At 37.8% G+C, this 230686-nt stretch carries 206 protein-coding genes, 1 other RNA gene and 3 pseudogenes (1 of these 210 cut by a window edge); 147 read left to right on the top strand and 63 right to left on the bottom strand.

Translation table 11 applies throughout. The features are described from left to right. The 5 genes in view from lysS to CVS97_RS05380 are tightly spaced (at most 13 nt apart) and all read left to right on the top strand, a layout consistent with a single transcriptional unit that may run on beyond the window. Positions 1 to 533, top strand: the 3' portion of a protein-coding gene (gene lysS, locus CVS97_RS05400; protein WP_234401426.1) for a lysine--tRNA ligase. It extends 976 nt beyond the left edge of the window; the window shows 533 of its 1509 coding nt (coding positions 977-1509); the start codon falls outside the window, past its left edge; it ends in the stop codon at positions 531 to 533. Next, complete coding sequence (locus CVS97_RS05395; protein ID WP_087579191.1) at positions 530 to 1774, top strand: serine hydroxymethyltransferase; 1245 nt, start codon at positions 530 to 532, stop codon at positions 1772 to 1774. Before lysS ends, CVS97_RS05395 begins: the two co-directional genes overlap by 4 nt. Next, positions 1774 to 2316: a DUF1882 domain-containing protein gene (locus CVS97_RS05390; protein ID WP_084041248.1), complete on the top strand. Its 543-nt coding sequence runs from the start codon at positions 1774 to 1776 to the stop codon at positions 2314 to 2316. The genes CVS97_RS05395 and CVS97_RS05390 overlap by 1 nt, the downstream gene beginning before the upstream one ends. A gap of 13 nt (positions 2317 to 2329) precedes the next feature. Next, complete coding sequence (locus CVS97_RS05385) at positions 2330 to 3175, top strand: SPOR domain-containing protein (RefSeq protein WP_107785357.1); 846 nt, start codon at positions 2330 to 2332, stop codon at positions 3173 to 3175. Continuing rightward, positions 3172 to 3960 carry a shikimate dehydrogenase gene (locus tag CVS97_RS05380; protein WP_107785356.1) on the top strand — a complete coding sequence of 263 codons (789 nt, stop codon included), beginning with the start codon at positions 3172 to 3174 and terminating at the stop codon, positions 3958 to 3960. The genes CVS97_RS05385 and CVS97_RS05380 overlap by 4 nt, the downstream gene beginning before the upstream one ends. A 155-nt stretch (positions 3961 to 4115) precedes the next feature. On the opposite strand, the gene CVS97_RS05375 is transcribed toward CVS97_RS05380, so the two are convergent. Continuing rightward, positions 4116 to 5171, bottom strand: coding sequence for a TRAP transporter substrate-binding protein (locus tag CVS97_RS05375; RefSeq protein ID WP_021091622.1), 1056 nt, complete (start codon positions 5169 to 5171; stop codon positions 4116 to 4118). Positions 5172 to 5261: 90 nt separating this feature from the next. Between CVS97_RS05375 and pyk the strand changes: the two genes are divergently transcribed. Next, positions 5262 to 6713, top strand: coding sequence for a pyruvate kinase (gene pyk, locus CVS97_RS05370; RefSeq protein ID WP_107785355.1), 1452 nt, complete (start codon positions 5262 to 5264; stop codon positions 6711 to 6713). 638 nt (positions 6714 to 7351) lie between these two features. Here pyk and dnaJ read toward each other — a convergent pair. Continuing rightward, entirely contained in the window at positions 7352 to 8494 is a 1143-nt protein-coding gene (gene dnaJ, locus CVS97_RS05365) for a molecular chaperone DnaJ (RefSeq protein WP_107785354.1), read from the bottom strand. 121 nt (positions 8495 to 8615) lie between these two features. Between dnaJ and CVS97_RS05360 the strand changes: the two genes are divergently transcribed. From CVS97_RS05360 to CVS97_RS05315, 10 genes are all read left to right on the top strand, one after another. Beyond that, positions 8616 to 9287: a response regulator transcription factor gene (locus CVS97_RS05360; RefSeq protein ID WP_021091583.1), complete on the top strand. Its 672-nt coding sequence runs from the start codon at positions 8616 to 8618 to the stop codon at positions 9285 to 9287. Beyond that, the gene (locus CVS97_RS05355) at positions 9284 to 10540 is read left to right on the top strand and encodes an ArsS family sensor histidine kinase (RefSeq protein ID WP_107785353.1); all 1257 of its coding nucleotides are present in this window, start codon (positions 9284 to 9286) and stop codon (positions 10538 to 10540) included. Before CVS97_RS05360 ends, CVS97_RS05355 begins: the two co-directional genes overlap by 4 nt. After that, positions 10537 to 11109 (top strand): recombination mediator RecR, encoded by a 573-nt coding sequence (gene recR / locus CVS97_RS05350; RefSeq protein ID WP_103628964.1) that lies wholly within the window; start codon positions 10537 to 10539, stop codon positions 11107 to 11109. The genes CVS97_RS05355 and recR overlap by 4 nt, the downstream gene beginning before the upstream one ends. Positions 11110 to 11194: 85 nt before the next feature. After that, positions 11195 to 12799, top strand: a complete 1605-nt coding sequence (gene trpD / locus CVS97_RS05345; protein ID WP_107785352.1) for an anthranilate phosphoribosyltransferase — start codon at positions 11195 to 11197, stop codon at positions 12797 to 12799. Next, positions 12799 to 13410 carry a phosphoribosylanthranilate isomerase gene (locus CVS97_RS05340; RefSeq protein ID WP_107785351.1) on the top strand — a complete coding sequence of 204 codons (612 nt, stop codon included), beginning with the start codon at positions 12799 to 12801 and terminating at the stop codon, positions 13408 to 13410. The genes trpD and CVS97_RS05340 overlap by 1 nt, the downstream gene beginning before the upstream one ends. After that, the gene (gene trpB / locus CVS97_RS05335) at positions 13403 to 14584 is read left to right on the top strand and encodes a tryptophan synthase subunit beta (protein WP_107785350.1); all 1182 of its coding nucleotides are present in this window, start codon (positions 13403 to 13405) and stop codon (positions 14582 to 14584) included. The genes CVS97_RS05340 and trpB overlap by 8 nt, the downstream gene beginning before the upstream one ends. Then, a complete protein-coding gene (gene trpA / locus CVS97_RS05330) occupies positions 14577 to 15326 on the top strand; it encodes a tryptophan synthase subunit alpha (RefSeq protein WP_107785349.1) in 750 nt (249 codons plus the stop codon). The genes trpB and trpA overlap by 8 nt, the downstream gene beginning before the upstream one ends. A gap of 78 nt (positions 15327 to 15404) precedes the next feature. Beyond that, positions 15405 to 15824 carry a chemotaxis protein CheX gene (locus tag CVS97_RS05325; RefSeq protein WP_084041241.1) on the top strand — a complete coding sequence of 140 codons (420 nt, stop codon included), beginning with the start codon at positions 15405 to 15407 and terminating at the stop codon, positions 15822 to 15824. Further along, on the top strand, positions 15821 to 16138 hold the full coding sequence (gene fliN / locus CVS97_RS05320) for a flagellar motor switch protein FliN (RefSeq protein ID WP_021091807.1): 318 nt from the start codon (positions 15821 to 15823) through the stop codon (positions 16136 to 16138). Before CVS97_RS05325 ends, fliN begins: the two co-directional genes overlap by 4 nt. Further along, complete coding sequence (locus CVS97_RS05315; protein WP_107785348.1) at positions 16135 to 17013, top strand: excinuclease ABC subunit A; 879 nt, start codon at positions 16135 to 16137, stop codon at positions 17011 to 17013. Before fliN ends, CVS97_RS05315 begins: the two co-directional genes overlap by 4 nt. A gap of 60 nt (positions 17014 to 17073) precedes the next feature. On the opposite strand, the gene CVS97_RS05310 is transcribed toward CVS97_RS05315, so the two are convergent. From CVS97_RS05310 to CVS97_RS05245, 14 genes are all read right to left on the bottom strand, one after another. Continuing rightward, entirely contained in the window at positions 17074 to 18522 is a 1449-nt protein-coding gene (locus CVS97_RS05310; protein WP_107785347.1) for a Ppx/GppA phosphatase family protein, read from the bottom strand. A 2-nt stretch (positions 18523 to 18524) separates the two neighbouring features. After that, positions 18525 to 19742: a sensor histidine kinase gene (locus CVS97_RS05305; protein ID WP_199905981.1), complete on the bottom strand. Its 1218-nt coding sequence runs from the start codon at positions 19740 to 19742 to the stop codon at positions 18525 to 18527. Positions 19743 to 19780: 38 nt separating this feature from the next. Continuing rightward, complete coding sequence (gene hsrA, locus CVS97_RS05300; protein WP_021091657.1) at positions 19781 to 20452, bottom strand: homeostatic response regulator transcription factor HsrA; 672 nt, start codon at positions 20450 to 20452, stop codon at positions 19781 to 19783. Positions 20453 to 20528: 76 nt separating this feature from the next. Then, positions 20529 to 20855: a dihydroneopterin aldolase gene (locus tag CVS97_RS05295; RefSeq protein WP_107785346.1), complete on the bottom strand. Its 327-nt coding sequence runs from the start codon at positions 20853 to 20855 to the stop codon at positions 20529 to 20531. Then, complete coding sequence (plsY, locus tag CVS97_RS05290) at positions 20852 to 21463, bottom strand: glycerol-3-phosphate 1-O-acyltransferase PlsY (RefSeq protein WP_107785345.1); 612 nt, start codon at positions 21461 to 21463, stop codon at positions 20852 to 20854. Before plsY ends, CVS97_RS05295 begins: the two co-directional genes overlap by 4 nt. Before the next feature lie 58 nt (positions 21464 to 21521). Continuing rightward, a complete protein-coding gene (locus CVS97_RS05285) occupies positions 21522 to 23810 on the bottom strand; it encodes an ATP-binding protein (protein WP_107785344.1) in 2289 nt (762 codons plus the stop codon). Positions 23811 to 23818: 8 nt separating this feature from the next. Beyond that, complete coding sequence (locus tag CVS97_RS05280) at positions 23819 to 24901, bottom strand: PilZ domain-containing protein (RefSeq protein ID WP_107785343.1); 1083 nt, start codon at positions 24899 to 24901, stop codon at positions 23819 to 23821. A 123-nt stretch (positions 24902 to 25024) separates the two neighbouring features. Then, a complete protein-coding gene (locus CVS97_RS05275) occupies positions 25025 to 25624 on the bottom strand; it encodes a peroxiredoxin (RefSeq protein WP_021091673.1) in 600 nt (199 codons plus the stop codon). A gap of 236 nt (positions 25625 to 25860) precedes the next feature. Then, positions 25861 to 26868 carry a beta-ketoacyl-ACP synthase III gene (locus tag CVS97_RS05270; protein WP_107785342.1) on the bottom strand — a complete coding sequence of 336 codons (1008 nt, stop codon included), beginning with the start codon at positions 26866 to 26868 and terminating at the stop codon, positions 25861 to 25863. 3 nt (positions 26869 to 26871) lie between these two features. Then, a complete protein-coding gene (gene plsX, locus CVS97_RS05265; RefSeq protein WP_072594492.1) occupies positions 26872 to 27861 on the bottom strand; it encodes a phosphate acyltransferase PlsX in 990 nt (329 codons plus the stop codon). Positions 27862 to 27864: 3 nt separating this feature from the next. Next, positions 27865 to 28011, bottom strand: a complete 147-nt coding sequence (rpmF, locus tag CVS97_RS05260) for a 50S ribosomal protein L32 (RefSeq protein WP_002942540.1) — start codon at positions 28009 to 28011, stop codon at positions 27865 to 27867. A 12-nt stretch (positions 28012 to 28023) separates the two neighbouring features. Beyond that, positions 28024 to 28383: a YceD family protein gene (locus tag CVS97_RS05255; RefSeq protein ID WP_107785445.1), complete on the bottom strand. Its 360-nt coding sequence runs from the start codon at positions 28381 to 28383 to the stop codon at positions 28024 to 28026. A 16-nt stretch (positions 28384 to 28399) separates the two neighbouring features. Then, the gene (ndk, locus tag CVS97_RS05250) at positions 28400 to 28813 is read right to left on the bottom strand and encodes a nucleoside-diphosphate kinase (protein WP_084041293.1); all 414 of its coding nucleotides are present in this window, start codon (positions 28811 to 28813) and stop codon (positions 28400 to 28402) included. Positions 28814 to 28921: 108 nt separating this feature from the next. Continuing rightward, positions 28922 to 29206 (bottom strand): NADH-quinone oxidoreductase subunit I, encoded by a 285-nt coding sequence (locus CVS97_RS05245; RefSeq protein WP_021091598.1) that lies wholly within the window; start codon positions 29204 to 29206, stop codon positions 28922 to 28924. 174 nt (positions 29207 to 29380) lie between these two features. Between CVS97_RS05245 and uvrA the strand changes: the two genes are divergently transcribed. After that, on the top strand, positions 29381 to 32209 hold the full coding sequence (uvrA, locus tag CVS97_RS05240) for an excinuclease ABC subunit UvrA (RefSeq protein WP_107785341.1): 2829 nt from the start codon (positions 29381 to 29383) through the stop codon (positions 32207 to 32209). A 57-nt stretch (positions 32210 to 32266) separates the two neighbouring features. On the opposite strand, the gene CVS97_RS05235 is transcribed toward uvrA, so the two are convergent. Further along, positions 32267 to 33439 (bottom strand): O-antigen ligase family protein, encoded by a 1173-nt coding sequence (locus CVS97_RS05235; protein ID WP_107785340.1) that lies wholly within the window; start codon positions 33437 to 33439, stop codon positions 32267 to 32269. A gap of 86 nt (positions 33440 to 33525) precedes the next feature. Between CVS97_RS05235 and CVS97_RS05230 the strand changes: the two genes are divergently transcribed. From CVS97_RS05230 to CVS97_RS05220, 3 genes are read left to right on the top strand one after another with little or no spacing between them, the layout of a single operon-like run. Further along, the gene (locus CVS97_RS05230) at positions 33526 to 34554 is read left to right on the top strand and encodes a glycosyltransferase family 2 protein (RefSeq protein ID WP_159070904.1); all 1029 of its coding nucleotides are present in this window, start codon (positions 33526 to 33528) and stop codon (positions 34552 to 34554) included. 3 nt (positions 34555 to 34557) lie between these two features. Further along, positions 34558 to 35607, top strand: coding sequence for a glycosyltransferase family 4 protein (locus tag CVS97_RS05225; RefSeq protein WP_107785338.1), 1050 nt, complete (start codon positions 34558 to 34560; stop codon positions 35605 to 35607). Then, on the top strand, positions 35604 to 36374 hold the full coding sequence (locus CVS97_RS05220; protein ID WP_107785337.1) for a polysaccharide deacetylase family protein: 771 nt from the start codon (positions 35604 to 35606) through the stop codon (positions 36372 to 36374). Before CVS97_RS05225 ends, CVS97_RS05220 begins: the two co-directional genes overlap by 4 nt. Positions 36375 to 36482: 108 nt before the next feature. On the opposite strand, the gene CVS97_RS05215 is transcribed toward CVS97_RS05220, so the two are convergent. The 7 genes from CVS97_RS05215 to waaC are packed head-to-tail and all read right to left on the bottom strand — an operon-like array spanning position 36483 to position 42411. Next, a complete protein-coding gene (locus CVS97_RS05215; RefSeq protein WP_107785336.1) occupies positions 36483 to 36923 on the bottom strand; it encodes a hypothetical protein in 441 nt (146 codons plus the stop codon). Then, positions 36923 to 37720, bottom strand: a complete 798-nt coding sequence (locus tag CVS97_RS05210) for a polysaccharide deacetylase family protein (protein WP_107785335.1) — start codon at positions 37718 to 37720, stop codon at positions 36923 to 36925. Before CVS97_RS05210 ends, CVS97_RS05215 begins: the two co-directional genes overlap by 1 nt. Next, positions 37717 to 38790: a glycosyltransferase family 4 protein gene (locus CVS97_RS05205; protein ID WP_107785334.1), complete on the bottom strand. Its 1074-nt coding sequence runs from the start codon at positions 38788 to 38790 to the stop codon at positions 37717 to 37719. Before CVS97_RS05205 ends, CVS97_RS05210 begins: the two co-directional genes overlap by 4 nt. 4 nt (positions 38791 to 38794) lie before the next feature. Continuing rightward, on the bottom strand, positions 38795 to 39856 hold the full coding sequence (rfaQ, locus tag CVS97_RS05200) for a putative lipopolysaccharide heptosyltransferase III (protein ID WP_107785333.1): 1062 nt from the start codon (positions 39854 to 39856) through the stop codon (positions 38795 to 38797). Next, positions 39853 to 40557, bottom strand: coding sequence for a glycosyltransferase family 2 protein (locus tag CVS97_RS05195; RefSeq protein ID WP_107785332.1), 705 nt, complete (start codon positions 40555 to 40557; stop codon positions 39853 to 39855). The genes rfaQ and CVS97_RS05195 overlap by 4 nt, the downstream gene beginning before the upstream one ends. After that, a complete protein-coding gene (locus CVS97_RS05190) occupies positions 40551 to 41444 on the bottom strand; it encodes a lipid A biosynthesis lauroyl acyltransferase (RefSeq protein ID WP_107785331.1) in 894 nt (297 codons plus the stop codon). Before CVS97_RS05190 ends, CVS97_RS05195 begins: the two co-directional genes overlap by 7 nt. Beyond that, positions 41437 to 42411: a lipopolysaccharide heptosyltransferase I gene (gene waaC / locus CVS97_RS05185; RefSeq protein ID WP_107785330.1), complete on the bottom strand. Its 975-nt coding sequence runs from the start codon at positions 42409 to 42411 to the stop codon at positions 41437 to 41439. The genes CVS97_RS05190 and waaC overlap by 8 nt, the downstream gene beginning before the upstream one ends. A gap of 63 nt (positions 42412 to 42474) precedes the next feature. Here waaC and CVS97_RS05180 point away from each other — a divergent pair, with 63 nt between their 5' ends. Continuing rightward, positions 42475 to 43506: a 3'-5' exonuclease gene (locus tag CVS97_RS05180; protein ID WP_107785329.1), complete on the top strand. Its 1032-nt coding sequence runs from the start codon at positions 42475 to 42477 to the stop codon at positions 43504 to 43506. A 514-nt stretch (positions 43507 to 44020) separates the two neighbouring features. Here CVS97_RS05180 and CVS97_RS05170 read toward each other — a convergent pair. The 5 genes from CVS97_RS05170 to mraY all read right to left on the bottom strand — a co-directional run bounded on the left by CVS97_RS05170 (position 44021) and on the right by mraY (position 51107). Next, positions 44021 to 44647 (bottom strand): hypothetical protein, encoded by a 627-nt coding sequence (locus CVS97_RS05170; RefSeq protein ID WP_159070905.1) that lies wholly within the window; start codon positions 44645 to 44647, stop codon positions 44021 to 44023. A 165-nt stretch (positions 44648 to 44812) separates the two neighbouring features. Next, positions 44813 to 45286 carry a hypothetical protein gene (locus tag CVS97_RS05160; protein WP_107785326.1) on the bottom strand — a complete coding sequence of 158 codons (474 nt, stop codon included), beginning with the start codon at positions 45284 to 45286 and terminating at the stop codon, positions 44813 to 44815. Beyond that, the gene (locus CVS97_RS09400; protein WP_234401425.1) at positions 45283 to 48672 is read right to left on the bottom strand and encodes a M23 family metallopeptidase; all 3390 of its coding nucleotides are present in this window, start codon (positions 48670 to 48672) and stop codon (positions 45283 to 45285) included. The genes CVS97_RS05160 and CVS97_RS09400 overlap by 4 nt, the downstream gene beginning before the upstream one ends. 144 nt (positions 48673 to 48816) lie before the next feature. Then, entirely contained in the window at positions 48817 to 50034 is a 1218-nt protein-coding gene (murD, locus tag CVS97_RS05150) for a UDP-N-acetylmuramoyl-L-alanine--D-glutamate ligase (protein ID WP_107785325.1), read from the bottom strand. A gap of 8 nt (positions 50035 to 50042) precedes the next feature. Beyond that, the gene (mraY, locus tag CVS97_RS05145) at positions 50043 to 51107 is read right to left on the bottom strand and encodes a phospho-N-acetylmuramoyl-pentapeptide-transferase (protein ID WP_107785324.1); all 1065 of its coding nucleotides are present in this window, start codon (positions 51105 to 51107) and stop codon (positions 50043 to 50045) included. Positions 51108 to 51186: 79 nt separating this feature from the next. Between mraY and gpmI the strand changes: the two genes are divergently transcribed. From gpmI to argS, 6 genes are read left to right on the top strand one after another with little or no spacing between them, the layout of a single operon-like run. After that, entirely contained in the window at positions 51187 to 52650 is a 1464-nt protein-coding gene (gene gpmI / locus CVS97_RS05140) for a 2,3-bisphosphoglycerate-independent phosphoglycerate mutase (protein ID WP_107785323.1), read from the top strand. Positions 52651 to 52654: 4 nt separating this feature from the next. Then, positions 52655 to 53416 (top strand): flagellar biosynthetic protein FliR, encoded by a 762-nt coding sequence (gene fliR, locus CVS97_RS05135; protein ID WP_107785322.1) that lies wholly within the window; start codon positions 52655 to 52657, stop codon positions 53414 to 53416. A 57-nt stretch (positions 53417 to 53473) separates the two neighbouring features. After that, the gene (locus tag CVS97_RS05130; protein WP_107785321.1) at positions 53474 to 54916 is read left to right on the top strand and encodes a Highly acidic protein; all 1443 of its coding nucleotides are present in this window, start codon (positions 53474 to 53476) and stop codon (positions 54914 to 54916) included. After that, entirely contained in the window at positions 54917 to 55528 is a 612-nt protein-coding gene (gene gmk / locus CVS97_RS05125) for a guanylate kinase (protein WP_107785320.1), read from the top strand. Positions 55529 to 55578: 50 nt separating this feature from the next. Further along, on the top strand, positions 55579 to 55800 hold the full coding sequence (gene tatA / locus CVS97_RS05120) for a twin-arginine translocase TatA/TatE family subunit (protein ID WP_021091616.1): 222 nt from the start codon (positions 55579 to 55581) through the stop codon (positions 55798 to 55800). Between the two features lie 9 nt (positions 55801 to 55809). Then, entirely contained in the window at positions 55810 to 57393 is a 1584-nt protein-coding gene (gene argS / locus CVS97_RS05115; protein WP_107785319.1) for an arginine--tRNA ligase, read from the top strand. A gap of 91 nt (positions 57394 to 57484) precedes the next feature. Here the strand turns inward: argS and CVS97_RS05110 are convergent, their stop codons facing one another. Further along, a complete protein-coding gene (locus tag CVS97_RS05110; protein WP_107785318.1) occupies positions 57485 to 58420 on the bottom strand; it encodes a sugar transferase in 936 nt (311 codons plus the stop codon). 103 nt (positions 58421 to 58523) lie between these two features. Here CVS97_RS05110 and CVS97_RS05105 point away from each other — a divergent pair, with 103 nt between their 5' ends. Continuing rightward, a complete protein-coding gene (locus CVS97_RS05105; RefSeq protein WP_107785317.1) occupies positions 58524 to 59507 on the top strand; it encodes a YeiH family protein in 984 nt (327 codons plus the stop codon). On the opposite strand, the gene nadD is transcribed toward CVS97_RS05105, so the two are convergent. Then, positions 59491 to 60372, bottom strand: a complete 882-nt coding sequence (gene nadD, locus CVS97_RS05100) for a nicotinate (nicotinamide) nucleotide adenylyltransferase (protein ID WP_107785316.1) — start codon at positions 60370 to 60372, stop codon at positions 59491 to 59493. The genes CVS97_RS05105 and nadD overlap by 17 nt on opposite strands. Before the next feature lie 79 nt (positions 60373 to 60451). On the opposite strand from nadD, the gene gap reads away from it, so the two are divergent. The 36 genes and pseudogenes from gap (at position 60452) to CVS97_RS04920 (ending at position 99788) form a co-directional block, all read left to right on the top strand. Further along, positions 60452 to 61450, top strand: a complete 999-nt coding sequence (gap, locus tag CVS97_RS05095; protein ID WP_107785315.1) for a type I glyceraldehyde-3-phosphate dehydrogenase — start codon at positions 60452 to 60454, stop codon at positions 61448 to 61450. Between the two features lie 15 nt (positions 61451 to 61465). After that, positions 61466 to 62668 (top strand): phosphoglycerate kinase, encoded by a 1203-nt coding sequence (locus CVS97_RS05090; RefSeq protein WP_107785314.1) that lies wholly within the window; start codon positions 61466 to 61468, stop codon positions 62666 to 62668. Then, the gene (locus CVS97_RS05085; protein WP_107785313.1) at positions 62665 to 63342 is read left to right on the top strand and encodes a triose-phosphate isomerase; all 678 of its coding nucleotides are present in this window, start codon (positions 62665 to 62667) and stop codon (positions 63340 to 63342) included. The genes CVS97_RS05090 and CVS97_RS05085 overlap by 4 nt, the downstream gene beginning before the upstream one ends. Positions 63343 to 63635: 293 nt before the next feature. Then, on the top strand, positions 63636 to 64454 hold the full coding sequence (gene fabI / locus CVS97_RS05080) for an enoyl-ACP reductase FabI (protein ID WP_107785312.1): 819 nt from the start codon (positions 63636 to 63638) through the stop codon (positions 64452 to 64454). Positions 64455 to 64540: 86 nt separating this feature from the next. Further along, positions 64541 to 64959 (top strand): annotated as a pseudogene (locus tag CVS97_RS05075) (DUF2625 family protein). 635 nt (positions 64960 to 65594) lie between these two features. Continuing rightward, positions 65595 to 67595 (top strand): TonB-dependent receptor domain-containing protein, encoded by a 2001-nt coding sequence (locus CVS97_RS05070; RefSeq protein ID WP_107785311.1) that lies wholly within the window; start codon positions 65595 to 65597, stop codon positions 67593 to 67595. A 128-nt stretch (positions 67596 to 67723) separates the two neighbouring features. Continuing rightward, complete coding sequence (locus tag CVS97_RS05065; protein ID WP_107785310.1) at positions 67724 to 69070, top strand: FAD-dependent oxidoreductase; 1347 nt, start codon at positions 67724 to 67726, stop codon at positions 69068 to 69070. A gap of 38 nt (positions 69071 to 69108) precedes the next feature. Continuing rightward, positions 69109 to 69786 (top strand): DUF4272 domain-containing protein, encoded by a 678-nt coding sequence (locus CVS97_RS05060; RefSeq protein ID WP_234401449.1) that lies wholly within the window; start codon positions 69109 to 69111, stop codon positions 69784 to 69786. A gap of 45 nt (positions 69787 to 69831) precedes the next feature. Beyond that, on the top strand, positions 69832 to 70902 hold the full coding sequence (locus tag CVS97_RS05055) for an NAD-dependent epimerase (protein ID WP_107785308.1): 1071 nt from the start codon (positions 69832 to 69834) through the stop codon (positions 70900 to 70902). Beyond that, complete coding sequence (locus CVS97_RS05050; RefSeq protein ID WP_107785307.1) at positions 70899 to 71477, top strand: DNA-3-methyladenine glycosylase I; 579 nt, start codon at positions 70899 to 70901, stop codon at positions 71475 to 71477. Before CVS97_RS05055 ends, CVS97_RS05050 begins: the two co-directional genes overlap by 4 nt. Further along, positions 71477 to 72325: a DNA ligase gene (locus CVS97_RS05045; RefSeq protein ID WP_107785442.1), complete on the top strand. Its 849-nt coding sequence runs from the start codon at positions 71477 to 71479 to the stop codon at positions 72323 to 72325. The genes CVS97_RS05050 and CVS97_RS05045 overlap by 1 nt, the downstream gene beginning before the upstream one ends. Before the next feature lie 80 nt (positions 72326 to 72405). Beyond that, a complete protein-coding gene (gene galE, locus CVS97_RS05040; protein ID WP_107785306.1) occupies positions 72406 to 73389 on the top strand; it encodes a UDP-glucose 4-epimerase GalE in 984 nt (327 codons plus the stop codon). Positions 73390 to 73397: 8 nt separating this feature from the next. After that, entirely contained in the window at positions 73398 to 74720 is a 1323-nt protein-coding gene (locus CVS97_RS05035; RefSeq protein WP_107785305.1) for a UDP-glucose dehydrogenase family protein, read from the top strand. Further along, the gene (locus CVS97_RS05030) at positions 74717 to 75157 is read left to right on the top strand and encodes an ecotin family protein (RefSeq protein WP_107785304.1); all 441 of its coding nucleotides are present in this window, start codon (positions 74717 to 74719) and stop codon (positions 75155 to 75157) included. The genes CVS97_RS05035 and CVS97_RS05030 overlap by 4 nt, the downstream gene beginning before the upstream one ends. Beyond that, on the top strand, positions 75154 to 76386 hold the full coding sequence (locus tag CVS97_RS05025; protein WP_087577543.1) for a nucleotide sugar dehydrogenase: 1233 nt from the start codon (positions 75154 to 75156) through the stop codon (positions 76384 to 76386). Before CVS97_RS05030 ends, CVS97_RS05025 begins: the two co-directional genes overlap by 4 nt. Before the next feature lie 8 nt (positions 76387 to 76394). After that, positions 76395 to 78521: an STT3 domain-containing protein gene (locus tag CVS97_RS05020; protein ID WP_107785303.1), complete on the top strand. Its 2127-nt coding sequence runs from the start codon at positions 76395 to 76397 to the stop codon at positions 78519 to 78521. Next, the gene (locus tag CVS97_RS05015; protein ID WP_107785302.1) at positions 78521 to 80038 is read left to right on the top strand and encodes an MATE family efflux transporter; all 1518 of its coding nucleotides are present in this window, start codon (positions 78521 to 78523) and stop codon (positions 80036 to 80038) included. Before CVS97_RS05020 ends, CVS97_RS05015 begins: the two co-directional genes overlap by 1 nt. Then, a complete protein-coding gene (locus tag CVS97_RS05010; protein WP_107785301.1) occupies positions 80039 to 80800 on the top strand; it encodes a glycosyltransferase family 25 protein in 762 nt (253 codons plus the stop codon). Further along, positions 80801 to 81733, top strand: coding sequence for a glycosyltransferase family 2 protein (locus CVS97_RS05005; RefSeq protein WP_107785300.1), 933 nt, complete (start codon positions 80801 to 80803; stop codon positions 81731 to 81733). After that, on the top strand, positions 81730 to 82788 hold the full coding sequence (locus tag CVS97_RS05000) for a glycosyltransferase (RefSeq protein WP_107785299.1): 1059 nt from the start codon (positions 81730 to 81732) through the stop codon (positions 82786 to 82788). The genes CVS97_RS05005 and CVS97_RS05000 overlap by 4 nt, the downstream gene beginning before the upstream one ends. Further along, the gene (locus CVS97_RS04995; protein WP_107785298.1) at positions 82785 to 83828 is read left to right on the top strand and encodes a glycosyltransferase; all 1044 of its coding nucleotides are present in this window, start codon (positions 82785 to 82787) and stop codon (positions 83826 to 83828) included. The genes CVS97_RS05000 and CVS97_RS04995 overlap by 4 nt, the downstream gene beginning before the upstream one ends. Further along, positions 83825 to 84949 (top strand): glycosyltransferase, encoded by a 1125-nt coding sequence (locus CVS97_RS04990; protein ID WP_107785297.1) that lies wholly within the window; start codon positions 83825 to 83827, stop codon positions 84947 to 84949. The genes CVS97_RS04995 and CVS97_RS04990 overlap by 4 nt, the downstream gene beginning before the upstream one ends. Next, positions 84942 to 87041 (top strand): STT3 domain-containing protein, encoded by a 2100-nt coding sequence (locus tag CVS97_RS04985; RefSeq protein ID WP_107785296.1) that lies wholly within the window; start codon positions 84942 to 84944, stop codon positions 87039 to 87041. The genes CVS97_RS04990 and CVS97_RS04985 overlap by 8 nt, the downstream gene beginning before the upstream one ends. A gap of 2 nt (positions 87042 to 87043) precedes the next feature. After that, positions 87044 to 88159: a N,N'-diacetylbacillosaminyl-diphospho-undecaprenol alpha-1,3-N-acetylgalactosaminyltransferase gene (pglA, locus tag CVS97_RS04980; protein WP_107785295.1), complete on the top strand. Its 1116-nt coding sequence runs from the start codon at positions 87044 to 87046 to the stop codon at positions 88157 to 88159. Beyond that, on the top strand, positions 88152 to 88757 hold the full coding sequence (pglC, locus tag CVS97_RS04975) for an undecaprenyl phosphate N,N'-diacetylbacillosamine 1-phosphate transferase (protein ID WP_107785294.1): 606 nt from the start codon (positions 88152 to 88154) through the stop codon (positions 88755 to 88757). Before pglA ends, pglC begins: the two co-directional genes overlap by 8 nt. Next, positions 88744 to 89334 (top strand): UDP-N-acetylbacillosamine N-acetyltransferase, encoded by a 591-nt coding sequence (pglD, locus tag CVS97_RS04970; RefSeq protein WP_107785293.1) that lies wholly within the window; start codon positions 88744 to 88746, stop codon positions 89332 to 89334. The genes pglC and pglD overlap by 14 nt, the downstream gene beginning before the upstream one ends. A 49-nt stretch (positions 89335 to 89383) precedes the next feature. Next, positions 89384 to 90475, top strand: a complete 1092-nt coding sequence (gene pglE / locus CVS97_RS04965) for a UDP-N-acetylbacillosamine transaminase (RefSeq protein ID WP_107785292.1) — start codon at positions 89384 to 89386, stop codon at positions 90473 to 90475. Beyond that, complete coding sequence (gene pglF / locus CVS97_RS04960) at positions 90476 to 92257, top strand: UDP-N-acetylglucosamine 4,6-dehydratase (configuration-retaining) (protein WP_107785291.1); 1782 nt, start codon at positions 90476 to 90478, stop codon at positions 92255 to 92257. It begins immediately after the preceding gene. Positions 92258 to 92273: 16 nt separating this feature from the next. Then, a complete protein-coding gene (gene hisH, locus CVS97_RS04955) occupies positions 92274 to 92885 on the top strand; it encodes an imidazole glycerol phosphate synthase subunit HisH (RefSeq protein ID WP_107785290.1) in 612 nt (203 codons plus the stop codon). Continuing rightward, complete coding sequence (hisA, locus tag CVS97_RS04950; RefSeq protein WP_107770757.1) at positions 92885 to 93595, top strand: 1-(5-phosphoribosyl)-5-[(5-phosphoribosylamino)methylideneamino]imidazole-4-carboxamide isomerase; 711 nt, start codon at positions 92885 to 92887, stop codon at positions 93593 to 93595. Before hisH ends, hisA begins: the two co-directional genes overlap by 1 nt. 63 nt (positions 93596 to 93658) lie before the next feature. Then, positions 93659 to 94024: a chemotaxis response regulator CheY gene (locus CVS97_RS04945; protein ID WP_002939933.1), complete on the top strand. Its 366-nt coding sequence runs from the start codon at positions 93659 to 93661 to the stop codon at positions 94022 to 94024. Beyond that, entirely contained in the window at positions 94024 to 94857 is an 834-nt protein-coding gene (locus CVS97_RS04940) for a 50S ribosomal protein L11 methyltransferase (RefSeq protein WP_107785289.1), read from the top strand. The genes CVS97_RS04945 and CVS97_RS04940 overlap by 1 nt, the downstream gene beginning before the upstream one ends. Continuing rightward, a complete protein-coding gene (gene ftsH, locus CVS97_RS04935) occupies positions 94850 to 96775 on the top strand; it encodes an ATP-dependent zinc metalloprotease FtsH (protein ID WP_107785288.1) in 1926 nt (641 codons plus the stop codon). The genes CVS97_RS04940 and ftsH overlap by 8 nt, the downstream gene beginning before the upstream one ends. A gap of 2 nt (positions 96776 to 96777) precedes the next feature. Next, positions 96778 to 97404: a phosphatidylserine decarboxylase gene (locus CVS97_RS04930; protein WP_107785287.1), complete on the top strand. Its 627-nt coding sequence runs from the start codon at positions 96778 to 96780 to the stop codon at positions 97402 to 97404. Next, positions 97397 to 98128: a CDP-diacylglycerol--serine O-phosphatidyltransferase gene (pssA, locus tag CVS97_RS04925; protein WP_107785286.1), complete on the top strand. Its 732-nt coding sequence runs from the start codon at positions 97397 to 97399 to the stop codon at positions 98126 to 98128. The genes CVS97_RS04930 and pssA overlap by 8 nt, the downstream gene beginning before the upstream one ends. Positions 98129 to 98273: 145 nt before the next feature. Beyond that, the gene (locus CVS97_RS04920) at positions 98274 to 99788 is read left to right on the top strand and encodes a 2-isopropylmalate synthase (protein ID WP_107785285.1); all 1515 of its coding nucleotides are present in this window, start codon (positions 98274 to 98276) and stop codon (positions 99786 to 99788) included. 341 nt (positions 99789 to 100129) lie between these two features. On the opposite strand, the gene CVS97_RS04915 is transcribed toward CVS97_RS04920, so the two are convergent. Together CVS97_RS04915 and surE are read right to left on the bottom strand one after the other, a co-directional pair. Beyond that, positions 100130 to 100780 carry a ThiF family adenylyltransferase gene (locus CVS97_RS04915; protein ID WP_107785284.1) on the bottom strand — a complete coding sequence of 217 codons (651 nt, stop codon included), beginning with the start codon at positions 100778 to 100780 and terminating at the stop codon, positions 100130 to 100132. After that, positions 100770 to 101546, bottom strand: a complete 777-nt coding sequence (gene surE / locus CVS97_RS04910; protein WP_107785283.1) for a 5'/3'-nucleotidase SurE — start codon at positions 101544 to 101546, stop codon at positions 100770 to 100772. Before surE ends, CVS97_RS04915 begins: the two co-directional genes overlap by 11 nt. A 102-nt stretch (positions 101547 to 101648) precedes the next feature. On the opposite strand from surE, the gene lpxB reads away from it, so the two are divergent. From lpxB to CVS97_RS04790, 24 genes are all read left to right on the top strand, one after another. Next, positions 101649 to 102683, top strand: coding sequence for a lipid-A-disaccharide synthase (lpxB, locus tag CVS97_RS04905; protein WP_107785282.1), 1035 nt, complete (start codon positions 101649 to 101651; stop codon positions 102681 to 102683). A gap of 4 nt (positions 102684 to 102687) precedes the next feature. Next, entirely contained in the window at positions 102688 to 103173 is a 486-nt protein-coding gene (greA, locus tag CVS97_RS04900; protein ID WP_072594430.1) for a transcription elongation factor GreA, read from the top strand. Between the two features lie 63 nt (positions 103174 to 103236). Further along, positions 103237 to 104028: a UDP-2,3-diacylglucosamine diphosphatase gene (locus CVS97_RS04895; protein ID WP_107785281.1), complete on the top strand. Its 792-nt coding sequence runs from the start codon at positions 103237 to 103239 to the stop codon at positions 104026 to 104028. Further along, a complete protein-coding gene (locus CVS97_RS04890) occupies positions 104028 to 104981 on the top strand; it encodes a chemotaxis protein (protein WP_021091802.1) in 954 nt (317 codons plus the stop codon). Before CVS97_RS04895 ends, CVS97_RS04890 begins: the two co-directional genes overlap by 1 nt. Before the next feature lie 8 nt (positions 104982 to 104989). Continuing rightward, entirely contained in the window at positions 104990 to 107344 is a 2355-nt protein-coding gene (locus CVS97_RS04885) for a chemotaxis protein CheW (RefSeq protein WP_107785280.1), read from the top strand. Between the two features lie 9 nt (positions 107345 to 107353). After that, the gene (locus CVS97_RS04880; RefSeq protein WP_072594427.1) at positions 107354 to 107851 is read left to right on the top strand and encodes a chemotaxis protein CheW; all 498 of its coding nucleotides are present in this window, start codon (positions 107354 to 107356) and stop codon (positions 107849 to 107851) included. 8 nt (positions 107852 to 107859) lie between these two features. Then, entirely contained in the window at positions 107860 to 108486 is a 627-nt protein-coding gene (gene serB / locus CVS97_RS04875; RefSeq protein WP_103576701.1) for a phosphoserine phosphatase SerB, read from the top strand. Between the two features lie 6 nt (positions 108487 to 108492). Continuing rightward, positions 108493 to 109485 carry a transaldolase gene (locus tag CVS97_RS04870; RefSeq protein ID WP_107776345.1) on the top strand — a complete coding sequence of 331 codons (993 nt, stop codon included), beginning with the start codon at positions 108493 to 108495 and terminating at the stop codon, positions 109483 to 109485. Positions 109486 to 109603: 118 nt separating this feature from the next. Then, positions 109604 to 110140, top strand: coding sequence for a 50S ribosomal protein L25/general stress protein Ctc (locus tag CVS97_RS04865; protein WP_021091684.1), 537 nt, complete (start codon positions 109604 to 109606; stop codon positions 110138 to 110140). An 11-nt stretch (positions 110141 to 110151) separates the two neighbouring features. Beyond that, complete coding sequence (gene pth / locus CVS97_RS04860) at positions 110152 to 110700, top strand: aminoacyl-tRNA hydrolase (protein WP_107785279.1); 549 nt, start codon at positions 110152 to 110154, stop codon at positions 110698 to 110700. Next, complete coding sequence (locus CVS97_RS04855) at positions 110697 to 111761, top strand: LptF/LptG family permease (protein WP_107785278.1); 1065 nt, start codon at positions 110697 to 110699, stop codon at positions 111759 to 111761. The genes pth and CVS97_RS04855 overlap by 4 nt, the downstream gene beginning before the upstream one ends. 55 nt (positions 111762 to 111816) lie before the next feature. Further along, entirely contained in the window at positions 111817 to 113040 is a 1224-nt protein-coding gene (lysA, locus tag CVS97_RS04850) for a diaminopimelate decarboxylase (protein WP_107785277.1), read from the top strand. Then, positions 113024 to 114103, top strand: coding sequence for a prephenate dehydratase (gene pheA / locus CVS97_RS04845; protein ID WP_107785276.1), 1080 nt, complete (start codon positions 113024 to 113026; stop codon positions 114101 to 114103). Before lysA ends, pheA begins: the two co-directional genes overlap by 17 nt. Next, on the top strand, positions 114103 to 115200 hold the full coding sequence (hisC, locus tag CVS97_RS04840) for a histidinol-phosphate transaminase (RefSeq protein WP_107785275.1): 1098 nt from the start codon (positions 114103 to 114105) through the stop codon (positions 115198 to 115200). Before pheA ends, hisC begins: the two co-directional genes overlap by 1 nt. 4 nt (positions 115201 to 115204) lie before the next feature. Then, positions 115205 to 116902, top strand: coding sequence for a flagellar basal-body MS-ring/collar protein FliF (fliF, locus tag CVS97_RS04835; RefSeq protein WP_107785274.1), 1698 nt, complete (start codon positions 115205 to 115207; stop codon positions 116900 to 116902). After that, positions 116902 to 117933: a flagellar motor switch protein FliG gene (fliG, locus tag CVS97_RS04830; RefSeq protein ID WP_021091747.1), complete on the top strand. Its 1032-nt coding sequence runs from the start codon at positions 116902 to 116904 to the stop codon at positions 117931 to 117933. The genes fliF and fliG overlap by 1 nt, the downstream gene beginning before the upstream one ends. Then, positions 117930 to 118793 carry a flagellar assembly protein FliH gene (fliH, locus tag CVS97_RS04825; protein WP_107785273.1) on the top strand — a complete coding sequence of 288 codons (864 nt, stop codon included), beginning with the start codon at positions 117930 to 117932 and terminating at the stop codon, positions 118791 to 118793. The genes fliG and fliH overlap by 4 nt, the downstream gene beginning before the upstream one ends. Further along, positions 118786 to 120612, top strand: coding sequence for a 1-deoxy-D-xylulose-5-phosphate synthase (gene dxs / locus CVS97_RS04820; RefSeq protein WP_107785272.1), 1827 nt, complete (start codon positions 118786 to 118788; stop codon positions 120610 to 120612). Before fliH ends, dxs begins: the two co-directional genes overlap by 8 nt. A gap of 72 nt (positions 120613 to 120684) precedes the next feature. Continuing rightward, positions 120685 to 121095 carry a Fur family transcriptional regulator gene (locus CVS97_RS04815; RefSeq protein ID WP_054197019.1) on the top strand — a complete coding sequence of 137 codons (411 nt, stop codon included), beginning with the start codon at positions 120685 to 120687 and terminating at the stop codon, positions 121093 to 121095. Between the two features lie 140 nt (positions 121096 to 121235). After that, the gene (locus CVS97_RS04810; protein ID WP_234401397.1) at positions 121236 to 122642 is read left to right on the top strand and encodes a CHAD domain-containing protein; all 1407 of its coding nucleotides are present in this window, start codon (positions 121236 to 121238) and stop codon (positions 122640 to 122642) included. 12 nt (positions 122643 to 122654) lie between these two features. Continuing rightward, positions 122655 to 123377 carry a bifunctional demethylmenaquinone methyltransferase/2-methoxy-6-polyprenyl-1,4-benzoquinol methylase UbiE gene (gene ubiE / locus CVS97_RS04805; RefSeq protein ID WP_107785271.1) on the top strand — a complete coding sequence of 241 codons (723 nt, stop codon included), beginning with the start codon at positions 122655 to 122657 and terminating at the stop codon, positions 123375 to 123377. Further along, complete coding sequence (gene xseA / locus CVS97_RS04800; RefSeq protein ID WP_107785270.1) at positions 123370 to 124536, top strand: exodeoxyribonuclease VII large subunit; 1167 nt, start codon at positions 123370 to 123372, stop codon at positions 124534 to 124536. Before ubiE ends, xseA begins: the two co-directional genes overlap by 8 nt. 2 nt (positions 124537 to 124538) lie before the next feature. Beyond that, positions 124539 to 125618 carry a phosphoserine transaminase gene (gene serC, locus CVS97_RS04795; RefSeq protein WP_107785269.1) on the top strand — a complete coding sequence of 360 codons (1080 nt, stop codon included), beginning with the start codon at positions 124539 to 124541 and terminating at the stop codon, positions 125616 to 125618. Further along, positions 125618 to 127078, top strand: a complete 1461-nt coding sequence (locus CVS97_RS04790) for a class I SAM-dependent methyltransferase (protein WP_107785268.1) — start codon at positions 125618 to 125620, stop codon at positions 127076 to 127078. The genes serC and CVS97_RS04790 overlap by 1 nt, the downstream gene beginning before the upstream one ends. Before the next feature lie 30 nt (positions 127079 to 127108). Here the strand turns inward: CVS97_RS04790 and CVS97_RS04785 are convergent, their stop codons facing one another. Continuing rightward, on the bottom strand, positions 127109 to 127849 hold the full coding sequence (locus CVS97_RS04785; protein WP_107785267.1) for a sulfite exporter TauE/SafE family protein: 741 nt from the start codon (positions 127847 to 127849) through the stop codon (positions 127109 to 127111). Between the two features lie 152 nt (positions 127850 to 128001). On the opposite strand from CVS97_RS04785, the gene CVS97_RS04780 reads away from it, so the two are divergent. Beyond that, the gene (locus CVS97_RS04780; RefSeq protein ID WP_107785266.1) at positions 128002 to 129273 is read left to right on the top strand and encodes an anthranilate synthase component I family protein; all 1272 of its coding nucleotides are present in this window, start codon (positions 128002 to 128004) and stop codon (positions 129271 to 129273) included. Here CVS97_RS04780 and CVS97_RS04775 read toward each other — a convergent pair. The 4 genes from CVS97_RS04775 to CVS97_RS04760 are packed head-to-tail and all read right to left on the bottom strand — an operon-like array spanning position 129270 to position 135208. Beyond that, a complete protein-coding gene (locus tag CVS97_RS04775; protein WP_107785265.1) occupies positions 129270 to 132140 on the bottom strand; it encodes a response regulator in 2871 nt (956 codons plus the stop codon). The two genes, CVS97_RS04780 and CVS97_RS04775, sit on opposite strands and share 4 nt — an antisense overlap. Then, positions 132130 to 132885, bottom strand: coding sequence for a hypothetical protein (locus tag CVS97_RS04770; RefSeq protein ID WP_087577586.1), 756 nt, complete (start codon positions 132883 to 132885; stop codon positions 132130 to 132132). Before CVS97_RS04770 ends, CVS97_RS04775 begins: the two co-directional genes overlap by 11 nt. After that, on the bottom strand, positions 132882 to 134699 hold the full coding sequence (gene uvrC / locus CVS97_RS04765) for an excinuclease ABC subunit UvrC (RefSeq protein WP_107785264.1): 1818 nt from the start codon (positions 134697 to 134699) through the stop codon (positions 132882 to 132884). Before uvrC ends, CVS97_RS04770 begins: the two co-directional genes overlap by 4 nt. Further along, positions 134693 to 135208: a hypothetical protein gene (locus tag CVS97_RS04760; RefSeq protein ID WP_199905965.1), complete on the bottom strand. Its 516-nt coding sequence runs from the start codon at positions 135206 to 135208 to the stop codon at positions 134693 to 134695. The genes uvrC and CVS97_RS04760 overlap by 7 nt, the downstream gene beginning before the upstream one ends. Before the next feature lie 247 nt (positions 135209 to 135455). Here CVS97_RS04760 and nhaD point away from each other — a divergent pair, with 247 nt between their 5' ends. The 15 genes from nhaD (at position 135456) to CVS97_RS04680 (ending at position 156161) form a co-directional block, all read left to right on the top strand. Next, positions 135456 to 136844: a sodium:proton antiporter NhaD gene (gene nhaD, locus CVS97_RS04755; protein ID WP_107785263.1), complete on the top strand. Its 1389-nt coding sequence runs from the start codon at positions 135456 to 135458 to the stop codon at positions 136842 to 136844. Between the two features lie 10 nt (positions 136845 to 136854). Then, positions 136855 to 138387, top strand: a complete 1533-nt coding sequence (gene guaA, locus CVS97_RS04750; RefSeq protein ID WP_107785262.1) for a glutamine-hydrolyzing GMP synthase — start codon at positions 136855 to 136857, stop codon at positions 138385 to 138387. A gap of 24 nt (positions 138388 to 138411) precedes the next feature. Further along, positions 138412 to 139683 carry an AAA family ATPase gene (locus CVS97_RS04745; RefSeq protein ID WP_107785261.1) on the top strand — a complete coding sequence of 424 codons (1272 nt, stop codon included), beginning with the start codon at positions 138412 to 138414 and terminating at the stop codon, positions 139681 to 139683. Between the two features lie 22 nt (positions 139684 to 139705). Beyond that, positions 139706 to 140224 carry a hypothetical protein gene (locus CVS97_RS04740; RefSeq protein WP_159071354.1) on the top strand — a complete coding sequence of 173 codons (519 nt, stop codon included), beginning with the start codon at positions 139706 to 139708 and terminating at the stop codon, positions 140222 to 140224. A 641-nt stretch (positions 140225 to 140865) separates the two neighbouring features. Continuing rightward, the gene (locus CVS97_RS04735; RefSeq protein WP_085658171.1) at positions 140866 to 141510 is read left to right on the top strand and encodes a cupin domain-containing protein; all 645 of its coding nucleotides are present in this window, start codon (positions 140866 to 140868) and stop codon (positions 141508 to 141510) included. Between the two features lie 109 nt (positions 141511 to 141619). Continuing rightward, positions 141620 to 142780 (top strand): multidrug effflux MFS transporter, encoded by a 1161-nt coding sequence (locus tag CVS97_RS04730; protein ID WP_107785259.1) that lies wholly within the window; start codon positions 141620 to 141622, stop codon positions 142778 to 142780. Beyond that, positions 142773 to 143411 (top strand): uroporphyrinogen-III synthase, encoded by a 639-nt coding sequence (locus tag CVS97_RS04725; protein ID WP_107785258.1) that lies wholly within the window; start codon positions 142773 to 142775, stop codon positions 143409 to 143411. Before CVS97_RS04730 ends, CVS97_RS04725 begins: the two co-directional genes overlap by 8 nt. Positions 143412 to 143643: 232 nt before the next feature. Then, complete coding sequence (purD, locus tag CVS97_RS04720) at positions 143644 to 144888, top strand: phosphoribosylamine--glycine ligase (RefSeq protein ID WP_107785257.1); 1245 nt, start codon at positions 143644 to 143646, stop codon at positions 144886 to 144888. Beyond that, positions 144885 to 145334 (top strand): RDD family protein, encoded by a 450-nt coding sequence (locus tag CVS97_RS04715; RefSeq protein WP_072595114.1) that lies wholly within the window; start codon positions 144885 to 144887, stop codon positions 145332 to 145334. Before purD ends, CVS97_RS04715 begins: the two co-directional genes overlap by 4 nt. Continuing rightward, complete coding sequence (locus CVS97_RS04710) at positions 145327 to 147486, top strand: LPS-assembly protein LptD (RefSeq protein WP_107785256.1); 2160 nt, start codon at positions 145327 to 145329, stop codon at positions 147484 to 147486. The genes CVS97_RS04715 and CVS97_RS04710 overlap by 8 nt, the downstream gene beginning before the upstream one ends. Beyond that, positions 147487 to 148185, top strand: coding sequence for a hypothetical protein (locus CVS97_RS04705; protein ID WP_021091548.1), 699 nt, complete (start codon positions 147487 to 147489; stop codon positions 148183 to 148185). It begins immediately after the preceding gene. Further along, positions 148175 to 150373: a polyribonucleotide nucleotidyltransferase gene (locus CVS97_RS04700; protein ID WP_107785255.1), complete on the top strand. Its 2199-nt coding sequence runs from the start codon at positions 148175 to 148177 to the stop codon at positions 150371 to 150373. The genes CVS97_RS04705 and CVS97_RS04700 overlap by 11 nt, the downstream gene beginning before the upstream one ends. A gap of 18 nt (positions 150374 to 150391) precedes the next feature. Continuing rightward, positions 150392 to 151243, top strand: coding sequence for a universal stress protein (locus CVS97_RS04695; protein ID WP_107785254.1), 852 nt, complete (start codon positions 150392 to 150394; stop codon positions 151241 to 151243). A 611-nt stretch (positions 151244 to 151854) separates the two neighbouring features. Beyond that, positions 151855 to 155472 carry a DNA polymerase III subunit alpha gene (dnaE, locus tag CVS97_RS04685; RefSeq protein WP_107785252.1) on the top strand — a complete coding sequence of 1206 codons (3618 nt, stop codon included), beginning with the start codon at positions 151855 to 151857 and terminating at the stop codon, positions 155470 to 155472. Between the two features lie 14 nt (positions 155473 to 155486). Further along, positions 155487 to 156161 (top strand): DUF6882 domain-containing protein, encoded by a 675-nt coding sequence (locus tag CVS97_RS04680; protein ID WP_107785251.1) that lies wholly within the window; start codon positions 155487 to 155489, stop codon positions 156159 to 156161. Here CVS97_RS04680 and CVS97_RS04675 read toward each other — a convergent pair. The 3 genes from CVS97_RS04675 to CVS97_RS04665 are packed head-to-tail and all read right to left on the bottom strand — an operon-like array spanning position 156158 to position 158639. Continuing rightward, positions 156158 to 156820: an isochorismatase family protein gene (locus tag CVS97_RS04675; protein WP_107785250.1), complete on the bottom strand. Its 663-nt coding sequence runs from the start codon at positions 156818 to 156820 to the stop codon at positions 156158 to 156160. The two genes, CVS97_RS04680 and CVS97_RS04675, sit on opposite strands and share 4 nt — an antisense overlap. Further along, positions 156817 to 157806, bottom strand: coding sequence for a sensor histidine kinase (locus tag CVS97_RS04670; RefSeq protein WP_107785249.1), 990 nt, complete (start codon positions 157804 to 157806; stop codon positions 156817 to 156819). Before CVS97_RS04670 ends, CVS97_RS04675 begins: the two co-directional genes overlap by 4 nt. Then, positions 157803 to 158639, bottom strand: coding sequence for a DUF234 domain-containing protein (locus CVS97_RS04665; protein WP_107785248.1), 837 nt, complete (start codon positions 158637 to 158639; stop codon positions 157803 to 157805). The genes CVS97_RS04670 and CVS97_RS04665 overlap by 4 nt, the downstream gene beginning before the upstream one ends. 108 nt (positions 158640 to 158747) lie before the next feature. On the opposite strand from CVS97_RS04665, the gene CVS97_RS04660 reads away from it, so the two are divergent. From CVS97_RS04660 to CVS97_RS04645, 4 genes are all read left to right on the top strand, one after another. Next, positions 158748 to 160079 (top strand): aminotransferase class V-fold PLP-dependent enzyme, encoded by a 1332-nt coding sequence (locus CVS97_RS04660; protein WP_107785247.1) that lies wholly within the window; start codon positions 158748 to 158750, stop codon positions 160077 to 160079. Beyond that, complete coding sequence (locus CVS97_RS04655) at positions 160076 to 160822, top strand: hydroxymethylpyrimidine/phosphomethylpyrimidine kinase (protein ID WP_107785246.1); 747 nt, start codon at positions 160076 to 160078, stop codon at positions 160820 to 160822. The genes CVS97_RS04660 and CVS97_RS04655 overlap by 4 nt, the downstream gene beginning before the upstream one ends. Then, entirely contained in the window at positions 160815 to 161420 is a 606-nt protein-coding gene (gene thiE / locus CVS97_RS04650; RefSeq protein WP_107785245.1) for a thiamine phosphate synthase, read from the top strand. Before CVS97_RS04655 ends, thiE begins: the two co-directional genes overlap by 8 nt. 70 nt (positions 161421 to 161490) lie before the next feature. Further along, positions 161491 to 162768, top strand: coding sequence for an aminotransferase class V-fold PLP-dependent enzyme (locus CVS97_RS04645; protein WP_107785244.1), 1278 nt, complete (start codon positions 161491 to 161493; stop codon positions 162766 to 162768). A gap of 36 nt (positions 162769 to 162804) precedes the next feature. Here CVS97_RS04645 and CVS97_RS04640 read toward each other — a convergent pair whose 3' ends face one another. Then, complete coding sequence (locus CVS97_RS04640) at positions 162805 to 163911, bottom strand: FtsW/RodA/SpoVE family cell cycle protein (RefSeq protein WP_107785243.1); 1107 nt, start codon at positions 163909 to 163911, stop codon at positions 162805 to 162807. 52 nt (positions 163912 to 163963) lie between these two features. Between CVS97_RS04640 and CVS97_RS04635 the strand changes: the two genes are divergently transcribed. From CVS97_RS04635 to mnmC, 14 genes are all read left to right on the top strand, one after another. Beyond that, positions 163964 to 164935 carry an RluA family pseudouridine synthase gene (locus CVS97_RS04635; protein WP_107785242.1) on the top strand — a complete coding sequence of 324 codons (972 nt, stop codon included), beginning with the start codon at positions 163964 to 163966 and terminating at the stop codon, positions 164933 to 164935. Continuing rightward, positions 164868 to 165542 (top strand): fibronectin type III domain-containing protein, encoded by a 675-nt coding sequence (locus CVS97_RS04630; protein ID WP_180381474.1) that lies wholly within the window; start codon positions 164868 to 164870, stop codon positions 165540 to 165542. Before CVS97_RS04635 ends, CVS97_RS04630 begins: the two co-directional genes overlap by 68 nt. Before the next feature lie 106 nt (positions 165543 to 165648). Beyond that, positions 165649 to 166074, top strand: a complete 426-nt coding sequence (locus tag CVS97_RS04625; RefSeq protein ID WP_223154479.1) for a hypothetical protein — start codon at positions 165649 to 165651, stop codon at positions 166072 to 166074. Continuing rightward, positions 166074 to 167261, top strand: coding sequence for a tRNA (guanosine(46)-N7)-methyltransferase TrmB (gene trmB, locus CVS97_RS04620; protein ID WP_107785241.1), 1188 nt, complete (start codon positions 166074 to 166076; stop codon positions 167259 to 167261). Before CVS97_RS04625 ends, trmB begins: the two co-directional genes overlap by 1 nt. Further along, positions 167245 to 167916, top strand: coding sequence for a cell division ATP-binding protein FtsE (locus tag CVS97_RS04615; RefSeq protein WP_021091805.1), 672 nt, complete (start codon positions 167245 to 167247; stop codon positions 167914 to 167916). Before trmB ends, CVS97_RS04615 begins: the two co-directional genes overlap by 17 nt. Continuing rightward, positions 167903 to 168718 (top strand): FtsX-like permease family protein, encoded by an 816-nt coding sequence (locus CVS97_RS04610; RefSeq protein ID WP_107785240.1) that lies wholly within the window; start codon positions 167903 to 167905, stop codon positions 168716 to 168718. Before CVS97_RS04615 ends, CVS97_RS04610 begins: the two co-directional genes overlap by 14 nt. Beyond that, a complete protein-coding gene (locus tag CVS97_RS04605; RefSeq protein WP_107785239.1) occupies positions 168715 to 169935 on the top strand; it encodes a murein hydrolase activator EnvC family protein in 1221 nt (406 codons plus the stop codon). The genes CVS97_RS04610 and CVS97_RS04605 overlap by 4 nt, the downstream gene beginning before the upstream one ends. Positions 169936 to 170008: 73 nt before the next feature. Beyond that, positions 170009 to 170725 carry a UMP kinase gene (gene pyrH, locus CVS97_RS04600; protein ID WP_054196984.1) on the top strand — a complete coding sequence of 239 codons (717 nt, stop codon included), beginning with the start codon at positions 170009 to 170011 and terminating at the stop codon, positions 170723 to 170725. A gap of 18 nt (positions 170726 to 170743) precedes the next feature. After that, the gene (locus CVS97_RS04595; protein WP_021091717.1) at positions 170744 to 170959 is read left to right on the top strand and encodes a DNA-directed RNA polymerase subunit omega; all 216 of its coding nucleotides are present in this window, start codon (positions 170744 to 170746) and stop codon (positions 170957 to 170959) included. Continuing rightward, positions 170946 to 173135 (top strand): RelA/SpoT family protein, encoded by a 2190-nt coding sequence (locus CVS97_RS04590; RefSeq protein WP_084041542.1) that lies wholly within the window; start codon positions 170946 to 170948, stop codon positions 173133 to 173135. Before CVS97_RS04595 ends, CVS97_RS04590 begins: the two co-directional genes overlap by 14 nt. Positions 173136 to 173145: 10 nt before the next feature. Next, positions 173146 to 174351: a tyrosine--tRNA ligase gene (gene tyrS / locus CVS97_RS04585; RefSeq protein WP_107785238.1), complete on the top strand. Its 1206-nt coding sequence runs from the start codon at positions 173146 to 173148 to the stop codon at positions 174349 to 174351. Then, positions 174352 to 175443 (top strand): nitronate monooxygenase, encoded by a 1092-nt coding sequence (locus CVS97_RS04580; RefSeq protein ID WP_021091713.1) that lies wholly within the window; start codon positions 174352 to 174354, stop codon positions 175441 to 175443. Beyond that, positions 175440 to 176879 (top strand): N-acetylmuramoyl-L-alanine amidase family protein, encoded by a 1440-nt coding sequence (locus CVS97_RS04575; RefSeq protein WP_107785237.1) that lies wholly within the window; start codon positions 175440 to 175442, stop codon positions 176877 to 176879. The genes CVS97_RS04580 and CVS97_RS04575 overlap by 4 nt, the downstream gene beginning before the upstream one ends. Then, positions 176876 to 178744 (top strand): bifunctional tRNA (5-methylaminomethyl-2-thiouridine)(34)-methyltransferase MnmD/FAD-dependent 5-carboxymethylaminomethyl-2-thiouridine(34) oxidoreductase MnmC, encoded by a 1869-nt coding sequence (gene mnmC, locus CVS97_RS04570; RefSeq protein ID WP_107785236.1) that lies wholly within the window; start codon positions 176876 to 176878, stop codon positions 178742 to 178744. The genes CVS97_RS04575 and mnmC overlap by 4 nt, the downstream gene beginning before the upstream one ends. Before the next feature lie 58 nt (positions 178745 to 178802). On the opposite strand, the gene putP is transcribed toward mnmC, so the two are convergent. Further along, positions 178803 to 180290 (bottom strand): sodium/proline symporter PutP, encoded by a 1488-nt coding sequence (gene putP / locus CVS97_RS04565; RefSeq protein ID WP_107785235.1) that lies wholly within the window; start codon positions 180288 to 180290, stop codon positions 178803 to 178805. Between the two features lie 150 nt (positions 180291 to 180440). Here putP and CVS97_RS04560 point away from each other — a divergent pair, with 150 nt between their 5' ends. From CVS97_RS04560 to CVS97_RS04530, 7 genes and pseudogenes are all read left to right on the top strand, one after another. Further along, positions 180441 to 181151 carry an amino acid ABC transporter permease gene (locus tag CVS97_RS04560; protein WP_021091602.1) on the top strand — a complete coding sequence of 237 codons (711 nt, stop codon included), beginning with the start codon at positions 180441 to 180443 and terminating at the stop codon, positions 181149 to 181151. Beyond that, the gene (locus CVS97_RS04555; protein ID WP_021091800.1) at positions 181144 to 181872 is read left to right on the top strand and encodes an amino acid ABC transporter ATP-binding protein; all 729 of its coding nucleotides are present in this window, start codon (positions 181144 to 181146) and stop codon (positions 181870 to 181872) included. Before CVS97_RS04560 ends, CVS97_RS04555 begins: the two co-directional genes overlap by 8 nt. Positions 181873 to 181883: 11 nt before the next feature. Then, on the top strand, positions 181884 to 182657 hold the full coding sequence (locus tag CVS97_RS04550) for a transporter substrate-binding domain-containing protein (protein ID WP_107785234.1): 774 nt from the start codon (positions 181884 to 181886) through the stop codon (positions 182655 to 182657). A 379-nt stretch (positions 182658 to 183036) separates the two neighbouring features. After that, positions 183037 to 183822, top strand: a pseudogene (locus tag CVS97_RS09650) (nitrate- and nitrite sensing domain-containing protein); the annotation flags it as partial. Further along, complete coding sequence (locus tag CVS97_RS09645) at positions 183796 to 184989, top strand: methyl-accepting chemotaxis protein (protein ID WP_374188098.1); 1194 nt, start codon at positions 183796 to 183798, stop codon at positions 184987 to 184989. The pseudogene CVS97_RS09650 and the gene CVS97_RS09645, both read left to right, overlap by 27 nt. Positions 184990 to 185183: 194 nt before the next feature. Beyond that, positions 185184 to 185900 (top strand): transporter substrate-binding domain-containing protein, encoded by a 717-nt coding sequence (locus CVS97_RS04535; RefSeq protein ID WP_107785231.1) that lies wholly within the window; start codon positions 185184 to 185186, stop codon positions 185898 to 185900. A gap of 74 nt (positions 185901 to 185974) precedes the next feature. Next, entirely contained in the window at positions 185975 to 188713 is a 2739-nt protein-coding gene (locus tag CVS97_RS04530) for a M16 family metallopeptidase (protein ID WP_107785230.1), read from the top strand. A gap of 168 nt (positions 188714 to 188881) precedes the next feature. Here CVS97_RS04530 and CVS97_RS04525 read toward each other — a convergent pair whose 3' ends face one another. The 3 genes from CVS97_RS04525 to CVS97_RS04515 are packed head-to-tail and all read right to left on the bottom strand — an operon-like array spanning position 188882 to position 190367. After that, on the bottom strand, positions 188882 to 189769 hold the full coding sequence (locus CVS97_RS04525; protein ID WP_107785229.1) for a hypothetical protein: 888 nt from the start codon (positions 189767 to 189769) through the stop codon (positions 188882 to 188884). Between the two features lie 50 nt (positions 189770 to 189819). Further along, the gene (locus CVS97_RS04520) at positions 189820 to 190041 is read right to left on the bottom strand and encodes a hypothetical protein (RefSeq protein ID WP_021091847.1); all 222 of its coding nucleotides are present in this window, start codon (positions 190039 to 190041) and stop codon (positions 189820 to 189822) included. 32 nt (positions 190042 to 190073) lie between these two features. Further along, on the bottom strand, positions 190074 to 190367 hold the full coding sequence (locus CVS97_RS04515; protein WP_107785228.1) for a putative quinol monooxygenase: 294 nt from the start codon (positions 190365 to 190367) through the stop codon (positions 190074 to 190076). 161 nt (positions 190368 to 190528) lie between these two features. Between CVS97_RS04515 and CVS97_RS04510 the strand changes: the two genes are divergently transcribed. Continuing rightward, positions 190529 to 192982, top strand: coding sequence for a molybdopterin-dependent oxidoreductase (locus CVS97_RS04510; RefSeq protein ID WP_107785227.1), 2454 nt, complete (start codon positions 190529 to 190531; stop codon positions 192980 to 192982). Positions 192983 to 193031: 49 nt separating this feature from the next. On the opposite strand, the gene CVS97_RS04505 is transcribed toward CVS97_RS04510, so the two are convergent. The 14 genes and pseudogenes from CVS97_RS04505 to CVS97_RS04440 form a co-directional block, all read right to left on the bottom strand. Then, a complete protein-coding gene (locus CVS97_RS04505) occupies positions 193032 to 194864 on the bottom strand; it encodes a dynamin family protein (protein ID WP_107785226.1) in 1833 nt (610 codons plus the stop codon). Then, on the bottom strand, positions 194857 to 196944 hold the full coding sequence (locus tag CVS97_RS04500) for a dynamin family protein (protein ID WP_107785225.1): 2088 nt from the start codon (positions 196942 to 196944) through the stop codon (positions 194857 to 194859). Before CVS97_RS04500 ends, CVS97_RS04505 begins: the two co-directional genes overlap by 8 nt. 96 nt (positions 196945 to 197040) lie before the next feature. Beyond that, positions 197041 to 198048: a tRNA (adenosine(37)-N6)-threonylcarbamoyltransferase complex transferase subunit TsaD gene (tsaD, locus tag CVS97_RS04495; protein WP_107785224.1), complete on the bottom strand. Its 1008-nt coding sequence runs from the start codon at positions 198046 to 198048 to the stop codon at positions 197041 to 197043. Beyond that, the gene (locus CVS97_RS04490; RefSeq protein ID WP_107785223.1) at positions 198045 to 199337 is read right to left on the bottom strand and encodes a M99 family carboxypeptidase catalytic domain-containing protein; all 1293 of its coding nucleotides are present in this window, start codon (positions 199335 to 199337) and stop codon (positions 198045 to 198047) included. The genes tsaD and CVS97_RS04490 overlap by 4 nt, the downstream gene beginning before the upstream one ends. After that, positions 199337 to 200572 (bottom strand): uracil-xanthine permease family protein, encoded by a 1236-nt coding sequence (locus tag CVS97_RS04485; RefSeq protein WP_107710037.1) that lies wholly within the window; start codon positions 200570 to 200572, stop codon positions 199337 to 199339. The genes CVS97_RS04490 and CVS97_RS04485 overlap by 1 nt, the downstream gene beginning before the upstream one ends. Continuing rightward, complete coding sequence (dxr, locus tag CVS97_RS04480; protein WP_107785222.1) at positions 200559 to 201668, bottom strand: 1-deoxy-D-xylulose-5-phosphate reductoisomerase; 1110 nt, start codon at positions 201666 to 201668, stop codon at positions 200559 to 200561. The genes CVS97_RS04485 and dxr overlap by 14 nt, the downstream gene beginning before the upstream one ends. Further along, positions 201650 to 202381: a phosphatidate cytidylyltransferase gene (locus CVS97_RS04475; protein WP_107785221.1), complete on the bottom strand. Its 732-nt coding sequence runs from the start codon at positions 202379 to 202381 to the stop codon at positions 201650 to 201652. The genes dxr and CVS97_RS04475 overlap by 19 nt, the downstream gene beginning before the upstream one ends. Before the next feature lie 231 nt (positions 202382 to 202612). Next, positions 202613 to 203248: a restriction endonuclease gene (locus CVS97_RS09520; RefSeq protein ID WP_265094252.1), complete on the bottom strand. Its 636-nt coding sequence runs from the start codon at positions 203246 to 203248 to the stop codon at positions 202613 to 202615. Next, positions 203237 to 203452: pseudogene (locus CVS97_RS09515) on the bottom strand (winged helix-turn-helix domain-containing protein); the annotation flags it as partial. The pseudogene CVS97_RS09515 and the gene CVS97_RS09520, both read right to left, overlap by 12 nt. A gap of 418 nt (positions 203453 to 203870) precedes the next feature. Further along, positions 203871 to 204590 carry a fumarate reductase iron-sulfur subunit gene (locus CVS97_RS04460; protein ID WP_021091811.1) on the bottom strand — a complete coding sequence of 240 codons (720 nt, stop codon included), beginning with the start codon at positions 204588 to 204590 and terminating at the stop codon, positions 203871 to 203873. Continuing rightward, the gene (locus CVS97_RS04455) at positions 204583 to 206601 is read right to left on the bottom strand and encodes a fumarate reductase flavoprotein subunit (RefSeq protein ID WP_107785219.1); all 2019 of its coding nucleotides are present in this window, start codon (positions 206599 to 206601) and stop codon (positions 204583 to 204585) included. The genes CVS97_RS04460 and CVS97_RS04455 overlap by 8 nt, the downstream gene beginning before the upstream one ends. A 14-nt stretch (positions 206602 to 206615) precedes the next feature. Next, positions 206616 to 207314 (bottom strand): fumarate reductase cytochrome b subunit, encoded by a 699-nt coding sequence (locus tag CVS97_RS04450; protein WP_072595156.1) that lies wholly within the window; start codon positions 207312 to 207314, stop codon positions 206616 to 206618. A gap of 119 nt (positions 207315 to 207433) precedes the next feature. Then, positions 207434 to 208249 carry a prolipoprotein diacylglyceryl transferase gene (lgt, locus tag CVS97_RS04445; RefSeq protein ID WP_107785218.1) on the bottom strand — a complete coding sequence of 272 codons (816 nt, stop codon included), beginning with the start codon at positions 208247 to 208249 and terminating at the stop codon, positions 207434 to 207436. Positions 208250 to 208289: 40 nt separating this feature from the next. After that, the gene (locus CVS97_RS04440) at positions 208290 to 208931 is read right to left on the bottom strand and encodes an IMPACT family protein (RefSeq protein ID WP_107785217.1); all 642 of its coding nucleotides are present in this window, start codon (positions 208929 to 208931) and stop codon (positions 208290 to 208292) included. Between the two features lie 126 nt (positions 208932 to 209057). On the opposite strand from CVS97_RS04440, the gene galU reads away from it, so the two are divergent. The 16 genes from galU to CVS97_RS04360 all read left to right on the top strand — a co-directional run bounded on the left by galU (position 209058) and on the right by CVS97_RS04360 (position 227548). Beyond that, the gene (gene galU / locus CVS97_RS04435; RefSeq protein WP_009294249.1) at positions 209058 to 209879 is read left to right on the top strand and encodes a UTP--glucose-1-phosphate uridylyltransferase GalU; all 822 of its coding nucleotides are present in this window, start codon (positions 209058 to 209060) and stop codon (positions 209877 to 209879) included. Then, positions 209876 to 211096, top strand: coding sequence for a glucose-6-phosphate isomerase (locus CVS97_RS04430; RefSeq protein ID WP_107785216.1), 1221 nt, complete (start codon positions 209876 to 209878; stop codon positions 211094 to 211096). The genes galU and CVS97_RS04430 overlap by 4 nt, the downstream gene beginning before the upstream one ends. Before the next feature lie 2 nt (positions 211097 to 211098). Continuing rightward, complete coding sequence (locus CVS97_RS04425) at positions 211099 to 211644, top strand: DUF1287 domain-containing protein (RefSeq protein ID WP_107785215.1); 546 nt, start codon at positions 211099 to 211101, stop codon at positions 211642 to 211644. Between the two features lie 69 nt (positions 211645 to 211713). Then, positions 211714 to 213303, top strand: a complete 1590-nt coding sequence (gene abc-f, locus CVS97_RS04420; RefSeq protein ID WP_087586336.1) for a ribosomal protection-like ABC-F family protein — start codon at positions 211714 to 211716, stop codon at positions 213301 to 213303. 661 nt (positions 213304 to 213964) lie between these two features. Beyond that, complete coding sequence (locus tag CVS97_RS04415; protein ID WP_107785214.1) at positions 213965 to 215365, top strand: aspartate ammonia-lyase; 1401 nt, start codon at positions 213965 to 213967, stop codon at positions 215363 to 215365. 91 nt (positions 215366 to 215456) lie between these two features. Continuing rightward, entirely contained in the window at positions 215457 to 216944 is a 1488-nt protein-coding gene (locus tag CVS97_RS04410) for an anaerobic C4-dicarboxylate transporter (RefSeq protein WP_087577643.1), read from the top strand. Positions 216945 to 217237: 293 nt separating this feature from the next. Next, the gene (gene phsA / locus CVS97_RS04405; protein WP_107785213.1) at positions 217238 to 219511 is read left to right on the top strand and encodes a thiosulfate reductase PhsA; all 2274 of its coding nucleotides are present in this window, start codon (positions 217238 to 217240) and stop codon (positions 219509 to 219511) included. Between the two features lie 9 nt (positions 219512 to 219520). After that, positions 219521 to 220084, top strand: coding sequence for a 4Fe-4S dicluster domain-containing protein (locus CVS97_RS04400; protein ID WP_087577645.1), 564 nt, complete (start codon positions 219521 to 219523; stop codon positions 220082 to 220084). Beyond that, positions 220077 to 221012 carry an NrfD/PsrC family molybdoenzyme membrane anchor subunit gene (gene nrfD, locus CVS97_RS04395; RefSeq protein WP_107785212.1) on the top strand — a complete coding sequence of 312 codons (936 nt, stop codon included), beginning with the start codon at positions 220077 to 220079 and terminating at the stop codon, positions 221010 to 221012. Before CVS97_RS04400 ends, nrfD begins: the two co-directional genes overlap by 8 nt. A 90-nt stretch (positions 221013 to 221102) precedes the next feature. Continuing rightward, positions 221103 to 221771: a response regulator transcription factor gene (locus tag CVS97_RS04390; protein WP_054196949.1), complete on the top strand. Its 669-nt coding sequence runs from the start codon at positions 221103 to 221105 to the stop codon at positions 221769 to 221771. Then, complete coding sequence (locus tag CVS97_RS04385) at positions 221755 to 222861, top strand: sensor histidine kinase (RefSeq protein ID WP_107785211.1); 1107 nt, start codon at positions 221755 to 221757, stop codon at positions 222859 to 222861. Before CVS97_RS04390 ends, CVS97_RS04385 begins: the two co-directional genes overlap by 17 nt. A gap of 49 nt (positions 222862 to 222910) precedes the next feature. Continuing rightward, complete coding sequence (ruvB, locus tag CVS97_RS04380; RefSeq protein WP_072595167.1) at positions 222911 to 223921, top strand: Holliday junction branch migration DNA helicase RuvB; 1011 nt, start codon at positions 222911 to 222913, stop codon at positions 223919 to 223921. Positions 223922 to 223944: 23 nt separating this feature from the next. Next, the gene (locus CVS97_RS04375) at positions 223945 to 225024 is read left to right on the top strand and encodes a cytochrome C (RefSeq protein ID WP_107785210.1); all 1080 of its coding nucleotides are present in this window, start codon (positions 223945 to 223947) and stop codon (positions 225022 to 225024) included. Between the two features lie 216 nt (positions 225025 to 225240). Further along, positions 225241 to 226281: an AI-2E family transporter gene (locus tag CVS97_RS04370; RefSeq protein ID WP_103576258.1), complete on the top strand. Its 1041-nt coding sequence runs from the start codon at positions 225241 to 225243 to the stop codon at positions 226279 to 226281. Positions 226282 to 226295: 14 nt separating this feature from the next. Further along, complete coding sequence (locus CVS97_RS04365) at positions 226296 to 226664, top strand: HIT family protein (protein WP_103600176.1); 369 nt, start codon at positions 226296 to 226298, stop codon at positions 226662 to 226664. Further along, positions 226661 to 227548 carry a cache domain-containing protein gene (locus CVS97_RS04360; protein WP_084109392.1) on the top strand — a complete coding sequence of 296 codons (888 nt, stop codon included), beginning with the start codon at positions 226661 to 226663 and terminating at the stop codon, positions 227546 to 227548. The genes CVS97_RS04365 and CVS97_RS04360 overlap by 4 nt, the downstream gene beginning before the upstream one ends. A gap of 43 nt (positions 227549 to 227591) precedes the next feature. On the opposite strand, the gene ssrA is transcribed toward CVS97_RS04360, so the two are convergent. Further along, positions 227592 to 227950, bottom strand: a transfer-messenger RNA (tmRNA) gene (gene ssrA / locus CVS97_RS04355). Positions 227951 to 227975: 25 nt separating this feature from the next. Beyond that, complete coding sequence (locus tag CVS97_RS04350) at positions 227976 to 228380, bottom strand: phosphorelay protein (RefSeq protein ID WP_103618948.1); 405 nt, start codon at positions 228378 to 228380, stop codon at positions 227976 to 227978. 86 nt (positions 228381 to 228466) lie between these two features. On the opposite strand from CVS97_RS04350, the gene panB reads away from it, so the two are divergent. Continuing rightward, a complete protein-coding gene (panB, locus tag CVS97_RS04345; RefSeq protein WP_107785209.1) occupies positions 228467 to 229276 on the top strand; it encodes a 3-methyl-2-oxobutanoate hydroxymethyltransferase in 810 nt (269 codons plus the stop codon). 48 nt (positions 229277 to 229324) lie between these two features. Here the strand turns inward: panB and CVS97_RS04340 are convergent, their stop codons facing one another. Further along, complete coding sequence (locus tag CVS97_RS04340) at positions 229325 to 230344, bottom strand: bifunctional 3,4-dihydroxy-2-butanone 4-phosphate synthase/GTP cyclohydrolase II (RefSeq protein WP_087586386.1); 1020 nt, start codon at positions 230342 to 230344, stop codon at positions 229325 to 229327. Positions 230345 to 230686: the final 342 nt, after the last annotated feature.

Genomic DNA, 230686 nt, shown 5'->3' with positions numbered 1-230686 from the left:
TCGGCGGACTAGATGATAATATCATAAACGATAAAGATAAAATTTTAGCAAAACTAAGAGCTGATGGCCTTGAAGCAAATGAGAAGCTTGATCTTGGTCACTTGCAGGCTGAGTTGTTTGATAACTACGTAGAGAGTAAGCTTATACACCCAACATTTGTTATTGATTATCCGATTTCGATCAGCCCGCTTTCAAGAAGAAGTGATGCAAATCCTGATGTGGCTGAGAGATTTGAGTTATTTATCGCTGGTCGCGAGCTAGCAAATGGCTTTAACGAGCTAAACGATCCAATCGATCAATACAACCGCTTTAAAGCTCAAATCGATGCTAAAAACGCAGGCGATGACGAGGCACACGAGATGGATGAGGACTATGTAAAGGCCCTAGGATACGGCATGCCACCAGTTGCAGGCGAGGGTATAGGCATCGATAGGCTCGTGATGCTTTTAACGGATAAAAAATCAATTCGCGATGTTGTGCTCTTCCCAGCGATGAGGCCACTTAAAAATGAGATAAAGGAGAATGAAAAATGAGTTTGCAAAGCTACGATAAGGACATTTACGATCTAGTAAATTTAGAGTTAAAACGCCAATGTGATCACCTTGAGATGATCGCTAGTGAAAATTTTACATATCCAGAAGTTATGGAAGTAATGGGCTCAATCCTAACAAACAAATACGCTGAAGGCTATCCTGGCAAGAGATATTATGGTGGCTGCGAATTTGTAGATGAAATCGAGCAAATCGCGATCGATAGATGTAAAGAACTTTTTGGATGTGAATTTGCAAACGTTCAACCAAACTCAGGTTCCCAGGCAAACCAAGGCGTTTACGGTGCTTTGCTTAATCCAGGTGATAAAATTTTAGGCATGGATCTAAGCCATGGTGGACACCTAACTCACGGCGCAAAGGTCAGCAGCTCTGGCAAAATGTATGAGAGCTTTTTCTATGGCGTCGAGCTTGACGGTCGCATAAACTACGATAGAGTCATGGATATTGCAAAGATAGTAAAACCAAAAATGATCGTTTGCGGCGCAAGCGCATACACAAGAGAGATCGAGTTTAAAAAATTTCGTGAGATAGCCGATGCTGTTGGGGCGATACTCTTTGCAGATGTTGCTCACATTGCTGGTCTTGTTGTTGCTGGTGAGCATCAAAGTCCTTTCCCATACTGCGATGTCGTAAGCTCAACTACGCATAAAACATTAAGAGGCCCAAGAGGCGGCATAATAATGACAAATAACGAAGAGTATGCTAAGAAGATAAATGCCTCTATTTTTCCAGGCATCCAGGGCGGACCACTTGTTCATGTTATCGCAGCAAAAGCAGTTGGCTTTAAGCATAACCTTAGCCCTGAGTGGAAAATTTATGCTAAACAAGTAAAAGCAAACGCTAAAAAATTAGGCGAAGTACTAATAAAAAGAGGCTTTGATCTAGTGAGTGGTGGTACTGATAACCATCTAATTTTGATGAGCTTTTTAAATCGTGAATTTAGCGGAAAAGACGCAGACATCGCTCTAGGAAATGCTGGCATAACTGTAAATAAAAACACAGTCCCTGGCGAGACAAGAAGCCCATTTATCACAAGTGGTATACGTGTGGGTAGTCCTGCGCTTACGGCTCGTGGTATGAAAGAGGCTGAGTTTGAGCTAATAGCAAACAAAATAGCTGACGTTCTAAGCGACATAAACAACACATCTTTACAAGAGAAGACAAAAGCTGAGCTAGTTGAACTTGCTCATAAATTTATAATCTATGATAAAGCGACATTTTGATGCAAAGTATTGATACGGCACTTATAAAGATTATTACAACTCATTACTATATCAAGCGTGATACGATCGTTAATAAAATAGAATACAGGGGTAAAATTTTCTTTGATAAATTTGAAAAGATAAATGAGCCGCTGACCTATAATATTATGAAAGAGCATGAAGAGGGCAAGGCTGTTATCGCGCACTCTTTAATAAATGCATACGATAAAGTTGAAAATATAGTCTTTGACTATAACGGCAGAACCCCTGATAGATTTTGGCATAAAGCACAGCTTCTTTTAAGAGAAGAGGGATTTATAAATTTTACAGCCTACGAAAGCAAGACGCCAGGGCATCTGCATCTTTATGTACATAAAGGTCACACTACGCTAAATGAGGCTTGCCAACTAGCAAATATGCTCAACGCAAAGCTTTCGCAGAAGTTGCCTAAAGAGTGGAGGATGTTTCCAAATATCGATATGCCAAAAGAATTTAACATACTAACTTTACCTTATAAACTCTATCAAAAAGAGCGTGGGGCAAGTTGGTCAAAATATATGTAATTAAGGATAAAAAGTGGAAAATGATGAGTTAAAAGATATTCTTTTAGAAAGAGATGATGACGCAAGAGGATTGAAGCTAAAAAAACTTCTTATATTTATAGCAGCTCTTATTATACTTTTTTTGATCATTGTAGTGGCTATGAAGCTAGTAAATTCAAGCGATCCTTCACAAGCTCAAAATGAAGCTGATTCAAGACTAGTGCTTCCTCCAGTACCAGCTGAGCAGCCAGTAGATAGACAAGCTCCGATAGCTGATACAAATTCAGACAATAAAAAAGGCGATACACAGCTTTTTGAGCAAGTACCGATTGTGCCTGAAAATAAGCAACAAGATGAATTTGAAGATATGATCAAAAAGCTAAAAGATAAAGAAAACAATAAGCCTGTTTCTAAAACCGAAGAGCCAAAAGAGATAGTTAAGCCTATCGAAAAGCCTGCTGAAATACCAGCAAAAAAAGCTGAGACAAAGGCAGATGCTCCAGTTAAAAAAGTCGAAAAGGTAGCAGCTACTGATAAAAAGAGTGAGGCAAAACCAGCTAAGACTGAAAATAAAGTAGATAAAAAGGTTGAAAAAAAGGCTGAAACCAAAATAGAAAAAACGGATAAAAAAGCTGAAGTAGCTAAAACTGAACCTGCTACAAAAGGCTCTTATGTTCAAGTATTTGTGACTAGTAAATTTAATCCAAATGCTGAATATATGAAGAAGATCGCTGCTAAGGGATATAGCTACAAGACTATAAAAGTTGGTGAACTGACTAAAATTTTAGTTGGTCCATTTGATGAAAAAACGCTTCAAAAAGTAGTAGGCGATATTAGAAAAGATATCAATAAAGACGCTTTTATCTTTAGAGCAAAATGAAAACATTCGCAGTCTTTGGAGATCCAATAGCTCACTCGGTATCTCCGAGGCTGCACAATAAAGCCATTGCAGATCTGGGCTTAAAAGCACTTTACACAAGAGTCTTGCTAAAAGATGGCAGTGAATTAATCAATAAATTTAAATCCTTAAAATTAAACGGTGCAAATGTAACACTTCCACATAAAGAGTGGGCTTTAAATTTAGCCGATGAAGCTTCAGATATAGCTCGCAAAATAGGCTCTGCAAATACACTTGTGCTTAAAAATGACAAAATTTATGCATATAATACAGATGCGCCTGGGTTTTTAAAAGCAATAAAAAATTTTAAAGATGTAAGAAAAGCAATTGTCCTTGGAGCAGGCGGTACTGCAAATGCCATAACTTATGCATTAAGAGAACAAGGCGTTGATGTTTGCATACTAAATAGAAGCAAAGATAGGCTTGAGAAATTTAAAGATGAGTACAAATGCTTTAGCTGGGATAACTACGAAGAGCAAAAATTTGATCTAGTCATTAACTCGACCTCTGCTGGCCTAAAGGATGATTTTTTACCAGCACCTAAAGAAATTTTAAAAAGCATTTTTAAGGATGCTAAATTTGCATTTGATGTGATTTATGGCAAGCAGACACCATTTTTAGAAATGGCCAAGCAAAGCAGCCTTAGTGTAAAAGATGGAGCCGATATGCTTTTATATCAAGCGGTTTTAGCACTAAATTTATTTTTTAACAATACACTCGATGAGTCAAAGATAGAGCGCTCAATGAGAGAAATTTTCTATCTATAATAGCCGCCAGTATTTATTTTTGTAAAAAATTTGCGTAAGTTTGGTTTTAAACTAAGTTAAATTTTATGGCTTGTAGAAAATATTTTGATTAAAATTTTTGTTATAAGTAATTGGTAGAAAATATAAAAAGCAGGGAAGATCCCTGCTAAATTTTACTATTCGTTTGTTTTGATATAAGCGTAGTCTGAAATTTTAGTCCATTCTCTTGCTTTTTTAAGGAAAGCTCTTTGAGACTCAACGATCTCTTTGAATAATGGATCTTTAGCACTCTCTTCATCAAGAAGCTCATTTGTGGCTTTTTTAAGAGCTGCGATTACTTCTGGTGGGAAAGATTTTACTTGGATGTCTGGATACTCGCTTTTCATTTTATCCCAGTACTCGACATTTGAATAAAATACTTTTGTATTCGCATCTCTTGCTACTTCAGCTGCAGCTGCTTCAAAGATCGCTTTTAGGTCATCTGGAAGCTTCTCGTATGATTTTTTATTAAAGAAAAATTGAGTTTCGCCGTTTGGCTCTTGCCAGCCTGTGTAGTAGTATTTTGCCACTTTGTGAAAGCCAAGCGCCATATCATAAGCTGGGCTTACCCATTCGACTGAGTCGATCGTTCCCATCTCAAGAGCCATATAAAGCTCACCAGTTGGGATAGTATTGATGTTAGCGCCAAGTTTAGCGTAAATTTCACCACCAAAGCCCGGAATTCTTATCTTTAAGCCTTTTATGTCATCTAATGATTTGATCTCTTTTTTAAACCAGCCACCCATTTGCATGCCAGTATTTCCAGCTCTAAAAATTTTGATATTGTATGGATCGTAAACTTTTGCCTCAAGCTCCTTACCACCGCCAAATTCATACCAAGCTGTTTGCTCATCAGTATTCATCATAAATGGAGTTGCTGTAAAAAATATAGTTTTAGCATCTTTGCCTTTATAATAATAGCTACTTGTATAGGTAATGTCGTATTGACCGCTTTTAGCAAAATCAAGCATTGCAAAAGGTGATTTATGCTTTGATGGATAATCAATCCTTAGCTCAAGTCTGCCATTACTCATCTTTTCAACTTTATCCTTTAGCTCTTTTGGTACATCACCAAGCACTGGCATGGTGCTCTCCCATGAGCTAGCAAGCTTTAGCTTATAAACTTTATCGTCTCCCATAGCAACGCAAGCAACAGCTGCTAAACCAAGAGACGCTAATAAAAATTTATTCATATCTTCTCCTTTTAAATTTTGCCTATTATACAAAAAATTACATTATTAAAATGTGTTATAATCGCAAAAATCAAATTTATGGGGCATAAAATGATAAAAAAGACAAAAATCGTAGCTACTTTGGGGCCAGCAAGTGATAATGAAGAGACAATGGAAGCGATGGTAAAAGCAGGTGTTAATGTCTTTCGTTTAAATTTTAGCCATGGGACACACGAATACCATAAATCAAACATTGACAAGATAAGAAATATAGAAAAAAAGCTAAATAAAAGAATAGGAATTTTACAAGATATCTGTGGTCCAAAGATCAGAGTTGGCAAGCTTAGTGAGCCATTTTATCTAAAGGCTGGCGACAAACTAAGCATATACGCAGAGGATATTGTTGGTGAAAAAGTAGAAAAAGGAATTTATAAAGTAAGTCTAAATCAGCCTCAAATTTTACCAATGCTAAAGGTTGGCGAGTATGTCTATCTCTATGACGGCTCTATAAGGGCAAAGGTCGTTAGTGAAGGCAAAGAAATAGTAAAAACTATCATTGAAAATGATGGAATTTTAAACTCAAATAAAGGCGTAAATTTCCCAAATACGGCTCTTGGCATCGAGATCATCACGCCAAAAGATAAAGAAGATATGAAATTTGGCGCAAAGCATGGCGTAAATTTTGTCGCTATTAGCTTCGTACAAGATGCAAATGACGTAATAAAGGCAAAAAATATCTTAAAAGAATTTGGTTCAAGAGCTGCTGTTTTATCTAAGATCGAGAAATTTGACGCGGTTGAAAATATAGACGACATCATCGCAAAGAGTGATGGTATCATGGTAGCTCGTGGCGATCTTGGCATAGAAGTGCCATTTTACAAGGTTCCAACTATCCAAAAGCTCATCATCAAAAAAGCAAATGCAGCAAGCAAGCCAGTCATCACAGCAACCCAGATGATGCTAAGCATGGCAGAGCATGAGACTGCCACAAGAGCGGAGATCAGTGACGTGGCAAATGCCGTGCTAGACGGTACTGATGCTGTTATGTTAAGTGAAGAGAGTGCGATTGGTAAAAACCCAGTTGCGGTCGTAGAGGCGATGAGTAAAACGATCATCCAAACTCAAAGCATCTATCCATATAATAAATTTGATGAGTTTGACTTTTTTGACGAGACTGATATGGTGGCAAGTAGTGCCGCATCTCTTGCTGTTCGCATAAAAGCAGATGCTTTAATCTCAATCACTGGCTCAGGAAAATCGGCTATAAAATTAGCTAGAAACCGCACAAACATTGACATCATTGCAGTTGCTCACGATGAACAAACAGCACACATGCTTACTCTCGCTTGGGGTGTTACGCCAGCACTTGTACTAGAAAAAACAAAACTTAGCTCACTTTTAGCAAATGTTATGAAAAAGGCGTATGAAGAGAGATATGTTGACCACGACAAGACCTATCTTGTCACAGCCGGTCACCCTACGGGCGTTGAGGGTAGCACGAACCTTATACGTATCATCAGACGCGATCAGCTTGATTATTATTTGGAGCTTGCAACTGAGTAAATTTATATACTCTCTTGTTAATTTTAAAATTTTGCTTGTAAAAATTGACTGCTAAGATTCGTCTTTGCTTTTTGCTTAGCTCAAATTTTATAGCCGAAATTACTCGCTCATGAAATTTTAAAATTTGCCTGATGCCTACTTAATATAACAAAGCAATTTTGCAAATTTTAAAATCTTACTCACTCGCCTTAGTAGACTACTAAATTTAGGCCACACTTCGTTTAGCACTAAATTTAGAGCTGTGATATGCTCGATAATAAATTTTATAATTTGCTTGAAATTTAATATAACGCATGCAGTGCGTTAGTACTGAGGCATGCTACTTCTAACATCGTCGGGGTTAGGGGATTGTTAAGGGGAAGGGAGCGACTTCGTAATTCAAGCCTCTTCCCCCTTAACAAAAGAAACAAACATTTAAATTTAACTAGATTGATTTGTAAATTTTAAAACTTTCATTCACTCGCAAGAATTGACTGCTAAAATTTGTCTTTGCTTTTTGCTTAGCTCAAATTTTATAGCCGAAATTACTCCTTCATGAAATTTTAAAATTTGTGTGAAATTTACTTGTAAAAATTAGGATATATAAAATTTATTTTGAAAGAATTTGTGACGTCAAATTTAACGTCACAAATTTAAATTTATTTTTTCTTTTTGCCTTTTGGCTCATCGCCTTTAAACCAGCTTTTTATCTTATCAAAGACGCTTTCATCAGTATTTGATTTGCCCGATTCTATACCAAAGCTAGCTTGAAGCTTATTTAAAAGCTCTTTTTGCTCATCGCTTAGTTTTTCAGGCGTTTGAATAGAAATTTGTGCTACGAGCCTACCTTTTTTACGCGAATTTACGCTTTTAATACCTTCATTTTCAAAGATAAATTGCTGCTTATCCTTTGCTCCAATAGGTAGTTTTAGCTCAGTTTCTCCTCGAAGCGTTGGAATTTTTATACTTTCGCCAAGTATAGCTTGCGTGAAAAAGACAGGAATTTCTAGATAAACATCGTCGTTGTGGCGAATGAAATGCTTGTCTTCTTTTACGTTTATGCTTACATAAAGATCGCCTTGAACGCCGTTTGTGCCGATATTGCCTTTACCAGCTACTCTCATTCTCATACCGCTATCAACGCCCTCGGGAATAGTAATCTTTACAGTTTGTTGCTGGATTTTATAAGCTTTCGCGTTACAATCGGGGCATGGTTCGCTTATTACTTCACCGCTTCCGTGGCAATATGGGCACTCTTGGACGATATTCATAAAGCCATTTCCACGTGTTATCCTGCCACTTCCGCCACAGTGCTGGCAAGTTTTACTTTTGCCGTCTTTACTGCCAGTTGCATTGCATGTTGGACAAGGTACTTTTTGATCAAATTTTATCTCTTTTTCGCAACCAAAAATAGCTTCGTTAAACTCCAAATTTATAGGAATTTCAAGATCGGCTGAGTATTTTTCAGAGTATCTTTTTCTCTGTCTAGAATTGCTCGCAAAACCGCCACCAAAAAATGAGTCAAAAATATCTGAAAGGTCAAAATCGGCACTAAATCCGCCACCGCTACCAAATCGACCCTCAAGGCCTTCTTTGCCGTATCTGTCGTAAATAGAGCGTTTTTGCTCGTCGCTTAAAACTTGATAAGCCTCATTTATTTGTTTAAATTTTAGTTCAGCTTCTTTGTCGCCAGAATTTCTATCTGGGTGATATTTTAAAGCAAGTCTTCTAAAGGCTTTTTTGATCTCATCTCCGCTTGCATTTCTTGAAATTTCAAGGATTTCGTAATAGTCAAATTCCACATTTTCCCTTGTTAATTAAGCTTATTTTAAATATGGGATTTTACCTAAAAAAGTTTAAATTTAAAAAAGAATTTACATTTTTGCCGTATAATCTCTACATTTTTAATAAAAAGGATAATTCATGGTTAATGTTTTAATGATAGAAGACGATCCAGAATTTGCACAAATTTTATCTGAATATCTTGATAGTTTTAATATAAAAGTTACGAATTTTGAAGATCCATATTTAGGACTTAGTGCTGGGATAAAAAACTATGATTTGTTAATACTTGATCTTACTTTGCCGGGCATTGATGGGCTTGAGGTTTGTAAAGAAATTCGCCAAAAATATGACATTCCTATCATCATAAGTTCGGCTAGAAGTGATATTAGCGATAAGGTTGTTGGACTTCAGCTTGGTGCTGATGATTATTTGCCAAAGCCATACGATCCAAAAGAGATGTATGCTCGTATCACAAGTCTTATAAGAAGATATAAAAAGACAAATGAAGTACAAGAAGAGGTCGTTGATAGCGCATTTAGGATTGATGATAAGCGTCACGAGATTTACTTTAACAATGAGCCGTTGGCGCTTACTCCAGCTGAGTATGAAATTTTAACTTATCTCATTAAGCAACATAGCTTTTCAGTATCACGCGAACAGCTAGTTTATAACTGTAAAAGCCTAAAAGATAAAGATTCAAAGAGCTTAGATGTTATTATCGGACGCCTTAGATCAAAAATCGGTGATAGCTCAAAAGCCCCAAAACATATATTTTCAGTAAGAGGCATAGGATATAAGCTTATCGGATGAAATATTCCATAACTACGAAGATAACTATTATCTTTGCCATAGCTTTCTCGCTGATGTGCTTGCTCTTTGTAACCTTTGCAAACATTCAGCAAGAAAGTGCTTTAGAAAAGCTAAAGGATAGACAAATAAGTGCGATGAACTATCTTGTCGCACTCTATGAACGTGGAAATCCCCCAAGAGATTTAGAACATTATTTTAAAAATTTTTACTTAGAGTATGTTGGAAATAAAAATTTAGCCACTTCGATAGCTACAAATGGAAATGTTGTTTTTACGCAACACACACCTCTTGGAGTGGTGCAATCAGTTAATTACAAAGGCGATTTGTATTTGCTTATTAAAAACCCATCTTTTCAGCTACTTCTTGAAAGTAACGACGCAAGACACGTAAATGACCCGCTTTGGGTCGCATTTTTGATAGTTTCAGCCCTTCTCATCTCACTTTATGTTTCTGTTCTTAGAAGTCTTTCACCACTTAGAAGGCTTAGTAAAGACATCAGAAAATTTGCCAGTGGAAATATGGAAATGGCGATGACAGCTAGGTTAAATGAAAATGAGCAAGATGAGATCGGACAGGTCGCTGTTGAGTTTGATAATGCCGTTTGCAAGATAAGAGAGCTCATCCGCTCAAGGCAGCTATTTTTGCGTGCGATTATGCATGAGCTAAAGACTCCGATTGGCAAAGGCAGGATCGTCTCTGAAATGGTCGCAAATGAGACTCAAAAGATGAGACTCATCAATGTATTTGAGCGCCTTGAGATGCTGATAAATGAATTTAGTAAGGTCGAGCAGCTCCTTTCTAAAAGCTACGCACTAAACTACCAAGAGTGCCATTTCTCGCTCATTTTAGAGCAAGTGCAGGATATGCTCATGCTTGATAAATTTGAAGAGCGAGTGAGCTGCGATATCAGAGATGACGTGATATTGAGAGTGGATTTTCAGCTTTTTAGTTTGGCGATTAAAAATTTGGTAGATAATGCCCTAAAATACGCAGAGGATAAAAAGGCTATTTTGATCTGCGATAGCGAATTTATAGTGGTTAAAAATTTAGGCAAAAAGCTAAATCACCCGATTGACTACTACAAACAAGCCTTTGTGCGTGGTGACAAGGTGAGTGCGGGAAGTGGTATGGGACTTGGACTTTATATCATCGAGCAAATTTGTCAGATGCAAAAATTTGAGCTTGCCTACGACTACGAGGATGGCTATCATGTATTTAAAATTTTACTTAGATCAAAGGCGAAGCGAGCATGAAAAGAGGCTTAGAAAAATTTAACGAGCTAACTGAGTCTTTTGCAAAGCTCCCTGGTGTTGGTAAGAAATCAGCCGCAAGGTTTGCCTACTTTGTCTGCATGCAAGATAGCTTTGCAGGGCTAAGGCTCGCTCAAAATATCGAAGATGCGGTGAGATTTATCAAGCGCTGTGAGCGTTGTGGTGGGCTAAGCGAAAATGAAATTTGCGACATTTGTAGCGACGAGAGCAGGGATAGCGAGGTTATTTTGCTGGTTGAGAGCCCAAAAGATATCTTGGTTTTTGAGCAAAATGGAATTTACAATGGACTTTATTTTGTACTTGACGAGATCGACGAAGAGGCGATAGAGAGGTTGCGAAATGCTATCAAGCAAAATGGCTCAAAAGAGGTCGTTTTTGCCTTTACACCAGGGCTAAATTCAGACGCACTTATGCTTTATGTCGAGGATAAGCTTGGTATGAATGAAATTTCATTTAGCAAGATCGCTCAAGGCGTGCCAACTGGTGTAAATTTAGAAAACGTTGACATGCTTTCACTTTTAAAAGCCTACGAAAGCCGTACAAAAGCCTAATTAAACTTTCTTTTAGTTATAATTTTGCCTAAATTTATAGAAATTTAGCCAAGGCTCAACCGCTGCTAAATTTAAAGGATATAGGTTGATTTTACTCATAGATAATTACGATAGTTTTGTTTTTAATGTTGAGCAATATGTAAAAGAGCTTACAGATGAAGAGGTTAGATGCGTTAGAAATGACAAGATCACGCTTGACGAGATCAAAAAACTAAACCCAAGCAAGATCATTTTAAGCCCAGGGCCAAAACACCCAAAAGATAGCGGAGTCTGTTTAGAAATTTTGGGGGCAGACCTTGGCGTGCCGGTGCTTGGAATTTGCCTCGGACACCAAGCTATAGGGCTTAGTTTTGGCGCAAAGATAAAAAGACTAGAAGACCCACTACACGGCAAGACCTCGTTTATTGACGTGAAAAACAAAGAGCCACTTTTTGCTGGGCTACCTGAGCGCTTTGAGGTTATGCGCTACCACTCACTTTATGTCGATGAGCTCCCAGCTAGCTTAAGCGCTGATGCGGTGAGTGATGATGGCGTAGTAATGGCGCTTAGCGTAAAAGATAAGCCGATATTTGGCATCCAGTTTCATCCAGAGAGCTACTTCACACAATACGGCAAAAAGATCGTTGAAAATTTTGTAAATTATAAAGCAAAAGATGAGGTAAAAGAGCCAAAAATTCGCTCGCTTAAGCCATATCTTATCAAGCTTCAAGAGAGCATACCGCTTGATGATAGCGACTTTGAGCAAATTTGTGAGATAATAGCTAGTAAAGAGTACGAGATCGTGCAGCTTTCAGCCCTTTTGGTGCTCATTAGCGAAAAGAGCCTCTATCCAAAAAGCCTCGCTGCGCTTGCGAAAAATATCCTAAAATACTCGCAAACCTACCGCGACGATACGCCTATGATCGATCTTTGCGGCACTGGTGGCGATGGTTTTAAGACGATAAATATCTCAACTACTGTGGCATTTATCCTTGCAAGTCTTGGCATAAAGGTTGCAAAACACGGCAATAAGGCAGTTTCAAGCAATTCAGGTAGCTCTGATGTGCTTGAAATTTTAGGCGTAAAAAGTGAAAAATCACTGGCGAAACAGCGTGAAAATTTAGCTAGTAAAAATTTAGCCTTTTTCCACGCGCCATTTTTCCACCCACTAGTGGGCGAGGTGAGAGAGGTGCGCCAAAGACTTGGCATAAGGACCGTCTTTAACGTGCTTGGACCGCTTTTAAATCCAAATTTAAACCTTACAAACCAGCTAGTTGGCGTCTATCATAAGCCTGTTTTAAAACTTTACGCCCAGACGCTTAAGATCCTTGGCAGAAAGCACGCTCTAGTCGTTCGCGGCGATGACGGACTAGATGAGATCACGCTTTGTAGTGAAACAAGTGTTGTGGAGCTAAAAAATGGAGAAATTTTTGAGTATAGCATCACGCCAGAGCAGTTTGGCTTTAAAAGAGCACTTCACAGCGACATCGAGGGCGGCACACCTGAAGAAAACGCCAAAATCTTGATCCGCACGCTAAAAGGCGAGGAGCAGGGGGCGAAATTCGACATCGTTGTCTTTAATGCGATGTTTGCGCTTTATGCAGCTGATGGCGCAAAGAGCCCAGACGAGGCCAAAAAAATGGTGCTAGAGGCGATAAATTCTGGCAAGGCGTATAAATTTTATGAAGAGTTTATAAAGGCACAAGTGTAATGGCACTAGTTAAAATTTGTGGTATCAAAACACTAGATGAAGCAAGTGCGGTTTGCGAGCTTGGAGTCCATTATATAGGGCTAATATTTGCCAAAAGCAAAAGAAGAGTCGAGTTAAATTTAGCTAGGCAGATAGCTAAATTTGCTCACAGTAAGGGCAAAAAAGTAGTTGGCGTTTTTGCTGATCAAAGTGAGTGCGAAATAATGGAAATTTGTCAGTTTGCAGAGCTTGACGTGGCTCAGGTGCATGGAGTGGTGAGCGAAAATTTACATGCAAATTTAAAAGATATGGGGCTTGAGATTTGGCAGGTTTTTAGCGTGAAAGATAGCTTGCCAGAGGTTGATTTTAAGCATTTTGACATGGCGCTTTTTGATTGCAAGGGCGAAAATGCTGGCGGAAATGGTACAAACTTTGAGTGGGAAATTTTAAAAGAGGTTAAATTTAAATTTGGCATGGCTGGGGGCATAGGCGAGCACAACATAAAAGAGGCGCTGAAATTTAAGCCATATCTAGTCGATATCAACTCCAAAGTCGAGGACGAAAACGGCATAAAAGAGGCTCAAAAGATAGAGAGAATTTTAAAGATCATAGGTGAGGTAGAAGATGAATAGTAAAGCATATTTTGGAAAATTTGGCGGGCAGTTCGTGCCTGAGACGGTAATGTTTGCTCTTGATGAGCTAGAAAACGCCTATGCCAGTATCGCAAAGACAAAAGAGTTTAAAGATGAGCTTGATGATCTTTTGAAAAACTATGTTGGCAGGCCTAGTCCGCTCTTTTTTGCAAAGCGCCTGAGCGAGCACTACGGACATGAAATTTACCTCAAACGTGAGGATCTAAACCACACGGGTGCGCACAAGATAAATAACGCTCTAGCTCAAGCGCTGCTTGCTAAAAAAATGGGCAAAAAGAAAATTTTAGCTGAGACTGGAGCTGGTCAGCACGGCGTGGCAACAGCGACTGCATCGGCACTTTTGGGCTTAGAGTGTGATGTATATATGGGCGCAACAGATGTTGCTAGACAGCAGCTAAATGCCTTTCGTATGCAGCTTCTTGGCGCAAAGGTGGTGAGCGTAGAAGACGGCTTAAAAACGCTAAAAGAGGCGACTACGGCGGCCATACAAGCGTGGGTAAATGAGATAGAGAGCGCATTTTACGTCATTGGCTCAGCCGTTGGCCCGCACCCATATCCAAAGATCGTGCGTGACTTCCAAAGCATCATCGGCACAGAGGCCAAAGCTCAGCTTGTAGACTACGGCAAAAAGGCTGACTACGTCATCGCCTGCGTCGGCGGCGGCAGTAATGCTATTGGCATTTTTAGTGCGTTTTTGGACGATGAGAGCGTAAATTTGGTAGGTATAGAAGCTGGCGGCCTTGGCATAGAGACGCCTTATCACGCAGCTACACTTAGCAAAGGCAAAACCGGCATCATCCACGGCATGAAAACGACGGTCTTGCAAGATGAGTACGGCATGATATCGCCAGTGCATAGTATCTCAGCAGGCTTAGACTACCCAGGCATCGGTCCAGAGCACGCCCATCTAAACGACATCAAAAGGGTAAAATACGAAGCCGTGACCGATGATGAGTGCATAAATGCTTTGTATTTTCTAAGCAAGATGGAGGGCATCATCCCAGCCATCGAGAGCGCGCATGCGCTGGCGTATCTGGAGAAGCTTTGCCCAAAACTTGATAAAAAAAGCGTCATCGTCGTAAACGTCTCAGGCAGGGGTGATAAGGATATAAACACAGTTATCGGCTACGAAAAAGGAAAAATTTATGGATAAGATCAAAAGTGCATTTAACGGCAAAAAAGCAAACATCGGCTACATCGTGGCTGGATATCCAAGCCTAGAAAAAACGAAGGAATTTTTGGAAAATTTGAACGAGAGCACGCTTGATCTAGTTGAGATCGGCATCCCTTACTCTGATCCGCTGGCTGATGGTAAGCTCATAGCGCAAGCTAGCTTTGAGACGGTGCAAAATGGCGTAAATACGGATATTGTCTTTGATATGCTTGAGGGTTGCAAGGCAAAAGTGACAAAACCACTCGTTTTTCTGGTCTATTTTAATATCATCTTTGCTTATGGTGTTGATAAATTTCTAAAAAGATCAGTTGAGGCTGGAGTTAGCGGCTTTATCGTGCCGGATCTGCCTTGCGAGGAGTGCGAGGAATTTACTCTAAAGTGCAAGGAACTAAATTTAAGCCTGATACCACTTATCAGCGTCACATCTGGTAGTAGAGCGGATGGAATTTTAAAATTTGGCTCAGGATTTATTTATGCTCTTGGCGCGATCGGCGTTAGTGGTTCAAAAAGGGCTGATGAAGATAGGATAAAAAATTTAGTTCTAGAGCTTAAGAAAAAGAGCGATTTGCCAGTGGCTGTGGGCTTTGGTATCAAAAACAAAGATGATGTTAATGAAGTAAAAAAATATGCTGATGGAGTGATAATAGGTACGCAAATAGTTAAGCTTTGTGCCGATTTTAGCGGTGAAAAGCTAGTAAAAGAGATAGATAAACTCTTTTAAAATGCTTAATAAATTTATAGCTAATTTAGTAAAGCCAAAGTATAATTGAAAATGCATTTCAAGTCTTAAGGAAGAGATATGAGAAAAGTTATAGATGAAGCTACAAGCTATCTTTGCAAGGATACTTTAGGGCTAGATTTAGAGTTTGGCAAGAGTCTGGGCAAAGGATTTTACGGAGCTAGCATACCAGTCTATAAGGGCAAAAGCGAGTATCATTTTTACCTATTTTTTAAAAAAGATACTTTGAAAATTTTCATGAATGCCTTTTTTGGTCACGAAGATGTTGATGGTGGCGATCTGGACGATCTTTGCAAAGAGATAGCAAATCAGATCATTGGCAAAGCTAAAAATTTACTAAATGAAAAAGAGCCAAATGCTTATAAGCTTGGAACGCCTGAATTTTTAGGTGAAGTTGAAAATTTTGGCATAAAGCTAAAAGAGAAATTTGTATATAAAATAAAAAATAGAACATTTCAAATAGGCTACGACATACAATGAACGACGAGAGTGCGATAGAGACGCTAGAGCAGCTAGGGCTTTTTAAGAGCTATGATGAGCTTATGGATATAAGCGTTGATTTTATAGCTGAGCTAGGAACTACCACGGTTAGTATAAATGAGCTTTTGAAATTTGAAGCTGGTTCGGTCATAGACCTTGAAAAGCCAGCAGGTGAGAGTGTGGAGCTATATATAAATAATAGAATTTTTGGAAAAGGTGAAGTAATGGTTTATGAGAAAAATTTAGCCATCAGGATAAATGAAATTTTGGATTCAAAGTCAGTTATTCAGTACTTCAAAAAAGAACTTTTATGAAATTTATACTATTTTTCTTACTTTTTGCAACTCAAATTTTAGCTTCAAACCTATTAACTTACAATATCTATGAACGTGCTGATAGAGTCGATATTATGCTTAGCTTTGATGCACCTTATGAAGGAAATATCTTTCAAAAGCGCGAAAAAGACACAACATCTTTGATATTAAATTCGCTAAATTACGATCAAAGTACTAGTAAAGACATAAACTCAAAGATTATTCAAGAGCTTGAGATAGAGCCAAAGCAAAACTCGCTTGTCTTAAATTTACGCTCAAATGATGCTATTATCGTAAATGCTTCAAAGACGACTGATAGTTTTGGACTCCGCATTCGTGTAACTCTAAAAAATGCAAAACCTCAAATACAAAATATGCCTCAAGCTAGTGCAAAAATAGAGACCCATAGCACACCAAAGATAGATGAAGAGCCTATGTTAAATATAGACTCAAGGTATTTTATAGTTTTAAGTGTGCTTATTGCGCTTCTTGTATTTTTATATGTATTTAAAAGATATATTACGTCAAAGAGTAATGATTTTAGCGGATTTAAAGCACCTAGAAATCAGTCTCAAAATGATACAAAATCAATGAACTGGCTACTTAAAAATCAAAATAGTAACGTCAATATAATATATGAAAAGTATCTCGATCGCACGAATAAACTAATGCTATTAAGCTATGAAAATAGGCGTTATTTAGTGATAGTTGGTAGCTCAAATGTAATGCTTGATAGCTTTGGTGAAGACAAGATACAAAACGAGCAAGATTTTGCTATATTTTTTGAAGAGAACAAGAAAAAACTAAGCTCATTTTTAGAAGAGCGAAAAAATAGTTTAAGTAACTATAAAGATAAGATGAGCGGAGAATTTTAGTAGTTTTAGATAAAATTCTCATCCAATTTAAATTTTATGCGTTAAAGCTAGTTTCAAAATTTATACAAACGAAATAGCAAAAATTTCAGGCTTTGTGATCTTTTTTATCTCTTCTTTTGCCATAGCGAATTCTTTTGCGCCTTCTATTTTTAGCGTATGCCCACTAAATTCGAAGTTTAAATTTAGCCTTTCACAGGTTAGATCAAGTGCCTTTGCAAGTGAGAGCATAAAACTCAGCCATCTTATACACTCGGCTTTTGGAAGTAAATTTTTATACCGTTCAAATTCATAGATATTTTTCTTTCCGTTTGTGCCAATTACTACTGCAATCAATGCTTTTTGTTCATGCGAAAAGCCATAATTTAAGGCATTTAAGACTATATAGGCTGAGTTTTTATGATCGCCATAAAAGCCAATCTCTTGACCGACATTGTGAAGTTTTGCAGCAACTAAAAGCACTTCAAGATAGTTATCGCTTAGACCGTGAAGCTTTTTTAATACCATAAATATATCTTTTGCATACTTTGTGACCGATTTATTGCATGATAATATAAAACGATCTTGCAAACTTTTGATGTTTGGATTAAAATTTTGCGGAAATTTAAGGCTAGGGCGTAAAAAATCTTTTAAGAACACTCCCTCTCTTACACCAACCCCGCTTGTTATAATATTTTTGGCATTTAGAGCTTTGGCGAGGGCCAAAAAGATATGTGCACCCTCTCTAATGGTGTCGTATCTATCTTTTTTTATAGGAAATTTATTTAGCTCAAGCACGCTAACATTTGCAATGCTCTCGATGTAGGCTTGCTCGTCGCTAAGCTTGTAGCAAAAGCCATGCAGTGATGAGAGTGGATATAAATTTTTGCTCATTATAGCAGATGATATCGCTCTAAGAGAGCCACCAATAGCAATTATGTTTTGGCATTTAAATCGCTCATCTATTTGTTTTGTAACTTGCTCTAAAAATTTTGGCAATTTATTTAAGTTTTTTTTATCAAAAAAAAGCTCTTTTAACCTAACTGTGCCAATGTCAAGCGAGAGCGTATCTGTTATTTTGCCTTTGCTTATTCTGGCAAGTTCAGTTGATCCGCCACCGATATCAATAGTGACGCATTCATCGATGTTATGGAGTAAATTTTTGGCTGCGATCGCACCAAAAGTAGCCTCTTCTTTGCCGTCTATGACTTTTAAATTTATGCCAAGTTTTTTTCTTAAAAGAGAGATCAAAACATTTGCGTTTGGAGCGTCCCTAAGCGCTGAAGTTCCAACACATAAGACTTTATTGCATTTGTAGCTTTTTATGATATTTGAAAATTCGCTAAAGGCCTTTAGCGCTTTTTCCATTGAGCTTTCGGATATTTCATTGTTTGAGCCATATCCACCTTCGCCTAGACGCACTTTTGTTTTATATTCAGCTAGTATAAAAAACGCTAAGCGTGACGTTCTCTCAAATATCGCCATTCGCATAGAATTTGAGCCAAGGTCGATTACTGCGGTTCTCTTTGCCATTTTTATCCTTTTATATTTAAAACTAGGCTTGCGACCGCACCGCCTCTATCGTTTCTATTTTTAATATCTACTTCGCCACCAAGAGCCTGCGCCGCACCTTTAGCTAGAAACAACCCAAGCCCAGCGCCACCTTTGTCTCCGTATCTTTTAAACGGAGCAAACAAATCTTTGCTCTCATCTATGCCTATTCCTTCATCTATTACTTCGATGATAAATTTATTTTTTATGAGCTTGGAGCTAATCTTAATGGTGCTATTTTTTGGTGAAAATTTAATGGCATTTTGAACAAAATTTTGCACAATGTGAGTTAGCAAGCTAGTTTGTATTTTTAGATTTAAAATTTCTGGTTTTAGGTCTAGTTTTATATTTTTTTCATCATTTTTTGCAAGTATCTCATAGTTTTTTGCAAGTTTTTTTAAAAATCCTATAACATCGGTATTTACTGGCTCTTCAAACTGAGCTCCCTCTTGGCGACCGATCTCAAGCACAGAACTTATCATTGCGTTCATGCCGTTTATAGCTTCATTATTTGATTTTAGAGCCTCGATATATTTTTCGCTCTCGCGTGGCTTTAAAAGTGTAACTTCATTTTTTGTTTTCATTACAGCCAGCGGTGTTTTTAGCTCATGTGCCACGCCTACAAAAAGCTCTTTTTGGTATAAGACAAATGTTTGGATGCGAGAGATTAGCCTATTTATGCTCTGCCCAAGTGGTAAAAATTCATCTGGTAGACTTTTTATATCGATCTCATGGAGAAATTTTTCATCTAAATTTGTAAGCTTGTGACTTAAAATTTTTATAGGTATTAAAAGCATTCTTGATAAAAATAGCGCATAAAAAAGCACCAAAAGTATCGCTGATACATTTACGATTATAATATCTATAAAAATTTCTTCTACTATATGAGCTTGAAGTGTAGTATCTTTTTCTAGGCTTAAATAACTGGTTTCATCGAGTTTTGTTATTAAAAAAGTTTTACTCTGATCCTTTGATTTTTGCGTTACGATATATGTTTCTTTATCTTGTGGCTCATCTGTTTTTATCGTTGCTAGGGTTTTGTTTGGATTTTCTATCGTAAATGTTTTTGAATTTAAAGGATTGAAATTCTGAGGATTTTTTTTATAAGCTTCTGCTTGATAGTTTAGCTCATTAACTACACTTTGAAAAACGGTAACCCTTATATAATGATAAAGCATTACCGAAATAACTACAATTAGCATCATAGCACCAGATGCTAATTGTAGTATAAATCTATTCCTTAGGCTTTTTTTGGAAAACAAAATCTATATCCGCGTCTTCTAACAGTTTCAATTGTTGAAATATTTAGCGGTTTATCCATTTTTTGGCGGATTTGGTTGATAGCGACTTCAATGACATTTGGAGTTACAAGCTCTGGCTCTTCCCAGATAGCATCAAGCAGTTGCTCTTTAGATACGATCTGATCTGAGTGTCTTGCAAGGTGAGTTAAGACTTCGAAAGGCTTACCCTTAAGCTCAATGTCACGACCCAAATATGTGATTTTTTCCTCATCTGGATTGATGATGAGCTCATCAATTTTTATAATATTTGTGCCGCCAAAGCGTAGTCTAGCTTCAAGTCTAGCTACTAAAATGTCAAAATCAAATGGCTTTTTGATATAGTCATCAGCACCAGCTCTAAGTGCTTTTATTTCACTTTCTTTGTCATCTTTTGCAGAAAGAACTACAACTGAAGTGCGTGGAGATTTATGTTTGATGATGTTTATAAGATCTATGCCATCGCCATCTTGAAGCATCCAATCAGTCAAAACTAGATCGTAATTTCTAATGCCTATATAGTACTCAGCATCTTTAAAATTTTCAGAGCTATCAGTTTGATAGCCAAACTCCTGCAAGCCCTCAGCAATCGTCTTATTTAGCGTCACTTCATCTTCAACTATTAAAATACGCATTTTGTTTCCTTAAACTAAAATTTATGGGCGATTGTATCATAAATTAAGCAATATTTCAAGATAGTTTAATAAATTTTTAAAAAATAGTGTTTATTTTTGCTCCAACAACTGCGTTTGGTAAAATTTCTGTTTTTAAAATTTCCATTTTAAGGCTAGTTAGTGAGCTAAATTTCTCTTTTAATGCTTTGCTAGTTTCTTCAAGAGACTCTTCAACGCTTTGGAACTGTCTTTTATTGTAAAAATTTTTAACAAAGTCAATAATTAAAACATAATCAATAAAACCAGTTGAGCAAATTTCTAGATTTATTTGCACCTCTTGCTTAGCGACTCGCTCAAAATCAAGCATTCCGATGATCGTTTCAAATTTATAATCTTTAATGATCGTCGTTATCTCGCTTTTCATACGACTTTTTTCTCCTTACCGGATATTAAACGAACGATATTTGGTATGTGTTTATAAACCACCAAAAATGCGATGATTAGTATCGGAGCGTGTGTGTAAATTTCATCTAACTCTGTGTGGATTATAAAGCTTGATGCAATCAGAGCTATCAACGCGCAAAGTGAAGCAAGAGAGCTAATTTTTAAAAATTTACCGACCAAAAACCAAACGACAAGAGCGATAATGATCTCAACTGGCAAGAAAAAAGCGATCACTCCAGCTCCAGTTGCGACTCCTTTGCCACCTTGAAAGCCTAAAAATATAGAAAAACAATGTCCAGCTACACTTAAAACCGCCATTGTCCAAAGCACGCTTTGACTAGCTCCTAAATATGAAGCGACAATAAGTGGCAAAACTCCTTTTAAAACATCACAAACTATCGTTAAAATGGCTAGTTTTTTGGCTAATTTTGGATCTTTTTGTTTTAAAACTCTTAAAACATTTGTCGCACCGATGCTCTTGCTACCTTCATTTTTTATATCAACATGCCCAAAAATTTTTGCAAGAATGAGGCCAGATGGAATGCTTCCAAGTAAATAACTAATGGCATAAAGTATTAAATTTTGCATATTTTACCTTTTAAATTTAACAGAAATGATAGTAAAAAAATACTAATTATTTTATAAATCATCTCCACAAAAGTACGACTTTCTCGTCATAGATATCGCTTTTCTTTGGTGAAATTTGTATTTCGTTTATGGTGATATTTTTTATATCGTTTGTTTCTTTTAGCTCGTCGCTTTCTTTTTCAAATCTCTCTTCAAGTTCGCTAATGGCTAAATTTATGTCATTTACACTTTGCTCGCTAAGCTTTACATCACTTCGCTCTTTTAAGACTCTATTCGCGCTTCTTGCACTCGATGCGATTTTACCCGCATTTTGGCGAGATAAAAGCTTGTTACCAAATATCGCTCCAAGTATGCTAGCGCCTATATTTATGGCAGCATCAAGCCCAGTTGTGGTCATCTCTTTTTGCTCTTTATCAAGCTTTGCTAGAGCCTTGTTTAGCTTGTCTTGTAAGCTTTTTCGCTCTTTTTCAAATTTTGCTGTAAGTTTTGCGGTTTGTTCTTCTGAAATTTCATTGCACTTATCTTGAAGCCTGATATAAAACTGCTCCTTTGTTTCATTGTTTTTTGAATAAATTCCCAATGCTTCAAAGGTGTTAAATTTGAAATTTCTATACAGATACTCTTTAAAATCTTTTTGAATATTGTCAAAATTTTTAGCTTTTAAAATAAAATTTGGCACAGCTGCAAAGTTTGCGTCACTTGGTTCATTCAAGCTTGCATCGATATGTAAATTTTGACTAGCTTCGCTCCAGTTTGGCTCATTATCATTTTCATTTAGTTCATAAAGATAGCTTACTTCATAAACGCTATCGATGCCTTTTTTAGTATTATAAATTCTTATCTTTGCGCTTGCAAATAAATTTGGCGTGAGACTTTTTGAGTTAGCATAAAGTTGCGTAATTTCATTTGAGATTATGGGCTTTATGCTAAATTTCATCTCGCTTTTATCGATCCTTGTATCAGATAAATTTTCTTTTTGCTCTTTCATTAAATTTGAAATTTGCTCACGGCTAAGCGGGCCTTTTAGATAGCTTAATGCCCACCGTGTCGAAATAACGCTTAGCCCATCTTCATTTATATTTTTAACTAAAAAATTTCTCTTAGCTAAATTTGATATGAGGCTTTCTAGCGAAGCTTTATCTAGGTTTGAGCCTGCGATGCCGCTTAGTCCGTCTATAACGCGGGCTTTGTCCTGGGCTGTTTGGAGGCGGCCAATGAACCAAGTGCCGATGTTGCTAAGGCCTTTGTAGTCAAGATCGACTGGATTTTGCGTGCTTAAGACGCAGCCTAAACCAAATGCACGGGCTTGTTTTAAAAGCGTGAGCATAGGCGTTTTTGACGGAGGGTTTGCGTTTGGCGGAAAAAAGCCAAAAATTTCATCCATATATAGGATCGCTCTAAGTGAGCTAGTGCCCTCTGTGCCGCGCATCCACGCGATGATCTCGTTTAGTAAAAGGGTAACAAAAAACATCCTCTCAGCGTCATTTAGATGTGAGATCGTAAAGATATTGCACTTTGCTTTGCCGTTTTCGTCAAATAGCATCTTTGAAATTTCTAGTCTAACGCCCTGCGTCCAGCCCTTAAAGCTTGGACTTGCGATGAGAGCGTTTATCTTCATGGCAAGCTTTAGGCGCTCACTGCTTGGATAGAAGGTATCGACGTCAAAAACGCCTATCTTTTTAGAAGGCGGATTTGCGATGAAATTTATAAGCTCTTCGATGCTGATATCTTTTTGCTCTTTAAATTTAGTATCAAATATGGTTGAGATGAGCAGCTGTTCTTTTGAGTTTATGTCCTCAGAATTTATACCAATAAGAGATAATACCGAGGCTGCAAGCGAATTTATATAGTTGCTAAAAATTTCTTCGTCAGTGATATTTGGGCAGGTAAAATCACTAAGTAGCGCCACGCCTATGCCAGCTGAGCTTTTTGGTGTGTAGATGTTAAAGCTAGCGCTCTCTTTTAAAATTTTTACTCGCTCAAGATCTTGAAAGCTAGACTCTATGCCGTTTTTCCATAGCTTGGCTTGAGCAGCGGCAAATTCCTCTACACTTTGACCTTTGTTGGCCGCTTCTGCTTCATCGACGTATGGTAAAAAATCCTCCGGCCTCATCTGCGGAAAGGTTAGAGCTAAATTTGTGATGTCGCCCTTTGGATCGATGATGATAGAAGGGATATTGTCTATGCAGGCTTCTTCTAAAAGAGTGATACCAAGGCCTGTTTTGCCGCTACCTGTCATACCGATGATGGCTGCGTGGGTGGTTAGATCCTTATTTTTATAAAAAAATGGTTCTTTGTCTTTTAGTCCGATATAAAAAAGTTTTAAATTTTCTTGTATTGTTTTCACTAGCTGCCTTATTCGTATAAATTTATACGTGAGCGAAGCTCATCAAGTGTCTCTTTTATGCGCTTTTGCGTAAAATCTTTTATCGTTTCATCATCATCGATAAGCTTCATACAGTATCTTATGTAGCCTTTATATGCTAGCTCTGTAACAAGTCTTAGCTTTAAAGTCACATTTTTTACTTTATCTGGTGTGATTAAGATTTCAAAGGTCGCTTCTAGCTCTTCTCCATCTTGAAAATTTGTAGTTTGCGGGCTTAATACGCTTATGCCCCCTTCAGAAACATCATAAAGGCTACCTTCGATCTTGTCTTGCTTGCCTTTGATAATAGTTTTGGTAAAACGATTTGGCAAGATACGTTGGAATTTTCTTTTATATGCGTACATCGTCGTATTTCGTAAAAAATTTGAAAGAGTGACGCCTTTATTGACTATATTGTAATTAATAATATCAGCACATAATGGCTTTGAAAAAAAGCTATTTGGCAAAATAAAACCTTTGCCGTCTTGCTTCATGGCTAAAATTTGCATCATATCCACGCGAAAAACGACACTATCTTCCTTAACTTCTAAAATTTCAGCCTCATATTTTATATTTAATCCATCATATAAATTTAAAAGCTCTGGCCTTACCTTGGCTTTTTTCATGCGAGTGAAAGTATTGATCGGATCTTCATAAAAAAATGTTCCGGTTTCAATCATGTCTTTTACATTTGTTTCTTGCTGGTCTTTGGCACCACATAAAATTTCTTTGATTCTTGAAACGGCATTTACGAAATAACCTACGAAGGTACTGTTGTCGCAAGAGTGACTAAAATTTAAAGTCAAATTTAAAAGTAGGAAATTTATTAATTCATCTCTTGCATTTGATTTTGGTATTAGATTATTCAAATCATCTTGTAGCTGCGTAGCATTTGGCTTTTGAATAAGTAGTGTATCAAAGATGTTTTCAAGACAAATTTTTACCTGATCGTGCGGCACGATAAATGTTAGTTGCCTACAAAATTTGATACCGTCATCGATAAATTTATCTCTTAATTTAAGTATGCTATCTTCGCAATTTATTACAAGCTCTTGCCTGCCTTTAAAATCCATGTAGTCTCCGGAATGTTGTTGATTAAAGCCAAGGCTATGATATAAAAAGTTATATTAAAAAAGTATTTAAATTTATTTGGGGGAGAAATTTCTAGGTAAAGGATACCTAGAAATTTCTATTGATTATAGTTTGCCTTCGTTGTGTGAAAGGTAGTCGGCAACACCTTCAGTGCTTGGTTTCATACCAGCATCACCTTTGTTCCAGCCAGCTGGACAAACTTCACCGTGCTCATTTGTAAATAGCATAGTATCAACCATTCTTATCATCTCATCGATATTTCTGCCAAGTGGAAGATCGTTGATAACTGCATGGCGAACTGTGCCATCTTTGTCTAGTAAGAATGAGCCACGAAGCGCTACACCAGCATCTTCTAGAAGTACGTCAAATCCGCGAGCGATTGATTTTGTCATATCAGCTACGATAGGGAAGCGAACTTTGCCGATACCGCCTTTGTTTACTGGAGTCTCTTTCCATGCGAAGTGAGAGAATTGGTTGTCGCATGAAACTGCGATAACTTCGATACCACGTGACTTGAACTCGTCATATCTTTTGTCAAATGCGATAATTTCGCTTGGGCAAACAAAAGTAAAATCCATTGGATAGAAAAATACAACCGCGCCTTTCTCGCCAATATTTTTATAAAGATTAAAATCATTTACAATTTGATTGTTTCCTAAAACTGCTGCAGCTGTAAAATCAGGTGCTTTTTTTGTTACTAACATTTGTTCTCCTTAATAATAAATTTTATTGATTGCGAAATTATATCTATTCAAAATTAAATTTAGTTTAAATATATTTTAGAAATTTTTATGTAGTAAATTTATTGTTATTGGTAAAAGTGGAAAATGGATTTTGTTAAAAGTTGTAAAAATTTGAATTTTTAAAAATTTATTGATGAGAGTATTTGAAAGAAATTAGTAAAAGCGTTACTAAAAAGTTAGAAGATTACTTGCTGTAATTATTGTAAGTCGCTAAAATTTTTTCCACCAAATTTTAGTATCGCTGATCCCCATGTAAAGCCGCCACCAAATGCGTCAAGAAGCAAAACTGAACCATTTTTGATGCGACCGTCTTCGTAGGCATCATTTATAGCCATCGGAATTGAAGCAGAGCTTGTATTGCCATATTTAGAAACGGTCAAGACACACTGCTCATCTTTAAAATTTAATCTATTTTTTACTGCATCTATTATTCTTATATTCGCTTGATGAGGTATGAAAAAATCAATATCTTCGCTTTGCATTTTGTTTACATGCAGAATTTCTATTACGCTTTTGCTAAGTGTTTGAACTGCTATTTTAAAAACTTCATTTCCACTCATATGGATGAAATTTAGTCTATTTTTTAGTGTTTCCTCACTGGCTGGAAATACACTTCCGCATCCTGGAGTTATTAAAAGTTCAGCTTGCTTACCATCGCTTGCCGTATGAATATCAATGATCTCATCACCATTACTACTACTAATTACAGCCGCACCTGCCCCATCACCAAATAGTATACAAGTGCTTCTATCTGTATAGTCAACAATAGAGCTTAATTTTTCGGCTCCGATAATTAATACGTTTTTTTTGGCACCGCTAACAATGAGAGAATTTGCAAGCTCTAAAAGATAAATAAAACCGGTACAAGCCGCACTTATATCAAATGCTGTAACTCCATAGTTTAAACCCAAATTTGCAGCTATTTTGCAAGCAGTAGATGGCATACAAAGATGATCTGGAGATATCGTAGCACAGATGATTGCATCGATTTGAGCTTTATCAAGCCCTGAGCGTTTTATGGCTAATTCACCAGCCTTTGTACCAAGATCACTTGTTGTTTCGTTAGTTGCAATATGCCTTTGTTCGATACCTGTTCGCTTTACTATCCATTCATCACTCGTTTCAACCATTTTTTCAAAGTCAAAATTTGTTAGAATTTTTTCTGGAATATAAGAAGCGATAGAAATCAGTGAAGCTTTTGGCATATTTTACCTTGCAAAGTGCGAAAGTTCTTCTTCGATAACTTTATTTATATTTGAATTAGCAAATTTTATTGCTTGAAAAATTGCATTTTTTATAGCTTTTGAATTACTTTTACCATGACTTATGATAACGCAACCATTTACACCAAGAAGTGGTGCACCGCCATATTCGTCATAGCTAACCTGCTTTTTAAGCGTCTTAAAAACTTTTCTCATGAGTACAGAGCCAGCTATAGCAAGAGGTGATTTTTTAATTTGTTTTTTGATAATTTTACCTATAGCATCTGCAACGCCTTCGCTAGTTTTTAAAAGAATATTTCCCATAAAACCATCACAAACCATCACATCAATACTACCATCAAAAATTTGATTACCTTCTGCATTACCAACAAAGCTATCAAGCCTAGAAACTAATTTAAATGCTTCTTTGCTAACTTCATTGCCTTTGCTCTCTTCTTCACCATTTGACAAAAGACCAACTTTTGGCTCTTTTCTACCTAAAATTTCTTTTGCATAGGCCTCACCCATTATGGCAAATTGAAACAAATGCTCACTTCTGCAATCAACATTTGCACCAACATCTAAAACCAAAGTCGCAGATTCTTTTGAATTTGGCATAAGTGTTGCAATTGCTGGACGAGATATATTTTTTAGTCTACCAATTCTTAGAGTAGCTAAACTCATAGTTGCACCACTATGACCAGCAGAAACTACAGCATCAACTTCCTTGTTTTTTAAGAGTTCAATTGCTTTGTAGATCGTACTATCTTTTCTTTTAAGCGCATCAGTTGCGCCATCTGCCATTGAGATAACTTCGCTAGCTTCTAAAAATTCGATATTTTTTAAATAAGACTGTGGAATGAGTGGTTTGATGACATTGCTATCGCCGACTAATACAGCTTTAAATTCTGTCTCTTTTAGTGCATCAATAACACCAGATATTATAGGATCTGCACCAAAATCACCACCCATAGCATCGATAGCAATGCGAATCATATTTTAATATTCACCTGTAGTTTTGTTTATACGGTGAGGCATTTTCCAAGAACCATCTTTGTCTTTTACAGGTACTGGAAGTGTAACTTTATAATGTGTTCTGCGTTTTGCTGCACGAGAATGACTCACTCTTCGCTTTGGTACTGCCATTTTTACTCTCCTTTATAAATTTTTACATTTTTCACAATAGAAATAATCACTCTTAAAAGCTTCTAGCTCGCTCTCAAGGACTTCTTTTAAATCAATATTGCCATCAAAAAATTCCATCGTATCGCTAAGCTCATTTTCGCTATCTTTATAAATACCGTCACTTAAATTTAGCTCTACATCTTGATCAATAGGTAACATAAATACTTCACCGCATCGATCGCAAACATAATTTACATTCCCTTTTATTTTACCTTGACATTTTACCAAAAAAGGGTCTTTTCTTTTTAAAATTCCAATAAAAACTAAATTATCATTTCCTACTAGTTCAAAGCTTATATCTTTGTTTGCTATTTTAGAAAAAGATATAATCAATTTTCTTGACCTAAAGTTAGCAAATTTCTCTTGAAGCAAAGAAGAAATTTATCTCATTCACAGCATTTTCTAGGCTGTCACTTCCGTGAACTGCATTTGCATCAATACTATCGGCAAAATCAGCTCTTATCGTACCAGGAGTTGCTTCTTTTGGGTTAGTTGCACCCATTAGCTCGCGGTTTTTAGCAACTGCATTTTCGCCCTCTAAAACCATAACCACAACTGGCCCGCTTATCATAAATTCGACTAGATCGTTGAAGAAAGGTCTATCTTTATGAACTGCATAAAATGCTTTTGCATCGCATTTGCTAAGTTGAATTTTCTTTGTAGCTGCGATCCTTAGGCCGTTACTTTCAAATCTATCTATAATTTTTCCAACAACATTTTTCTTAACAGCATCAGGCTTAATAATAGAAAGTGTTCTTTGCATAAATTTTTCCTTAAATCTAGGTTATTTAAATTGAAGTTGGCAATTATATCAAATAAAGCTTAAAAATAAAATAGGCTCAAATTGAGCCTAAAATTTATAAATATAAATTTATTGAATAACTGGAATAGAGCCATTGCGTGCATCAGCACCGATCTGATCGCGCGAAGGTTGTCCTGCTACAACAGCGTCCCATACGATACAACCGTCAGTTGGACAGGCAGATGCACAGGCTGGCTCATCGTTGTAGCCTACGCACTCAACGCATTTGTTTGAATAAACATAGTATGTATCTGCTCCAGTTGGGTTGTCGCTATCATCAACGATAGCTGAAACTGGGCATTCATCAATGCATGAACCACAGCTTATGCATATATCAGTTATTTTTACAGACATTTTTTCTCCTTAGGTTAAAATTTGGCGTAGAATATCAAAAAAAGCTGAAAATGATATAAATAAGCCCTTAAATTTAACTACGATCTTGAATTTTAGAAAAACTACTTTATAAATCTTTTATCACTTTTAGACTAAATTTACAGATTAAAATTTTAAAAAGGTTGTATAAATTTAATGAACGATATTATTGAAATAACTGGCGCAAGAGAACATAACTTAAAAAATATAAATCTTAAAATTCCAAAAAATAAATTAGTAGTTTTTACCGGTCTTAGCGGAAGCGGCAAGAGCACGCTAGCCTTTGATACGCTTTATGCCGAGGGACAAAGAAGATACATGGAGAGCCTTAGCAGCTATGCTAGGCAGTTTTTAGACCGTGTGGGCAAGCCTGATGTTGATAAGATCGAGGGTTTAACGCCTGCTATTGCGATCGATCAAAAGACGACTTCTAAAAACCCTCGCTCAACGGTTGGCACGATCACTGAAATTTATGACTATCTAAGGCTCTTATACGCAAGAATCGGCGTGCAGCACTGCCATAAATGCGGCAAACCTATCTCAAAAATGAGTGCGAGCGACATCATAAATGAAATTTCAAAGCTCCCACTTGGCGCAAAAGTGATCATCTATGCGCCGCTAGTTCGTGAGAAAAAGGGCACATGGGCGGATTTGATCGAAAATTTACGCCAAAAAGGCTTTGTAAGGGCACAAATAGATGGTGTAGTGGTGAGGCTTGACGAGGAGATCGAGCTTGCAAAAACGAAAAAACACACGATAAAGGTCATCGTTGATAGGATCGCCATCGATGAGCAAAATCACGAGCGCCTTGCAAGTGATGTGGAAAAGGCACTAAATGAGAGCTTTGGAGAGGTCGAGGTAGAGATCGCAAATGCTGATGAGCTGGGCTTAAAAGAGAGCTTTATACATTACAGCGAGCATATGGCTTGTTTTGATTGTAAAATTTCATTTACGCCGCTTGAGCCGCTAAGCTTTAGCTTCAACTCGCCAAAGGGCGCTTGCGAGCACTGCGACGGACTTGGCATAAGATATAGCCTAGATATGAGCAAGATCATCGATGAGGAAAAGTCGATAGAAAACGGCGCGATCAAGCTACTTTATGGCTATAACATGAGCTATTATTATAAATTTTTGCTTGCTTTTTGTGAGCAAAATGGCATCGATACTAAAAAGCCTTATTATGAGCTTAGCGAAGATGAAAAAAGACTCGTTTTATACGGCAACGTCAAGGATGTTGAGTTCTTTTGGAAGCGAAATAAACTGCTTAGAAAATTTGATGGAGTGGTTAAAATTTCACATGGGCTTTTGAAGGATTACAAAGACTTTGACGAATACATGAGTGAGAAAATTTGTGATGCTTGTAATGGTCACAGGCTAAAGCCTCAAAGTCTAGCGGTCAAGGTCGCTGGCCTTGGACTTGGTGAAATTTTAGATATGAGTATAGAAAACTGCACCGCTTTTTTCTCGAATGAGAAAAATTTCGCCTATCTTAGCGACTATGATAAGGCGATCGCAAAGCCTATCTTAAAAGAGATTAATGAGAGGCTTTTCTTTTTATATGACGTGGGGCTTGGCTACTTGTCGCTTGGGCGTGATGCTAGGACGATCAGTGGCGGTGAGGCACAGCGCATCAGGATAGCGAGCCAGATAGGAAGCGGGCTAAGTGGCGTCATGTATGTGCTTGATGAGCCAAGTATTGGCCTACACGAGCGAGATACGCTAAAGCTCATAAAGACGCTTAGAAATTTACAAGCCAAAGGCAACTCTGTAATCGTCGTCGAGCATGATAAAAAAACGATAGAAGAGGCTGATTTTATCGTAGATATTGGCCCTGGAGCTGGTAAATTTGGTGGTAACGTGGTCTTTGCAGGCAGTTCAAAAGAGCTTTTAAGCTCAAACACCCAGACTGCACAATATATAAACGGTAAGAAAAAGATCGACTATCAAAAAAATAGAAAAGCTGAGAAGTGGCTCGAAATTTCAAATGTAAATATCAACAATATCTCAAATTTAACCGCGAAATTTCCACTTAGAAACCTTGTGGGTATCACTGGCGTCTCAGGATCTGGCAAGAGCTCGCTAATACTTCAGACCTTGCTTCCAGAGGCACAAGAGCAGCTAAATAGAGCCAAAAAAGTGAAAAAAATAGCCGGGGTAAATTTAAGTGGACTTGAGAATTTAGACAAGGTTATATACCTCGATCAAAGCCCGATCGGCCGCACTCCACGATCAAATCCAGCGACATATACCGGCGTGATGGACGAGATAAGAAATTTATTTGCACAGACTAAAGAGGCCAAGCTTAGAGGCTATAAAATAGGGCGCTTTAGCTTCAATGTCAAAGGTGGGCGCTGCGAGAAGTGCCAAGGCGAGGGTGAGATCACGATCGAGATGCACTTTTTGCCTGATATCAACGTGGTTTGTGACGTTTGTAATGGCGCTAGATATAACGCTCAAACCTTGGAAATTTTATACAAAGGCAAAAACATCGCCGAGGTGCTAAATATGAGCATAGATGAGGCGGTTGAGTTTTTCAAGGCTGTGCCAAAGATCGCTTCAAAGCTAACCACACTTCAAGACGTGGGACTTGGCTACATCACACTTGGGCAAAATGCAGTCACACTTAGTGGCGGCGAGGCGCAGCGTGTAAAGCTAGCAAAAGAGCTTAGTAGAAGCGACACTGGAAATACGCTTTACATCCTTGATGAGCCAACGACAGGGCTTCATTTTGCCGATGTCGATAGGCTAGTAAAGGTACTAAATCACCTAGTTGATCTTGGAAATTCAGTCTTTGTGATCGAGCATAATATGGATGTTATCAAAAACTGCGACTATATCGTAGATATGGGACCAGAAGGCGGCGCAAAAGGCGGCAAAGTAATAGCGTGCGGTAGTGTAAAAGAAGTAGCTAAAAACTATAAAAAAACTGGCAGCTACACTGGGGAATTTCTAGCGCAAGAGCTTGAGGAAATGAAGAAAAAGTAGAAATTTAGCTCAACCGTTTCTTTGTGAAATTTGAAACGGTTGAGGCGTGTTGGAGCATTAGCTAATTTTTAAGGTCGATTTTTCATCTATCGCACTTAAAGCTAGAGCCCAAAATAGTAGCATTAGAAGTGCATTTTCATGGTGAAATGTTGTATTTGCAAGTGAGATTATATTATTAGCCATGAGCATTAAAAGGGCAAGAAAAACTATGCTATTTTGTCTAAAATTTTTAATAAATTTTATAAAGAGTGATAGTTGAAATATCAAATATGCAAGTAAGGCAACGATGCCCTTTTCTGTTAAAAATGTTAAAAAGGTATTGTGTGCATGACTAACATGAACTTCAACATTGCCTGGAAAATATTTTGTTATATCAATGATCTTAAACTCACCAGAACCTATCCCAAATAAAGGGTGGTCTAACCACGTATAAAATGCGCTAGCAAAGATCGGATATCTAGTCTCTGATCCAGTAACCCCCTTTGTTAGTTGACTATAGAATCTTTGATCTTGAGTAATATTCGTTGATATATATATATAAGAAATAGCTATTATGCTAAACAAAATTATCAAGCCTAATAAAAATTTTATTTTTATCTGTTTATTTAAAATTTCAAAAAGCAAGTAAGTAAAAATAATGATTGGTAAAAGATACATTGTAGCTCTAGAGCCAGCTATCATTATTCCAAGGACGCAAATTCCGGCAACACTTATGCCTATATACTTTTCAAAAATTTCTTTGCTATTTATCGAAACTAATGCTACACAAAAAACTAGTAGCATAAAAATAGCGCTATGATTTACGTGTCCTATTGATTTAAGCTCAAAAAGTGCTAAAGGGTCATTTGAAGTGAATTTTTCTATACAAGCAGGGATAAATGCAGCAATCAAACCAGTAAATAAGGCAAAAAATAAAAATTTAAAATTTATTTTTTCTACGCCGACACTTCTGGCTACAAAGAAAAATAGCATACACCTTAGCGGATCAAGTGCTCTTGATACAGAAACTCCATTTATCAAGCAGCTTATAAAAGTAGCCAAAACAAAGATAAAAAGCGAGATATTTATGAGATCAAATTTAAATTGCTTTTTTTCTTTGACGCAAATATAAATTCCAGCCAAGACAAAAAGTGTGAGTGAAATTTGCTTTAAGCCTTCAGTTACTGGTAGCGTAAATAAGACAATAACTAAAAAAAGATTGTAGAGCTTAGAGGCAATGTCATTTTTCATGCAGATCCTTTAAATTTTAAGTGGGCATTTTATCATTGCTGAACTAAAAATAATATACAATTAAACAAAAATTAAAAGGAAGTATCGTGCCTAATGTGAAAATAAGCTTTGTAGTGCCTGTTTTTAACAAAAAAGAGCATATTAGGGATTGTTTAAATTCGCTTATATCTCAAGACATGGATGATATTGAGATTATAGTTATTAATGATGGAAGTACTGACAATACGCTAGAAATATTAGAAGAATATAAAGATAAAATAATATTAAAAACAAAGAGCAATGCTGGTGTTAGTGCTGCTAGAAATGACGGTATATTGCTAGCTAGTGGCAAATATACTATCTGCGTAGATGCTGATGACTATGTGGAAAAAGATTATGCTTCATGCGTTTATGATATCGCAGAAAAATTTGATGCCGACATAGTGATAACAGATATGTGTAAGGTCTATGGTCATAAAAAGCTCCTTTTTAAGGATTTTGAGACAAAAGAGGATGGCGCAATCGATAAAAACGAGTATCTAAAAAGGCTTTTAGCCTCAAGGCACAACAAAGTCTTGCATAATGCGGCAAACAAGGCGATTAGGACTAAAATTTTAAAAGAAAATTTATTTCCAGTTGGGATCACGCAAGCTGAAGATTTTCACACTGTAGTGAGAAATATTATCGCTTCAAAAACTCTTGTAAAGCTAAATAAGGCTTTTTATTGCTATAAGATAGGAGATAACAACACTGCAGGCTTTGAAAAATTAAAAGCTGTGATGGATCATAAATTTGTATATGATGGCATAATCTCAATTTTAAAAAACAAAAATTTAGCTCTTGAAATGGTGCCAGATCTAGAGCTTAGAAAGATAAAAAGCGTCTATATGCCAGCTATTTTGGCAAGACCAAATCTAAACAATAGTAGCTATGTAAAGGCACTTGATCTTTTTTATGCAGATATTGATAGCATCATAAACTCATCTGGTTTTTCAAAGCTTAGACTAAAACAAAGAATTTTACTTAAAGTGCTAAAAAATATAAAATCGTACGAAAATGTATCAAAAATTTTAAAAATCTTTAATACAATAAATGGCTTTTTGTCAAATAAAAAAATGAAAGAATTTAAAGAGTAAAAAATGATAAATATACTTGAGCTTGAAAGCTCTCTTGGATTTGGCGGACAGGAACACCGCACTCAGCGCGTGATAAACGGACTAGATAAGAGCAAATTTAAGGTTTTTTATGGGCTAAATCCTGGCTCAAAAAGCTTTGAGAAGCAAATAGAGTGTGAATTTGTTGAGTTTAATCTCAAAAAGTCTTTTAATATCTTTGAAATTTTAAAAATTTGCAAATTTGTAAAGCAAAATAATATAAAAATCATCTCAACTCACTCAGGCAAAGATGGTGCCATTGGAGCGATTGTGGGTAAAATTTGTGGCGTTAGCGTGGTTCGCACTAGGCATTTGCAGCTGCCTATAACATCGCCCTTACCTTACAACCTAAGTACAAAAGTAGTCGGCGTGTGCGACTCAGTATGCAAGGATCTTATAAAAAGAGGCGTGAAAAAGGAAAAAGTCGTCAAAATTTATACAGGCATCGATACGCAAAAATATACACCAAAATTTAAGATAAATATGAAAAAAGAATTTGGCCTAAATGACGACGTAGTTGGAGTTTGCATCGTTGCAGTGTTAAGGGCAGCTAAAAATCATAAGCTATTAATCGATGCATTTAGTGAGCTAAATTTAGAGAATTCAGCCCTTTTTATCGTAGGTAATGGCCCGCAAAATAAAAATTTACAAGAATATATAAAAGATAAAAAAAATATCTTTATGCTTGGCAACAGAACCGACGTGAGCGATTTTTTGGGCTCTCTTGATATTTGTGTGTTGCCTTCAGAGATGGAGGCTATCGGCGGAGCGCTGCTTGAAGCATCTTCGTGCAAGCTAGCTACTATTGGAAGCGATGTGGGCGGACTTGGCGAGGCGGTAAGTAATGGCAAAAGCGGATTTTTATTTGAAAATGGCAACAAAGAGGAGCTAAAGAAGGTGCTCGAAAGGCTCATTTTGGATGAAAATTTAAGAAAACAGATGGGTGAGTTTGGCAGAGAGTACGTAAAAGAAATTTTTAGTATCGAAAAAATGATAGAAAATACTCAAAATTTATATATGGAGCTTGTAAAATGAGCGTACCAGTTTTGATGTATCACCACGTGCTTGAAAAGAGCGGATTTATCGCTAGTAGCGTGGATGAGTTTAAATCGCATATGAAATTTCTAGCTGAAAATGGCTATAAAACACTAAGCATAAATGAATTTATTGCGTATAAAAAAGGTGAGCTTGAAGTGCCTAAAAAGAGTGTTTGCATAACATTTGATGATGGCTGGATGGACAACTACATCTATGCTTATCCTATCGTGAAAGAATTTGGGCTAAGGGCAAATATCTTTATAATTACTGGCTGGATAGAAGCGGCGCAAAAGGCACATGAGATGAGGCCTGCTAACTTTTTAAATGTTGATCACAACGAGTGCAAAAGGCTTGCTCCAAGTAGGCCACAAGATGTGATATTAAATTTAGAGCAGATTGAGAAAATGAGTGATTATTTTTACTTTCACTCACATACGCACGGTCATTTTGATGGATATTTTGGGCAGCTTAGCTTGGACGAGGAATTTGGTCTTTGCCGTGAATTTATGAAGAAAAATTTTGGCTTTGAAGACGACGCACTTTGCTGGCCGCGTGGCAAATACAATGATGAGTATCTAATGGCAGCCAAAAAGCATGGTTATAAGGCATTTTTTACGACAAAACGTGGCATTAATAAAGCTGATGGCAACCTTGAAGAGATAAAGCGCATCGTTACAAAACGTGATGAAAAATGGCTAAAAAAGACCATGTTTATATATCAAAATGATATTTTAGGCTCTATCTACGCGGCGATAAGGTCTTAGTGAACTAAATTAATTGGTAAAAATTTTCTTATTTTTGGCTATATGTTTTTTGTGAGATCTGGAGAATCGCTTCTGATTAGATATTTCGCTTGATTGGTAATTTGAACTCTAGTTTAAATTTATGCTCATTGTTTTTGAGCACTGGCTTGGATCCTTGCTCGAGTTTCTCTTATAAATTTCGGCTCTTCTAGCTTCTTCATCAGCATTTAAAATACAAAGTATATCGCATCTACTTATACGTAAAAGTGGATTTGCGCTTACGTATATTACGACTTTTACAAACGGCATGATAAATTTAAAAAATGGCTTTAACTCATCTTGATGATCGCTTTTGATTTTTATCTTTGGACGAGCTATAAATAAATTTAGGCTCATTACATCATCATCGATTACAGCGATTTGATAAGGTTTAAAGTTTTTAAATCCATTTTTTCTAATTTGTTTTGCAAGTGTACTTTTGCCACTGCCGTGAAGCCCAGTAAGAGCGATTAAGGCCTGTTTTTTATCTTTTAAAATTTCTTTGCAAGCCTCATTTAATGCTTCAAGCATTATTTATAGCCTCTATTTCTAAAATTTGAATATAAATTTCCTAGAACTGGCGTAGAATAGATAAAAAGCTTCTTTTTAACTCTAAAAATGTAATCACTCTCGCTCTTCGCATTGTTTGAGATATCAATACGTCTTATCTTAAATTTATCATCTCCTGCGCAAAATCCACCATCTATCACACTAAAGGCAAAGTCATAATACTCTCTTACAACTTTTAGTGAAAGCTCGTTAAAGTGCCCTTTTGGAAAGCAAAAGCCAAATTCTTGTTTTTCAGGAAATAGCTCTTTTATCTTAGCCAGCGAGCTAGAAAATTCCTCTCTTAATTTTGCTTCATCGTTACTTTTGCAAGAAAAGTGGCTCGCCGTATGGCTATCAAACTCAAAAAGCCCACTCTCTTGCATCTGCCTGATCTCGTCTAAATTTAAAAAATACTCCGCATCTTTTTCGTAGTCTATTTCTTTATGTTTTTTAAATACAAAGTCATAATCTTGCCTTTTAAAATCCTTGATCTTATCTGTTATCAAAAAGCAAACAGCTGGAATTTTTAACTCTTTTAGGATAGGAAATGCAAATTTATAATTATCAAAATACCCGTCATCAAAAGTTAGTAAAATGTTCTTTTTAGAGGCTTTTACTCGGCCACTAGCTATATCTTTAAACTGAGCATAGTTTATAAATTTATAGCCCTCATCTAACGCCATCAAAAGCGTCTTTTTAAATAGCTCTGGCTTAATGGCAAAGTCGTTTTTATTGTTATTACAGTGGTGCATCGTTAGCACGCAAACTGGGTAGTTCATTTTTGCTCCAGTAAATTTTTAATAGCCTCTTTTAGCGCCTTGTGGCTAAAGTTTTCATCCACAAATTTAAAGGCGTTTTGTGAGTAAATTTTAGCTTTTTCAGGCTCATTTATCAGCTCCAAAATGCACTCTCTTAGCGAAATTTCATCTAAATTTTTAGCACAAAGCCCACGCTCTTTGTTTTTAACTAGTACATTCATTGGTGCGTTATCGTAGACTACGACTGGTACTTTTGAGCTCATTGCCTCAAGTAGGACTGTACCAAGCCCCTCAGAGTGCGAAGCAAAGACATAGATATCAAAACTTTTTATAACATTTGCCGCGTCATTTCTAAAGCCAGTGAAGATGATCCTGTCTTTTTCATCAAACATAGAGGCGATCTGCTCTTTTGCACTGTCGCTAATGTTGCCAGAAAATACAATAGTCGCATCCTTTGACTTTAAAATTTCTTTTGCGGCACTTGCAAAGTCAAAGACGCCTTTCTTGCGGTAAAGCGAGGTAAAAGTGCCGATGACTAGCTCGTTTTTGGCGATATGAAACTCATCTCTAAAAGTGCTTTTTGTGCTATCAATCTTTTCAACATCAACCGTGCTTGGCATAAAAACTAGCCTATCTTTGCTAACTCCGATGCTCAGAAGATACTCTTTGACGCTATCTGAGATGTATAAAATTTTATCAAATAGCCTTTTATGCATTAATTTTGAAACAAGCCCTTTTATCGGAAAGAGGTTGTGTCTTTCTTTATAAAATTTAACGCCCTTGCTTCGGTAAAATAGTCCAGCAACGGCCCCAACCCAGCTATCAGTTGATCCATGAGTTATGACCACATCTATATTGTTATTTTTTATTGCTTTGCAAATAGCCGGTATGCTTTTATGAAAATTTTTCTTATTCATCTCTTGTGCTATAACACTAAAGCCTTCTTCTTTTGCAATGCTTTCTATCTGAGAGTTTGGGTTGCAAAAAAGTATGACATTGTGACCCATCTCACGCATAAAACGCATCTCATTTAGTGTCTTGTTTTGCTCGCCACCCCAGTTAAAAAGCGTCTCTGTGTGAAGAATGTTCATCTGCCTATCCTAAAATTTCTTTTATTTTGGCTTTTATGTTTGGCATTTCGTCGCTAAAATCCATCAAGGTCTTTTCTATGCCATGCTTTGCTATGCCCTCTTTATCGCAAGGCACAAAGTCCCAGTCTTTTTGATAGACGATGTGTTTGCCCATACTTTGTATACCATTTTGGGCTGTATAGCCATTTTCCATGAGTGAGTTATCCCAAGGCCCCCATTCAAAAGCATTGCTTGGACCAAAAAAAGCGATCACAGGCACGTCGTTTGCTGCGGCTATGTGCATGATGGCGGTATCAACACCAATAAAAAGGCTTGAATGCTTTGATAGGGCGATCGTTTGTTTCAAATTTAGCTTACCGCCTAAATTTATAGGCTCACTCTTGCAAATTTTTAGTACGCTTGCTAGCTTTTCTAGCTCATTTTCTTTATTATCACTTGTTAGTACGACCTTTACCCCAAGCTCATTTTCGCAGTAGTCGATGAGCTCTGCCATGCTCTCATCATTTGCGCATTTAAACATCCAGCGGCTTGTAAGATGCATATGTACAAAGCATTTTGGTAAATTTAGATGCTCCACGCTCTCGTCTGAAAATACACTCACCTTTTTGCTAATTGGTTCAAATCCCAAAGCCCTTAAAGCGTTTAGATTATGATCGATCGTATGTGAAAAATTTTCGTAGTATTTAGCCTTAACGTTTAGAAGTTTATTTATTGATTGATTTTTGCCAAGAAAGCCTACTATTTTTTTGATCTTTGCATATTTTGAGATGATGATGCCGCGATCTCCCGTGGTTGTTTGCACAGCCATATCGTATTTTTCTTTTTTGATGGCTTTTATAAATTTTATCTCGGTAATTAGTTTTTTAAAAAAGCCAGAATTTGCACTTTGTCTATCGTAAATGTGAATTTTGTTTATGTAAGGATTTCCTTCTATCATCGCTTCTGTGCCTTTGTTTAGGGCAAAGTCGATGGTCGCATCTGGGTAGTAGTGGTGCAAATTTTCAATGAGCGGCGTGGTTAAAAGCACGTCGCCGATATTTCTAAATTTAATTACAAGTATTTTCATTTTATATATTTCCAAAATGTGTACTGGGCGTAAAGTCTAGCGATAACATAGCCCGCAAAGCCCTCTTTAAAGCCACCTTTTAGCACGTAAAGCTTAAAAAATGTCCAAGCCGGGCTTGTAAGCGCCTTTAGCAAATTTCTTTTTGCACCCATGCTTGAGTAGCGATTTTGCTTGGCGATAAACTGCTCGATGCTCTCATATGCATAGTGTAAGAAGTGATTTTTAAGCGCTCCAAGCCTTTGTGAGCCGTCATTTAAAACAACCTTTTCATGCACAGCTCTGCCATCAAATTTGGCAAAATTTTTGTTAAAAAGTCTCACCGTGTAGTCTGGATATAGCCCCATGTTTTTTATCGCTTTGCCAAAGAAAAAATTTAGCCTGGCAACGTTATAAGCCATAAATTTTGGCTCTTTTAGTGTATCTATGATCTCGTTTTTAAGTTCATCCGTGATCACCTCGTCACTATCAAGCACAAAGATCCACTCATTTTTAGCTAGATCCACGCCTCTTTGCTTTTGCGCGCCAAATCCCAGCCAAGCTTGCTCGTGAAATCTCACGTTGCTAAAGCCATCACAAATTTGCCTTGTGCTGTCTTTTGAACCACTATCAACCACGATGACCTCATCAGCAAAATTTGTACTTTCTAGCACTTCTTTTAGGTATTTTTCGCTGTTACAAGTCAAAATGACAACGCTTAGCATTTATACTCATTTTCGTAAAATCTCTTAAATCTTTGGTGAAACCAAAAGTACTCCTCAGGCCTTGATCTAACCATCCCTTCACACGCGCTGCACTGCATTTGCGTTACTTTTTGTACCGCCTCTTCTTTATCAAATTTATTTATATCAATGGCTGGCGAAAAACAAATTTCGCTTATGTTTTCATCTTTTTGATAGATAAATGCATTAATTATTAGGGCGTTTGTTTTTTGAGCTAGTACGCTCGCAGCTGGCGTGTGAAGCACATCTTTGTCAAAAAATTTCACCTTTATGCCATCTTTTGGAGCGGTATTTTGATCTACTAAAATTCCCACTATTCGCCTAGCTTTTAGCGCTTTTAAGATGTCTTTTGCGCCGCCATCTTTGTCAATGAGCTCCACGTCAAACTGCGATCTGTTCGCCTTTAAAATTTCATTCATGATGCCACTATCAAGCTTTCTACCAAGCACCGAAACTGCACCAAAGCGAGCTGCCATCGCTAGACTAAAAAGCTCCCACTGCCCAAAATGCGCAGTTGCAACGATAATAGGGCGGTCAAGCTTAAGTGCTTCAAGCAGATGATATTCGTTTTTAAAGCCTACCTTTTCAAGTACCTTTTGTTTTGTTGTGTTTTGATTTAGGATGAAATTTATACCAAGGTATTTTGCAAAGTTGTAGTAGCATTTTTTGGCGATCTCAAGCTTCTCTTCCTTGGTTTTTGACTCACCAAATGCAAGATTTAAATTTATCATCACGATATGAAATCTCTTTTTTTTAAGTTTCATAAACGCAAACGCTAAAAATTTGGCAAGCAAATCTCTAAGTGAACTAGGCAGTAAAAATATAAAAAATTTTAAAGTATAAAAGCCAGCCAGATAGAGTCTATCCATTTAGCAGCCTTTTTGCGAAATTTGCAACCGTTTCTGGGAAAATTTCTCTTATGCAAAAGTCGTTTTTATCGATACTTCTGGCATCTATTTGCTTACCCATATCTATAACTAAATTTTTATCCGTGATGTAAGCATTTCTGTGGCTTGGACGGTTGCCAAAAAGTGTGATAGAAGGCCTATTTATCGCCCAAGCAAGGTGCGTTAAGCCGCTATCGTTACCAATTACTAAATCACAGCTTGTAATGAAGCTTATCATCTCTTTTATGCTAAGTTTTTCAAGTAGCTTTGCCGAGGTACCTGAGATGATCGCCTCAGCCCTTACTTTCTCGCTCTCACTTCCGTAGCAAAGGCAAATTTCGCATCCATCAAGTAGCCTGATCACATCTTTAAATTTGTCATAAATTTTGCTCTCTTCGCTTGCAAAGGCAGCAATTAAAACGCGTTTTTTACCACTTTCGTTTTTATAAATTTTACTTACTTCAAAGCAAGGTGTTTTTTCTAAAATTTCACTTACTTCAAAGCTAAAATTTAGAGCAAAAGCCACAAGCGCCAAATTTCTAATGATTATATTTTCGTTGTAATCAATTTTAAATTTATGTCTATAAAGCCTGGCTGCGATCTTTTCTTTGACGCTCTCTCTGCTAAAGCCATAAGTTTGCTTGCCTATTATTTTTGCGACTACAGCTGATTTAAAAAGTCCTTGTAGATCGATCACTTTGTCAAATTTACCAAGCGTTTTTAGTATCTTGTAGCTTTGTTTAAAGCTTTGTTTAAGTGGTAAAACGACTAGCTCGTCGATAAGCGGATGATCTTTTAAAAGGCTTGCAAAACGAGCATCAACTAGCCACGTAATATGGGTATTTGGATAGTGCTTTTTGATAAACTGAAGCACAATAGCTGCGTGCACGATATCCCCAAGAGCGGAGAGTTTGACGATGGCTATTTTTAGCTGATTTTTGTTTTGCATTGATCACTTTAGATATAAATTTTTGGTATGATTTTAAAAAAAAATGCTTAAAAAAGGGCTAAAATGGCGAAAAGTTACATCTGTGTCTTTGACTGCGAAACGATACCTGATGCAAATTTGATAAGAAAAATTTATGGCATTGACGGGAGCGATGAAGATGTGAGCATGCAAGCGATGGCGCTGCAAAAAGAGGCCAGTGGGAGTGATTTTTTGCCTGTGATGTTTCATAGAGTGGTCGCGATCTCTGCGGTAATGGCTGATGAGTACGGTAAATTTTTAAAAGTTAGCACGATGGAGGGCAAGGACGAGCGCGAGATCATCGCTAAATTTTTAAAATTTATAAATGATTATAACCCAAGGCTTGTTAGCTTTAATGGAAGGGGTTTTGACCTGCCGATGTTAATGGTGCGTGCGATGCGCTACAATCTAAATGCAGCGGCATATTATGAGAGCGAAAACAAAGAGCTAAATAAAAATAAATGGGAAAACTATAGAGCTAGGTATTCGCCTAAATTTCACCTTGATTTGCTTGATTTTATAAGCGATTTTGGAAGTGTGAGAGGGCTAAAGCTCGATACGCTTTGCGCTAGCTTAAATTTACCTGGTAAATACGACGTGCACGGCGATCAGGTGCTTGAGCTATACTACGCAGGCGAGCTTGATAAGATCAACGAATACTGCGAAAGCGACGTACTTAATACCTACTGGCTCTTTTTAAAATTCGAGCTTTTACAGGCAAATATCTTGCAAGATGACTATATAAATCACCTAAACGTGATGAGTGAATTTCTAGCCAAAAACTGCGCTCACAGAGGATACACTGAGGTCTTTTGCACTGCGATAAGCGACGAGCTAGCTAGACTTAATGGCAAGCTTGATTACGAGATAAAGATACAAAAAGAAGACGATGAAGAATTTGATGATTTTAGCGATCTTGATGGCGTGAAAGATACGCCAGAGCAGCTAACTGAGCGTTTGGCAAGGCAAGGGCTTGATGGACTTTTAAAAAAAGCTAGCGAGGTTGCGTCAGCTGCCAAAAAAGATAAGAGTTTTGCCGAAGAGAAACTACCTGAAATAAATTTGGACGAAGAGTAGAAATTCTACGCTTTTAGGCCGTAAAATATCTTTTGCTACTCTATGGAATTAATATCCTGATCCGCGGAATATCACGGATACTCAAATCCAAATTCATACTCTTTTAAAACTCCATTAGAAAAGATGAATTTCTCGTAGTAGAGTGGCATATCAAATTCTTGTAAGAGTTTGCTTTCATTTTGCTCAGTGATGTAGGTGAAGATAGAGATGGTGTTTTCTTCTTGTAGATCGTTTGGCTTGCCTAGCTTCTTTAAAATTTGCTCTTGTTTGTCGCCAAGTTTGATGCCAGAATTTGTAGTAGAAATTTTTTATTATATTTATTTTTGCAAAATATTTTTAATACTAATTGGATCATCATGACTGTTAAGTTACCTTTATCTCACTATCTTCTATTTATTTGAATTTTCCGGTCGATATTCTAGTGGCTTTGCTAAGTATTAAGAGCTCAAAAACATAAAATTTTTGTCCTATAAATATATTTACTTTTAAATACGTTACTCAAATTACCTAATTACTATTTATTTTTATAAAAGCTTTTTCTCGTGTCATTAAGAATTTTTGGAGTGATTTGATTTATATAAAGTCTATTCTTTTTACCATGATCTACGTAGTAATTTTCTGCTTTATTAATTTTTTCATCGTTTGTAGTTTCATCTATATATCCAAATTTCCAAGTGTACTCATACAAATAAAATTCCGAGGCTAATTTTTTAAAAAGTATATAAAAGTCCACTATATTTCCATCTCTGTCTTGGGTTCCGCCTTTAAACTCAATTATATTACCATTAGCTGTAACGCTCCACATAGACATATCGTCATAACAGAAGCTCCATTTTTTTATCTTGTCTTTGTAAATAATTGCGCACTCTTTTATATCTATTGCCCGCCCCAGGTTGTCCTCATTATAATTACGTAAAATCTTTACAGAATAGCTATCACTGCCTATTTTAAAATAATAGTTAGATGTGCCTTTGTATTTAAAATTTGGTATTTCATCTTTTCCCATACCATTGCAAGCCAGCAATGATAATAATAAAAATGCACTATTTAAAAATTTGAAAAATTTCAGCATTTCTAATCCCTGTGTAATTTTCTTTTCTATCTCTTTTGCTTTGGTCGTCGGTCCCCCTATTAATAACATAAGTTATTTTATCCACTACATTTTCATTATTTGAGTCATTTTTACTCTCATCCGCTATTTTGTGTAGATTATTAGAAAGCCAAAACCATGCAGCACTCATTATCGCGTACTTTCCATATTCGGCTACTAAAGTAGGTTACATCTTCTATTCTTTTATCAAATTTATTAGTCAGGTAAATTCTTGGATGTAAATTTATAAACATCTACGCTACCATCTTCTTCTTCATATAACCATAATTCACAGCTTGATTTAGAATATTTATCAGCATGAAAATGTAGTTGTACCAAAAGACTTTTGTTGTTTAACCACTTAAAATCAAAGTCGTAACAAAAATTTTTATTACACTCTTTGTATTTTTGATTTTTTAGATGTTGTATTTCTTTAATTTTTAAGTCGTAGTCGCCATATAAATTTAAAATAGGCTCTTTGTATATATTTAATATAGTTGTTTGACGATAGGAAACCTTGCTTTCATTCCAAATGTCTTTTGATATTGTTTTGCAACCTTGACTCAAAAACTTTTTTGATATTGTCTTTTGCTTCCAGCTATTATAATAATCATCTATATAATCATCTGTTGCAAATGATAAATTTACAGCTATAAGTAAAGCTAAGATTATTTTAAAGATTATCCTCATAATATTTCTCCAAAAGTATTTTTGTATCCTTCCTTTAGTATTTCCAGTGGGTCTGCTAGATCCTTACGTCTTTTAAATTTATTGTTCGAATCATTAGTGACAGTTAAAGGATCATCTTTGTTGGCTCCATTTGTAAAGTACTCAAAGTGAAGCATGGTTACTATTTTTTTATCAACTATATTTGGGTGATCACCGTTATCAATCATTAGTCCAGAATATCCTATAACCTGACCTTTTCGTACCATATCACCCGCTTTTACTTTTACTCTTGAAGGATCAACCTCGCCATATCTTATTATAAAGCTACCAAATTCTACTGTGTCGTATTGTATCGTTATGTGATCGGTTTTACAGTAAAAATTACCAGTCTTTATTACTTCGCCATCAGCTATAGATACTATCTCTACATCTGACTTAAATGTTTTTATGTCTACATTCTTTTTAAAAGGCATATCTGTATATAGATCTCTTGCGGCGTGTTGTCTTTTGCCATTGTTTCTATTTCTGCCAAATATTGCTTGGCTCTCGCCCTTGTCTCCCAACATAAGCGTCCAGTCATATTCCATACCTCTATTATTTAAAGGCTTGATTTTTAGTGGAAAAACTATCTCATTGCCCATCTCTACTTTTACTAAGACTTCTTTATCCCCATCTTCCCACATACCTTTATTTACTCTAGTTAAACTCTTTGATTCATTAAAAGAGTTAATAAATTTATCCATATTCTCTTTGCTTAATAAATTTATACCAAGCTTATTATCTTTATCTGCATTAGACTGATTATTAGAGCTCTCTTCTTTTGCATAAATTTGATAGCTCTTATTTGTATTCTTATCACTTTTTAGCTCTTTGCTTAGCTTGTCGTCTTCATAGATATTTATCTCATTTGAAGAGATATTTTTACTTATATATAAGTAATTATCATTTTTTATTAAAGCATCGTCTTTATTATCACTAAGATTTAATTTAGCATCAAATGCCTTCTCTTTTATAGCATGCTCAAACTCATATATAACTAGCTTATCATTACTAAATCCAATATATAAAGGTATCTTTATATCTAGTCTTATATGATTTTTGCCATATCTTGTATAAAACTTAAATTTATCCTTATCACCTTCAAGATATGCAAAAAATACTATAGTATGACCACCTTGTTTTAGCTTGTCTAGATCATTTTTTTGTATAACATCTGAAATTTTAAATGTTATCTCTTTACCTTTTTGATCTTTTAAGACTACTACATCTTTTGGATTTGATTTGGATAGTTCATCATACTCTTTACTTTTTATGACCTTATATCCCCAAAGTATCTCTTTATATCTCTTACTACCTTTTTCTTGTTTATATATAGCCTTTAAGCTTATTGGCTCATTTGTCTTAAATGGATACTCACTATCAGAGATTACATTTGTTATATGATCTGTTATATCTCTTAACGAAACCTTATTGCTATAGCAAAAGTTAGAGCTACTCTTATCTTGATATCCTAAAGATATTACAGCTGTATCAGAGTGAGCATGAATATCTTTAGTGCTATAAACTTTACTTAGATCACTTGAATAAAGTATAAATTTAGTATCTCCTTTATTCTCTTTATCTATTGGGATATTAAATGTAGCTGTATATGAGTTCTTGATATCTGAGTCTTCATTTTTTACTAAAGATATACTCTCATATATACTTTTATCAAAGCAGTGATGAAGATATATCTTATCTATATCTTCACTTGCCTTACCATCTTCGTTTTCAATGATGAGATTGTTTATTGTAAGAGTAAGACCTGAACTTGATGCTGATGTAGGTACTGCATTATTGCCATGAGCTAGACGAAGCTTTATATCAAACATAGCTGAGTCTTTATCATCTCTTAGGGTAAAGTTATTCTCTTTAGCGAAATTTAATAAAGAAAAATTTAGGTGTTTGTTGTTAGACGTTTGGTCTTCAAAGTACTTCATACTTATAACGCCATCTTCTAGTTTATACTCTATATCATCGCTATTTTGCTTTATACTAGTAAAGGTAGCACCATTTATCTTATCTTCTTCATTTTTGTTTTCTTGATAGAGTATTACTGTATCTTTGCTATTTGCATTTTTAAATTTTATCTCTTCATTTTTACTATCTTCGTAAGAGTCAAATTTAAAGTCAGTAAGTATTAGCTCGCATAAATTTACCTTGCCATAGTTTGGCCTACTAGAATTTAGCTCTTTTGGGTTTAGCTCACTACAATCAAATGGAGTCTGACTAGCTAGCACGACGGTAAATTCGCTCTTTTTAGGTTGAAAGACTCTAATAGGAGTTGTCATCTTCCTTGGACATAGTAAGAGTATATTTTCTTGTTTGTAAAATTCCTCCTCTCTTTGTCTTAAGAGCTTATTTATTCTTGAAGTGTTTGAAGCATTTGAGCTGATTAAATTTACGCAGTATATGTTTTCAAGGCTAAAGGTCTTTGTACTTTGAGTGCTTAATAAAGAATTTATCTTTGTAACAAATGGCTGAAATAAAGCCTCACATTTTGATGCATCTGATGCATTTAAATTTGATCCATTTTCTTGAAGTTTCATAAATTCTAAATGAGTGACGTTTTGGATGATCTCTTTATTGTTTTGATTTTTTGATTTATATTTTGCTTTGGATATATTTAAATGGCTAAAAACATCTATACACTCGGCAAAATTAACATTTTGTTCATCACTTTCATAAAGTCCAAACTGATTTGAAATTTTTTCTCGTAAAAGAGATGTTTTATTATTTGCTTCATCACCAAAGCTTTCATATGCTAGCCAAAACCAGGCTTTAAAACGATTTTTGCTTTTGATGTAGCTTGCTAGGGATGGATCAATATTACTTTTTTTGCTGATATAAAGAAGTGCTAAAAGCGCGACATGCTCTCTTGAAATTTGACTGTTTTGTGTATCTGAAGTAAGTGAAACGGCTTGTAAATTTTTAAGTGGAGAGTTGTTTAATTTTTGATTTATCTCTTGGATTAGTGGCATAAGCTTTTGTTCCAAGACGGCATTTAGCTGATCTTCCGAGCTAAATTCAAACTCAGGTAAAGTATCGGCACCTCCAGACTTTGCATAAGCCCCTTTTGCGGCATCATTTATCTTTTTTAAAAGTTCATCTGTATCTATCTTTTCTATGGTAGTCTTACTCATGGTGTTAGCAATAGTTTGCTTGACATCTTTTATGACTTTGTCTTTGTTGTTTTTATAAATTTGGGCACAAATAAGTTCTATATCATCTTTTAGGCTAAAGCCATATCCAATAAGTAGTTTGTTGTTAGATATAAATGGTCTGCTTATGTCATTGTCATATGAAAATTTTATAATATCTATTAAATTTCTTTTAAAATTTACATCATTTCTGGGCGTTAGAGGCATTAAACTTCCTTGGAAATTTTTACTAAATATTAGCACAAACTTAAAAAGTATTCAACAATAAAACTTTATAGTAAAAATTTATGTCAAAAATATAAATTTGAATATTTTTATTTTTGACAAGGCTATTTAAAAGGGCTTGTAAATTTAAAGCGACTTTATAAACTCTTTAAATTTATCGCCTCGCTCGGCATAGCTCTTAAACTGATCAAGGCTCGCAGCTGCCGGGCTAAGAAGTGCTATCTCGCTGGTCTTTAGCTCTTTATCTATCTCATTTACAGCATTTTGCAAAAAGTCGCATTTTAAAGCCGGTATGCCAAATTTAGTCGCTAATTTCATGAGTTTGTCACTATTTGAGCCAATGGCGTAAATTTTTACTCTTAAACTCTTTAAGCCTTCAAAAAGTGGCGTCATATCAACACCCTTATCATCGCCACCAAGTATTAGATGTATGAAATGATCTTTGTAGCGTTTAACGGCCTGTATACTCGCGTCGATATTGGTCGCTTTTGTGTCATTGACCCAGGTTCTGCCATTTTTATCGCTAAATTCTTCAAGCTTATTTGCCTCGATGACGAAGGTATTTAAAAGCTCCGCGTCGCAGCGGTCAAATAAAATTTTCTCCACCGCAAGTGCTAGCAACGCGTCAAGTAAAAATGGCGTTTTAAAATTTATACTATCTACGCTTATACCGCAAAAATTAGCCAAATAGCTCTCATCTTTGTAAGCGATCACTTTTGCCTTGGTTGGCGTATTGGCGTAAATTTCAGGCACGATCGCCACGCTACTTTCGCTCATGCTAGCAAGTGGCTTTAGCTTAGCCTTTTCGTATTCGCTCATATTGCCATGCCAGCTTAGATGGTCTGGAGTGATCGGCAAAAGCACATAGATGCCCGGTGTAGCGTGATTTGTGTAGTGAAGGGTAAATGAGCTAGTCTCAAGTATCCAAATTTTAGCGTTTGGGTCTAAATTTGCTAGTGCGATGCCGACGTTTCCGCCCATGACTGAGCCCTTGCTCTCTAGTAGGTGCTGCGTCATCTTTGTAGTCGTAGTCTTGCCGTTTGTGCCGCTTATCCAGATGTTAAATGGCAGATTTTCTTTATAAATTTCATAAAAATAGTCATACTCGCTAACTAAATTCTTAGCTTTTTTAATAAGCTCGTGATGAGGCGGGATACCTGGGCTTGGTATCTCTAGGCTGCTTTTTGCTGGGTCAAATTCGCTAACTGGCAAAAGAGCATTGCCAAACTCATCTTTTGAGATTTCACTAAATTTATCATCATAGATATTCCAAAGACCGTCTTTTGTGAAATTTTTAGCGATAGCCTTTATCGTGCCACCGTAGCCAAATAGCGATTTTCTCATGGCTTTCCTTATCTGATCTTTAGCGCAGTTAGTGCGATTAGGTTCGCTAAAAGTGCGATGATCCAAAAGCGCACGATGATCTTATTTTCCGCCCAGCCTTTTATCTCAAAATGGTGATGTATAGGCGCCATGAGAAAAATTCTGCGTTTGAAAATTTTAAAGCTTCCCACTTGCAAGATGACGCTTAGGGTCTCAACGACAAAGATAAGACCGATGATGATGAGTAAAATTTCGTTTTTTGTCGCAACACCCATAAAACCGATATATGCTCCAACGCTTAAGCTACCGCTATCGCCCATAAAGACTTCAGCTGGATGGCAGTTAAACCACAAAAAGCCCATCAATGAGCCAATTAGGGCTGAAGAGACAACAACGCTTTCACCAACGCCTATGATCTTTGGCAAGAGTAAATATGAGCTAAAGACAGCGTGTCCGCAGATATAAGCAAAAACGCCAAGTGTTAAAAGTGAAAATATCGATGGCACAGTAGCTAGCCCGTCAAGCCCGTCTGTTAAATTTACTGAATTTGAAGCAGCGACTATGACCAGTGTCCAAAAGAAAATGGCAAAAATTTTTAAATCTAAAATAGGTTGCTTAAAAAAAGGTAGATAAAACTCGGTGCTAAGCTCGTGACTTGCATATAAAAAAACAGAAATTACAAAGGCTATTAAAAACTGAAAAAAAAGCTTTGCTTTTGGGCTTAGGCCGGCGTGGTTTTTTGCTCCTAAAATTTTACTGTAATCGTCCTTGTAGCCAAGCAGTGTAAAGCAAACTAGGCAAAAGAGAGATGTTAAGACAAATACGTTATCAAGCCTTGCGCAAATTATCGTGGAAAGTACGGCTGTAAAGACAAAAACAAGTCCGCCCATGGTCGGCGTTTTGGCCTTTTTTTGGTGAGTTTGTGGGGCAAGCTCGTAGATAGGCTGGGCGGCGTTTTTTGCCTTTGCCCAGGCGATAAATTTAGGCATCAGATAAGCTGTCAAGATAAATGCTATGAAAAACGCGATGCCAGCGCGAACGGTGATATACTGAAAGATGTTAAAATTTAAAATTTCGTAGATATAGTAAAACATAGGGGCCTTTATTTTAAAAAAAAGCAATTTTAGTATAATGGCCTTAAAAATTATCTAAATTTAAGGATAAAATTTAAAAATGGCTCAAAAAACTATACTTATAATAACCGATGGCATTGGGTTTAACAAAAATGGCAAATTTAATGCATTTGAGGCGGCCAAAAAGCCAAACTACGATAAATTTTTTAAAGAAATTCCAAACTCACTTATAAAAACTTCTGGAAACGCTGTGGGACTACCAGAGGGGCAGATGGGAAACAGCGAAGTAGGGCATATGTGCATAGGAAGCGGACGAGTTTTATATCAAAATTTGGTCAAAATTTCACGCAGTTTTGCTGATGGCTCGTTAGCAGAAAATGAAGCACTGAAAGATCTTTTTAAAAAGTGCAAAAGAGTTCACGTTATAGGGCTTTATAGCGACGGCGGCGTGCACTCTCACATGGAGCATTTTGATGGTATGTGCGAGCTTGTTAGCAAAAGTGGCTGCGAAGTTTTTGCTCACGCTATCACCGACGGACGCGACGTTAGCCCAAATAGCGGTCTAAATTTTATAAAAAGCTTAGAGGCCAAATTTAAGGTAGCAACCGTTTGTGGGAGATTTTACGCGATGGATAGAGATAAACGCTGGGAGCGCGTAAAAGAGGCTTATGATAGCTTGGTAAATGGAGCAAATTTAAGCAGCTTATCGCCTAGCGAATATCTACAAAAAAGCTACGATGAGGGAGTGACAGATGAGTTTGTAAAGCCAGCAAGCTTTAATGGCTTTAAAGGCATAGGCGAAGATGACGGCGTGATTGTAATAAATTTTAGAAATGATAGGGCAAGAGAAATTTGCCAGGCTCTGGGCGAGGAGAAATTTAGCGAGTTTGAGCGCCCTTTTGCTATCAAAAATTTAATCACCATGACCGAATACGACGCAAATTTTAAATTTGAAGTGCTATTTAAAAATGAAAAGATAAAAAACACCCTAAGTGAGGTCATAGCAGCGGCTGGGTTAAGGCAGCTTCACACGGCTGAGACTGAAAAATACGCCCACGTAACATTTTTCTTTAATGGCGGCGTCGAGGAGCTAGCCAGCAACGAAACGAGGGTGCTCATCCCTAGTCCAAAGGTAAAGACCTACGACGAAAAGCCAGAGATGAGTGCGGTAGAGGTTTGCAAAGCCGTGCTAAAAGGTATGGATGACGAGCAAGACTTCATCGTGGTAAATTTCGCAAATGGCGATATGGTAGGGCACACTGGAAATTACGAGGCCGCTATAAAAGCAGTTGAGGCAGTAGATACGGCTCTTGGAGAAATTTACGCTAAAGCAAAAGAGAAAAACTATGCGATGATCATCACGAGCGATCACGGAAACTGCGAAGAGATGCGTGATAGTAGTGGTGAGCTACTGACAAACCACACGACTTATGATGTCTTTTGTTTTGTGATGGCTGATGGCGTAAAAAAAGTAAAAAACGGCGGTCTAAATAATATCGCTCCTAGTGTTTTAAAGATCATGGGGCTTGAAATTCCAGCTGAGATGGACGAGGCGTTAATATAAAATAATGGAGCTAGTCGAGTTTTTTGGAGCTGATAAAGTCATAACCTTTATGCTTCTTTTTGCACGTCTTAGTGGGCTTATTGTATTTTTTCCATTTTTTTCTCACAATCAAATCCCGCTTAGCGTAAAAACTTTGCTAGTTTTTGCTCTTTGTGTTGTACTTTTTCCGCTCTCACATGCTCATGAGCATGCTATAAATTTTTTGATTATAGAAATTTTAAGTGAGGCTATGCTCGGACTTTGTGCTGGGCTTTTGCTAAATATCGTTTTTGCCATACTTCAAATGGCTGGCGAGCAGATCTCGATGATTATGGGTTTTTCGATGGCTTCAGTGCTTGATCCGCAAACTGGTACAAATTCGCCAGTGATCGCAAATATTCTAAATTTCATCGCGCTTCTTGCATTTTTGATGCTTGATGGACACCATTTGATATTACAGTTTTATTCCACTTCACTTTCTGCTATACCGCTTGGAGATTTTTATCCAAGAAGTGGTGTGATGAGCTACGCCCTAAAGCTTTTTGGCAATCTTTTTATGTTTGGATTTGTTCTGGCTTTTCCTATCATCGCACTTTCTATACTTTCAGATGCTATTTTTGGCATGCTTATGAAAACTATGCCACAATTTAACCTATTAGTTGTTGGCTATCCTATTAAGGTAAGTATCGGTTTTTCGGTTTTGATAGCTATTTTAGCCGGCATTATAAAAATCATAACTGATATGATGGTGCAGATTTTAAACGATATGCCAGCACTATTTTTTTAAGTAAATAGCAATGAAATTTATCATAGAATACAGCCTCAAGCTCTTCAAGGAGGGATCATGAAAGTTGCACTTGTAAACAAAAACCCAGCAGTTTCTCGTCTTATAACGTTAAGTTTAAATAAGCTAGGCATAGAATATAGCGAATTTGACGATGTTAATAGTGTTGGAGATCAATTTGATTATATTATCATCGATAGTGATATGGATAGCAGCGATGTTAATTTAAATCAAAAGATAATGTATCTAGCACCTAGAGGCGGTGAAAAGCCAGATTTTGCTGATGTTATGCTTGAAAAGCCCTTTTTACCAACAGAATTTATTAGTTTGTTTGAACAAAACAAAGATACTGACAATGATAAAGAACTTGAGCTTGGGCTAGATGAGTCTGCAAATTTTAATGACTTTGACGAAAGCAATAAAAACTTTGATGATTTAGAAAATTTTGAGCTTCCAGAAATTGACATGGGACTTGAAAATTTAGCAAAAGAAGATGATAAGGCAGATAAATTTGATAACGAGGCTTTAGATGATGAGTTTTTAAAAGAGGAGCTAAGTGAACTAGAGGCCGAGGATTTAAAGGATAAAGATATCAGTTTTGATGAAAGAGACACTGAACTCATAGATGATGATATGATAAATGACATAGCTAGCAAATATATGGCTGATTCAGAAGATATAGATAAATCCTTAGAGCAAAACAATGAGCCGCCTGTGATAAAAGAAGAGCATAGTGATAACTTTGATGAGCTTAGTTCGCTTGTAGATGAGATAGATGATATGGGCGAGAGTGACTTGGCGGATGAAGAGGCGAAAAACGAGCTTGATAAAATGGTCGAGCAAAATTCTCAAAATTTAGAAACTGCCGAGCTTAATGAAGATTTTGTAGATGATATAAGCCAAAGTAAAAAAGAGCTCAGCGAGATCGAGTCTTTGGATAAAGAGCTAAACGAAGAATCTAGAGAAGATAGCGAAAATTTTGATGAACTAGAGACTGATTTTGGTAGTGATGAAAATTTTGAGCCTGAAAGCAGCGAGGCAAATTTGATAGATGAAGCTAGCCAAAATTTAGAGGAAGATATAGATGAAGAATCTACCAAAGAAGCAGAGGACATTTCTTTGGGTGAAGATATAGACCTTGAAAAAGAGCCAGCTAAAGAAGATCATGAAGAAATTTCTGAAGAAGTCCTTGCTCAAGAAGATCTAGGCATGGTAGATGAGGTGTTTGAGGAAGAAAATTTTAAAGAAGAGACATTGGGTAGCCCAAATTTTGATGTAGCGTCTATTGAAGAAATAGATGAAAATACGATGCAAGCAGCATTTGGATTAAATATTGCTCCACAAACTAGCTCATGCGATGAAACAAAAATAGATGCTGACTATAAAGAAGAGCTAACCAAAAAGATCACAAAACACGTCCATGAGTCGTTAAATGAAAGCTCGCTAAGAGATGTGCTAAAAGATATGAACATAAAGATAAATATAAGTTTTGAGGAAAAGTAGTTGCAAGGACAAATTTTAGTAGTTTCTGGGCCTAGTGGAAGTGGGAAAAGTACGCTTTTGGGCCGTCTTTTAAAGGAAGAGAAAGATCTTTATTTTTCTATTTCAAGCACGACAAGGGCAAAAAGAGAAGGTGAAGTTGATGGAGTGGATTACTATTTTATAAAAGAAGATGAGTTTAAAAGCGGCATAGAAAAGGGCGAATTTTTAGAATGGGCGCAGGTGCATAAAAACTATTATGGAACGAGTCTAAAGCCTGTTTTAGCAGCACTTGAGGCTGGGAAGATAGTGATATTTGACATTGATGTGCAAGGCTTTCATATCGCACTTGAAAAATTTAAAAGCTACATAACTTCAGTTTTTATCACGACTGCAAATAAAAAAGAGCTTAAAAGGCGCTTGAAAAACCGCGGAACTGATAGCGACGAAACGATAGAAAATCGCCTAATGAACGCAGTTGGTGAGATGGAGCATATCTTAGAATATGATTATTTTTTGGTAAATGATGACATTGAAAAGAGTTATAAAGGATTAAAATCAATTCTTAGAGCGATGAGGTTAAAAAGTACGAAAATAGACTTAAGACGCGTTATTGATGAGTGGATAGATTGCTAGAAATTCAGGAATTTATGATAACATTTTGAAAATTTTATTGAGGAGAAAAAATGGGTTCTTTTAGTATTGGTCACTGGCTAGTTGTTTTAGCGATTATTGTTTTACTTTTTGGAGCAAAGAAGATCCCAGAACTTGCAAAAGGACTAGGCAAAGGCATAAAGACTTTTAAGGCTGAGATGGAAGACACAACCCCTGAAAAAAGTGAGAAAGTCGAGCATAAAGAAGAGAATGCCGATAGTCAAAAAATAGAAGAAACAACTAAAAACGCATAGGTTTTAGAGTTGAAAAATAAAATAAAAGCTGAAATTTCAAAGGTTTTAGAGCGTGAATTTGTGCTTGAAAAGCCAAAGGATAAAAATTTAGCCCACTATGCAACGCCACTTTTTAGCCTAGCAAAGGAGTTAAGAAAGTCGCCAGCCATGATAGCTAGCGAGTTTGCTGATAAATTTAGTGATAGCAAAATGGTTGAAGCTAGTGCAGTAAATGGCTACTTAAATTTCAAGCTAAAAAGTGAGTTTTTAGATGAAATTTCAAAGCAAATTTTGCTAGATAGCGAAAATTTTGCAAAAGAAGATGTGAAAAAAGATAGCTATTTAATAGAATACATCAGCGCAAATCCAACTGGACCGCTTCACATCGGGCATGTTAGAGGTGCAGTCTACGGCGATACTTTGGCTAGGCTTGGCAAAAGACTTGGCTACGCTATCTCAACAGAATACTATATAAACGATGCTGGCAATCAAATCGACCTGCTTGGTACTTCGATATCGCTTGCGGCAAAAGAGCAGCTTTTTAACGAAAACGTCGTCTATCCAGAGAAATACTACCGAGGCGATTATATTTTAGATATTGCTAAGCTTGCAAATGAGAAATTTGGCAAGGAAATTTTTTATGACGAGAGCAGGAATCTCGAGCTTGCCGAGTTTGGCAAGGATATCGTGCTTGAGATCATCAAAAAAGATTTGGCGGACGTTGGGATATTTATAGAGAGCTGGGCTAGCGAGAAAGCTCTTTATGATGGCTTAGAGCCAACTATAAACAAGCTAAAACGCTCAAATCAAATGTATGAAAAAGAGGGCGCTACTTATATCGCTTCGACTACGCTTGGTGATGATAATGATAGAGTTGTGGTGAGAAATGACGGTAGACCGACATATCTAGCTGGCGACATCATCTATCATAACGCCAAATTTGAGAAAAATTTCGATCACTACATAAACATTTGGGGTGCTGACCACCACGGGTATATCGCAAGGCTAAAGGCTGCGATAAATTTCCTTGGATACGATGAAAATAAGCTTGAAGTGATACTTATGCAGATGGTTAGTTTGCTAAAAGATGGCAAGCCATACAAGATGAGCAAGCGCGCTGGTAATGCTGTACTGATGAGCGATATCGTAAGTGAGATCGGTGCTGAGGCGCTTAGATTTATCTTTATAAGCAAGGCAAACACGAGTAGTTTGGAATTTGACGTAGATGAGCTTAAAAAAGAGGACAGCTCAAATCCTATCTTTTATATAAACTACGCTCACGCTAGGGTAAATCAAATTTTTACAAAGGCTGAAAAAAGCGTTAGTGACGTGATAAATGCGGACTTTGAATGCCTAGATGAAAATGCTAAGAATTTACTTTTTGAGGCGCTGATATTGCCAGAAATTTTAGAAGATGCTTTTATCTCAAGGCAGCTTCAAAAGATCCCAGACTATCTGAAGTCCCTAGCTGCTAGTTTTCATAAATTTTATAACGAAAACCGTGTGGTTGGAAATGAAAACGAAGATAGCTTGCTAAAAATTTTTGCAGTTGTCGCTATCTCGATAAAAACAGCATTTAATATAATGGGAATTACAGCTAAAGATAGGATGTAGAATTTGCATTCATTTTGGCTAAAAGCAACAAAATTAAATTCGAAAAAAGGTTTATTTAAAAATATCTCAAACTTATGATATTTTTGAGAAGTTAAATGCCTTTTTTCTCAAATATAATCGCAATGGTTTTTACTATGATCTTTATCTCCAGCCAAAGCGACCAGTGTTTGATGTAGTAAAGATCATACATTAGTTTTTGTTTGGCGTCGTGTGTATTCGAGCCATAAGGGTAGTTTACCTGTGCCCAGCCGGTAATCCCTGGGCGGACGATGTGGCGTTCATTGTAGTAAGGGATCTCTTTTTCAAAGAAATTTATCCAGTGTCTTCGCTCAGGCCTTGGACCTATCAGATGCATTTGTCTTCGAAAGACATTTATACACTGCGGTACCTCGTCTATACGAGTTTTTCGCATAAATTCGCCAAATTCAAACACTCTTTCATCATTTTCACTAGCAAATTTTGCCCCATCTTTCTCGGCATCTTCCATCATCGAGCGAAATTTAATACACTCAAATTCCTTGTTATTTAGACCAACTCTACTTTGTAAAAAGTAAAGGCTTCCGGGTGATTGCTCGTCTATCTTTCTCTTTACATAAAATTTTAAGCCAAAAAGCAAGATAAAAAGTATCAAGCAGCTAGCATAATCGATCATTCGCTTGAGTACATAGCTAAAAGGACCATAAGGCCTTATTTCATCTAAAAAATTAAGATTTTCGCCATTTTCTGGGATATAACATTTGTGTAGGTAAATTTCTAAAAAATTCTCTACGTTTAGAAATTTTATCTTTTTATACTTCGTTTTAAACTGCAAAAGCGTGAGAAATCTAACCAATTTGCTATCGACTGGCTTTGCGGTATTTAGCACTATTAGCCTTTGATCGCCTGATTTTATGAGATTTTCTAGTGCACTTCGTAAGGCTCTTGCGTCGCTATTTTCATGGGATAAAAAATTTACTTGACCAAATTTCTTTCTAAGCTTTTCTAGTTCTAGGCTGGTAAAAGCATATTTTTCGCCAAGGATGATCATAGGCCTATCCCTTTATCTTTATTTTAAATTTGCATTATAAAATTCGCCTAATTATACCCAAACGTGCTAATTGCATTTTTAAAAAATAGATTAAGGTTAAAATATGTCTCATAAATTTCTTGCTGTGCTTGTTTTAGCGCTGATCTGCGCCATTTCTTTTGCGCTCTCAAACACGATTTTAGCTAAATTTCACACAAGCCCGCTCATTATCTCTATCATTTTAGGCGCCATTTTTGCAAATCTTTTTACAAAACAAACTCAAATTTTAAAAAGCAGTGGCGTTGTAGCGATCGCTGGGAAGCAAATTTTAAGGCTAGGCATCATACTTTTTGGCTTTAACATAAGCCTTAGCGAGATCGCAAGTGTCGGCACCATTGGCGTGATATATGCAGCTTTTATGGTATTTGCGACCTTTTGCTTTGCGCTTTTTACCGCTAAAGCTTTGGGACTTAGTAAGGATAGTGCGGTGCTCATTGGCTCAGGGGCAAGTATATGCGGCGTAGCTGCTGTTATGGCTACTCAAAATGAGATAAAAGCAGACGCAAACAAGCTTGCTATCGCTATTTGTACGGTGGTACTTTTTGGCACGATTGGCATGTTTATCTATCCATTTATCGCTAAATTTCTAGCTCTCACGCCGCATCAAACTGGCTTTTTTATCGGTGGCTCACTTCACGAAGTAGCCCATGTAGTCGCAGCCTCGGCAGCATTTGACGGCACAGCAAGCAGCACCGCCGTCATCATAAAAATGCTTCGTGTCATCATGCTAGTACCATTTTTGTTTTTGCTAAATTTCTTAAATTTAAGCCAAAATAGCGGCGGCTCAAAGCTAAAGAGCATACCATGGTTTGCGCTGTTTTTCCTAGTGGCGATCTGCGTTAGATCTTTGCCATTTTTCCCTGAAAATTTGGTGCAAATTTTAAAGCTAGCCGCTAGCATCTGCCTTTGTGTTGCGATGTGTGCTTTGGGGTTTGGGATAGATAGGAGTATATTTAAAGCAACAGGCAAAAAGCCATTTTTGCTAGCATTTTTTATATTTTTATGGCTTATTTGCTCTTCGCTTGTTTTTGTTAAGACTCTTTGCTAGTTTTTAGCTTTTGCAAAAACTCTTCGATGTTGTATTTTGCTCTGTAAGCTGGGCTTAAAAGGTGTATCAAAATGTCGCCAAGGTCCATCACGATCCAATCAGGCGAGCTCTCAGTGCCTATAAATTTCTCTCCAAGAGGTTTAAGCTCCTCTTTTAGATCCTCGTTCAGTGAGTAAGCGTGTCTCTCGCCAAGTGTTGTGGCGATAACTACGGCTTTTACGAAATAATCATCTCCACTCATATCAAATACTTGTATCTCTTCAGCCTTTTTTGCGTCTAAAACCTTAACTATACTTTCGGTGCGCTCTTGCATCGATCTCTCTTGCATTTTTAATCCTTGGTAAAAATTTATAACTTCATCTTTTATCTTACTAGGCAGCTCATCAAGCCCCTTTTGGTGCCTGATCTGTGATGAGCTAATATCCACGTGCACGTCCATTTTTTGTAAATTACGTGGAATTTCTATGTGATTGCGCTTGGCGATCACAAATTGCACTAAGCTTTTTAGCTCCTCGTATCCGTGCCACTTATCAAGCGTGGCTAGGTGGTCCGCGCCTATTATGAGATAAAATTTTTCTATCTTGAATTTCTCATACAAATACTTGACCGTCTCTATGGTAGGCACCGGGCGAGCTAAATTTATCTCATAGTCTGAGATCTCGACATTCTCTAGGCCGCCCCAAATTTCTCTTATCCACTTTAGGCGAAGCTCTGGCGGAGCTGAGAATTCGCTCTTAAAGGGACTTATAAAAGTTGGCATGATGATGAGCTTGTCGATATCAAGGCCACTTAGTGCCATTTTCACAATACTATCGTGTCCTAAATGAACCGGATCAAAGCTCCCGCCAAAAAGTGCTAACTTCATCTATTAAAGTGCCTTGTTTATATTTGTTTTAAAATTCTTTTTTGTAGAATTAGGCGTAATTATATCAAAAGGAGCTAAGATGTCAGTTAAAGTAGCAATAAACGGCTTCGGGCGTATCGGCAGGTGCGCTGCTCGTATTATTTTAGAGCGAGACGACGTTGAGCTTGTCGCTATCAACGACACGGCGACGCGCGACATGACGCGCTATCTGCTCAAATACGATAGCGTGCACGGCGAATTCAAGCAAGATGTTAAGGTGATAAGCGACGATTTTATAGAAGTAAACGGCAAAAAGATAAGAGTTTTTTCAACAAGGGATCTAAACGAGCTAAATTACGCGGATTACGGTGTGGACGTGGTTTTAGAGTGCACTGGTAAATTTTTAACTACCGAAAAATGCGAGCCTTATCTCGCTCGCGGCGTGAAAAAGGTCGTCATGAGCGCTCCAGCAAAAGACGACACGGCGACGTTTGTAGTCGGCGTAAACGACGATAAATACGCGGGCGAAGCGATCGTCTCAAACGCAAGCTGCACCACAAACGGCCTAGCGCCCGTCGCAAAGGTGCTAAACGATAAATTCGGCATCGTAAAAGGGCTCATGACTACGATCCACGCCTATACAAACGGACAGAGCCTAGTAGACGTAAAAGCTAAAGACTTCCGCCGCTCGCGCGCTGCGGCTCTAAATATCGGGCCTACGACCACCGGAGCGGCAAAAGCGATCGCAAAAGTACTTCCCGAGCTAAACGGCAAGATGCACGGACAAAGCGTGCGTGTACCGGTAGCAAACGTCTCTATGGTCGATCTAACGGCGGTTTTAAAAAGACCAGCCAGCAAAGAGGAGATAAATGAGGCGTTTAGAGCGGCTGCTGAGTCAAATTTAAAGGGAATTTTATTCGTCGATGACGATTATAGGGTTAGCAGTGACTTTTGCACGAGCGCATACAGCAGCATCGTGGCGAGCGACACTACGCAGGTGATCGCCGATGATATGGTGAAGGTCTTTGCGTGGTACGACAACGAGTGGGGCTACTCGACAAGGCTTGTGGATCTTGCTAAGATCGTGGCTACAAAGTAAATTAAAGGGTGAAAAATGAGTGAAATTTTATCGATCAACGACCTTGAGCTCAGCGGCGCGAAGGTATTTGTTAGGTGCGATTTTAACGTGCCGATGGACGAGTTTTTAAACATCACCGACGACCGCCGTATCCGCTCGGCGATCCCTACTATCCGCTACTGCCTAGATAACGGTTGCAGCGTGGTTTTGGCTAGCCACCTAGGACGTCCCAAAAATGGCTTTGAGGAGAAATTTTCGCTGCGAGGCGTGGCAAAGAGGCTTTCAAGGCTGCTTGATAGAGACGTGATATTTGCCGAGGACGTCGTCGGCGCGGACGCCAAAGCCAAAGTCGCCGCGCTAAAACCGGGCGAAATTTTACTTCTTGAAAATTTGCGCTTTGAAAAGGGCGAAACCAAAAACGACGAGGCGCTAGCCGCCGAGCTCGCTAAATACGGCGAATTTTACATAAACGACGCATTTGGCGTCTGCCATAGGGCGCACAGTTCGGTCGAGGCGATCACTAAATTTTACGACGAGAAGCACAAAGCGGCGGGATTTTTGCTGCAAAAAGAGATAAATTTCGCCCAAAATCTTATCAAACACCCTGCACGCCCATTCGTCGCGGTCGTGGGCGGCAGTAAGGTTAGCGGCAAGCTACAAGCCCTGCACAACCTGCTTCCGCGCGTGGATAAGCTGATAATTGGCGGCGGCATGGCGTTTACGTTTCTAAAATCGCTCGGCGAAAATATCGGAAACTCGCTGCTAGAAGAGGATCTTATCGACGATGCTCGCGAAATTTTGCGCAAGGGTAGAGAGCTTGGCGTTAAAATTTACCTGCCGGTGGACGTCGTCGCGGCTCAGACCTTTTCGGCCGAAAGCGCCGTGAAATTCGTCCCTGCTCAAGAGATACCTAGCGGCTGGATGGGGCTAGATATCGGACCGGCGTCTATTAGGCTATTTAAAGAGGTCATCGCCGACGCGCAAACCATCTGGTGGAACGGACCGATGGGAGTTTTTGAGATGGATAAATTTAGCAAAGGCAGCATCAAAATGAGCCACGCCATCATCGACACGCACGCGACTACGGTCGTTGGCGGCGGCGATACGGCCGACGTGGTCGAGCGCGCTGGAGACGCCGACGAGATGACATTTATCTCGACTGGAGGCGGCGCGAGCCTGGAGCTTATCGAGGGCAAGGAGCTACCCGGCATAAAACCGCTTAGAAAGGCTGCGGAGTGAGGTTTTTAGCAAATTTAAAGTGCAATCACACGAGAGAAAGTTTTGCTAAATACACCCAAATTTTAGACGCAAATTTAAGCGCAAACGACGATGTAACGGTGTTTCCACCGTTTAGCGCGCTTGATCTTGCGGCTCATAAATTTAAGCTCGGCGCTCAAAATTTCTACCCGTGCGAAAGCGGCGCTCACACCGGCGAGATCGGTAAGGCGATGCTGGATGAGTTTGGCGTAAAAAGCGTGCTGATCGGGCATTCCGAACGGAGGGAGCTTGGCGAGAGCGAGGAGCTCTTGCGCGCTAAATTTGACTTCGCCGTAAAGGCTGGCTGGCAGATCGTCTACTGCATCGGCGAAAATTTGAGCGTGAACGAAGCTGGGCGCACGAAGGAGTTTTTGGCGGAGCAGCTAAAAAATATCGACCTTGGCTACGAGCGCTTGCTGATCGCCTACGAGCCGATCTGGGCGATAGGTACAGGCAGGAGCGCGAGCGCGGAGCAAATCGAGGAGATATTAAATTTCATCCGCGAGCAGACGAGCGCGCCGCTGCTTTACGGAGGCAGCGTGAATGCCGCAAATATCGGCGGGATAGCGGGGATTAAAAACTGCGACGGAGTGTTGGTAGGTACGGCGAGCTGGGACGCTTCGAAGTTTTTGGAGCTTATACGCGTTGTCTCGTGAGCGTCTTTTAATGAGTTTGAAATTTTAAGTCCGCGACAGGCTGCGCGCCTAGTCTTGACTTAAAATTTCTACACAACATTAAAATCCATCTCACGATACTGCCGCTATTAAATTTGGCGTTTCGTCGAATTTTGTAAATTTATAAATTTCAAATTGCGAAGGATTTTGAGATGATTTTTTGGGGCTTTGCAGTTAAAATTTTGCGTAGACTAGACGGATGGTCTGCCAAGCAAAATTTTAACAAAATCGCCAAAAAGCGCTCAAAAGCCAAGCAAAAATAGAAAGGAGAAATAATGATTTTAAAAGGAAAAAAGGGCCTCATTGTCGGCGTCGCTAACGCCAAATCCATCGCTTACGGCATCGCCGAAGCTTGTCACGCGCAGGGCGCGCAGATGGCGTTTACCTACCTAAACGACGCGCTGAAAAAACGCGTAGAGCCGATCGCGGAGGAGTTTGGCAGCAAATTCGTCTATGAGCTAGACGTAAATAACCAAGCCCACCTAGACGGCCTTGCAGATCGCATTAAAGCAGATCTGGGTGAGATAGATTTCGTCGTACATGCGGTAGCCTATGCGCCCAAAGAAGCGCTAGAGGGCGAGTTTGTAAACACGACCAAGGAGGCGTTTGATATCGCGATGGGCACGAGCGTGTATTCGCTGTTAAGCCTTACGCGCGCGGTGCTACCGGTGCTAAAAGAGGGCGGCTCGGTACTTACTCTTACATATCTTGGCGGACCAAAATTCGTGCCTCACTACAACGTAATGGGCGTCGCAAAAGCAGCGCTTGAAAGTTCGGTGCGCTATCTCGCTCACGATCTTGGCGCTAGAAATATCCGCGTAAACGCCATCAGCGCGGGCCCGATCAAAACGCTTGCCGCAAGCGGTATCGGCGATTTTAGGATGATTTTGCGCTACAACGAAGTAAATAGCCCGCTAAAACGCAATGTCACGACGCATGATGTCGGCAACAGCGCTATGTATCTGCTTAGCGACCTAGCTAGCGGCGTGACCGGCGAGGTGCACTACGTCGACTGCGGCTACAACATCATGGGTATGGGCGACGTGGCTACCGACGCCAAGGGCAACACAATCCTAGCTTGGGATGCAAAATAATCTACTAATATAAATTTGGCGGGGCGACTCGCCAAATCTTTCTTTTAAATTTCATCAAATTTGACCAAAGGACGCGCGATGAGGCTTTGGGCGAGCTTATAGATGCAAATGAGCTGAGCTGGGCGCTAATAGAAGAGTGGCTAAAAGAGGCCAAAAATAGCTATGAGATTTTACCGCGTGACGAGGGTAGGGCGCAAAGTGAGTTTTTGGGACTTCAGATAACTACACGCTCGCCGATGGAAGCGTTTGTTTATGGGTGCGGTGGCATAGTGATAGATGGCGGTTGGTTGCGCCTGCTTGGCTCAGGATATGAGCAGGTGAAGTGTGGAATTTATAGCTTTAACCTTGGCAAAAGCTTTAGCGAGGTAGACAGATGTCTAGCAATTTGCTCGTAGCAAACGATATTTTGAGTGGATTTTTCGCGATAAACGGCGGTGCCTTTGGTGGCAAAGCTGGCAACGTCTTTTACTGCGTGCCAGATAGTGGCAAATGGGAGGATACGTAGCTTGGCTACTCGTATTTTACTGGGTGCTTTGCGGCGATATATCTAAATTTTATAAGCTTTATCGCTGGGATGGTTGACGCGAGGATGATGTTTGCACTAACGCCTATACTTTAGTAAGACATCAACGTGAGCCTAAGACTAAAAGATATGAAAAAATAGTATTTGCATGAATGAATTTTCAAATTTTACCTTCAAGGGCGTCTAATAAATTTGTATGTTACTTCCAGTAGATCCAAGAGTTTTGCTCTATCTTATTTAAAATTTATAATTTTTTTCATAATCTACTTAAAGAGTGTTTATAAAAACAATTCTGAGCGCTAAAAAGCAAAATTTATTTTAGATTTCTTAAGCTTTTATTGATAAAAATTATCTACAAAATTTAAGAATTTTTATACTTATAATAATTTTCTATTAAAAATTAACCTTATTTACTATTTTAATAAAGTTATGTAATTTAGTCTTTTATTTCGATATTTAATTAATTCATTAGATAATTAAAATTTAAAAATAGTTTATATTTTTACCAAAAAACTCAAAAATTTATCAAAAATTTATACTTAAAATTATAATATTCAATCTCAAAATTATACCATAAAATTAAAATAGTAATTTTAATAACCAAAATATGAGAAAATATGAGATTTAAAAGCTTATTTAAACTCTCTCTTGCAGCAAGCATAGCAGTTTGTGCAAATGGGGCAGACGAGAGCGTATTAAGCGGAGTTGAGGTAACAAGTAGTAGTGGCGGATATGGCGTTGATGACATCAAAATTTCAACTAGAAACACTGGCCTAGTAAAAGACGTGATGAGAGATATTCCAGGCGTTTATGTAGGTGGCACAAACGGCATGAATCAAAAAATTTATATGAGGGGCGTTAGCGACCGCGGTCTAAATATCACGATAGATGGCGCAAAACAAAACGGAAATACATTTCACCACAACGCCGACTTGCTTATAGATCCAGATCTTATAAAAGCAGTCGATGTCGAGGTTGGCTCAAGATCAGTGGTAAACGGCTCGGGTGCGCTTGGCGGTTCGGTCGCCTTTAAAACGGTGGATGCAAAAGACTTGCTAGAAAGTGGTGAGATCATCGGCGCAAAGATAAAGACAGGATACTCCTCAAACAACGACGAATTTTCGCAAGGCCTTATGCTCTTTACTGCACCAGTTGAAGGGCTTGATTTTATAGCTGCTATTAATCACAAGGGCTACGACTACGGCAAAAGCGGTAACAAAAGAAAGATAGGCGGCGACGGCAACGACCTTAGCTATCTTTTAAAGCTTGGTTACAGCTTCCTTGATGCGCATAGAATTTCTATCTCAAGAGAGCACAATGAGTTCAAGGGTATTTATCCGCTTAAAGCCGAATTTGGTAGTGATCATAGTAGTGATAAACCCCGCAAATACGAGCGCGATACGACAACGCTAAAATACGAGTATAAGCCAAGCGATCTTCTAAATTTAGACGTAACAACTTACAATACAAGATACCAAAGGATCGATGGCTCAAAATGGGGTGTAGAGACAAATGGCATAAATGCAAAGGCTAAAAGTGTAGTCGAGAGTGGCGCTTTGACACAGACGCTTAGATACGGCGCTGAGTTTTACCAAAGTAAAAATTTTAACAAGCCAGATAACCACTATCCTGAAAAGGTAAACAACTACTCAATCTATGCAGAAGATGCGCTAAATTTTAACTCACTAACCGTTACACCAGGCATCAGATACACCCATCACGAGCTAAAAAGTTATGATGGCTTAGTAGGAAATGTAAAGAGCTACACTTATAAATTTAACGAATTTACACCAGCGCTTGCGCTTGACTATGAGGTCATTAAAGGGCTTAACGCATTTGCAAGCTATGCAAGAGTCTTTAGAGGACCTGATGTCATGGAGTCTATGTTGGCAAGTGGAAGGAATAATAGAGGTAGAGCATTAGGCTGGGAGGCAAACAAAGATCTAAAAGCGACAACTGGCAATAGCTATGAGGCGGGCGTTAGATATCAAGGTGATATAAGTGAAGTTAGCTCATATAGCTTATCTGCAAAATACTTCATGACAAAATATAAAAATTTAATAGTCGATAACAATGCAGCAGGTGGCAGAACAAATCCTATTATGATTAGAAAAAACGCTGGTGGGGCTGATATAAGTGGTGTTGAGCTACTTGCAAGGCTAAATTTAGACGCACTAAGCTTAGCTGCTAGCTACACTCACCAAAAGGTAAAATATAAAGATAGGGTCGCTAAGGCAGGCGGTGGCTACTATACCTCAAACGTTATCGGCTACCGCGATCAAGGCGATAAATACACATTTAACGCAGAGTACGCATTTTCTAGCATCGATACGCTAATAGGCTACAACCTAATCTACTTCGCTTCAAAAAATACCATATCAGCTGGCAATAGTGAAAATGCCAAGATACCAAGCTATGCAGTTAGCGACATCTATGCTAGCTATACGCCAAGTAGCGGCAAATTTAAAGGGCTAGAGATAAATGCTGGAATTTACAACCTCTTTAATAAAACTTATGCTTCGCAGTCTCAAAGAATGGCTGATTATACAGGCAATCCAGACTATGTAGACTGGGAGCCGGGTAGAAATTTCAAAGTAAACGTATCTTATAAATTTTAACTTCAAGGCAAGGTGAAAGCCTTGCCAAATTTCTCTTTTATATAAAAATTCTAGCTTTTTTCACTATGCTGTTTGTTTTAAAATTAATATAGTATCATTTTGGCGACTAAACTTTTTTGGGAGAAAAAATGAGGCAGAAGCACTTTGAAGTGGTAATTGTCGGAGCAGGCATTAGTGGGACGGCGCTCTTTTATGAGTTGGCTGCATTTAGCGATATAAAAAAGGTCGCACTTTTAGAAAAATATGACGGCGTAGCTACTCTAAATTCAAACGGCAAAGGCAACTCACAAACCATTCATTGTGGCGATATCGAGACAAACTACACACTAGAAAAGGCAAAAAAAGTCTCTCGTGTGGCAAATATGCCAGTAAGATATGCTCTAAAATATAATCTTGATGGCAAATATATGTTCGCTCATCAAAAAATGGCACTAGCTATCGGAGATGCCGAAGTAGAGCGCATGAAAGAGAGATATGAGAGTTTTAAAGGGCTTTTTCCTTACCTTGAAATTTATGATAAAGATATACTAAAGCAGATCGAGCCAAACGTTGTTTTTGACGCAAATGGCAATGAGAGGCCAGAAAATATCATCGCCATAGGTACGCAAAATGGGCAGTTTACGACGATGGACTTTGGCGGCTTAGCAAATTCACTCGTGCAAAATGCGCTAAATTTAGGCGGAGATGGCTATGAGATCAGTCTAAACTCAGAAGTAACTGATATAAAAAAGGCGGGCGATACATTTCACATAAAGATAAATGATGGCGAAGTGATCACTGCAAACTACGTTGTAGTAGATGCTGGAGGGCACTCGCTATTTTTGGCTCACAAAATGGGTTATGGGCTTCATCTTAGCACACTGCCCGTTGCTGGAAGCTTTTACTTTGCAAAAAAACGCCTGCTAAATGGCAAAGTCTATATGGTGCAAAACGATAAGCTACCATTTGCCGCTCTTCACGGCGACCCAGACATCCTAGCTAATGGCAACACTCGTTTTGGCCCAACAGCCCTAGTCATACCAAAACTAGAGAGATACCATGGCTGTTCAAGCTTTTTTGACTTTTGTAAATGCCTAAAATTTGATAAAAATGTCTTTGAAGTCTTTACAAATCTCTTAAAAGATAGCGACATCAGATCTTATATTTTGAGAAATTTCTTATTTGAAGTGCCATTTATCAATAAAAAAGAATTTGTAAAAGATGCTAGAAAGATCGTGCCAAGCCTAAGTGAAAATGATCTGAGCTATGCTGTAAATTTTGGCGGCGTAAGACCGCAAGTTATCGACCGTAATAAAAAGTGCCTTGAGCTTGGCGAGGGTAAGATAAGCACAGGCGAGGGCATAAGTTTTAATATGACTCCAAGTCCTGGGGCTACTAGTTGCTTTGAAATAGCAAGAACTGATATGATCGAAGCCTGTAAATTTTTAGGTAAAAATTTTAACGAAGAGAAATTTAATGCCGAGTTTTTTGGGTAAAAATGGGAGTGTTTGATATTTTTAAAAAAGGTGCGGATATGCCAAAAACAGCACAACAAAGAAAAGATGAGAGCATAAAAATTTTAAAAAAAGAGGGCGTGGCTGTGCTTGAGAGTCTGCCACTAAGGTATGACAATAGTGAAGTTACGCCAAGAAGCGTTGATGAGATCATTGCTCGTGCGGTTTGCTCATTTACGGCCATTATGTGTGCTTGCACTATCCGAGATAATGGCCACCTAAGTGAAGATGAGATAGCTTGGGCTAAAGACTTTTTGGGCGATTTTTATGGTAATCTAAGTGTAAAAGAAAAAGAGGTCATAGAGGGAAGGGCTGATATAAATTTGGCCGTAAATATGGGCTGGAAATATGAGTCGCTTTGGATCTTGCTTTGGGCGCTTGGCATAGCTGAAGATATCGGTAAGATGGATAAAATTTGCGACTGTGAGTTTGTGATGGATGTCTTTAGAGAGGGCGGGCTAAAAAAGCGCTCAAAACCGCGCAGTTTGGATGAAATTTTAAGCAAACTTGACCTAGTTTATCGCTATCACTGGGCGTGTGTGGATGCTAGGATAAATGGCAAAAAGGTTGCTGGACTTGACGAAGAGGTTGTTATGGAAAGACGTGCAGGGCTTGAGTGGCTATGCTGTAAAGGTTGGGAAAATGACGACTTAAGAGCTGAATTTAACGCTTGGGACTACCCTGATCTAAATACGTAAATTTACATTTTTGCACTAAAATAAGCCAAAAATGAAAGGAAAAATATGAAAATTTTAGTAACTGGAACAGCTGGATTTATAGGATTTCACCTTGCGAATGCCCTTGTAGCACGTGGCGATGAGGTTGTTGGGTATGACGTGATAAATGACTATTACGACGTAAATTTAAAGCTTGCACGCCTAAAAATGGCTGGCTTTGACGTGAGCGAGATAGACTATGGCAAGCTTATCACATCAAAAACGCATCCAAATTTAAAATTTATAAAAGCTGACCTCGCTGATGAAAAGACGATGAAAGAGCTTTTTGCCAAAGAAAAATTTGACGTAGTGGTAAATTTAGCCGCACAAGCTGGCGTTCGCTACTCGCTCATAAACCCAAAAGCCTACATCGACAGCAACATCACTGGCTTTGTGAATATCCTCGAGTGCTGCCGCCACAATGAGATCAAAAATTTAGTCTATGCAAGCTCTAGCTCGGTTTATGGACTAAATGAGAACATGCCATTTTCTACGCACGAGGCGGTAAATCACCCTATAAGCCTCTACGCAGCGACCAAAAAGAGCAACGAGATGATGGCGCACACTTATAGTCATCTATTTAATGTGCCAACGACTGGACTTCGCTTTTTTACGGTGTATGGACCATGGGGACGCCCTGATATGGCGCTATTTTTGTTTGTTGATGCTGCGCTTAAAGATAAAACTATCGACGTCTTTAACTACGGCAAGATGAAGCGCGACTTTACATACGTGGATGACATAGTAAAGGGCATCATTAAGTGCATCGACAACCCTGCTAAGCCAAATCCGGCTTGGGATGCGAAACACCCAGATCCTGCCACTTCAAAAGCGCCGTTTAAGGTCTATAATATCGGCAACAACAGCCCAGTCGAGCTCATGGACTACATCAAGGCGGTTGAGATAAAGATCGGCCGTGAGATCAAGAAAAATTTCCTCCCACTTCAAGCAGGCGACGTGCCAGCAACATTTGCTGATGTGAGCGATTTGGTGGCTGACTTTGACTACAAGCCAAACACAAAAGTAAACGATGGCGTGGCCAAATTTGTCGAGTGGTACTGCGAGTTTTACGGAGTTAAATTTAAGGAAAGCAAATGAGGCGATGCGAATGGGCAAAAGGCGAGCTTGATATAGCTTACCACGATAATGAGTGGGGTAAAGTCGTAAAAGATGATAGAAAATTTTTTGAAATGATAGTTCTGGAAGGCTTTCAGGCGGGACTTTCGTGGCATGGAGTGCTTCAAAAAAGAGAGGCCATGAGAGAGGCGTTTGATGGCTTTGATCCAGAGAAGATCAAGCATTACGGTGAGGCTGAGATAGCGAAATTTATGCAAAATGAGAGATTGATTCGCAACAGATTAAAACTAAAATCACTTTCTGCAAATGCCATTGCATTTTTATCAGTAACCAAAGAATTTGGTAATTTTTATGACTATTTGTGGGGGTATTTGCTAAGAAAATTTGATCCCAAATTTGACGGCAAGCAGATCATAAATCACTATCAAGATATCAAACAAGTGCCAGCCACTACGCCTATGTCAGACTTTGTGGCAAAGGAGCTAAAAAAGCGAGGGTTTAAATTTTTAGGCTCTGTTAGCACCTATGCATTTTTACAAAGCGTGGGCGTTGTAGACGATCATATGGATTATTGCTTTTGCAAGGCAAAAGCTTGATTAGAATAATTTTTGCGGTTTTACTCCTTTTAAATTTTGCATTTTCTCTTGACCTGCTGCGCCTTAGCGAGTATAAAGATCAAAATGTCAGTGGCTGGCTAGCTAGCGAGAAGCTTGATGGCGTGCGTGCCTACTGGGACGGAGAGAATTTACTCTCAAGGCAGGGCAAAAAACTGAATGCACCGCTAAGTTTTACTAAAAATTTCCCAAAATTTGCACTTGATGGCGAGCTTTACGCAAAAGAGCTTAAATTTGAAGAAATTCAAGTGACCGTGATGGATAAGCTGCCTGATGAAAAAGCTTGGCATAGGCTAAAATTTCATATTTTTGATGTGCCTGAGGCAAGTGGTGGCTTGCTTGATAGGCTTGAAGTTTTGGCTAAATTTCTAAAAAATAAGCCAAATGAAAATTTGATCATCATAAAACAGATAAAAATGCGAGATAACGCTCAATTTTTAAAATTTACCGAAAGTATCATCGCAAAAGGCGGAGAGGGAGCAGTCGTGCGTGAGCCAAATGCACCGTACGAGCGAAAAAGAAGTAAAAATGCACTAAAATTTAAAAAATTTAAAGATGCCGAGTGTGAAGTAATCGCTATAAATAAAGGCAGCGGCAAATACGCTAATCTTACTGGCTCGCTCACTTGCAGGGCGCTTGGCGGCAAAGATGACGAAGAAAAAGCTGGTGAGCCAAAATCTGGCACTATCTTTAAAATAGGCTCAGGACTAAGCAATGAAAAGCGCCAAAATCCCCCAGAAATAGGCTCTATAATTACATATAAATTTCAGAATTTAACAGCCAAAGGCAAGCCAAGATTTCCAATATTTTTAGGGGTTAGAGAAGATTAAAATTTATTCAAAAGCCTTGCTTTACTTTTGCTTTACCCTATTTTTGATAAAATTAACCACTTTTTACGAAAGGCTTAAACTTGAAAATTTTAGTAACAGGTGGTGCTGGATACATCGGCAGCCACGTAGTAAAAGCACTTTTAAAGCAAGGCAATGATGAGATAACCATCATCGACAATCTCTGCAAAGGCTCACAAAAAGCACTTGAGGCGCTCCAAAAAATCGGAAATTTTAAATTTATAAACGCAAATCTAGAAGATGATCTAAGTGAAATTTTTGCTGATGGCAGATTTGATGCGATCATCCATTTTGCAGCGTTTATCGAGGTCTTTGAGAGTATGAGCGAGCCACTAAAATACTACCTAAACAACACCGCAAACGTTGCGAGTGTGCTAAGATACGCAAAAACTTACAATGTAAATAAATTTATATTTAGCTCAACAGCCGCAGTTTATGGCGAGCCAGACGTGGCGGAGGTGAGCGAAACAACGCCTACAAACCCGATAAATCCATACGGCAGAAGTAAGCTCATGAGCGAGCAGATCATCAAAGACTACGCCGCTTCAAATGAAAATTTCAAATTTGCGATTTTGCGCTATTTTAACGTGGCAGGTGCAGACGAAGAGGGGCTTATCGGTCAAAACTATCCAAATGCCACGCACCTTATCAAGGTGGCTGTGCAAACTATACTTGGCAAGCGCGAGAGTATGGGCATTTTTGGTGATGACTACGCGACAAAAGATGGCACATGCGTAAGAGACTACATTCACGTTAGCGACCTAGCAGACGCCCACATTAGTGCGCTAGAGTATATCAGCCAAAATGGAAGTGAAACTTTTAACGTGGGATATGGCAGAGGATTTAGCGTAAAAGAGGTCATCGAAACTGCAAAAAAAGTAAGCGGAGTAAATTTTAAAGTGCTAAATGCGCCAAGAAGGGACGGCGACCCAGCTATCCTTATCTCAAACGCAAGCAAACTACGCTCGCTAACAAACTGGAAGCCAAAAAGAGACGATCTAGCGCTCATCATAAAAACTGCCCTTGAGTGGGAAAAGAAAATTTAAGGATAAGCATGAAAGTAGCAGTAATCGGAACTGGATATGTTGGGCTAGTAAGTGGTGCATGCTTTGCCAAAATGGGCAACAGCGTGATCTGCGTCGATGTCGATGAAAAAAAGATCGAGGCGCTAAAAAACGGCGTCGTACCGATATATGAGCCAGGGCTTGCTGATATCGTGAGTGAGTGCTATAAAAATGGCTCGCTTAAATTTAGCACGCAGATAACTGAGGCGCTAGAGCATGCAGATGTGCTATTTATCGCAGTTGGCACGCCTATGGGCGCTGATGGACAGGCGGATTTAAAATATGTCCTCTTGGTTGCCAAGTCTATCGGAGAAAATTTAAGTAAACCACTAATCGTAGTCGATAAATCAACCGTTCCAGTAGGCACTGGAGCTAAGGTGCACGAGGTGATCGAGACTGAGCTTAAAAAGAGAAATGTAGAGGTTAAATTTGAAGTAGTCTCAAACCCAGAGTTTTTAAAAGAGGGCGCGGCGGTTGAGGACTTTTTAAAGCCAGACCGCGTAGTTATCGGAGCTAGCAGTGAGTGGGGCTTTAGCGTGATGAGAGAGCTTTATGAGCCATTTATGAAAAATCACGACAGGCTCATTTGTATGGACGTAAAGTCAGCCGAGATGACAAAATACGCTGCAAATTCGATGCTGGCAACCAAAATAAGCTTTATAAACGAGATAGCAAATATCTGTGAACGCGTGGGCGCTGATGTAAATTTAGTAAGAAAAGGCATCGGTAGCGACTCAAGGATCGGATATAGCTTCATCTATCCCGGCTGCGGATACGGCGGTAGCTGCTTCCCAAAAGACGTCGAGGCGCTTATCTACACCGCTAGACAAAACGGATTTGAGCCAGAGCTTTTAAACGCGGTCGAGTCAAGAAATAAGGCTCAAAAAAGAGTGCTATTTGAGAAAATTTATAACTTTTTTGGCGGTGATCTAAAGGGCAAGACGATCGCGCTTTGGGGGCTTGCGTTTAAACCAAACACGGACGATATGCGCGAGGCTAGCTCGCTAACTTTGATAAAACTTTTAGACGAAGCTGGCGCAAAAGTGGTCGCTTACGATCCAAAAGCTAGCGAAGAAGCTAAAAAATATATGCCAAATTTAGATATAAAATACGCTAAAAACAAATATGACGCTCTTAATGGCGCCGATGCAATGGTGCTTGTAACCGAGTGGAGCGAGTTTAGATCGCCTGATTTTATGGAGATCAAAGAGAGGCTAAAAAATGCTGTCATATTTGACGGGCGAAATCAATACAACGCTAAAATTTTGGCTGAGCATGGATTTAAGTATTTCCAAATCGGAGTAAAGGCATGAGAAAATTTTTACTTTTTATCGCGGCTTTCGCGCTTCCCTTTGCACTTTTAGCAGGCGAAAATGCGCCAAAAACTGAGGAAAATATTTTTGAGCTACCTATCTCAAAGATGCCGCCTGATTATTTTAAATACGAAGCCGCTTTTTTTAAAGAGATAGAAATCGACTGCAACTTCGCCTTTTTGCTCGGCGGAAGGCTTGAAGAAAAAGAGGACGCGCGCGGGATTTATTACGAATTTAGCGGCGGGGATGAGCTAGTGCAAACGATGATGCTCTGCAAGGACGGAAAGAAAAAGAGGCGGGTTTATTATGAGCTCACTCAAATTTTACCAGGCGTTAGCCCTATTAGGATCATAACTCCAAAAGGTGTAAGTGCGGAAATAAGAATGTATGAACGCGTAAAAAAGATAGAAGCAAAAAAGAAAGGAAAAAGTAAATGAAAATAGCAGTAGTAGGACTAGGATATGTTGGACTTCCACTCGCAGCAGCTTTTAGTGAAAAGTACGAAGTAGTGGGCTTTGATGTAAATGCAAAACGTATAGAAGAGCTTAAAAGTGGCTATGATAGAACGCTTGAACTTAGTAACGAACAGATGAAAAAAGCGATCGATAATGGCATGAAATTTAGCCTAAATTTAGATGATATTAGAAGTTGCAACTTCTTCATCGTGACCGTTCCAACTCCGATAGATAAGAACAAGCGCCCTGATCTAACTCCAGTCGTAAAAGCGACTGAGAGTGTGGCAAAAGTGCTTAAAAAAGGCGACATCGTTGTTTATGAAAGCACCGTTTATCCAGGTGTTACAGAAGAAATTTGCGTGCCACTTCTTGAAAAAAGTGGGCTTAAATTTAACAAAGATTTCTTCTGCGGCTACTCTCCAGAGCGTATAAACCCAGGTGACAAAGAGCACACTGTAACTAAGATCAAAAAGATCACAAGCGGCTCAACCCCAGAGATCGCTGACAAGGTTGATGAAATTTATCGCTCGATCATCACAGCTGGCACACACAAAGCATCAAGCATCAAGGTAGCAGAGGCTGCAAAGGTCATCGAAAACACTCAGCGTGATATAAATATCGCCTTTATAAACGAGCTTGCGATGCTTTTTGAAAAGCTTCATATCAACACCATTGACGTGCTTGAAGCTGCAGGAACTAAGTGGAATTTCCTAAATTTCCGCCCAGGTCTAGTTGGTGGACACTGCATCGGCGTAGATCCATACTATCTCACTCACAAAGCTCAAGAGGTAGGTTATCATCCTGAAATGATCCTAGCAGGCCGCCGCATCAATGATGATATGGGTAGATACGCAGCTGATCAGGTTATAAAACTAATGATAAGAAAAGGCGTGCTTATCAACAAAGCTCGCGTGCTTGTTCTTGGTATGACATTTAAAGAAAACTGCCCAGATATAAGAAATTCTCGCGTTATAGACGTGGTTGATGAGCTAAAAGACTTTGGCTGCAAGGTCGATGTGACTGATCCTTGGGCTGATAGTGCTGAGGTAAAACACGAGTACGGCTTTGATCTAGTAAAAGAGTATAACCTAGATGACTACGACTGCATCGTGATTGCCGTAGCTCACAATGAGTTTAAAAAGCTAAATTTAAAAGGCCATTTAGTTTATGATATAAAAAATATCTACCCAGAGGCTGACGCTAGGCTGTAAGGAATTTAGTGCACAAAGTAAGCGTAAATTGTAAAATTTTACTTATATTTCTGGCTGCTTATCTGTTTGGATTTGCGGCTAGAATGCTTTGGGTATTGTGGGCAAAGGATATGCCAGAGTTTTACTTTAATGGCGAATTTATGCTTACGACAAATGACGCCTACTATTACGCAGAAGGTGCTAGAGATATGCTGGTTGGCTTTCATCAGCAAAATGACTTTAGCCCCTTTAATCACCCAATCTCAACTATAGTTTTTTATATTTGCAAAATTTTTCCTTTTAAGATCGAAAGCGTGATGTTTTACATGAGCGTCTTTTTAGCTCCTCTTATCGCACTTCCAGTTGTTTTGATATCAAATGAGTTTAAGGCGCTAAAAGCTGGGGCTGTGGCAGCGTTTATGAGCGTTATCTTGCCAAGCTATCTTTCAAGGACATCGCCTGGATATTTTGATAGCGACATGTTAAATGTCACATTTGCGCTTTTTATCATCTATTTTTTGATCAGGCTTTTAAACACAAATGAACAAAAATTTATTGTTTTGCCTGGAGTCTTTGTGTCGCTTTATCTTTGGTGGTATCAAAGCTCATATGCACTTATTTTAAGTATTTTCTTTATGTTTTTACTATATACGCTAGTTTTTATGCGAGATAGATTGCAAAATTATCAAGCGATATTTTTTATGTTTATAAGCATCGTAAGCTCAAATGCTTTTACTAAAGATCCACTAATAGCAAATAAAATTTTAATTTTTAATTTAGCAGTTATTGCTTTATTTTTCTCTCTTTTTTGCAAATATAAAAATTTACTCTCAGCTAGAAATTTAGCCATTTTTCTTACTTTAATGCTAGCTATTTTTATCTATTTTGGTGGTTTTGATTTCATTACTTCAAAAATGGGTATTTATGTTTTTAAAGGTAATGAAATTCTTAGCGATAAATTTCACTTTATAAATGAATATAATTTCATCAGCGAAGTAAAAAGTGCTAGTCCTTTGTATTTTATCTATTTCATGTCGGGAAATATTCTTATATTACTGGCAGCTATTATTGGATACTTGCTACTTTGCTTTAAATTTCGTCCATTTTTACTTACTTTGCCAATGCTTGGACTTGGACTCCTCTCTTTTTTTAGCGGAGTTAGATTTGTTATGTATGTAACACCACTTGTTGCGCTTGGTTTTGGGTATTTTTTGCATTTTTTTTTAAATTTATTTGATCTTAGAAATTCCATTAAAAATTTATCATTTTTAGTTTTTGCTGTAGTTGCCATTGCTATAAATTTAGATTTTGCTTATTCATATAGGCCAAACACTGTAATTAGCCATGATGAAGCAGTAGCGCTTGATGGGCTCAAAAAGGTCGCAAAGCGCGATGATTATGTATTTTCATGGTGGGATTACGGGTATGCTATAAGGTATTTCGCTGATGTTATGACTTTAAACGATCCTGGTAGACAAGGTGGCGAAAATAATTATTTTGTTAGCCTTGCTTTGAGAAAAGATGAGGCATTTTCGGCTAGACTTGCAAGAGTGGCAGTTACGTATAATGACATCTCACTTGAGCAAAATATAAGGCCAATAGATAAAATTTTAAAAGACTACAACACAAGCGATATAAATACTTTTTTAAGTCAGCTTGAAAGCGAAAATTTCACTCTTCCAGCTGCAAAAAAAGAGGTTTTTTACTATCTTGTACCAAATATGATTGACATCGCGCCAAATATCTTTAGATATAGCTATATTGACGTTACAACTGGTAAAAGGCAAAAAGAGGATTTTTATCATGTTAGTGCATTAAATGGCGTTAGCGAAGCTAGTATCGACCTTGGAGATGGCTATACTTTGCCTACAAATGAACAAAAATTTATCATGCATAACGGCGAAAAAATAGCCGTAAAATCATTTTATAAAGTAAAAGGTGCCGGAAGAGATTTGCGAATAGATGAAAAAATCATAGATGAAAGCGCTAAAATTTATGTGGTTTTTTTGGAAGATTATGCGCGGATATTGTTGCTTGATGAAAATGCTTTTAACTCATCTTTTGTGCAGCTTTTTATATTTGAGCGAGCTGATGAGCGATACTTTGAGCCATTTGTCATCTCAAGTGGCGTAAAAATTTACAGGTTAAAAGTCTAATGCTAATCAATCTAATAAGCTCAATCGTCGTTTTTGTCGTATCAATGGGCATAAATTTCTTTCTTACGCCATTTATCTTAAAAAGCCTTGGCAACGAGGCATTTGGCTTTGTGGGTCTTAGCAACGCCATCGTTAGCTACGCAGCAGTCGTAAGTGTAGCCATAAACTCGGTTAGTGGGCGCTTTGTCGCTCATGCGTGGCACAAAAATGACCTAAGCCTTGCAAACACCTACTACTCATCAGTGCTTGTTGTAAATATCTTCTTTTGCGCCGTTGTTGTGGTGCTTAGCTCCATTTTTATACTAAATTTGCAAAGCTTTTTAAATGTCCCTGAAAATTTACTCTTTGACGTGAGAATGACCCTTGTTTTTTACTTTATAAATTTCTGCGTCGGCCTATTTAACGGCGTTTTGACAGTCTGCACCTTTGTGACAAACAAGCTCTATCTACTCTCCATCAGAAATGCCATCTCAAGCGCGATCCTAGCGGTTCTTATCGTGGCGCTCTTTTTCTTTTTTAAGCCGTTCATTTCATATATCGCCATTTCAGCGCTAGTTGCTAGCCTTTTTGTCTTTTTTAGCACCATTTTTATGTCAGCTCGCATCACGCCAGAGCTAAAATTTAGCCTTAGTAAATTTGACTTTTCTAAGATCAAAGAGCTTTTAAGCTCTGGCATTTGGAATAGCTTTAATGCGCTAAATCGTATACTTTTAACGGGCATGGATCTATTTATTTGCAACATTTTCGTAAATGCAAATGCCACAGGACTTCTTTCTGTCGCCAAGGCCGCTCCTATCATACTTGAGAGTTTTGTAGCGCAGCTTAGCGGTATCTTTGCGCCAAAATTTGTCGAGCTTTACTCTAAAAATTTGATCACGGACCTCATAAAAGAGGCTAAATTTTCAATGAAAGTGATCGCCTTTGTGATGAGCGCTCCGGCTGCATTTTTCGTCGTTTTTGGGCTTGATTTTTACACGCTTTGGCTACCTTTTAAAAGCACAGATGAGGTTAAATTTATCTATAGCGTCTCGATGATTACGCTAGTGCCGATCGTATTTATAAGCTTTGTTTTTTCGCTTTTTAACCTTGATAGCGCGACAAACAAGCTTCGCCGACCAGCCATTGCTAATACTATCCTTGGCGTTAGCACGATCATAGCACAGATCGCCCTGCTTAAATTTAGTGGCTACGGCGTTTATGGCATCGTTGTCGTCGCAGCCATTTTTTATAGCATAAGAATTCTTGGCTTTGACCTTATAAATGCTGCTTTAAATTTAGAGGTGAAACTCACCACTTTTTACGGGGTTTATTTTAAAAATTTAGCCGTTTTTGCGCTCTGCGTGCTTGCGATGTTTGCCTGCAAGGACTTTGTGAGCTTAGATAACTGGCTAAAATTTGCTATCTTTGCTGCGATATACGCTGGCGTAGCTTATGTTTTGGGATATTTTTTGTTTTTTAATGCTTACGAGCGAGGCATAGTTTGGCGTAAAATTTTAAAAAAATTTAAAAGGTCTTAAATGGATGAAATTTATCTGATCTCTTTGGCAAAAGATACCAAAAGGCGCGAGCTTTTGCAGCAGAAATTTGGCTTTTATGATAGCTTTAAACTAATAGACGCAATAGACGGCAGGGAGTTAAACGCGAGGGAGTACTATAAGATCATTTCGCCATCATTTAAAGCTTACGGCAAGGTTTTAAGCCCAGCAGAGGTTGGCTGCTCGCTCTCGCACGTGAAGGCTTATGAAGCGTTTTTGGCGAGTGAATCCAAATTTGCCCTTATATTTGAAGACGACGTGATAGGGGGTGATGAGGACATAAAAGAGGCCTTTTTGGCAGCTAGCAAGATGCCTGAAAACAGCGTGCTGATATGTGGCATGCAAGATGGGCTAGAGGGCAGGTTTAGCGCCTTTGGCAAAAAGGTGGATATCAGCCTAAGCAAGCCGCTTTGGCAGGTCTCAAAGCACTCATTTTCAAGCATTTATAGAGCAGGGGCTTATGTGCTAACTAAAAAAAGTGCTAAAAATTTGCTTGAAATTCATAAGCGTGCGCTTTGTACGACCGATGTTTGGGACTATTTGCTTGGCGTTAATGATATGCAGATGTATTTTTGCGACCTTTTTTCGCACCCAACTGATCTAAGTGGCTCAAACATCGAGAGCGAGCGCCTTGAGAGAGGATACAGCGCAAATTTAAAGGCCTACATAAAAACATTTAAATTTATACTTTTCTCACGTCTTGAAAAGCTTCAAGGCTATGAGAGAATTTTTAAAAGAGGCTAGATGAACGAGCCATTAATCAGCATAGTAACCGCGACTTATAAGCGTCCAGAGCTTTTAAAAAAGGCCATAAAAAGCGCTCTAGCTCAAAGCTATAAAAACCTAGAGATAGTTGTAACAGATGACGGCGATGACGAGAGCGCGAGAGAAATTTGCAAGAGTTTTAACGACGCAAGGATCAAATTTGTAAAAAATAGTGCTCACAAAAAGAGCCCAAATGGCAACAAAAATAACGGCTTTGATAACGCAACAGGCGAGTTTGTCTGCTTGCTTGACGATGACGATGAGCTTTTATCTGAAGCTATCAAAGAGTGCTATGAAATTTTAAAAAGTGGCGAGTATTCGTGCGTTTTTGCAGACGCGATCTGCGAAAAAGATGGCGTGATGACCGAGGTTGTGGCTGGTAGAAGCCCATATAGCAAGAGTGAGGCGATGAGCAAGGTTGATTATCATTGCGGGCGGATAAATGGCGAGTATTTTAAGCTTTTTTCGCGTGAATTTATAGACGGCTTTAGGTTTGATGAGAGCAGTTTTGGTGGCGAAAATGAGCTTTACATCCGCTTTTTTGAAAAAAATGTCTTTTATCTTAAAAAGCCACTTTACATCTACCGCATCGCAAGAAGCGACAGTGCGACGCTAAATGCCAGCAAGCACGCGCTAAACGTGGCAAACGCTTACATTAAAACTGCAAATTTGCACTACGATATCGCTATCAAAAACGAGCCAAAATTTCTAGCTATGCAGTATAAAAACGCCGCTTACTACGCCAAAATAGCAGGCGAATATGGCCTTATGCTAAGGTGTATCTTTAAAAGTCTTAGCATTAAATTTAGCAAAGAAGCGTTTATTTTTTTGCTGCTTAGCCCGCTTCCAAGTGGCATTTTACCAGCACTTTCAAAGCTTAGAGTGAAGATAAAACAAAGGTTTGGCGTATGAGGATATTGTTTGTCACATCAACGCTTAGAAGTGGCGGTGCGGAGCGAGTTTGCGCGGTGATCGCATCAAGATTTAGCATGGATCACGAGGTAAGCCTTGTTAAATTTGACAAAGATGAGCCATTTTACGAGCTAGCAAGCGGTGTAAAGCTCATAAATTTGGGCGTTGGGGCTGATGAGCTTGGCTTGGTTGGAAATTTAAAAAAGAGAGTTTTAAAGGTGCTTGCCTTAAGAGCGCTCATACGAGAGGGCAAATTTGATGCTGTGATATCATTTTTAGACGCCGTAAATACCTTGGTGCTCTTTAGCTCGGCTGGGCTAAAAACGCCTATAGTTATAAGCGAGCACACAAACTATCTTGCGCCAAAAAGAGCTATTTTTAAGGTGCTAAGACGTATAAGCTATCCATTTGCAAACGCACTTAGCGTCCTAAGCGACGAGGATCTAGGCTACTACTCTAAATTTTGCAAAAATGTGATGAAAATTTACAACCCGCTCTTTGAAAAGGTGCGTAGTGAGGGCTTTGCTAAAGAAAATTTAGTCATCTTTGTTGGTAGGCTAAATAAGATAAAAAACTGCGAAATGTTTGTAAGAGTGGCTGCAAACTTAAAGCAAAGCGGCTATAAATTTGCTGTCGCTGGGGATGGCGGAGAGAGAGCAAATTTAGAAAATTTAGCTAAAAGCTTGGGTGCTGATGTAGAGTTTTTAGGCAATGTAAGCGACATCGCTTCGCTTTATAAAAGGGCAAAGGTGCTGCTTTCTTGCTCAAATTTCGAGGGTCTTGGAAACACTTTGATAGAGGCGATAAACTATGACTGCGTGCGGGTTGCGACAAGGACAAGTGGAGCAAAAGAGCTTATAAAGAATGGCTTTGATGGCTTGCTTTGCGAAATAAATGACGCTGATCAGATGAGCGAAAAGCTTGCAAATTTACTACAAGATGAGGCAAAAATGGGCGAATTTGCTAAAAATGCAAGGGCTAGACTTGATGAGTTTAGCGTGGAGCAAATTTATAAAAAATGGCTGGAGCTTTTAAGGCTTGGAGGTGTGAAGTGAAAATTCTTTTTGTAATAGCTGCGCTTAGAAATGGCGGAGCTGAGCGCGTGCTAAACGTGCTTGCAAATGAGCTTTGCAAAGACAATGAGATCACTATCGCTTTGCTTGAAGAGGACCTTGGACTTTATAAATTTAGCAAAAAAATAAAGATCATAAACCTTAACATCACTGGCTCAGGGCTCGCTTTAAAATTTAAAAAAATCCTCGCTCTTAGAGCGCTTTTTAAAGAGCAAAGGGCTGATCTCATAATTAGCTTTATAGACTGGACAAACGTCGCTTGCGTGCTGGCAAATTTGGGGCTAAAGAGCAAACTAATAGCGACCGAACATCACGAACACAGCTACTTAAAAAGCAAAATCGCAAGCGCTATGCGTGACTTTTCGTATAAATTTGTAGATGGCTTAAGCGTGCTAAGCAAAAGCGACTTCAACTACTATAAATTTGCCAAAAATTGCGAGGTCATCCACAACCCGCTTTTTATCGACATACCTGAAATTTATGAGAAGCAAAACGTCATCTTAAGCGTGGCAAGGCTGGAGGTGGTAAAGAGCTATGATCTCTATTTTGAGGCGCTTAGCAAGGTGGATAAGAGCTTGCTTGATGGCTGGGAGATAAAGATCGCAGGCAGTGGTAGGCAGGAGGCTGAACTGAAGCAAATGGCGTCAAATTTAGGACTTAACGTCAAATTTTTAGGCCATATGAGCGATGTTAGTAAACTTTATAGTGAGGCAAAAATTTTTACTCTTTGCTCAAGAAGCGAGGGGCTTTCAAACGTACTAATAGAATCAGGCGCTTTTAACTGCGCTAGGTTAAGTAGCGACACTGTGGGCGCAAGAGAGCTTATAAATGACGGCATAGACGGGCTTATCTTTAAAAATGGCGACGCAAATGATCTAAAAGATAAGCTTGAAATGCTTTTAAAAGATGAAAATTTAAGGCAAAAACTAGCAGAAAATGCCGGCGAAAGTGCAAATTTATTTAGCAAAGAAAACATCATCAAGCAGTGGCGAGAATTTATAAAAAAGGTTGTTAGCAAGTGAAAAAATTAGCCGTTTTTTTATACTCGATGGGGCCTGGCGGGGCTGAGCGAAATGTGGCAAATTTGCTGCCATTTTTGATCAAACATTATGAAGTTCATCTTATCTTAATGAGCAAGGTCATCGCCTATGAGATCCCAAGCGAGGTGCAGATCCACTTTATAGAAAATAGCGATCCTTACGAGAGTGGACTAAAGAAGCTTGCAAGGCTCTTTTTAGCGATGCCAATGCTTGCCTTTAAGTATAAAAATCTTTGTCAAAACTTAGGCATCGACACGCAGTTTGTGTTGATGAACCGCCCTTGCTATATCGCTGGGGTTGCTAGGATATTAGGGCTAAGGGCAAGGCTAGTTATCAGCGAGCGAAGCTGTCCATCGATCCTATATAAAGACGATTTAAGCGGCAGGGTTAATAAATTTTTACTCGCTCATCTTTATAAAAAAGCTGATCTAATCCTAGCAAATGCAGCTGGCAACAAAGATGATCTAGTGCGAAATTTTGGCATGAGCGAGGACAAAACAAAGGTGCTTTATAACGCTCTTGATCTAAAAACTATAAATTTGCTAAAAGATGAGCCACTTGAGAGTGATTTTAGGCCATTTTTCATAAATATCGGCCGCCTTGATAGCGGTAAAAATCAAGCTATGCTAATAAAAATAATAGCTTCGATTAACGACCCTCGCGCCACGCTTGGCATTCTTGGCAAAGGACCTTTAAAGGACGAGCTGCAAAATTTAATAGATAAATTTGGTGTAGGTGAGCGAGTAAAGCTCCTTGGCACTGATAAAAATCCATTTAAACATATAAAAAATGCCTCTTGCTTGCTTTGTGCCTCGCGTTTTGAGGGCTTTTCAAATGTCTTGCTTGAAGCACTAGCATGTGAAAAAACTATCATCTCGACCGAGCATAAAAGCGGTGCAAAGGAGCTTTTGGGCGAGAGCGAGTTTGGCATCTTGGTGCCAGTTGATGATGAAAATGCGATGAAAGAGGCGATGATAAAGGTGCTTAACGAGCCAAAGATAAGGCAAAATTTTGAAAAGGTTGCGTATAATCGGGCTAAATCTTTTGATAGTGAAAATATAGCGAGCGAGCTTATAAATTTTTTGGAAAATCCTAATGAATAGAAATTTATTTTTTAAAAATTACTCTTTATACTTGATGATATTTGTCGCAGTCTTTTTTGGTATGGTTTGTAGGCTCTACTGGGTCTTTTGGGCGAGCGAGTATCCAGTCTTTTTCTGGAACAACGAGCTAATGATCAGCACAAACGATGGCTACGCATTTGCCGAGGGGGCAAGAGACATGCTAGCTGGCTTTCACCAAGAAAACGACCTTAGCTACTACGGCTATCCGCTCTCGACGCTTACTTACTGGATCGTGAAATTTCTGGGCGTCAAGCTTGAGACGACGATGATTTATATGAGCGTATTTTTCTCATCGCTTGTCGCTGTACCAGTTATCTTAATCGCAAATGAGTATAAGCTAAAATTTGCTGGCTTCATCGCCGCACTTCTTGCAGTGGTCGCAAATAGCTACTATAACCGCACTATGGCAGGATACTACGACACTGACATGCTCATCATCCCACTTAGCGTCTTTGTCGTCTGGGGACTTATTAGAGTACTTGAGAAAAAGGACGCAAAGAGCCTAATAATCGCACCTTTAAGCGTGCTTATCTATATGTGGTGGTATGCGAGCGCATTTTCGCTTATTAGCATTTTAACTGGGCTATTTTTACTTTATACGCTTATTTTTGATAGGAAAAATCCACTTTTTTACCTTGAAATTTCGCTGCTTCTACTTGCCATTTCAAACCTTGATCTATCACTTAAATTTGGTGTGATATTTGCCTTTTATGTACTTTGCCTCTTTAAAAAAGAGGTGATAAATTTAAAAATTGCTCTTGGCATTTTGGCAGTTGTTTTTATTGTTTTTGTAATTCGTGGCGGACTAAATCCGATAATCTTTCAGCTTAAATTTTACGTCTTTAGGGGAAGCCCAGAACTAAGTGGCATGAGCTTTCACTTTTTTAATGTCAATCAAACCATCCAAGAGTCAAGCATCGTTGATTTTACGCTATTTTGCGAGAGGATCAGCGCAAATGTCATCACATTTTTGATCTCGCTTGCTGGCGTTGCTCTTTTTTGCTACAAACACCGCTCGTTTGCCGTCTCGCTTGGTATGCTAGCACTTGGCTTTTTAGCCTTTAAAAGTGGCCTTAGATTTACTATTTATGCTGTGCCTATCATGGCACTTGGCTTTGGCTACTTAGTAGAGTTTATACTTTCAAATTTAAAGCTAAAAGGCTTAGTTTTAGGCCTATCAAGAGCCGTCATAACCGTACTTGCATTAACTCCAGCACTTATTCATGTCTATGGCTACAAGGCTGAGCCCGTTTTTGTACACAAAGAGGTTGAAATTTTAAACAAGCTAAAAAGTATCGCAGAGCGCGAGGACTACGTAGTTGCGTGGTGGGACTATGGATATCCGATCAGATATTACAGCGATGTTAAGACGCTCATTGATGGTGGAAAGCACCTTGGACGTGAAAATTTTGCCGTGAGCTTTGCGCTTGGAAGCGACGAGATGAGCTCGGCAAATATGGCAAGACTTGATGTTGAGTACACAGAGAGAAATTTTAAAGAGCGATTTAATGGCAATTTGGCTCAAATTTTAAAAGAGAGAAATGCAAGCATCGATCAGTTTTTTAGCGATATAAAAGAGGCAAATTTTAGCTTACCAGCAAAGACTAGGGATATTTACTACTACTTGCCAGATAGGATGCTTGGTATTTTTCCGACCATTTTGCAATTTAGCAAGATTGATCTAAAAAGTGGTAAAAATTTAAACAACGGCCTTTTTATCGTCACAAGAGCGATCTCGCAAAATGAAAATGGCATTAGACTAAATGGTGGATTTACGCTCACAAGTGATGTCACAAATTTAATCTATGATGGCAATATCTTGCCTCTTAAATCTTTCATAGAGACTGATTATAACGAGGCTGGCAAGCTAAATGTCAAAGAGTATAAAAATAACGAAAGCTCAAATATTTCTGTCATTTTTATGAGAGATTATGGTAGGTTTATCATCCTTGATGAGAGTATTTTAAATAGCGCATACATCCAGCTTTTTGTGCTTGAAAGGTACGATCCAAAAATTTTTGAGCCAGTCATACTTGATGGGGCGGCAAAAATTTATAAATTAAAGAGGTAAAAATGGCAAGGATAGGGTTTTTAAGCCACGCTGACATGAGCATACACTTTTTTAGACGCCCTATTATGCAGGCTTTAAAAGATATGGGGCATGAGGTTTTTGCTATCGCTCCAAAAGGAAATTTTACTGATGAGCTTGCTAAAAGCTTTCACTCTGTTACTTACGAGCTTGACAAAGCCAGTCTAAATCCGCTAACCATCATAAATAACTCAAAAAAACTATCTCAAATTTTGGGCGAGCTAAATTTAGACCTGCTGCAAACTGGCGCTCACAAGTCAAATGTTTTTGGCACGTTTGCTGCCAAAAACGCTGGTATAAAGCATGTGATAAATTTAGTTGAAGGCCTTGGCAGCTTTTATATAGACGATGATATTAAGACAAAGGCTGTGCGTTTTGTTATGGAGAGCCTTTATAAATTTTCCTTTGCAAAGGCTGATGCTTGCATCTTCGTAAATGACGCAGATCCAGACTATCTGATCTCTAAAAATTTGATAGATAAAAGTAAAGTTTGCCGCATAAAAAGTGTCGGCGTGGATACTACTAAATTTGACCCAGCTATCACGCAAGCGGCAGACTTGGGTGAAAAAAAAGTCATTTTAATGATCGCAAGAGCCATGTGGCACAAGGGCGTTCGAGAATTTTACGAGGCAGCAGAAATTTTAAATGGCTACAAAAACTGCGAATTTGTCTTTGTGGGCGAGGGCTTTGCTGGCAATAAATCAACCGCAGATGAGAGCTTTTTAAAAGGTGGCAAAGTACGTTATCTTGGCGCTAGAAACGACATACCACAGCTTTTAAAAGCTTCTTATTTGCTAGCACTTCCTAGCTACAAAGAGGGCTTTCCAAGAACGGTTTTAGAGGCGATGAGCATGGCAAAAGCAGTCGTTGCAAGCGACGTGACAGGCTGCAACGAGGCAGTAAAGGATGGCTACAACGGACTTTTATGCAAGGTAAAAGACGCAAGTGATCTTGCCAGTAAAATAAAAATTTTGCTTGACGATGAGGCGCTTTGCGCTAAGCTTGGGCAAAATGGCAGGGACTGGGCGGTTAGCGAGTTTGACGAGAAGCAAATCGCAAAAAGATATATAGAAATTTATAGGAAATTTATAGATGTATAGAAATTTTTTAAAAAGGTTGATTGATATTTTGGGGGCTTTGTTTTTGCTCATTTTAACGTCACCTATCATCATAGCAACGGCGATTTTTATCTATTTTAAGGTAAGTCGTGATGTCATTTTTACGCAGGCAAGACCAGGTCTTAATGAGAAAATTTTCAAAATTTATAAATTTAAGACGATGAGTGATGAGCGTGACGCAAATGGAGAGCTCTTGCCAGATGAGCAAAGGCTTGGTAGATTTGGCAAACTGATCCGCTCTCTTAGTCTTGATGAACTACCACAGCTCTTTAACGTATTAAAAGGCGATATGAGCTTTATTGGACCAAGGCCGCTTTTGGTTGAGTATCTACCCATCTATAACGAAACGCAAAAGCACCGCCACGACGTGCGCCCTGGTATCACGGGTCTAGCGCAGGTAAATGGCAGAAACGCCATAAGCTGGGAGAAAAAATTTGAGTATGATGTCTATTACGCTAAAAATTTAAGCTTTATACTTGATGTAAAGATCGCATTACAGACCATCGAAAAGGTGCTAAAACGAAGTGGTGTCAGCAAAGAGGGGCAGGCGACGACGGAGAAATTTAATGGCAAAAACTAAGAAAATTTACATCTACGGAGCAAGCGGTCACGGGCTAGTCGTAGCTGACATCGCTAGAAATAATGGCTATGATGAGATAGTTTTTTTAGATGACGCTAGCGAGCGTAAATTTAGCCCAGAGCTTGAAAAAGCTGACATTATAATAGCTATTGGCGAAAACAAAACTAGGCAAAAGATCAGCCAAAAGGTGGAGGCTGCCGGCTTTGAGATAGTAAATTTGATCCATAAAAGTGCGGTTGTGAGCGAAAGTGCTGTGATAGAAAAAGGTGTGGTCGTCATGCCAAATGCCGTGATAAACGCAAAAGCTTGCATAAAAGAGGGCGCTATCATAAACTCTGGTGTGGTGATAGAGCATGAGTGCGCGATAGGCAAATTTGCTCACATCAGCCCAAATGCAGCCCTTGCTGGAAACGTTAGTGTGGGTGAATTTACGCACGTTGGCATTGGCTCAAGCGTCATTCAAGGCATAAGCATCGGCAAGAACTGCATCATAGGCGCTGGAAGCGTGGTCGTTAGAGATATAAAGGACGGCATAAAGGCGTATGGCGTGCCTGCATGTGAGCGCGCTAAGATATAAATTTAAAAATAAGTGCTAAAATCGCCAAAAAATCACGAAAGGTATGAAAATGGATAGGGTTTTTTTATCTCCACCAAATATGAGTGGAAAAGAGCAGGAATATATAAAAAAAGTTTTTGAAAGCAACTACATAGCGCCACTTGGCGAATATGTCAATAAATTTGAAGATAGCATAAAGGCTTATACTGGCGCCAAAGATGCGCTTGCACTAAGCGCTGGAACTGCGGCGCTTCACCTAGCACTTCGCGTCCTTGGCGTAAAAGAGGGTGATTTTGTACTAGCTTCTAGCTTTACTTTCATGGCTTCAGTCTCGCCTATACTTTATGAAAAAGCAACTCCAGTATTCATAGACTGCGATGAGAGTTGGAATTTAAGCCCAGAACTACTTAAAAAAGCAATCTCAAATTTACCTAAAAAGCCAAAGGCATTAGTCGTCACTCATCTTTACGGCCAAGCTTCAAAGATAAAAGAAATTTGTGAAATTTGCCAAAATGAGGGCATCGATTTGGTTGAAGATGCAGCTGAAGCACTTGGCGGATTTTACGGCGGTAAGGCGCTTGGCACATTTGGCGTGATGGGTGCATATAGCTTTAACGGCAACAAGATAATCACCACTTCAGGCGGAGGTATGCTAGTTGGCGACAAGGAATTTGTAGAAAAAGCTAGATTTTATAGCACTCAAGCTAGAGAGCCACTGCTTCACTACGAGCACAAAGACTATGGCTACAACTATCGCTTAAGCAATGTACTAGGTGCTATTGGCGTGGCTCAGATGGAAGTTTTGGAAAAAAGAGTCGAGCAAAAGAGAAGAGTCTTTGAAATTTATGAAAAAGAGCTTGGCGATATTTTAGAATTTATGCCAGAACTGCCAAATTCTCGTGGTAACAGATGGCTCACAACTGGCGTTTTTGCTAAAAAAGATGCACATTTAAAAGTTATCAAAGCACTAGCAGATGAAAATATTGAGAGTCGCCCACTTTGGAAGCCTATGCACTTGCAGCCTGTCTTTAAGGGTGCGTTAAGCTTTATAGATGGATATAGCGAAGATCTATTTTCAAGAGGAATTTGCTTGCCAAGTGGCAGCGATATGAGCGAACAGACACAAGAAAGAGTGATAAAAATAGTCAAGGAAAATGCGTAAATGTTTCATGCAACGAAGTTAAAAAGGCTCGTATTTTTCCTTCTTGGCGATGTTTTTATATTTATCTTTTCGATATATGTGGCTTATCTTTTAAGATTTAACGCCGACATCCCAGATATCTACGTGCAAGGGCTTTTTGTAACGGCTGGATTTTTGATCGTTTTTAAACTATTTTTCATGTGGATGTTTAAAATTTACAAGGTGCCGTGGAGGTTTTTTGGATTAAACGAAGCAAGGAAAATTTTCCTAGCTCACGTTTGCTCAGCGGTTTTATTTACGATCGTTTTTTTTATCATTCAAGATTTTTTAAATCCATATCCAAGAAGCGTTATTTTCATTGATCTTCTTATTTCATGCTTACTTGTTGGGCTTTTAAGAATTTCAAAACGCATGGTGCTTGACTTTTCAAACAAACCTCACAAAGGTGAGCCTTGTATCGTTATAGGCGCAACGTCAAAAGCGCTTCACGTCTTGCGTGGCTTAAAACAAGGGTATCTTGACTACTACGCGGTTGGAGTGGTAGATGGCAGGAGTGATCTTGTTGGTACTTATTGTGATGGTTTTTTAGTGCAAGATAAAAAAGAGATACCAAGCCTTATAAAAGATTATGATGCAAAGACCGCTATCATTGCGCTTGCGCTAGATCAAGATGAGCTTCAAGCCTTAGTTGATGAGCTAAGCGGATATGGCATAAGAGATATGAAGCTCTTCTCTCTTATCGAAAATGAGCCGATCAAGGATATCTCAATCGAAGACTTACTTGCTAGAAAGCCAAAAGACCTAAATCCAGAGGCTATTTCAAATTTCTTAAAAGATAAAAGAGTGCTTGTCACTGGAGCTGGCGGTAGCATAGGAAGTGAAATTTGTAAGCAATGCTTAAAATTTGGTGTAAGTGAGCTTGTAATGGTCGAGCACAGCGAGTTTAACCTTTATAAAATAGGCGAAGATACAAAAGATAAAAGAACTATTAGCAAGCTTGTAAATATCACAAATTTAAAGGATTTTGAAGAAGTTTTTGCTGACTTTAAACCCGAGATCGTTATCCACGCGGCTGCATATAAGCACGTGCCACTTTGCGAGCTAAATCCTCGCTCAGCAGTTGAAAACAACATCCTTGGCACAAAAAATGCAGTCGATATTTCTAAAAAATATGGCGTTAAGAAATTTGTCATGATCTCATCAGACAAGGCTGTGCGCCCAACAAACATAATGGGTACAACTAAGCGTGTTTGCGAGCTTTACGCACTAAATTCAAATGAAGCAGGTGTATGCGAGATAGTTTGCGTTCGCTTTGGTAACGTCCTTGGCTCAAGCGGCTCTGTCATACCTAAATTTAAAGCGCAGATCGCTGCAAATAAGCCACTAAGCGTCACTCACCCAGAGATCACAAGATACTTTATGCTTACATCAGAAGCTTGTCAGCTAGTCCTTCAAGCAGCCTCTATCGCAAAAGGTGGAGAGCTTTTCGTACTTGATATGGGCGAGCCTGTTAAGATCGTCGATCTTGCTAAAAAGATGCTTCTTCTTTCAAATAAAGAGCATTTGGGCATAGAATTTGTGGGTCTTAGACCAGGCGAGAAGCTTTATGAAGAGCTACTTATCAACAAAGACGATGTGCAAACAAAATATGAATCGATCTTTGTAACGCATTCAGAGCCTTACGATTTAGTGCTTTTAAACTCGCAGATAAGTGAGCTTTTACAGCTTGAGGATAATGAGATCGCACCTGCTCTTAAGGTGATCGTGCCAGAGTTTAATCATGCACTAAATTTAAAAGGCTAATTAGAGGCAAAGAACAATGATAGCGATAATTGACTATGGGGCTGGAAACATCAAAAGTGTGATAAATGCTTTTGATTTTCTTGACAAAAAATGTGCCTTAGTAAGTAAGCCTGAAAATTTAAAAGAGTATTCGCACATTGTTTTGCCAGGCGTTGGAGCTTTTGGTGAGGCGATGACAAAGCTAAAAAATAACGGCATGGACGAAGCCGTAAAAGAAGCTGTAAAAAGCGGTAAAGCTTTTATTGGTATTTGCCTTGGTATGCAGCTTTTATTTGAGCGAAGCTTTGAGTTTGGCGAGCATGAGGGGCTTTCTCTTTTGCCTGGAGAGGTCGTAAAATTTAATGAAACTAATTTCGATAAGCCATTAAAAATACCTCACATTGGCTGGAACGCTTTGGAATTTAAGCAAAATAGCCCATTAAATTTAGGACTAAAAAAGCTTGAGTATTTATATTTTGTACACAGCTATCACGTGGTTTGTGATGATAAATTTGCACTGGCAAAGACGACTTATGGATATGAATTTACAAGTGCGGTTTGGCATGAAAATATCTTTGGCTTTCAGCCTCATCCAGAAAAAAGTCATGAAGCTGGACTTAAAATTTTAGAGAATTTTGCGAGGTTATGATGGAAATTTTTCCAGCGATTGATTTAAAAGAGGGACAAGCGGTTAGACTTAGCAAAGGTCTTATGCAAAGTGCAAAAATTTATAGCAACGAGCCAAGTGAACTTGCTAAGAAATTTGAAGATTATGGCGCAAAATGGCTTCATGTGGTTGATTTAGATGGTGCATTTGCTGGAGAGACGATAAATTTTAAAACAATTGAAAAGATTACAAAGGCTACAAATTTAAGCGTCCAAGTGGGTGGTGGCATAAGAGATGAAGAGCGTATAAAGCGCTATTTGGACCTTGGAGTTAGCAGGGTGATCCTTGGCTCAGTTGCCCTTCATGATCCAGAATTTACAGCAAAAATGGCTGAAATTTATAGAGTTGTAGTTGGCATTGACGCAAAAGATGGCTATGTGGCCGTGCAAGGTTGGGGTGAGATCTCAAATATAAAAGCAGTTGATCTTGCAAGAAAATTTGCAGATGTTGGCGTGGAAGCTGTGATTTGCACCGATATTAACAAGGATGGAATGCTTGGCGGAGTCAATGTTGAGTTTAGCTTGCAAATAGCTAGAAATAGCAAGCTTGAGACGATAGCAAGTGGTGGCGTGAGTGATATAAATGATATTTTGATGCTAAAAGCCACAAATGAGATTAGTGGCGTAATAGTTGGAAAAGCCTACTATGAAGGGTTACTTGACCTAAAAGAGGCCTTTAAACTACTTAGATAGCGTTAAAGCTTTTATAAATTTAAATTAGCTAGAATAGGGCAATTTTTACTAAAAGGATATTATGTGAAGATTTTGGTTGTAGATGACAGTTCAACAATGAGAAGAATCATAAAAAATACTTTACAAAGGTTAGGACATCAAGAAATTCTTGAGGCTGAGCACGGTCTTGAGGCCTGGAATATCTTAACTCAAAATGAAGGTATCGAAGTTCTTATCACTGACTGGAATATGCCTGAGATGAATGGTCTTGAACTTGTTAAAAAGGTAAGAGCAGAGCAAAAATATGTTGATATGCCTATCATAATGGTAACAACAGAGGGCGGAAAAGCCGAAGTTATAACAGCTTTAAAAGCAGGTGTTAATAACTACATCGTTAAGCCTTTTACGCCACAAGTTTTAAAAGAGAAGCTTGAAGACGTTCTTGGTTAATGAAAGATAAATTTTACGAATTAAGCATAAAAACATCAAATTTTTATGATGAAATTTTAGAACTAGTTTTCTCTTTTGGAGTTACCTGTGTTGAAGAGCTAGATCACGAGATCATCATCAGGGAAGAGTATGATCTAAGAGATATAGCTTGGGGTATCGAAGAGTATGCAAAAGGGCTCTCTAGTGTTCGTAAAATTTCAAATGATTTAAAAATTTCTCTTAATTTAAAAGAAAATAAAGACTGGCTAGGCGAATATAAAAAGGCAGTTAAGCCTATTTTGGTTGATAAAATTTATGTTAGACCTAGCTGGGAAGAGCCACTTAATGGCGTAACAAATATCATAATCGACCCAGCTCTAGCCTTTGGCTCAGGGCACCATGAAAGTACAAATTCTTGCTTACAACTTTTACAAAAATATGCGAAAAGTGGCGACACTGCTTTAGACGTGGGCTGCGGAAGTGGAATTTTAAGTATTGCCTTGGCAAAGCTTGGCTGTAAGGTAGATGCTTGTGATACAGACGAGCAAGCCACGCAAAGCTCACTTAGCAACGCCGAGTTGAATGAGGTTAAATTTAATAAAATTTGGACAGGCTCTATCGCGAATTTAGAGCAAAAATATGACATTGTCGTAGCAAATATCATTGCTGATGTCATTTTTATGCTCTCAAATGACTTAAAAAAATCGCTTAAAAAAGGCGGCTACTTGGTATTGTCAGGAATTTTAAACAAGTACGAAGATAGGATTAAAGATACGTTTAAGGATTTGGAGCTAATTGAGATAAAACAAAGTAACGATTGGAGTAGCTTTGTTTATAAGGAAATAGATGAATAACCAAAATAATAACCAAAATAATGGCAATAATAACGGTTTTTTTAATAAAAATCCTATTTTCATTTTTGCCATTTTCGCAATAGTTATAGTTTTAGCTTTTAGAAGCTTTAGTGGAGACGGACTTGGTGGCTCTTTTGGGCTAAATAGCAATGCTCAGAGTAAAATGGTAGCTTATTCTGAGTTTAAAGATATGTTAAAAAATAAGCAACTAAATGAGGTTGCTATCTCAGAGACTACCATAAAAGGCATAGGTAGTGACAAAACCATCTACCTCGCAAAACGTATAAATGATCCAACACTCATTGGCATACTTGAGCAAAATGGCATAACTTACAGCGTTTATAGCGAAAATAACTGGTTTGGTGATCTTATATTTTCATGGATCATCCCGGTATTTATATTTTTTGCTATTTGGATGTTTATTGCTAGTCGTATGCAAAAGAACATTGGCGGCGGCATACTTGGCATAGGAAGTGCAAAAAAACTTATAAATTCTGAAAAACCAAAAGTTAAGTTTGACGATGTTGCAGGTGTCGAAGAGGCAAAAGAAGAGGTTCAAGAGATAGTTGATTATCTAAAAAGTCCTGATAAATATCTAAGACTTGGGGCAAAAATTCCAAAAGGAATTTTGCTAGTTGGCCCTCCAGGTACTGGTAAAACACTTCTTGCAAGAGCAGTTGCGGGCGAGGCTAGTGTGCCATTTTTCTCTATATCAGCATCAAGCTTTATAGAGATGTTTGTTGGCGTTGGCGCAAGCAGAGTTAGAGATCTTTTTGAGAATGCTAAAAAAGAGGCTCCAGCGATCGTTTTTATAGATGAAATTGATGCGATCGGTAAAAGTAGAAATTCTGGTCCAATGGGTGGCAACGATGAGAGAGAGCAAACGCTAAATCAGCTTCTTTCTGAGATGGATGGCTTTGACGCGGATAAGTCGCCAGTTATCGTTATAGCGGCTACAAATAGACCTGAAGTTTTGGACGCTGCGCTTTTAAGGCCAGGTAGATTTGATAGGCAAGTGCTTGTTGATAAACCTGATTTTAAAGGACGCTGCGACATCTTAAAAGTTCACATGAAAGATGTAAAGATTGGCAAAGATGTAAATATCGAAGATATCGCAAGGCTTACTACTGGTTTAGCTGGCGCTGATCTTGAAAACATCATAAATGAGGCAGCACTTCTTGCAGGACGTAAGTCAAAGACCTTTGTCGAGCAGGCCGATCTTGTGGAGGCCGTTGAGAGATCGATCGCTGGACTTGAGAAAAAGTCTCGCCGCGTAAATCCAAAAGAAAAAAGAATCGTCACTTATCATGAGTGCGGTCATGCCTTGATAGCTGAGCTAACAAAAGGTGCAAAAAGGGTAACAAAAGTCTCAGTCGTACCACGTGGTCTTGCGGCACTTGGCTATACTCTAAATACGCCTGAAGAGAATAAATTTATGATGCAAAAGCATGAATTGATAGCAGAAGTAGATGTACTTTTGGCTGGTAGAGCAGCTGAAGAGGTGTTTATTAAAGAAATTTCAACCGGAGCTAGCAACGACCTAGAGCGTGCGACTGATATCATAAAAGCTATGGTTAGTATGTATGGTATGAGTGATGTTGCTGGTCTTATGGTGCTTGAAAAACAACGTGCTACGTTTTTAAATGGCGGTCAAAGTATCAAAGACTATAGTGATAAGATGGCTGAAAAGGTTGATGAGTTTGTAAAAACGCTTCTTCATGAAAGATACACTGCTGTGCTTGGTTTGCTTGAAATTTATAAAGGTGCTATTGAAAATATGGTATCAGCACTTTATGAAGAAGAAACAATCGAAGGAAAAAGAGTTAGAGAGATCATTAAAAACTACGAGATCGAAAATAGTCTAGAGAGCAGACTCGTAGAGATAGAAGAAGACGAAAAGAGTAAAAAAGAGGAATAAAAATGAGTGGCTATATCGCGAAAGCAGGATATAAATTTATATTATTTTTTCTAATTTTATTTGTTTTATCTTTGCTGTTTGGGATCTTGCCACTTTTTTTTGCTATTTTACTTTTTTTGGGACTTTATTTTTTTAGAGATCCTGAGAGAGAGCCATTTTCTGATGATAAATTGGCTTTACTATCGCCGATTGATGGTAAGATAAAAGAGATCAGTGCTTCAAATTTTGATAATAATGAAATAGCTAAGATCGTCATAAAAAAATCTTTTTTTGATGTTGGTACATTAAGGGCTGTAAGTGATGTAAAAGTAGCTGAAATACGCAAAAGACATGGCTTATTCTTATGCCAAGCTATGAAAATTTCAGAATTTTTAAATGAAAGAGCTATTATTCGCTTTGAAAAAGAAAATATAAAATTTGTTATGAAAATTATAGCTGGAGCTTTCAGTCGAAGTTTAGAAATTTCAAATGTTACTAGCCTGAAAGCATCTAGAAAATTTGGTTTTTTAGGAAGTGGTGAGGTGATTTTATACCTACCAAGAGATACTAAAATATGTGTAAGCGTCGGAGAAAGCGTAAAGGCTGCTTCACTTTTGGGATATTTTGAAGAGGGAAAAAGAGATGAATAACATACAAAAGATGCAACTAATGTATATCTTGCCAAATTTATTTACAGCAGCTAGCGCTTTTTTGGGTGTTATTAGCATTATTTCATCTATTCAAGGCAACTATTTTAAAGCCATTATTTATATAATCTTATCGCTTATTTTAGATGGACTTGATGGGCGTGTGGCTAGACTTACAAAGACAACTAGTAAATTTGGGGTAGAGTTTGATAGCCTTGCAGATCTTGTTGCTTTTGGTGTAGCGCCAGCGATTTTATTTTATTTGACTATTGGTAAAAATTTTGGCAGATTTGGGGCACTTATAGCTGCTATGTTTGTGGTTTTTGGAGCTATTAGGCTTGCTCGTTTTAATGTCACTACTGGCACATATGAGCCAAATGTTTTTATCGGACTTCCTATACCATCAGCAGCTATTGTGAGCGTACTTTGGGTTGGTATTTATATCGACTATACTTTTTTAGAAGGATTTGAGTGGTGCTTGATGCTACTTGAAGCTATTTTGGCAGCTTTAATGGTTAGCAACATTCGCTATCCGAGCTTTAAAAAAATAAATTTAAAACAAACCCATGTGATAAGAATTTTAGTAGCTCTTGTAGTTGCATTTTCGATGCTTTATCTATATCCATTTGAAAGTGCGACTTTGGTTATGAGCGTCTATATGCTTTATGGCATAGTAAGGGCCACTATAATGTTTAGTAAAAATTCCAAAAAAAAGGAGAGCGAATGAGCGAAAATGGCGTCATAAAATCACGTAAATTTTTACCAAAAATCGAAATCAAAAACTCTCTACTGCTGCTACTTAGGTAGCAAATTTCTCTTTACTTAACTCATTAAATTTAAAATTTAAATATAAAAAATAAAAAAGGACAAAAATGGATAAGAATAAAATTATAATCTTTGATACGACTTTAAGAGATGGTGAGCAAAGCCCTGGCGCATCGATGAATACAGCTGAAAAACTACAGATCGCACTTCAGCTTGAAAGGCTTGGCGTGGATGTTATGGAGGCTGGATTTGCGGCAGCAAGCCCAGGGGATTTTGATGCGGTAAATCAAATAGCAAAGCAAGCCTCAAATATCACGGTTTGCTCTCTTGCACGCGCAGTTGAGCGTGATATCAAGGCAGCTGGCGAGGCATTGGCTCCAGCTAAAAATAAGAGAATTCATACATTTATAGCGACAAGTCCAATTCATATGGAGTACAAGCTAAAAATGAGCCCAGATGAAGTAATAAAACGTGCAGTCGAGTCTATAAAATACGCAAAAACTTTTTGCGATGATGTAGAGTTTAGCTGTGAGGATGCTGGCAGAAGTGAAATGAGCTTTTTAAAAGAAATTTGTGATGCTGCCATAAATGCGGGTGCAAAAACTTTAAATATCCCTGATACGGTTGGTTATTTATATCCTGAAGAGATAACTGCTCGCATTAGTGAAATAGTAAAATTTGTAGGCGATAGAGCAATAATCTCTGTGCATAATCACAATGACTTAGGCATGGCTACAGCAAACTCGTTAGCGGCCATAAAAGCTGGTGCAAGGCAGGTCGAAGGTACGATAAATGGCATAGGTGAGCGCGCCGGAAATGCTGCACTTGAAGAGATCGTGATGGCTATCAAAACCCGCCAAGACGTCTTTGCTCCATTTTATACAGACATTATCTCAAAAGAAATTTATCCAACTTCAAGACTGATTGCTAGTATTATAGGCATTGAGCCTCAACCAAACAAAGCTATCGTTGGTAAAAACGCATTTGCTCATGAGAGTGGCATACATCAAGACGGCGTGCTAAAACACAAAGAGACCTATGAAATAATTAGCGCTGAGAGTATAGGCCTTGAGAAAAATTCTCTTGTTTTAGGTAAGCATAGTGGTCGCCACGCGTTTAAAGATAAGCTTGCTAGCCTTGGATTTGACCTTGATAGCGATGCTCTTAATAAGGCATTTGAAAAATTTAAAGAGCTAGCTGATAAGAAAAAAGAGATATTTGATGATGATATTAGGGCTCTTGTGGCTGAAGAGATTACAAAAATTCCACAAGCTTATGAGATCACGGCTCTTCTTCAAAGTAGCGGTGGAAGCCTTGCGAGTGCTTCAATTAGCATAAAACACAATGATGAGATTATTAGCGACTCAGCTCTAGGAAATGGTACTGCTGATGCGATATTTAAGGTAGTTGATCGCATTAGTGGCATTAGTGGCACGCTAAAAGACTATAAAGTGGCGTCTGTTTCTCAAGGCAAGGATGCACTTGCAAAGGTTGATGTAAAGGTCGAGTTTGAGGGCAAAACGGCTGTAATAGGCCATGGACTTGACATAGATACTATGATGGCAAGTGCAAAAGCCTATGTTGGCGCACTAAATAGCTACCTTCGCATACATAAAAACTAAAATTTTAGCTGGCTGTTAAATTTGCAGCTGGCTATTTTAAATTTAATCCAAAAAATATATAAATTTTTAAAATTAAAAGCCTTTATTTAAAAAATAGAATTTTTACTATCTTGGCAAATTTTAAAATCTTACTCACTCGCCTTAGCAACTTACTAATTTTAGGACTCATAAACATTCGCCACTAAATTTAGAAGCGTGATATGCTCGCTTGTAAATTTTAAAATTTGCTAGATTTTCATCTTGAATTGTTAAATTCGTGTTTTGTAGAGCTGGCTACTAAATTTATATCCACAAAATACCAGCTCTTATTTGAAATTTTGCTTGTAGAATAAATTTTTGACTTACTGCCCAACTATCTTTTTAACAGCTAGTGAGGCTAAATTTAGCCCAAAGCAAGCAGTCACACCCATGAAGCTGCCAAGTGGTTTGCAAAGTGGCTCTTCTGTTGAAAAGACCACGTCAAATTTACCGCTAAAGCCTGATCTTTTGAGCTCATATCTATATTTTCTAGCTAGCGGATCGACCGAGGTTTTCCACACGCTAGCCACCTTTATCCTAGTTGGATCGATCCTTTTTGCACCGCCCATCGAGGCTATAAATTTGCTAGGATCTACCGCATTTGCAAGGGCGATCTTAGCAGTGATATCATCGATCGCATCGATCACCACGTCAAATTTACTAAAGTCAAATCCAGCAATAAACTCAGGCGTAATCAGCGTCTGTATAGGCGTGATGCAAGGATAAATTTTGGCAAATTCCTCCACCTTTACACCGCCTACATTTTCGCTGTAAATTTGGCGGTTTTGATTTGTCACATCAAAGATGTCTTTATCGATCAGCGTGATGCTTCCGACCCCGCTTCTAGCAAGCGCATCCACGCACATCCCACCAACGCCTCCAGCTCCGCAAACTAGCACTTTTGCGCTTTGAAGCTTGCTAAAACCATCCTCACCAAAGAGCCATCTTATCCTTGTAAATCTATCATTTTGCATCAAATTTCCCTTTTAAGCTCTCCAAGCTCTCGTATGAAGTCATGTTTAGTTTTATGGGCGTTATCGTGGCAAAGCCCTCATTTACCTTGCTGATGTCGCTTGGCTCGCCTTTTTCATATTCAAGTGCGGCGTTTCCAAGCCAGTAGTACTCGATGCCTCTTGGGTTGCGATTAAGCGTAGCATGCGTTGCGTAGGTGCGTTTGCCAGCTGGGACGACGGAGTAGCCTTTGAAATTTTTGCTAGTTACAGCCGGGATATTTACATTTAGAAATTCTCTTTGATTTAGCGAAATTTCACCCTCTAGCACCTTTGGCACGATAAATTTCACGATCTCTTTTGCTAGCTCAAAGCCAAGTTCATTTAGTGAATTATTTGCATAAAACTGCGAAAAAGCGATACTTCTAATGCCTTGCAAAACCCCCTCCATCGCCGCTCCGCACGTGCCAGAATAGGTGATATCTTCGCCTAAATTTGCTCCGTGATTTATGCCACTTATCACTAGATCTGGCTTTTTATTATAAAGCGCGTGAAGTGCGAGGTAGACGCAGTCGCTGGGCGTAGCGTCATCGAGTTTAAAAAAGTTATCATCAAGTTTTATAAATCTAAGCGGTCTTGTGAGTGTCAAAGAGTGAGCGCAGGCTGATTTTTCTGAGCTTGGAGCAACGATCGTGACATTTACGCCGTCTAGCTCGCTTAAAGCTTCTTTTAAAGCAAGCAGTCCAGTCGCCTCAAATCCATCATCATTTGTTATCAAAATTTCTTTCAAATTTTATCCTTTAAAGGGTTGGATTTTATCACAGCTTTCTTAAAAATTTAAAGAATTTTTGCGTATAATGCCCCCAAAAAAAGACCTGATGAAAGTGTGTAAATGAAAATTTTAGTCTCCGCTCTTGAGCCATCGGCAAATTTGCATTTAAAAGAAATTTTAAAAAATTTCGAGAGCGAATTTGAGCTAATTGGAATTTTTAGCGAAGAGCTTGGCACGCCATATATGAAAAGTAGCGAGTTTTCAGCGATGGGCTTTGTCGAGGTTTTGCCGCTCATTTTTAAGGCGAAAAAGGCAGTGAAAGTGATGAGCCAGATGGCAAAAGAGGCTGATGCGGTGCTGCTAATAGATAGTCCAGCCTTTAACCTGCCGCTTGCAAAGGCGATAAAAGAAGCTGGCGCAAAAGTAGCCGTGACATACTACATCTTGCCTCAAGTTTGGGCGTGGAAGCCAAAAAGAGTGAGCGTTGTGGAGAGGTATTGTGACAACCTAGCTTCGATCTTGCCATTTGACTCTAAATTTTATAGCCGCTCGACATACGTGGGACATCCTTTGATGGATGAGATAAAGCTTAAAAAAACTAGTCTAAGTAGCAGCGGCAAAGTGGCGTTTTTACCGGGATCAAGAAGGTCAGAGATTTCAAGGCTGATGCCAGTTTATAGAGAGCTTGCTAAAAAGATAGAAGCAAAAAGGCTGCTTGTCGTGCCACCATTTTTACTTGATAAAGTGTATGAAATTTATGGCGATGTGAGCGATTTTGATATCGTCTCAAACACGCCTGAGGCTTTGTATGATAGTGATTTTGCCTTTATTTGCTCAGGTACGGCTACTCTTGAAGCAGCACTCATTGGTACGCCATTTGTGCTAGCTTACAAGGCAAAAGCCATAGATGTTTTTATCGCTAGGAAATTTGTAAAGATCAAGCACGCAGGACTTGCAAATATAATGTTTGACTTCATGGGCAAAGAGCCACTTCATGAGGAATTTATCCAAGAGTTTGCAACGGCTGAAAATTTGCTAAGAGCTTATGAGAGCTGCGATAGGCAAAAATTCTTAAAAGGCTGCGATGAACTAAGGGCTTATTTAGGGCATGGCAGCAGTAAAAATGTAGTAAAAATTTTAAAGAATATGGAGTAAAAAAATGAGTGAACCAATGACAATGCACGGATACGAGAAGATAGAAGCTGAACTAAAAGATCTAAGGCTGGTGCAACGCCCTCAAATCGTAACAGAGATAGATATCGCAAGAAGCCACGGCGATCTAAAAGAAAATGCTGAGTATCACGCAGCAAAAGAAAAGCAAGCCTTTATAGACGCTAGGATCGCTGAGCTAAGCGCGCTTCTAGCAAATGCTGAAGTGATCGATCCAAGTAGTTATGAGCACGATAGAGTTAGGTTTGGCTCGAGTGTGACGATAATGGACGAAGAGACCGAAATAGAGCATACATATACGATAGTTGGCATTAGTGAAAGCGACATCGATAAAGGCTATATCTCGATAAACTCACCTCTTGCAAAGCAGCTTTTGGGTAAGGCTGAGGGCGATGAGGTAGTGCTAAATTTACCAAAAGGTAGAAGCGACGTTGAGATCGTAAAAATTTGCTATAAGCCTATAAAATTTGACTAAGAAGATGATGCAAAGAGCTAGAAACTGCTTTTTGGCTCTGCTATTTTTTAATTAAGGCAAAATTTGAGTGAATATCTATATGCCCCAGTTATAAAAGAAGGCGCGATCTTTATAGCTGATGCGCATGAAAATGTAAACCGAAATGGCTTTTTAAAATTTTTAAGAGCCATTGATAGCGGGGAGATCAAAGAGCCGCCACAAATTTTTTTGTTAGGTGATATGTTTGATTTTCTAACGGGCGAGGGCGAATATACAATAGAATTTTACTCTGAGCACTTAAGCCTTATCAATAAAATTTCACAAAAGGTAGAAATTTTTTACTTCGAGGGCAATCACGATTTTAGACTTTCAAATTTATTTAATAAAACAAGAGAAATTTGGGATGAGCGTGAGATGCTGTGCTATAAAAGCGTTAGGGTTTATGATATTTACGATCAGCCAGCAAATTTTAAAACGATCAATGAAGAGCGCGTCCAGATCGCACATGGTGATATATTCTTACCTTTTGTAGATAAATATGCACTTAGATTTTTGCGCCTTAGATGGTTTTTAAAATTTATGAATGCTTTGGATAAATTTTTAAATTTTAAAATATCAAAAGCGATACTAGCCAAACTTACCAATAAAAATTTAGACTATAAAATTCCTAATTTTAAGGAGTTAATGGGCAAGCATTTGCAAGGATATGAGGCTGGTATTGTGATAGAAGGACACTATCATCAAGGCGAGCAATTTAACATTTACGATAAGTTTTATATAAATTTACCTTGTTTTGCATGTGAGCAAAGTTATTTTGTTGTAGAATACGCCCAGCAAAAATTAAATTTGCTCAAAATGAGTTTGAAAGGACATTGATGTTTGGAGATAACGTACTAAAAACGGACTCAAACGAGATGGAACTTGTTGATTTTCGTATCTTTAAAAAGACCGAAAACAAAGTATATGAAGGAATATACGGAGTCAATGTCGCAAAGGTGCGGGAGATCATTAAGATGCCAAATCTTACAGAGCTTCCTGGCGTTCCCGAGTATATCGAGGGAATTTTTGATTTAAGGGGCGTGGTGATCCCTGTCATAAATTTGGCAAGATGGATGAATATTATCGAGCCAACTGAAGGCGTAGTTATAAAGCCACGTGTTATTATTGCTGAGTTTAGTGGTATTTTGATCGGTTTTATCGTCCATGAGGCAAAAAGGATCAGGCGCATAAGCTGGAAAGATATCGAGCCTGCAAATTTTGCTTCAGGCTCTGGCGCTTTAGATAAAGGCAAAATAACAGGCGTAACAAGAATAGAAAATGATGAAGTTTTGCTTATTCTTGATCTTGAAAGCATAGTAGAAGAGCTTGGAATTTACTCACCAAAGATCGAATTTGATGTAACAGATGATCAAAAATTAAAAGGTGCTGCTTTGGTTTTAGATGATAGCTCGACTGCTAGAAAGCTAGTAAAAGACGCACTTGAGAAAATGGGACTTAGCGTAGTTGAGGCTAAAAACGGCGTTGAGGGCTTGGAGAGAATGGAAGAGCTTTATCAAAGATACGGAGATAACCTATCAAGAGAGCTTAGAGTTATCTTAAGTGATATCGAAATGCCACAGATGGATGGCTACCGCTTTGCTTCAACTCTTAAAAATGATGAAAGATTTAAAGAAGTACCAATAGTATTTAACTCCTCATTGAGTAATGATTTTAGTGAAATCAAGAGCAAAGAAGCTGGTGGTGCGGCGTATCTTACAAAATTTGATGCGAGTATATTTTATCAAGAAGTGCTAAAAGTTATTGAAGCACATTCTAAATCTGCAAAATGAGGTGAAACATGGATGATATGAAAGAAATAATGGAAGACTTTTTAATAGAAGCTTTCGAACTTATTGAGCAGATAGATCACGACCTTGTTGAGCTTGAGTCAAATCCTGAAGATTTGGAATTATTAAATAGAATTTTCCGTGTTGCTCACACAGTAAAAGGTAGCTCAAGCTTTTTAAATTTTGATGTTTTAACAGAGCTGACTCACCATATGGAGGATGTTTTAAATAAAGCTAGAAAAGGCGAGCTAAAGATCACTCCAGACATTATGGACGTAGTTCTTGAGTCAGTTGATATGATGAAAGGTTTGTTAAGCAGCATTAGAGATCATGGAAATGATACAGCTGCTGGCATTGATATTAAAAACATTTGCTCAAGACTTACTCAAATTTCTGAAGGTGAAGCTCCAGCAGCAGCTCCTGAAGCTTCTGCCACGCCAGTAGCTGAGCCAACGCCAGAGCCAGCAAAAGAGCCAGAGCCAGCCGCGCCTGCCGAAGAAGCACCAGAGATAGGTGATGCTGAGCTTTCAAAGCTAAGCGACTCTGAAGTCGAAGCAGAGATAGAAAGACTCTTAAAAGTTAGGAAGGCTGAGGATCAAGCAAGGCGTGCTTCAAAAGGCATAGCTCCAAAATCTCCTAGCGAGATAGCTCCAGCTGCAAGTAGTACTTCAGCTCCAGCTGCAAAAGCAGAGAGTAAAGAAAAGGATGGAGATAGAAAGGTCCCAGCGGCAAGTAGCGGTGCAGTGGCTCAGGAACAAACTATACGTGTTGAAGTAAAAAGACTTGACCACTTGATGAATCTAATCGGCGAGCTTGTTCTTGGTAAAAACCGCTTATTAAAAATTTATGATGACGTGGAAGAGAGATATGAGGGTGAGAAATTCCTTGAAGAGCTAAATCAAGTAGTTTCAAGCCTAAGTCTAGTTACGACTGATATTCAGCTTGCCGTTATGAAGACAAGAATGCTTCCAATAGCAAAAGTCTTTAATAAATTCCCACGTATGATACGCGATCTTAGCCGCGACCTTGGTAAGCAAATCGATCTTGAAATTTCAGGTGAAGAGACTGAGCTTGATAAGTCAATCGTAGAAGAGATCGGCGATCCGCTAGTGCACATCATCAGAAATTCATGCGATCACGGTATCGAGGATCCTGAGACAAGAAAGGCAGCAGGTAAGCCAGAAAAAGGCCTTGTTCAACTAAAAGCTTACAATGAAGGCAATCACATCGTTGTTGAGATAGTTGATGATGGTAAGGGTCTAGATGCGGATATGCTTAAATCTAAATCGATAGAAAAAGGCATCATCACTGAACGCGAAGCTGATGCGATGAGTGAAAAAGAGGCATTTGGTCTTATCTTTAGACCAGGATTTTCAACTGCGGCAAAGGTCACAAACGTATCTGGTCGTGGTGTAGGTATGGACGTTGTTAAGACAAATATTGAAAAGCTAAACGGCATCATTGATATTGAAAGTGAAGTTGGAAAAGGTACGGTTATGAAGCTTAAAATTCCACTCACACTTGCGATTATTCAGTCACTACTAGTTGGAACGCAAGAAGAATTTTATGCTATTCCACTTGCTAGCGTTCTTGAAACTGTTCGCGTGCCGATTGATGATATCTACACGATCGATGGCAAAAATGTACTAAGGCTAAGAGATGAAGTCTTGTCTCTTGTTAGACTTTCTGACGTATTTGGTGTTGAAAAAGCTTTTGATGGTGGAGATCAAACTTATGTCGTAATAATCGGTGTTGCTGAAGCAAAACTAGGTATTATCGTCGATACTTTGGTTGGGCAAGAAGAGATTGTTATTAAATCAATGGGCGATTATTTACAAAATATCCCAGGTATTGCCGGTGCGACTATTAGAGGTGATGGCCGTGTGACATTGATTATTGACGTTGGTGCTATGATGGAGATGGCAAAAGATATCAAGGTAGATATTAGAGCCGAAATAGAAGATAGCACAAAAGCAAAGGAAAAACCAAGCGATTATAAAGTCTTGATAGTCGATGACTCAAAAATGGATAGAACTATCATGCAAAAAGCGCTTGAACCAACCGGGGTAACAATAATAGAAGCCACAAACGGTGTTGAGGCATTAAATATCGTAAAATCTGGAGAACACTCCTTTGATGCGATTTTGATAGATATTGAGATGCCAAGAATGGATGGATATACACTGGCTGGCGAAATTAGAAAATACTCTAAGTATAGAAATTTACCACTTATTGCTGTTACATCAAGGACTTCAAAAACAGATAGATTGCGTGGCGTAGAAGTTGGAATGACTGAGTATATTACAAAACCATATTCAGCCGAGTACTTAGAAAATGTCGTTAGAAAGAATATAAAATTAGCTTAGGGGTAAGGGATGAACAATAAACTAAATCAAGTTTTAAGCAAACAAAAACAGCAAATGAATGGTCCTGAGTTAAAAAATAATGAGGATATAGTTCAGCTAGTAGGATTTGTTGTCGGTGAGGAAGAGTACGCAATACCTATTTTAAATATCCAAGAGATAATCAAACCTATTGAATATACACGTGTTCCTAGTGTACCTGATTACGTTCTTGGTGTGTTTAACCTACGTGGAAATGTTATTCCGCTTATTGATTTGCGTAAGCGTTTTTCACTAAATGTCACAAAACAAAGCCCAAGCACAAGATATATCGTTATGAAAGATGCGGATAATATCGCTGGCTTTGTGATAGACCGCTTGACGGAGGCCATCAGAATAGACCGTAATAGGATCGATCCGCCACCAGAGACTTTGGTAAAAGACAAAGGCATGATTTATGGTATCGGAAAGCGCGACCAAAATATCCTTACGATCTTAAAGGTCGAAAGTCTTTTAAAACGTGATTTTTAGGGTATAGCTTGATAAAACTTTGTGTTTTTGACTTTGACTCTACAATAATGGACGGCGAGACGATAGATATTCTCGCCGCCGCTAATAATGCTAGTGAAGAAGTAGCTAATATAACTAAGCGTTCGATGAACGGTGAGCTTGATTTTTTTGAAAGTCTTACAAAAAGAGTAAAATTTTTAAAAGGATTGCCACTTTTAAAAGTAAATGAAATTTGCAAAAATTTACCCATAATGCCAGGAGCTGGCGAGCTAATAGAAGCTTTAAAGCAAAAAGGTATCAAAGTCGTGGTTTTTAGCGGTGGATTTCACAATGCAACCGATGTAATGCAAAAAAAACTTAATTTTGATGCAAATTTTGCAAATATCTTGCATCATAAAGATGGAATTTTAAGTGGTGAAGTTGGCGGAGAAATGATGTTTAGTAGTTCAAAGGGAGATATGATTGACCGCTTGTGTGGACTATTAAATCTAGGCAAGGACGAGATAATGTGTGTTGGGGACGGGGCCAATGACATATCGATGTTTAGAAAGTGCGACCTTAGCATTGCATTTTGTGCAAAAGATATCTTAAAAAAAGAAGCGACACATTGTGTTGATGTTAAAGACTTGCGTGAAATTTTAAAATTTATAAGGTAGAAACTAATGTATGACAACGAAGCTAAATTCTCTCTTTGGTGTGATTTTATAGAGAGAAATTTTTTACAAAGCGAATTTAACTCTTTATTGGAAAATAATGTTATAAACGGCGCTACAAGTAACCCAGCTATTTTTAAAACAGCATTTGCTTCGCCTGCTTATAAAAAGATAATAGAAGCTAGCAATAAACGCCACCCAAAAGATCTTTATGAAATTTTGGCTACTCAAGATATAAAAATCGCCGCATGTAAAATGTTAAGGAATTATGCAAACGGCGATGATGGCTTTGTAAGCATTGAGGTTGATCCAAATTTAAGCGATGATACAGTCGCAACAATAGAAGAAGGTATCAGGCTTTATAATCTAATATCAATGCCAAATGTTATGATAAAAATTCCAGCTACAAAAGATGGTTATGAGGCGATGAGCGCGCTTATGGCAAGGGGAATTAGTGTAAATGCTACGCTTATATTTTCACCAGATCAGGCTAAAAACTGTCTTGAAGCATTTAAAGAAGGTAGTAAGGCTTATACAAGTCGCTTTATAGATACTACTATGCCAAAAGGTGTGATAAGTGTTTTTGTAAGTAGATTTGATAGAAAGCTTGATGAGGTTATGGCTGCAAAGAGCTTGCCAACGGGACAAATTGGCATAATGAATGCTGCAAATATATATCATCTGATTGAAGATTTTGGACTAGAAAATGTAAGAACACTTTTTGCAAGCACAGGCGTAAAGGGTGGCGGTTTAAGAGGGGATTATTACGTTAGAGAGCTAATGTATAAAAATTCTATAAATACAGCACCAATAGAGACGATAAAAGAATTTATAAAAGAAAAAGCAGAGGCAAAAAATGTGCCTAGTAAAGAAAATATCTCAAGTTTTTTTCAGATTATAAAAAATAATGAGATAGATATAAATGTCGTTTATAAAGATTTATTAAGCGATGGTTTAAAGCAGTTTGTGTCAGCATTTGATGATATTATGAAATCACTTTAAACAAGGAAGCCCAAGCTAATACATAAACAGCAAAAGTGGTCATTCTTAAATAAGCTTTATGTGAAATTTATAAAGCATTGGATAAAATCAGCACCTATTTTTTTATGAAAGGAAAACGATGTTAGAAGGAATCGTTAGAGAGAGTATCGGTAAGAAGTCTGCAAAGGCTTTGAGAAGAGATGGTTATCTAATCGCCAACATTTATGGCAAGGGATTAGAGAATGTTGCAGCTGCTTTTAAAGTAAATGACTTTATTAAAGAAGCACGCAAAAAAGAGAGCCTTGCTTTTGATGTAAAAGTAGGCGGAAAAGTTTATAATGTCGTTATTGTTGATTACCAAAGAGATGTTGTTACAAGTGATCTTAAACACGTAGATCTAAAAGTAGCACTTCCAGGCGTTTTATCAAAATATATGATTCCAGTTAAGCCAGTTGGAACACCTATTGGTCTTAAAAACAAGGGCGTTTTGATCCAATCAAAAAGACGTCTTTGCGTAAAATGCACAGCTGAAAATTTACCAAATTCATTTGACGTTGATGTAAGCAAACTTGACATCGACGATACTATTTTGGTTCGTGATATCACAGCTCCTAAAGGCGTTACTATTGTAGACGCTGACCGTGTTGCGGTACTTGGAGTTATTAAAGCTAAATAAAAAGGGCTTTTGTGACACTAATAGCGGGGCTGGGAAATCCTGGCTCCAAATATGAAAACACTAGACACAATATAGGCTTTATGCTTATAGATCTCCTAAAAGACTCAAATTACAAAGATGTTAGCTCAGCCAAATTCCAAGGCGAAGTTTTTAAATTTAACGACATTATCTTGCTAAAACCTACAACTTTTATGAACCTCTCAGGACAAAGTGTAAAAGCGGTCAAAGATTTTTATAAACCAGATAGAATAATCGTAATACACGATGACCTTGATCTTAGTTTTGGTGCAGTTAAATTTAAAAAAGGCGGCAGTAGTGGCGGGCATAACGGCATAAAATCAATCGATGGATTAATAGGCAACGACTACGAAAGGGTGCGTATTGGCATTGGACACCTTGGTGATGCTAAAAATTTCGTCCTTGGAGAGTTTAGTGATGAAGAAAAAAAGGCTTTAGATGAAATTTTAGCCTACACAAAAAATGCAGTTTGCGAGCTAATAAAGAGTGACATCAATGAAATTTCGCAAAAATTTACGATAAAAAAAGGTCTTATCAAATGAAACTATACGCCAGATACGTTGGCTGGGTCTATATAAAATCTTTTCTTATCGTATTTTTAGCGCTTGAACTATTTTATGTCGGAATCGATCTACTTACAAATTTAAAAGATCTGCCGCCATCTGCTAACCTTCAGCTCCTTTATGTTGGGCTTACATCGCTTAGCGCTATTGGCTATGTTTTGCCACTTTCGCTCATTTTTGCACTAATAATTTTACATGTAAATATGGTTCGCTCAAACGAGCTAATCAGTTTTTATGCACTTGGCATTAGCAAAAATAGCTTAATTTTTCCACCATTTTTTATTGCACTTTTTGTAACTATTTTTTATGTCGGCTTAAATTTTACTCCATTTGCCTATGCACACGACTATCAAAAAAGTATCGCTAAAAATACGGCTTTTTCAAAAAGCACAAATGATTCATTTTTAAAATTTGAAGGCAAATTTATCTACATAAAGGAGCTAAATTCTGTTAATCAAATAGCAAATGATGTTAGAATTTTTGAGATAAATGGCACAAATTTACTCTCAACTACATTTGCAAATCATGCTAATTTTAAAGACAATGAGTGGATTTTAAAAGATGTTAATCAAACTCTTTTGCCGCAAATTTTAGAGCTTGGTGAAGCTGGTTTTAATAAAATACAAAGTGATAGCTTAGATGCATTAAAAGGCTTTAAGCCAAAGAGTATTGAAAGCGCTGCTAGTGTTGAAAACTCAAAATTTAATATCCCAGATGCGATAAATTTTATAAAGACATTTAAGAATGAAGGCATCGGCCTTGATAGCGCAAAAACAGCTTTTTACAACCTTGCTATCGCACCATTTTTTGCACCATTTTTGTTGCTCATTTTTTACTATCATTTGCCTGTAACTGGTAGATTTTTTAATCTTGCACTTTCGACTTTTATTTTTGTTGTGATAACTCTTGTCGTTTGGGGGTTGCTCTTTATTCTTGCAAAATTTGCACAAACTTCCGTAATCTTGCCAGAGATTGGCATAGTTTTGCCAGTTATTTTACTTTTTGCATACGCCATTTATCTCATAAAATCGCATCGTTAAGCCAAATTTTGGTAAGCTTTTTGTAAAATCAAGCTATTTTAATAAAGGCTATTTTATGGATTTTAAAGAGCTTGCAAGTAGATACAAAACCCCACTTTACATTTATGATTTTAACCATATAAAAAATCGCTATGAAGCACTAAAGAATGCATTTTTTGCTAGAAAATCTCTCATTTGTTATGCGGTGAAAGCAAACTCAAATTTAAGTGTTTTGAAATTTCTAGCTGATCTTGGAGCTGGATTTGATTGTGTTAGCATTGGTGAAGTAAAAAGAGCGCTTTTAGCAGGTGCAAAGAGATATCAGATCATTTTTAGCGGTGTTGGCAAGAGCGATGATGAGCTAAAAGAGGCTTTAAAAAATGAGATTTTACTCATAAATGTCGAGAGTTTTGCTGAACTTTTAAGACTTGAAAAGATCGCAAAAGGGCTAAACTTAAAGGCAAGAATTAGCATTAGGGTAAATCCAGGTGTCGATGCAAAAACTCACCCATATATCTCAACGGGACTAAATGAAAATAAATTTGGTGTTGATGCTGAAACAGCTAAAAGAATGTACATCCACGCTAAAGCTTCAAACTCTCTTGAGCCAACTGGCATACATTTTCATATCGGCTCTCAGCTAACATCACTTAGCCCGATAATCGATGCTGCAAATATCGTTAGCGAGCTTTTAAGAGAGCTAAGAGCGCTTGAGATTGATATCAAATTTTTCGATGTTGGCGGCGGACTCGGTATCATTTATAACGATGAAAAAGAGATAAATTTATACGACTATGCTCAAGGAATTTTAGCTGCGCTAAAAGGCCAAGACGTGACTATCGTATGCGAGCCAGGACGCTTTATCGTAGGTAATGCTGGCTACTTTGTTGCAAGCGTTTTATATGAAAAATTTAACGGCAAAAAGAGATTTGTCATCACTGATGGCGCGATGAATGATCTTATTAGACCAAGCCTTTACGGTGCTCATCATGAAATTTTTGTTTGTGGCAAGGATAAAAATTTAGGCCCATGCGATGTGGTTGGTCCAGTTTGTGAAAGTGGCGATTTTTTAGCAAAAGATATAGAGTTGCCAGAGTGCGATAGTGGCGATATTATCGTTGTAAAAGGTGCTGGAGCTTATGGTTTTAGCATGAGCTCAAACTACAACACAAGAAACAGAGCCGCTGAAGTTTGCGTGCTTGATGGCAAAGACAGACTTATAAGAAGACGTGAGAACTTTGAAGATGTCGTGGCACTTGAGAGAGAATTTTTGGAGAGCGCTGATGCAAGAGCTAAATGAGCTTAGAAAAGAGATCGATGCGATCGATGATCTCATCTTAAATAAACTAAATGAAAGGATGATTTTAGTTGAACAAATCGGCAAGCTAAAGCAAACTACTGGAACGCCTATATATCGTCCTGAGCGTGAGCGAGCTATCATAAACCGCTTAACTAGTCTTAGCAAAGACAAAGCTTTAAATAAAGCTGCGATCGAGGCCATTTATCTTGAAATTTTTGCTGTGAGTAGAAATTTAGAAATGCCTCAAAAGATCGTCTATCTAGGGCCTGAAGGCACTTACACGCATCAGGCGGCTCAGAGTAGATTTGGTGCGATGAGTGCATATTTACCACTTGCTACGATCGAGGCGGTTTTTACAAAGCTAGCTCAAAAAGAGGCAAAATACGGCGTTGTGCCTATTGAAAACAACACTGAAGGCGCTGTTGGCGCTACGCTTGATTGTTTGAGTAAATTTAGTGATATAAAAATAGTTGCTGAGCTTTATGTGGATATCCATCACAGCTTTGTTAGCATAAATGAAAATTTAAAAGAGATAAAGCGAATTTATTCACATCCGCAAGGGTATAATCAATGCCGTAAATTTTTAGAAGATCACTTACTGAATGAGGTCGAATTTGTTCCAGCAAAATCAACCGCAGCAGCTGCATACATGGCATCAATGGATAGAAACTCAGCCGCCATTTGCTCAAAGATCGCAGCAAAAATTTATAACGTGCCGATCGTTTATGAGACGATTGAAGACAATATGGCAAATAGAACGAGATTTTTGATTTTAAGCGATTTTAAAAATGCAAGAGTTGAGAACTCAAAAACTTCGGTCCTTGCAAAGACTGATCATAGTCCAGGACGCCTTGCTGATCTGCTTTCTATCTTTAAAAATGAAAACATCAATATCACAAAACTTGAGTCACGTCCTATAAAACAGCGCGAATTTAAGTCAATGTTTTATCTTGATTTTGAAGGGCATATTGACGATGAGAAGGTGCAAAATGCCTTTGAACTAGCAAAAGAGAGCGGTGCTGAGATAAGCTGGTTAGGGAGTTATTTAAACGGAGAAGAGTAATGAAGTTTAATGATTTTTTAGATGATTTAGTTAATTACGAGGCTGGAAAGCCGATTGAGCTTGTAGTTAGAGAGTTTGGCATCGAGGCGAAAGATGTGATAAAGCTAGCTAGCAACGAAAACCCTTTTGGTACGAGCAAACTCGTAGAGGAGGCGCTAAAAGAGGTTGCTAAAAAGGCACATCTCTATCCAGACGATAGCTACTTTGAGCTAAAAGAAGGACTGGCTAAGAAATTTGGCGTAACTAGCAAAAATTTAATTATCGGTTCTGGAAGTGACCAGATCATAGAATACGCACTTCACGCAAAGGCGAATAAGCAAAGTGGCGTTTTGATGGCTGGCGTGACATTTGCGATGTATGAAATTTATGCAAAACAAACCGGGGCTAAAATTTACCGCACAAAGAGTGTGGAGCATAATTTGAGTGAGTTTTTAGAAATTTATAACGCGCATAAAGATGAAATTTCTGTCATATTTCTTTGCTTGCCAAACAATCCTTTGGGTGAGTGTTTGGACGCAGATGAGGTCTTTAAATTTATAAAAAGCGTTGATGAAAATACGCTTGTTGTGCTTGATTGTGCCTACAATGAATTTGCAAAATTTAAAGATAGCAAAAAAGAGATAAAGCCAAGCGGGGTGGTAAAATTTAAAAATGCCATATATCTTGGAACATTTTCAAAGGCTTATGCGCTTGGCGGCATGCGCGTTGGATACGGCGTGGCAAATGAAGAGATCATAGGCGCTCTCTCAAAACTAAGAGCTCCGTTTAACATCACAACCCCAAGCCTAAGAGCTGCGATAGTAGCACTTGGTGATGATGAGTTTGTGCAGCAAACCATGCAAAATAACTTCGAGCAAATGAAGAGATATGAAGAATTTGCAAAGCAAAATGGCATTGAGTTTATCCCAAGCTACACAAATTTCATCACTTTTAAATTTAACGAGCCAAAATCAAGCCAGATATGCGAAAAGATGCTAAAAAAAGGTATAATTTTACGAGATCTAAAAAGCTACGCCTTAAATGCGGTGAGAATCACCATCGGACAGGCATGGCAAAATGATAGAGTTTTTGAAGAGTTAAAGCAAATTTTAAAGTAGGGATATGGATTTTAAGGCATTACTTCATCAAATAAGTCAAATTTATCAAAAGCTTTCACTAAAACAAAAGATTGTCGCAGCTAGCTCGATCGTCTTGGTCGTGGCATTTTTGGTATTTTTAACACTTTATAAAAGCAAAAATGAAAATTTTGCAGGCTACAGCGTCCTTTTTGAAAACATTAGTCCAAACGATTCAGCCTTAATACTTGATCAGCTAAACAAAGATGGAATTAAATATAAATTAGCAAACGAAGGCACTATTCTTGTGCCAACGAGCGATGTCTATAAAGAGCGTATCGCTGTTGCAACGCTTGGAATACCAAAAGAGAGCAAAATCGGCTTTGAAATTTTTGATAAGCAAGAATTTGGCGCGACTGATGCTGAGCAGAGAGTAAAATTTCAAAGAGCGCTTGAGGGCGAGCTAGCTAGAACGATCGAGAGTCTTTCTTCTATCCAAAAAGCGACTGTTCGTATCGCTATCCCTAAAGAGAGCGTTTTTACTGAGCGTCAAGCACTTCCAACAGCTTCTATCGTGGTTGAGCTAAAGCCAGGCGTTAGCCTAAACGCAAAGCAAATTTTTGGTATTAAAAACCTTGTCGCTGCCTCTGTTACAAATTTAAGCACAGAAAATGTAAAAATCGTAAATCAAGATGGCGTCGCACTTGGCGATGAAGACGGTGAGTTTGATAGTGATGCTATAGCTCAGCAGATCCGCTATAAGCGCGAGTTTGAAAATAATTACGAGCAAAAGATCGTAAATGTGCTAGCTCCTATCGTAGGCGGAGCAGATAAGGTCGTAGCAAAGGTAAATATCGACTTTGACTTTGATAAAAAAGATACAAAAAGCGAGGTTTATGACCCAAATAACGTTGTAAGAAGCGAGAGTAACATCGAAGAAAAGCGCCAAGGCTCAGCTCCAAATGAAGTGGGCGGCGTACCAGGTGCGGTTAGCAACATAGGCCCTGTTCAAGGGCTAGATGACAGCACTTTAAAAGAGCAGTACAACAAAAGCTCGCAGCAGACAAACTACGAAATTTCAAAGAAAGTAACAAATGTCAAAGGGCAGTTTGCTAGTATAAACAGAGTAAGTGCAGCTGTCGTTATAGACGGACTTTATCAGAGTAAAAAAGATAAAGACGGCAAGCCAACTGGCGAGCTTGAATTTGCCCCACTTACCAAAGAGCAAAGAGAATCAATCACAAATTTAATCAAACAATCAATCGGCTATAACCAAAATAGAGGCGATGAAGTAAGCTTAGATAACTTTGAGTTTAAAACTGGCAAAGATATAAGCACTAGCGAGAAGATGGATGGCTTTGTGAATAACTATGTAGTGCCATTTATGCCGCTATTAAAATATATTTTTGCAGCATTGTTGCTCTACATCTTCTATAAAAAAGTCATTGTGCCATTTATGCAAAAGATGCTTGAAGAGACAAAAGAAGAAGAGGAGCAAGTTCAAGATGGTCTTGAAGATATTGAGGTAGATGCTGAAGATACGCTTGAGAAATTTAAAGCTGCTCGCAAAAAGGTCGAAGAGCAACTAGGACTTAGTGGCGAGTTTAATGAAGATGAATTAAAATACGATGTTTTACTTGAGAAAATGAGAGCGGTCATCACAGAGAGAAATGAAGAGATAGCAATGCTACTTCAAGATATGGTAAAAAATGACAGCGACTTTAATATGCGTAAGGAAATTTGATGTCAATAAAGCTAAATGACAAGCAAAAAATGATTTATGATGATCTATCGATGCCTGAAAAGATTGCCATTTTGCTGATTCAGCTTGGCGAAGAGGCAACTGCTCTTATATTTTCTCACATGGATGTTGATGTCATCACTGAAATTTCAGGCTATATCGCAACTGCGAAAAATATTGATAAGCAAGTCGCAAGTGCCGTACTAGAAGAATTTTACGCGCTAATGCAGTCAAATCAATATATGAGAAGTGGTGGTTTAGAGTACGCAAAAGAAATTCTTTACCGCACATTTGGTCCAGAGGCAGCTCAGAAAATTTTGGACAAGCTTGCAAAAAGCATGGAAAACTCAAAAAGCTTTGGCTATCTTGATAAGATAAAACCACAACAGCTTGCAGACTTTATCATAAAAGAGCACCCTCAAACCATCGCGCTAATACTAGCTCACATGGACTCAACAAGTGCTGCTGAAACGCTTAGCTTTTTCTCAGATGAGCTAAGAAGTGAGGTTGTCATTAGAATGGCAAATCTTGGTGATATTAGCCCATCGGTAATTAAGCGTGTTTCAACCGTGCTTGAGGGTAAGCTTGAAAGTCTTACATCGTACAAAGTCGAAGTTGGCGGTCCAAGAGCTGTGGCAGAAGTGCTTAATAGACTTGGGCAAAAAGCCAGCAAAAGCACGATTGAGCGTATTGAGCAAAGCGATGATAAGCTTGCAACAACGATTAAAGAGCTTATGTTTACCTTTGAAGATATTATCAACCTTAATGCAACTGCGATTAGAGAGATCCTTAAAAATGTCGATAAAAAAGACCTTATGGTTGCATTTAAGGGCTCAAGCGATGGCATAAAGGATAAATTTTTATCAAATATGTCTCAGCGTGCAGCAGAAGCCTTTAAAGAGGAGATGCAGTATCTTGGTGCGGTGCGTGTAAAAGATGTTGAAGAGGCTCAAAGACGCATAGTAGAGACAGTGCAAACTCTAGCTGATCAAGGTGTATTCCAGGTCGGCGAAGCAGATGAGATGATAGAATGAAAAGCAGCGTAATAACCAGTGAGACTTCTCCAGCTCACTTTATAGAAAATTATAGATTTAAGGTGCTTGGAGTTGGAGAGCGAGCCGCAGATAGTGCTCCTGTATTGATAGAAGAAAATAATCTTAGTGAAGAGCTAAGCGAGCAAAATTTTGGGCAAAAGGGTGAAAATTTTATTCCTCAAGCTAGCCACCAAACGCAGACAAACTCACAAAACCACTTTGCTTCTCAGGCTCAAAGTCCACAGATACAGCAAACAGGCGAGGCGAGTTTTGTCGAAGAACTGCTTAAAAAAACAGATGAGCTAAGCAGCAACATCATCAAACTTCAAATGCAAATAGAAAATCAAGAGAGCGAATTTGCTAAACGCCTTGAGGCTGAAATTTCTCGTGCAAAAGAAGATGGTAAAAATGAGGGTATCTCCCAGGCAAATGCGGCAAATGAAGCAAGAATAAATGAGTTAGAGGCTAGATTTAGCGCTTCAGCTGCAAAACTTGAAGAGCAATATATTAAATTTGATGAGTTTTTAAAGAAGATCGAAGAAGAGCTCGGACAAACTGCTATAAAAATCGCAAAAGAAGTAATCGATAAAGAAATTTCAACCTCTTCAAATCAGATCGCTCATCATCTAGCAAGCTCTCTTATAAAAGAGCTAAGTAATGTTAAAAATATAGAAATTCGCGTAAATCCCGAAGATAGCGAATATATAAAAGAGCAATTTAGCAAAAATGAACACGTCAAAATAAGTGCTGATGATGCTATAAGTAAAGGTGGTGTGGTTATTATAAGTGATGGCGGCAATATCGATGCGACTGTGCAAACAAGGCTAGAAAAACTAAAAATGCTGGTAAATAATGAATAAAGACGTTAAAAGTTTAGACGTTGATGAACTAAACGCACTTTGTCATGACATCAGGGATAAAATTTTAGCCACCGTTAGCAAAAATGGCGGTCATCTTAGCTCAAATATCGGCGCAGTTGAGATCATCGTCGCGATGCATAAAATTTTTGATGTTACAAAAGATCCATTTATTTTTGATGTGAGTCATCAAAGCTATGCACATAAGCTGCTGACTGGACGCTGGGAGAGCTTTGATACGCTTAGAAAATTTAACGGCATCAGTGGCTATACAAAGCCAAGCGAGAGTAAATTTGACTACTTTGTGGCAGGGCATAGCTCGACGTCCATATCTTTAGCAGTTGGTGCTGCAAAGGCGATAAAACTTAAAAACGAAGATCGTATCCCAGTAGCTGTCATAGGCGATGGCTCACTAAGTGGTGGCATGGCGTACGAGGCGCTAAATGAGCTAGGGGACAGAAAATATCCTTGCGTCATCATCCTAAACGACAACGAGATGAGTATAAGCAAGCCAATAGGCGCGCTTAGCAAGTATCTAAGCCAGATGATGGCAGGGCAGTTTTATCAAAAATTTAAGGGCAGGGTTGAGAAATTTCTAAGCTATATGCCAGATTCAGCTGCATATATGGCTAGACGTATCGAAGAGGGCATTAGACTCATCACTCCTGGCATGTTTTTTGAAGAGCTTGGGCTTGAGTACATTGGGCCAGTTGATGGACACGACTTAGGCGCGCTTCTTAGTACATTTGAAACTGCTAAAAATATGAAAAAGCCAGTCATTGTGCACGTGCAGACACTAAAGGGCAAAGGGTATGAATTTGCTGAGGGGTGCTACGAAAATTGGCACGGAGTTGGACCATTTGATCTAAAAAGTGGCGAATTTATCAAAAGACAGTCAAACAAGTCAGCCACGGCGATCTTTAGCGAGCAGCTTTTAAAGATGGCAAGAGAGCATAGCGACATCGTTGGCGTAACGGCCGCGATGCCAACAGGCACTGGCATGGACGCTTTGATACAAGAATTTCCAGATCGTTTTTGGGACGTGGCGATAGCCGAGCAACACGCAGTCACGTCTATGTCAGCCATGGCAAAAGAGGGCTTTAAGCCATTTGTTGCGATATACTCGACATTTATGCAAAGAGCCTACGATCAGGTCATTCACGACGCTTCTATTTTAAATTTAAACATCACCTTTGCGATGGATAGGGCTGGTATCGTAGGTGAGGACGGCGAAACGCATCAGGGTGCGTTTGATATAAGCTTTTTAAATGCTGTGCCAAATATGGTTCTTTTTGCCCCAAGATGCGAAGAGAGCATGAAAAATGTTATGGAATTTGCTTATGCTTATAAAGGCGTTAGCGCATTTAGATATCCCCGTGGGGCATTTATCTTAAGAGATGAGTTTGAAGCTAAGCCACTTGAGTTTGGCAAGGGTGTAATTTTAGCTGATGCAAATAGTGATATTGCATTTTTAGGCTACGGTAACGGCGTTGGCAAGGCAAATTTGGTCAGAAATTTACTTGCTGGCAAGCTTGATGTGATATTGGCTGATCTCGTCTTTGCAAAGCCGCTTGATAGTGAGCTTTTACTGGATCTTGCAAAACGCACTAAAAAGTGGTATATCTTTAGCGATAGTGCTAAAAAAGGCGGTATTGGCGAGATAGTAAGTGCATTTTTACAAGAAAATAAAATTTCAAATATAAGCGTCATTAGCTTTGAGTATGAAGATAAATTTATCCCACATGGTTCAACTGCTGAGGTTGAAAAATATCTTGGTATAAGTGCCGAGCAGATTACCAAAAATTTACTAGAAAATAATTAATATCATTTAATAAAGTAACGTTTAATATTATTTTTGCTAGCATAAGCCAAAATAAAAACAAGGAAAAGCATTATGCAATACGTATCATTATTAAAGCAATCCGGGCTAAAAGTCACGCCACAACGCCTTAGCGTTTTAAGAATTCTTGATCGTCACACGCACCCAACGATTGATGAGCTTTATGATGAAATTTTAAAAGAGAGCCCATCAGTTTCTCTTGCGACAGTTTATAAAAATTTAAATACTTTAAAAGACGAAGGTCTCGTAGTTGAAGTAAATATCGTCAATCAAAAGGCTAGATACGACATCTACGAATATCCACATATTCATGTTGTCTGTGAAAGCTGTGGAAGCGTCGAGGACGTGAGCTACGATGATGCTGAGCTTGGCAAATATCAAGAGGCACTAGAAAAGAAGATTGGAAATATAATAGAACGTCTAAATATCGTAGCTAGCGTAAAAAGCTGTAAACACTGTAAATAAAATTTATGTTGCTATTTAGCAGCATAAATTCCATCTTTTTTCCTAATAAAAATACTTTTAAAATAATCCTAAATTTAGCATCTTTCTCATTGTTTTAAGCACTAACTTGCTAAAATGAACAAAAAATTTTGGAGAAAAATGTGAGTTTGGAGATAGAGCGTAAATTTTTACTCAAAAATTCTCAAATTCTAGATTTTTTAAAAGAAGCTGGAGTAGTCTTTAAACATCTTGAAATTTCTCAATTTTATACCAAGATAACGCAAAATGAAGAGATCCGCTTCCGGAGTGAAGAGGATAAATTTATAAAAACTGTAAAGATTGGCAAAGGTCTAATCAGAGAAGAAAATGAAGAATTTTGCGAAAAAGCGGAGTTTAAAAAGGCTCTTAAAAACCGCATCGGTAGTGTCATCTTAAAAGATAGATACATTTTTAAACTCAATAACAATCCTTGCAATATTGATATTTTTAAAAATGAACTAAACGGGCTTTGTACATTTGAAATCGAATTTAGTGATGAAAATGAAGCTGTCTTTTTCAAGCTACCACCGTTTTTAGAAAATTTTTGCCTAAGTGACGTAACTTGCGATAAAAGGTATAAAAATAAATTTCTTGCCATCCATGCTAATGAAAATGAACAAATCGACTACAAAAGAGCCTATAAGATTGTAAAAGAAAAAGAAATTCTGCCAAATTTTGCTGCAAATCTAAAAAGCGGAGAGGCGCTAAGAGTCCTTTTTGTTAGTATTTTTAAAGTAATAAAAAGGCTAAAAAGCCAGTATTTGATAGACAAAGATGAAGAAGTTTTGCATGAGCTTCGCGTAAATTTAAGAAAGGTTAGATCGATCCTTAAAATTTTTAGTGGCGTTTTTGATGAGAAAGTGACACTTTTTTTTGGTGAGAATTTTAAAATGCTTGCAAACTCGACAAACAAAAAGCGAGATTTGGATGTATTTTTGAACTTTTTAAACGAGCAAAAGCACGCAAATGAGCCTATCTATTTTGTGCGAAAGGCTCTAGATTTAGAGTATGAAAATGTAAAAAGCTACCTTGGTGACGAAGAAAACTACGCATTTTTAAAAGAGTGGGAGATATTTTTAAATGAGGGTGAATTTTATAAGTCAAAACTCTTTGATGTAAGCCTTTCGCGCCTTGGTTCGTTTAAGCTTAGAATGCTTTTGATTTTAGCTCAAAAAAGGCTAAAAAGCCTTAATCAAGACTGCCCAAATGAGAGCTTTCATGATCTTAGGATAGAGCTTAAAAAGATGAGATACACATATGAGTTTTTATGTGAAATTTTCTATTTTGAAGGGCTTAAAAAGTATGAAGAGAAGCTAAAACAGATGCAAGAAATTTTTGGCAATCTTCAAGACTATGACGTCTGGCTCGGTATCCTTAAAAGGCTTCCAGAAATGCCAGATAAAGAGAGGCTCGAGAGTAAAATTTACAAACAAATTTATAAAAGTAGAGAAGAGATACTAAAAAAGCGTCTTAAATTTATAAAAGCAACTCGCAAAATTTCAAGAAATTTAAAAATTTACTACATATAAAAGGGCAAATTTATGCAAAAACAAGAAAAAATAGTTGATATGTTTAACCAGATCGCTCCGACTTATGACGTCGCAAACAGAGTGCTAAGTCTTGGTGTGGACGTGAGCTGGAGGAAATTTGCCTGCAGGTATATGCTAGAAATTTTTAAAGAAAGAAGCATAAATATCGTGGATGTGGCTTGTGGCACTGGCGATATGATGGGGCTTTGGAGTGAAATTTCAAAAGAATTTGGCGTTGAGGTGAAAAACCTCACTGGCATCGATCCCTCAAGTGGTATGCTAAAAGAGGCTAGGGCAAAATTTCCAAATTTTAAATTTATAGAAGCCTACGCTGACAACACGACGCTTGCAAGCGGAGAGGCTCAAATTCTAAGCATAAGCTATGGCATTAGAAATGTGGTCGAGCGAAAGGCTGCGCTTAGAGAGTTTAACAGAGTGCTTGCTCTAAATGGCTACGTAGTCGTACTTGAATTTACAAAACGCCAGAAAAAAGGCCTTATAACCTCGCTAAGAGATTTTTACTTAAGTAAAATTTTGCCAAGTATTGGTGGCTTTATCTCAAAAAACAAAGAGGCATACGAGTATCTGCCAAGCTCGATAGAAAATTTCTTGGACGCAAAGAGCTTTTGCGATGAGCTAGTTGATGCTGGCTTTGAGATAGAGCTTTGTAAGGGCTTTAGCATGGACATTTCTACGCTATTTATCGCTAAAAAGGTCAAAGAGATCAATGCTTAGCGTATCTGAGCTAAACGAAAAAGCAAAGGCGCTGCTTGAAGCGACACTTGACTACGTCGAGGTAAGTGGCGAAATTTCGCGCCTTACAAAGCATGCCTCTGGGCACTGGTACTTCACGCTAAAGGACGAAAAGTCAAGCATCTCGGCTGTGATGTATCGCATGAACAACCAAAAGGTGAAATTCTTACCAAAAGATGGCCTAAAAGTAAAAATTTATGGCAAAGTGACCATTTATTCGCCAAGTGGGTCGTATCAGCTAGTGGCTAGTGCGATGCTGCCTGATGGCGAGGGTGAGCTTGAGCTTGCGTTTAGACAGCTTAAAGAAAAGCTCGAAAATGAGGGGCTTTTTGACATTGCTGCAAAAAAAGAGATACCAAATTTGCCTAAAAAAATAGCCCTTGTCACAAGCGCCACTTCGGCAGCACTTCAGGATATGCTAAAGGTCGTGACGAGTCGTTGGAAATTAAGCGAAATTTATATCTTTGATGCTTTAACTCAAGGTGAAAATGCTCCAAGTTCGCTCATAAAAGCTTTAAAAAGAGCCGATAAATACGGCGTTGATGTGATCGTTTTGGCTCGTGGAGGTGGTAGCAAAGAGGATCTTTGGTGCTTTAACGACGAGGGCTTAGCGCGTGAAATTTATGCTACCAAAACACCAGTCATAAGCGCTATCGGACACGAGATCGACTACGTTATAAGCGACTTTGTAGCAGACCGCAGGTCGCTTACGCCAAGTGCAGCTATGCTTGATCTTTTGCCTGATGAAGAGGCTTTTTTTCAGTATCTTGACAGGCTCAGCGATGATCTTGATAGCGCTTTAAGCTTAAAGATCACCAAAAAGCAAAATTTGCTAAATGTTCTTCTTTCTAAATTTTCATCAAATGCTCTAAAAGCTAGGATCGAGTTAAAATTTAGCGAGGTAGCAAATAAGCAAAACGCCCTAGCAAACGCTGTGCAAAGAAAAATTTTAGTCCTTGGCTCAGCTCTTGGCTCGCTAGAGAAGGCTTATGAGATGAGGGAGCTCTTTTTTGAGAGTACAAAAGGGCTTATCGAGGTTAGAAAAGATGGCAAGAGAGCCGATCTTAGGGATTTAAAAATAGACGATGAGATAGAGCTTATCTCGCAAAATACACATAAAAAAGCAATTATCAAGGAGTAAAAATGAGTAGAAAAATAAACTTTAGCGCAGGCCCAAGCGCGATACCACTAAGCGTTTTAGAGCATGCAAAGGCCGAATTTACCGACTATAGAGGCGAGGGCTACTCGATCATGGAGATCAGCCACAGAAGCAAGACCTTTGAGGATATCCACTTTGGCGCGATGGATAAGATAAGAAAACTTTACGGCATCGGAGATGAGTATGAAATTTTATTCCTACAAGGCGGCGCGCACTTGCAATTTAGCATGATACCGATGAATTTATATCAAGGCGGCAAGGCGCAGTACGCAAACACTGGCGTTTGGACAAACAAAGCGATCAAAGAGGCAAAAGTGCTTGGCGTAAACGTAGATGTCGTAGCAAGCAGCGAGGATGAAAATTTCTCTTACATCCCTGATGTAAAATTTAGTGACGATGCCGACTACGCCTACATCTGCTCAAACAATACGATTTACGGCACGCAGTATAAAGCTATGCCAAAGACTAAATCGCCCCTAGTTGTCGATGCTTCGAGCGATTTTTTCGCTAGACCGCTTGATTTTAGCAGTATCGGCTTGCTTTATGGCGGCGCTCAGAAAAATGCAGGCCCAAGCGGCGTGACTATCGTCATTTTAAGAAAAGACCTAGTTGATCGCGTGAGTAGCCAAAACGTCCCTATGTTTTTGCGATACAAAACGCATGTAGAGGCAAACTCGCTTTACAACACACCGCCAACTTTTGGAATTTATCTTTTGAATTTAACCATGCAGCACCTGCTAGATCTTGGCGGACTTGCCGAGGTTGAGAAGATAAATGCCAAAAAAGCAAGCACGCTTTATGACATCATAGATAGCTCAAACGGCTTTTACGTGGGCCATGCTAAAAAATCAAGTAGATCAGATATGAACGTGAGCTTTACGATACCAAAAGATCACGCGCTTGAGCCAGTTTTTGTCGAAGAAGCACTAAAAGAGGGCATGCTAGGGCTAAAAGGTCACAGACATCTTGGTGGCATAAGAGCATCTATCTACAATGCCGTTAGCCAAAGTGATGTTGAAAAACTTGGCGAATTTATGAGAGAATTTGCAAGAAAACATAGCTGATGAATAAAACAAAGAAAGCTTATGATGAAATTCCTTATTTCTCAGCCGCATTTAGCGACTGCTCGCCAGTTAGGATAGAAGCGGTTGCTAAATTTCTGGGGCTTAAAGCAGCTAGCCTAAAAGAGGCTAGAGTGCTTGAGCTTGGCTCATCATATGGTGGCAATATCTTGCCATTTGCTATTTCGCACAAAAACGCAAAAGTTGTTGGTATCGATATCTCAAGCCACCAAGTGGCTGAAGGTAACAAAGTAGCAAAGCAGATAGGTTTAGAAAATTTTACTTTGCTTGAGCGAAATTTTTTACACATGAACGAAAGCGATATAAAAGAGCTTGGAAAATTTGACTATATTATCGCTCATGGCGTTTATAGCTGGGTGAGCCCAAATGTAAGAGATGCATTGCTTGCAACGATTAAGGCACTACTTAGTAAGGATGGCATCGCTTATGTTTCGTATAATACCTATCCTGGTTGGAAGAGCCTTGATATTTTAAGAGATTTTATGCTTTTTGTTAGCTCAGGCAACGACAGCAAAGAAGCACTTGCTCGCGTAAAAAGCGAGTTAAATTTCTTACAGGATTATTTGAAATTTACCCTGCAAAACCAAAGCGATGTCGTATACAAAGATAGTATGAAGCTTCTTTTAACGCAGCTAAATTTCTTACAAGGCATCATCGCAAAGGGCAATGATTATTATATATTGCATGATTTTTTGGAGGCTAGCAACGAGCCAATCTACTTTCATAAATTTGCTAAGCATATCGATAAACACGGACTTTGCTACGTAATAGATGCTTCGCTAAATGATATCTTTGCAAGCTCGACTGGGATTTACCGCTTTGACGCACATATTGAGCAAAATTACAACTCTCGCATCAAAAAAGAGCAACTAAACGATTTTTTATTTAATAGATCATTTAGAAAAAGCCTCATCGCTCACAAGGAGAGGCTTGGCGGTGCTGAGGACTTTGATGCGGTACTTGGAGAGAGCGAGCTTGATAAGATTTATTTTGCATATTTTAGCGAGCAGCCAAGGACAAAAACGCAAGAAATTTTAAGCAAAAGCTATCCACAAAGCTTAAATTTAAGTGAAGTAAAGGCTGCACTTGGCGAGAATGCAAATGAAGCTTTTGTGGGACTGCTTGAAATTTTAAACGATCAAAACACTAAAATTTCTTCTTCAAAACTCAAAGCACCTGCCTATGAGTCTGGTAAAACCAAACTAAAGCCTAGAGTTGCTGCGTATCTGGAGTATTTTCTGGAGGCTAGCTCACCAGTTATCTCTTTGGCAAATGAGCTAAATGGCAAGCTAAACTTAAGCCATGAAGAGATCAAGGCCGCTTTAAAATTTGATGGCAAAGCTAGTTTAGAAGATATCGCAAAGAGCGTAAATTTAAGTAAAGATGAGCTAGATAAGCTTACTTTTAAATTAAGCGAAGCCTACTTTTTTGAAGAAATTTAAGACTAGCTAGCCTAGCCTTAAATTTTTGATTTAGCCAAATATCATATCTTTTAAGATTAGAATTATCATCAAAATATAAAAGAGTAAAAACCATTTTTTAAGCGCTTTTTTATCCATGGCTTGTGTCTTTTTGGTGCCAAAGTATGCGCCTATTAGCGAGCCAAGGCCTAGAAAAGCACCTTCTAGATAAGAGATATGGCCGCTTAATGAAAGTGAGATAAAGCCAGAGAAGGCTGCAAACATCACAAAAAATACTCCCATTGAAACGGCTTTTTTTAGCTCATAGCGTAAAAAGCCAACCAAAATAGGAGCTATAAAGACGCCCCCGCCGATACCAATACTAATGGCAAGAGCGCCCACAAAAAGACCAACTAAAAATAGTAAAAAAAGTGAGTTATTTGCGTTTGAGCCGTCACTATTTGGCATGAAATATAACTTAAAAAGGGATAAGATAAAGGTGACGAGTAAGAGTGACTCAAGTAAAATCGCTGGCGCATACGAGACGATAATGCCACTAAAACTAGCTCCAACTAAGCCCCCAAGCCCTAAAACTACGCCGCGATTTAGTTTTAAAAGGCCAGCTTTGTAGTTTAGATATGAGCCAAAAGTCGCACTAAATATCATTTGCATGACGCTTATGCCAATAGCAGTTTTTATGTCATATCCAAAGGCAACCATTATAGGAACAACGACTGTGCCGCCACCTATACCAAAAAAGCCAGCGATGTATCCAACGCCGATACCAATTATAAAAAGTTCAACAAAAAGCATAAATTTCCTTTTACGAGTGCCAAATTTTAGCCAAGCGGTGTTAAAAAAATAGTAAAAAGGTGAAATTTGGGCATAAATTTAGAAATTCGATAAAAATTTTAAAAACTAAAAGCGAACTTTTTTTATAATCATCAAAAATTTAAAGGAAAAAAATGCTCTTAGAACAACCACTCTTTTATTATGAAGTGATTAGAGAAAAATTTAAAAATAGCTACTTGGCTGAGGATAAGACACAAACGATTATAGGCATTGATTGCGATTATATTGATGAAAAGGATATGGATTTTTATGGGCTTAGAAGTTATTTTGATACAAATCGTAATAAATCATTAGCTCCATTTGCAGGTCTCTTTGGTATTTTTGCTTATGATGGCGTGAGATATTTTGAATATATCGGAGAAGAGAAAGCTAAAAAGTACGAATTTCCAAAATTTATCTATGCCGATGCAAAGGCTTATCTGCACTTTGACAAGATGAGTAAAATTTATACATTCTATGGAGATAAGAATAAATATTATGACTTTTTGCTTGATGTGAAAGTTGAATGCAAAAATAAAGAGCAGAGTAAATTTAGTATAAAAACTGATCTTAATAAAGAAAAGAAACACTTTGAGGATATGGTTGAGTTAGCAAAAGAGTATATAAGAAGCGGCGATGTCTTTCAGGTGGTGCTTGGTGAATTGCTTGAAATTTCAACGAATATGAGCAGTTTGGAATTTTATAAAAAGCTCTCACTTACAAATCCAAGCCCATATATGTTTCATTTTCCTACACCTTATGGTGATGTGGTTGGCTCTTCGCCAGAGCTTGTTTTTGAGATGAAAAGTGAGCAAATTTTTGTAGCTCCGATCGCAGGCACAAGGCCTAGAGGAAGCGATGCAAATGCAGATGCGGTACTTGAAAATGAGCTTTTAAGTGACGAAAAGGAGCTGGCTGAACACAAAATGCTAATCGATCTTGCTAGAAATGACATCGGCAGGGTATCAGAGCCAAAAAGTGTATCCGTAAAAAATGCGATGCATATCCAAAAATATGAAAAAGTAATTCATATCGTAAGCGATGTCTATGGCAAATGCGCCAAAGGGTTTGATCTTTTTGACGTCTTAGCTAGTATCTTTCCGGCTGGCACACTAAGTGGAGCCCCAAAAATAAGAGCTATGCAGATAATCAATGAGCTTGAAATTTCTGAGCGAAATATCTATGGCGGTGGCATTGGATTTTTACATTTTAATGGCGATGCTCAGGTTGCTATTCTTATTCGATCAGCCATATTTGTGCCAAGTGAAAATGGCTTTAGTGATGTATTTGTGGGGGCTGGAGCTGGTATAGTTTATGACTCAAAGAGCGAAAGAGAATACGCTGAAATTTGCCATAAGCGAGCAAGCGTGCTAAATGTATTTAAAAATAACGCAAAAGAGTTTTAGGCGTTAAACTTAATAAATTCATAAGAGCTTTTAGCGTAGCTAGTGCCCATAGAATCGATTTGCTCTCTTACTGTAGCTGAAAGCTCTGCTTTTGTGATATTTTTAGCTAGCACTTTTACAAAAGGAAATTCACTTCTTTCTTGTGCGCCAAATATCAGCACTCTTGTATCAACCTTTTGGCTTTGCCTTGTCTTATCAACAACTCTTGTTAGCTCTTCGTAGTTGAAGTCTTTTGCATTTTCATCTATAAGAACGATTCCGTAAGTTTTGGTTTTTATCTTTGTTAATAGCTCATCAAAGCTATTTGTGGTTTCAAGTGTGTTGTAAAATTCTCCTAAAGCTGAGCTAAATATTTTATTTTCCATTGGTGATTTCTTAAATAAAATAATATTTTCGCTTTTTGCTAGATAGCTTTCGTCTATTGCAATCTCGCCAAAATTTGGCAAAAATTTTCTAAAAATTTGAGCCAGTTCGTCGCTATTTATTGGCGTTTTTATATAGGCATTGAAGTATTCTTTGACACTCTCTCCATCTATATTTGAAGTATTTGAAAGCATTAGTATAATTGGAATTTTCGCATTTTGTATGGCCGCTTTTATAAGATCAAGATTTTTTTGAAGGCTATTTTTTTCAGCTTCGAAAAATTTTGAGCCAACAAATATAAGGTCAAAATCGCCTTGCTTTATGGCTTGTTTTAGATCTTTTTTATTACAAACTCCCACAACTTCGCAGTTAAATTTACTAAAGCCACTTGCTGTTATATCTATGTAAATTTCGTTAGTATCGCAGATTAAAATTTTTGGTTTATCGTTTAAATTTTTATTCATAATATCAGCTTCACCTAAGCAAAGTAGCCTTGTAATGCTTAACGGAGTTAGTGGATCTTTTAAAATGAGCGGATTTTTAATATCTTGGCCTTGCTTATTGGTGTTTCTTAAAAATATAGCATCATAATTTTTTGTAATAGATGGACTAGTGCTTGTTAGCATATCCACTTTGAGCCCAAGGTCTTTTGTAGTCTGCTCAAAAGCTTCGTTGTAAGCTACATTTGCGTCTTGTAAGAATGCTAGCTTATGATCGCATTTTATATCAAAGTCTTTATAGTTTGATGTTGTTTTAAAAATGACTACAAATTTAAACTCATTGCCAATACTTGGAAACGAGTTAATCTCCAGCTTACTTTCTAAATTTTTTAAATAAATTTGAGCGATTTTTAGATAAAACTCGCTCTCATCATTATTTAAGCTATTCTCATCATCTAAAAATATATCTGAAATTTGCTTTTCGCTCATGGCAGTTGAGCTATTTTTTATGCTAAAGCTTACAGAACAAAGTCCGCTTCTATCAAACTCTTTTTGAACTTTTTTGATAGCGATGATAATATTTTGATGTCTTAAAGACATTGATAAAGATGCCAAAAAGATAGAGTTAAATGCGGTTTTTAATGAATTTAGATTTCCTTCTAGTTCATTTGTAAGGCTTGGATCAAGGTAACTTATAAAATTTATCTTTTTGCTTTGTGAATAGACGATATTTGCTTGCAAAATTTCTTCAAAGCTTTTTTGAGGATCAAATATCTCGGTTTTATTGCATTCGCTATATTTTTTAACATTCGAGATATTTTTAGCATTGTTATAAAGCGAGGTCATGATATTTGCATTTTTTTCTATCGTGTCTATAAATACTTGCTTTTTGCTATTATTTGTTTCTATTTTTAAAGCCGCAGTCGATGTAAAAATTTCTTTATTAATAGACTCTAGTTTCTTACTCACTGATAAAATATATCTATCTTTTATCTGAAAAAAGCTGCTATCTTTTATATAAGTTTCTTTTAGATCTTCATAAGCTTTTATAAGCTTTGATATCGCATTATCCGCACTTATCTCTTTTGATGATAGGATATAACTCGATATGTATTTTGACTTATCGATAAGCACCTTTAAAAATTTCAACCTAGCAGAGATACCAAGCAAAGACAAAATGAGCAAGCCACAAAGCGAAAACTCAAAAAAGGTCTTTATGCCAAAGTTTATTTTCTCGCTCTCGGTAAGTTCTAGTAGCTCATTTTTTATGTTTATGGCACTATCTAATAAAAGTATAAATTTATCATCTTCATAGTGTTTGATTAAGATTATATCTTCGATATTTAGCTTTTCAGAAAATGCGATCTTGGCTTTAACTTCTCTTATCTTTTTAGCTTGATAGTTGGCTTCAAACTGGTTAAAGTCTTTGTAAATATTCTCTTTTAGCTCACTTTTTGGAAGCATATCAAGATTTGGCGTGTTGTCCTTTACGGAATATATATTTTCTCTCACATTACTGTTTATTGAAAATAAAGGGCCATTTATAAAGATGTTTTTTATGTAGTATTTAGTGTTGTTTGCTAAAGAGAGTTGATTGTAAATTTTACTTAAAGTTGCGACATAAGCTTTTATTATAAGCGGAAAGTCTCGGTCTAAGTCCTGTTTAAAATCGCTATCTATTTCTCCATTTATATTTTGGAAAAATTCATAAAATAGTTCATCAAATTTATCATTTTGGTTTAGATTTGCTAGCAATTCTTTTAATTTATTTATATTTCGTATCTCGATGCGATCGTCTTTTCTTATAGAATTTATAAATTTTTGTGTATTTTTTAAGGTGCTATCTCGCAACTTTTTTATATCTTCTTGGCTTTTGCCTATTAGCGTATCGTGCTCTTGTATAGTGGATTTTATAGTTTGAAATACTAAGGATTGTTTATATAGTTTTTCATTTAGATCTTTTAGTTCTGTAAATTTTTTATAGCTTTCATTTCCGCTATATGCGCAAAAGATCGCTGAAATTATTATTGGCGCTAACAATATATAAAATTTATTATTTTTCATGGATACTCTTTTTGCTATATTTTTTGACGATATTTTCTATCTCAATTAGTCTTTTGGTAAAAAGAGACATCTCTTTCATTTTTCCATTTTGATTGTTATCTAAAAGAGCGTTAAGTTCATTTGCAAGGTTATTAAGCTTTAAATTTAATGCAGCTTCCCTTATCTCATCTACGTATTTTTTGAGCATTATCTCGTCTTTTGCGATTATGGCTGATTGGATCTGGATAAGAATTTCTCTTGCGTTGTGCAAAAAGATATTTAAATAGGATGCAAAATCTTTTTTATTTAAATTTAGTATTTTAAGCGATGTTTCAAACCAGGAATCATCGATAAGTGATTGTGTCTGTGTATCAAAAAGATACCATGCGTTTAGTTTAAAAACAGGCAGTCTTAATGTAGGTTTTACTTTTACTGCTGCTATTAGGTTTTGGTTGTTTATTATGTCTTGCTTCTCTAAAAGCACGATAAAAAATTTCTCACCATTTTTTAAAATGGCATTTTGCAATCTTGCTTCTAGTAAGATCGCACCACCATCTTTTCTTTTTAAATTTACTCTAGCGCTATTATCTTTCGTATTTTGTAAAAATTCCAAGAAGCTGTAGTTTGTACTTTCTTGGCTTGTTATGACTAGCTCACTTATATCTTTGTATTGCAACAAAAAGTCATCCAAACTATCAAAACCTAATAGCTCAAGTGAATCTTGCGTTATCGCAGATATTTTTAAATTTTCATCATATATTATCACTTCAAATTTCCTTCTTTGAGCACTGCAAGCTTTTCTGCTACGCTTTTGTTTGTTATTTTTGCCACTTCATCTAAATTCGCTTCGCTGATTTTATCAAAACTTCCGTAAAAGCTGATTAATTTTGCGATACTGCCCTCAGATACGCCAGCTTGCTTTAGAATTGATCTTTGCATATCGTTTTTCTGCCTTGTTTTTCTGTGAAAGCTGATGACAAATCTATGGCTTTCATCACGCATTTTTTGGAAAAACTGAAGCTTTTTATCGCTCGTACTTAGGCTAAAGCTACCATTTTTTGTGTAAATTTTATCCTTTGCCTCGCCTTTTGCGCGGTGAGCTTTGGCGTCTATCTTTTCTTTTGAAATGGCTATCACATCGACATTTGCGCCACTACTTGCTAAAATTTCACAGGCTAAGTTTAAAAGCACCTCGCCACCGTCAATAACCCAAAGATCAGGTGGGCTAAGCTTGTCAAATCTAAGCGCTCTGGCAGTGAGGCTCTCTTTCATCTGATCGTAGTCGTTTTTAGAGTTTAGATGCATGTGGCGGTAGTTTTGCTTTGCCCACTCGCCATGCTCATAGCGCACCATCGCTCCGACACTTGCCTCACCAAAAAGGTGCGAGTTGTCGTAAGCCTCGACCACGTAAGGCGTGTGAGCTAGGTCAAAGTACTCTTTTATTTCGTTTAGTAGCTCGTTATCGTGCGTTTTTAGATATTTTTCGATGCTAACTTCAGCGTTTTTGGTAGCGATCTCACAAATTTTACGCTTATCGCCTATTTTTGGGCAAGTGATGCTAAATTTACGTCCAAATCTTTCGTTTAAAATTTCCTCCACCAGCTCGCTATCTTCAAAGCTCTCATGCACAAAAATTTTGGTGCTAATTATCGGCTGTCCAGCTATGAAGCTTTTTAAAATGGCCTGCTTATAAGCCTCGTTTATCTCATCTTTTTGAGCATTTTTAGCCTGCGCGATGTCAGTTTTTACGCCAGTTATCTTGCCACTTTGCACGCTAAATCTCACCGCACAGATCATATCGTGCACGCAAGCGACCGAGTATGCCTCAAAGTCCTCAAGCTTGGCAAGATCGACCTCGACCTTTGTTTGCATATTTTTAAGCGTTTGCATCTTATCTCTAGTCGCGGCTGCTTGCTCGTAGTCTTCGGCCTTGGCGTAGTTTAGCATGAGCTCTTCAAGGCGAGCGATGAGCAAATTTGGATTTTGTAAGGCTGCGATAGCTTCGTTTACGATCTTAGCGTAGTTTTCTTTTGAAATTTTGCCTTCACACGGGGCATAGCAGCGTTTTAGCTGATAAAAAAGGCAGGCTTTTTTGCCTTTGATGCAGGACTTTTTCTGAACGAGATTGTAATTTAGATAAAGTGCCTCAAGTAGCTCGCCAGCTCCACTAAAATATGGCCCGAAGTAGCGGATATTCGAGCCTTTAACCACCTTTCTAGTGATCTCAAATCTTGGAAAATCATCATTTAAATTTATAAAAATATAAGGGTAGGTCTTGTCGTCACGAAGCAAGATGTTGTATTTTGGCTTAAGCTGCTTGATGAAAGAATTTTCAAGTATTAGAGCGTCTGCTTCGCTTGGCGTGACGATGTATTCAAGATGCACCGCCTCGCTTATCATCTTTGAAATTCTAGGGCTTAGTTTTTCAGCCGGAGCTAGGCTTGGGGTAAATTTAAAGTAGCTTTTGACCCTATTTTTTAAAATTTTGGCCTTGCCAACGTATAAGAGTCTATTTTGCGCGTCAAAATACTGATATATGCCAGGCTCGTTTGGAAGTGTTCTTATCTCGTCTATTAGCATCTTGCCTGCTCATTTTTCTTGAGCAAAATTTCTCTTAGCTCTTCAAATTTTTGGTGTATTTGCTCGTCTTTTGCTAAATTTTTAAACTCGCCTTTACTAGCTGGCGCATAAAAGATGGCACTTTGCTCTTTTTGATTAAAAAATTTTAAAAATTTGCTCACGACAAATCTTATATTTTCTTCTTTTTTGTTCTTTGTATAGTTGATTTCGTTAATAGGCTTTGGAGCAAGAATACTGTTAAAAACGCTATTTTTATTAAATTTGCAAAAGGTTTTTAATAACCTTTTTATATCATTTATACTACTATCACGCCTAAGCTCTAAAAGCCCAGTGGGATGAGTAAGAACAAAGGTCAAAACACCTTCTCTAACGTAGCAAAAAGCTATATAAAATCTTTTTGCTTTCCCCATAAGCTCTAAAAGCTGTTGGCACTCATTTGCCATGCTTAATTTTTCTTTATACAAAGGATTTTCGTGGATAGTATCTATCAAAAATTTAGCGTTTTTCATGGGCTTATCTTATCATCTTTTATTTTAATTTTTACTCTTTTTGCATTTAGCGGTTGTGGCTATAAGGATGATCCATTTTATGGAAATGCTCCCGTAAAAGAAAAGAAAACTGACAAGATAAACAAAATCTAGTAAAATTTTCGTATTTAAATAAAAATGTAATGTAAGCTTAATAATTTTAACTAACCTAATTTTTAGGCTCATTTAAGTAATATATCAAGATTTTTTATTCTACAAGGAGAGTATAATGAGGTTTTTTGGACTTCTAGGCTTGTTTTTCGCGATGGCTTTTGGTGCTGATGGAAAAACCGCAGCTATTGACTTAACTACTACGTGGGCAGGAATTTTATCACTTATAATTTTTGTTGTTGGATATTTTTTCATAGCAGCAGAAGAGAATTTCCATATCGACAAAGCAAAACCTGCTATTTTTATCGGTACGTTTATGTTCCTACTTATCGGTGTTTATATGCTTATAAATGGCATGGATGTACATTCGCTTGAACATGAGGTAAATCACCTGATTTTAGAGATTGCTCAGATCGTATTTTTCTTGATGGTGGCGATGACATTTATCGAAGCACTTATCGAAAGAGATGTATTTAATGCACTTAAATATAATCTCGTATCAAAAGGCTATACTTATAGAAGGTTGTTTTGGCTAACTGGTATTTTGGCATTTTTTATAAGCCCAGTAGCTGATAACCTAACAACAGCGCTTATTCTTTCAACCGTTCTTCTAACAATAGATAGAAATAATACAAATTTCTTAGTTGCTGGTGCGATAAATATTGTCGTGGCCGCAAATGCAGGTGGGGCATGGAGTCCATTTGGCGATATCACTACGCTTATGGCTTGGGCTGCTGGAAAAGCGCCGTTTGTCGATTTTTTCGCACTTTTCCCAGCATCTATCGTAGGTTGGTTTGTAACGGCATTCTTACTTTCTCGCGTGGTGCCAAGTACTGCACCGCATTTTGATGTAGCAAACGAGCCAAAAGTGGTTATGAAAAAAGGCGGTAAAGCGGTTATTTTTATAGGCGCATTTACTATCTTTTGTGCAGTTATGATGCATCAGCTTTTTCACTTGCCAGCGATGTGGGGAATGATGTTTGGTTTCTCACTACTTAGTCTTTATACTTACTATTTCAAAAAAGCTCACAAAAATGAAGAGCCAATGCATGTATTTCACTATATGTCAAAGATCGAAAATAACACACTATTTTTCTTCTTTGGAATTTTAGCTGCAGTTGGTGCTCTTCATTTTGCTGGATTTTTAAATTACGCTGTATCACTTTATGATAAATTTGGCTCAACTGCTGTAAATATTGGCGTTGGCTTCCTTTCAGCGATCGTTGATAACGTCCCTGTTATGTCAGCTGTTTTAAAAGCAAATCCAGCAATGGGAGCTGATACAGGCGAGGCAATGAGTCAGTGGCTATTAGTGACACTAACTGCTGGTATCGGTGGTTCGATGATCAGCTTTGGTTCAGCAGCAGGCGTTGGAGTAATGGGTAAATTAAAAGGAATTTATACCTTTGGCGCACATATGAAATACGCTTGGATGGTGGTTCTAGGATATATCGTATCAATCATTGTTTGGTATGTGCAGTTTGAAATTTTTCATATCTATTTTTAAAAGGTTATAAATGAACAATACGATTATAGTTTTGGATTTTGGTTCGCAGTACACTCAGCTAATAGCTAGAAGACTAAGAGAAGAGGGCGTCTATACTGAAATTTTGCCATTTAATGCAAAGCTTAGTGAGATAAAGGCGAAAGAGCCAAAAGGTATCATTTTAAGTGGCGGTCCAGCTAGTGTCTATGCTAAAGATGCTTATTTTTGCGATAGCGGTGTCTTTGAGCTAAATATCCCTATACTTGGCGTTTGCTACGGCATGCAGCTACTTGCTCACACGCACGGGGCTGAGGTTTTAGCAGCTGATCAAAAAGAGTATGGCAAGGCTGAGCTTAACGTTATTAAAGAGCATGAGCTATTTAAAGATACACCTTCAAAACAAATCGTATGGATGAGTCATAGTGACTATGTAAAGGACTTGCCAGAGGGCTTTGAAGTGATCGCTGTTAGTGAAAATTCGCCTTATTGTGCTTTTGGCGATGATAAACGAAAATTTTATGCGATCCAGTTTCACGCAGAGGTGCAACACAGCGAATACGGTACGCAAATTTTAAAGAATTTCGCTAAATATATCTGCGGCTGCGAGAGTACATGGAACATGGGAAGCTTCGCTAAAAACAAGATAGAAGAGATAAGAAAAACAGTAGGCACCCACAAGGTACTTTGCGCAGTTAGTGGCGGTGTAGATAGCTCTGTGACTGCGGCACTCTTAGCAGCTGCTGTGCCTGAAAATTTGATCCTTGTCTTTGTTGATAATGGACTTCTTAGAACAAACGAAAGAGAGCAAGTTGAAGCTACATTTAGAACAAAGCTTGGTGTTGAGCTAGTTAGCATAGACGCAAGCGAAACCTTCCTTGGTCGCTTGGCTGGTGTGGTTGATCCTGAGAAAAAACGCAAGATTATAGGCGAGACATTTATAGAAATTTTTGAAAAAGAGGCTAAAAAGCATGGTGACGTGAAATTTCTAGCTCAAGGCACTCTTTATACTGATATCATCGAAAGCTCAGTAGTTGGCTCAAGTAAGACGATAAAGAGCCACCACAACGTTGGGGGTTTGCCTGATTGGATGACATTTGAGCTTATCGAGCCGCTAAGAGAAATTTTTAAAGACGAGGTTAGAAGGCTTGGACTTGAGCTTGGGTTAAGCCGTGATCTAGTCTTTCGCCACCCTTTCCCAGGACCAGGCCTTGCGATCCGCATCATGGGCGAGGTAAATAAACCAAGCCTAGAGCTACTTCGCAAAGCGGACGTGATCTTGCGCGATGAACTAAAGAGCACTGGCTGGTATAACAAAACTTGGCAGGCGTTCTGCGTGCTTTTGAATGTAAATTCTGTTGGTGTTATGGGGGATAACCGCACTTATGAAAACGCTGTTTGCGTGCGTGTGGTCGATGCGAGCGATGGCATGACCGCAAGCTTTTCAAGACTCCCTTATGATCTACTTGAAAATGTAAGCCGCCGCATTATAAACGAGGTAAATGGCATAAACCGCGTAGTTTACGACATCTCAAGCAAGCCGCCTGCAACGATAGAGTGGGAGTGAGGGTGGTAAAATAAGGAGTCGATTATGAAAATAAAATTGAAAAATATTGGAAAAATTAAAGAAACAGACATAGAAATAAAGGGAATAACTGTTATAGCTGGAGAAAATAATTCTGGTAAAAGTACGGTCGGAAAAGTTTTGTATAGTGTATTTAATACTTTTTATAATGTTGAAGCAAGAATTAGATTGGAGCGTATAGAAATTATTGGTGGTTTGCTAGAAAGAATATCTCAGGAATTGTTTGATTTAAGGAGAAACTCGGGTAGGTTTCATTTAATGCGACAAACGAGACAACAAATAGCTAATAGTATTATTGATGATTCATTGTTTGAAATGAATAAAAAAGAAATAGCAGATACTATTTTTAATATTTTCAGTCAAGATAATTTTACCCCAGAAGAGGTTACCTATGAAAAAATACTAAATTCAAAGGAATTAGAAGAAATAGTAAATGTGAAAAATATACCTGAAAATAAAATTTTTGAGCGTATGTTTTCAAAAAAAATAGATACTGAATTTGGTGGGCAGATAAATAATATTTTTAATGAAAAAGATGGTCAAATTGAGTTGGTAATAAAAGATAGAGTGGTATCTATATTGCTAAAAGATAATTTTGTAAGTAATATTAACGAAAATTTCTCTTTGAAGACTGAGGTTATATACATAGACGACCCTTTTGTGGTTGATGAAGCGGATAGTTTTATGACATCCACTGAAACTCATAGAGAGCACTTGATTGATAAGCTTTCTTTGGATAGAAAAAATAATATTATCAATGAAATAATTGTTGAGGACAAGATAAGTAATATAATTTTAGCAATCAACGATATTTGTAGTGGAACTTTGGCATATAAAAAAAACTATGGCATAGGCTATAAGCTTTATGGATCAGATAAAATTTTAGATATTAAAAATGTTTCGGTTGGATTAAAAACATTCATTATATTAAAAACACTCTTGATGAAAAGTGTAATTCAAGATAATGGTGTTGTTATTTTAGATGAGCCAGAAATTCATCTTCATCCAAAATGGCAATTAATTTTTGCAGAGTTAATAGTAATGCTTCAAAAAGAATTTAATTTGCATATTTTATTAAATACTCATAGCCCATATTTTTTAAACGCTATTCAAGTCTATGCAGCAAAACATACAATATCCAATAAATGCAAATATTATTTATCTGAAAATAGAGATGATTACTCTGAAATAAATGATGTTTCGAATGATATTGATAAAATTTATAAAAAGCTGGCTGAGCCATTTCAAAAATTAGAGAATCAAAAATATGAACCATAATAATCGATTTTTTAGAGCATGTATGAGTAGCATAAAAGATACCTCTCTTGATAATGGACAATATATGACAAATTCTGAGATTGAGGTTATAAATTTTGATAAAGTAAAGGATCTGTATGTTAAGGATTTGGGGTTGAAACATGTCCCGTGCTCTATAGATGCATTTTGTTGTCATGCCAATACATTTATTGAATTTAAAAATGGAAATATTAAAGACAAGAATGAGTGTTTTAAAATTCGTAAAAAAATAGTAGACAGCCTATTAATTTTTACGGATATACTCAAAATTGGCATATCGTATACCAGAAGTGATATTGATTTTATACTTGTTTATAATAAAGCAAAAAATAATGTTAATGATACAGAATGTGATGGTATTCAAGAATCTGAATCACTTGACTCTATAGTAAAGAAGATTTCCGAATTAGGAAAGGAAGAGATAATAAAATTTGGTCTAGGTGACTTTAAAAAATATTGTTTCAAAAATGTTTATACCTATACACAGGAAGAGTTTGAGCAGAAATTTTTAAAAGTCAATTAAAATAGACTAGATTTAATATAATTCATCTGGGATAATTATAAATACTGAAGATTAATTCGGCACATTTCATCAAACTATTGAAAGCTACAAGGCTATAAACTTTTTCAGATAGGTTTATATGTTTTTGTAGAGCTAAAGATGGTCGGTGTCAGTAGTTTAGGATATCATATTGCCAGTATTGGTCAGGGGCATTGCCGAGTGTTTGACTTTGCATTCGTTATAAATTTGCATGATATATTTTTTTGTTTAAGCCTATTTTGACAAGTGGATATGAGAAATAAAATTTAAAAATAACTTAGTATATTAGGATAAGCAAGTTTTTAAAAGCAAAAGCTTGAAATTGCTATGGGTTGTATAAAAGTTACATACATATTAAGTGTATGGCAACAAGATATGGCTTAAGACTATATCTATTTTGCATAAGTGTCAAATTTTGTAATATGACCATAAAAGTAGCCAAAAATATCTTGTAAGATATAATGTTGCTATCAATCCTTGCGATTTGTCCTATAAAGATAGCAAAATTGTAATATCTGAAATTTGTCCCTGTGCAAATTCAAACAAGCAAAAGATAAGCCTTATCAACAAATCGTCCGAAAATTTTAGCTACAATGACGCGTAAATTTACGAAAGGAAGGAAAATGAGTAAAATTTACAATCTAAACGCCGATACGAAAGTCGTCGCAAAAAGCGTTGTTAGTAAGAGAATTTTTGATTGCGAGAACGCTCATGTTGATGTATTTGCTTTTGATACGGGCGAGGAGCTAGATCATGAGATGCTGTTTTGTGACAGTCTCGCATGGGTTGTAGAAGGCGGCGCTAGCCTATACTACGGTGAAAAGCAGATGCATATAGGTAGCGAGCAAGCTTGCCTGATAGAGAAAAAAGTGTGGCGCAAGCTAGTTTTTAACGAACCAACGAAATATATTTCAATTGATTTTAAGGAGGATTTAATGATAGATCATTTACCTAAGGCAGCTATTTTTAGCTTAGTTGATGCAGTGGAATACGAAAAAGGCAAGATAGTTAGCAAGACGCTTGTTAAAAATGAGAATGGCTCAATGTCATTACTTAGTTTTGACACAGACCAAGAGCTCTCAACTCACGCAGCTCCAGGCGATGCACTACTTATCGCACTTGATGGCGAGATGAAGCTAACTATTGGTGATGAACATTTTGATATCAAAAAAGGCGATACCATCGTACTTCCAGGCAAAATACCACACGGATTAAAGATAAAAGATAAATTTAAAATGCTCTTAATCGTGACCAAAGACAAAATGTAATACCAAGCCCTATTTTTAGGGCTTTTTCTCTATAGTAACAATAGTAAATTTATACTTAATAAAGCAAAAAGTAAAACCATAATATAATCGCTCCAAAAAAAGAAAAACTATGAAAAAAGAAAATTCCAAGCTATTTTTATTGCTATTTTTAGGTGCCCTCTCTGCATTTGGACCATTTGTTACAGATCTTTATTTGCCAGCACTTCCGGCTATTACTGAGTGGTTTAAAACAAGCGTTACAGCTACGCAATTAACGATCACGACATCAATGGCGGGCTTAGCCATAGGTCAGCTCATAGTTGGTCCAATAAGTGATAAATTTGGCCGAAAACTGCCCCTTACCATCTCGCTCATCGTCTATACGATAAGCACTATTTTTATATTTTTTGCACAAAATATCCAGTTTTTTATCTTTATGAGAATTATTCAAGGGCTTGCGAGTGCTGGTAGCTTAGTCATCTCAAGAGCCGTTGTGAGCGACCTTTATAAGGGTCACGAGATGACTAAATTTTTTAGCCTTATGATGGTCGTAAATGGTCTAGCCCCGATACTTTCACCAATTGGCGGTAGTTTGCTGCTTAAATTTACCGACTGGCGTGGCATCTTTATGGCGCTTACTATCATTGGCATTTTGCTTTTTATTGCAAATTTTTATTTCAAAGAGAGCTTAAGTCAGTCAAATCGCTTAAAAATGCCTTTGTTGGTGACTTATAGTGTTTTTGGCAAAATTTTAAAAAAGAAAAAATTTATACTTTTCGTAAGCATTCAGACATTTGCGATGGGTGCGATGTTTGCCTATATAGCGTCATCTTCGTTTATTTTTCAAGAATTTTATTCTCTAAGTCCAGTAAGTTATAGCTTTTGTTTTGCTTCAAATGGTTTAGGACTTGTTATAGGAGCAAGGCTTGCTAGCCTTTTAAATGAGAGAAAAGCGCTCAAAACTGGGCTTTTTGGCACCTTGTTTGCTAGTGTTTTTATTGCTTTCATGCTTTGTTTTAAATTTGAAGTGATCGGCGTCATTATCGCATTTTTCTTATTACTTCTTTTTACAGGATTTGTCTTGCCAACTGCTTCATCGCTAGCTATGAACGAAGGCAGAGAATACGCAGGTTCAGCCTCAGCAATACTTGGATTTTGCCCATTTTTCTTAGGCGGCGTCGTCTCTCCGTTAGTTGGGCTTGGTGATATATTTTATTCGACTTCTATTGTTATTTTAGCCTGCACATTATTTGCTTTGATATCTTTTTTAAGGTTAAAAAGATTTGCGTAAAATTTATCTTATTTCAAATACAAAAACTGCTGATGAGAGCGTTGTAAATTTAAACGTTAGCAAGATCGAGTTTTTAAAATTTGAACTAAATTTAAGTGAATATGATGTGCTGGTAGCTACTTCTAAAAATGCTTTTAATGCATTAAAATTTAATGGCATTTCGCCTATAAATTTGCCAGTCTTTGCCATCGCAAATAGTTGTGCGGTAGCCGCAAGAGAGTTTGGATTTAGTGAAATTTACACTGGACAAAACGCTCATGGAGATGACTTTGCAAGAGAAATTTTTCCACTTTTAAAAGGTAAAAAAGTTCTTTATCTAAAAGGTAAAGATAGCGCTTCAAATTTCTTAGAAATTTTGCAAAATGGCAGAGTAAATATAAAAGCAATTATCGCTTATAAAAACGTTTTAAATCCTTGTAAAATGGAGCTAAAACCACCAAAAGATAGCATTTTGATCTTTGCTTCTCCACTAAATGTTAAAAATTTTCTTAGTAATTTTGGCTGGGATGAGAGCTATCAAGCGATAAGCATTGGAAAGGTCACTGCAAAAGAGCTAAAATTTGCCGAGCCAATAGTAAGCCAAAGTCAAGATATAAACGCCTGTATCGCGCTTGCCAAAACATTACTTTAAGCAAAGAATTTATATAATTTTATTGCCTGAGTGAAGCGAGTCAGCATTTTACGGGGTCCAACACTTTTTTGTTAGCGAAAAGGTATGGGTGCTTTGTGATGTGGCTTCGTTTGAGTCTGAAAAGGCGAGAAGTTGCAACCGTTTGGTATCCATCTATTTGCAAGATTGGCTTTGTTTATGGGCCACTCTTCTATGCGACGCCCACTCGGGTTTTTAAATTTACGGAGATGAAATGAATATTCTCATAATAGGAAGTGGCGGCCGCGAATACGCCATTGCTCTAAAACTAAAAAACGAAAAAAATATAAATTTATACTTTGTGCCAGGAAATGGTGCGACCTCATGCCTTGGCGAGAATTTAAACATAAAAGACTTTCATGAACTTGCAAATTTTGCTAAAAAAAATAGTATCGAGCTAACTATCGTGGGACCTGAAGCGCCTCTTAGCGAAGGTGTGGTAGATATCTTTAAAAAAGAGGGATTGCTCATATTTGGACCAAGCAAAGCAGCTGCTAGACTTGAAGCTAGCAAAGCCTATATGAAGGACTTTTTGGCTAGAAATAACATAAAAACCGCAAGATATTTAAATACAGATGATAAAGAAAAAGCATTTAAATTTATTGATACCCTAAGCGCGCCGATGGTCGTAAAGGCAGATGGACTTTGTGCTGGAAAAGGCGTTATAATCGCAAATTCTAAAGAGGAGGCCAAAGAGGCAGTTAGTGACATGCTAAGCGGAGCTAGCTTTGGCGAGGCTGGTAAATTTGTGGTAGTTGAAGAGTTTTTAGATGGCTTTGAGCTAAGTTTTTTTGCCATTTGTGACGGCGAAAATTTCGTAAGCTTGCCAGTAGCTCAAGATCATAAACGCTTGCTTGATAATGATGAGGGTCCAAATACTGGTGGCATGGGTGCTTATGCTCCAAGTCCGCTTGCTTCAAAAGAACTTATAAAAAGGGTTGAAGAAGAGGTTGTGAAGCCAACTTTAAAAGGGATGAAAAACGAGGGCAGTCCGTTTTGTGGAGTGCTTTTTGTGGGGCTGATGATCGTGAAAAATGAGCCTTATGTGCTTGAGTTTAACGTGAGATTTGGCGATCCTGAGTGCGAGGTCTTGATGCCATTAATTGACGGAAATTTGAGTGAAATTTTACTAAATGCTGCAAAGGGCGAGCTAAAGCCTATTAGTTTAAAAGATGAATTTGCAGTTGGTGTTGTGATGGCTAGTAAGGACTATCCGTATAAAAGCAGCCCAAAAGCTAAAATTTCAGTTTTAAATGATGTAAAAGATGCCCACATCGCTTATGCTGGTGTTAGTGAGCAAGATGGAGAAATTTATGCAGATGGTGGCAGAGTATTAGTCTGTGTGGCCACTGCGAAGAGCATAAAAGAGGCACGTGATAGAGCTTATGAGCTTTGCGAAAATGTAAAATTTGACGGAGCACATTATAGAAAAGATATTGCCTGGCAGGCATTAAAATGAGTATGCAGATAGTTGAAAAACTTGAAAAAGAAGAAATTTCGCTAGCGCCATTTTCAAAAAGAGTGCTAGCTTACTCAATTGATGAATGTATTGTTTCTTTTTTGTTTTTGATCATTTACTGGGATGCCTTTTTGTCGGTTATGAGCTATGATGAAGCCAGAAATTTGACTTTAAATTTCTTTTGGCAAATAGTCGCACTAAAGATTATTTATCATGCATTTTTTGTTTGGTATTATGGTGCTAGTCTTGGGCAAATGCTAACAAAGACGATGTGCATTAATGTAGAAATTTTAGATAGACCAAATTTTATTTCAAGCTTGGTAAGAGCGATTTTTAGGTTGGTTAGTGAAGCTTGTTTTTATCTTGGTTTTGCATGGGCATTTGCAAATCCAGCTAGGCAAACTTGGCAAGACAAAATAGCAAAAACAGTGGTGATAAATGCGTAAAATTTTATTTTTAGTTCCGGTTTGTATTTTAAATCTAAGTGCAGCTGTGCAAGATGTGCAGCTTTTGGCTGATGATGTAAAGCAAGATAAAGGCATCGTCACGGCCAATAAAAATGTTGTTGTGTATTCACAAGATTACCTTGTGACAGCTGATTGTGCAGTTTATGATCAAAATAATTCGATTATCGAGCTCTTTGGAAATGTCAATATGATGAAGGGCAAGAGTGAAGTCTCTCGCTCAAACTATGCAAAGCTAAATTTAAAAAATAATGACACTGTTTTTGAATCGCTTTTTATGATGAATAAAGACATGGAAGTATGGATGAGAAGCGATGAAAGTAGCTCTGATAGTGAGTACTATAGAGTTAAAAAAGCGATGGTTTCAAGCTGTAATGTGCAAGATCCTGACTGGAGTATCACCTCAAGCTCAGCTATGCTAAATAAACAAAGTAAATTTTTACACCTTTTTAACCCGGTCTTTCGTATAGCTAATGTGCCAGTTTTTTATTTGCCATATTTTGGTTTTTCAACAGATACCACAAGAAGAACAGGTCTTTTACCGCCTGATCTTGGATACGAAAAATCTGAAGGCTTTTATTACAAGCAGCCGATTTATTTTGCGCCTTATAATGAGTGGGACTTCGAGCTTGATCCGCAGATAAGAACAAACAGAGGTGCTGGAATTTATGGTGCGTTTAGATTTACTGAATCGCCTGATTCAAGGGGCGAAATCAGCTTTGGTTCATTTACTGATAAAAATAGCTACCAAGCCAAGCAAAAAGGAGAGACTTCAAATAAAGCTGAACTAAAAAATAAAACACATAAAGGTATTGGACTAAAATACGAAAGAGATAAGCTTATAAGATATCTTAGTGAAGCGGATTTGCAAGAGGGAATTTGGATAGACGCAACGAAGTTAAACGATATAGATTATTTAAATTTAAAGGGCAGGGATGATGATTATGATTCGCTTGTAACTTCTAAATTTAACTATTTCATCGCAAATGACGATCATTATTTTGGTGCTTATGCAAAATACTACATAGACACTGAAAAAATTGGCTCAAAAAATGAGAACAAAGACACACTTCAAGAGCTTCCATCGCTTCAGTATCATAAATTTACAGATGATATTGTCTTGCCAAATATCTTATATTCACTTGATCTTCAGTCACATAGATATGATAGAAAGATAGGCGTTAGAGCAACTCAGTATGAATTTACGCTTCCAGCTTCAGTGCATGTGCCACTGCTTGATGATAGCTTAACGTTTTCATTTTACGAGTATCTATACGCGTCAAGAATAAATTACGAGAATAAGATAAATTCATTTGATGATAAAAGAGAAGATAAGCATACAAATTTTGTAAATAATTACCACAAATTTGTCCTTCACACTGATCTTGCAAAAGCGTATGAAAGCTTTTATCATACTCTAAATTTTGGGGCCGAATACCTACTGCCAGGCTATAGAAAAGGAAATTTAGATGATGAGTTTATTTATGATAAAAATCTAAATGAGTATGAAAATTTCTTGACTCAAGAGCAGAGTAAGGAAGAAATTTCTGGTTATCTGACTCAGTATTTCTTTAACTCTAATGGTAGAAAGATTATAAAACATAGTATTTCTCAAGGATATTACACAAAAGAAGATGAATATTCGAATTTAAAAAATGCTATCTATCTATATCCATTTGAAAATTTAAGCCTTTATAATAAGCTTGAGTATTCGCACAAGAGTAAAGAGCTTAAAAAGGTACAAAGCGGATTTTCATACACAAATGATTTATTTTGGCTAAATATGCTTCATACCATGAAGAAAAATGATAGCAAAATAAAAAATAGCGCAACAAAAGATAGCTATTTTACAAGTGGTCTTGGAGTAAAATTACCTCATCAGTATAGTCTTATTGGCGGCTGGCAATATGATATCGAGCGAAGCTACACAAAAAGCTGGAGAGTTGGAGTGCTTCATCAAAGAAAATGCTGGAATTACGGGATAATTTATCAACAAGATGTCGAGCCAACAACAACAATAAACGGCTCAGCATCAACTAGAAAAAATGGTATCTATTTCACGATAAATTTCTATCCAATGGGCGGTTTGCACTATGACTTTTCGCAAAGCAGTACAAAATCGAGTGCCAACTAAATGATAACGGCTAAATTTAAGGATCAATTAGAAGCAGCTAGCAAACTAATTGAAATTTTGCCAAAAAAAGAGCTCGTAGATAAAAAGACGATAGTTGTTTGTATGTCGCTTGAGTCAGTTATACTCACAGATGCAGTTTGTAGAAGCTTAAATTTAAGCTACGAGATGCTCTTTAGCGAGCCAATACCTGCGCCAAATAATAGCGAATGCGATGTTGCAATAGTTAGTGAGACAGAAGATATAGTATTAAATGATAAACTTATAAAAGCTTTTAATATAAGCTATGACTATATTTACGGCGAAGCACATAGAAAATATGAAGAGAAAATTTTAAAAAACGTTTATAAATACCGAAAAGGAAATTTGATAGGAGAGCTAAAAGATAAAAATATTTTACTAATCGATGAGGGGTGCGAGACTGGTATGACGGCACTCATTTGCATAAAGACATTGCTTGATGTGAAGGTAAAATCCATCTCATACGCAACGCCAGTGATTGCTACTGACGTCTTTACAAATTTAAATGATATGGTTGATGAAATTTACACGATAAACAAGATCGTTGATTTTATCGATGTGGATTCGTATTACGAGAAAAAGATCGAAGCTACGAGTGAGCGTATCATGTCAATATTAGAAGAGAGCCCTTATTATTTGCCGTTACAAAAACAACAAGGAGATAAAAATAATGCAATATAGTATAGAAGTCAATAATCAGGTTGAAATTTTTGACCTTAATAAAGTAGCAAAACAAGCTAGCGGAGCGGTACTTTTAAGGGTGAAAAATACCGTCGTTTTAGCAACTGTTGCAAGAGAAGATACGCAGGTTGAGGAGGATTTTTTACCTCTAACGGTGCAGTACATCGAAAAAGCTTACGCCGCTGGAAAAATTCCTGGTGGATATGTTAAGCGCGAGACAAAGCCAGGCGACTTTGAAACGCTAACAGCTCGCATCATCGATAGATCTCTTAGACCGCTCTTTCCAAAAGGTTATGCATATCCAACTCAAATAGTGGTAATGGTGCTTTCAGCTGATCCTGAAGTTGATTTGCAAGTTGTAAGTCTAAATGCAGCCTCCGTTGCTCTTTATCTTAGTGACATCCCTGTAAATCGCCCAGTTTGTGGTGTGAGAGTTGGCTATATAGATGAAAAATTTGTGATCAACCCAAGCAACTCTGAGCTAAAACAAAGCGCGATCGATCTATACGTGGCTGGCACAAAAGATGAGCTTTTGATGATCGAGATGAGAAGCTTACCTCAGCAAACTACGCAGCTTATCCCGATGGTCGCAATCGAGCCGATGATAGATCCGAGCTTAAGTGATAGCATGGCTCAAAAACAGCTAATGAACGAATTTAGCGAAGATATGATGGTTGAGGCGATTGATTTTGCTGGTAAGGCGATACTAAGAGCTAGCAGCGCTTACGAAGAAGCTTTCAAAGAGCATAAAAAAGAGGACGCTGCGCTTGAGCTAAAACCTGAGATAGAAAATGAAAATATAGCTATTTATATCGATAAATTTTATAAAGCTGAAGTCAAAAATGCGATCAATCAAATGGCAAAAAGCGAGCGCGCGAGCGAACTTAGCAAGATCGCAAAACAAATTTCAAGTGATGAGGTCGCTCAAAAAGAGGGCTGGGACGAGGCTGTTATCACAAATGTCCTTGGCAAATATAAAAAGAAAATCGTTAGAGAGCAGATCATAAACGAGGGTGTTAGAGCTGATGGACGTGGTCTTGAAGAGGTTAGACCTATTAGTATCGAAACAAATGTGCTTCCAAATGCACATGGCTCATGCCTCTTTACAAGAGGACAGACACAAGCCCTAGTTGTCACTACTCTTGGCACTGACAGCGACGCTCAAATGTATGACATCCTCACTGAAAAAGTACCTTTTGTAGAGAAATTTATGTTTAACTACAACTTCCCGGGCTTTAGCGTAGGTGAGGCAAGCCCACTAAAAGCTCCTGGTAGACGCGAGCTTGGACATGGAAATTTAGCCAAACGTGCCCTTGCGCCAAGCATTGATCTAGCATCACCGTACACAATAAGAGTCGTTTCAGAAATTTTAGAGAGCAACGGCTCAAGCTCGATGGCTAGCGTTTGCGGTGGCTCGCTCGCACTTAGAGCAGCTGGCGTAAATACTTTAAAACTTGTCGCAGGTGTCGCTATGGGTCTTATATTTGAAGGCGATAAGCATGCAGTGCTAACAGATATCATGGGACTTGAAGATCACGATGGCGATATGGACTTTAAAGTAGCGGGCACAAGCGATGGTATCACAGCACTTCAGATGGATATTAAACTTGGTGGCATTAGCTTAGAAGTGCTAAAAGAGGCACTTTATCAAGCAAAACGTGGTAGAGAGCATATATTATCTTTGATGGCAGAAGCGGATAAAAATATAGAAATAAATGAAGATGTGCTTCCAAAGCTTGAATTATTTAGTGTTGATCCAAGCAAGATTGTAGACATCATCGGGCAAGCTGGCAAGACTATAAAAGAGATTATTGAGAAATTTGAAGTCTCAATCGATCTTGATAGAGAAAAAGGCGAGGTAAAAATCGCAGGTGGAGCAAAGAAAAATGTCGATGCCGCAAAAGATTACATCATCTCTATCACTTCAAAAGACAATGGACGTTCATTTGGCAAAAAGCCGTTTAAACACGACAAAGAGCGCTCAAAACCAAATTTTAATATCGGTGATGAGTTTTTGGGAACTGTAAAGAGTGTGGTTGATTTTGGTGTGTTTATCGAGCTAAAAGATGGCATTGATGGCTTGCTTCATATCTCAAAGATAAAAACTCCATTAAATGTAGGTGATCAGGTCAAAGTATGTGTGAGCGAGCAAAAAGGAAATAAAATTTCGCTCTCTTTAGTCGAATAAATTTTTAAAGGACAGATGATGAAATACAAAAAGTTGCTTTTTCCAATAGGAGCTGGAGACGATATCGAGCCAAGAATTTATGGTGCCCTAAAGGTTGCTCAGTGGTTTAACACACATATGGAAATTATGACTTGCCAGCTTGATCCAAGCGTAGTTTATAATATGAAAATGACGCTTCGTGGAGGAGTGCTTTTTGAAGAATTTCTAAAATCAGCTAAATCTGAACTAGCTGTCGAGCATGAAGAGAATGAGAAAATTTTCAATAAAATTTGTGCTGAGCTTGGCATAAAAGTAACTAGTAAAATCATTGAAGATGTTTGCACTGCAAATTTTACGATTCATAGCGGCAAAAGAAGCGCGATAGTGGAGCAAGAGAGTAAATTTTGCGATCTAGTAGTGGCTGCTGTGCCACTTGATGGAAAGATCACTGGCACATTTGAGTCAGCTGTTTTAAAAAGTGGTAAAAATGCGATTGTAATCCCTAGAAAAATGCGTGAGTTTAAAGCTGATAATATCCTTGTAAGCTGGACTGGTACGACGCAAAGCTCAAGGGCATTAACAGGCTCGATAGATCTTTTAAAAAAGGCGAAAAAGGTTCAGTGCATTACCTCAAAAGCAAGCCTTGGCGATAATGCTGAACTAAATCTTAAGAAGCTTGAAGAGTACTTCAAAATTCATGGCATATCAGCCACTTTTGAAGTGATCGCTACTACGATGATACCTGGTGAAGCGCTTTTAAAAGCAGCTATTGATAGAAATGCTGATCTAATCGTTGCTAGCAGATATGGTGAAAATGGTCTTATGGAAATGGTGCTTGGTGGCACTTCAAGATTTTTCTTAGAACACACAAATATCCCAGTTTATCTATAATGGATTGCGGCTTAGTCCGCGATCTAATTCTTTTTCACTTTATAGATTTTAAAATTCCATTCACTCATAAGAATTGACTACTAAATTTTGGCTTCACTGACCGCTTAGTTCAAATTTTAGAGCCGAAATTACTCGTTTACGAAATTTTAAAATTCGAGGGAGGCTTTTTTGAATAGAACGCATGCAGTGCGCCAGCACCATTGCATGCACCTTGAACGTGCGAGGGGTTTGGGGGATTTAAAAAGGGGGATAAGGGGACGGCCTCGTAATTCGAGTCCCCTTGTCTCCCTTTTGAATAAAAGAATTTATAAATTTAAAATCTGGATTTCAAAAATAGAATTTTACTATTTTTGCAAATTTTAAAATTCCATTCACTTGCAAGAATTGACTACTAAATTTTGGCTTCACTGACCGCTTAGCTCAAATTTTAGAGCCGAAATTACTCGTTTAAAATTTACAAGACCTTAATAGCATAGTGCGTCAGATGGCAGCGCGCTTCGTTCTTAGCCACAAACTACAAATTATATAAATTTTAAAGCTCCCATTAAGATTTCATCAAGCACCTTATTAGCCAAAATTTTGTAAAATCCACTCATTAAAAAGGATAAAAAATGAGTGAAAATTCTAGCTTTACACACCTACATTTACACACCGAATACTCCCTGCTTGACGGAGCGAACAAGATAAAAGAGCTAGCTCACGTGCTTCATGATAGAGGCGACACAGCAGCGGCTATCACAGATCACGGCAATATGTTTGGAGCGATAGATTTTTACAAAGCGATGAAAAAAGAGGGGATAAAACCGCTAATTGGCATCGAAGCTTATGTGCATAACGGTGAGCAGCTTGATGATAAGAGCACCAAGCAGCGCTTTCACCTTATACTAATCGCCAAAAACGAGACTGGCTATAAAAATTTAATGTATCTTAGCTCCATGAGCTACATCGAGGGCTTTTACTATTATCCTCGTATAAATAAGAAAATCTTAAAAGAGCACAGCGAGGGCTTGGTTTGTAGCTCAGCGTGCTTGCAAGGCGAGGTAAGTTGGCATCTAAATTTAAGCGATCGTAACGTCAAATTTGGTGCAAAGGGCTACGAGAGAGCAAAAGAGGTCGCACTTGAATATAAAGAAATTTTTGGAGATGACTTTTATCTTGAGATCATGCGTCACGGCATCGGCGATCAAAAACGCATTGATGATGACATTTTACGCATCGCCAAAGAGACTGGCATAAAGGTCATCGCCACAAACGATACTCACTACACTTTTAAAGAGCGAGCTGACGCGCATGAGGTTTTTATGTGTATCGCGATGAACAAAACTTTAGATGATCCAAACCGACTTCGCCACAGCGTCCATGAGTTTTTTGTTAAGAGCAAAGAGCAGATGAGTGAGCTATTTTTAGATATCCCCGAAGTGATAGAAAATACCCAAGAGATCGTAAATAAGTGCAACCTTGAGATCAAGCTTGGCAACCCAACTCCGCCAAATTTTAAATTTACTCTTGAATATGCCAAAGAGAGAAATTTAACACTTCCAGAGCCTGAAAATAGATATAGCTTTAAAAATGACGCTATATTTTTTGAATATGAATGTAGAAAAGGTCTTGAAGAGAGGCTAAAATTTGTCCCTGAAAATTTACATGACGAATACAAAAAGCGCCTTGAGATAGAGATTGGTATCATAAATAAAATGAATTTCCCAGGCTATATGATGATCGTTTGGGACTTCATAAATGAGGCTAAAAGTAGAGGCGTACCAGTTGGTCCAGGGCGTGGTTCTGCGGCTGGTAGCTTGGTCGCTTATTCACTAAAGATCACCGACCTTGATCCGATCCCATACAACCTACTTTTTGAGAGATTTCTAAACCCAGAGCGTGTTAGTATGCCAGATATCGACGTGGATTTTTGTCAAAGTAGGCGTGGCGAGATAATTGACTATGTTACGCAAAAATATGGAAAATTTAACGTTGCTGGCGTTATTACATTTGGTAAATTGCTTGCAAAAGGTGTCATTAGAGATGTTGCTAGAGTCTGCGATATGCCTTACGCCGAAGCTGATGCGATGGCAAAGTTAATACCTGATGAACTTGGTATTACGCTAAAAGATGCTTATGAAAAAGAGCCGAAGATAGCTGAGTTAATAAGTCAAAATCCAAAGGCAGCTAAAATTTGGAAATTTGCACTTGATCTTGAGGGGCTAAATAGAAACGCCGGTCAGCATGCAGCAGGTGTCGTTATCTCAAATGAGGAGCTTTGGAATAAAACTCCGCTTTTTCGTCAGCCAAACAGCCCAGAAGATCGCTATGTTACGCAGTATAGTCTTAAATATCTTGAGGATGTTGATTTAATTAAATTTGACTTTCTTGGACTAAAAACACTAACGGTTATCGATAATGCCATAAAGCTGGTAAAACAACGAACTGGCAAGGATATTATTTGGGAGCAGATCGATAAAAACGATTCTAATGTTTATAAAATGATACAAAGTGGCCAAGCGATAGGAATTTTCCAAATCGAGGGTGAGGGCATGAGAAAGCTAGGAACTAGCTTGCGTCCAGACTGCTTTGAGGACATCGTCGCGATGCTAGCGCTCTACCGCCCAGGACCGATGGAAAGTGGCATGCTTGATGACTTTGTCAAAAGAAAACATGGCGAGGCCGAGATAACCTACTCGTTTAAAGAGCTTGAGCCAATCCTTGCGCCAACATACGGCGTCATCGTCTATCAAGAGCAAGTTATGCAAATCGTTCAAGCTATAGGCGGCTTTAGCCTTGGCGGGGCGGACCTTGTGCGCCGTGCGATGGGTAAAAAGATCAAAGAAGAGATGGATAGGCTAAAGGGCGAGTTTGTAAAAGGTGCTGAGGCAAAAGGGCTAAATGGACAAAAAGCAGATGATCTTTTTGAGTTAATTGTAAAATTTGCAGGATATGGCTTTAATAAATCTCACTCCGCAGCTTACGCTTATGTTACCTTTCAAACAGCTTATCTTAAGGCCTATTATCCGGCTGAATTTATGGCCGCACTTCTTACAAGCGAAGAGAGCAACGTCGATAAGATCGTTCGCTATATCGATGAGATAAAACGCATAAATATAGACACTTTGCCACCATCTATCAACAAATCAACTAAAGAATTTAGCGTCGTTAAAAATGGTGATCATGATGGCATTATCTTTGGGCTTGGTGCGATTAAAGGCGTTGGCGGAGCGGCTATTGAAAACATTATCACTGAGCGTGAAGCAAATGGCGAGTTTAAGAGTATGGACGACTTTGTTTCAAGGATCGATCCATTTAAAGTAAATAAAAAGGTCTTTGAAAGTCTCATAAAAGCTGGTTGCTTTGATGAGTTTGGCTTTAGTCGTAAGATGCTTATGCAAAATGTAGAAAATATCATAGAAGCTTGCAAGAGTGCTGCTCAGATCCGTAAAAATGCAGTTGAGAGTTTATTTGGCGAAGATGAGAGCATGAACGATGTGAAGATAAATTTTGTTACGATAAATGACGAATTTGACATCAAGCAAATTTTAAAATTTGAGCAAGAGAGCGTTGGTATCTACCTCTCAGGCCACCCGCTTGATGATTATAAAGACGAGATCAACAAGATAAAATATACTCTAAGCTCAGAATTTGAGAGCTTGCCACAAAGTGCTGAAATTTTAGTCGTTGGTAAGATCGAAGACTTTAGCACAAGGATAACCAAAAGTGGCAAGAAAATGGGCACTATAAATGTGCTTGATTTTCACGGAAATATCGAGATCGCAGTCTTTGAAAGAGAGCTTGGCAACATCGAAGATATAGTAAAAGATGAAGCAAAACGCGACCTGCCCTATGCTTTTAGGATAAATATCACAAAAGATGATCAATTTGTAAGGACAAATTTAAACGAGGTTTATAGCCTAGAAGATGCGCAAAATTTAGACTTTAAGACAAGAAAGCTAAAACAAAATTCTAAATTTTCTAAAAATGAAGAAGCTAGCATGCCTCAAAGAGCAAGAGAATATGCTGAGCTAGAGGTGCTTTTATGCCTTAGTGAGCTTAGCAAAGATAAGATCACTAATCTTTATAATCTTGGCTATAACGAACATATAAAAAGTGGCACAAACAACGATAAACGTCTTGTTATTAAGATAAAAAATGAAAATACGGCTCAAATTTTTGTCTATAAGACAAAATTTGTTGTAAATGACAGCTTTAAAGAAAAAGCACTTCAAGCAATAGCTTGCTAATACCCGGAGAAGCGATGTTTTTAGATAAGCTTGGCGTAGATAAAAGTAACTGGAGTGAGCTTTTTAGCGCATGTGTTGGCAAATCGACATTACTTCAAAAACGTGCATTTAAGCTAATGGTTGAAGGTAGCAACTGGCAGGTTGATTTTGATAGTGGCAAAATTTACTTTGATGAGCACGAGTTTGACATGCAGTTTATCGGCTCTGAAAGCTTCTCGTCAAATACGTGGCTTTGGGGTTATGAAAATATAAATGGCTTTGATGAGCGGTTGCTCGGGCTTGCAAATAAAGCACGTGAGTTTGGCGAAAAATTTGGACTTAGTGCATTTAGTACGCCACAATTTGAGCTAGATGAAAATTTTAATGGTCACACGATTAGTATGATCCTTTGCATCGCTTTTGATGAGCAAAATTATTACAGGATAGAGTACGATGGTGGTGCGGCATACGTAGCGTTTAGATCAGATGCTGTCTTTGAAGAGCCAGTGCTAGCAAATGAGCTTTTGAGCGTAGTAAATGAGTGTTTAAGCACTTACGAACTAGATCATAAAATCTTTGTCAAAGGACTTTTGCTAAGCTGTGATATGAAATTTAGCGAAAGTCCTAATGAAATCGTATCGGATAAATACGAGCTTAGCTTTAAATTTGACGAGCTAAATAGGCTCATAAATATTTCAAGTAAGCTTTAAAATTTAATACTCTTTACCACATCAGCACCAAGTGCTAGCTTCATATGAAGAGAAAACATCTCGTGGTAAAAGTCACCATTGTGTCCTGGTATATCGTACGTTTGCGTAAGATCAAACGGCACGATAACTCTTGATTTTTTATTGTATTCATTGGCTCGTAGCTTAAGATAACTAACGCACTGATAAACACACATGTCAGTGCAATCTCCAGTAACAATAAAAGTGTCAATTTGTGGGTTTTGCTCTAAAAATTTCTCAAATTCTTTATTAAACGCAATGCTTAAAGAGTTTTTATAAAATGTCTTGAACTCTTTAAAAAAGCTTAGATCCTCTATCTCTTTTACAGTTTTTATCTCATTTGTATTGAGCATAGCGTGAGGTAAAAAGGTCTCAAATTCTTTTGAATCACTGGTGTGTCTATCTTCTATAAGGATAAAATTTCTAAAGCCAAAATCTTTCCACGCTCTATCAAAAAGTGTTGCGATCCCTTTTGATAAGGCAGCTACTCTTTGACTAGAGAGTGCGCCGCTACCAGCAAAAGCTTCTATCATATCGATACAGATAAATGCAACGTTTTTTGCTCCATCGTTTGAAATTTCTCTTAAATCAAGCGTTTGAAGAGATTTTTTAAAAGCCTCAAGTTCGTTTTGTATGTTCATTCTTTCTCCTTTATTGGTAAATTTATGCAAAATGTTTTTGGATTTAGTGTGATCTCGATACTGCCTTTGTGAGCCTCTATGATCTGCAAGCAAAGGTGCAGTCCAAGGCCGTTTCCTTTTAGCTTGCTGCTTTTAAACGGCTCAAAGACTATGGCTTTATCTTTGATAGGCTCGCCACTATCATAAATGATAAATTTATGCTCACTCGGTGTTTTTTCGTAGCTTAAAATGATCTCTCCCTCATCATCATCGCTCTCTTCGATGGCATCAATAGCGTTAAATAAAATATTTTGAAAGACAATGGCTAGTAGATCAAGATCACCCGTATATTTGCCATCTGGAAATTCTAGACTAAATTTAATATCCTTTGAATAGTCGTAAAAATTTATAGCCTCTTCGCACTCTTTTTTAAGCTGCGAAAAGTCAAAAATTTGTGCATTTATATTAAGCCCTTTTGTGAAAAGTAGAGTGGCTTTGATTATACGTTCGACTCGCCATGTAGCTTTTTGTATTTGATTTACTATAGGCTTTGTGCGCTCATCAGCTCTTTTAAGTAGAGTTGAAGCTAAAAGCGAGATAGAGCCTACTGGATTTCTGATCTCGTGGGCTAGGTGAGCTGCTACTTGACCCATAGATGCAAGACGCTCGGTGCGTTTTTCTACTGTTATGTTTGTTGCAGAGATTATTAGTTTATTGTCTTTAGAGCTTGTTTTAAAAAGATAAATTTGCCCATCTACATTTATCTCGCCCTCTTTTTTTGGTATCTCTTTAAAAATTTTACCAAGTCTTACTGCTTCTGAGTTTTGTAAAAAGATCTCATCATTCTCATCTAGCACCCAGATAGCATTTGGCAAAATTTCCACAATATCTTTAATAAAATTTTGCAAGTTTGCGTAAGATGATGTTAAATTTTTATATTCGTTTTCTATCAGATAAGTCTGCTCTATCAGGCTTTTTAAGCCAGCTTGGATATCGTGTTCGTTCATTTTAAAAGTTCCTCAAAATCGCTAATTTCATAAAGCCTTAGCCTTTCATCCTTTAGATTTAAAAGCTCGCTACTAAATCCACTCTTTGAAAAAAGAGCAATAATATCTGGCCTAATGTTTAGTTTTTCACATTTTTTTAATAGTAAATTTAGCACGTTTTTACAAGCTTTCCTCTCTTTGTATTTTACCTCGCCGACTATTATTTTGCCACCTATATTTAATAGCATATCAAGCTCTATATTCCTGCTCCAAAAGCTACTTAAAAATATGCCATTAATCAGAAATTTTTTTGCCATGAGCTCACCGCATAAAATTTCAAATCCAAGGCTTGCATATTCGTCAAATTCCTTTTTTATAATGGCTAAAATTTCATCATTTTTACCAGCTTTTAGCAAGCTTAAATTTGGCTCTATAAATCTAAACCAAAACCTTGAAAAATGGCTATTAAAATGTATTTTATCCTCAACTTTATAGCCTCTTTCTTCTTTTTTTAACATTTGGTTTTTTGATCTTTTTGGAAGTACTTCTCTACTTTTTTCAAGCAGTAAAAAATTCTTTTCAAAAAGCTTTGCATAGACTTTGCTAGCTAGGCTTTGAGGTAAAATTTTATTTACGCTAAATTTTTTTCTATCACTTCGTGCAAGTTTTATGAGGGCAGATTTTATAGCATCGTTTGCATCGGATTCGAAGTAAAATTTTGGCATCAAGGCTATAAAGTTGTTTAAAATTTCAGCCTCGATCGCTTCAAAAACATCATAATATGAGTGCTTTAAATCAAACTCATCAAAGACGAGATGAAATTTAATAAGTTCATTTATATCAAGGTGTTTCATTCGCTCAAATGTTGATTTTAAAGCTTTTATATTGGCTCCTTTATTTGGGCATTGTAGTATATTTTAGCTAAAGTAATCTATAATGCTACGCAAAAAAAGGGTTGTGATTTGGTAAATTTAGAGCATATTAGAGAAAATATAATTTTAAAAAATGGTATTTATTATTTTGACTTTACAGCTTCGGGGCTAGCTTATAAACCTATCGAAGATGAGATGGCAAAAATACTCCAAACATACGCAAATACGCACTCTATCAGCTCATCAAACGCCTATAAAACTGCTCAAATTTATGAAGACTCAAGACGTGAATTAAAAAGCTTGCTAGGACTTGATGAGAGCTTTTATCTTTTTACTTGTGGCAATGGAGCTACCGGTGCGATAAAGAAATTTCAAGAAATTTTGGGAATTTATGCGCCGCCAGCATTAAAAAAAAGATATTCATTAAAGCCAGATGAAAATTCTCCGCTTGTGGTGCTTGGCCCTTATGAACATCATTCAAATGAGATAAGCTTTAGACAGGCACTTTGTGATATTGAGCGTATCAGGCTTGATAAAAATGGAGGGATCGACTTTAATCATTTGGAGCAAATTTTAAGGATAAATGTCGGTCGTGAGATCATCGCAACTTTTAGCGTGGCTTCAAATGTGACTGGGGTTTTGAGCGACTACCGCAAAATTTATACTCTTATAAAATCTTGTGGCGGCATTGTGGCATTTGATGCTGCAAGTTTTAGCGCTTATGGAAATATCGATTGTGACTATTTTGATGCTCTTTTTTTATCTCCTCATAAATTGCTTGGTGGAGTTGGAAGTTGTGGGCTTCTTGCTATAAAAAAGATACTTGCAAACTCAGATGAGCCGACATTTGCTGGTGGTGGAACGGTAAGTTATGTCAGCAAAAACTACGCTATATTTGTAAAAGATAGTGAGCAGCTAGAAGAGGCTGGTACTCCGCCTATTTTAGGACTTATAAGGGCAAATTTGGCTTATAGGCTAAGAAATGAGATAGGATTTGGGACAATATATGAAAATGAGAGCGAGCTTGGAGAGTATTTTGAGAAAAGACTAGCAGAAATTCCTGAGCTTACCTGCTATCATCCAAATAACATAAAGCGTTTGCCGATATTTTCTTTTAATGTGACTGGTGTTTCACCTTATGAATTAGCCAAAGTTTTAAGCAAAGAATATGGCATTCAAACGCGTGCAGGATGTTCTTGCGCTGGGCCATATGGACATGATTTGCTTCATTTAAAAGAAGATGCATTGTTTACCCATAAGCCAGGCTGGGTAAGGGCTGGACTCCACTATACGCATACGCTACAAGACGTAGATTATTTAGTAGATGCATTAAAAAATAGCATTAAAAAGTATTCAAGTAGTTGGAAAGTCGATGATCCTTTTAGTGTTGATAAAATTTCAGGTTGTATGGGAGATAGATGAAAAATATATTAATCATTGCAGGAAGTGATAGTGTTGGTGGTGCTGGCGTGCAAGCTGATATTAAGACATGCGAGGCATTTTCTTGCTACGCAGCGACAGCTATTACGGCTCTTACGGCACAAAATACAAATGGCGTTAGCAATATCTTTGCTACAAATGTTACAAATCTAAATGAACAGATCAAAATGGTAGATGAAGAGCTAAACATAGATGCCATAAAGGTTGGTATGCTTTTTAATAAAGAGCTTATATCTTGCGTTGGTTCTTGGCTTGAAAAATTTCATAAGCAAGGCATTAAAATAGTAATAGACCCAGTTTGCGTAGCAAAATCAGGCTCAAAGCTTCTTGAGGATGATGCGATAGCAAGCTTAAAAGAGCTTTTTAAATTCGCAGACATTATCACGCCAAATATCGATGAAGCCAAAGTTTTGAAACTTGATAGCAAAAATTTACCTTGCGATATGATCTTAAAGCGAAGCACGGTTGCAGAAATTTGTGAAGATACTCTTTTTAAAAAAAATGGTGACGTGCTTAAATTTAAAGAGCCACTAATAAAACCAGAGATCATGCACGGGGCTGGATGTAGCTTTGCGAGTGCGCTGGCCTGCTTGCTGGCAAATGGACACACAAAAGAAGAGGCCATAAAACTAGCCAAAAAATACGTTTTAAATGCTATTAAAAATGCAATTACGACAAAATTTGGCAAACGTCTACTAAATCATAAAGTTGACATAAGTGATTGAAATTTACGCGATTAGCGACGATGTGTTGATGCCTGAAAATTTAGCCTTGCAATACACTAAAGAAATTTTAGAGTGTGGGGTGAAATTTTTTCAATTTCGCTCTAAAAAAATACCCAAAGACGAGAGGCTAGCTGGTGAAATTTTCAACTTATGCGAAAAATTTGGAGCCAGATTTATCGTAAATGATGATATTTTATTTGCTGCTCATATAGGGGCAAAGTCCGTGCATTTGGGAAAAGATGATGCGAGCATAAAAGAGGCGTTTGAAATTTTAGGAGATGACGCTTACGTGGGAGTTAGCTGCTATGATAGCTTGGAGCTTGCTGTTAAGGCAAAACAAAATGGTGCTAGCTATGTGGCTTTTGGAGCGATGTTTAAAAGCCCAACAAAACCAAATGCGCCACTTTGCAAGGCCCAAACCATATCACAAGCAAAAGAAATGGGAATGAATGTGTGTGTCATAGGAGGCATAAACTCTAGCAATATTGCAAGTGTCGCTAGAGTAAAGCCAGACATGATCGCCTTAATATCCGCTATCTATAAAGATGGCACGATAAAGAAAAATATAGAAAATTTACAAAGAAATTTATTGCTTTAAAAGATACTTGTTTTGCAAGATTTTTTATGAAAATTTAATTATAATCCCTGCTTTAAATAAAAGGAAAACATTGCTAAATATCGATGAAGTAAGAAAAAATATCATTTTAAAAGAGGGTCTTTACTATTTTGACTACACGGCTTCAGGTCTTGCTTACAAGCCCATTGAAGATGAAATTTCAAAATTTTTAAAAACCTACGCAAACACTCACTCAGATAGTAGTTCAAGCGCGTTGCTAACGCAAAAATACTATGAAAATGCAAGGGCTGAGTTAAAAAGCTTATTAGGCCTTGACGATAGTTTTTATCTTATCGCGACTGGTCAAGGAGCAACGGCTGCGATAAAGAAATTTCAGGAGATAGTGGGAATTTATATCTCACCATCTACAAGAGCTTTGATCGGTGAAGCAAATTTAAGAAAATTAAACTTGCCATTAGCGATCATTGGCCCTTATGAGCATCACTCTGTTGAAGTTAGCTTAAGAGAAGGGCTTTGTGATATAAAACGTATAGAGCTTGATGAAAATAATGAGATAGATTATGCGATGCTTGAGAATACATTAAAGCAAAATGCAAAAAGAAAGATAATAGCTAGTTTTAGCGCTGCCTCAAACGTCACTGGCGTTAAAACTAATTATAAAAAAATTTACTCGCTGATTAAAAAATATGATGGCATTTTAGCACTTGATGTGGCTACTCTTAGTGCTTATGAAAATGTTGATTGCAGATATTTTGACGCACTGTTTCTCTCACCTCACAAACTACTTGGAGGAGTTGGGAGTTGTGGGCTTTTGGCTATCAAAAAAGAGCTTTGTAAAAATTTGCCTACATTTGCAGCTGGAGGCACAGTCAAGTACGTAAGCAGGACATCGCATATTTTTGCTAGTGAAGTTGAAAGTTTAGAAGAGGGCGGTACACCGCCGATAATGCAGCTAATACGTGCAAATTTAGCCTACAAGCTAAGAAATGAAATCGGACTTAATAATATAAAAGCAGCTGAATGTGAGCTAGGCGAGATGTTTTGTAAAGAACTAGAAAAGATAGATGAGGTGATAAATTATTGTCCTGAAAATTTAGACAGATTGCCTATTTTTGCATTTAATGTAAAAGGCATTTCGCCTTATGATTTTGCTGCTAGTTTAAGTAGTGATTTTGGTATACAAACGCGTGCAGGCTGTGATTGCGCTGGGCCGTATGGACATGATCTGCTTAATTTAAAAGATAATACCATTTTTGAAGCAAAACCTGGCTGGGTACGTGTTAGCATTCACTATACGCATACAAAAGAGGATATAAAATATCTTATAAATGCCATAAATTCTTGCATCAAAAAACACAAAGTAGGGTAGGATAAAACTATATATTTGATACTTGTGGAGAAAATTTTAGAAGTGAATTTTTATAAAGCTATAGGTTCTATCAAATCTAAAAGTTAGCAAATTTTGCAAAATTCCAAAAAGCACCATAAATGTAACAAAGCTGCTTCCGCCGTAGCTAAAAAACGGCAGCGGCACGCCCACAACTGGCGCAAAGCCGATCGTCATCGAGACATTTACACCCACATAAACGAAGATTAGTGCAGCAATCCCCGTGGTGGTAACTTGTGTAAAATAGTCATTTTTTAGGCCGTAATTTAAACTTAAAAGATGTGTTATAAGTGCTCCATAAAGCCCAAGCAGAAACAATCCACCATAAAAGCCAAAACGCTCGATATTGTAGGCAAAGATAAAGTCGCTAGTAGCGATTGGCAAAAATTTAAAGTGCGTCTGCGTCGCTTCGTCCTTTGGCTTACCCTTTAATCCGCCGCTACCTATGGCGATGATACTTTGTTTGACGTGATAGCTTGGCTCTTCAGCGATGAAATCGTGAATCCTCTTTTTTTGATAGTCATGTAAATTTTCATACAAAACCGGCGCCAAAAAGCCTATCGCAAGGATGATGGTGATCCAAATTTTCTTATTTACGCCGATTACAAAAAGGATGGTGTAGCCAACTATCAAAAGTATGAGTGCAGTGCCAAGATCAGGCTCTTTCATGATGAGTACAAATGGTAAAAGTATATAAAAACTAAGTCTTAAAAAATCTTTTACTCCGTATCCGTTAGCTTCTGGAGGACGCTGTTTAATGAGATAGGCTAACATCAGCAAAAATGCTGGCTTCATAAGCTCTGATGGCTGAAGTGTGAAGTGAACAAAGGGAATTTCTAGCCAGCGCTTAGCGCCTAGTTTGCTAACGCCAAAGAGATCGACGCTTAAAAGTAACACTATGCAGACCCAGTAAAACATCGGAATAATCCAGTCAATACGTCTAATAGGCAGTAAAAATGCTACACAAAATGATGCAAAACCTATGCCAAAATACACAAGCTGTTTGTTTGCTAAAATGTCGTTTGCCTCGGAAACCAGGATATATGAAATTATGATGATTGGGATTATTAAAAACGGCTGAATAAAATCAAAATGTGTTAAAATACGCCGATCTAGTTTTATCAAGAAGCAAACCTTAATTTTTGGGCTAGATTATATCACAAACAAGGCTTTGATTTTGGTTAAATTTAATGTTTTAAACGGCTCAAGACTCGACGTAGCAGTAGCCAAAGAGCTTCAAATTTCACGCAATCAAGCTTTAAATTTGATAAAAGATTCCCTTGTAAGCGTAAATTTAAAACCAGTCTCAAAACCAAGCTTTTTACTGAGCGAAAACGATGAAATTTGCGTAAATTTTGCCCCAAGAAAAGAGGTGCAAAACGAATACGAAGTAAATTTTGACATCCCGATCATCTATGAAGACGACGATCTCATAGTGCTAAACAAGCCCCCGCAAATCGTTGTTCATCAAGCTCCAAGTGTAAAAGAGGCGACACTTGTTGAATGGCTAAATAAAAAGGGCTTTATGCTCTCAAATTTAAATGGCGATGTAAGAGCTGGCATCGTCCACCGCCTAGATAAGGGTACAAGTGGCGCTATCGTAGTTGCTAAAAATAACTTCGCTCACGCAAAAATAAGCGAGCAGCTAAGCGATAAAAGCATGGGGAGAATTTATCTAGCGCTCACCGACTTACCGCTAAAAGAGGATGTCATCATCGATAAGCCAATCGGCAGAAATCCAAATAACCGCCTAAAAAAGGCGATCATCGCGGACGCTAAATTTGCAAAAAGTGCCTTTGTAAATTTGTTAAGTGAAAATGGCATAAATTTAATAGCAGCAAAACTTTTTACAGGCAGGACTCATCAGATAAGAGTGCACCTATCTAGCATAAACCGCCATATTTTAGGCGATGATTTATACGGATTTAAGAGCCAAGGCGATAAAATAAGCAGGGTTATGCTTCACGCTTATATGCTTTATTTTATCCATCCAAGAACTGGCAAAAGGGTAGAATTTACCGCAAAAACGTATGATGACTTTAACCAGATAATTTACAAAAAAATTCCCAAGGAGATCTTTGATGAAAAAATTTGCCCTACGCATATTGACACCATTTTTAGCAGCTTTCTTAGCGGGATGCGGCTCTAGCGTACCGACACAGCAAAGTATGTCACTGCCTACGATTACAAGTTTAAAAACTATTTCAGATATGACAGAAGTTGGCTTCGAGTGGAATCCAGTAACCGATGAGAGCGTCGTTGGCTACTATCTTTACCGCTCAAATCCAAATGATGCGAACTCAAAAATGCAACTAGTTGCAAACATAAAAGACCGCTTTGCAACGCACTATGTGGACCGCAATCTAGCTCCAGAGACAACTTACTCGTACCAAATGAGAACCTACTCAAGTAACGCCATCTCTCAACCGGGCACAATCGCAACAGCAACTACAAAGCCACTGCTTGACTCAGTACCGTTTTCGCAAGCTATTACAGGGCTTCCAGGACGTGTAAAAGTGATCTGGAGACCACATCCTGATAGCACCGTGGCAAGCTATATCATTCAAAGAAGTGATGCAGGAGCTAATAAATTTAGCCAAATCGCAGAGGTAAATGGCAGACTAAATGCCGAATATATCGACACTGAGGTAAAACCTGGCAAGTCTTATGAATATAGAATTTTAGTTAAAACTTCTTCAGGTGTTGTCTCAAAACCAAGCCAAAATATCAGTGCAACGACAAAGGAGTTACCCTAAATCAGTAACAAACCTTCAGGCAACAAAAAATGCACCAAAAAAGATAATTTTAACTTGGGATTACGCGCCGGCTGAGGATTTTGCTTATTTTAAGGTTTATAGGACAGTGAGTAAAATTTTACCTTACACATACCTAGCAAAAACGACTAGCAACACTTATGAGGATCTCATAAACACAAATGCAGCGACAAGATACTATAGAGTCACAGCAGTCGATAAAGACGGCCTTGAGAGCTTAAAACAAGAAGAGCCAATCGTGGGGATAACACTTGGTGCGCCAAAGACTCCAAATATTAGTGCTAGCTACGATGGTAGCGGAGTAAATGTAAATTGGAGTGTAGTTGATAGAGCCAGTTCGTACACAGTTTATAGAAGTGGTGCAAGTGAGAAAATTTTTAGTGGCATAGATGGTACTGGACTTAGAGATGATAGCGTGCAAAAAGGAGCTAGCTATTCTTACAGCGTCGTAGCTATCGATGAGTACGGCATCGCCTCTGATAAGTCATCAAAAGCAGAAGTTAGCATAAAATAATGCCAAATTTCATCGCTTCGTCTTTAAAAGAGCTCTCATTTCCATTTGGTAATGACAAAGTCAAATTTCTTTGGCAGGCAAATGGGCGAAACGAGAGGCTCATCTACACAAAAAATGAAGAAGAGAGCTTTTTTCTAGTTGTAAAGCCCGGTAAAAATGGCGTTGTTGTAAAGGGAGAGAAGCTTACAAAGCCAGCTAAAGTTGGTCTTTTGCAAGAGGCACTGGAGCTTTTTAAAGAGCAAAATTGCAATGACGTAATCAGTCAAGCATTTGCTGTAAAAAAGACAAATTTGACTAAAAAAGTGAGTGAAATTTTAAGCCTTGAAGAATTTGTGCCAGCATTTTGCGAGCTAAAAGATAAATTTAAAGAGATTTTTATCGAGATCGGCTTTGGTTCTGGCAGGCACTTGCTTTATCAAGCTAAAAACAATCCAAATGCCCTAGTTATCGGAATAGAAGTCTATAAGCCAAGCATCGAGCAAGTAGCAAAGCTAGCTAGGGCAAATGCCCTAGAAAACGTGCGTCTAATCAATACTGACGCCAGACTTTTACTCTCTCTCGTTGGCTCAAATTTAGTTGATAGGGTATTTTTGCATTTTCCAGTGCCATGGGATAAAGCAGAGCATAGACGTGTGGTCTCATCGGCGTTTGCACTTGAATGCGAGAGGATATTAAAAGTAGGCGGTAAATTTGAGCTACGGACTGATAGCAAGGAGTATTGTGACTTTAGCTTGAGTAAATTTTTAGAGCCTACAAACTCAAAAATAGAAGCTTTCAAAAATAGAAATTTAGAGGTAACTAGCAAGTACGAAGACCGCTGGAGACGCCAAGATAAGGATATTTATGATGTCATTTATACTTGTGAGGTCAAAAGTGGTGAGAGTATTTTAGTTGGGGATTTTAGCTTCAAAGAAAAGACAAGCGTAAAAAATATCATTAAAAATTTCAAAAATTTCATCATCAAAAAAGAGGATTATTTTTTACATTTTGAAGAAATTTACACCATAAATGAGGGTGAAATTTTGCTAAAAGTTGCTTTTGGAGCATTTAATAAACCCGAGCAATGTTTTATCAAAATAAGTGATGAAAAAAGCGAATATTTTATAAAAAAACCGATCTTAATTCGTGAGAATTTAGCTGCACACGAGCTTTTGAAGGAGTATTTGGCTGATGCAAGAGATAATTAGTGCAAGGAATTTGAGCCTAGCTTATGAACGCGATGAAATCGTAATTAATAGCGTCAATTTAGATATTTATGCAAATGATTTTGTCTTTATCACAGGTAAGAGTGGAAGTGGAAAAAGCACGCTTTTAAAATCATTTTACGGAGAAATTTCACCACTTGCTGGAGAGCTAAATGTCTGCATGACACAAATGGACGACATTGATGATAAAAGACTTTGTGAGCTTAGGCAGCGAGTTGGCATTATATTTCAAAATTATCGCTTGATAAATGAATGGAATGTGGAAAGAAATGTCATGCTGCCCCTCATCATCAAAGGCATCAATCAAAATGTGAGCAAAAAGCAAGTGGCTAAACTTTTAAAACATGTAAATATGCTTCACAAGGCAGATAAATATCCTCGTGAGCTAAGCGGCGGCGAGCAGCAAAGAGTAGCGATGGCAAGAGCTCTAGCGCACAATCCAAATTTGCTCTTATGCGACGAGCCAACTGGAAATTTAGACGAATACTCAAGCGATGTCATCTGGTCGCTTTTAAAATCAGCTAGGGAATTTCTAGGCACAAGCGTCGTCGTGGTGACTCATCACATTCCCTCAACGCTTCGTATCCCATACCGCCACTTCGTCATAGAAAATGGAGGCGTGCATGAGATCGCTTAAGAATCATCTTGGATTTATCTTGCCACTGATCGCGCTTTTGTTTTCAGTGCAGTTTAGCCTCACTGCTGATAAGGTTGTGAGAGATTATGAAAGACTCATGGGAAATGACTACAACATCGTCATAGTTTCAAGTAAAGAGCTTAGTGATGCTATTTTAAAGCCAGTGGTTAGCACTCTATCTAGCCTCGAGCCACTAAGTCCGCAAAAGATCATCGACCGCCTTTCAAATGACATCTCTGCTAAAAATTTATCCATACTACAAAATGCGCTACCTAAATTTTACTCACTAAAACTTAGTGAATTTCCGACACCGCAGTACATGGATGGGCTAAAGCAAAAACTTTTAAAATTTGATGGCATCACAAAGGTCGAGACATTTTCAAAGACTCACGATAAGGTCTTTAAAATACTAAATTTAGCAAAAAGTATATCGTATGCTTTTATGGCGATACTTTGTGTGGTTGGACTTATGCTTATGCTAAAGCAGGCTAAAATTTGGCTGTTTGAGCATAGGGAGCGTATCGAGATCATGACGCTTTTTGGAGCACCTTTTTGGCTAAAATCAGCCATGCTTTACAAATCAGCTATGGTTGATAGTCTAGTTGCTACTGTTGCAGTTGGTGCATTTTTCTTTTTCTTGCCTAGCATTGAAATTTTTAGAGAAAATGCCGCAAGCATCGATGTAGTATTGCCTAGCCTTGATCCCTCAAGGGATATTTTTATTTTATTTGGCGTGGCTATGTTTTTAAGCATTTTTGCTGTTAGTTTGGTGATGAGCAAGGCTAGAAAAAGCACGATATGAGAAAAGGAATTTTTATATTTTTGCTAGCTTTTAGCTTAGCTTTTGCGTCAAATACCAAAGAGAAGATCAAAGACTCCAAAAACTCATTAAGGTCGAGTCAGGCGATGAGTGAGCAGCTTAGTAAAAAGCTAGATGATTTGGCCGGTGATATCGTAAATGGTGAAAAAAAACTTCGTGGTATAAGTGGTGATATCACAAATTTAAAGGGTCAAATTTCAGTCCTTGAAACAAATGCTTCAAAGGCACTTATTGAACTTGATGATCTAACAAAACAAAACAAAGAGCTAGAACGCACACAAAAAGAGCTTGAGCAAAATATGATAAGGATCATAGCAGAAGATCTCTCGTTTGATCTTTTGATGTCTGCAACTGAGGGCAAGCAAAGCGAGGAAAGCATCATTTCGTCTCAAATTTTAACCAAGCTAAATGCTATTACAAAAGAGGATTTTAAAAGACTTAGCCAGAATTATGAAGATACGATTGAGAAGATAAAAAATAAATCAAACAAAATAAACGAGATAAACTCGAGCATCAAAAACTATAGACGTAAGCAAAGTGACTTGCAAAATTTAGAAAGTACGCAAAAAAATACTATAAACGGACTAAAGCGTGATAAAGAAATTTATAGCAAAAAGCTAGCCAAGCTTCAAGCCCAACAAGATGAGCTAAGAAAGACGCTAGAACAGCTTGCTATCATGCAAAAACAAGAAGATGAAGCCGCACGTGCTGCTAGAGAAAAACAAGAAAAAGCAGCTGCAAGCAAAGGTGGTAAAAAAGGCGAAAAAAGCCAACCAATGGGTGGAGGCTATCAAACAAGCTCAGTCAAAAAATATTCAGGTGCAAAGACAATCGCTCCTCTTGATAGCTACACCGTAAAGCAAAAATTTGGAAATTACGTCGATCCAATATATAACATCAAAATTTTTAATGAGTCAGTCACGCTTCGCTCAACCACGCCAGATGCCAAGGTTAAAAGCGTGCTAAATGGCAAAGTAGTCTTTGCAAAAGCAACTCCGATGCTTGAAAATGTAGTCATTATCGAAAACGAAAATGGCATCCACACGATCTACGCTCACCTAAGCCAGATCGCACCGACGGTTAAGGTAGGCTCAGTTGTGCAAAAAGGCTACGTTATAGGCCGAGTTAGAAACGATCTAACCTTTGAAGTAACGCAAAGAAACTACCACATTGATCCACTTGAGATGATCTCAAAATAGCCACTTTGCAAGTGCTATTAACTAAATTTAAAGCCTTTTTGGCTAGAATGCGTGAATTTTAAGGAGCAATACAATGAGTAAAAGAAAACGCGTATTAGTTAAATTTTCAGGCGAAGCTTTAGCGGGAGAAAATGGTTTTGGCATAGATACGGCGGTGCTTAAATTTATAGCAAATGAGATAAAAGAGCTTGTCGAAAATGGTATCGAAGTTGGCATCGTGATAGGTGGTGGCAATATTATACGTGGTGTGAGCGCTGCAAAAGATGGCATCATCAAACGAACGAGCGGCGATCACATGGGCATGCTAGCAACTGTTATAAATTCGATCGCAATGCGTGAAGCTTTAGAACGAAGTGGGCTAGAGGTAAGAGTGCAAAGTGCAATCAAAATGGAAGCGATCTGTGAGACTTTCATCGTTGGACGTGCGCAGCGCCATTTGGAAAAAGGCAGAGTTGTTATATTTGCTGCAGGTACTGGCAATCCTTTCTTTACAACTGATACAGCAGCAACTTTAAGAGCTATTGAAATCGGCTCAGATATGATCATAAAAGCTACAAAGGTTGATGGCGTTTATGATAAAGACCCGAAAAAATTCAAAGATGCAAAACTTTTAAAATCACTAAACTATGAAAAGGCAATGAGCGATGATATAAAGGTTATGGACGATACTGCTATAGCTTTAGCAAAAGATAACTCACTGCCGATTTTGGTTTGTAATATGTTTAAGGCTGGAAATTTATTAAAAATAATAAATGAAGAAGAAGCGGCCCTATACTCAGTAGTAAAATAAATTTTAAAAAGGATAAATATGAGAACAGAACAAATAACAGCAAGAGCATTAAAGCAAGTTGGTGATGATAGATATAAACTTTCACTTATCGTAGCAAAGCGTGCAGAAGCACTAGCAAATGGAGCAGTGGTGCTCGTAGAAGCCGATACTTCAAAGATGAAATTTGCCGACATTGCGCTACTTGAAGTAGCTGAGGGCAAAATAGGCTTAGAGGCAATAGTTGAAGGAAAATAGTCTTTTTTTAGAGCAGCTAATAGAACAAATTTTACCTTGTAAAAATGTTTCAGAAGCTATAACACTGCTCTTTTCTCTTTGCGAACGAAGCGAGAAATTAGACAAAGCTATAGATAGCTGTGTCACATCTCATGCTGGTCAATATCGCAAAAGTGGCGAGCCATACGCAATCCATCCTATCTTGGTAGCATCAATAGTAGCAAATATGGGTGGAGATGAGAGTATGGTTATAGCTGCACTACTTCACGATGTAGTTGAAGATACTGAAGTTACGCTTAGTGAAGTCCAGGCTGAATTTGGCGATGAAGTGGCAAAGCTGGTTGAAGGGCTTACGAAGATAGTTGCTATAAGAGAAAACAAACTTGCAAGCTCAAGTAGTAATGAAAAACTAGCAAGCTCGGCACTAACCTTTAGAAAAATGCTTTTAATCTCCATTGAGGATGTTAGAGTTCTTGTGGTTAAGCTTTGTGACAGACTTCATAATATGCTAACCCTTGATGCGTTAAAGGTAGAAAAACAAAAACGAATTGCTGAAGAGACGCTTATGGTCTATGCTCCGATTGCTCATAGACTTGGAATTTCATCGATTAAAAATATACTTGAAGATCTAAGTTTTAAATATGCGATGCCAGAAGAATACGCCAAGATCGATAGCTTTTTAAATAAAAATAAGCAGCAGCTTAGCCTTAAACTAAATGCTTTTTACGAGAAAGTAAATCAAATTTTGCTTGAAAATGGCTTTATTGAGGGCACTTTTGAGATACAAAAACGCATAAAGCATTACTATTCGATTTATTTAAAAATGCAAAGAAAAGGCATTTCGATTGAAGAGGTGCTTGATTTGCTAGCTATTAGAATTCTTGTGCAAAAGCCACTTGATTGCTATCTTGCGCTTGGAAATTTGCATATAAATTTTAATCCTCTTATTTCGAGATTTAAGGATTATATTGCGCTTCCAAAGCAAAATGGTTATCAAACGATACATACAACTATTTTTGATAATAAGAGTATTTTTGAGGCACAAGTTCGTACTTACGATATGCACAAAACCGCTGAATACGGTGTTGCAGCTCACTGGAAATACAAAAATGGTGAGGGCAGTTTACTAAATCCAAAACTTGACTGGCTAAACGACATTGGTATGCAAAACAATGAAGCTGAAAGTAACGTCGAAGAGCTTTATGAATATGCAAAAGATAGTCTTTATATAGAAGATATTGCGGTCTATTCGCCAAAAGGCGAGGTTTTTACGCTTCCACGCGGGGCTACTGCACTTGATTATGCTTATGAGATTCACACAGAGATCGGACTTTACGCAAAAGAAGCTTATATAAATCGCGTCAGAATGCCACTTTTAACAGAGCTAAAAAACGGCGATATTGTAAGGATCGTAACTGGTGAGGAAGCAAAATTTCGCTGTTCGTGGATAAATAGCGTTCGAACTGGTAAAGCAAGGGCTACGATAAGAACATATTGCAAACAAAAGATAAAAGATATAAATTATAAAATCGCAGTTGATATTTTAAAGTCGGTTTTTGGCGTTTCAAAAGATAGAATTTTAGACTGGATAGAGCATGAAAATTTAGGCAAAAAAGTTTTTCGTGCTGCAACTGAAAGCGATTTTTTGCAAGAGGTCGTAAATATGCTTAAAAAGTATATAAAAAAAGAGCGTCCTTTTATGATCTCTTTGGGAGACAAATATCAGGTTAAAAAGCAAAAATTTGAAAATATCGTAATCTATTCAAATCACAAAATTTCAAATGTCGAGTTTGACTATTGTTGTAACCCAAAAAGAGGCGATAGTATAGTTGGCTTTAAAAATGGGCACAATGTGACAGTGCACCACAAACTTTGTGAGCGTGCTGGAAAGCTTATGGATAAGGGCAATGAAATCATCTTTGTCAAATGGACTAGAAATGCCCCACATAGATATAAAATTTTATTAAATCTTGAGAACCGAAAAGGTGCGTTGGCTGAATTTTTAACATATCTTGCTAGACTAGATGTAAATTTGGCTACAATCTCGCTAAACGAAGCAAATGACCTTAGCGGCGATACATTTGAGATAAGTGTTGAGATAGCTGAAAACATCGATGCAAACGAGCTAAGAGAGAAGATCAAAGATAGATATAAGATTATAGATTTCGTTTCGCAAAGCGATCCATACCATAACTAGGAGAAAGATAATGCAAGATATAGCTGAAATTTTACAAGAGATAAAACGCGGTGTCGCCGAGATTATTGACTTTGAAAGAGTTGAGAATTTAATAAAAAACTATTATGAAAAAGGTGAAAATTTCTATGTAAAGGCTGGCTTTGATCCAACTGCTCCAGACCTTCACTTAGGACACACAGTCGTTTTAAACAAGATGGCACTTCTTCAAAAACATGGTGCAATCGTGCAGTTTTTAATAGGCGACTTCACTGCTCAAATAGGCGATCCAACCGGTAAATCAGTAACTAGAAAAAAGCTAGATCAAGAGATAGTTTTAAAAAATGCCAAAACTTATGAAGAGCAAGTTTTTAAAATTTTAGATCCAAAAAAAACCGTGATAATGTTTAACTCAAAATGGTCAAATGAGCTTGGAGCTGCTGGAATGATAGAGCTAACTAGCACATTTTCAGTCGCTAGAATGCTAGAGCGCGATGATTTTGAAAAAAGGATAAAATCTGGCAGTCCAATTTCAATTTGTGAATTTATGTATCCGCTTCTTCAAGGTTATGATAGTGTTGCGATGAAGTGCGATATTGAGATGGGCGGTACGGATCAGAAATTTAACCTTTTAATGGGTAGAACCTTACAGCGAACATATAATGTTGGCAAAGAGCAAGCTGTCATCATGATGCCACTTCTTGAGGGGCTTGATGGTGTAAATAAGATGAGCAAAAGCCTTGGAAACTACATCGGCGTAACCGAAAATGCAAATGATATGTTTGCAAAAACGCTTAGTATAAGCGATGAGCTAATGTGGCGTTGGTACGAACTTTTAAGCACAAAAAGCCTTGGCGAGATAGAAAATTTAATGAACGACGTAAAAAACGGCAAGTATCATCCAAAAAAGGCAAAAGAGGACCTTGCTTACGAGATAACAGCAAGGTATCACGGCGAGGAGGCTGCAAAGGCTGCGATGGCTGAGTTTAATAGCGTGCACTCTCAAAATCAGCTTCCAACTGATATAAAAGAATTTAGCTTAAAAGCACCAGTTTGGATTGTAGAAGCTCTATCACAGTGTGAGCTAAGTGAGTCAAATTCTCAAGCAAGACGCGACATAAAGGCAAATGCAGTTAGCATTAATCAAGAAAAGATTAGTGATGAGCAGTTAAAATTAGAGGCAGGTGAATATATCTTGCAAGTCGGAAAGCGTAAATTTGCAAAAGTAAAGGTTGAATAGATGGAGTTAAAGCCATTAAAAATAGGAAAATATGAGATAAAGTATCCGATATTTCAAGGCGGTATGGGACTTGGTATCAGCTGGGACAAACTAGCTGGCAACGTCAGCCTAGAAGGAGGTCTTGGAATAATCAGCTCAGTTGGCACAGGATATTATGAAAATCGTAAATTTATAAACAAAGAGCTAAATGCAAAGCCATTTGGAAGTGAAAATTTCTACTCAACAAGAGGTCTTAGAGCAATTATTGAGAATGCCCGAAAAATTTGTGGAGATTTGCCACTTGGTGTAAATATAATGTACGCTGCAAATGACTACGCAAGAGTGGTAAAAGATGCTTGTGAAGCCGGTATAAACATCATCGTATCAGGTGCTGGGCTACCTACGAATTTGCCAGAATTTACACAAAATTTTAAAGAAGTCGCGCTAGTTCCTATTATCTCAAGCGCAAAAGCACTAAAGATCATCTGCAAACGCTGGTTACAAAGATATGACCGTTTACCAGATGCTGTCGTACTTGAAGGGCCACTAAGCGGCGGACACCAGGGCTTTACTTACGAGCAGTGCCTTGATCCTGAGTTTTCGCTATTTAATCTAATCCCGCAAGTAAAGGCCGAGATAAAAGAGTGGGGTGACTTTCCGCTCATCGCAGCTGGTGGAATTTGGGATAAAAATGATATCGAAAAAGCAATATCTCTTGGAGCAGACGGCGTTCAAATGGGCACACGCTTTATCGGCACTCATGAGTGTGACGCAGATATTGGCTTTAAAGAAGTGATACTAGCAGCCGAGGAAAAGGACATAGAACTTATAAAAAGTCCAGTTGGCTATCCGGCTCGTGGGATTAGAACAAATTTGATAAATTTGGTAGAAAAAAGGATGGGCCCAAAGATTCAGTGTATAAGCAATTGCGTGAGCCCTTGTCAAAGGGGCAAAGGAGCTAAAGAGGTTGGATATTGCATCGCTGATAGGCTGTTTGACTCATTTAGTGGCAAAAAAGAGACTGGGTTATTTTTCACGGGAGCAAACGGGTATAAACTAAAAGAGCTAATAAGCGTAAAAGAGCTAATGCACAAGCTGGTACATGGTGAATGAAACGAGCGATAATCCTCTTTTTTATTGTTTGTAATTTTCTTTTTGCTGTGACAAATTCTGAGATATTTGCAAAATTTGATAAAAATTTTGCCAGCTCAAGCAGAAGTGCAAAGATAAAATTTCACAACGATATAAAAGATATCTATGTCGACGCGATCATAAAGAATGATAAAAATATAAAAAAACAAGCACTCACAAGACTCATAACCAGCTCAAAATCGCTTGGTTTTGACTCAAGTGGGTATATAAAAGATCTAAATGCACTAAATGGCGTAAAGAGCGCTAATACGCCTAGTACTACTTTGACACTGCTTAGTGCAACCAAGGTAAATGACACTTTAGTGCTTAAGTTTAATACAAAAATTGATACTGCAAAACTAAAAACATCCTTTTTAAAGCAGCAAAATACATATAAAAACATTATGGATATCGATGGTAGATTAAATGGTAATCCGCTAACTTATAAAAATTTCATATCTGATTATATTCATATCTCGCAGTATGATAAAAACACTGTTAGAGTTATTTTTTCTGATAAGATCCAAAAGACTATAAAAGCAAATGCAACAGGCGATCTGCTTGTAATCAGCGCTCAAAATTTTATCTCAAACGAAAATGTAAAAACACCACTTCATAAAACTAAAAACAAAAATGAAGAAGTGCCACACAAAGAGCCTGAGCCAAATTTAAAGCCGCAGTCTGCACAAAGTGAGCCAGTGGCAGCACCTTTGCCACCAGTTGCGACTGGTAAATTTTCACGCAACAAAACGATCGTCATCGATCCGGGTCATGGTGGCACTGATCCAGGTGCAGTAAATGGCAAACTGCAAGAAAAAACAGCCGTTTTAGGCGTAGCCAAAAAGCTTGGCGACATACTAAAAGCGCGTGGCTACAAGGTCTTTTTTACCAGGTCAACCGATGTCTTTATAAATTTAAGAACAAGAACAAAATTTGCAAATGATAAGATGGCTGATCTATTTGTTTCCATTCACGCAAATGCCGCTCCAAATGCCACAAAGGCAAAGAGCATGCATGGCATCGAGACATTTTTCTTATCGCCTGCAAGAAGCGAACGTAGTAAAAATGCAGCCGCGCTTGAGAACAAATCAGATATCGAAGAGATGAATTACTTTTCGCAGCAGACATTTCTAAACGTGCTAAACCGTGAGAAGATCATCGCCTCAAACAAGCTTGGTATCGATATCCAAAAAGAAATTTTAGCAAGTGCTAGAAAGGTCTATGCTGCAAGTGATGGCAGTGTGAGAGAGGCGCCATTTTGGGTGCTTGTAGGTGCTCTTATGCCAGCAGTTCTTGTTGAGATCGGCTATATCACGCATCCAGTCGAGGGTGAAAAGCTCTTTAATGATGCCTATCAAAACGCTCTTGCAAATGGTATTGCAAACGGCATTGACGGATATTTTGCAAAAAATAGATGAAAAATGCAAATTTAAGCTTTAAAGGACGAATTCCATTTAACGAGGAGTTTGGTGACATCTACTTTAATACCGACAAACCTTGGCTTGAGAGTGAATTTGTCTTTGCAAGCGCGCTTGATGAAATTTGGCAGAGCAAAGATAGCTTCATAGTTGCTGAGACCGGCTTTGGTGCTGGGTTAAATTTTTTCACGCTTTGTAAGAAATTTAAAGCTAGCTCTAAAAAACTTCACTTCGTTAGCATCGAAAAAAGCCCTATTAAAAAAGAAGATCTTTTAAAAATTTATGAAAATTTAGGCATTTTTAAAGCTTATGCCAAAAAGCTGGTTTCGCTCTACCCGCCGCTTATTGAGGGCATACACCGCATAAATTTTACTCCAAATATCACACTTGATCTTTGCTACGGCGAGGCTAAAGAAATTTTACCTGAGCTTGATTTTAGCGCTGAAATCTGGTTTCTAGACGGCTTTGCTCCAAGTAAAAATGGCTCGATCTGGAGCGAAGAAATTTTTGGGCAGATCGCAAGACTAAGCAGAGTTGGCACGATTGCTAGAACCTACTCGTGTGCAAAAATAGTAAAAGACGGGCTAAAGGGTGTTGGCTTTTTGCTAAGCCTAAAAGAGGGTTACGCTAGAAAACGACAGATGAGTAGCGCCGTGCTAGAGAAAAAAGATGAAAATTTAAAGGATGCTTGGTTTGCGAGATGCGAGCCAGTTACTAAACCAAAAGGCAAAACAGCGCTTATCATAGGAGCTGGCGTGGCTGGACTTGCAACAGCTGGCGAGCTAGCCAAAAATGACTTTAAAGTGGTGATCGCCGAGGCAAAGGGCGAAGTGGCTACAAATGGCTCAGGTAATCACTGTGGCGCTTTGATGCCTTTAGTGACAAAGCCTGGTGTAAATTTAGGCCGCATGCATTTAAACGCATTTTTGCAAGCAGTGAGATTTTACAAGGCAACTTTGCCAAAAAGCCTTATCAAATTTAGTGGCTGCATTGACTACGCATTTGATGACGAGCTCATTAAAAGATATGGCTCGTGGCAAACTCAAAGCGTAGAGGATATTTTTAAATTTGATGAGAACTTAAAGCCATATCCTGGGATATTTATAAAAGACGGTGCATACGCTAGGCCAAGAGAAATTTGTAAATTTCTCTCAAGCAACTTTGAAATTTTATTTAATCACGAGTATGAGAGTAGGGCGCATCTACAAAACGGCAAGATAAGCGTTAAATTTAAAAATGGTAAAAATTTAGAGACCGATATTTTGGTCTTTTGCACTGGCAGTAAGAGCAGTGAAATTTTTAAGGGCTACGACATGCAAATAAGCAGTGTCCGAGGCCAAGTGACCCACTTAAAACCAATATTTAAAAATACTTTACCGCTAAGCGCAAAAGGCTACATCTGCCCAGTCATTAAAGGCGTGCAAGTTATAGGAGCAACCTACGCAAGAAATGAAATTTGTGACACGCCTAAAGTTGAAGATAATACTAAAAATTTAAACGATATAAGTGAGTTTTTTGATATCAAAAAAGCAACTATTATCGGTGCAAAAGTAGGCTACCGAAGTTATAGTGGAGACAGGTTTCCGATAATTGGCGCCTTGCACGACGAAGAATTTTACAAGCAAAACTACAAAGGGCTATTTTGGAGTAAAAATAAAGATAACAATCCAAAAGCAAGCTATGAAAAAAATGTCTTTGTAAATTTTGCCCACGGCTCGCGAGGTCTTGGCACAGCGATACTTGGAGCAAATTTGATAGTTGATCTTGTGCTTGATCGCCCACTTTGCATAGAAAGATCGCTATTTCACGAGCTTCATCCAGCTAGATTTTTGATAAGAAAACTAAAAAAGGGATTAAAATTTTAAGAAGGAATTAGCAGAAATTCCTAGCACAAGATACTAGGAATTTCTTATAAGATAAGGCTTAAAGCCTTGTTTTCATCTTTTCAAATTCATCTTTTATGACTTGCTCGTGAGGTTCGCTCGTCATTTTATTTATCGCATCGCCCCAGATACTTACGCTAATGATCGCTATGCAAGACGCTATGATGCCAGGTAAAATTTCATAAACATAAACGTTTAGCCCTGAAGTGATCCAAAATATTACTGTTGCACCTCCAGCTATCATACCAGCGAGTGCTCCAAGTGCACTCATGCGCTTCCAGTAAAGGCTAAAAAGTAGCACTGGTCCAAAGCTCGCTCCAAATCCAGCCCAAGCGTTTCCAACGACGTTTAGGACATTGTCTGTTGAGATAAAGGCAAGTATAGTAGCAACTATGGCTACTACTACGACAGCATAGCGACTGATCGCTGTTTGTGTATTTTGACTAATCTCTTTTTTATAGAATGCAAAGATAAAGTCCTTTGTTACCGAGCTAGATGTAACTAAAAGCTGACTTGAGATGGTACTCATTATCGCTGAAAGCACAGCTGAGATGATAATGCCTATAAAAAATGGTGGGAAAAGTAGCTCACCAAGCTTTAAAAACACCGTTTCAGGATCACTAAGACCGCCTCTTTGACTAAAGTAGACAAAACCGATAAGTCCGCTCATAATCGCACCAAGCAACCCAATGCTCATCCAGCCAATGCCGATTCTTCTTGCTTTAGCAAGCTCTTTTGAATCGCGTATCGCCATAAATCTAACAATGATATGTGGCTGACCAAAATAGCCAAATCCCCAAGCCATAAGTCCTAAAATTCCCCAAAAAGTTTGATCTCTAAATGGATTTAGGTGATTTGCATCAAGCTTGCTTATCTCTTTTATCAAATTTGTATCGCTTGGCAAGTCTAAATTTAGATATGCCACGACTGGGATCGAGACTAGGACACAAAACATCAAAAGCCCCTGAAATGCGTCAGTTATACTAACTGCTTTAAATCCACCAAAAAATGTGTAAAAGACCACAATAACAAGTGTAAAGACCGCTCCATAGGCAAATTTTAAACCAAAAAAGCTCTCAAACGTCTTGCCACCAGCGATGATACCACTACTTACATAAAGTGTGAAAAAGATCAAAATGATAAGACCAGAGATGATTCTTAAAATTTTAGTCCTATCTTTAAAGCGATTTTCTAAAAAGTCTGGTATCGTGATGCTATCACTCGCAACTTCAGTATAAATTCTAAGCCTCTTTGCTAAAAATAGATAGTTGCAGTAAGCTCCAATGATAAGACCGATTATCATCCACACATTTGCTATGCCAGTTGCGTATAATGCTCCGGGCACGCCAAGTAGCATCCAACCACTCATATCAGAAGCACCAGCACTAAGTGCAGTAACCACTGGACCCATTCGACGGTTATCTAGCAGATACTCGTTCATACTTGCATTTTTATCGTAGAAATATCGTCCGATAAAGAGCAAAAAGCCAAAATAGATGGCGATGGCTAAATAAGACCCAAAGCTCATAAATTTCCTTTCAAATTAAGATAAATGGCTTATGTTAATATAAATTTTTTTAAATTACAACATTCAGTGCCGATCCTTAAACGCTTTTAAGCAAAATGATATAAATTTTTTCGTATTATTTAAAGCCATATTTTAAAGAGAAGGACGAAGTTGAAGGCTCAAAATTTAGCTAAATTTCTATTTTTTATAATAATCGTCTCACTTGGAGCATATTTTTTCTATCCAAGAGATCTTAGTGAGGCTCAAGAGATCGCTTATATCAAAAGTTACGGAGTGACTTTAGGACTAACGATAGGCGGTATTGCCATAGGCATAACGCTTGGATTTACCTTGGCATTTATTAAATTTTTAAATATTAAAGTCTTAAATTTTATAATCGATGAATATATCGATATCTTACGTGGAACACCTGTAATACTTCAACTTTTAATATTTTCAGTTGTCATTTTTGCAACATGGAGTGATAATTTTTATGTAGCTCTCATCGCACTTGGACTAAATAGCTCTGCTTATGTGGCCGAGATCGTGCGAAGTGGCATAAACAGCGTGGATAAAGGACAAATGGAAGCGGCTCGTGCGATGGGACTAAACTACTATGTTTCGATGCGCGAGATAGTTTTTCCACAAGCTACAAAAAATATCTTGCCAGCTCTTGCAAATGAGTTTATATCACTATTTAAAGAGACATCAGTTGTGGGTTATATAAGCGTCGTTGATATCACGATGCAAAGTAAGAGCTTGCAAGCGGTCTTTTACAGCCCAGAGCCAGTCATTTTTACAGGCATTGTCTATTATGTGAGTGTTAAATTTTTTACACTTTTGACAAAACTACTTGAGAGGAGATTAAACCGCCATGATTGAGATTAAAAATTTAAACAAAAGTTATGGCGATTTGCGTGTTTTAAATGATATTAGCGTAGATATAAAAAAGGGTGAAGTTATAGCGATAATTGGTCCAAGTGGTGGTGGAAAAAGTACGTTTTTACGTTGTATAAACCGCCTTGAGGAGCCAGATAGCGGGCACATCAAGATAAATGGTGAAGATATTTTAGATAAAAAATCAGATATAAATAAAATTCGCCAAAAAGTGAGCATGGTTTTTCAGCACTTTAATCTTTTTGCAAATAAAAACGTCTTGCAAAATTTAACCCTAGCTCCAATAAAAGCTGGGATTTTGGATAAAGAAAGTGCAGAAAAAAGAGCTGATGAGTTGCTAAGAAGTGTTGGACTAAGCGATAAGAAATTCGCCTATCCACACAAGCTTTCAGGCGGACAGAAACAACGTATTGCGATCGCTAGAAGCCTAGCGATGGAGCCAGAAGTGATACTTTTTGACGAGCCGACAAGTGCGCTTGATCCTGAGATGATCGGAGAGGTGCTTGATATTATGAAAGATGTTGCTGCAAGGGGCATAACAATGCTTGTGGTGACCCATGAGATGGGCTTTGCGAGAAATGTGGCAAATAGAATTTTCTTTATGGATAAAGGCAAAATCGCAGTTGATGATACACCGAAAAATGTCTTTACAAATCCACAACATGAGCGTTTAAAAGAGTTTTTAGGCAAAATTTTAAATCATTAAAGGAGTAGAAAATGAGTAAAATTTTAAAATTTTTGATGGCAAGCTTGGTTTTATTTTTACTAGGTTGTAGCGATGACGCTAATAAAAAAAATACAGCAAATAATGCCGAAGAAGTTACTAAAAATGTAGTTTATAAAGTTGGCTCGAGCGCTGATTATCCACCTTTTGAATATCTTGATGAAAACAATAAAATTATTGGCTTTGAGATAGATTTATTAGACGAGATCACCAAAAAAACTGGGATAAAATTTGATGTTGCAAATATGAGCTTTGATGGACTGATATCAGCATTAAAAACCGGTAAAATTGATATTGCCATAAGCGGAATGAGTGCAACTGATGAGAGAAGAAAATCAGTTGATTTTACTAAGCCATATTATTTTTCAGAGAATTTATTTATCCGCAAAAAAGGCTCAGATGTAAATAAAGACAACCTTAAGGATAAGAAAATTTCAGCTCAAGTTGGCACACTTCAAGAAGAAGCAGCCAAAAGCATAACCACCAAGTCGATACCTGCTGAAAATGTAGCAGCTGCCATCATGTCACTAAACGCTGGTAAAATCGACGTTGTACTAACTGATAGTCCGATAGGGGTTGAATATTTAAAACAAAATCCAGATTTAGAAGAATTTTTAAGAGTTCCTGATGGCACGGAAGGGTTTGCAATGGCGTTTGATAAAGGCAAACACACTGAGCTTATCAAGAAGATAGACGCAGCGATCGATGAGCTGCAAAAATCTGGCGAATTTGACAAAATGCTAGATAAATATGGATTAAAGAAATAAATCTAAATACAAAATTTGCAGAGAAGCAGGAATTCTCTGCAAAAACTCACTTTTTTCTAATTTTTAAAATTTAACATCTTTTAAAAGTAAAATTAATAAAATGACTTAATTATTTTCAAGGAGAAAAAATGAAGCTTCTCAGGATGAGAACGGCATTTATTTTAAATGTGCTATTTTCTATTTGCATGTATCACAATTTTGTTAAAAAATTCCTACTATTTAATAGAGCTAAATATAAATTAAAATTTTACATAAATAGACTAATTAATATTTTTTATAAAAACAACCAAAAGTATTTTTTGTTGGTAAATTTTTAAGTATTAAAGTCGTATGACTTTATTTTTGAAGCAGATATTAAGAAAAACTAAAAGGAGAGAAAATGAATAATCTAGGTATTAAATCTAAGATTATGGCGATAGTTATCGTCAGTCTTATTGGCCTTGGTATCATGAGTGCATATATGCTAAATGGTATCTTAAAGACTCGCTCAAAAGCAGAGTTTAGTGAGAAAATCGTGGATACAATAATAAATCAAAATAATTTTATCCATGAGATGCAAAAAGAACGTGGATTTAGCTCAGGTGTGTTAGCAGGAGGGGATAATAAAAATTTATTAGAGCAGCGTAAAAAAGTAGACGCTATGCTTGATAAACTTGAGGAGAAAAATGAAATAGCTCCAGAGATAAATAGTATCCGCTCAAATGTAGATCAAAAAAGTGGCAATGATCTAATTAGTCGTATAACAAAAATTTTAAGAAAAGAGGTTATCGCTATAAATGGATATAGTGATAAGCTCGAGCCTAGCTTGGTAGATGATCTAAAGCGTATCATTATTGTCGGTGAGATAAAAGAGTCTTTTGGTATTTTGCGTGCTACTTTAAATGGGGTTTTTACTAAAAAGAGCATAAGCAAAGAGGACTACAATAAAGTAGTTGCACTAAATAGCGTTATAAATAAATTTATGCAGGATTTTGACGATTACAACCCAAAAGAATTTAGCGATGAATTTGACGCTATCGCTAGAAAAAAGGCTGATTTTATAGATGCGATGAATATTATTAAAAATGTAGTTGCTACCGAAGATGTATCTTATGATGCAGCAAGTTGGTTTTCAAAGATAAGCATTTCAATAGATGCGATGAGAGAGCTTGAACTTAAACTACTTGATAATATGCAAAAAGATGCAAGACGTATTAAGGGCGATGCAAATACCGAACTTATTATAAGTTCTATTGTGATTGCGATTTGTATTTTGCTTATGTTGCTAGTATCTACATTGATAGGTAAAAATTTGATATCTGGCATAGATCAGACTAAAAATGGCTTAGTTAGATTTTTTGACTTCTTAAATTATAAATCTAATAAGGCTGAATTTTTAGATCGTAGTGGTAGCGACGAGATCGGACAGATGAGTGCACTGATAAATGAGAATATCAAACAAATCGAGGCAAATTTATCTGAGCAAAATAATTTCATTAAAGAAGCAAATACTTTTGTAAATCAAATCGGCAAAGGTAACTACGTAGCTCAGCTTAACGCAGATACTTCAAATCCTGCACTTAGCCAGCTAAAACAAACTTTCAAAGACTTACAAATCGCACTAAAACATGCTATTGCGGAAAATGGCGATGATGTGTTAAATCTACTAGAAAGCTTTAAAAAACAAGACTTTACTAAAAGGCTTGAAGATGATGGCAAAATGGCGGTTGGTATAAATGCCCTTGGTGAAGAGATAGCCAAGATGTTAAGAGCAAATTTAGATCAAGCCCATGTGCTAGAAGAAAAGGCTGAGTCTTTAAGTCAGTCAATGAAAGAACTAACTCAAGGCGCAAATGTACAAGCAAGCTCACTTCAAGAGTCTGCTGCCGCAGTAGAGCAAATGTCAAGCTCAATGAATGCAATATCTCAAAAAACATCTGATGTTATTAGACAAAGTGATGAGATTAAAAACATCATAACTATTATTAGAGATATAGCTGATCAAACAAATTTACTAGCTCTTAATGCCGCAATAGAAGCAGCACGTGCAGGAGAGCACGGCAGAGGCTTTGCGGTTGTTGCAGATGAGGTTAGAAAACTAGCTGAAAGAACTCAAAAATCTCTAACAGAGATCGAAGCAAATACAAATGTACTAGCTCAATCAATCAATGAAATGAGTGAATCTATAAAAGAGCAAAGTGAAGGAATCAATATGATAAATCAATCAGTTGCTCAAATAGACACACTTACAAAAGAAAATGTAGTAATTGTCAATAAAGCAAATGAAGTAACATCTGATGTTGACGACATGGCTAAGGCAATAGTAAACGAAGTTAGAAAAAGTAAATTTTAATCTTTGACTTACTCTTAGAGCTCCTATTATTCTATCCCTTAAAGTAATTAAGGGATAGAACTTATCTATAAAAATTTATATGCTACTTTGCTATACGATTATTTGTAGCATTTTTCTTTTATTACGGATTTAAACAATTTTTAATAGAGAAATACTGATAATTAAGCCACTAAATCACCTTAAAGGACACTATTATGAAAAAGATCTTTGCTCTTTTACTCACAGCTTTTGTTGCTCTTTGTGCAAACGAGCTAAAATTTGGCACAGCGGCGAACTATCCGCCATTTGAATATATCGATGAAAATAACAAAATAACAGGCTTTGATATCGAGTTAATTGATGAAATTTCAAAGCGTGCAGGTTTTTCATATAAGATCATAAATATGAGTTTTGACGGCCTTATTCCAGCACTTAAAGCCGGCAAAATAAATGGCATTATAAGCGCGATGAGTGCGACTTCAGATAGATTAAAATCGATTGATTTTACAAAGCCATACTATCTAACTGAAAATCTCTACCTAAAGAAAAAAGGCAATGACGCACTAAAAGCTAAAGAAGAGCTAGCTGGCAAAAGAGTTGGCGTGCAACAAGGCACCGTCCAAGAGCTAGCAGCAAATGCTATAAATGGCGTAAAAGTAGTGCCTTCAGAAGATACTGTGCCACTTATCATGGGATTAAAAGTTGGCAAATTTGACGCAGTCATCCTTGATAGCTCTATCGGATATGGTTTTATCAAGAAAAATCAAGAACTTGAAGCATTTTTCAAAGAAGTTGATGGTAGCGAGGGCTTTTCAATAGCTTTTGATAAAGGAAAAGAGAGCGCGTTAATAGAGAAAATAAATCAAATTTTAGATGATATGAAAAAAGACGGAAGCTACGAATCTTTACTTAAAAAATACGATCTAAAATAATCTTCTAGCCTGCAAATTTGCAGGCTTATGCTAAATTCTGCTTTGTCTATCGATTAAAATTTAAAAGGAAAATAATGAGAAAAATTTTGTTGCTTTTTTGTCTAGCAATGGGTCTTTTTGCGCTTCAAAACGATAAAGATATGTTAAATGGAGAGCTAAAAAACGGGCTAAAATACTATATTAAAGAGAATAAATTTCCACAAAAAACAGCTATTTTTTATCTTGTTATAAATTCTGGTTCAACTGATGAAAAAGACGGTGAGCAAGGTCTTGCTCACTTTTTGGAGCACATGGCGTTTAATGGCAGCCGTGACTTTAGTAAAAATGAGCTCATTAAACAGCTTGAGAGCCTTGGTGTAAAATTTGGAGCTGATCTAAACGCACAGACGAGCTACGATCAGACGAGTTATGTCTTAACGATTAATGTAAATGAGAAAAATTTACAAGATACATTCAAGGTCTTTTCGAATTGGATAGATGGCGTTAAAATCGATCCTAAGGAGCTTAATAAGGAGCGTGGCGTCATCATGGAGGAAGAGCGTCAGAGAAATACGCCAGGATATAGGCTTTATTTGGCTCAAACAAAGGATATTTTTGAGGGCAGCATCTATCTAAAAAGAGTGCCAATAGGCGATATGAACGTCATCAAAAGCGTAGATGCTAAGCACATGCAAGAATTTTACGAGAGGCTTTATCAGCCAAGATTTATGAGCTTTGTCGCTGTTGGCGACTTTGATAAAAATGAGATAAAAAGCTTAATCGAAAAAAGCTTTAGCCAAGCAAAAAATACAAATTCTTACATTCATCCAGAAAAAAATATCAGCTTTAAAAGTGGTTTAAATATTTTTAACTACGACTCAAATGAAACTGGAATGGAGCTAGTTAGACTTAGCTATTTTGATAAATTTAGCCCGGTTGTAAATGAAGCTGATGCAAAGAGGAATCTAGAAGACGCACTTATCGCAAGCCTAATAAATATGCTTTATGAGCAAAAAAATGCAAATAATTCATCAAATTTAAGCACTGATTTTATAGCTCAAACACTTCAAGCAAAGCAGAAAATTTATAGTTTCGAAACAAATGTACTTGGAGGCGATTTTAACGCAAGCCTTAAAGATATGCTTGGCGTTATAAAAGGCGTTAAAGAGTTTGGCTTTAATAAAGATGATTTTACTGATGTGAAAAAGGCGTTTGTGGCAAATGTGGATGCAAAATTTAAACGCTCAAAGACTAAAAAATCAAGCGCTTACGCTGGACAAATTTTAAACATGATAGAAAACGGTGGCTTTGTGTTAAGTGATGAAGATGAAAAAGAGCTTAGTTTAAAGCTATTAAACGAGATTACATTAGCTGACGTGAATGCTAGATTTAGGCAAATTTTGGCCATTTCTGATGAGCGTGTAAGAATTTTTAGCAAAGATGGTTTTAAGCTTAGCAAAGATGAGTTTTTAAAGCTTTTTGCCAAGGCGCCTGCTTATAACACAAATCTATCCACTAATAACAACGATAAGAGTCTAGGCAATGAAAATTTAGAGCCAAAAGAGATAAGCTCAAGAAGCTTTGATGAAAAAAATGGAATTTATACCTACAAAATGCAAAATGGCTCGCAAGTTATCTTTAAGCCACTAGCTACTAAAAAAGATAGCGTTTTGTTTGCAGCCGTCAGCAAAGGAGGCACATCAAATTTGGCTGATCCAAAGCTTGGTAGCTTCGCAGTAGCGCTCACAAATGAAAGCGGCGTTGGTAAATTTAACAACTACGAGCTCTCAAAGGCACTAAATGGAAAGATCGTAAGCTATGAAAAGGGCATAGAAGCGCTTACGCAAGGCATTTATGGCTCATCAAGCACAGGCGATCTTAGCTCGTTGCTAGCTGTTATAAATTTAGAATTTAACGCTCCAAGAGCCGATGCAAACGTGCTTGAGAGGATAAAGCAAAGAGCAAAAGATGAGCTAGCTAAAGAGCAAAATTTGCCTGAATATAAATTTAGCACCGAATTTAGCAAGTTTTTTTATGAAAACAATAAACGTGTCGCGCCGCTTGAGATGGCTGATATCGATGCGTTAAAGCTAAATGAGCTAAAAGAGATCATAAAAGATAAATTTGCAAACGCAGCCTCATATACTTTTGTAATCATCGGCGATACCGACGAGCAGAGGCTTTTGCCACTTGTTAAAAAGTATATCGCCACCTTGCCAAAGCTTGGCGAGGCTGAAGAATTTAAAGACGATGGCGTGCGAAGTATCAAGGGTCAGCACACCTTTAAAAGGGAGTATCAAAGCACAAAAAGAAGCGATGTTGGCATAAATATCATAAATTCTGACGCAAAATATAGCTTTGAAGGAGCGATTAGGCTAAGGGCGTTAAGTGAAATTTTAAAAACGGCGCTCCGAGAAAAGATCAGAGAAGATAAGGGCCAAACATACGGCTTTAGCCTAAATGCCAAGCTTTCACGCTATCCTTTTGAGCATTCAGATATGCTAATTAGCTTTACTTGCGATCCTTCAAATACAGACAAGATTATCGCTGAGATAAAGCAGATAATAGCTAGCATAAAGCGTAGTGGTGCGATCTTGCCAAAGCATTTGGAGGATTTTAAAGCGCAGAGTGAAATTTCTATAAAAAAAGATTACGAAAAGCCTGAGTTTTGGCAAAAGCTCATCATCTCAAATAAAATTTTTAACACGCTACTTTATACGGCTGATGAGTATATAAGCGCGATAAAAGCCATCACAAATGACGACATCAAAGAGGCTGCTAAACTATATCTTGATGATAAAAATATGGTGATAAGTATAAATAATCCAAAGTAGAAATTTTAAGAGTCAAGCTGGCTAGCTCTTAAAATTTAAACGCGAGTAAAAATTTATTAAGATAAGCTAGCTTTTTAAATTAGTTGGCTAAATTGGCTCTTTAAATTCAAATCTAAGTAGAAATTTAAAGAGCTAAGCAGCCCCTAAAATTTCAGCCTAAAGCCAAAGCTAAGCGAGGATATCCTTTGGCTTTAGCTTGTTTAGCTTTTGCACTAGATCATCAAAGCTCGCTCCATTTTCGACCTCGCGCCTGATAAATTCCTCAAAAAACTCACGTTTTATATCTTTATCAGTGTAGGTCACGCTCTTTTTGGTAACTTGCATAGGCTTAAATTTCTCTTCTTCTATCTCTTCATCGCCATTTTCTCTAACTGGCGTAAGAGCGATATTTTGAAGCACATCAGCGATGCTCTCGCCCTTTTCATAACTTGTTTTTAGAAATTTTAAAAACTCATCTTTGCTGTTTTTATCAGTGTAGCTTACACGGTGCAACATGGGCTGACCTAAGAATTCTATACGTTTTTTATCCGAGTTTTGCTCGTAATGTAAAGCCCCGTCTTTAAAAGAAATTTTCACATTTGCATGCTCGCCAAGTATCCTTTCGGCGGTAAATTCAAGCCATTTGTCTTTAAACTCATCGATACTTATATCGGAGTCTAGCAAATTTGTAGCCTCACGGCTTAGATAAAGAGCACCAAAAGCATTATTGATTATTTTATTGTTTATGCTCATTTTGTGATCTTTGATGAACTCATCTACGCTAAAGCCGTTTTTCTCGCTAGTGATTATGGAGTTTAGTCGCCAAAGCTTCGTGCTATCAATGAAATTTTTAAGGCTAGAGATTTCATCTTTGCTCGTCTCACTATCAAGGCCATTTATCTTGCCCCAGATAGAAATTTTATCATTTGATGAGTAGCCAGAGAGCGGTAGATGCTTGATATCCGCAGTTTTGGTGGGAATTTCTACTTTATTTAAATTTGCGTTTGTGGCTTGGCGCTTACTAAAAGCGTCTTGGTAGTTAAAGCTTTGATTAAATCCATTTAGTGCGTTTATCATGTCAAATCCTTTAACACAATATCGGCAAACATATTTAAATTTTAAGTGGATTATTTTTTATTGCGGTATTTTTCAAAAATGGCGATCATTTGGTATGAGTTTTGGGCGATTTTAAATTTATTTGGATTTTTGCCAAGTAGCTCTTCTCTTAAAGAGTCGATAAATTCTCTATCTTTTTTGCAAGCCTCAAAGCTCACTCGCCCCCTAAGTACGGCCATAAATATAATATCAGCAGTCGCATTTATCATCTCAAGCATTTTTTCTTCGCTCATTTTTGTGGATTTTGCCCTTTTTAAAGCAAATATTATTCCTTTACGCTCACAAAATTTACTATTTTCACCTCTTGGCTCTCTTTGCAAGTCTCCAGCGCAGCTGCGTTTTTCACCATATGAGCGCTTTTTATATGCTCTTTTTGGCTTGCAAGATCTTCCCAAATTTCCATAAAACAGTATTCGTTTTTACCGCCCACAACCATGCCGCACTCGTAGCTTATGCAGCCTTTATCTTTTCTTGAAGCTGGCACTATCTCTTTTAAAATTTCTTCAAATTTCGCCTCACATCCAGCTTTTAACTTTACATTTACATAAAATCCAATCATCTGCCCATCCTTTAAAAATTTTTGGCTAAAATAGCGCAATTTAGACGCAAGTTTGCGTATTACATTACAAGGCCTTTAAACGATGAAATGATACAAAACCCTAAATTTATAATTTCTAAAACCAACCAAAAACAATAAATTTAACCAAAATCGGAGAGAAAATGAAAAGACGAAATTTTTTAAGATTGAGCGCATTAGGCGCGGCTAGCCTTCAAGCAAAAGAGCTTGGAAGCGCAGAGCAAGCGTTATTTGACAAGAAAAGCGGACTAAGCGCAAATAAATTTGGCCCATTTTACGTAAGAACTATCGCAGGGCGCGTGGTTGAGACCGTGCCATTTGAGGGCGATGCTTATCCAAACGAGCTAAATAACGCAGTCATTGACTACATCCAAAACGAGAGCAGAGTAAAATATCCATTTGTTAGAAAGAGCTTTTTAGCCAATCCAAACAACCCAAAGCCAGAGCTTCGTGGTAAAGAGGAATTTGTGCGTGTGAGCTGGGACGAGGCTATAAAGCTAAGTGCAAAAATTTTAAAAGAAAATTTTGATAAATACGGCGCTGAAGCGATCTATGGGCAGGTTTATCAGTGGGGTAGCCTTGGCAAAGTTGGTCACAGCCAAAAGACCGCAAAAAGGCTACTTAACGTGCTTGGCGGCTACGTAAATGAGCTAGGTGGCTACTCCTACGGCGCAGCGACTGTCATCATGCCTCACGTCACTGGCTTTGTCGATCCTGCGCTAGCGCCAACAAAGTGGGAGGCGATCTTAAAAAATGCCAAAACGATCGTATTTTGGGGCACAAACCCAGTAGTTTCAAACAAGATCGCCATTGGCGTGCCGCTTCACAACTCATATAAATACTATGATGAGATCAGAAAAAAAGGCGCGAGTGGCGAGATGAAAATTTATAGCGTCGATGTTTATCACAACGATAGCGCAAAGTACTTTGACTCAAAATACCTTGAAGTCGTGCCTTGCACCGATACGGCGATGATGATAGGTATGTGTAACTACCTTTATGAAAAAGGGCTTTACAGCAAAGAATTTATAGAAAAATACACAGTTGGCTTTGATAAATTTAAAGAGTATATGCTTGGCAAAACTGATGGGGTAAATAAAAATTTAGCTTGGGCAAGCAAAATTTGTGGTGTGAGCGAGCAGGATCTTGCTAAATTTAGCGAAGATCTAGCTAAAAATGATTCAGTGATAATTAGTGGCTACGCCATACAAAGACAAGATCACGGCGAGATGGCCTACTGGGCGCTAGTGACGCTAAATGCGATGCTTGGCCACATCGGCAAAGAGGGTTGTGGCTTTGTCACAAATGATGGCATGCACAAAAACGCTGATGAGAGCTTCATAGCACCTAAACTAGCAGCTTTTGAGACGAAGGTACCTCAAAAATTTATTGATAGCGGGCTGGTGCCAAAGACAAAGGGCTACGAAATGCCAAACTCAAGGCTAATAGATGCACTTCTTAAGCCAGGCAAAGAGATAACAAGAAATGGCAAGAGCTATAAACTGCCAAAGATCAGAGTGATGTTTAACGCAAATGGCTCGACTTTCACAAGGCATCCTGACGCAAATAGAGCGATAAAAGCTATGCGAAACGTTAATGCTATCATCACTTGCGAGCCGTTTTGGACAAGTACAGCTAAATTTAGCGACATCGTCTTGCCAGCTGCGCTTGAATACGAGCGAACAGACATCGAAATGGCAAACTCAACGAGCGAGTATCTATTTGCGATGAAGCCACTTGTTAAACCATTTGGCGAGAGCAAAAGTGACTTCGAGATCGCAAGGCTGATCACCAAAGAGTGGGGCAGAGAAGAGGCATTTAGTGAGGGTAAAAGCGAACTAGAGTGGGTCAAAGAAATTTACGAAGATGCCGTTAAAAAGGCTGCTGAGCTTGGGTATGAGAGCATGCCTAGCTTTGAGGAATTTTGGGAGAAGGGATACTTTAGATTTGACAAGATCGATGAGAAAAAACGCTACTTTACAAACTATAAGAAATTCCGCGACGATCCAGTGGCAAATCCGCTAAAAACGCCATCTGGCAAGATAGAAATTTACTCTGAGACGGTCGCTGGCTTTGGCTACGACGACTGCCCACCGCATGCAGCTTGGCTTGAGCCGTTTGAGTGGCTGGGTGCAAAAAATAAAAAATATCCTATCGCAATTAGCGGCGCGCACTCTAAATTTAGGCTTCACTCACAGCTAAACAACTCTGTGCTTCGCAACTTTAACGAGATCGCAGAGCGTGAGCCAGTACTTATAAATCCAAAAACAGCCGAGGCTAGAGGAATAAAGATGGGCGACGTGGTACGTGTGTTTAACGACAGGGGCGAAATTTTGTGCGGTGCCTTTGTGACCGAGGATGTACCACAAAATGTCGTAATAGTAAGCGAAGGTGCTTGGTACGACCCTGAAAAACCGGGCGAAAAGAGCCTTTGCTTGCACGGAAATTTAAATGTGCTCACAAAAGACGTGCCATCAAGCAAGATGAGCCAGAGCAACACCGCTCACACAAGCCTTGTGAATGTCGAGAAATTTAAAGGCGTGCCAAAGCGTGTAACTGCATTTGACGCACCAAAGATCGGCGTAATGCACACATAAAATAAAAGCTATCCTTAAATGGATAGCTTCTAAGCTTTAAAAATTTTATTTATCTTAATAGCAATGAATTTTCACAAAGCTCTTCGATCTTTGAAATTTGCTCTTTAACTCTTGCTTTTAAGCCATCAAGCATTGCTATTTTTAAAGTATAAATTTCATTAAAATCACTCTTTATATCAAGCAAAATTTTATTTAAAAACGAGCTATTTGAGCACATTAAAGCTTCAAACTCATAAAGGCTAAACGCATCAAGCATACGCTCATAGACGTCTTTTGCACTTGGAATATAAAGTGGTGTATTCATCTGCAGATGCGACTCTAGCGTCTTTTCTATCTTTTGTTTTATAAAATAAACCGCAAGTTTGAGTGCGTTTTCATAGTTTGAGGCTAGCTTTATATCAAGCTTTTCAAAAAACAAAGAGACCTTTTGTATGGCCTTAAATTTAGCCGTTTCATACTCTCTTAAAAAATTTTCATATGTCCGTCCGGCATAGGTATTTATGGATTTTGTTTCGTAAGCCAAGACTTGATCATCAAAGCTAGCGTAATTTTCATAGCGAGATTTGTATATTAAAAATTTATCCTCTAAATTTTTATAAAGCTCATTAAACGCTGAGGTTATTGCATTTTCTAGCTCTTTTAGATCTTTTTTGTAGCGTTTAAAAAATTTATTAAAAACCACATCTTCGTAGATAAGTTTTGAAAAGACTTCGTCGCTATCAAGACTTATTACCTCAAAATTTTCACGCTTGTAAATTTCTTTGTTTAAAAGCGTCTTTGAAGCGTTAAATTTTGTCTTTGAAAAAGGCTTAAGTAGCTTAAATACTTCATCGGCGGCAAGTTTTATAACTTCGCTCATTTGACTATATCTTAAAGCGATCTTTGGTTTAAACTCCTCTTTTATCGCCTCTAGCCTCTCATCTAATGAGCCACTAAATTCATCTAAAATAAACCGCGCATTGTCATAAATTTCTAGATGTTTTTCTTGCTCGTTAGTTAGGAGTTTTACGATCTTTTTTGCCCTTGCTTTTATGAAATTTTCTTTAAAGCTCTTGTCTAAAAAGCACTCTTTAATAGCCTTTAGAGCTTCGTTAAAATTTGAAGCTTCAAGTAGGCTTTTGTCATTATTTGTGATGCCAAGGAGTGCTTGCTTTGATGAGATAGCGATGATATCCTCAAAAAGCTCGCCATAAGTTTGCCTAGCGTGCTTTAGCAAACTTTCAAGCTCCTCCTCGCTTAGCTTATCTTTTTGGTTGATTAGGCAGATCGCTTTTAGATCATTGACTTTTAAAATTTCTTTGATACTTTCAAGCTCACTTGCCTTTGCGGCGTTGTTTGCAAGGCTTAGCCATATCGCACCACTAACCTTTTTTAGCGTATTTTTTGTCTCTTTTGTGTCAGCATCTCTTAGCGAGTTTAAACCAGGAGTGTCGATGAAATTTATCTCTTTTAAAATCTCACTTGGCGCATAAAGCGTCATGCCAGAAACTTGCTCGCCTAGCTTATTTAGCTCGGCTAGATCGCTACTTGCTAGTAGGCTTTCGCTGCCGTTTATAAATTTCACGCTTAGAAGTGGCATCTTTGCAAATTTTAGTCTCACAGCCTTTGCGGTGACTGGAGTTAGTCCTGATGGCAAGATATCTTGACCAAGCAGTGCGTTTAAAAACGTTGATTTCCCACTTGAAAATTGACCGATAACAGCTATTAGCGGCGGTTCATTTAGAGTGTCTATTAGTAAATTTAAGCTCTCTTTTATTTGTTCGCTTATATGCAAGCTAGGATCGTTTAGATCATTTACAAACCTAGCTAGCTCACCCTTAAAATCATTTGTAAAGACCTTAAAATATCTCGCTTTGTAGGCATTTATAAACTCATTAAACATTTTTAATATCCTCTAAAAGTGAGCAAATTTCATCTTGCAAGGAGGTCTTTTGTTTAAGCTTTGAAATTGAGCTTTGATTTTGTAAATTTAGCTCATTAAGTTTTTTATTGAGCACCAAAAGTCTTTGGCTTAAAGCCTCTTTTTGGCTCATTTCATAAGCCTTTACTCGCTCTTTTAGCAGCTTTTTTTCGTGTTCTGCTAGCATCTCACAAAACTGCGATATGCTTTTATTGTTAAGTAAATTCTCTCTTAAACCCAAAAGCGCCTCATCTGGCTCATTTTTGCTTAAAATTTTAGCTTTAAGCTCATCTAAAAGCTCGCTAAAATCAAGCTCTACGCCCATTTGCTTTAAAAAGTCATTTATACTAAAAATTTTATTTTCACTCACCTTAAAGCCATCAAAGCTTAAAGCAATATTTTGCTCGCATGACTTTGTTTGCACTAAAGTTTCATTTCTAGCCTCTCTCATAAGTGCCGCAATTCCGTCGCAAAGTGTAGTTTTTGCTATTTGTGTAAGACGTTTTAGATTTAAATTTTCTCTTTTGCTTTTACAGTAAGCGATCTCGCTTTTAAGCTTTTCATTTAAATTTTGTAGTAGTGCTTCAAGCCCCATTTTATAGATATCTTTTGCATTTTTATCATCGAGTTTTTTTAGCTCGCCTTCTAAAAGCTTTTCAAGTTTTGTGAAATTTTCATTAAGAGAATTTTTGATATTTGCTTGCTCGTTTTGCAAAGCTTCTAGCTCTAAACCAAATGCCTTAAGCTCCAAAATTTCAGCCTTTGTGGCTTCGAGTTTTGTTTTTAAAATATTTTGTAATTCTTTTTGATATGAGCTTAAAATGAGAGCTGATTTTTTAGAGTCTTTGCCAAAAAGCACATCGTAAAGATACTCTTTAAACTCCTGCACGCCACTATTTAAAGCGCCATCAAGATAAGCTTTTGCACTAAGGGCAAAATAATCTATCTTGATGTCATTTATCTGCTCACCGATCGCCTTTTTTACGTAGTTAAGCGTTTCATTAATATCCTTTGCGTCTAACTCGTCAGCGTGAGTTAGCACGATAGCAACTCTTACGATGTGTGAGTTTTCAAGGCATTTTTTCAAAAATAGTGCGTCTTTTTGCGTTGCACTTTGTGAGGCATTCATGAGATGAGCCAAAAGGTCGCACTCTTTCATAAAATTTGTAGTTATTTGCTCTCTTAAAACGATCGCATCGTCTATGCCCGGAGTGTCTATAATGCAGACATTATCTCTTAAAAGCTCCAAGTCATCATAAAGCTCAACGCTTTTTACGAGATTTGCCGTTTTTGAGCTCGAAGATGTATAGTTTTTGATCTCATCTAGGCTGATCTCTACGCTACTGGCTGGTAAATTTTCGCTTGAAAGTCCAAGCTTTTCTAGCTCGTCTGGGCTATAAAAATTTACCTTTGCATGGCTATTTGATGCGTGCTTTAAGATGGTTAAATTTATGGTCTCAGGCACATTTGAAGTGCCAAGGATGGATTTGTTTAAAAGTGCATTTAAAAGGGTTGATTTGCCAGAGTTTATGACGCCACTTACTGCGATGTTAAAAAGCGTTTCGTTTGATCTTTTCTTGGCATTTTTCAAAGCTAGTAAAAATTCTTTATCTTCACCAAGCATGCTTGCTTTTTCATTTATCTCATTTAGAAAATCCAAGCTCTTGTGAAAGTGATCTTTTGGCTTTACATTAGAATTTTCAGCTTTATTTTGATTTGAGTTTTTGTTTATAAATTTTATTAAAAAATCAAATTTTTCATGGCCAATTATCTTTTCATCACGTAGCTTTTGTAAGTAGGTTACGAATTCATCGCTTGAAATTTTTGCTTCATTTAGTGCTTTTAGTGTGGCTAGCTGAGCACTTTGTATGCTAAAGATATCAAGTCCAACACCTAGCTTTTTTAAGATAGTTCTAAACTCAGCAAGAGCCATAAACTCATCTAAATTTTTCTCATCACAAGATAAAAGAAGCGCCAGTAGATCTGGGTAAAAAGGTACGCTTGCATCAGTGTTGGCATAAATTTTATTTAAATGCCAAGCGTGATTTAAAAACTCGTCCATTAAAGATTCTTTTTTTGAAATTTTTTAGATTTTATTACGTTTTTACTTACGAAGCTATCAAGATTTAGGCGCAAAATTTTATGTTTTTTAAAAAGTTTAATTTAACTCAAGATTTTTAAAGCTAACTCTTGGATTTATATTTAGCTCGCTATGGCTTACAAACTCGCCTTTTAGGTACTTCTCACGTCCCGCTCTTGCTATCATTAAGGCGTTATCAGAGCAAAACTCAAGTGGAGCTAGCAAAAGCTCGCACTCATTTTTTTGGCAAAGCGTTTCAAGTCTTTTTCGTAAATTTAGATTTGCGCTTGCGCCGCCAACTACACCAAAACGCTTAAAATTTCTTAAACAAAAGACCTTTTCAAGCTTATTTAAAATGTGTTCACAGGCTGTATTTTCAAATGCGTAGCAGATTTCAGCGATATCCTTTTGTGTGATATTTTCTAGCTTTGAAATTTCGACTCTGACTTGGTTTTTAAGCCCTGAAAAACTATATTCAAGGCGTTTATCGTGAAGAAGTGGAATGGTAAAATGAAACCTCTCTTTGTCTTTGCAAAGTAGGGCATTTTGCTGAACTACGGCACCGCCTGGATAGCCAAGATCAAGCATTTTAGCAACCTTGTCAAAGCTCTCACCAAAGCTATCATCGCTAGTGCTTGCTAGCTCAGTGATTTCACCATTTTCGTCAATCTCTAAGATCATCGTATGCCCGCCACTTACTAGCAGTACGCCAAGTGGAAAGGTAGCTTCGCGATCTAAAAATAGTGAGTAGATGTGCCCAACTAGGTGATTTACGGCAATTAGCGGGATATTAAGAGCCACGCTTAATGCTTTTGCCATGCTGACGCCGCCTATTAGGCTCACGCTTAACCCTGGCTCGTTTGTCACGGCAATCGCTTTTATTTCTTTAAAATTTGGCAAGATATCCTCTAAAAGTGCTGGCAGTGCCTTTGTATGAAGCCTAGCTGCAAGCTCAGGAACCACGCCACCAAAGATAGCGTGCTCCTCCTCTTGAGAAATTTTTTTATAATAAATTTTCTCTAAAGTGCGTTCATCTATTAGTGCGACCGAGCTATCATCGCAGCTACTTTCGATGCCAAGTATCATTTAAACTCCGCTAAGATCATGCCAGCAAATTTCTCTTTGCCATCTTCGTTTTTATAAAACTCGACTCGGTAAATTTTGCTGTCTTTATCGATGCTGTAGCTTTTATTTAGGCTATTTTTAGTCACTTCTTGCTCGCTCTCATCTATACTTTTTGTGCCATATCCTATGACATTTACGCGCACGTTTTTGAGTGATTTTATTTTAAAGCTCTTTTTCACGCTAAATTTATCGCCACTTTTTAATGTAAGCTCGCTACCGTCACTTATTAGTGAAATTTCATCAAGTGGTTTTGCAAACTCAAAATATTGTGGCTTTAGCCTAGTAACAAAGCGGTTGCCGTACTGCACTTTGAAGCTACCATTTTCTTTTATGACGGCTATTAGCGGATTTGGTGAGCTATAGTTTAACTCACCTTTTTTAAGTGGGACAAAATTTATTAAAGGTTTTAGATTTTTAAGACTTATCGCGTATGAATTTTCAAGCTCGAGTCTGATCTCTTTTTCGATCGCCTTTTTTACGCTTTTAACATCAAGATTAAACGGCCTAGTAAAGCTAATGCCAGCCTTTTTCATATATTCTTCAATAGCGATTAGATGGTAATAAGTCCTTTGCTCAGCGTTTAAATTTTTACTAGCTTCGTTTGCAAAGGCTGATTTATTTTGCGTGATGGCATAGTAAGTTAAGCTTTTTAGCATCTCTTTATCGCCCATTGCGGTGTGTGTGTTTTTGATGTGATACTGGTGTTTTTGATCTATTAGATGCTTGTTTAGCACGTCTTTTACGCTTGAAGCAATGTTTTCAAGCTCTGGGTATTTTGAACCAGGAAGGGTGCTTTGATCAATGATGCAAGTATTGCCCCATTTATCTGGATTTTCGTCTTTGTTTATAAATTTATCTCTGTAATATCCGCTTCCATCGTGCAAATTTAATATGAGCGTAACGTTTTTATCAGTGATGACGTCTTTTATCTTCATCACTGAGTTATAGTCTGGATCGTTTTTATCGACATGGGCAAATTTTCTATTCATATCGCCTTTTGTGCCACGACTTCGCTCGATTATGCTTGGGAAATTTAAATTTGGCACAACCCAAAGCGAGCCTTTTGTGATGTTATAGTCGGTAGCCACGATAGAGGCTGCCAAAAAGCCACCCGGCTCATCGCCTTGAATACCGCCGATTAACAACATCGTGTTTTCGCTTGGTTCACCTTTTTTGATGAGCACATAGTCTAAAGTATTAGCTAAACTAGCAGTGGCAAAGGTTAGTAAAAAAAGTAAAAATTTACGCATTAATATCCTTCGTAATGCTTTGTCTTTGGTAAAAGCAAATTTAAAACTATGCCAGTAACCGCGCCAAGCCCTATACCTGAAAATTTCACCGCACCAAGGTCAAGCACCATGCCGCCGATGGCAAAGATGAAGATGAGGGCTACGATTATCATGTTTCTAGGGTCTGCAAGATCGACTTTATTTTTTATAAGCGTCTCCATACCAACGCTTGCGATGATGCCAAAAAGTAGCAGCATGATACCGCCGATGACTGGGGCTGGGATAGTTGAGAGTACAGCTCCTAGCTTGCCAACAAAGGCTAGCACGATGGCAGTGATCGCTGCAAAGGTCATAATCGCTGGATTATAAGCTTTTGTAAGGCTAACCGCACCTGTGACCTCTGAGTATGTAGTGTTTGGCGGGCCACCAAAAAAAGCAGCAAGCGAAGTAGCAAGTCCATCTCCAAGGAGCGTATTTTTAAGGCCTGGATTTTTTAGAAAATCCTCTTTTGTGACATTTGAGATAGCAAGCATATCGCCTATGTGCTCGATCGCTGGAGCTATGGCGATAGGTATCATATAAATGATCGCTTCAAACTCAAATTTTGGTGTAGTGAAATTTGGCATTCTAAACCAAGGTGCATTAAAGATAGGGGTAAAATCAACCATGCCAAAGCAGTAAGCTACGATGTATCCGGTGATAATACCAAGCAAAATAGGTATAAGCCTAAACATGCCACGTCCAAGCATCATCACTAAAATAGTAGCCACTAACGAAATGCCAGCGACGATCATCGCCTCATTTTGGGTATAAATTTCAGTGGCTGATGTTGCCATTTTGACAGCATTTGGGGCAAGGATAAGGCCTATTGTCATGATGACCGGCCCAACGACAACTGGAGGCAAAATTTTATGCAAAATTTTCTCTCCGCCAAAGCGGACCACGAGGCTTAAGGCAACGTAGAAAAATCCAGCAAATATAACGCCTCCCATCGTCACGGCTATGCCCCATTTTTCGATACCGTACTGAAGTGGCGCGATAAAAGCAAAGGAGCTTGCTAAAAAAATAGGCGGAACATTTTTTCTAGTGACTAGCTGAAAAAGTAGCGTGCCAAGACCGGCTGTAAAGAGAGCTACATTTGCATCTAGTCCCGTAAGTATCGGCACTAATACCAGTGCACCAAAGGCGACAAATAAAAACTGAACGCCGATTAAGCTTTGTTTGGGATCAAATTTATAACCCTCATACCTTTGCATTTAACATCCTTTTTGCGTAATTTCTAACTTCTTTATCAGCTTCAAAAATTTCATCAATATTTGAAATTTTAATATTTCTAAAATTTTTAACAGAGCTTAAAACGAGCCTTGAGATATCCAAAAACGAGCATTTTTTCTCTAAAAAGCTAAATACCCCAATCTCATTTGCAGCATTTATCACCACACCTAGATCAGGGTTTGCTAGGACCTCATCTTTTAGCGAAAAAATGGGATATTTTTTAAGGCTGATTTTACGAAATTTTATATTTTTTAGATCAAGTAAATTTGCATGTGAAACGATATTTTCATTGACATTTTCAAACATAGCATGAGCAATAGCTAGCTTCATGTCAGGTCGCGAGAGGTGCATCGTGCTTGAGCCATCTATAAATCCAACTACGGCATGTATCGCAGAAGTTGGCTCTATCACAGCCTCGATCTCCTTGATGCCATAAAGCCAGTAAGCTTCCATCACCTCAAAAAGCTTATTTGTCATCGTCGCACTATCAATCGTAATCTTTGCGCCCATATCCCAGTTTGGATGCTTCAAAGCATCACTTGGCGTGGCGTCTTTTAGAAATTTGATCGGCTTTTTATAAAATGCGCCGCCACTTGCTGTGATGATGAGTCTTTTTGGTGCAGTTTTATTTTCAAGTAGAAATTTAAGCCCAAAATGCTCGCTGTCTATTGGTAAAATTTCTCTAGTTTTTAGAAATTTGCCGCCAACAACAAGGCTCTCTTTGTTTGCAAGTGCAAGCCTTTTGCCAAGAGTTTGCGTCTTTAAACTAGGAGCAAGGCCAGCAAAGCCAACAAGGGCGTTTATTACCTTTTTTGAGCTTGAAATTTCTAGCATTTGCAGCAGTCCAGCCTCACCAAAAAAGATATTTTTAGCTTCTATGTTTTTTACATTTTTAGCTAGCTTTTCATCGCCTACACAGACAAATTTTGGCTTAAATTTTAAAATTTGCTCATTTAGTAAATCTACATTTTTAGCGCAGCTTAATGCCTCAACCTCTACGCCAAATTTTTCGCAAAGGTTAAGGGCGTTTTTGCCGATTGAGCCAGTTGAGCCAAGTATTACCACGAGAGCGACCAAAGTAGGGCAACTACGCCAAATAAATAGCCATCTATCCTATCAAGCATGCCTCCGTGTCCTGGGAAGAGCGAACCACTATCTTTGACGCCACAAAGTCTTTTTAAATAGCTCTCAAACAAATCTCCCCAAACCGCAAACAAGCAGACTAAAAAGCTTGAGAATAAAATTTGGAAAAAACCTTCAGTTATAAAATTTCCAACAATGTAGCCAATCACAGTGCCTATCGCCACACCGCCTGCTGCACCTTCAATTGTTTTGTTTGGTGAGCTTGGGCTAAATGGATGTTTGCCAAACATTTTGCCAACAAAAAATGCACCGCTATCGCTTGCAACTACGCTTAAAATAAGCCATACAAGATAGCCTACGCCATACTCTGAGTAAAGCATCCACATCATAAAGATCGGCGTGGTCGGATAGACAAAAGGTGCGACTAGTTTTAAATTTTCACTTTTTATGTGAGCTAGGATCGAAGCAACTAGCATGATAGCAAGGATCGCTATGAATATTGGATTTGTAAAATATGTAAGCACATAAAAAGCAAGTGCGGCAAAAACTAGCTGTTTGTGATCGATATTATAAAGCTTGAGCGACTCATTAAATGCAAAATAAAGCACTACGCCAAGCAAGATAAAATTTAAAATATAATTATCAATAAAAAAAACTACTAAAATAGCAACAAACATTAAAACGCCAGTGATTATGCGAGATTGCATATCCTCTCCTTAAAATCGTTATTTCGCTGTAATTATAACACTTAAATTTTAGACGGCGTTTATAAGAGTAAAATTTGATCTAAAAAGCATTTTAAGCTGGTAAATTTGGACTATTTTGGCGTTAGTAAAGATTTAAATTTGTTTTTAAGCAAATAAATAAAGCAAGACCAAAATGATCCCAAGTAGTAACTTGCAATAAATATACGCAGTAGTGCTTTATGGCTTAAAATTTTAAAAATTATTTTCCTCAAAAAAGTCGGTGTCGATTTTGCAAATTTCATATATTTGGCTTGTTTGAACGCCGACTTTGTATTTTATCATTAGCTCTGCAAGCTTGTCGCCATCTATCAAAACCACACTAAAATTTTGATTATCTTTGGCGAAATTTTCAGCTTCTTTGGTAAATTTTGCTGTAGTGATAAAGACACCTTTTTTAGTATTTTTATTTGAGATGGCGCCGATAAACTGCTGAATCTCTGGCCTACGGATATTACTACCGTCTTTGTATCTTTTTGCTTGGATATAAATTTTAGAAAGCCCAAGTTCATCTTCATCTATGATACCATCTATCCCGCCATCTGGGCCTTTGTTTGTAAGATTTCCGGCTCCATAATTCATCTTTTCAAGTAGTTTTGTTACAAGGTATTCAAAAAATCTTGGCTCTTTTTCTAAAATGCTAGATAAAATTTCACTTTTTAGCTCTTCTTTTATTTTGCAAAGCGCTTCATCTATATTGTCATCTGGGGTGTTTTCCGTGGCTTCTTTTTTCTCTTGCCTTATCTCTTGTTTGTAAATTTCATCGTACCAAGTGAGAAATTTGCTCTTTTTGTCCTTGCTACTTACTAGCTCTTTGCCAAAATTTGTTATAGCAAATAGGCTTCTACCAATTTTTTGAAGCGGCACTTTTTCTGGCTTTGATTTTACTTGAGATGTTGTGGCTAGATAGGATAAAGCCCAACCCGTCCTGCTTATATATGTAAAAGTTCCACTTTTTATTTTTTGTAAAATTTCATCATCTGATAATTTGAAATATTCAATTATGAATTTAGCAATTTCTTTAGTATTTGCCTCTTTCTTTTGCGCGACAAATTACAAAATAGGTAGCATCATATCTTTATAGCTTGGTAACATTTTATATCCTTAAATGAAGCAAATTTTGAAATTATATAAATTTTTTGGCTTAAAAGCTATAATCAAAACATGAGAAGCCTTGGCCTAACAAATTTTCTTTTAAAAAATATTAGCTTATTTGTAAACACCTTTGCTACGATATTTGCGCTAATTTTTTGTTTTATTTCTGGTGTTGGAATCGTCTTTATATTTATCGCATTTCCACTTGGCTATATAATGGGCGCACTCTTATCAATCCCATTTTTGATATTTTTATTTTTCTTATTTGTATCTATTGATGTCTTTTTATGTCTTTTGGCATCTATTTGCAGTTTTTAATAAATTTAGAAGTAAATTTGGGGCTTTTACAGCCCCTTGGCTACTTTATGGCAGCCATTTTTCTACGCATATAAGCTATACGGCTTTGAAGTGGTAAGTGTTTAGGGCAGTTGTCTTCACAGCCTAGCAAAGTCATACAGCCAAATACGCCGTCATCGTCGCCGATAAGCTCGTAAAAGTCCTCATCGGTTCGTTTATCAAGCGCGTCGATTTTAAATCTAGCCACGCGGTTAAGTCCGACCGCACCGATGAAATCAGGCCTCATGATAGCCGTACCGCACGCAGCCACGCAGATACCGCACTCGATGCAGCGGTCAAGCTCAAATACTTCCTGCGCTACTTCAGGCTCGACTTTTTCCTCAAGCTTAGAGATATCTGTCTCGTGGTCTGTATGTATCCAGCTCTCTACACGCCTGCTCATCGCATTCATCCAGTTGCCAGTGTCTACGCTTAAGTCCTTTAGTAACTTAAATACCGGCAAAGGCATAAGCTCGATTACTCCGCTTTCAAAATCTTTAGTAAGAGTTCTACAAGCTAATCTTGGCTTACCATTTACAAGCATGCCACAACTTCCACAAATTCCAGCACGACAAACAAAGTCAAAGCTAAGATCTGGGTCAAATTTCTCGCGAATCATATTTAACGCGATAAACAATGTCATACCATCAGTCTCTTCTAGCTCGTAGGTTGCGAAATGCGGCTTTGAAATTTTACTTAACGGATTATATTTAAATGCTTTTATGGTTATTTTTCTACTCATATCCTATTCCTGCTCTTTCGTTTGGTGCTTTATATTTTGGTTGAAGATCATAGTGCATTAAAGCCTCTTGAATTTCTTGTCTGCTCTTACCTTCAGCTTGCATTTTCTCACGAATTTCATCAACCTCTTTTTGGCGGATGGCACTATCTGGATGCTCAATAATATTACCTTTCGCACCATATCCTCTAAATGCTGGTGGCATCTCCATTTTCATAATATCAAGCGGCTCATACACGATAGTCGGTAGCGTATCGCCCTCTTTCCAGCTAGTTAGAGTTCTGTTTAGCCAGTTTAGGTCGTCGCGTTTCGGATAGTCCTCGCGGCAGTGCGCTCCGCGGCTCTCGGTGCGATCAAGCGCGCCTTTTGCGATACAAAGGGCTAGTTTTAGCATCTTTGGTACGCGGTAGGCCTCCTCAAGCTCAGGGTTGCCAAATAGCGCCTTGTTTGTGACTTTGACATCTAAAGATTGTTTATAAAGCTCTTCTAGCTCTTTTACCGCTACGGCTAGACCTTCGCCGGTTCTAAAGATCGCCACGTGCTCCCACATGATGTCTTTCATCTTGTTTTTGATCTCAAATACGTTAAATTTGCCCTCTTTTTCGACAAGGCTTTTTAGATAGTCTTCCTCTTTTTTAACGGATTTTTCGATATCTGCGGTATTTATATCTATCTCGTGGCTGCCGCAGTAGTCGGCAAAATAGTCCCCAACGATCATGCCAGCTACCACCGTTTCTGAAACAGAGTTGCCGCCTAGACGGTTAAATCCGTGCATATCCCAGCAAGCAGCCTCGCCGGCGCTAAATAGACCCGCTAGCGTAGGACTCTCGCCTGTAGGCTTGGTTTTTATGCCGCCCATAGAGTAGTGCTGCATAGGAAGGATCGGCGCCCAGCCCTTGCCGCGTTGGCGTCCATTCTCGTCGGTATACACTTCGGTGTCGGCAGGATCGATACCGTTAAAAATTTCGCAAATTTCTTGAACGTCGCGTAAATTTTTCTCGATATGCTCGCGTCCTAGGATCGAGATATCTAGCCAAACGTGATATCCGTATGGGCTAGGTACGCCTTTACCTGCGCGGATATGCTCCATGATGCGGCGGCTTACGACGTCGCGGCTAGCTAGTTCTTTTTTCTCAGGCTCATAATCAGGCATAAATCGATATCCGTCCACGTCGCGTAAAATTCCGCCGTCGCCGCGGCAACCTTCCGTTAGTAAGATACCGCTTGGAACGATCGGAGTCGGGTGAAACTGCACCGCTTCCATATTTCCTAGCTGAGCTACGCCCGTTTCAAGTGCGATGGCCGCGCCGATACCTTCGCAAACTACGGCGTTTGTAGTATGTTTATAAACCCTTCCGTAGCCGCCCGTAGCTATTAGCGTACCTTTTGCGACATATGCCGTGATCTCGCCGTTAACTAGATCGCGAACGATCGCACCGTAACAGCGGTTGTTTGCGTGGATTAGCGCGATAGCTTCTTTGCGGTCATGAATTTCGACGTTATGTTTTAGAGCTTCGTTCGCTACGGCAAAAAGCATAGTGTGACCGGTGGCGTCTGCCGTAAAGCATGTTCTCCATTTTTTAGTTCCGCCAAAGTCGCGAGAGTGGATGAGTCCGTGGACCTCTTCTTTTTCTACAATAGTCGTTTTTTGAGCGTTGATGATAGCACTTCTCTCGCCTTTTGTTATACGAGTCCAAGGCACGCCCCAAGCCGCTAGTTCGCGGATCGCCTTAGGCGCGGTTTGACAAAACATACGTGCTACTTGCTGATCGCAGCCCCAGTCGCTACCTTTTACCGTGTCGGCAAAGTGTACGTCCTCGTTGTCGCCTTCGCTCATTTTTGAATTTCCCAAAGAGGCTTGCATGCCGCCTTGCGCAGCCGCAGAGTGCGAGCGTTTTACAGGTATTAGGCTTAAAACGACGGTGCTTAAGCCCTTTTCTCCAGCAGCCACAGCAGCTCTAAGACCAGCTAGACCACCACCAATTACCAATGCATCATAATATTTTACATTCATCTTCTAGCTCCTTTTTAATGGCTGATCCACACGAAATCGGCGATTAGCGCAATTATAGCAAGTATGCCATAAACGGCAAATACAATTGTTTTTGCCTTATTTCTTTTGGCAAACATTTCGTGCTTATTTGTACCATCAATGCTTATCCATTTGACATACAAGCGGTACATACCGATACTAGCGTGAACGACCATGAAAACAAGTAGTGCGAAGTAGAAAATTTCTAATTGATGAAATGCAGCCGCTGATTTGTCGGCAGTAATATGTCCACCAAAGACTATATCTACTAAGTGTGCGCTGGCTGCAAAAAATAGCGCAAAACCGGTTAAAAACTGAAACCACCAAAGCGTAGTATCAAGGTGCTTCATGCGGTCTTTGTGGCCTCTAAACATTAGATATTGTCTGTAGTTTGCTGGAAATTTTCTCATAGCTAAAAATGCATGAGCGATAAAAATGGCAAATATTACCGCAGCAATAACGTTAGTGATCCACCATGTAGCCTCGCCGAATAAAAATTTAGCCTCTGCAAACCCTACGACAGCGTTAAATGCGTCTTTGCCAAGTAGTATAGTAGAAGTAAAAACCATATGGCACAATATAAAACAGGCCAAAATAAACCCTGTAATACTTTGCCATCTATCCCAAGCGGCTGGAGTGCGACTTTTTTTGTCGTCCGACCGTTTTCCCAAAAAACCTTCTATAAGCCCGGTCATGAGCCCTCCTAAGAAATTTGAAATAAATTATCATTTCTTAATACTAATTTAAATATTAGTATTAATTGATAAAGCTAATGCTAGCAGATTTTTACTTTAATATTTTTTAAACACTTATATTAGAGCTTTGAAAATTTTTTATAAAGCATGGCATAAATAAAAATTCCAAAACCACACATGATAAGTGATAATATTTGACCCATTGAAAGATTAAAAATAATAAATCCAAGCCCTGAATCAGGCTCTCTAAAAAACTCGCAAATAAATCTTGCAAAAGTGTATAAAATAGCATAAAGCGCGATCAGCTCGCCATTAAATTTCTTAAATTTTCTATATAAAAATAAAATAACAAAAATAACTAAACCTTCTAAGAATGCCTCATAAAGTTGACTAGGATGCCTTGGCTGGCCAAAAACATTTATCGCCCAAGGCACATCCGTAACTCGCCCAAAAAGCTCTTGATTTAAGAAATTTCCGACCCTGCCAAATGTATAGCCAAAAGGTATGCAAACGGCACAAAGATCAAGTAGCTGCCATAAATTTTGTTTATACCTTTTGCAAAATAGATATGTCGCAAACAAAAAGCCAACTACTGCTCCGTGGTAACTCATGCCACGAATTCCTATAAACTCGCCGTTATGAAATGGATTAAAAATTTGCCAAGGTTGCGTCAAGTAGTAGCTTACTTCGCCTGAATATACTAAAACCCAGCCAAGCCTAGCGCCTAAAATAACGCCTATTTCAACCCAGAAAAAGTAATTATCCAAGAGCTGATTTGAGATTGGGATTTTATCTTTTTTAACGAGATACTTTGCCATGGCAAGCGCCAAAACAAGGGCTAAAATATACATAAGCCCATACCAGTGCACGCTAAAGCCAAAGATACTAAAGGCGACTGGGTCAAAGTGGTTATAAATGTCGTTCCAAATTTCCATTTTTACTTTCTTTTTAAAATTTTTGCGATTTTACAATGATTTAGCTTTGATGAGCGAATAAGCTCTTGCCACTAAGTGCAAGGGCTAAAAATTTAAACTCACTTGCTTCAAATTCTTTGCAAAATTTAAAAAGCTCGGCAAACTCAGCTTCATTTAAATTTATGCTCCAGATCGCTCCAAGGTCATTAAAATCTCTTTCAAACTCACTTAAATTTTTAGTGGCAAAATAGTGCTCAAAGCGGCTCATCAGCGAAAACGGCGTAAAAAATTTGATCTCATCTTTTATCTCAAATTTCATCACACCACCATCTTTTATCGCTTCATTTATCGCTTCATTTACAGCCCCTGAGTAGGCTCTGACTAGCCCTCCAGTGCCAAGCTTTATCCCGCCAAAGTAACGAACTATCAATACGCCAACATTTATAAGATCAGCGCCCCTTAGCGCGTTTAGGCTTGGCTGACCGCTAGTGCCCTTTGGCTCGCCATCATCGCTTTGATTTTCAACGATTTGTCCGTATTTGTTTAGCTCCCTTGTCGCCCAAACTACGTGAACAGCCTTAAAATGCTCCTCTTTTAGGTGTTCGTGCAAGCTTTTAAATTCGCTTATCGGGCATAAAAATGCTAAAAAATTTGACTTTTTTATATCAAGCTGGGCTTTAAAAATCCTAACAATCGTCTGCAAATTTGCTCTTTTTTTAAAATTTTAAAAATATTATCAATTTGCTAATTAAAGCCTTGTAAATTCAGAGAAATTTATATTATTAAGGAAAAGATAGTAGAATTTTGCAATTTTTCATGAAGGACTAAAATGATACAAACTTGCCTATTTCCAGCGGCTGGATACGGAACGAGGTTTTTGCCAGCTACAAAATCGCTCCCAAAAGAGATGTTGCCGATCCTTACAAAACCGCTCATTCATTACGGCGTTGATGAGGCGCTTGAGGCTGGCATGGATAATATGGCCTTTGTCACAGGACGCGGGAAAAGGGCGCTTGAGGACTATTTTGATATCAGCTACGAGCTGGAAAAAGAGATCGCTGGTAGCTCAAAAGAGTCGTTGCTTAGTGAAGTTAGAAATTTAATGAGTTCGTGCACATTTTCATTTACTAGACAAAATGCCATGAAAGGGCTTGGACACGCTATTTATACGGGTAAAACGCTAGTTAGAGATGAGGCTTTTGGGGTTATTTTGGCAGATGATCTATGCATAAATGAAAACGGCGAGGGCGTGCTTTCACAGATGGTTAAAATTTATGAAAAGTATCGTTGCAGCGTCGTTGCTGTGATGGAGGTGCCAAAAGAGCAGACCAAGTCTTATGGCGTTGTAAGTGGTAGATTTATAGAAGACGATCTAATAATGGTCGATGATATGGTTGAAAAGCCTGATCCTGCCGAGGCTCCGACAAATTTAGCGATAATCGGACGCTACATCTTAACGCCAGATATTTTTAACATTTTAGAGCGAACAAAACCAGGCAAAAACGGCGAAATCCAGATCACAGACGCATTAAAAACGCAGGCAAAAGATGGCATGGTGCTAGCTTATAAATTTAAGGGCAAGAGGTTTGACTGCGGCAGTATCGATGGCTTTGTCGAGGCTACAAATTTCTTTTACGAGCGTAGTAAATGATAGAGACTTCATTTAAATTTAACTTTGCAAGCAGCGAGGTCATCGACTCCTACGCCAAACGCATAAACGATGAGTACGAAAGCGGCGAGATAGGCTACTACCACCTGCCAGTGCTTGGGCAAAATTTACTTGGCGAGATCGAGGAGTATGAAAAGGGCCTTGCTCATATCAAAAACGTCGTGCTAGTTGGCATTGGCGGTAGCAGTCTTGGCGTAAAGGCGCTAAAATCAATGCTTGAAGGATCAAAAGGGATAAAAAGAGAGCTTTTATTTTTAGATAACGTCGATCCTTGCAGCTACAAAAGCACGCTTGACGGTGTAAATTTTGATGAGACGCTTTTTGTAATAAGCTCAAAATCAGGCAATACGATCGAGACGATTACCATTTTTAAGTGCCTGCTTGATGACTTTAAGCCTCAAAATTTAGGCAAAAATTTCCTCATCATCACTGATCCTGGGACAAATTTAGAAAATTTTGCCAAAGAAAATGGGATTAAATTTTTTAATATCCCAAAAAATGTTGGAGGGAGATTTAGTGTGCTAAGTGCGATAGGTCTTGTGCCTCTTGGTATCTGTGGCTACGATATAAAGGTACTTTTGGATGGCGCGCTTGCTTGCAAGAAGCAATACATCGAGCAAAAAGATAGCTCCATAGTCGCTAAAGCTTACCACTATGCCACTAGCAGAAATGCCAGTATAAATGTCATTTTTAGCTATTGCGATAGATTTTTTGAATTTAACGACTGGTACGTGCAGCTTTGGGCGGAGAGCCTTGGTAAAAAAAGAGGCTATAAAAGGGTCGGCCTTACGCCAGTTGGACTTGTCGGTAGCCGCGATCAGCACAGCTTTTTGCAGCTTATCATGGACGGCGTAAAAGATAAGAGTGTGACATTTATAAAGATAAAAGATCACGCAAGCGACAAGACTATCCCAAATTTGAGCCTAAAAGGGCTTGAAGAGTGTGATTTTGTGACGGGTCTAAGCCTAAATGAGCTTATAAATTTACAGTGCGACGCAACGGCAATGGCGCTGGTGCAAGAGGGCATAAGTGTCGATACGATCACGCTTGAGAGGCTTGATGAGTTTCACGCTGGCTGGCTCATTTTTTACTACGAGCTACTAACCTCGGCCACTGGTATCATGCTAGGCATCAACACCTACGATCAGCCAGGTGTTGAGATAGGAAAACGCATCTTAAAAACTATGCTTTTAAAGTAGAAATGAAGAAATTTCTACTTTTAGCTCTTTTTGCCACACAAATTTTTGCCTTTTCGGCGAGTAAATTTGTAAATGACACTAGGTCGCAGATCGGTGTGACGCTAAGTTATGATCCAAGTTATGAGCGGCTCGCCTACCCAATGGGCGACGTGGATATCAAAAAGGGCGTTTGCACAGACGTTGTGGTAAGGGCGCTACGTCATCAGGATATGGATTTGCAAAGGCTCATTTTTGAAGATATGAGTAGAAATTTCGCAAGTTATCCTAAAAGGTGGGGACTTAAAAAGGCTGATAAAAACATCGATCACAGGCGTGTTTTAAACATCGCTACCTATCTAAAAAGAAAAGGTTTTGAGGTTAGCGATGATAAATTTCTGCCAGGCGATATCGTCACATGGATGCTGCCAGGAAATCTACCTCACATCGGCGTGATCTCAGATAAATTTGAAGGCCAAACACCGCTTGTCATCCACAATATCGGCTCTGGCGTGCAGGAAGAAAACATACTTTATAGCTACAAGATCACGGGGCATTTTAGACTAAAGTAGCAAAATGGCTTTTTAATAAAATTTTAGGCAAAATCGCAAAAAAATAAAAAATAAATTCAAGGAAAAATAATGTTAGAAGTTAGGGGACTTACTCAAAGATTTGCAAGCAGTTTGCTATTTGAGGATGTAAATTTAAAGCTAAATCGCCACAACAGATACGGATTAATTGGCGCAAATGGCGCTGGTAAATCGACATTTTTAAAAATTTTAAGCGGAGCTATCGAGCCAACTAGCGGCGAGATCATCATAGAAAATGGACTAAAAGTTGGCGTGCTTGGGCAAGATCAGTTTGCGTTTGAAAATTTCACACTAAAAGATGCGGTACTTTATGGCAACAAACGCCTATATGACGCTGTTAAAGAGAAAGAAAAGCTCTATATGAGCGAGGAATTTACAGATGAGATAAACGAGCGCTTAAGTGAGCTTGAGATGATAAGCGCCGAAGAAGACCCAAGCTACGAGTATGAGACTAGGATAGAGAAAATTTTAAGCTCGCTTGGGCTAAATGAATTTGATAAGCTGATGAGCGAGGTTGAAAACTCAGATAAAGTTAAGGTTTTGCTAGCTCAAGTGCTCTTTCCAAAGCCTGACATCTTGTTTTTAGACGAGCCAACAAACAACCTTGATATAGATGCGATCGCATGGTTAGAAAACGAGCTAAACCGCCATGAGGGTACACTTGTGGTTATCAGCCACGACAGGCACTTTTTAAATAGAGTTTGCACAAACATTTTGGATGTGGATTTTAAGAAAATTCGCGAGTTTTCAGGCAACTATGACGACTGGTATATGGCTGCAAATTTGATCGCAAAGCAGCACGAGATGGAGCGTGATAAGAAGCTAAAAGAGAAAGAGGAGCTGGAGAAATTTATCGCGAGATTTTCAGCAAATGCGAGCAAGGCAAAGCAGGCGACCTCTCGTGCAAAACAGCTTGAAAAATTAGATATCGCAGAGATCGCAGTATCAAGTAGACGCGATCCTAGCATACTTTTTCGTGCAAACCGCGAGATAGGCAATGAGCTAATTGAGCTAAAAAATATAAGTAAGAAATTTGATGATAAAGTGATATTTGAAAACTTTAACTTTAAGCTTGAAAAGGGCGACAAGCTAGCTATCATCGGTCATAACGGTGTTGGTAAAAGTACGCTTTGCAAGATCATAATGGGTGAGCTAAAGCCTGATGCGGGCGAGGTACATATAGGCGCGACCATCGAGCTAGGATATTTTGCGCAAGATACGGTAAATAAGATAGATGGCGAGCTAAAGCTTTATGAATACTTGCAAGATGCCAAAAACAAGGACATAGACGAGATCAGAAAGTGCCTTGGCAGGATGCTCTTTAGCGGTGCCGAGCAAGAAAAGGCAGTTGGCGCGCTAAGTGGTGGCGAAAAACACCGAGTAAGACTAGCTCAGCTCATGCTTCACAGACCAAATTTACTTGTAATGGATGAGCCAAATAACCACCTCGATCTTGAAGCTATCATCGCGCTTGGCGAGGCATTTTATAATTTTAATGGCTCAGTTATCTGTGTGAGCCACGACAGGGAGCTAATAGACGCCTTTGCAAATAGAATTTTACACCTAAAAGGCAATGGCGAAGTGGTTGATTTTAAAGGCACATATGAAGAGTATAGAGCAAACTTAGGGCTTGAGAGCTAAAATTTGTTATTTCTTGCTCCTAATTGTAGGGGCAAGATTAAAATTTATATTTACTACAAATTCTTACAAATATTAATCTAATTATATAAATTAAAAATGGCTTATAAAAATTATCAAAATCCAATAAAAAGACTTTATAAATAAGAAAGAAAATTAATAAGAAATTTCTAAAGTATTAGTAAGATTTGTAAAATAAAATTTATTAAATAATATTTTTATGATGCTTAGTTTAAGGGCTCTATTTAAAAATTTAATAAATTTACTTTGCAATATGGTGATATTTACTTAGTTTTTACTTTCTAAAGTAATATTAGAAATAAAATTTAACTTTATTTTTTATATTTTTGGATATAAAAAGTGTGATTTAATATTTATTTTATGTTATTTTTCTATATATTTAACCTTTAAGCTTAAAAATTTAAATAAATTTGAGCTAATTATGAGCTTTTTATATAATAAAAAAGTGATATTATTATTTAAATAATAATTTATCTAAGCTATATTATTAAATATAGCTTAAAAGATACTATAAATTTTTTTCCAAAGGTCGTTCTATCTAGACTAAAAGTAAAAGCTTAAAAAAAATAAGTAGTAATTAATATTTAAAATACTAAATATCTATATAATTTCATTAATACATTTTTTTATAAGGAGAATGGTTATGGCAACCAGAAAAGAACACGATTTTATAGGTGAGTTGGAAATCTCTGACGATTTTTATTATGGTATCCAAACATTTAGAGCTACCGAAAATTTTCACATGAGCGGTAGAACTTTAAAAGAGTATCCATACTTTGTAAAAGCATTTGCACAAATCAAAAAAGCAGCTGCACTTGCAAATAAAGAGGTTGGCGTTTTAGATTCTAAGATCGCTGATACTCTAGCAAAAGCCGCTGATAGAGTAATAGCTGGTGAGTTTTTAGATCAATTTGTGGTTGATATGGTTCAAGGTGGTGCTGGAACAAGTACAAATATGAATGCAAACGAGGTTATTACAAATATCGCACTTGAGAGCATGGGTCATAAAAAAGGTGAGTATCAATACATCCATCCTAACGATCATACAAACCTTGGACAAAGCACAAACGACACTTACCCAAGCTCAATAAAAGTAGCAACTTACGCAAAACTTACTGATTTGCTTGCTGCGATGAATCTGCTAAAAGATGAACTTGATAAAAAAGCAAAAGATTTTAAAGATATCATTAAAATGGGTAGAACTGAGCTTGAAGACGCAGTTCCTACAACACTTGGAAATACATTTAATGCATTTGCAAGCTACATTAAAAGCGATATCGAAAAGATTACAGCTGCACGCGAGTCAATGACATATCTAAATATGGGTGCAACTGCGATTGGTACAGGTATTAACTGCCACCCTGATTATAAAAATGTAGTTGTTAAAAAGTTAAAAGATATCACTGGTGTTGATTTCAAAAAAGCTGATGATTTCATTGCAGCTACACAAGATACAGCAGATTTCGTTCACGTAAGTGGTGCGTTAAAAACTGCAGCTGTTAGACTTTCAAAAATCGCAAATGACCTTCGTTTGATGAACTCAGGTCCAAGATGTGGCCTTGGTGAGATAAATTTACCACAAATGCAACCAGGCAGCTCAATCATGCCAGGTAAAGTAAACCCAGTTATCGCTGAGGTTGTAGGCGAAGCGTGCTATGAAGTAATCGGTAACGACGTAACTATCATGCTTTGCTCAGAAAGAGGCGAATTTGAGCTAAATGCGTTTGAGCCAGGCATCGCTTATGCGTTATTTAACTCTATATTTATCCTTGAAAACGCGATGAAAACACTAGCTGAAAAAGCTGTAAGAAAACTAACAGCAAATCCAGAAGCTTGCTTAAAATCAGTTCTAGGCTCAGTTGGTATCGTAACAGCATTTAACCCATACATTGGCTATGAAAAGTCAGCAAGCATCGCTAAAGAAGCTTTGCAAACTGGTAAAGCAGTTGGCGATATCTGCCTAGAGAGAGGTTATTTAAGCAAAGAAGAGATCGATAAAATTTTAGAGCCAAAAAATATGCTAAATCCAAGCATGGTTAGGTAAAAATTTAAGCAAAGTATTATTAAAAGCGTGTCAAAATTCTGACACGCTTAAGTAAAAATTTTAGTTATAAAATTTAATGGAGGAGTTTTCAATGGATATTTCATTGATATTACAGTTGATCGTGCTTTTTGGTGCGATATTCTTGGGTGTTAGACTAGGCGGTATGGCCATTGGTTATGCTGGTGGCATCGGCGTCGTAGTTTTAACTTTAGGACTTGGATTAAAAGCAGGTAGTATACCTTGGGATGTTATTTTAATCATTATGTCCGTTATAGCTGCTATTACAGCGATGCAAGTAGCTGGTGGCCTTGATTATTTGGTGCAAATAGCTGAAGGGATACTAAGAAAACATCCAAAATACATAAATTTCTTAGCTCCAGTTGTCACTTACTTGCTAACTGTATTTGCCGGTACTGGACACACAGCATTTTCTATGATTCCAGTTATTACTGAAGTTGCAAAGACACAAAACATTAAGCCTAGCGCGCCTCTTAGTATAGCTGTTGTTGCTAGTCAGATAGCTATTACTGCAAGCCCGGTTTCAGCAGCGGTTGTATTTATGGCTGGTGAGCATGCCTTGGGCGGACTTGGCATTAGCTATCCATTACTATTAGCTATCTGGATACCAACAACTTTTATTGGTTGTATGCTAACAGCTCTTGTTATAAATATATTTTATAATCTTGATCTAAGTAGCGATAAAGAGTATCAAAGAAGACTTAAAGAAGGGCTAATCAAAGATGTTAAAATTGAAGAGAAAAAAGAGCTTCCAAAAGGAGCTAAACTATCTGTTTTAATATTCTTAGTTGGCGTTATCTCTGTCGTTTTATATGCTACTGCTATTAGTAAAAACGTAGGCTGGATAAAACCAAGCTATGTAACAGGCTATGAAAAAATTTATGAGACCAAAAGTCCAGATAAATTTAATGAACTAGTCGCAAAAGATATAAAAATCAAAACTGACTCAACTACTAATGTAAAATATGTAGAAGATCCAGATAAGCCTACAAAGGTATTGGTATTAACTAGAGATAACGCTATTATGAGCTTTATGCTAGTTATCGCTACTTTAATCACACTAACTTGTGGCGTTAAAGTCGATAAGTTATTTAATACAGCTACATTTAAAAGTGGTATGACCGCGTGCGTCTGCGTGCTAGGTGTAGCGTGGCTTGGAGATACTTTTGTGGTAAATCACACCGATGCGATCAAAAATTTTGCCGGCGATTTTGTTAAAGACTATCCGTTTATGCTAGCTGTTGCGCTATTTTTTGCTAGTATGCTTCTTTATTCTCAAGCTGCTACCGCAAAGGCACTTATTCCTACAGTTATAGCCGCACTTGGTTTAACTGCTGCAAATAACGGTGACGCATATATTTTAGTTGCATCATTTGCTGCAGTTTCGGCATTGTTTGTGTTGCCAACATATCCGACACTACTTGGAGCCGTTCAAATGGATGATACTGGAACAACTAGGATAGGTAAATATATATTTAACCACTCCTTTTTCATTCCAGGCGTTTTAGCTATTGCTTTTTCTGTCGCACTTGGATTTTTGATAGCTCCGATACTTTTATAAGTATTTTAAATCAAACTTAAGCCGAGATCTCTCTCGGCTTTTTAAATCCCTTTAAAATTTTTAATTTCTATTCAAAATTCTTAATCAAAATTTTATATTCAAAATTTTTATAAGATTGCGTTAAAAATCATATTAATTAAATTTATAATTTTTAGAATTTTACTTATTTTGATATTAGAATACCAATTTTTTAAAACTAAAAATCTAAATATAAATATTAAGTAAGATTTAATTTTATTTTCAACTTTAAATACTAGAATAACTAAAGGCAAATATCTTTTAAAGGGAGAAAGATGAGCTTAAATAGACGAGAATTTTTAAAATTCGGTGCTGGAGTTAGTATGGTTGCATCGTCCTTGCCGGGCGGTGCTTTAGAAAATGCTGCAAAGCAAGATGAGAAGTACGTCCGTAGCTTTTGCGAGATGTGCTCTTCAAGATGCCCTATCGAAGCAAAGGTCGTTGATAATAAAATTTGCTTCTTAAGCGGTAATCCAAAAGCTGGCGGTACGGCGACTTCGCTTTGTGCAAGAGGTGGCTCTGGTTTTAGTCAGCTTTATGACGAACATAGAGTCAAAAAGCCTTTGATCAGGGTTGGTGAGAGAGGCGAAAATAAATGGCGCGAGGCCAGCTGGGACGAAGCACTTGATCTAGTTGCTTCAAAAATGCTTGAGATCAAGCAAAAGTATGGCCCAGAAAGCTTTGTCTTTACCTGTAAAAGCTCGCAAACACATAAGCTAATGGTAAATTTTGCCTCAGCTTATGGCTCGCCAAACTGCTTTTCACACTTTTCGTGCTGTCCGATCACATATCAGATGGTCTGTGAGCAGATGTATGGCATAGCTAAGCTAAAAAGAGACTTTGCAAATGCAAAATACGTTGTAAATTTTGGTCACAATCTTTTTGAAGGCATCGTCATAGCTGATGCTAAAAAGCTTGCTAAATTTGCAGCTAAAAAAGATACAAAGCTACTTGTGCTTGAGCCAAGATTTAGCGTGGTGGCTTCAAAGGCTGATGAGTGGCTGCCAGTTAGACCTGGCACTGATCTAGCTTTTGTTCTAGCTATCATAAATACATGGATACAAAATGGCACTTACGATAAGGAATTTATAGAAAAATTTACAATTGGCTTTGATGAGATCGTTAAAAGCGTAGAGGGCAAAACGCCTGAATGGCAAGAGGCAATCACTGGCATAAAAGCAAGTGACGTTAGGCGAATCGCTGATGAAATTTATAAAGCTGCCCCAAGAGTTATTTTTGATTTTGGTCACAAGACAACCACCACAAGAGCTGAATATATGAGGACAAAGGCTATCATGGTGGCAAATGCGATGATGGGCAACTGGGAGGTTAAAGGTGGTCTTTTTGGCGGTAAAAATGCTAAAACCTTTAACAAGCTAGTTGGCGAGGATAAATTTCCAGTTCTTAAAAATCCAGATGATAAATTTAAAGTACCAAAAGTGACTAGACTAGACTTTGCTGGCAAGACTGGTAGGCATAAATTTGTAAGTAGAAAGCATGGCGTTTTGATGGATATAAATGACGCTATCTTAAACGAGAAGCCTTACGCCATAAAAGGCTGGTTTAACATCCGCTTTAATCACCTAATAAACGTTGCTGAGACGATGAAGAGCATAGAGGCGATGAAGAAGCTTGATTTTATCGTGGTAAGCGATGTCTATCTAAACGATATGGCGACATTTGCTGATGTTATCTTGCCTGAGAGTAGCTACCTGGAGCGTGATGAGGGCATAGAGGATAAGTCAGGTCTAAAACCAGCTTATATGATAAGAAATAAAGTTATTGATCCAGTTGGCGACACAAGAGATGGGGCGTTTATCTTTAGAGAGCTAGCACGCCGCATGAAGATAGATGAGCTTTACACTTGGAACGATATACGTGAGTTTAGGATGCAGCAAGCTGGTGGAGATGTAAATTTACTTGCTGCGCTGGAAAAAGATGGCTTTATCACGTGGGATGAGCCGGGAATTTTATTTAGAGAAAAAGGCATGATCGATAAATTTGTCACTAAATATCCAGTTGCTTCTAAATTTATAGGCGAAAATGGCCTAATGGATGATATGGCTAAGCTTAAAACAAAAAGCGGCAAGATAGAGCTATTTTTGCCTGATGTCGAGGCGCAGTTTGAAGGATACGGCGCGCTAAACGATAAAGATATGGATACATTTGACGGACATGATCTTTGTCTAACTTGTGGCAAAACGCCTATTCATACCAATGGCCACACTCAGGCGGTGCCGTCGCTTCATGATCTTATGAGTGATAGCCCTATCTGGATAAATCCAAAAACAGCTAAACGTAAAAATTTACGAGATGGCGATATGGTCGTGGTGAAAAATAAATTTGGCGAGCAAAAGGGCAAGCTTATGGTGACTGAGGGCATTAGGGAAGATACACTCTTTATCTATCACGGCTTTGGACACATCACTCCAGCTCTTAAGAGTATAGATCACGTGGGGCTAAATACAAGTGTGCTTCTTAATCCGGCCGAAGGGCCAGTAGCTGCGACTATGGTTACAAATGTTGGCGTTAGCATAAGTAAAGCGTAAGGATAGAAAATGAAAAAATATATGATGATACATGATGAAAATTTATGCATCGGCTGTCAAGGCTGCTCGGTAGCTTGCAGAAGTGCAAACAACGTACCAAGGGGACTTTACCGCTTACAGGTGCATGCGAAGATGAGTGGGACATTTCCAAATTTAAAGACTGACTTTTTGCGTCAAAGCTGTGTTATGTGCGAAGATGCACCTTGTGTTGAGGTTTGCCCAACTGGCGCTAGCTTTAAAACAGCCGATGGCGTGACGCTGCTTGATCATAGAATTTGCGTTAGTTGCAAATACTGCATCCTGGCCTGTCCATACGACGCTCGCTACGTCATGCCAGATGGCGAGATAGGCAAATGCACATTTTGCTATGAGAGTAGGCTAGAAGAGGGCAAAGAGCCAGCTTGCGTTAGCGTCTGCCCTACAAATGCCCTAACTTTTGGCGATGTAAATGATGAAAACTCTAAAATTTCAAAGAAATTAAAAGAGAGCAAATACTACTTGCCAAAAGCGGAGCTAAACACAAAACCTTCACTTGCGATGATCGCAAATACAAAAGGAGCACACCATGAATAACATGTCAGGAAGCCTAGCTCAATACTCTGAAATTTACTGGGGTTGGCCGATAGCCGTTTATCTATTTTTAGCAGGACTTAGTGCGGGTGCTAGCATCGTTGCTGTGCTCATTTCAAAAAAATATGGCAAAGAGAATTATTACTTTAAAGCAGCCGCTCTTATCGCTCCATTAGCGATCATCCTTGGACTTGCTCTTTTGGTGCTTGATCTTGGCAAACCGCTTAGCTTTTACTGGATACTCTTGCTTTACAACTTCGACTCAGTCATGTCAATAGGTGTTGCACTGCTTCTAGTCTATACGCCTCTTAGCGTTATATACGCGCTTGGCGCATTTAAAAACGAGATCGCAATGCTTAAAATTTCTCTTTTTGACGTGGTTGCAAATTTTGCTAGTAAGCTTTCAAGCCTACTTGAAATTTTACTTTTTATCCTAGGCATTGGCGTTGGTGCATATACAGGCTTTTTGCTAAGTGCAGCTCACAAGATCGTACTTTGGAATACATCAGTCTTACCGGTATTATTTTTAGTATCAGGCTTGAGCTGTGCTGGTGCATTTACGTTACTTGTTGGCGTGTTAAAAGATAAGGCAAAAAGGCAAAACGATATTGCACACTATTTATTAAAATTTGATTTTTTTGCGATTATTGCCGAGTTTTTGCTCATAGTCGCTCTATTTATGGTTGTAAAAGGTGCAAGCACAAGTGGTGCACAGAGCGTAGCAAACGCACTTAGTGCAAATTCTCTTGGGCTGATGTTTTATATTGGCGTCATTGGTTTTGGTATGGCTTTGCCTATCATTTTAGACTTAAGCGTTTTAAAGGTGCATGATTTTAAACGCGAATTTGCCGTGATCAACGCATTATTCGTAATATGTGGTGTCTTTTTGCTAAGGTGTTACATTGTCTATGCGGGGCAAATTTTTATTTAATGCTTAAAAAATAATTTTAATTTTGAATTTACCTATTAAATATTACAATAGGGCTGAATCTTAATAAGACTTATTTTTTAGGAGAGAGATTTGAAAATTTTGCTTTTAGAAGATGATTTAGGTTTTCAAGAGAGCGTCTGTGAGTTTTTGCAGACGCTTGGTTATGAAGTTACAGCGGTGAGCGATGGCCAAGAAGCGTGTGATCTGATAGAGAAAAATTTCTATCATCTTTTTATACTTGATATAAAAGTCCCTGGCGTAAATGGACATGAAGTTATCAAGTACATAAGGAGCTTAAATCCAAACGCTCCTATCATGATAACAACATCTTTAGTTGATATAGGCGATATGGCTATTGGCTACGAGCTTGGCTGTAACGAATACCTAAAAAAGCCATTTGAGCTTGCTGAGCTTAAATTTAGAGTAGCTGAGCTTATGAGAAAATACTATGGAACTGACGATAAAAACATAGTAAAGATCAATGACGAGTTTAGCTTTAATCTAAACAAGCGTGCGCTATTTAAAAACGGCAAAATGGTCGATCTTAGTGCAAAAGAAGTCGCACTTGTTGAGTGTCTAGTTTCACATCTAAATTCTTACGTCAGCATGGAAGAGCTAAGAGATCTTGTCTGGAATGATAAAGAGATAGAAGGCGCTGATATTAGAATGCACGTTTTAAAGATAAGAAACAAAACAACTAGTGACTTTATCACTTCAAAGAGGCGTATAGGCTACAAGATAGATGCACAAGAGCTTTAAGATCCAGATCATAGCGACATTTGTGATAATGTCGCTTTTTTGTTTTCAAAGCTTTGTGATCTTAAATTTAAGCCAAAAAAATAGTACTTCAAAAGCTCTTTTTGGTGCGATGAAGCATGAAACTATTATCAAAAATTCGTTTTTAAAAAATGAAAATATAACTCCTTCTTTAAATTATAAATTTGCAATCTATGATGTAAATTTTAATCCTATTATTTCAAATCTCGCCAAGCAGCCAAGCAACTTTAAATTTGTAACACTTGAAGAAAATGGCTGCTTGTTTTATAAAAGTTTTTTTATAAAGGATAAAACGCCTTATTACATTGTCGTTGAAAAAGAGCTTGATAATGAAAAAAGCATATTTCTAGCGGCACTTATGCTCATTGTCATCCTTGTGGCGGTGCTTTTTATCGTCTATTTTTTATATCTAAGCAGCGTTAAGCCTTATAAAGAGTTTCAAAAATATATGAACAACTTCTTTAACGACGCCATGCACGAGCTAAAGACCCCACTTGGTGTGGCTGGCATGAACCTTGAGATGCTTGGACTTGAAAACAAGTATATAACCCGCATCAAAAACGCCCTAAAACAGATGCAAATAACCTACGAAGATGTCGAGTATTTTATAAAGCGAGGCTACATAAAATTCCTACTTGAGCGGCTAAATTTAGGCGAATACATAATAGAGAGAGTGAAATTTCTCTCAAGCGTGGCTGATGTTAAGCATATCGTGGTAAAGACAAATTTGGCAAGCGATGCATTTACTATGCTAAGCAGAGTTGAAGCTCAACGTATCATCGATAACACCATCACAAACGCCATAAAATACAGCCCAAAAGAGAGCGAGATAATAGTAAATTTAGAGCTTGAAGCAGACCGCATAAATCTTAGCGTGCAGGACTTTGGCAAGGGGATAAAGGACGTCAAAAAAGTCTGGAAAAGATACGTCAGAGAGGATGAAATCCAAGGCGGCTTTGGTCTTGGGCTAAATATCGTCAGCGAAATTTGCCAAAAACATGGCATTACATACGGCGTTGATAGCGTCTACGGCGAGGGTAGCACCTTTTATTATAAATTTAAACGAGCTTAAATTAAGCATAAAAGCGTAAAATGAAGCCTTAAATTTAGAAGGAAAAACTTTGGATAGAATCGTTGAAATCGAAAAAGTAAGCTTTGAAAATGACTTTGAAGTCTCGCTTAGACCGACAAAATTTGAAGACTACATCGGCCAAGAAAAGATCAAGCAAAATTTAGATGTCTTTATAAAAGCAGCCAAAAAGCGAAACGAGTGCCTAGATCACGTGCTATTTTACGGCCCTCCAGGACTTGGTAAAACAACCCTTGCTCACATCATAGCAAACGAAATGGGCGTAAGTATAAAAATGACTGCAGCGCCAATGATAGAAAAGAGTGGCGACCTGGCGGCGATCCTTACAAATTTACAAGAGGGCGACGTGCTTTTTATCGATGAGATCCACCGTCTAAGCCCAGCTATCGAGGAGGTGCTTTACCCTGCGATGGAGGACTTTAGGCTAGACATTATCATAGGCTCTGGCCCAGCTGCCCAGACTATCAAGATAGACTTGCCAAAATTTACGCTCATTGGTGCAACGACACGTGCTGGCATGATCTCAGCGCCTTTAAGAGACCGCTTTGGAATGGATTTTAGGCTACAGTTTTACACAAGCAGTGAGCTAAGTCGTATCGTGCAGATCGCCTCAGCTAAGCTTGGCAAAGAGTGTGACAAAAATGCCTCGCTTGAGATCGCCAAACGCTCACGTGCCACGCCTAGGATCGCTCTTAGACTATTAAAGCGAATTCGCGATTTTGCCGAGGTAAATGACGAGCAAATCATCAGTCACGAGCGTGCAAAAGAGGGACTTAATGCACTTGGTGTAAATTCGCTTGGATTTGATGAGATGGATATTAGGTATTTAGAAATTTTGATGCAAGCAAGACGCCGTCCTATGGGTCTTAGTACGATCGCTGCGGCACTTAGTGAGGACGAGGGCACGGTTGAGGACGTCATCGAGCCATATCTACTTGCAAATGGCTTTATCGAGCGCACCGCAAAGGGCAGGATCGCAAGTGCGAAGTGCTTTGAGACATTTAACATCAAGATCGATATCGAAAAAGGGCTTTTTGAGTAGCAAAATTTAAATTTGGAGCAAAAATGAGCGAGCCACATCTTTGTCCTAAGTGCGAGCAAAGGACGATTTACTTTGATGGGATCTGCTATGATTGCAGACAAAAAGAGAAACTGGAGTTTTATCAAGGCTTAAGCGAGGCTGAGATTAAACAAAAGCTAAAAAATGTCCTAGCTCACACAGACGAGATAGGCAAATATGATGAAATTTACAGCGATCTTGTCTATATTTTCTACCTATACGGCATTTGTGATGAGCAGATAATAAGAGAAGTGACCAAGCAGGGCGAATACTATCCATTTGAAATTTACAAAAACGCTCCAAGTGACGTGAGAGATGAGCTCATAAGTAGTCTAAGTGGCGCTGAAAATACGGTAAAAATCAATCACATCCTTTGTGCACTTGCATGGCAGGGCGATGAGGTGGTGAGGGAGCTATTTTTTAAACTTTATAAGGCGCCAAAGCCTTGGAAAGCAAAGCTTCACGTTGGTACTGACGCATACGCCAAGGTTGCTGGCTGGAGCTTTGACGAGAGTGGCAAGAGAAAAAGCCTAGTTTTTGATAGGTGTTTTACATGTGAGCCAAGCCAAAACGCAGATGCAAGCGTTAAATTTAAAGCACTAAGCGATGAAAAATGTAAATTTTGTAGCGGTGAGATGCTGGAATTTATCATTAAAAAAGAGAGCTTAAAACGACTTGGCTTAGAGCTTAAAAACAATGCTGTGCTTAAATTTTGCCCAACATGCGTTGGCCTTGTGCAGTACTTTTGCCAAAATGACGGCAATAGCGTGCAAACAAAGATAGTAGGCGAGGGTGAGAGTGAGGACTATTTAAGAGACGCTGTGGCAACGCTTGATGGGCAAAATTTCGAGCTAGCCAGCGAGGTTTGCGCTCACTACTCGTATATGATAGATAGTGAAATTTTGCTTGGAGGATATCCGCAGTGGGAGCAAGATGCTGAGTATTTAAAATGTCCAAAATGCAGCAAAAGCATGAAATATCTAGCACAAATTCCTCTTGGAAGTCTAGTAGATGGCGAGGGAACTATATATGTTCAAATATGTGATGAATGCGAGATCGTTGGGGCAAATTTTCAGTGCACGTAAAAGGCTAAATTTGTAGGAGCTTTTGAGCTAGAAATTTTGCGTAAAACTATAAATTTATCTAAATTTACTAAGCGCCAGTAGCATGCTAAAAATACCCAAAGCCTAGCCACAATTGCTAGCTTTACAAGCTTGATGGCAAAGAGATTGAGCAAATTTGGGAAGCAAATGAGCAGCTTTAATAAATTTGCTATAATTACCCCATTTTAAGGGAGCAAGATGAACAATAGACTATTTTTTGGAATTTTTGTATTTTGTGCTTTGGCTTTAGTGGTCTATCTTTTTAAACCTTATCTGCTTGATATTTTTATCGCTGCACTGCTTGCTGTCGCGGTTTCAAATGTCCAAATCGCATTTTTATCGCTTACCAAAAACCGAAAGACGCTTTCATCGGCTCTTACCACATCTGTGCTTCTTTGCTTATTTATCGCCCCACTTCTTTATGCGGTGGTTGAGATCGCAAAATACGCGGCTGGCTTTGATATAAACAATGTTACAAAGACTATAGAATTTATCAAAAATTATGATTTTAGGATGCCTGAGTCGATAAATTTTTTAGAGCCAAAGATAAAAGAATTTATTGGCGGACTTGATATTAAGATGCTTTTTTCTCAACTTGCGACAAATCTTGCAAGTCTAGGTAAGTTAAGCCTTAAATTTGGCGTTGATATGATTATTATTTTGGTCTTTTTCTTCTTTTGCAATCTTTATGGCAATGAACTAATCAGCTATCTAAAATATGCACTTCCGCTAAAGCAAGATGACACAGAGTCTATTTTAAGCGAAGTTGGCAATGTGATGAGTGTCGTTTTTTATTCAACCATTGCAAATATGATAATACAAGGCTTTTTATTTGCTATTATCACAAGCTTTTACGGCTATGACGGCGTGCTAACTGGCATCTTTTTTAGCTTTGCTTCACTAATCCCAGTTGTTGGCGGTATTTTGGCGTGGGCGCCTATTAGTATTTATGAGTTTGCAAATGGCAACACAGCAGCAGCGATAACTATCGCAATTTATACGATCGTAGTGATCTCATTTGCAGCTGATACGCTTTTAAAGCCACTTGTTATTAAATTTATAAACTCAAAGCTGGTCAAAATACCAACAAAGATAAATGAACTTCTTATATTTTTTGCGATGCTCGCCGGCATCACGACATTTGGGTTTTGGGGTGTGATCCTTGGACCAGCGATCGTGACATTTTTTATCTCGACTATCAAACTTTATACGCTTTTAAGAGAGAGAAATTTTGTATAAAAATAGGAATAAATATGATCTATGAAGATAAATTTATAAAAATCGAGCGTGAAGACAATGAGCTTCCTTGGATAAAAATTTTTACCATTAAGCCATTTCGTGAGCTAAGCGATTGCGATGAAGCGAGTAGGGCAAGGCTATTTGAAGCGATGCTTATAAGCGAAAAGGCTATGCTTGAGTTTTATAAACCAACCAAAATAAACATTGCAAGCTTTGGAAACTACGTGCCACACGTGCATATTCATGTTATTGCTAGATTTAGTAGTGACTCGTTTTTTCCAGATAGCGTTTGGGCTAATCCAAAAAGAAAAAGCGAGCTTGCGTTGCCAGAATTTGATAAATTTGCAAAATTTTTAGAAGAAAAGTTAAGGGCTAGTTTTTGAATAAATATAAAAAATATCTTAATGTCTATATCGTTTTTATCTTTATCATAGTACTTGGAGGGCTTTTTTACTTTCTTTACAGCTCTTATATGGCTGAAAAGATGCAAAATAATATGCGAGTCTTTTTTGATTACCAGGTAAAACAGCTTAATAAAAGCATAGATGATGAGAAATTTTCATCAATGGCGATCTCTATCCTGCTTGCTCAAAATGAGTCTATACAAATGTGTTTGCTAGGTCAAAGCCGCGATGAATGCATAAAAAATATCGAAAATTTAACCAAAACCCTTGGTGCAGCTTCGATGTATAACAATATTAAGCTTCACATTTATGATAAAGATCTAAAAAGCTATGTAAGGAGCTGGGATCTAAACAGATATGGCGATATGATCGCTAGTAGTAGGTTTTTAGTGCAAGAGTCAAGGCATCAAAACAAGCCCATGGTCGGTATCGAGGCGTGGTATGCTGGAACGCATATAAGGGCTGTCTCAAACGTAATACGTGATGGTAAAATTATTGGCAACATCGAGGTTTTGTTAAATTTTGACTCACTTGGAAATTATTTTAAAAAGCAAGGAATTGATCTATTTGTTCTTTTGGCAAAAGATAAGATGCCATCTCGTAAAAGCATTCCGAGTGATCAAATTTTAAATGATTATTACATCGAAAATTTAAGCAGTGCAAATTTAAATATAGTAGGTTTTTTGCGTGATATTAATTTTAAAGAATATGAATTTTACGTTTATAAAACACACTACTTTTGCGTGGTTCCATTAATAGACGCTAGCAACACACAGATAGGCTATTATGTGCTTCATGTAAATACTAATGAAAAAGAGCGAAATATTTCACAAAATTATTTTGAGTCAGAAGAGCTTTTTTAATTTAAGCTATTTAATAAAAATTTATTTGTATTTTAGATAGAAATGGTGGAAGCGAGGGGGATCGAACCCCTGTCCAAAAACAAAATGCATACAGCCTCTACACGCTTAGTAAAAGTGAAAATTTCATCTAAAAAGGCTCACTTTCCAAAACCAAAATTTAGACTAAGACTAAAATTTCAGCTAGCAAGCAGTCACTTTGCGAGCCTACTCTAGCTAAATTACTTGCTTTTGTCCTAGCTAGAATTAGACTAAGCAAGGCTCAACTGAACTTACGCAGCTTTAGCGTAAGCAGGAGCGAAATTAACGTTGTTTGCGTTTAAATTTAATTTGAGCTTTTTACGCTTTGCTCAAAGCGACGTGCCACCGTACACACTCTGCTCCTGTCGAAGCCAAGTCGCTCCCAAAAATAAAATGGTTAGTGAATTATTTAGTTAAGTTTTGCAGGCACATCAATGATTTTTGGCTCAAGAACGCTAAAATATTCAAAATCGTTCTCGACGTCATCTTTATATTTATTGAACTGATCACTAACAAGCAGCAACCAATCTATAAATTTATCATTTGCTGGCCCTTTTAGACTTCTTGCTTCTTGAGCTATCTCTTCAGCTAAAGTTGTAAGCTTTAATATCGGATCAAGATGCATGAATCCTGCTGCTGATTTAATATTATGAAAAATCCTAGTAAGCTCTAAGATACTATCTTTATATTTATCAGCTCTTCCTAAATTTATTATCAAAGGCTCTAGTAAATCGCACATTAAAGCATAGTGAGATAAAAATTCTTCAACTATATCATAAGAGTAATCTATTTCAAGCCTTTTTAATATACCCATTTTTATGTCCTTAAGAAATTGGCGTAATTGTAGCAAAAATTTGATAAAATTGTTAGCCTTTTAGCTAAAAATCCTTGGAGCTTGCAATGAAAAATGAAAAAACTCAGAAGAAAAAACTAAGCATAAATGATATAAAAAACAAAAAAGGCATTGAGCCTATTGTAATGATAACAGCCTATGATGCGTTATTTGCTAAGCTTTTTGATGATTATGCTGATATTATTTTGGTTGGTGATAGCTTAAATATGAGTTTTAATATGCAAGAAAGCACGATAAGTGCGGACATGAATACCATGCTTTATCATACAAAGGCCGTTTGTAACGGAGCCAAAAATACTTTTATCATGGCTGATATGCCATTTGGTAGCTACACAAATGAAAAGCAAGCGATAAAAAATGCGATGAAATTTTTCAAACAGACAAATGCCGATGCGGTAAAACTCGAAGTTGGCATGCACCAAGTAAATTTAGTGAAGCGCCTTTGTGAAGAGGGCATAAACGTTATGGCTCACATTGGCTTAAAGCCTCAGTTTTATAAATTTGAAGGCGGTTATAAGATAAAAGGCAGAAGCGAGATCGAGGCGAAAGAATTAATTGAAGAGGCTTTAGCGTTTGAGCAAGCTGGAACATTTGGTATCTTGCTTGAGGGTACGATGAGTAGCGTGGCTAGCGAGATAACAAAGCAAGTTCATATACCAGTTATTGGCATTGGGTCTGGAGTAAATGTCGATGGACAAGTGCTTGTGTGGTCTGATATGCTTGGTTTTTTTGAAGACTTTAAACCAAAATTTGTAAAACGCTATCTTGATGGAGCGGATATTGTAAGAAAGAGTGTGCAATCCTACGCAAATGATGTAAAAGGCAAAATTTTTCCAAGTGAAGAATTTTGCTATTAGGATGATTAATATCCGCGTTAAATAAAAAGCGTCAAAAGGCTATCTATTTTAAATTTCTTTATAGCCTTTTATATCAAGACCAAAACCTGCTAAGCTTACAAATTCTTTATTTTTATTTGAGCTTAAAAGCTCAATTTCGCTTATGCCAAAATACTTTAAAATTTGTGCCCCAATGCCATAATCTTTTTGTGAGCTTGTATCGCTTTTATTGCTGTCTAAAAATAGCAACACTCCGCCATTTTTACTTAAAAAATCCAATGCCTTTAATAAATTATCAAATTTATCTCCGCTTAAAAGCTCATGGTCTTTGCTTATTTTTTGAAATTTTACATTAGTTTGCGCTTTTATCTCTCCGAAAACATAGGCAGCGTGATTTTTATTTTCATGATCTTTTATGTCATATCTTTTTGCTTCAAAACCACAGATTTTTACACTCTTTGCAGGCGAAACTTCTATTAAGCTTTCGTGACTAAGTCTGTATTCTACTAATTCAGAAACGCTTATCATATTTAGGTTAAATTTTTTACAGAATTCCTCCAAATAATCACGTCTTGCCATTGTACCATCTTCTTTTACAATCTCACAAATCGCTGCCATTGGACTAACGCCAGCAAGTTTGCAAAGATCAACTGATCCTTCAGTGTGACCTGTACGAACGAGGACACCACCTTTTTTTGCAATAAGCGGAAATATATGCCCAGGCCTTACAAAATTTTCAGGCACCGAATCAGTACTAGCAGCAAGTCTAATCGTCATATCACGCTCATAAGCACTTACGCCTGTCGTTGCCTCCTTTGCATCAATTGTAACAGTAAATGCGGTTTCGTGACTGGATGTATTTTTAGAAACCATTAGTGGCAAATCAAGTCTTTTTGCGTTTGCTTCATCCATCGCAAGACAAAGCACACCTTTTGCATGAGTGATCGCAAAATTTACCTTTTGCATATCGCTACTTGCCGCTGAAAAGACCAAGTCTCCTTCATTCTCACGGTCCTCGTCATCGACCATAATTACCATTTTGCCATTTTTTATATCTTCGATCGCTTTTAATACATTTTCAAATGCCATAAATTTCCCTTATTAAATTTTTACGATTATATTGATTTTTTGATAACTTAGAGATAAAAATATTAATTTTGATTTGTCTTGTATCAATTATTTAGAAATTTTAGAAAAGATTTATTTTTAAGTATATGCGATTTAGTAGCGAAAAATTAGATTTTATTTTTTAATTTATTTTATGTGTAAAATTTTAAAACATAAATTTTTTAATAAAATACAGTATTTTTTAAGAATAGCAATAACTGGGAAAAAATGGAAGTTAAAGAATAAAAGATGGCGCAGCGGACGGGGCTCGAACCCGCGACCTCCGCCGTGACAGGGCGGCATTCTAACCAACTGAACTACCGC

This window comes from Campylobacter concisus (assembly GCF_003049735.1).
GTDB lineage: Bacteria > Campylobacterota > Campylobacteria > Campylobacterales > Campylobacteraceae > Campylobacter_A > Campylobacter_A concisus_AN.
The sequence above is the reverse complement of the archived record's forward strand: the minus strand, read 5'-3'. Positions and strand labels throughout refer to the sequence as shown.

What these genes read in the sequence shown, in the direction of transcription:
- CVS97_RS04730 (WP_107785259.1), top strand. Translation starts at nt 141,620, where the DNA reads ATGAAAAAAGAAAATTCCAAGCTATTTTTATTGCTATTTTTAGGTGCC.
- CVS97_RS04775 (WP_107785265.1), bottom strand. Translation starts at nt 132,140, where the DNA reads ATGAAAAATAATAAATTTTATATATTGTTAGCGCCAATAATAATTTCA.
- rpmF (WP_002942540.1), bottom strand. Translation starts at nt 28,011, where the DNA reads ATGGCAGTACCAAAGCGAAGAGTGAGTCATTCTCGTGCAGCAAAACGC.
- mraY (WP_107785324.1), bottom strand. Translation starts at nt 51,107, where the DNA reads ATGTTTTACTATATCTACGAAATTTTAAATTTTAACATCTTTCAGTAT.
- CVS97_RS05005 (WP_107785300.1), top strand. Translation starts at nt 80,801, where the DNA reads ATGAACGAGCCATTAATCAGCATAGTAACCGCGACTTATAAGCGTCCA.
- CVS97_RS05280 (WP_107785343.1), bottom strand. Translation starts at nt 24,901, where the DNA reads ATGGATTTTAAAGGCAGGCAAGAGCTTGTAATAAATTGCGAAGATAGC.
- CVS97_RS05050 (WP_107785307.1), top strand. Translation starts at nt 70,899, where the DNA reads ATGAGGCGATGCGAATGGGCAAAAGGCGAGCTTGATATAGCTTACCAC.
- CVS97_RS04530 (WP_107785230.1), top strand. Translation starts at nt 185,975, where the DNA reads ATGAGAAAAATTTTGTTGCTTTTTTGTCTAGCAATGGGTCTTTTTGCG.
- murD (WP_107785325.1), bottom strand. Translation starts at nt 50,034, where the DNA reads ATGAGAAAATCGCTATTTGGCTACGGTGGCACGATAAAGGCTATCGCT.
- ndk (WP_084041293.1), bottom strand. Translation starts at nt 28,813, where the DNA reads ATGCAAAGAACACTTTCTATTATTAAGCCTGATGCTGTTAAGAAAAAT.
- abc-f (WP_087586336.1), top strand. Translation starts at nt 211,714, where the DNA reads ATGTTAGAAGTTAGGGGACTTACTCAAAGATTTGCAAGCAGTTTGCTA.
- CVS97_RS04680 (WP_107785251.1), top strand. Translation starts at nt 155,487, where the DNA reads ATGTTTTTAGATAAGCTTGGCGTAGATAAAAGTAACTGGAGTGAGCTT.
- CVS97_RS05360 (WP_021091583.1), top strand. Translation starts at nt 8,616, where the DNA reads ATGGTTAATGTTTTAATGATAGAAGACGATCCAGAATTTGCACAAATT.
- CVS97_RS04595 (WP_021091717.1), top strand. Translation starts at nt 170,744, where the DNA reads ATGAGAACAGAACAAATAACAGCAAGAGCATTAAAGCAAGTTGGTGAT.
- guaA (WP_107785262.1), top strand. Translation starts at nt 136,855, where the DNA reads ATGAACAATACGATTATAGTTTTGGATTTTGGTTCGCAGTACACTCAG.
- CVS97_RS05310 (WP_107785347.1), bottom strand. Translation starts at nt 18,522, where the DNA reads ATGGCAAAGAGAACCGCAGTAATCGACCTTGGCTCAAATTCTATGCGA.
- CVS97_RS04505 (WP_107785226.1), bottom strand. Translation starts at nt 194,864, where the DNA reads ATGTTTAATGAGTTTATAAATGCCTACAAAGCGAGATATTTTAAGGTC.
- gpmI (WP_107785323.1), top strand. Translation starts at nt 51,187, where the DNA reads ATGGCTCAAAAAACTATACTTATAATAACCGATGGCATTGGGTTTAAC.
- dxs (WP_107785272.1), top strand. Translation starts at nt 118,786, where the DNA reads ATGAATAAAGACGTTAAAAGTTTAGACGTTGATGAACTAAACGCACTT.
- CVS97_RS04865 (WP_021091684.1), top strand. Translation starts at nt 109,604, where the DNA reads ATGTTAGAAGGAATCGTTAGAGAGAGTATCGGTAAGAAGTCTGCAAAG.
- CVS97_RS05275 (WP_021091673.1), bottom strand. Translation starts at nt 25,624, where the DNA reads ATGTTAGTAACAAAAAAAGCACCTGATTTTACAGCTGCAGCAGTTTTA.
- CVS97_RS05305 (WP_199905981.1), bottom strand. Translation starts at nt 19,742, where the DNA reads ATGCTAATTGTAGTTATTTCGGTAATGCTTTATCATTATATAAGGGTT.
- CVS97_RS05390 (WP_084041248.1), top strand. Translation starts at nt 1,774, where the DNA reads ATGCAAAGTATTGATACGGCACTTATAAAGATTATTACAACTCATTAC.
- CVS97_RS04700 (WP_107785255.1), top strand. Translation starts at nt 148,175, where the DNA reads ATGCAATATAGTATAGAAGTCAATAATCAGGTTGAAATTTTTGACCTT.
- CVS97_RS05025 (WP_087577543.1), top strand. Translation starts at nt 75,154, where the DNA reads ATGAAAATAGCAGTAGTAGGACTAGGATATGTTGGACTTCCACTCGCA.
- CVS97_RS04370 (WP_103576258.1), top strand. Translation starts at nt 225,241, where the DNA reads ATGAACAATAGACTATTTTTTGGAATTTTTGTATTTTGTGCTTTGGCT.
- CVS97_RS04760 (WP_199905965.1), bottom strand. Translation starts at nt 135,208, where the DNA reads ATGAAAAACGCTAAATTTTTGATAGATACTATCCACGAAAATCCTTTG.
- fliR (WP_107785322.1), top strand. Translation starts at nt 52,655, where the DNA reads ATGGAGCTAGTCGAGTTTTTTGGAGCTGATAAAGTCATAACCTTTATG.
- pheA (WP_107785276.1), top strand. Translation starts at nt 113,024, where the DNA reads ATGCAAGAGCTAAATGAGCTTAGAAAAGAGATCGATGCGATCGATGAT.
- CVS97_RS04930 (WP_107785287.1), top strand. Translation starts at nt 96,778, where the DNA reads ATGAGTGGCTATATCGCGAAAGCAGGATATAAATTTATATTATTTTTT.
- CVS97_RS04400 (WP_087577645.1), top strand. Translation starts at nt 219,521, where the DNA reads ATGAAAAAATATATGATGATACATGATGAAAATTTATGCATCGGCTGT.
- CVS97_RS05190 (WP_107785331.1), bottom strand. Translation starts at nt 41,444, where the DNA reads ATGGATAGACTCTATCTGGCTGGCTTTTATACTTTAAAATTTTTTATA.
- CVS97_RS04855 (WP_107785278.1), top strand. Translation starts at nt 110,697, where the DNA reads ATGAAACTATACGCCAGATACGTTGGCTGGGTCTATATAAAATCTTTT.
- CVS97_RS05070 (WP_107785311.1), top strand. Translation starts at nt 65,595, where the DNA reads ATGAGATTTAAAAGCTTATTTAAACTCTCTCTTGCAGCAAGCATAGCA.
- CVS97_RS04785 (WP_107785267.1), bottom strand. Translation starts at nt 127,849, where the DNA reads ATGCTTTTTGTTGAACTTTTTATAATTGGTATCGGCGTTGGATACATC.
- lysA (WP_107785277.1), top strand. Translation starts at nt 111,817, where the DNA reads ATGGATTTTAAAGAGCTTGCAAGTAGATACAAAACCCCACTTTACATT.
- CVS97_RS05205 (WP_107785334.1), bottom strand. Translation starts at nt 38,790, where the DNA reads ATGAACATTCTTCACACAGAGACGCTTTTTAACTGGGGTGGCGAGCAA.
- CVS97_RS05060 (WP_234401449.1), top strand. Translation starts at nt 69,109, where the DNA reads ATGCCAAAAACAGCACAACAAAGAAAAGATGAGAGCATAAAAATTTTA.
- pglE (WP_107785292.1), top strand. Translation starts at nt 89,384, where the DNA reads ATGGATAGGGTTTTTTTATCTCCACCAAATATGAGTGGAAAAGAGCAG.
- nadD (WP_107785316.1), bottom strand. Translation starts at nt 60,372, where the DNA reads ATGAAGTTAGCACTTTTTGGCGGGAGCTTTGATCCGGTTCATTTAGGA.
- CVS97_RS04655 (WP_107785246.1), top strand. Translation starts at nt 160,076, where the DNA reads ATGAAAAATATATTAATCATTGCAGGAAGTGATAGTGTTGGTGGTGCT.
- pglC (WP_107785294.1), top strand. Translation starts at nt 88,152, where the DNA reads ATGTATAGAAATTTTTTAAAAAGGTTGATTGATATTTTGGGGGCTTTG.
- CVS97_RS05355 (WP_107785353.1), top strand. Translation starts at nt 9,284, where the DNA reads ATGAAATATTCCATAACTACGAAGATAACTATTATCTTTGCCATAGCT.
- greA (WP_072594430.1), top strand. Translation starts at nt 102,688, where the DNA reads ATGAGTGAACCAATGACAATGCACGGATACGAGAAGATAGAAGCTGAA.
- CVS97_RS05035 (WP_107785305.1), top strand. Translation starts at nt 73,398, where the DNA reads ATGAAAGTAGCAGTAATCGGAACTGGATATGTTGGGCTAGTAAGTGGT.
- pyk (WP_107785355.1), top strand. Translation starts at nt 5,262, where the DNA reads ATGATAAAAAAGACAAAAATCGTAGCTACTTTGGGGCCAGCAAGTGAT.
- phsA (WP_107785213.1), top strand. Translation starts at nt 217,238, where the DNA reads ATGAGCTTAAATAGACGAGAATTTTTAAAATTCGGTGCTGGAGTTAGT.
- pglA (WP_107785295.1), top strand. Translation starts at nt 87,044, where the DNA reads ATGGCAAGGATAGGGTTTTTAAGCCACGCTGACATGAGCATACACTTT.
- trpA (WP_107785349.1), top strand. Translation starts at nt 14,577, where the DNA reads ATGGATAAGATCAAAAGTGCATTTAACGGCAAAAAAGCAAACATCGGC.
- xseA (WP_107785270.1), top strand. Translation starts at nt 123,370, where the DNA reads ATGCTTAGCGTATCTGAGCTAAACGAAAAAGCAAAGGCGCTGCTTGAA.
- CVS97_RS04870 (WP_107776345.1), top strand. Translation starts at nt 108,493, where the DNA reads ATGTATGACAACGAAGCTAAATTCTCTCTTTGGTGTGATTTTATAGAG.
- recR (WP_103628964.1), top strand. Translation starts at nt 10,537, where the DNA reads ATGAAAAGAGGCTTAGAAAAATTTAACGAGCTAACTGAGTCTTTTGCA.
- CVS97_RS05000 (WP_107785299.1), top strand. Translation starts at nt 81,730, where the DNA reads ATGAGGATATTGTTTGTCACATCAACGCTTAGAAGTGGCGGTGCGGAG.
- CVS97_RS09400 (WP_234401425.1), bottom strand. Translation starts at nt 48,672, where the DNA reads ATGCCTCTAACGCCCAGAAATGATGTAAATTTTAAAAGAAATTTAATA.
- CVS97_RS05065 (WP_107785310.1), top strand. Translation starts at nt 67,724, where the DNA reads ATGAGGCAGAAGCACTTTGAAGTGGTAATTGTCGGAGCAGGCATTAGT.
- dnaE (WP_107785252.1), top strand. Translation starts at nt 151,855, where the DNA reads ATGAGTGAAAATTCTAGCTTTACACACCTACATTTACACACCGAATAC.
- CVS97_RS05325 (WP_084041241.1), top strand. Translation starts at nt 15,405, where the DNA reads ATGAGAAAAGTTATAGATGAAGCTACAAGCTATCTTTGCAAGGATACT.
- CVS97_RS04550 (WP_107785234.1), top strand. Translation starts at nt 181,884, where the DNA reads ATGAGTAAAATTTTAAAATTTTTGATGGCAAGCTTGGTTTTATTTTTA.
- tsaD (WP_107785224.1), bottom strand. Translation starts at nt 198,048, where the DNA reads ATGATACTTGGCATCGAAAGTAGCTGCGATGATAGCTCGGTCGCACTA.
- CVS97_RS04885 (WP_107785280.1), top strand. Translation starts at nt 104,990, where the DNA reads ATGGATGATATGAAAGAAATAATGGAAGACTTTTTAATAGAAGCTTTC.
- CVS97_RS04610 (WP_107785240.1), top strand. Translation starts at nt 167,903, where the DNA reads ATGAGATCGCTTAAGAATCATCTTGGATTTATCTTGCCACTGATCGCG.
- CVS97_RS04615 (WP_021091805.1), top strand. Translation starts at nt 167,245, where the DNA reads ATGCAAGAGATAATTAGTGCAAGGAATTTGAGCCTAGCTTATGAACGC.
- CVS97_RS04985 (WP_107785296.1), top strand. Translation starts at nt 84,942, where the DNA reads ATGAATAGAAATTTATTTTTTAAAAATTACTCTTTATACTTGATGATA.
- CVS97_RS04745 (WP_107785261.1), top strand. Translation starts at nt 138,412, where the DNA reads ATGAAAATAAAATTGAAAAATATTGGAAAAATTAAAGAAACAGACATA.
- CVS97_RS05130 (WP_107785321.1), top strand. Translation starts at nt 53,474, where the DNA reads ATGAAAGTTGCACTTGTAAACAAAAACCCAGCAGTTTCTCGTCTTATA.
- CVS97_RS05215 (WP_107785336.1), bottom strand. Translation starts at nt 36,923, where the DNA reads ATGCTTGAAGCATTAAATGAGGCTTGCAAAGAAATTTTAAAAGATAAA.
- CVS97_RS05235 (WP_107785340.1), bottom strand. Translation starts at nt 33,439, where the DNA reads ATGAAAAATGACATTGCCTCTAAGCTCTACAATCTTTTTTTAGTTATT.
- CVS97_RS05090 (WP_107785314.1), top strand. Translation starts at nt 61,466, where the DNA reads ATGAGTGAAATTTTATCGATCAACGACCTTGAGCTCAGCGGCGCGAAG.
- hisA (WP_107770757.1), top strand. Translation starts at nt 92,885, where the DNA reads ATGGAAATTTTTCCAGCGATTGATTTAAAAGAGGGACAAGCGGTTAGA.
- CVS97_RS04915 (WP_107785284.1), bottom strand. Translation starts at nt 100,780, where the DNA reads ATGCAAAATGATAGATTTACAAGGATAAGATGGCTCTTTGGTGAGGAT.
- lpxB (WP_107785282.1), top strand. Translation starts at nt 101,649, where the DNA reads ATGAAAATTTTAGTCTCCGCTCTTGAGCCATCGGCAAATTTGCATTTA.
- uvrC (WP_107785264.1), bottom strand. Translation starts at nt 134,699, where the DNA reads ATGCTAATAGACGAGATAAGAACACTTCCAAACGAGCCTGGCATATAT.
- CVS97_RS05245 (WP_021091598.1), bottom strand. Translation starts at nt 29,206, where the DNA reads ATGTCTGTAAAAATAACTGATATATGCATAAGCTGTGGTTCATGCATT.
- CVS97_RS04790 (WP_107785268.1), top strand. Translation starts at nt 125,618, where the DNA reads ATGAATAAAACAAAGAAAGCTTATGATGAAATTCCTTATTTCTCAGCC.
- CVS97_RS05210 (WP_107785335.1), bottom strand. Translation starts at nt 37,720, where the DNA reads ATGAACTACCCAGTTTGCGTGCTAACGATGCACCACTGTAATAACAAT.
- hisC (WP_107785275.1), top strand. Translation starts at nt 114,103, where the DNA reads ATGAAGTTTAATGATTTTTTAGATGATTTAGTTAATTACGAGGCTGGA.
- CVS97_RS04410 (WP_087577643.1), top strand. Translation starts at nt 215,457, where the DNA reads ATGGATATTTCATTGATATTACAGTTGATCGTGCTTTTTGGTGCGATA.
- CVS97_RS05315 (WP_107785348.1), top strand. Translation starts at nt 16,135, where the DNA reads ATGAAATTTATACTATTTTTCTTACTTTTTGCAACTCAAATTTTAGCT.
- CVS97_RS04940 (WP_107785289.1), top strand. Translation starts at nt 94,024, where the DNA reads ATGAAAGATAAATTTTACGAATTAAGCATAAAAACATCAAATTTTTAT.
- pglF (WP_107785291.1), top strand. Translation starts at nt 90,476, where the DNA reads ATGTTTCATGCAACGAAGTTAAAAAGGCTCGTATTTTTCCTTCTTGGC.
- tatA (WP_021091616.1), top strand. Translation starts at nt 55,579, where the DNA reads ATGGGTTCTTTTAGTATTGGTCACTGGCTAGTTGTTTTAGCGATTATT.
- CVS97_RS05375 (WP_021091622.1), bottom strand. Translation starts at nt 5,171, where the DNA reads ATGAATAAATTTTTATTAGCGTCTCTTGGTTTAGCAGCTGTTGCTTGC.
- CVS97_RS05015 (WP_107785302.1), top strand. Translation starts at nt 78,521, where the DNA reads ATGCTAATCAATCTAATAAGCTCAATCGTCGTTTTTGTCGTATCAATG.
- CVS97_RS04710 (WP_107785256.1), top strand. Translation starts at nt 145,327, where the DNA reads ATGCGTAAAATTTTATTTTTAGTTCCGGTTTGTATTTTAAATCTAAGT.
- panB (WP_107785209.1), top strand. Translation starts at nt 228,467, where the DNA reads ATGAAAAATGAAAAAACTCAGAAGAAAAAACTAAGCATAAATGATATA.
- CVS97_RS04510 (WP_107785227.1), top strand. Translation starts at nt 190,529, where the DNA reads ATGAAAAGACGAAATTTTTTAAGATTGAGCGCATTAGGCGCGGCTAGC.
- trpB (WP_107785350.1), top strand. Translation starts at nt 13,403, where the DNA reads ATGAATAGTAAAGCATATTTTGGAAAATTTGGCGGGCAGTTCGTGCCT.
- fabI (WP_107785312.1), top strand. Translation starts at nt 63,636, where the DNA reads ATGATTTTAAAAGGAAAAAAGGGCCTCATTGTCGGCGTCGCTAACGCC.
- CVS97_RS04490 (WP_107785223.1), bottom strand. Translation starts at nt 199,337, where the DNA reads ATGCGTAAATTTTTACTTTTTTTACTAACCTTTGCCACTGCTAGTTTA.
- plsY (WP_107785345.1), bottom strand. Translation starts at nt 21,463, where the DNA reads ATGCAAAATTTAATACTTTATGCCATTAGTTATTTACTTGGAAGCATT.
- CVS97_RS04385 (WP_107785211.1), top strand. Translation starts at nt 221,755, where the DNA reads ATGCACAAGAGCTTTAAGATCCAGATCATAGCGACATTTGTGATAATG.
- CVS97_RS05110 (WP_107785318.1), bottom strand. Translation starts at nt 58,420, where the DNA reads ATGATCATCCTTGGCGAAAAATATGCTTTTACCAGCCTAGAACTAGAA.
- lgt (WP_107785218.1), bottom strand. Translation starts at nt 208,249, where the DNA reads ATGGAAATTTGGAACGACATTTATAACCACTTTGACCCAGTCGCCTTT.
- nhaD (WP_107785263.1), top strand. Translation starts at nt 135,456, where the DNA reads ATGAGGTTTTTTGGACTTCTAGGCTTGTTTTTCGCGATGGCTTTTGGT.
- CVS97_RS04535 (WP_107785231.1), top strand. Translation starts at nt 185,184, where the DNA reads ATGAAAAAGATCTTTGCTCTTTTACTCACAGCTTTTGTTGCTCTTTGT.
- hsrA (WP_021091657.1), bottom strand. Translation starts at nt 20,452, where the DNA reads ATGCGTATTTTAATAGTTGAAGATGAAGTGACGCTAAATAAGACGATT.
- CVS97_RS04670 (WP_107785249.1), bottom strand. Translation starts at nt 157,806, where the DNA reads ATGAACGAACACGATATCCAAGCTGGCTTAAAAAGCCTGATAGAGCAG.
- hisH (WP_107785290.1), top strand. Translation starts at nt 92,274, where the DNA reads ATGATAGCGATAATTGACTATGGGGCTGGAAACATCAAAAGTGTGATA.
- CVS97_RS04415 (WP_107785214.1), top strand. Translation starts at nt 213,965, where the DNA reads ATGGCAACCAGAAAAGAACACGATTTTATAGGTGAGTTGGAAATCTCT.
- gap (WP_107785315.1), top strand. Translation starts at nt 60,452, where the DNA reads ATGTCAGTTAAAGTAGCAATAAACGGCTTCGGGCGTATCGGCAGGTGC.
- CVS97_RS04920 (WP_107785285.1), top strand. Translation starts at nt 98,274, where the DNA reads ATGGATAAGAATAAAATTATAATCTTTGATACGACTTTAAGAGATGGT.
- CVS97_RS04815 (WP_054197019.1), top strand. Translation starts at nt 120,685, where the DNA reads ATGCAATACGTATCATTATTAAAGCAATCCGGGCTAAAAGTCACGCCA.
- CVS97_RS04485 (WP_107710037.1), bottom strand. Translation starts at nt 200,572, where the DNA reads ATGCAAAGGTATGAGGGTTATAAATTTGATCCCAAACAAAGCTTAATC.
- CVS97_RS05030 (WP_107785304.1), top strand. Translation starts at nt 74,717, where the DNA reads ATGAGAAAATTTTTACTTTTTATCGCGGCTTTCGCGCTTCCCTTTGCA.
- CVS97_RS04665 (WP_107785248.1), bottom strand. Translation starts at nt 158,639, where the DNA reads ATGAAACACCTTGATATAAATGAACTTATTAAATTTCATCTCGTCTTT.
- purD (WP_107785257.1), top strand. Translation starts at nt 143,644, where the DNA reads ATGAATATTCTCATAATAGGAAGTGGCGGCCGCGAATACGCCATTGCT.
- CVS97_RS05195 (WP_107785332.1), bottom strand. Translation starts at nt 40,557, where the DNA reads ATGCTAAGCGTTGTCATTTTGACTTGTAACAGCGAAAAATACCTAAAA.
- CVS97_RS04890 (WP_021091802.1), top strand. Translation starts at nt 104,028, where the DNA reads ATGTTTGGAGATAACGTACTAAAAACGGACTCAAACGAGATGGAACTT.
- serC (WP_107785269.1), top strand. Translation starts at nt 124,539, where the DNA reads ATGAGTAGAAAAATAAACTTTAGCGCAGGCCCAAGCGCGATACCACTA.
- CVS97_RS05340 (WP_107785351.1), top strand. Translation starts at nt 12,799, where the DNA reads ATGGCACTAGTTAAAATTTGTGGTATCAAAACACTAGATGAAGCAAGT.
- ftsH (WP_107785288.1), top strand. Translation starts at nt 94,850, where the DNA reads ATGAATAACCAAAATAATAACCAAAATAATGGCAATAATAACGGTTTT.
- CVS97_RS05225 (WP_107785338.1), top strand. Translation starts at nt 34,558, where the DNA reads ATGATAAATATACTTGAGCTTGAAAGCTCTCTTGGATTTGGCGGACAG.
- CVS97_RS05010 (WP_107785301.1), top strand. Translation starts at nt 80,039, where the DNA reads ATGGATGAAATTTATCTGATCTCTTTGGCAAAAGATACCAAAAGGCGC.
- CVS97_RS04735 (WP_085658171.1), top strand. Translation starts at nt 140,866, where the DNA reads ATGAGTAAAATTTACAATCTAAACGCCGATACGAAAGTCGTCGCAAAA.
- CVS97_RS04460 (WP_021091811.1), bottom strand. Translation starts at nt 204,590, where the DNA reads ATGAGTAGAAAAATAACCATAAAAGCATTTAAATATAATCCGTTAAGT.
- CVS97_RS04630 (WP_180381474.1), top strand. Translation starts at nt 164,868, where the DNA reads ATGAAAAAATTTGCCCTACGCATATTGACACCATTTTTAGCAGCTTTC.
- pyrH (WP_054196984.1), top strand. Translation starts at nt 170,009, where the DNA reads ATGAGTAAAAGAAAACGCGTATTAGTTAAATTTTCAGGCGAAGCTTTA.
- CVS97_RS04340 (WP_087586386.1), bottom strand. Translation starts at nt 230,344, where the DNA reads ATGGCATTTGAAAATGTATTAAAAGCGATCGAAGATATAAAAAATGGC.
- fliG (WP_021091747.1), top strand. Translation starts at nt 116,902, where the DNA reads ATGTCAATAAAGCTAAATGACAAGCAAAAAATGATTTATGATGATCTA.
- CVS97_RS04450 (WP_072595156.1), bottom strand. Translation starts at nt 207,314, where the DNA reads ATGACCGGGCTTATAGAAGGTTTTTTGGGAAAACGGTCGGACGACAAA.
- CVS97_RS04880 (WP_072594427.1), top strand. Translation starts at nt 107,354, where the DNA reads ATGAACAATAAACTAAATCAAGTTTTAAGCAAACAAAAACAGCAAATG.
- waaC (WP_107785330.1), bottom strand. Translation starts at nt 42,411, where the DNA reads ATGCAAAACAAAAATCAGCTAAAAATAGCCATCGTCAAACTCTCCGCT.
- nrfD (WP_107785212.1), top strand. Translation starts at nt 220,077, where the DNA reads ATGAATAACATGTCAGGAAGCCTAGCTCAATACTCTGAAATTTACTGG.
- uvrA (WP_107785341.1), top strand. Translation starts at nt 29,381, where the DNA reads ATGAACGATATTATTGAAATAACTGGCGCAAGAGAACATAACTTAAAA.
- CVS97_RS05170 (WP_159070905.1), bottom strand. Translation starts at nt 44,647, where the DNA reads ATGTTATTAATAGGGGGACCGACGACCAAAGCAAAAGAGATAGAAAAG.
- CVS97_RS04455 (WP_107785219.1), bottom strand. Translation starts at nt 206,601, where the DNA reads ATGAATGTAAAATATTATGATGCATTGGTAATTGGTGGTGGTCTAGCT.
- putP (WP_107785235.1), bottom strand. Translation starts at nt 180,290, where the DNA reads ATGAGCTTTGGGTCTTATTTAGCCATCGCCATCTATTTTGGCTTTTTG.
- CVS97_RS04525 (WP_107785229.1), bottom strand. Translation starts at nt 189,769, where the DNA reads ATGATAAACGCACTAAATGGATTTAATCAAAGCTTTAACTACCAAGAC.
- tyrS (WP_107785238.1), top strand. Translation starts at nt 173,146, where the DNA reads ATGCAAGATATAGCTGAAATTTTACAAGAGATAAAACGCGGTGTCGCC.
- CVS97_RS04350 (WP_103618948.1), bottom strand. Translation starts at nt 228,380, where the DNA reads ATGGGTATATTAAAAAGGCTTGAAATAGATTACTCTTATGATATAGTT.
- CVS97_RS05105 (WP_107785317.1), top strand. Translation starts at nt 58,524, where the DNA reads ATGTCTCATAAATTTCTTGCTGTGCTTGTTTTAGCGCTGATCTGCGCC.
- pglD (WP_107785293.1), top strand. Translation starts at nt 88,744, where the DNA reads ATGGCAAAAACTAAGAAAATTTACATCTACGGAGCAAGCGGTCACGGG.
- CVS97_RS04740 (WP_159071354.1), top strand. Translation starts at nt 139,706, where the DNA reads ATGAGTAGCATAAAAGATACCTCTCTTGATAATGGACAATATATGACA.
- fliH (WP_107785273.1), top strand. Translation starts at nt 117,930, where the DNA reads ATGAAAAGCAGCGTAATAACCAGTGAGACTTCTCCAGCTCACTTTATA.
- CVS97_RS05180 (WP_107785329.1), top strand. Translation starts at nt 42,475, where the DNA reads ATGGCGAAAAGTTACATCTGTGTCTTTGACTGCGAAACGATACCTGAT.
- CVS97_RS05395 (WP_087579191.1), top strand. Translation starts at nt 530, where the DNA reads ATGAGTTTGCAAAGCTACGATAAGGACATTTACGATCTAGTAAATTTA.
- CVS97_RS04365 (WP_103600176.1), top strand. Translation starts at nt 226,296, where the DNA reads ATGATCTATGAAGATAAATTTATAAAAATCGAGCGTGAAGACAATGAG.
- CVS97_RS04515 (WP_107785228.1), bottom strand. Translation starts at nt 190,367, where the DNA reads ATGATTGGATTTTATGTAAATGTAAAGTTAAAAGCTGGATGTGAGGCG.
- CVS97_RS05055 (WP_107785308.1), top strand. Translation starts at nt 69,832, where the DNA reads ATGAAAATTTTAGTAACTGGAACAGCTGGATTTATAGGATTTCACCTT.
- mnmC (WP_107785236.1), top strand. Translation starts at nt 176,876, where the DNA reads ATGAAAAATGCAAATTTAAGCTTTAAAGGACGAATTCCATTTAACGAG.
- CVS97_RS04580 (WP_021091713.1), top strand. Translation starts at nt 174,352, where the DNA reads ATGGAGTTAAAGCCATTAAAAATAGGAAAATATGAGATAAAGTATCCG.
- CVS97_RS05220 (WP_107785337.1), top strand. Translation starts at nt 35,604, where the DNA reads ATGAGCGTACCAGTTTTGATGTATCACCACGTGCTTGAAAAGAGCGGA.
- CVS97_RS04715 (WP_072595114.1), top strand. Translation starts at nt 144,885, where the DNA reads ATGAGTATGCAGATAGTTGAAAAACTTGAAAAAGAAGAAATTTCGCTA.
- CVS97_RS04555 (WP_021091800.1), top strand. Translation starts at nt 181,144, where the DNA reads ATGATTGAGATTAAAAATTTAAACAAAAGTTATGGCGATTTGCGTGTT.
- CVS97_RS04500 (WP_107785225.1), bottom strand. Translation starts at nt 196,944, where the DNA reads ATGGACGAGTTTTTAAATCACGCTTGGCATTTAAATAAAATTTATGCC.
- fliN (WP_021091807.1), top strand. Translation starts at nt 15,821, where the DNA reads ATGAACGACGAGAGTGCGATAGAGACGCTAGAGCAGCTAGGGCTTTTT.
- CVS97_RS05270 (WP_107785342.1), bottom strand. Translation starts at nt 26,868, where the DNA reads ATGCCAAAAGCTTCACTGATTTCTATCGCTTCTTATATTCCAGAAAAA.
- plsX (WP_072594492.1), bottom strand. Translation starts at nt 27,861, where the DNA reads ATGATTCGCATTGCTATCGATGCTATGGGTGGTGATTTTGGTGCAGAT.
- pssA (WP_107785286.1), top strand. Translation starts at nt 97,397, where the DNA reads ATGAATAACATACAAAAGATGCAACTAATGTATATCTTGCCAAATTTA.
- CVS97_RS04520 (WP_021091847.1), bottom strand. Translation starts at nt 190,041, where the DNA reads ATGAGCGAAGAAAAAATGCTTGAGATGATAAATGCGACTGCTGATATT.
- CVS97_RS05295 (WP_107785346.1), bottom strand. Translation starts at nt 20,855, where the DNA reads ATGAAAAGCGAGATAACGACGATCATTAAAGATTATAAATTTGAAACG.
- CVS97_RS04575 (WP_107785237.1), top strand. Translation starts at nt 175,440, where the DNA reads ATGAAACGAGCGATAATCCTCTTTTTTATTGTTTGTAATTTTCTTTTT.
- CVS97_RS09645 (WP_374188098.1), top strand. Translation starts at nt 183,796, where the DNA reads ATGAGAGAGCTTGAACTTAAACTACTTGATAATATGCAAAAAGATGCA.
- rfaQ (WP_107785333.1), bottom strand. Translation starts at nt 39,856, where the DNA reads ATGAAAATACTTGTAATTAAATTTAGAAATATCGGCGACGTGCTTTTA.
- CVS97_RS04695 (WP_107785254.1), top strand. Translation starts at nt 150,392, where the DNA reads ATGAAATACAAAAAGTTGCTTTTTCCAATAGGAGCTGGAGACGATATC.
- fliF (WP_107785274.1), top strand. Translation starts at nt 115,205, where the DNA reads ATGGATTTTAAGGCATTACTTCATCAAATAAGTCAAATTTATCAAAAG.
- CVS97_RS05160 (WP_107785326.1), bottom strand. Translation starts at nt 45,286, where the DNA reads ATGAGGATAATCTTTAAAATAATCTTAGCTTTACTTATAGCTGTAAAT.
- CVS97_RS04605 (WP_107785239.1), top strand. Translation starts at nt 168,715, where the DNA reads ATGAGAAAAGGAATTTTTATATTTTTGCTAGCTTTTAGCTTAGCTTTT.
- CVS97_RS04375 (WP_107785210.1), top strand. Translation starts at nt 223,945, where the DNA reads ATGAGCGAGCCACATCTTTGTCCTAAGTGCGAGCAAAGGACGATTTAC.
- CVS97_RS04425 (WP_107785215.1), top strand. Translation starts at nt 211,099, where the DNA reads ATGAAGAAATTTCTACTTTTAGCTCTTTTTGCCACACAAATTTTTGCC.
- CVS97_RS04675 (WP_107785250.1), bottom strand. Translation starts at nt 156,820, where the DNA reads ATGAACATACAAAACGAACTTGAGGCTTTTAAAAAATCTCTTCAAACG.
- ubiE (WP_107785271.1), top strand. Translation starts at nt 122,655, where the DNA reads ATGCAAAAACAAGAAAAAATAGTTGATATGTTTAACCAGATCGCTCCG.
- trmB (WP_107785241.1), top strand. Translation starts at nt 166,074, where the DNA reads ATGCCAAATTTCATCGCTTCGTCTTTAAAAGAGCTCTCATTTCCATTT.
- CVS97_RS04475 (WP_107785221.1), bottom strand. Translation starts at nt 202,381, where the DNA reads ATGCAATCTCGCATAATCACTGGCGTTTTAATGTTTGTTGCTATTTTA.
- galU (WP_009294249.1), top strand. Translation starts at nt 209,058, where the DNA reads ATGATACAAACTTGCCTATTTCCAGCGGCTGGATACGGAACGAGGTTT.
- CVS97_RS05380 (WP_107785356.1), top strand. Translation starts at nt 3,172, where the DNA reads ATGAAAACATTCGCAGTCTTTGGAGATCCAATAGCTCACTCGGTATCT.
- CVS97_RS04430 (WP_107785216.1), top strand. Translation starts at nt 209,876, where the DNA reads ATGATAGAGACTTCATTTAAATTTAACTTTGCAAGCAGCGAGGTCATC.
- CVS97_RS04780 (WP_107785266.1), top strand. Translation starts at nt 128,002, where the DNA reads ATGCTCTTAGAACAACCACTCTTTTATTATGAAGTGATTAGAGAAAAA.
- CVS97_RS04705 (WP_021091548.1), top strand. Translation starts at nt 147,487, where the DNA reads ATGATAACGGCTAAATTTAAGGATCAATTAGAAGCAGCTAGCAAACTA.